This is a genomic window from Acinetobacter indicus CIP 110367 (assembly GCF_000488255.1).
Classification (GTDB): Bacteria; Pseudomonadota; Gammaproteobacteria; order Pseudomonadales; family Moraxellaceae; genus Acinetobacter; species Acinetobacter indicus.
Map to the genome: position 1 here is coordinate 230686 of NZ_KI530754.1, position 230686 is coordinate 461371.

Here is a 230686-nt window from a genome sequence, read left to right on the forward strand (position 1 = left end):
TCAATGTCTTCAGCCGTGACACCGGCATTTTCCATTGCCTGTTTGGCTGCAATTACGCCCCACTCGGCCTGAAGCGAGATTTCATCATCAGCGCGTTCTTTTAAATGTGGACGTAAACGGTTTGGATCAAGCAGACCGGTTTTCTCTGACACGTAGCGACGTTTCACGCCAGAGGCTTTTTCAATAAATTCTGCACTTGAGCCACGGCGTGCTTCTAACTCGCCCGCTGCAATTTTGTCAGCATTGGCCGAGTTATACTGTTCCACATAAGCATTTAAACTTTCAACTAACTCTTCATTGGTAATGACATCTTCAGGATGGAATAAGCCCGTACCGGTAATGCGAATGCCCATGTAAAACTCCTTTTTGAAATTCTCTCTATCTTAACCGATTCCCAGCTTTTCCCATACTTTTTGTAGCCGGTTTGGCGAAATTGGCATCTTGGTCTTCATTGGCTGCGAGAATAACGAGATGCGCAATTCTTCCACCATAAAGTACAATTCTTTCAAGCGGCTGTCATTTTTAAACTTGAACAGTTTGTCCATCCACGGGTCAATCTGCACAATGGCGGCATCATCACGTTGCAGGTTATTCGGCAAACGTTCCAAACGCAGCACCAGCGCTTTCAGATAACGTGGATATTCGCTCCAGACGTCTGCTGGCTTGTTATACACGAAATCGGCCAGGTTCATGAGGTCCAGCTGATCTTCAATATCATCCATATTTTTGGCAAAGACCGACTCATCCAGCATCAGCAGTTTACGGCGGATATCCTGCCATTGAATATAAATCTCATTAAAGCTGAACAGCGCTTTCTGTCCATGACTGAGGAATGATTTTTTTACCTCAAGTAGCAGCGTTTGGAACTGTTCAGCGTTGACTGGCAAGTCATCAATTGACATCTGCAAGGTGGCATAGACCAGCATCTGTTCCAGCTGTGCTTTATCGCCCAACGGAGAATAAGCCAGCGCCAGCGGTTTAGAAATCTGTTTTTTCAGCTGGCGGATTAAATCACCCAGCTGCATATGAATCAGGCGAATCACCCCGGCCCGATGCTGTTTAATAGCCTCTGCCTGATCATTAAAGGTTTGAATCACCACACCCGATTCATCTTTCTGTTCCAGCGCAGCAAAGTCTTTGGTCGGTACCAGCGCCTGATACTGCTTGACCACCACACCAGTGACTTTTTGCGAGGCTTCAAACACAAAGTTGTCCGGGAAGGTTTTAAATTCACCTTTCAGCTGCTTCACCGGACTATGGGTTTCGGTACGGCAGCGGGCTTTCAGCTCGCTCAGGTCACGGCCCTGTTCGATGACCCGGCCTTTTTCATCAATCACTTTAATAAACGGCAGCAAATACTGATCGACCCGTTCAAAGCTAAAGTCTTTTTCAGTGATCTGATCGCCGCGTAGCTGAAAAGCCAGGAAGCTGAAAATATGCTCACGCAGATGCGTCGCATCAATTCGTGCACTCAGTTTGCGCGCGGTATCCGGAATTGGCACCAGGTTACGGCGTTTATCTTTCGGCAAGGCTTTCAGTAGCGCTTCAATCAGCTCTTCACGCCAGCCCGGAATCCCCCAGGACCAGATGTTTTCATCGACCTGTGGCAGGGCCTGAACCGGAATTTTTACCGTTGCGCCATCTTCATCATGGCTCGGATCAAAACGGTAGCTGGCCGCCAGACGCAATTCGCCATTACGCAGATAATCCGGGAATTGCTGCGTGGTCGGGCGATCATTCAGCCACAAGGCATCATCATCAACAAATAAATAACGTGGCTCTTTCGGCTCGACGGTCGCGCGCCAGTCTTCAAAAGAACGGCGGCTGGCCACATCTGTTGGCACTTTTGCGGCATAGAACTGATAGATGGTTTCTTCATCTACCACCAGATCGCGGCGGCGCAGCTTGTCTTCGACCCGCTCCACTTCTTCCAGTTTGAGTAAATTATGCTTTAAGAACGGCGGCATAATTCCCAAGTTACCGGTAGTCAAGGCATCGCGCAGGAAAATCTCATGCGCCGCCGGCTGATCGACCTTTTCATAATTCACCTGACGTTTCGGTTCAATGATTAAACCAAACAGTGAAATCTGATCATAGGCATTGACCACTCCGGCTTTTTTCGACCAGTGCGGTTCAAAATAATGATGTTTTAACAGATCACGCGCCGCCAGAAGAATCCACTCCGGCTCAATTTTGGCCAGGTTCCGCAAATACACCTGCGAGGTTTCCACCATCTCAAAAGCCATCACCCACGGGGTATTGGTCTTATGCAAGGTTGAGGCCGGGAAAACCCGCGCTTTTTGCTGACGCACTGCCATAAACACATTACGTTCATCGGTTTTATTGGCAATAAACGATAACAGTCCGGTTAATAAAGCCCGATGCAGATTTTCATAACTGGCTTTCTTTTCATTGAAAGACAGTTTTAACCCCTGTGCCAGATCGACCAGCTGCTCATGGGTTTTCTTCCATTCACGTAAACGCAACCAGCTCAGGAAATGGTTACGGGCAAAGCTTCGGCGCTTGTTTTCACTCAAGTCACGATTGGCCAGCAAGGCATCCCAGAGTTTGAGATAAAACAGGAAATCGGAATCGGCTTCACGGAACAAGGCATGTTTTTGATCGGCCTGCATCTGTTTGTCGGCCGGGCGTTCCCGTGGGTCCTGCACCGCCAGTGCCGCCACAATTACCAGAATTTCATTTAAGGCACCAAAATGTGCCCCGCCCAGAATCATTCGTGCCAGACGTGGATCAATCGGCATTTTTGCCATTTGCTGGCCAATTTTGGTTAAGGAATCTCCCCCAACCCCTCTTTTAGACAGAGGGAGACTATTATTTTCGTCAGTCGCTTTAGACGGATTCGCTTTCTTCTCCGTCATTGCGCCAAGCTCAATCAAAAGCTTGCGACCATCATTGACCAGTCGATGATCTGGGGGCTCGATAAAATCAAAATCTTCCAGCGAACCGAGGCCCAGACTTTGCATCTGCAAAATCACCGAAGCTAAGTTGGTGCGTTTAATTTCCGGTTCGGTAAATTCCGGACGGCTTAAGAAATCTTCTTCCGAATACAGACGGATACAGACACCCGGTGCAATACGGCCACAACGGCCTTTACGCTGGTTGGCTGCGGCTTGCGAAACTGCTTCAATTGGCAGACGCTGTACACGTGAACGATAGTTATAACGTGAAATCCGGGCAAAACCACTGTCAATCACATAGCGGATATTCGGTACAGTTAACGCCGTTTCCGCGACGTTGGTAGCAATAATAATCCGTCGGCCACCGCCCGATGGATTAAAGATTTTCTGCTGCTCGGCCAGGGCCAGACGTGCATACAGCGGCAACACTTCCGTATGGCGCGGGCCATGCTTGATCAAGGTTTCCTGTAATTCACGGATTTCCTGCTCGGTGCTGGCAAATACCAGAATATCGGCATGTTCAGGATGACCTTTTTCCTGTGCATCGGCAAAGCATTCTTCCACCGCCTGCACCACTGCACGCGGCAGGTTTTCTTCAAAGTCATCAAACTCATCATCATCACTGCCGCCAATGCTCAGTTCGGAAATGGGACGGTAACGTACCTCAACCGGATAGCTGCGCCCTTCGACTTCAAAAATCGGCGCGCCATTAAAGTAATTGCTGAAACGGTTTACGTCCAAAGTCGCTGAGGTAATGATGACTTTGAGATCTTTACGCCGTGGCAACAGCTGCTTTAAATAACCCATGATGAAGTCAATATTCAGGGAACGTTCATGCGCTTCATCAATAATAATGGTGTCGTATTTGCTTAAGTAACGGTCATTGGCCAGCTCTGCCAATAAAATACCATCGGTCATTAAGCGGACAAGCGAATCCTGCGAGCCCTGTTCATTAAAACGGACTTTAAAGGAAATGGATTCACCAAGTTTTTCACCGACTTCTTCGGCAATCCGCTGCGAGACACTGCGCGCGGCCAGACGACGCGGCTGGGTATGACCAATCAGACCGGTTAAACCGCGCCCGGCCAGCATGGCAATTTGCGGCAACTGGGTAGTTTTCCCCGAACCGGTTTCCCCCGCCACAATAATCACCTGATGTTTTTGAATTGCCTCAACCAGCTTGTCGGCGTATTGGGTGACCGGCAAATCCTGATTCAGTTTGATGTTTGGAATACGGCCCAGGCGTTCCCGAACTTTCAGATTGGATTTTTCAAATAGCTCAGAATATTGTTTTTCATTTGCATCTTTTCCTTTACGCAGTCGATTTAAACGATGACGGTCACGCGCCATAACGAGTTGATCTACATTTAAATGACTCTGCACAGAACAAGATTCCTAATTTAAATAAAAAAATATCAATCGGCTATTTTACGCTGTAATGACAGCCAGCGGAAGAATACGCCCATGAAATGAACGAACAGACCCTCCAGCCTGTCTGCTTTTGCAGCGAATCCGCTGTCCGCAAACTGAGTACGGTGGCTTCTAGATTGTGACGATGACGAACATTTCCAAGCAGTCTGCCTAAAAATAAAAAATATTTTTGCTTTACCCTTGAATTTTACCGAGCTTGACATCATGTTTGATGAGGAATGAAAAAGGTGTACTTTTTAATTGTCATGTGGTCATCATATTTTTCGGCTACATAATAATACACACCGCCTGAATATGGCTTAAACAATCATTAATTCGGTTTTTCCGATGGTGGTAATGTAAAAATACCATTTCAGCAATAAAGCAAATTTCTATAATCTAATTGAAATTCAAAACAAACCTCAATCATGGAGACAATGATGAGCTTAATTAATACTGAAGTTAAACCATTTAAAGCAAATGCCTACCACAACGGTCAATTCGTTGAAGTAACTGAAGCTGATCTTAAAGGCAAATGGTCAGTTGTATTCTTCTACCCAGCTGACTTCACTTTCGTTTGCCCAACTGAGCTTGGTGACCTTGCTGACAACTACGCTGAATTCCAAAAATTAGGCGTTGAAATCTATGCAGTTTCTACTGACACTCACTTCACGCACAAAGCTTGGCACGATTCTTCAGAAGAAATCAAAAAAATCCAATACGTAATGGTTGGCGACCCAACTTGGACACTGTCTAAAAACTTCGAAGTATTAATTGAAGCTGACGGTCTTGCTGATCGTGGTACTTTCGTCATCGATCCAGAAGGCAAAATCCAGATCATCGAAATCAACGCGGGTGGTATCGGCCGTGACGCGCAAGAACTTCTTCGCAAAGTAAAAGCTGCTCAATACGTTCACGCTCACCCAGGTGAAGTTTGCCCAGCAAAATGGAAAGAAGGCGAAGCAACACTTGCTCCTTCAATCGACCTAGTTGGTAAAATCTAATCTGTATTAGATTAAACTGATTGAAAAAAACCACGCTTGATCGCGTGGTTTTTTTATTGATGCGCTTACATTTTTACTCAATTTTAGCTGCTGTAGATTCTTTTTATTTTCATCTGCGTTGATTAAGCTACTGAAAAATGCGCTATGGATAGACCGATGAAAACCCTATTAATTGCAGCCTTATTCACCACCCTGTCCCTGCCGGCCTGGGCTGATGTGCAGTGTAGCGGCAGCTTAAAAGATCGTTCGATTTCCGACAATATTTTCGTTGGCAAGCAATGCACCTTAACTAATGTGCAGGTCGATGGCAATGTCATGCTGGCCGATGGTGCCAAAGCCATTCTCCGAAACAGCCATATTGATGGCAATCTGGAATCCAAAGGCCGTTTTGCACAGCTGGTGGCGACCAATAACCGCATTGAAGGCAATATTCAACTGGAACGCGGCAAGCTGACCCAGCTGCACAATAACCGTGTAAATGGAAATATCCAGCTCAAAAACAATCGGGGTACGCTGAATATTAGCCGTAATCAGGTCGATGGCAATCTGGAATGTGAAAATAACGCGACACCACCGGTGGGTGGACGTAACACGGTACAGGGCGATAAAACAGGACAATGCCGCCGTTTATAAGGTGGGATGATTTTATGATAGATGAGGTTTTGATGATGGATCAAGCATTAACCATCTACAGGAATTGGATTGTCCGAAACTGACGGCAAACCATGGATCACCTGATGAATCAGTTGTAATTTTTCCATCACCTTCGGACTAATCACAAAGGGATAAAAATCTTCCTGCCCCATACTCCGATTCACACTATTCATGGCAAAAGCCACTGGCAACCAGGCCTGAAAAATCTCGTTAAAGTCGGTCAAAAAATACGGATTTTCACGTTGCTTGAAGTACATAAAATGCTGCTCTTCATGCACAATTTGCGGATGAATACTCATGCCAAAAGAAGTTGCCGTTTCCAGCACATCAACAATATGTAAATAATGCGCCCAGCTTTCCGCCCAGTCTTCCCACGGATGCATGGTGGCATAGGCACTAATATAGGCATCCATCCAGTTGCTTGGTGCGCCGTGCTGATAATAGTCCTTCACCGCCTGCTGATAACAGGCGCGCTCATCCCCAAAAAGTTGCCGAAAGCGTGCCAGATAATCACTGTTCGCCACCAGAACATCCCAATAATAATGGCCAATTTCATGCCGGAAATGCCCCAGCAAAGTCCGGTACACTTCGGCCATATTCTGCTTGGCCATCATCCGCTCGACATCATCGGCTTCGGCAATATTTAAAGTAATCACCCCGCTGGCATGGCCGGTCATGACTTTGGGAGCACGATCATCATTCGGATTGGCCTTAAAGTCGAACACCAGCCCACGTTCAGGACTTTCCAGCTTGCTCAGTAAAGGCAAATTCCAGCGCAGCAAGGCATAGACCAGGCGATGCTTGGCCAACTCGATTTTTTGCCAGCGGCAGTAATATTGCGGCTGGTTTAAATCCGGGATAATCCGGTTTAAACGGCAGGCCGGACAAAACTGCTCCAGACTGTCAAACGGAATAATCCAGTTACAGACCTGATGCTGATGATTCTGGCAAAAACGGTAAGCCTTTTGAGTGACCGCTTCAACAAATTCCCCTGCCCGCTGACCCGGTTGCAACGCCAGCATATGCATATATTGTGCATCAAAACCTAAATGATGCTGGCACACGGTACACTGGGTATTGTCGAAATAAATCGGATGCTGACAATAACTGCACTGAAAAAGTTGCATGAGAATGGCTCAGTCGATTGTTTTTATTACAGAGATGCCGCTAAGCTTAGAAGATTCTGATTTTTCTGAGTGTAGTTTTTTTGCAGTGAATGTTTAGTGTTGCTGCAACCGTGGTGCAGATTGTCCCCATACGCTGCGCTTTGACCGGGAGTGTTGGCACACAACACTCGACTTTCGCGGATAAAGTTGAAAATTCTTACAAATCAGTAATACATCCGGCTCTGCATTTGGCATATGGTCAAACTATAACGATTCCAAACACAATAAAGGAGGAATGGCTAATGGGAACTGTCCTGACTGTAACCTTCTGCAAATACAATACTTCAACACGCTACTTAAAAATATTTTATAACAATGGGTTGGCAGAGCTTTATCATCCTGTGCCAGAATTTATCTATAACAATCTGCTACGCAGTCATGATAAAGCTGCTTTTGTGCAAAAATATCTGGAGTACGATTTACACTTTAACAAGGTCTCGTTGCGACCTTGAATTGAGGTGCAGCAATTTCACCTCTCACATCATTTCCTGAACCAGTTTAAAACGCGGTAATTCACGATCATCTTCCAGACTGATCGATTCGGTAAACATGCTCAGTGGTCGAACCCAAATGGAATAATCACCATATAAACACTGGTAGACCACCAGCTTTTCCTCGGTTTCACTGTGCGTGGCCACATGCAACACCTGATACAACTGCCCTTTATAATGCTGATAAATGCCTCGGCTTAAACTCATCTTGATACTCACCTTTGTAATTTTAAATGCCATTGCTCAGGATAATGCCTAGTTTTAGTCACAAATAGCAAATCTTTGATTTTCTTATTGTCAATTCTTGAAAATTCCAGTGACAAGCCACATCTTAGAAGATAAAGCCATACATTTTTATGTGCAACTTCTGCATAAATACATGATTTTTATTATTTGATTTAAAAAACCGATTGTTTTGATAAAAACAAACCGTTTCACCAATTAAATATTTTCTCCTATCATGTCTTTATCAAATACATTTTACTCCTCTGGAGACGTTAGCAATGTTAGATCAAAATACCACAGCCCAATTAAAAGCCTTGTTAGAACGCCTTGAAGGTCCAATCGAATTAGTGGCCACTTTAGATAGCTCTGACAAATCAGACAAAATCAAAGAACTGGTAACTGAAATTGCCGCCCTCTCTGATCAGGTGACTGCACGCTTCGATGGTAACAACAAACGTGCACCAAGCTTTGGTGTCGCCAAAGCCGGTGAGCAACCGCGTGTATTCTTCGCAGGTTTGCCAATGGGTCATGAGTTCACTTCTTTGATTCTGGCATTGTTACAAACTTCGGGCTATGCACCAAAAGTGTCTGATGAAGTGCTGGCTTCTATTAAAGACTTGGGTATCCAATCGGATTTCGATGTATTCGTATCGTTAAGCTGTCACAACTGTCCAGACGTGGTGCAGGCATTGAACCTGATAGCCATCTATAACCCGGGTACTACTGCCACTATGATTGATGGTGCATTCTTCCAGGATGAAGTGGAAGAACGTAAGATCATGGCGGTACCTATGGTATTCCAGGACGGTAACCACATCGGTCAGGGTCGTATGACACTGGAAGAAATCATTGCCAAATTAGACACCAACTCTGCAGCCAAAGAAGCTGAAAAGTTAAATGCCAAAGCTGCCTTTGATGTCTTGGTGATTGGTGGTGGTCCTGCCGGGAATACTGCAGCGATTTATGCAGCACGTAAAGGCATTAACACCGGTATCGTGGCGGAACGTTTTGGCGGTCAGGTGATGGACACCATGGACATTGAAAACTTCACTTCAATCAAGAAAACCCAAGGTCCAAAATTTGCCGCTGAAATGGAAGCACACGTACGTGAATACGGTGTCGACATCATGAACCTACAACGTGTATCTGACATTAAAGGTGCAGATGAAACAGCCAACGGTTTAGTTGAAGTGACCTTAGAAAACGGTGCTAAACTGGAATCGAAAACTGTGGTGCTTTCAACCGGTGCACGCTGGAGAGAGATGAACGTTCCGGGTGAAGCAGAATACCGTACCCGTGGTGTGGCGTATTGCCCACACTGTGATGGTCCTTTATTCAAAGGCAAACGTGTTGCAGTCATTGGTGGGGGTAACTCGGGTGTAGAAGCGGCGATTGACTTGGCGGGTATTGTTGAGCATGTGACCTTAGTAGAGTTTGATACCAAGTTACGTGCGGATCAGGTATTGCAAGACAAGCTAAACAGCTTGCCAAATACCACAGTGATTAAAAATGCACTTTCAACAGAAGTCGTGGGTGATGGTTCACAAGTGACAGCGCTGAAATACAAAGACCGTGCAACGGATGAAGAGCATACGGTTGAACTGGCGGGGATCTTTGTACAGATCGGTTTGTTACCAAATACCGATTTCTTGAAAGAAACAGCAGTTGAGCTGAGCAACCGTGGTGAAATTGTGATTAACGAGCGCAACGAAACCAACGTCAAAGGTGTATTTGCGGCGGGTGACTGTACTACAGTCCCATATAAGCAGATCATCATCGCGACTGGTGAAGGCGCGAAAGCATCCTTATCTGCCTTTGATTACATCATCCGTTCGGGGCAATAATTCTGCTGAATTAACTCTAGAACGCCACAAGCCTATAGCGTGCACTACCCTATAGGCTTTTTTTGTATTTCATTTTCTTACATTTAATCAACAATTTGTTATCTATTGCCAGATCAGAACTGGTTTATATTTTTGAATATTCACTGCTGTTGTGGATATTTGCCTTGAGAATAGAATTAAAAGGAATATGACAATGAATAAATTACTTGTTGCTTTAGGTCTTGCTGCTACCGTTGCTTTAGTGGGCTGTAACCGTGATCAGGCGCCTGAAACAGGTGCAACCACTGGCGAACATCTGGAAAATGCTGCTGAACAGGCAGGTCATGATATTTCCGGTGCTGCTGAAGAAGCTTCAGCTGAAATGGATGCTGCAACGGATGAAGCTGCTGCAGAGTTAGATCAGGCCGCGGACAATGCTGCTGCGGCAACCAGTCAGGCTTGGGATGAAACCAAGGAAGCCACCAAAGATGCAACTGCAACCGCAGCCGGTGCTGTTGAACAAGGTGCTGCGAACGTGCGTGAAGAAGCCCAGCAATAAAATTCACTTCCTCGCTAAAAGCTCCCTTCCGGGAGCTTTTTTATTATTCATTTTACTAATATTTGAAATTAGAAATTTCAAATTAAAAATAGCTTAAATGACTGTTTCTGTTAGGTTAAAAGTTTAAATTTCCACTAAAATACTCAGGATTCTGATTTCTCTCCCTGTTATTGTCTATGTCTATTATTGCTGCAAAAGCCGACCGGTCGAATCGCTCGATCTGGGTCGCGCTGGTGTTATTGTTTATTGGCTGTATTGGCGCCTATCAGGTGGTGGGCATTAACCAGGCACTATTATTCCTGATTGGTGGTGCACTGGGGATGACTCTGTACCATGCTTCTTTTGGTTTTACCTCAAGCTGGCGGGTGTTTATCAAGCAAGGTCGTGGTCGCGGTCTGCGTGCACAAATGATCATGCTTGGTCTGGCAGTACTGCTGTTTTTCCCAGCCTTAGGTGCAGGTGAACTGTTTGGCAATCCGGTCAATGGTTTTGTTAGCCCAGTGTCAATGTCGGTGATGATTGGTGCCTTTATTTTTGGTATTGGCATGCAGCTCGGCGGCGGCTGTGCTTCTGGTACGCTGTATACCGTGGGTGGTGGTAGCGCACGCATGCTGGTAACACTGGTATTCTTCTGCTTAGGCTCACTGATTGCCACCACGCATTTAGACTGGTGGTTTAACCTGCCGCATCTGGCACCTATTTCACTGGTCACCAGCTTAGGTGTGATGCCGGCGTTATTGCTGAACTTTGTGCTGTTTGCCCTGATTGCCTTGGTTACCGTATGGTATGAAAAGAAACGTCATGGCAGTCTGGAGGTTGAACCGGCTGCACAGTATCAGGGCTGGAAACGCTTCTTACGTGGCCCGTGGCCGTTGGTGTGGGGCGGTATCATGCTGACCCTGCTGAACTTCGCTACTCTTGCGTTGGCTGGACGTCCTTGGGGCGTAACCTCTGCGCTGGCCGTCTGGGCCGCCAAATCGGCCAGTTTTGTGGGTGTTGATGTAGCCTCCTGGAGCTACTGGCAGCAACCAGCCAATGCCAAAGCACTGACAGAGTCGTTATGGTTTGATATTACCTCGATGATGAACTTCGGGATTATGCTCGGCGCCCTGCTGGCAGCCAGTCTGGCCGGTAAATTCGCACCGAACTTTAATATTCCAAAACGCTCGCTGATGGCAGCGATTGTTGGCGGTTTGCTGTTAGGTTATGGCGCACGCCTGGCTTATGGCTGTAATATTGGCGCCTATTTCAGTGGTATTGCCTCTGGCAGTTTACATGGCTGGCTGTGGCTGGTATTTGCCTTTATTGGCAATGGCATTGGGGTCAAATTGCGTCCATTCTTCTTCCCGGAAGAACGCCCACAACCTGAAAAGCTGACCGGCTGTTAATTCCTGACTCGCTGTTAAAAAAGCCCCAAAAGTTGGGGCTTTTTGCATCTCTGGGTTAAGATAGCCGCATACAATAAGAAATCAGGCAGGCTATGAGTTATTCACATCATCATGAAAAACATTATATTTTAAGAACGGGCTGGTTACGTGCTGCGGTGTTGGGGGCCAATGATGGGATTATCTCAGTGACCAGTCTGGTGATCGGGATGGCGGCCAGTGGTGCTTCCAACCAGACCCTGCTGATTACCTGTATTGCCGGCCTGATTTCAGGCGCTAGTTCCATGGCTGCCGGCGAATATATTTCGGTCAAATCCCAGGAAGATATCGAGCAGGCTGATCTGCACATGGAATCCAGAGAACTGCGTAAAAACCCCGATCTGGAACTAAAAGAACTGACCCATATTTATACCTTGCGCGGCCTGACGCCTGAGCTAGCGCATAAAGTGGCGGTACAGCTGACCGCCAAAGATGCCCTAGCCGCCCACGCCCGCGATGAAATCGGCATTCATGAAAATACTACCGCCAATGCGGTACAGGCGGCGGCATCCTCGGCGATTGCATTTTCTTTAGGGGCGCTGTTGCCTTTACTGACCATTGTCTTTAGTCCGGTGGAATATCTGGACCGAAGCATTGTGATTGTAGGTGTCTTATCGCTGGCCTTACTCGGTGCCCTGTCCAGCTATTTTGCCGGCACCTCCATGCTCAGAGGCAGCTTGCGGGTCACGGTCTGGGGCGTGGTGGCCATGCTATTCGCACACTGGATTGGCTCGTTGTTCCATGTCACACCTTTATAAAAAAACCGCCCAGCAAATCGGGCGGTTTTTTTTCCTTAGGGCTGTGTTTACTGTAAAGCCGCTTTCAGGTTACAGCCATAATTCATGGTTTGCTGCACCTGACGATAGCTGGTATAGCGGTTTAAAATAAAATTATAAAAATTGTCGGCATTGGCAAAATTCTGCTTTAAATTTTCCTGTTGAGCCTGGGGCAGCTGGATCTGATCAAGCAGTTCCAGATTATAATGTCCGAGACGATACATCTCGGCAAAATAGCCATTCATCATATCGCAATAGCCGGCTTTGGTCGGCTTTAAGGCGGTACTGCTGACCAGATGCTGGTTCAAGGTCATCAGATTATCGGCATCTAAAGGAAACTGCTGGGCAAAGGCAATACTTTCCAGCTGCTTAAACTGCTGAAAATCGGCTTCCAGTTGACGGTTTAAGGCACTAAAGCGCTGCTGTAGCTGCTCTGCACTGGCCACCTGGTACTGTTCAGGCTGGACCTGTACCTGCTCTGCCTCATGTGGTCCACATGCTGTCAAACCTGTTATTGTGAGCAAAACAGCCCCTACATACCCCTTCATGCCTTTACCTTTTCCACGATACAACCCGGGCATTATACTGATGAAACCGGCCGGGATGAAAGTTAGAGCGACTTTTCATTCATATAGCGCCAGTAACGTTTCGGTACATACTGAATATGCAGCTTCATGTTCTGCCGTGCCTGAATATTGACGCTGTGAAAATAATCTTTCCACAGCTGATCATATAAAAATTCTTCAGCATCCAGCTCGATACTAAAGGCCTGACTGTGGCCACTGCCCAGCTGGAGATCCAGCTGCCGGGCATTCATCTGAACCTGATGCACATCATCCAGATCATAATAAATGCCGTAATCACGCTGTTCGTCATAAATCAGCCAGCGCTGATCTTGGTAACGCGCCTTAAAATGCCGCTCGATCAGCGGTAATACATTAAAATCTGGCCGCACCAGACTTAAGAACAGACCATCCTGACATTTTTTAAAGCGTACAAAAGCTTCCATGCGATGTTTTTCCCGGCCCACCTGCTTGGCCCACTGTGCCATGCCCAACACCGCCGGATGGCCATAATTACCATCCACCGCATGGCCGTGTTGAAAAACATAAATGCAAAAATCAAACAGATGCTGAAAGGCCTGTTCCTGCTCCGACAAAAAGCACAGATAAAACTGACGCAAGCTGCCGGGCTGGATTTTCTGTTTCAAGCCCTGCCAGACCCGCTGTCCCTGCACATCCTGTGAAGACACGACAATAAACTCATCAAACAGGCCATGCTGGGACTGCGGATTGGCGGTAATGTGTACATCAAACTCTTGAAAGCGAAATGCCCGAAACACACAGCAAAGCAAGCCGGTGAGCGTGCCATCAAAGCAGTAGGTGGCCATTAAAAAGCAAAGCCCAGTTGTGGCGAGAGCTGCTGCTGATATTTGGATTGCCCCGACTGTAAAATCTGCTGGCGAATCTGCTGCGCTGGCGGCTCTTTTTTAAATTTCGGGCTGTCGGCACAGCGAATAAAATGCTGGGCACGGTTATAGGCCACGCCCATGCGTTTTAGCTGATCTATATGAATGTGCCCAAACCGGCGCGCCTGCACAATTTTCTGCGCCGAACGCACGCCTATACCCGGCACCCGTAAAATCAACTGGTAGTCGGCACGGTTGATATCTACCGGAAAAGCCTCTGGATGACGCAGTGCCCAGCCCAATTTCGGGTCGACATCCAGGTCTAAATTGGGATGTTGATCATCCACCAGTTCATGCGCAGCAAAACCATAAAAACGCATTAACCAGTCACTTTGATAGAGCCGGTTTTCACGCAGCAACGGCGGCGCTGAACCGACAGCGGGCAAGGCCTTTTCCTGTGTATTAATTGGAATATAACCAGAAAAATAAACCCGTTTTAGCTTGAATTCTTTGTAGTGCCGATCGGCCATCATAATAATGTCTTGGTCGGTTTCATTATGTGCACCCACTACCATCTGCGTGGTTTGTCCGGCCGGAACAAACTTCGGTACCGATTTGATGATTTTCGATTCATCTTTCAGTTGAATCAGGCGATCGCGGACAATACCCAAATCCTTCTGCACTTCGGCATGACTTTTTTCCGGGGCAAACTGCTGTAGTCCAGCTTCGGTCGGCATTTCCAGATTAATACTCATCCGGTCAACATATAAACCGGCTTCGGTAATAATTTCCTGAGATGCGCCCGGGATGGTTTTTAAATGAATATATCCATTAAAGTTTTCTTCCAGCCGCAGCTTTTTCACCACCTGTAGCATTCGTTCCATGGTGTAATCGGCCGATTTAAAAATACCGGAACTTAAAAACAGCCCTTCAATATAATTGCGCCGGTAAAAATTTATGGTCAGATCGACCACTTCCTGTACGGTAAAGGCTGCGCGTTTCACATCATTGGAACGCCGCGACACGCAATAGGCACAGTCATAAATGCAAACATTGGAGAACAGGATTTTAAGCAGCGAAACACAGCGCCCATCTTCGGTATAGCTGTGACAGATGCCATTACCGGTATTGCCCAGCCCTTGGTCTTTATTTTTGCGCCGACTGCCACTCGATGAGCAGGACACATCATATTTGGCAGCATCGGCTAAAATTTGCAGTTTTTCACGGATACGTTCAGACATGCGTTTCAGCAGAAATCAGGAGATAAGCTGATTATAAAAAAGCGAAAATGTTGCGCCTAGCAAGCCGATGCGTTAGCACGACCCAGCTTGTCGCAACGAATGTAACTGCTGTGTAAAAACCGGCAGATTATTTAAAAAATAAATAATGATTATGATTTGCTAATTTTGTTCAGCTTGGGCAAAGTGTAGGAAGAATAAGGAGAAATCGCATGTCTATATTGGAACAGCTCGGCATTAAACATCCTATTTTTTTAGCGCCGATGGCCGGTGTTTCGACACCTGAACTGGCTGCCGAAGTTTCCAACCAGGGCGGCTTGGGTTCACTGGGTTTAGGGGCCAGTTCAGTGGCGTCTGCCCGAGAACAGATTTTAAAAACCCAGGACCTGACCGACTGCCCTTTTCAGGTCAATTTCTTCTGTCATCAACCCGAGCCGCTGGATGAAGCTGCTGCTCAGGTCTGGCTGGATTATTTAAGTCCGCATTTTGTCCATTATGGCGTAGCGCTGCCGACCCAGCTCAAAAATCTGTATCCGAGTTTTTTAAGCAATGATGATTATCTGAATCTGGTGCTGGAAACCCGTCCTCAGGCGGTGAGTTTTCATTTTGGTATTCCGCACGCGCATCAGATTCAGGCGCTAAAACAGGCCGGGATTATCACCATGGTCTCTGCCACCAATCTGGCCGAAGCACAAGCCATTGAAGCGGCGGGTATTGATATTATTATTGCCCAAGGCGTAGAGGCTGGCGGTCATCGTGGCCTGTTTAATGCCGCTATTGATGGCGGTATCCGCACGGTAGATTTAGTGACTTTACTGACCCAGCACTGTCAGATTCCGGTGGTTGCAGCTGGTGGAATTATGAATGGTCAACATGCACAACGTGTCATGAACCTTGGCGCAGTCGCGGTACAGCTCGGGACCGCCTTTGTGCAATGTAAATCTTCCAATGCCAATGAGGCGTATCGCAAGGCTTTATTTAGCCAGAGCTGTACCCAAATTACCGATTCAATTTCCGGCCGTCCGGCACGTGGTCTGGTCAATCAGTGGCACCGTCTGGTGGATACGCCAAACCGTCCGCCGGTACCGACCTATCCCTATACCTATGATATTGGCAAGCAGTTACATGCCGCAGCTAGCCAGCAAGGTGAACAGGGATTTGGTGCATTCTGGGCCGGTGCCAATGTCGGTCTGATTCGTGACATGGAAGCCGGTGATTTAATTAATCAACTGGTGCTGGAAATGACCAGTCACTAAGCGCGAACAATAAACAAAAAACATCTCCGCGGAGATGTTTTTTTATTGGCCTGATAGTGTCTTGAATACTTTAACGGGTCACACGTTGCCAGGCATCTTTAGCTGCAAATTTAGCTTCTTCCCAGTTTAGACGGGAATCGCCTTTCATCTGTTCCCATTTGGTACGCAGTTCTGGCTCGGCCCGGTCAAAATCGACATTTTGTTCATATAAAGGACGGTTTTCATAGCCCAGACGATAGGCGCCGCGATAATCACGATCATAGTCGACATCGGCATAGACACTGCGGGTTTCATTATAATATGGACGGTTCTGGTACTGATCACGCCAGTACACATCTTCTGCAGTCGGATCAATCGCATCGGCAATTTCATTACCGGCCAATCCACCGACCACACCACCGGCAATACCGCCCACTACGGCACCGACCGGTCCAGCTGCAGCACCGACGGCCGCACCGGTTGCCGCACCCCCTAATACACCGACACTAGTACCCACAGGATGATCGCCTGCTTCATTCATATCCGGGACACGATTGGTGTCCAAATCAGGACGTGCGTTGACATCGGTCGGGTCGACATTTAAACCCTGGCTTCGTTCTTGTGGTAATTCTGTTGAGGTCTTATGGCTAAATTCAGTCACAGGACGATTAGTATTGGTCATGTTGAAACTCCCTGGATCATTGTTATTAACAAGACTGGAATATCATCTTGCCAAGTGAAGACTTACCAAGTGAAGACTTACCTAGCATAGAGCAAGCCAAGCCCTGCAATGTCCAAGTCCTGTCCGTGTTCAGTGAGCGTATGTTGCCCTGTGTTCAGGTCTGTAGAGATTGTAAACGGATAAAATCGGGGATAAAAAATGGCGCTCTGAAGCGCCATAATTATGATAGATATTTAATCATTTGGTTTCTAACAGATTCACCTGCTCAACCTGCACATCACTCATGATGTTGCCATGTTCTAACAGTTGATTAAAATAGTTTTCCACCACCTGATACTGCTCGGCCGTGCTTTCCACACGGTACATATTCTGGCGGAATTCATTGCTAGAACGCAGTCCTTTGGTGTACCAGGCAATATGTTTACGTGAAATACGGCAGCCTGAATATTCTCCATAAAAGCTATAAAGTTCAGATAAATGCCCAAGCAATACCTGTTTGACTTCTTCAATACTCGGTGCAGCCAAATGTTCACCGGTCGTCAGATAATGGGCAATTTCACGGAAAATCCAGGGACGGCCTTGTGCCGCACGGCCAATCATAATCGCATCTGCACCGGTATAATCCAGCACCATTTTAGCTTTTTCCGGACTGTCGATGTCGCCATTGGCAATGAGGGGAATATTCAGCTCGGCCTTAACCTGCTTGATTAACTCATAACGCGCCGTGTTCAGGTACATATCTTCACGGGTACGGCCATGCAGGGCCAGTGCGGCAATACCGGCCTGCTCTGCACGCCTGGCCACACGCAGAATATTTTCCTGACCGTTTAAAAAACCGAGTCGGGTTTTTAAGGTCACCGGCACATCGACTGCTTCTACGACTGCATCTAAAATCCGGGCGACCAGATCTTCATCTTGCAACAACGCCGAACCAGCCAGCTTGTTACATACTTTTTTGGCAGGACAGCCCATATTGATATCAACAATCTGTGCGCCATTCGCCACCTGATAGCGCGCGGCTTCGGCTAGGTCAGCCGGATCGGAGCCGGCAATTTGTGCAGAAATCGGGGCGATTTCGCCATCAAAATTGGCCCGATACAGACTTTTTTTGCTCATGCGCAAAGTCTTGTCCGAGGTCATCATTTCACTGACTGCATGGCCTGCGCCAAAATATTTGCACAGCGTTCTAAACGGCCGATCCGTGACGCCTGCCATTGGTGCCACCCACAGCTTTCGCTCAATAGGACGATCAAACAGTTCTTGAATGACAGGATGTGAACTCAATGTGGGAACCTCGGGAAACAGAAAATGCGCAGCTTATCCTGACCTGGGAGAAAACTGGATACGGCGCTGAAAACCGGGCTAGTTTAAAGCCTTCTGACTAAAATTTCTATGCATCTGTACCGACCACAGCACATCTGTTTTTAGCAGATGCTAAAAAACAAAAGCCCATCAGAAGATGAGCTTTTTGCAGCGAAACCGGCAATTAGATTGCAGTAATACCGCTGGCCTGGTCGCCTTTTTTACCCGCTACGATGGTAAATTCAACGCGCTGGCCTTCATGTAAAGTTTTGAAGCCCTGGTTGGTAATTTCGCTGTAATGAGCAAAAACGTCCTGACCTGAATCTGCCTGAATAAAACCAAAACCTTTAGTTTCATTAAACCATTTCACAGTACCAGTAACTGTATTTGACATAAGATAATCCTGTATTAAAAAACTTTTAAATTGGTCATAGATAAACCAATAATTAACTGGAAAATGACTTTGAAACTAAAAATCTGATACTACGAAGGATATTAAAAAACGACGGAGGGAAAAGATTTGCTGAAACAATAGTAATTCTTCTAGTTAACGACCACTATACAGACTTCTGTTCTGAATGCAATAAAAATAAATTAATTCAATTTATATAACTGATTTAAAGCAATATAAAAACTTTTACCATCCAGGTTAAATTCTACCTGCTGTCCGGACTGAAGCTCAATCATTTTACCGACTTCCACCCAGATAAAACCCTGGCTCGAGCGCTGCTTCTTTTTCAGCGGCATTACTTTTACAAAAATTTCCTGACCATTGACTGCAGTGGCCAACTGCCAATTTTCTACATTATTCAACATAACTGACTCATTATATGAGCTTAGGTGATCATTTAAGAAAGCTGTTCAATTTTATTAAAATTTCATCTTTCAAAAATCGGATAAAAACACAATCAAATTTGATTATTTTAAACTTTTCACTGTCCCAATTCTCACAATTATGGACAAATATTCAATCACTATAAGCATTAAAAGTTGGATGCGGGGGCCGGATTTGAACCAACGACCTTCGGGTTATGAGCCCGACGAGCTACCAGACTGCTCCACCCCGCAAAGGAGAGTTAGCTTTATACGCTCTATATTTGCTAAACACAAGGTTTATTTAAAATACACACTAAAATAACCACGGTTCTACGCTAAAATAATTCCCTTTATTTTGATTAGAAAATTTTGCAATCATTAAAAAATAACAGATAATATTTTAAAAAATAATTCAGATGATTTTATCCAGCATCTCCCTTATTTATTTAAATATTTTCTTAAAATAACAGAAGATCATCAAGTTAAAATCAGCGCTTTATTTTGAAATAGAATTCAGTATCTAATTCCACACTTATTCACTTTTTTGAGCTACTCAATTCTCTGGCATCTTGCAGATAAAAATTGACAGTGCAACGTAGGCCGTATACATATATATTCACACCTGTATAGCCGAATTTCTGTATACTTCATCTGCCCTGTAGGCTGACCCGTCTGGACCGAGTTTTCCTGTTTATGAAACACACCTTCCTGTCATCTGTAATCAAACCTTTAAGCCTGATTGCGTTATCTTTAAGTTTAGCTGCCTGTGGCGACAGCGCCTGGTGGAATAAAGGCGATGAGCCAAGTCTAGATGCAGATCAGATCAAACGACTAATTCCTTCCCGCGTGAAAGATCGTGATTCATGGGCCAAAGATATTTACGATATTAGTGAACAATTGGGCATTCCGCAGACCAAGGAAAATATGTGTACCATTGTCGCCGTGGTCGATCAGGAATCCAACTTTGTTGCCGATCCACAGGTTTATGGTTTAGGTGAAAAAGCAGTTAAAGAAGTCCAGGAACGCTTAGACGAGAAGTTTAAAGATAAACTCGGTGAAGCCATTGGTGGCACCATTGCCGGCTATTTTCAGGATGTACTGAAAAACCATCCAAGCCCGGAAGATAACTATTTAAGCCAGATGCGCCGGGTCAAAACCGAACGGGAACTGGATGAACTTTATCGTGAAATTTTTGACTATATGGCCAAGCATTATCATGTGTCGGCCCTGACCGGCGCCGCCAAGCTGTTTGGTCAAAATATCGGAGAAAAGCTGAATCCGATTACCACTTTAGGTTCGATGCAGGTGCATATCAGTTATGCCAAGGAACATAAACGCCAAGGCGGCAATATTGCAGAATTACGTACCGATTTATACAGCCAATATGGTGGCCTGTATTATGGTATTCACCGTCTGATGATGTATCCGGCCGACTATGATAAACCGCTATATCGCTTTGCCGATTATAACTCGGGTATGTATTCCAGCCGTAATGCCGCTTTTCAGAGCATGCTCAATGATTTAACCGAAGCCGAATTATCTCTAGATGGTGATTTACTGCTCTATAGCAAAGATGGCGGTGTTCGCAGTGCCAAGAGTCAATCCGAACGTGAGTTAATCAGTGTTTTTGCCAAAAATAATTTTATTATCACTGAACGTCAGATCCGGGCTGATTTAAAGAAAGAAAAAGACAAAGACTTTGAAGATACCGCCTCGTATCGCGCCTTATTAAAACTGTATCAGGAACAAACTGGCAAAGCACCACTTTATGCGATGATGCCAGAGGTGGTGATTTCCGGGCCAAAACTCAGCCGTGATTATAATACCAACTGGTTTGCTACTCGGGTCAACGGGCGATATACCACATGCATGCAAAAAGCCAAAAATATAAAAATCTAGCCTTATTCGATTTTGATGGCACCCTGTATCCACATGATAGTTTTACCGGGTTCATTTTTTATGCCTTGAGAAAACGGCATATTGTAAAACGCGGCCTGCAAATTTTGCCGTGGATTCAGGCGTATTATTTAAAGCTCTATCCAGCCCATCGCATGCGCCCAAAACTCTATGCCAGCATGTTTAAAAATAGTGATGCAGAGGAAATTCTGCAATTGGCTCAGGAGTATGCTGTAACCTTGATAGCTAAACTTGATCCTGCTTTATTCAATCAATTCAAACAACATCAACAACTTGGCCATGATGTCGTTCTTGTTTCTGCATCTGTAGATTTATATTTAAAACCAGTCTGTCGCTATTTAAATATTGATTTAATCTGTAGCAAAGTAGAAATCAAAGCTGGGAAAATGACCGGATTCTATCAAACCGCAGACTGTAGTAATGAGCAAAAGAAAATCAGGATTTTAGAGAAATATAATCTGGACGATTATGCTGAAATTTATGCTTATGGTAATAGTGATGAAGATGAGGAAATGCTGAGTTTGGCCACTTATTCATATATGGTAGGTACTGATCAGGTATTACCTAAAATTATTGATTGTAGAAAATTCAGGCAATTACACAATTTAATTTACAGTCTCTAGTACGCACAAATTAAAGCCTCAAAAAATTTTAATAATATTGAGGCTTACGATAATTCCCATTTAACTTACTATATTACATCTTTCCATGAAAGAATTTTAGCACTCGTTGGTTCGGTATCCGTGAATTCGGTATTTGAATTATTTCCAAAATATTTACTATTATACTGAATAATAAAATTACCACCGCCGTTAATAATAGAAGATTGTGTTCCAAATTGAAATTTAGGCGTTTCAGTATTTCCTACATTTTGAATATTACCAGCAAAAATAGCCCCATCAATATTCATTCCTCCAGAACCATTTACATCAAATTTCTCACCTAAGGCTAAAATGATACCTTGGAATTTTTTATTACATTTATTGAAAGCGTTACCACTAATAGTTAAGTTTTTATACGCAATGATTATGCCTGAACATGGTAATTTCCCCGCATAATCTTCTCTATAAACCGTTGCATCTTTCAAAGATGCCAATTGATCAGCAAGGTTCTTTACCTTTTCAGCATTGCCCCAATCTTTTAGATCCGCAACTGATACACATGGCGTTGAACAGTCTGTGCCTGAGTAATTATCTTCGTTTTTCTTTTTTATATCTGCAGTTATTTTATCTCGTGCATTAGCATTTCCTGTAGCAACTGCTATTTTATCACCACCGTTAATTGAAGCACCTGAACTAGGAGCGGTAAATCCGTTTAAAACTCCTGCATATGTTAATGCTGCTGGTAACTCTGGCAATGAAAAAGGCTTACCGCCGTCCAACGTCGCCAACTCGATTTTATAAATGCTTTCTCCCAAAATTGCTGAACTGTTGCCGTTATCTTTAACGAGATTCCCTGTTATGTATACGGTAACCGTTTTATTGACATTATCCCAGCAAGGATTTGCATCACATGGATTTTCATAATCAGGATCAATCCAATAATATCCATTGTCCCCAAAATTAGCTTCCAATTTACCAGTATTACTGTTAGGTAGATAAACATTTATCCAGGCGTTCTTATCCTCGTCTTCTGTAGGCCAGCCATGATCTTTTAAGCGCTTTTCAAACCAGCTTAAAAAAGCTGTTGCTCCCTGTTCAGCAGTATTTGTCGTGATGGTTTTATTATAAATATTTGCGGTCATTTTATCCTGCATAATGGTACTTCGCATAGCATATAACCCCAAGATCGCTGCAACGAGAAGCAGAACCACTGTAAAGACCAATACAAAACCTTGCTGTTTTTTCATAAAAATAATCTCTATTTCTACTCTTTTGACATAAAGTTAAGTTTTTTAATGCTGCAAGAGTTACAGCTACTTGTTGGGGCTATTTCTACATGAAATTTAGTATTCTTCGGGCTTGGTGCTTTAAAAGATAGAATTGTAGTTTTACTAGTTGCAACCTCTGGTAGTATTACACTAGTTATTATCTTATCATCTATACTCCAAGAAATTTTCCAACTACTTAAATCTCTTTTATTCTCATTTAAGTAAATTTTAATATCGGTATCTAAATTAATATTTTGATTTCCATTCGTTGAAAATTCAGATAATAATTTTTCATGCTCACTTCCAAGCTGAATTGTAAGTAAAGATAAAACGTCTGTAAGATTTGATACACTCGTTGGATTATCTGTTACATTCTTATCTTTTACTTCCTTTTCCTCTGCCTCTTCTATTGCCTTAAGTTCTTCTTCAGCTTTTTTGTCTGCTTTTGCTTCTTCCTCTAGCAGTTTTTTCAATTCTTCTTCAGTTAATTGAGACTCACCACCACTAGATAAGTTAGCTGTACTACTTTTCTGATGAGATGTTGCAATAAATTCAAGTGCAGGTTGCTTGGCTAAACCATCCTGTACAATACTGATTTTTGTTTGAACACTGGTAATATCATTCCATACATATTCCACAACTGTATCGACACTAGCGTCACTCTTAAAATAAGGCGTATAGGTCACAACACCCGATTTCTGAATACCGTAAGAAAAATTCAAATTACCTATATTTTTAGCCAACACATAGGATTTATCTGGGTCATTATTCCGGATACAAAGCAACTGATTATTTTCTAACTTAAGCTTATTGGTCACTGACACACCAGATACCCCCAAACAATCTCTTTGACTACTGTCAAAATTAATTACCAACTCATTATTCGAAGCAGGGACTGAAAAAGAATTTGCTTGACGGATCAAACGGGTAATGGTCGTGGTGGCGAAACGGAATTCTTCCTGGGTACGGTCCAATCTTCCTTTTTCCAGCAGCATTTTCTGATTGCCAAACAAAATTGCCATGGCTCCACCAGTCACAACTAACCCAACTGTCAGACCAATCATTAATTCAACTAATGTCACACCGGCCTGAGTATGCTTGAGAGAAGACATTTTTTTCATTGATCAAATCCGAATAATGATTAGGTGGCACATGCTGGAAGTGTAAAATTATAAGTAAAACTTTGTTGGGTGACTGCAGTGCCAGCAGCAGCTTTATCATTAACCCATGAAATTTCGATTGTATATTGTCGTTGATTGGCTGCTGGATCAGGAGTAATCTCTCCTTTCCAATCTTGTAAAAGCTGATTCAAGGCGATTTGATCAGTTTCTGCCATTCCATCTTGTTCAAAATCCCAACGCTCGGTCCAATCAGTCTCAATCTTTGATGAAAGAGAACACCTATTTGCCCACATACTATCAATAAAATCATTTGCCTGAATATTAGCAATTGTTCTTTGCATCGCTAATTGACTTTGCTGTACAGACTTAATATGTAAAATCCCAAGGCCTAATATTGCTCCGGCTGTCAAAAACATAGCAATAAGTGCTTCTAATAAAGTAAAACCCTGCTGAGCATTGAAATTTTTCATGGGCACGTACTTCCTTTGATTCTTTCAGCTCGACCGGAAATAGGAATACAAACAGAATATGTATCTTGGCCTGTCATGGTCACTTCAACTCGATGAATTCCCGACGTTGCTCCAATACTATTGAATACAACCTGACTATCCGTATTATTTGGGCCAGTAATTATCAGATTTGGATCATCAAATTTTAGAACTGAATAAATAGCAGAAGCATCCGGATTAGTAATTTTCATCACCAAGCCAACACTCCATTGAGTTTTATTCGTATTAACACAAGCTGAACCACTCGAACTGGCACAAACCGTTACTGGACGCCCGGTACGAATCGCCTCACTGCGTGCTTGCTGCATAAAGTCAACAATCGCACTAGAAGTTGTTTTTACTTTACTTGATTTGATCAAGTTCACCATAGATGGTGCTGCAATCATAGCCAAAATAGCCAGTACAGCTACCGTGACAATCAACTCAAATAAGGTAAAGCCTTTATTGGGTTTCATTTCCAGCAACCACTTGTATTCGGAGTTTTTACCCCCTGTTCATTTAAAGTTAATGTTCCACATTGACTATCTTTTTGTTTAGAGGTGGGTGTTGCTGTAATGGTGAAATTTTGCCCTGATGTCGTAGCATCATCAAAATCAAAGGTGTAATAATCACTCACATTTGAAGGTGACATCAGACTGCTAGGGATGTTCGCTTTAGCAGGATAACTAAAACTGGCATTATATTGGCTCTCCATATACTGAGCCAAATTCAGCATAGCTGCCTGAGCATCTGTGCGGTGTGCTCTTACAACATAATTACTATAATTAGGGAGAACAATCGCTGCAAGAATCGCAATAATTGCGACAGTTATCATTAATTCAATAAGCGTAAATCCCGGTTGAACATGAGCCGATATACTTTTGAAATGAGTGCTATGCATATTTATAGATCAACCACCCTTGGTATTTATTACATAAAATAACATACCAATGTTTATTTTTTACTCTCAAAAGTGCTTAATAAAGTATATTAAATATAATTGTAATTTAATCTAAAAAACCAGCACCCGCTCCCCAAAAATCTTTATATTTAGTAAATATTTTTATATTTCAAAAACTTATATTGATATTTATTCTCATTACTATATGTAAATATTCACATATGATACATATAATCATTTAGTAGATGATTTAAATGAAAAATCTTATAAATTAACCTTATAGCAATGGCAAAATATTACATTTTGAGTTTGTGTTCTTGTGATAAATAAACACAAATCAAAAAAAGTGATGCTAATGCATCACTTTTTTTTGATCATTAATAAAAAATTACTTCTTAAACGGAAATGCATATTTCACAATACGTTTAATCACGCTGCCATACTGTTTGACCAGACTGGCATTGTTATAGTTTAAGCCGTATTTCTCACAAACTGCCTGAACTTTTGGTGCCATCTGGCGATAACGACGTGCAGGTACATCAGGATACAGATGATGTTCAATCTGGTGACTTAAATGACCCGTCAAGATATGAAACGCTTCAGAACCAGTCAGGTTGGATGAACCACGGATCTGACGCATATACCAGTGACCACGACTTTCATTTTGCAGTACCGATTTCGGAAACACCTCAACATCTTTGGTGAAGTGACCACAGAAAATAATACTGAAGGTCCAGATGTTACGAATCCCGTTGGCCACCAGGTTGCCAGTGAATACCGGTAACGCAGCAGGACCAGCAATCAGCGGGAAGAACACATAGTCTTTAAACAGCTGTTTAGAGATTTTGCTCTGTAAAGGTTTCCACTCTTCTTTCAGCTCAGCCTTGGTTTTACGGCCCATCCACACTTTACCAAGTTCCAGGTTTTGAATCGCAACACCCCACTGGAACAGTAAACAGAATGGAATACTGTAAATCGGTTGTAGCAGATGACCCGGTTTCCAGCGTTGTTCTGGAAACAGACGTACCAGACCATAGCCGATATCATCATCCATACCTTTAATATTGGTATAGGTATGATGCTTGTAGTTGTGGGTTTGACGCCAGTTTTCAGAGGTACCGACAATATCCCACTCATAGGTCTGACCGTTGAATTTTGGATCGTTCATCCAGTCATATTGACCGTGCATGACGTTATGACCAAGTTCCATATTTTCCATGATTTTGGCAAAGCCGAGCAGACCAGTACCCAAAATCCAGGCTGGCGGGAACCAGCCAGCAAACAGGCAGGCACGACCCGCAATAGAAGCATAACGGATGGTTGAGTATACACGGCGGATGTATTTGGCATCTTTTTCGCCTAAATCATCCAGCACTTCCTGCTTGATGGCGTCTAATTCACGCGCCAATTCATCCAGTTCTAATTGGGTTAATTCGCGGTTTTTAGGATTTTTAAAATATTCAAATTTGACTGGCATATTCATAGTGAGTGTACCCGCTTATAAGTCAATAACTAAGTCTGTTTGTGCCGAATTCACGCAAAGCTTGAGCAAATTACCCGGTTCGGTGTTTTGCGCACCATTCACTAGATTTTTGGTCGAGCCTTCGACTTTGTTGCAGGCACATTTATTACAAATTCCCATACGGCAGCCATGCTTCGGTTGAATATTCTGCTGCTCCAGGCTGGTCAAAATAGATTGGCCTTTGGGAATGGCCACGGTTTTATTCGATTGGGTTAAGGTCACCTGCACAAAACCAGCTTCTTCATTGAGCATTGGGCTCATGCTAAAGGCTTCAGTTTTTAATTGCTGTGCATGCGCAAACAGTTCTTCTACCCGTGCAGCAAAACCCGATGGACCACAGGCATAGACTGCGCTCTGTTCAATCTGCTCAAAGGTTTGCAGATGGCTTTCATTCAGACGCTGTGCCGGTGTTTCCCCTGCCTGGGTATAAAACACGTCAAAGCTAAAGTGTGGATATTGTGTCGCCCATTGTTCAAACTGGGTTTTAAAAGCAACATCGGCAAAGGTTTTTACCCAGTACATTAGTTTAACTGGGGTCTGCTTTAATTGACCCGATTTGGCCAAAGCATCGACCAGGCTATACATTGGGGTAATACCACTACCGGCAGCCAGCAAAATGAGTGGCTGTGTCGCTTCAGGCAACAACATATCGCCATAAGGCTGGCCAAATTCCAGAATATCGCCCACATTGGCCTGATTGACCAACCAGCTGCTGACTTTACCCTGATCGACTTTTTTAACGGTTAACAGCACATGCTGAGTATCCAGTTGCGTCAGGCTGTAGGTACGCTCATAGCGAATTCCTTCAATGGTGACAAAGACCGGGTGATGTTGGCCCGCCTGTCCAAGCTGGAATTTCTGATTGAACTGCACCATCAGGCTGACCGTGTCCTGCGCGGTCTGCTGCTTTTGCACAATCTTGCCCAATGCCTGATTCACAGACCACAACGGATTGATTTTTTGTAACCAGAAGTTTGCCGAGTACGGATCAACAATCGCACTCGCAAGAGATTTGAGGGGAGATTTGGACTTTTTGATAACGTGCATAGCCTACACCACGCGATGAATTCTCAATTATTATACATATGTATATATATTTGTATATACGCTTGTATTGTTTCTATTCATTTCACAAGTTCACACACAACGGCTATACTACTGAAAAGCCTTTCAGCTCTGGACCCTATGACTCAGCCTGCCATGAAAATAAGTAATGATGTTCTTGCCCAAGATGTTCCCAACATCCGTGAACCCATGACGGTGCGTACGGTCGGCAGGAAAGCGACCATTACCAAGGAAGAGCTGTTTCAGGCTGCACTGAATCTGATCGGACCCCAAAAAAGTATTGCCTCTTTAAGCCTGCGTGAAGTCGCGCGCGAAGCCGGTATTGCACCGAATAGTTTTTATCGTCACTTTAAAGATATTGATGAGCTGGCCATTGCCCTGATTGACCGGGCCGGCCATGTGCTGCGTCAGATTCTGAATCAGGCACGTTTAAAAGCATCCAAACAGAACAGCATTATCCGCACCTCGGTTGAAGTCTTTATTGAACAGCTAGATGCTGATGAAGGTAATTTAAGTCTGCTGTTGCGTGAAGGCTATACCGGATCGACGTCTTATAAGCAGGCAGTGGAACGTCAGCTGAACTATTTCCAGCAGGAACTAAAAGATGACCTGATTCGTCTGGAGCGTTTGAATAACAGCAAACTGTCCCATCCGGAGATTGTTTCTTCAGCCATTACCCAGCTGGTGTTTAATATGGGTGCCAAAGTGATTGATATGCCCGCCAATGAACGTAAAATCATTGCCGAGCAAACCATGATCATGATCCGGATGCTGCTCGAAGGCGCACGCCATTTAGATGAAGCACAAATCCGTTAACTGGATTTTAAACTGCTTATTTAAAGTGTTGATCGAATCCGCTGCTGCACATCGCGTGCGCTCTGCTCAGGAGATTCCAGCGGGAACATATGCCCACCCGCTACAACACTAAACTCAATGCCATATATCTTTTTTAGTCCCTGCGGGAAACCTTGCTTATAAAAAGCACTCTGCTCTGCCGTGATTAAATGCACCGGTAAATTTGGGGCTTTACGCGGCCAACGCCACCACCAGCTTGGTACAGTTCTAAAAATATCTGCCTCGACCTGTTTTGGAATCTGTAAGCTGATGCCGGCCTCATCTTCTCTAAGACCATGCCGGATAAAATCCTGAAAACAGCGCTCATCAAACTGTTTAAACAAGGCATTGCCACGTAACTGCTGATAAGCCTGCTCACGGCTAGACCAGGCGTCTTTACGTTTCAGACTCAGCCCGGCCGGGGTTAAACGGTCAATCTGTTTTGAACCCAGCTTTTGCAATAACTCGAATATCGGCGCTGTTTTACCAATCACAAAAGGCGGGTCCATTAAAATCAGCTGGCTAAATAAATCTGGCCGTTGATAAGATGCCATCAGCAACACCAGCGCGCCAAAAGAATGCCCCAAACCGACCACCGCCTGTTTTGGTGTTTGTAACTCGATATCGGCAATGACCTGCGCCACCAGTTTTTCCCATTTTGGCTCAACCGGATAGTCCGGATTCAGGCCAATGACCGGAATATATTTCAGCTCAATATCGGCATCAAAATAATCAAAAAAGGTCTGATAGCAAGGACTGGCGATGCCATTGGCATGGGCAAAATAAACAACAGTTTTGGTCATAAAGGTATTTGAAGCAGATAATCCATTTTGCAGGAGGTAATTTTAATTTTTTGCTGCGATTCTCAAGATCAGCCAGGCTGGTTCAACACTCTACGCCTGACCAATATATTTATTTGGCCGACACCACCAGATTCTGGCTAGGCAAGAAAGTTGCACCGCAGGTGGTTTTATCACCAACTATCACCACGCCACGCCCTTTGACCTGGGTGGTTGGATCAGCCGCAATGGCAGCTACAGTGGTTTTACATTTTGGACAATAATGCTTCATGCCATTTAAATGCACGGCAATGCCATTAATAACAAATGAACTTTCACATTCAGCAACCACACCGCCATGTGAAGTTTTAGAGCCTAAAGTGACTAATGCTTTACCCATCGTTGTTATATCTTTTAAAAATTTGGCTCATCTTAGCATGAACATTTTACCGGACTCTAGTGCACTGATCGCCGGGCTGTTCATGTCCGGCAAATCAGTATTAAAAAAGCACCCTTCAAATTAGACTAAAAGTGTCCAACTTTCGGGGTGCAGTTCAGAAGGTGCTTTTCTAAAAATTACGACTGTTATGGTTTAACCACCACCATCACCTGAATTGCTTCCGGGGTAACCGCAATACCGTCAAGCAGGCTTAAACCTTCTTTTTGCAATTTCTGCAAACGGCTGATTTCATCTTCACGGATGCTTGGGTTAAATTGCTTCAGATACGTTAGACGGTCAATTTCATATTGCCATTTCGCGCCATACATCTCTTTGGCCTGCTCTTTTAAGCCCCGCAAGGCAGTTTTGGCAATGTCCAGCGCCTGTGCATAACGCTGCTCAATCACTTCACGGCGTGCTTTTACCACCTGACGGCAGCTATTGCCATCTAAATGATGTAAATACGGTTTTAAGATTTCAGGGGCAATTTTTTGCGACAGATCCTGACCTTTTTCACTCAGCAATACACGAATCAATTGCTGCGGCAAGCTTGATGGCAGGTTCAATGCTTTTGGTGCAATCACATCAACCTTGAACCACACTTCCAGCAGCACCGAACCTTGCGGTAATGCAGCTGACTTTAACACCGCCACATTGGTACTACCAAAGCTTTGGGTATTGATCATTTCCATCACGCTTTCGGTAAATGGATGTTCCAAAGTCAGATATTGTGCATCTTCGCGGATTTGAGCCTGATCACGATAGAAAGTCGCAGTCATGCCCTCTTCATCTAAAGTCAGACCTTGCACCTGCATCTGGTCTGTTGGCTTGATGATGACTGTGCCATTGCTTTGTTCATCAAAGTCGATGTTGGTTGAAGCCATAAAGCGCTTCATGAACATTGGCAAGGTAGTGTTGTCATCATAATCTTCCAGCGCCTGGACAATTTCCTGTGCCACCACCGGACGGCAAGAGTTGTATTCCAGCAGGCGGTCACGGCCTTCCTGCAATTCAGCTTCCAAAGCTTCGCGCTGTACGCTAACCGCTTCCAGCAATTCTTCAAACTGCTGGCCTTGATCTGCCAGTAAGCAGTCTTTTAATTCAACAATGAAGTTTTCCTGCAAAGTCTGCGCCGTTGGGGAAATATTGCTGAAAATATTCAACGCTTCGTTATACCAGCGGAACATGCGTTCTTGCGCCGTACCGAGTAAATACGGCACATGAATTTGAATCCGATTTTCCTGACCAATCCGGTCTAGACGGCCAATTCGCTGTTCCAGTACGTCCGGGTTCGCCGGTAAATCAAATAAAATTAAATCCGATGCAAACTGGAAGTTACGCCCTTCTGAACCAATTTCCGAACAGAGCAGGATTTGCGCACCATAGGAATCTTCTGCGAAATACGCCGCTGCCTGGTCACGTTCCAGCAGGCTCATGCCTTCATGGAACATCGCGGTACGGATACCGGCATGTAAACGCAGTGCATTTTCCAGCGCTTCCACCACCGGCCCACTACGTGCAATCAGTAGCACTTTTTTGTGTTTTAAATCGCTGCGCAGTTTTTCCATTAGCCACATTACACGCGGATCGGTTTCCATCCACGCACCATCAAGCTGGCCTTCTTCTGGCCACATCTGTTCACGTAGCTTGCCCTCTTTGGCCCAGTGGTCTGGGGCTGGCAGTGGTGCTGGCTGACAGTCACGTCCCGGGAAACCCTGAATCGCTTCACGGGTGTTACGGAATAAAATACGGCCGGTACCATGACGGTCTAACAGTTCATGAATGGCGCGAAAACGCTGTTCCGGATGGTCTTCAATACGATGACCGAGCAAGCCTTCCAAAGCAGCCAGATGACCTTCTTCCAGTGGCATGTCGGACATCAGCACTTCGGCAATTTTGGCCGTTTGCTGATATTGCGCTTCTTCAGCCAGGAAACGGTCCAACGAGCTGAAACGCTGCGGATCGAGCAGGCGTAAACGGGCAAAGTGACTTTCAACACCCAACTGTTCTGGGGTTGCAGTTAAGAGCAACACACCGGCCGTTTGTTCAGCAAATTCTTCGACCAGATCATAACGGTCATTGCCGCCTTCTTCTTCTGACCACATCAGGTGATGCGCTTCATCGACCACGAGTAAATCAAAACCTGCTTCAAGTGCCTGCTTACGCAGATCTTCATGGTCAATCATCAGGTCAATGGAGGCAATAATGCATTGCTCGGTCAGAAACGGGTTTAAATCCGGGTCGTGTTCTTTAATTGACGCTGTACGGGTCAGATCAAATAAAGAGAACTGCAGGTTGAAACGGCGGCGCATTTCAATCATCCACTGATATTGCAGTGAATCTGGCACCAAAATTAAAATACGTTCAGAACGGCCGGTTTTGAGCTGCTGATGGATAATCAGACCGGCTTCAATGGTTTTACCCAAACCCACTTCATCGGCCAGTAATACACGCGGTGCAAAACGCTTACCGACTTCGTGGGCAATATACAGCTGATGCGGAATCAGGCCAACGCGTGAACCAATCAGGCCACGCAGCGGACTGCTGTGCATATTGGCCTGCATCAACAGCGCTTCAATACGCAGGTCGTACCATTCTTTATAGTCAATCTGGCTGGCCAGTAAACGGTCTAAGGGTTTAGACAGCTGGATTTGCGCGCCAATTCGGGTTTCATTCAGCGATTTCTGTTCTTCTGAACCATCTTCCAGCTGACGTACCACGTTATAACGCACCACGCCACCGCGATCTTCCAGACTCTGAACCGTCCATTTCAGGCCTTCCTGGTCCTGTACTTCATCGCCCGCATTAAACACGATACGGGACAAAGGTGCATTGTTACGTGCATAGACACGGGTTTCGTCACTCTTGGGGAATAAAATGCTGATTGAACGTTCATCTACATCAATAAGAACGCCTAAGCCCAGTTCTGTTTCTGTATCTGACAACCAACGTTGACCAATAGCAAACTGCTGCAATTTTTCCACCTTTTTCTAGAAGTTAGGACTGTCGCGTTATCACTCAAGGACTGCTTGCCATTTGAGCAAAATTTGACATCGTAAAGCAATATATTTTGACATAAAGCCCACCAAAAAGTGAGCTTAAATTCATGAGGATATGTTTCCCTTAAAACGGCACCGGGCAATTAAACTCCAGTGTTTCTCCCGTTTGAGGATGTTGAAAACTTAAATACGCCGCATGCAAACACAGGCGTGGAGACAGCTGTTGCTGCTCTGGCGTGGCATATAGGGTATCGCCAATAATTGGATGACCCAGATATTGCATATGCACCCGCAGCTGATGCGAACGGCCGGTAATGGGAACGAGTTTGACCCGCGTAACCGCCTGTCCATTTATTTCAAACTGTTCCAGCGCCTGCCAGTGGGTAAGCGCCGGTTTCGAATGAGAAGGATCGGCCATATGCAACGGCGGACGGGTTGGATCATAGACCACCGGCACATCAATGGTGCCTTCGCCGTATAGATGCCCGGCCACCACTGCCTGATAATGCTTATCGGTCTGGCGTTCCTGAAACTGGCGTGAAATCTTGTTTTGCCCCAAGCGGCTAAGACCAAACACCAAAATACCTGAGGTGTCACGATCCAGACGATGAATTAACAGGGTTTTAGGCTCAATGGCGACCAAACGGCTGATCAGGCAGTCTTGTAAATCTGCTGTTTTTCCTGGCACTGTGAGTAAGCCGGCCGGTTTATGGATGAGCATAAAATCTTCATCTCGATAAATCAGGTGTTCGGTTAGAAAATTACTCAAAGTACACTTCCAGGCTGATCGCGAAAATAAGGCGGCAATGATAAAAACCTTGCACCACAATTACAATGCAATTTGCGCAAATTGCAGACGTTTTTTCCGATTTTGCTGAATAAAAATGTCAATTTTCTGAAAATGGCAAATTTAGTCCGTTAAAATCTGCAGCAATCCGTGAAGTGTGGGTTTGGACTGCAGATCTTCATAGCGAATATTGGCACCATTGGCACGCCATAAACCGACCAGACTGACCATACTCACCGAATCCAGACCATAGTGACGCAGATCTTCATGCGGGTCGATATCCAGCGCATCCATATCCAGCTGTTCGGCTATGGTCAGTAAAATGCCTTTGTGGGACAGGATATATGTCAAGGGCGCACTGAGACTCCAAAGCCGGTTCAGGCTATAGCTAGTCAGATGATGCAGCCCCTGCTGGGAGATATTTTCAATCCACTGGATATGCTGTTCCTGATTGGCCAGTAGAATCGCATCATCCACCACACAGAGCTGTTCGGTCACGCTATACAGATGCGGTAAAATCTGTTTTAGCATCGGAGTGATCTGTCCAGCAAAAATCAGTTGGGGATGGGTTGAAGCGTATTCACCCAGCTGCTGCATGCCTTGCAGGACATCATCGCCGTATAGATCGACAATAGGAATGTCCAGTGCTTTGGCTTTATTGCTGATCTGGATCAGATGAGTCATCAGGTCGCTGTCCTGTATACCTACCATCATCCTTAGGTTTTGCAGTCCTACCAGTACCAAAACAGATTCATTTGATGCAAGCTGCCATTTGGCTTGAGATGGTACGAGTTGGATTTTTTTGGGCATGAGGTACAGCATGGAAGGCTCTTATAAATACAAAATAGCATGATGATTCATGCTATTTTAGTTTAGCATCGATTTAAAAAACACTTTGATTTCACAGACGTTTATTGTTCTAATTTCGTATAATCGCCATTATCTTAAATAAGCATAATTCAATACAAGCAATTGATCGAACTATAGATTAATTTAGGTAGTTAAATCATTAACCCTATTTGAAACAATGAAAATAAAAACTTACTCTTCTAAAGGCTTTATCGGAGTTTTATTGCTCATAATATTTATGGCATGGTTTGTACTTAAATGCATTCCTCTATCAGAGCAAGAACAAAATGCAAAAATTAGTAGCAAAATGGAAAGACAACGGCTTCGATTGGCTCAAGAATTTGATAGGTACACTCTAGAGGAACAAGCACGATTGCCAAAATATGATTCCCGTAAATATGCCCTAATTAAACGTAATAGCAGATTCTGGTTAATACCTAGAGAATATTTTAGTGATAATGGTTTTCATATAAGGTGGCCAAATACGGTAAATAGGCTACTAAAAAGAAATTGGGAAAATAAATCTAATAAAAAATACCCTATTGTGCGAGTCTTGATGGAGTCACGACAATTTAATGCATCTACAGGTTATGCAGGTAATGATAAATTTCTAAATGTAGAGCCATGCAAAAATGGAAATGATTGGTTTATTTGGAATGGAATAAATGTTCGGATATACCCGAGTGATGTACCTAATCTTTCAGATAGGCAGCGTTTAGATATATGTTTAACAGTATTGAAAATACTCAATGAGGAAATAAAGGAAATAAGTTAATTAACTTTAAGATTTCCTTAAATTAACATAATACACGTTATACGAAATTCTTTTGATTTCCTTTTTAAATCATAATTTTATTGTATATAGGCAAGCCCAATCATTAGCGATTGGGCTTTTTAATTCATATTTAACGTTCCACGCTTCATTTTGGTACAACTTTGGATGAATTTATTGAGTTGAGCTAATCAATTTTTTTCTTGAATTAACTTTGCTGTGCTACAAACTTCTCAATCGCTACCCGTGCAATCTCCGCATCTTCAAAAGACTTTACACCAGACACACCCATCGCACCGACCAGTTGCCCTTCATACATCAGTGGCTCACCACCTTCTAACATGCCTGAAAAACTCTGCATGGTTAAAAAGCCCATCTGGCCGCCTTTAATAATATCTTCAAACAGTTTAGACGGACGGCGACTGATGGCAGAACATTGTGCTTTTTCAACCGCCAGATTTGCAGTCATTGGTGCTGCCCCATCCATACGTTTCATGGCCAGTAAACTGCCCGTTTCATCCACCACGGCAATACTGACATTAAAGTTATGCTGTATCACATATTGATGCGCTTCATTTAATAGAAATTCAGCATCACTTAAAGTCATATAATGTTTGGTTTTCATTTTGATCTCGAATTAACTGAAGCTTCCCTCTCCTTTTAGGAGAGGGTTAGGGAGAGGTATAAATTTACGCTTTCATCTCAGCAAAAGTGGCTTTTGCCGCCTGAATGGTAAACTCGATATCTTCATCGCTGTGCGCGCTTGAAATAAAGCCGGCTTCAAATGCAGATGGCGCCAAGTTCACACCACGCTCTAACATGCCGTGGAAGAATTTACGGAAAGCATCGACATCACATTTCAGCATCGAGTTAAAGCTGGTGATGTCTTCCTGATCGGTAAAGTACAGACCAAACATTGCACCCACTTGCTGGGTTTTAAACGCAATACCGGCTTCATCTGCCGCTGCCTGTAAACCGGCCAGCAGTTTTTCCAGTTGTGTACTTAATTTTTCATAGAAGCCTGGCTCACGCAGATGTTTAAACATCTCGATACCGGCACGCATCGCCAGCGGGTTCCCCGACAATGTTCCGGCCTGATACACCTTACCCAGTGGCGCAATACATTCCATCACTTCGCGTTTACCACCAAAAGCACCGACCGGTAAGCCGGCACCAATGATTTTACCCAAGGTGGTTAAATCTGGGGTAACGCCATAATGCGCCTGCGCACCGCCTAAGCCGACACGGAAACCGGTCATCACTTCATCAATAATAAACACCGAGCCATGTTCATCACAGACATCACGAATGGCTTGCAAGAAACCATCAATTGGCGCAACCAGGTTCATGTTACCGGCAACCGGTTCCACAATCACCCCGGCAATTTCTGAACCAAACTTGGCAAAGCATTCTTTTAAGGTGGCAATATCGTTATATGGCAGGGTTAAGGTGTGTTTGGCAAAATCCGCAGGAACACCGGCAGAGGTCGCTTCACCCTCATCTTTGGTTAACAGGCCAGAACCGGCTTTCACCAGTAATGAATCTGAGTGACCGTGGTAACAGCCCTCAAATTTCACGATCTTGTCACGGCCGGTATAACCACGTGCCAGACGAATCGCGGTCATGGTCGCTTCAGTACCGGAGTTGGTCATACGCACCAGTTCAATTGATGGCATGATGTCACAGATAATATCGGCCAGCGTCGTTTCATGAACGGTTGGCGCACCAAAACTTAAACCGTCTACCGCAGCATCCTGCACCGCTTTAATAATCGCTGGATGGGCATGACCCAAAATCATTGGCCCCCATGAACCAACATAATCGACATAGCGTTTGCCATCTACATCATATAAATATGCGCCTTGGGCTTTTTCAATAAAGACCGGCGTGCCGCCTACACCATTGAACGCACGCACCGGTGAGTTCACGCCACCTGGAATATGTTTGCTGGCTTGTTTAAATAATTGTTCTTGCTTTGGAGATAGGCTCATGAATCGACTCAACTCAAAATAAAATCAGACAAAAATTTCGGCTTAAACCGCCTTTTTAAATAGTTCAGACCAGTCATATACGCGTTGAGCAACGGTATGCATCGGACGACCTAATATATCACTAATCACCGCACAAAGGTCGGCACCAGCATCAATCACCTGCTGACCATTTTCAACGGTTAACCCCCCAATCGCGCAGATCGGTACATTCAGTTTTGCTTTGGCCTGCTTTAAGGTTTCCAGACCAATATTGCCGGCTTCCGGCTTGGTATCGGTGGCGAAAATTGCCCCAAATGCCACATAGTTAGCGCCATCGGCAATGGCCTGCTCTGCCAGTTCAAGTGAATTGTTACAGCTGCGGCCAATCAGGACATTCTTCGGTAAACGTGCTGCGGCTTCGACAATTGAGCCATCATCCTGACCCAAATGCACGCCGACACCATATTTTACCGCAGCTTCCAAATCATCATTAATCACAAATGGCACTTTGTACTGTGCACACAATGACTTCATATATTCAATTTCATAAGCCTGATCTTCTTTTGCCACCTTTTTACGGCGATATTGCAAGACTGCAACTTCATAGGTCGCCATTGCACCTTCAAGTTTAGCCAAGAGCAGTTCAATCGGATCATCATTGGTAATTAAATATAAGCCACGCATTTTGCCTGCCTGAAACACCTCAAAAAATTGGCTCTCATTATTACATAGTTACAGCTCAAGAGCAGGCCTTGCCTGTATTTTCGCTGATGCTTTGTTTCAGTTCAGATTTTTATGCAAAATCCCTAGTATTGGGGATAGAGTCAGCGCCGGTTTCGGTATTTACTAGGACTCACAATAATAACGATATAAGTTTTTGTTTTTTATTTTTTTATATCAATAACAACCAACGTGCATTCATGGTCTCATGGACGTACTAGAATTTGATGCCAGGACGCATTTGGGGAAATGTGATCAAACGCTAGTACGTCCACACTCTTTTGACTCTCTTCATTCTTTTTATTTCAATGATTCCAGCTATAAAAAAAGCCCGGAGAAAGGTCACTCCAGGCTTGGAAAGTTAAAAACTGATGTCATCAAAGTGTCATACACTCTGCATTGCTTCAATTAATAGAACATTCACTCTACAATTTCAATGAATTTTTTGACCATTCATCTTATTTTTGACCGAAAGTTTTAGTTTTGCTCGAAAAATGAAGATTAGCTGTCAATTTTATCCAGTGCGCGGTCTTTAAGACTCAGGTTGCCGCGCAGAATGTCGGCAAACATTCGCCAGTCAGAAATAAAGCTATACAGCGGCTGTTTAAAGCTGGCCGGCTTGTTTTTTTCAAAGAAAAAATGACCGACCCAGGCGCAGGCATAACCGGCCACCAGTCCATAGACAAAGTAACGTGGCTTACGCTGCCTGACCATTTGCGTCAGGCAAATCAGGCCGATACCACTGCCCAGCATATGCAGACGCCGGCTCATGATATTGCGGTGTTCGGTTAAATAAAAACGATAAAACTCGTGATAATTTTGAATTGGACCTTGAGGCGTGTCATCCGGTTTTTTTGCCCATTCGGTGTTGAGGGGTGCGTTCATATTCATCATCCTGATGCTTTGTTCTTGCTCAAATTACCGCATTTTCTGTACAAATAAAAGCCACTTTGCTTGTGCTATTTTTCTAGCTGCTTTTTTCAGGACAGATTTTGGTTACAATCAGAAGCCTTAAACAATGAACGCCTTTTCTGGACACTTGATAATAATTTGGTATAGCGGCGTCATCTGCCAGAAAGCCAATTTTTTGCTGTATTGCTCAATTTTTTAGGACCAATTGAATGACCGAGATTGAATTAAAATTTCAAATTCCTGATGCGCGCCGTAATGCCTTACTTAAAGCGCTGGATCCTAAGAAATCTGAAAGCATTTCGCTGCAAGCCCGATATTATGACACTGCCGATCGCCTGCTGGCACAGCATGGTATTGCGCTCAGACAACGCTTGGAAGGCACTCGCTGGGTGCAGACACTAAAAGCCGGTAAAACCCATATTGAACGTTTTGAACATAATCATGACCTGGGCGAACTGCCACAGCCACCTGCGCTTAATTTAAGCATTTACGATGCCGCTCCTGAAGCCAGACAGCTACTAGATACAGTCCTCACGCAGACTGAAAGCCCGCTGCAACTGCAATTTGAAACCGATATTACGCGTACTTCGCGTGTTATCCAGCTAGATGAAGTCGAGATTGAAGCCAGTTTAGATGTGGGCTGTATTCGCAGTGGTGAACGTGAATATCCCGTCCATGAAATTGAGTTTGAATTAAAATCTGGTTCGGTGCAGGCACTGCTGGCCTTCTGTTTTGAATGGGTCAAGAAATACCAGCTCTGGTTAGATGTACGCAGCAAGGCCGAAATGGGCAATTTGCTGGCTTTAGACTTACAAGTCAGCCCGCCGCGTCTGGCAGAAGAATTCCGTTTAAATAAAAAAGCCTCGGCCGATCAGAATTTAAGATTGTTAATTGCCCAGCAATTGCAGCATTTACTGCCGAACATTGCGGCCATTTCAGCCGGTGTTAATGAAGCCGAGCATATTGTGCAGGCACAGAATGCACTAAATCAGCTGTATTTAACCGTGCATTTGCTCAAAGACTGGAGTGCGTCTATTTCGGAAAAATGGGCCAATCAGTTACTGGCGTTTAGACAGCAGTTTGACCAGCTGCAACATTTAGAGCACATGCAAAATACCCTCGGCACCTTTTTGCAGAACCCGAATACCGCCTCGAATCTGGCCAAAGATATTTTATATGCCAAAGAGAAACTGGCCAATCTGGTGAAATCGACCCAGAATGTACATCATTATCTGGAACTGTTGATGTTTAGCCTGGATGAAGATGCCTCCCACCCTGCGCAGGATTTAAAACAGGCCGCCCAGCAGACTTTGCAGCATCAATATAAATTACTGCAAGAACAGCTAAACCAGACCAGCCAGACCGATTTTGACAGTCTGGATCAGCTGGCGCAGAAAATTAATGCCCTGAAATTTATTTTCCCGGTACTCACCACGATCTATGATGTTAAAAACCTGCAAAAGTACAGCAAAGCCCTGAACGATGCCCAACTGGCCGCGCAGGAATATCAGGTTCTTTCCTCCGCTGCGCTGTATATCCAGCAAACCGAGCTGAAAGCCAGCGACTGGTTTGTACTCGGCTGGCTGACCGCAAAACAGGAAGTCCATGCGCAAGCTTTGCTGGATGCCACCGAACAATTCCTGGTCAGCCGCAAATTTATTAAGTAAGTTCAGCCACTCTCCGCTCCGGCCAGACAAAAGAATACGCTTTATGGCTACTTTTTATGCATGGCTTGGCCTATAGTAAGGTCAATCAAGAATAAAAATTGCAGGAGTTGGTTATGGCGGAAATCGAACTGAAATTTCAGGTGCCGGTGCATCAGCGCCGCGCCTTTGAAAAAGCCATTGCCAAGAAAAAAGCCGTGCCAATGCAGCTGTGGGCCAAATATTATGACAGTCCTGAGCAGCAGCTGGCACAGCATGCCATCGCCCTGCGTCAGCGTCTGGAAGGTCAACGCTGGTGTCAGACCTTAAAAGCACCGGGGCAGCATCATTTTGAGCGTTTTGAACTGGAACTGGCCCTCGGCCCGGATGAACCGGAGCAGCTGGATCTAAGCCTGTATCAGGAACATAAACAGGCGCAAACCTTGCTAAAACAGGCGCTGGAGCTGAAAAAGGCCGATTTAAAAAATACCGGTCTGGAGCTGCAATTTGAAACCGATGTGCAACGCCTGATTGTGCTTGAACAAGTCAAAGACAGTGCAATTGAACTGGCGTTTGATCAGGGCGAAGTCCGCACACCAACAGCACAAAGCGATATTTACGAAGTCGAGTTTGAACTGAAACATGGCGATGTTAGCGACCTGATTGATTTTGTGCAGCCATGGGTAAAACGCTATCAGCTCTGGCTTGATGTTCGCAGCAAATCACAGCGCGGTCAGATGCTCAAGAATCAGCAGGACATCTTGCCCGTTCAACATCAAACACCTTTTAGCCTCGATAAACATGATTCGAGTAGCCGCGCGCTGGCCAAAATTGTCAGCAACTGTCTGACTCATTTATTACCAAATGCCACGGCGATTGCCGACAATCATTATCAGAGTGGTCATGTACATCAGGCCCGTGTGGCCATTCGCCGTTTACGCAGCGCGCTGAAAATCTTTGGTCACTGGTCCGAACAGGTACAACCCGAATGGCAAGCGCAATTGGCAGAACTGTTCCGGCAACTTGGTTCCACCCGCGACCGCGATGCGCTGAGTGAAAGCCTGATGCCACGTCTGGCCAAGGCCGGCTCTCCCCTCGCGGAACTGCCAGCAAGTAGCGAAAGCAGCGATGAAATTGATGCACTATTTCGCGCGCCAGAAACAGTGCGCCTCTTGCTGGAGCTGCTACAGTTTAGCCAGTGCACAGCACATGAAGATGATCAATCGCTGAAAAAACAGGTACGGAAACAGCTTGCAAAAATGCACCGGCAAATTTGTCAGGATGCCGTGCAGTTTGAACATCTTGACAGTGAACAGAAGCACCGTACCCGCAAACGAGTCAAACGCCTGCGTTATTCAGTCGAGTTTATTGCCTCTTTATTTGAAGCGGATGCCGTCAAACAGTATCTGAAAGCACTGAAACCGGCACAGGAATCTTTGGGGCAGTTTAATGATCTGGTGGTGGCCGAAGCCCTGTTTCAACATGAGGTTCAGCAAAACCCACAGGCCTGGTTTGTTCTGGGCTGGATTGCTGCCGAGCAAAAGCATGTTCTGGCCGAAGCCCAGCAGCATTTGCTGGAATTTACCCGCAGCAAAACCTTCTAGTCGGACTAAAGCCCAGCACGGAGATAATCATTTAGCGGTACTTGCCAAATACCTTCCAGGTACCGTTATCGGCCAGCGGATCATGATAACTATCGCTCCGCTGCTTGCGCGGTTTTTCCCGGGCATCCACCAGCTGAAAATGCGGTTCGACACTCAGCACAATACCGTTGACATAAAAACGGGTGCGGGTGTATTCACTTTGCCCATGCTGAAACACATAGGTACGCAAATCAATAAACTCACGGTGTGCCACCAGTGCGGCGCTGTCGTCACTCTCCAGCCACTGTTTCATCGCCAGCATCTGCGTAGCATCAAACTGGCCGCACTTTTCCATCAAGCTGGCCAGACCGCGAAAAGTTTTTGATTCTTTGGCCCGGGTTTTATTAATCCGGATTCGGTCAACATGAAAGAAAAATAAAGGCAGGTTTAAGTGACTTGGCAGATGAATGGCATCCAGCACTTCATCTTCCATAAAGGGCTGAAACAGCTCTTGTGCCCGCTCAATCAATCCGGACCATTGCTGGAAATAGGCTTCAACTTCAGCCGGATTGCCATAATAAATTGGCAGCCCTTCTACATTGGCCAGATGTGCCGGCGGCCAGATGTTTTGTCGCAGCAGCGCAATATCACTTTTTAGACTTTGAACCGCAATTGCATCTTGCATCGTGATTCCTTTTTCTTGCTTAGGCTATTTTTAGAGTAAGACAAAGGTTTAGTTTCTGCAAGGCTTTGCCTATAATTATTGTTTATGATTTTAGCTTAGGAAAAAATTCATGGTTCAAAAGATTGAAGCAACCGATGTTACCGAAGAAGAAGCGTTAAATGCTGCTTTCTTTGAACGTGCTGATGAATTTATCAAACAGGCCAACGAATTTTGTCGCGTCGAAAAAGGCTCACAGGAACAACCGGCGGAAAAACGCGGTCAGGTCAGTGCTGCCATGTTGTTCGGCACGGCGCGTTTTAATACCTGGGTCGCAGCCAATAACTTCAAAGATGGTGAGGAAATGCGTGCTGCCAAAGATCAGGTCATGTCCTACATTTTGCAGCAGTTCCAGATGATGCTGGAAGACAATTATGATGAATACTGTGAACAGTTCGAGAACTATTTACGTTTCCGTCGTAATGAAGAATTTCACAGCAATAAACACAAACATGATCACGATCATTAAATTGCTAAAAAAAGTCCACCCTGTTGGGCTTTTTTAATGTCATCTTTTCGATAAATACCCTTTTCTTTTTTGCAGACTTGGCTTTGAATAAAATAGACATCTTCAAGGATCAAACCAACCTGCTATGCAAAATCTTGGATTTGCACTGATTGATACGCATATTCATCAATGGGACCCGTATAACACACCACACAGCGCACGCTTGGCGGTCAAGCTGCTGGGGAAATATCCACGCTTACTGGATAAAACCATCCGTACGCTAAAATCCAAAGCGCTGATTGACACCCTGGGACATACCCAGCATGTCACTGCCCCCTATTTGCCCGAACATTATTGCCGCGATGTCGGCTTTTATCCGGTTGAAAAAGTGGTGCATGTCGAGGCCAGCTGGCATGACCACAAAGGCAAAGGTGTGGTTGGAGAAACCCGTTTTATTGAATCGCTGGATTTTGCCAAAAATGGTATCCAGCTGGGTGCAGTGGTGGCCACGGCCGACCCGCGTGACAGCCAGTTCAAGCAGATTCTGAAAATGCATCAGAAAGCGGCGCCGCAACATTTTCGCGGGATTCGTAAAATGGCTGCGGTTCATGAAGATAAAGACATTTATGCCTGGGCCGATGATCCGCATTTATACCGTGACAAAAAATTTCTGAAAGGCTTTGAACTACTGGCACAGCATAATTTAAGTTTTGATGCCTGGGTCTATTCCAGCCAGCTGGAAGATGTGATTGCCCTGGCAAAACAGTTTCCGGAAACCTCAATTGTGCTGGATCACCTCGGTACACCGGCCGGTCTGTTTGGTCCGGTCGGCTCGCATACCGGTATTACCCAAACTGCGCGCGACAATATCCTGTTTCGCTGGCAGGAAGACCTGGCAGAACTGGCGCGCTGCCCGAATGTCTATACCAAATTGTCCGGGCTGTTCATGCCGGTACTGGGTCATCAGTTTCATCAGCAGCAACGGCTGGCCTCAAAACAGGAAATCATTGATTTAACTGCCCCGCTGATTCAGCATGCGCTAAAAAGTTTTGGTATGTATCGGGTGATGTTTGGTTCCAATTTCCCGATGGATCGGGTCAGTAGCGACTTAGTCACGATTATTGATGCCTTTAGCGATGTGGTGGCAACGTATCATCCGCAGGCATTAGCGCAGGTGTTCCATGATAATGCCAAACAATTCTATCGGCTCTAATTCTCTATGATAAATTCACCTCATACTTACTCATAGCACCTATAAGGATTGCTGGCAGATGGGATCAGTGCCAACATAACCGGCTTCATAAAAATCTCCCATTTAGGGAGATTTTTTATATGAATGATCTGTAATCAGCACTTATTTTACCGGCTGACCATATTGATCAGCCATGACTTCGACCCAATGTTGCGGCAGCAGATATTTCTGGATCACCGCATCAATATCGGCTTTGCTGAGTCGGGCAATGGCCTGATCACGTTTTTCCCGATACGGTAAATCACGGTCAAGTTCCAGCTGTGCCACCAGCATCCGGTGAATACGGCGCTCATCTTCCAGCGCTGTGACACGCTGTTTCAGAATGTCAGCCTTGGCCGCCGCTACTTCCTGTGCAGTCACGCCATTTTTGCGCAACTCCTGAAAGACTTTATGTACCGCCTGCGACAACTGCGCCGCTTTACCGGCAGTATAGTTGGCACTCACACTGAGGGCACCGGAATTTTCAAAGCTGCTTAAACTGAGCGAACTGCCAAAACTGTAGACCAGCGCATTTTTTTCACGCAGCTCTTGCGCCAGACGTGAGGTCAGTTGTGAGTCCCCTAAAATATGACTCATGACCATTAATGCGGCTGCATCGGGATGATCATTTCCCACGGGCAGGGTCATCACGCCCTGATAACTGCCAAACTCACGCTGTTCGGACAGTACATGCTGTTTTTGCGCCGCATAGCTGTTATACGGCACGCTTAAACGCTGATACGGCTGTGCTCCGTTCCAAGTGGCAAACTGCTGTTGCAACAGCTTGAGAACCGGCTTGGCCTCATAATCGCCGGTAATGGCAATCCGGGCATGATCCATGGCAAAAAACTGCCGATACAGCTGTTTGACTTTCTCATTGCTGGCCTGGGTCAACTGCTGCTTGGCAAATTCCGGCTCGAAGTGATAACGCAAATCTCCCGGCTGATAACGCTCGATCAAACGTGCCATATTTAAGGCAGCCACGGTTTCCGGCTCGGTATACGGCCGGTCCAGACTGGCCAGACTTTGTGCCTTGATCAGATCAAACTGGGCCTGTTCAAACAGCGGCTTTTTCATGATTTCCAAAACAAATCTGAAAAACTCATCAAATTTATCTTTTTTGGCCACAATCGAAATGGCCACGCCATTGCTATTGGCCTGTGCCGAAGCTGAACCACCGGCGTCAATCGATTTGTCGGCAATATCCTGCAGGCTGTACTGATCTGAGGCACGCAGCATTAAATAGGCCATCAGGTCAATAATCTCGCCCTGATTAAACAGCGATTTTTCATTGCCAAAATCGACTATAATGGTGGCGTAGGTTTTATCGTCCCGGGTCGAGGTGGGAAACAGTGCATATTTCATGCCATTGGCCAGTGTGCCACGCTGGATTTTGGCTTCAGTCTGGCTTAAGGCCTGTTTGGATGTGTGCAGATACTGCTGAATTTCCTGCTCATAGCTGCTGATGTCTTTGAGTGGCTCGGCCTGTACATCCATTTGATCGAGGGTTTTCAGCGGTTCAGCAGCCTGCTGTTGCTGGGCCTTTTTCTGCTCTTCTGGTGTCGGCTGAATATGCCCGCGCATACGATGTTCAGGAATCAGGAATTGCTGTAAACGTGTATTGACCTGATCCACCGTTAAGGCCTGTAATTCCTGTTGATGGACAAAATACTGTGCCCAGTTGCCCTGCTCCGATACCACATAATCACTTAGCATACCGGCAAGAGCACTGGCATTGCTAAACAGACTGTCCTGGCTATTACGAATCAGGGTTTTGACCCGGTTCAGCTCGGTCTGATTAAAATTTTTGCCCTGCTCGACACCCTGCTGCAAGGCAGTTTCAACCTGCTTGGCATTATGAGTCGGTGCATACAAGGCACCCATAAAGACCAGATTAAAATCCTGATCCAGCCAGGTGGTCGATTGCACCATGGTGCTGATACCGGTTTCAACCATGCCCTGATACAAATGCCCGCTCGGCTGCATGGTGTATAAATACGGCGCCAACGCCAGAGCGGTTTTATGCTGGCCGTTCTGACCATTTAAATAGATATTGAACTTGGCCAGCTGGCTGCCTTTTTGCACTAAAAAATCCCGGTTTTTGATGGTACGGGCATCCAGCACTGGCACCTTGACCTGTGCCGGAATCTGGCGTTTGGCCAGCGGACTAAAATGCTGATCAATCTGCTTGAGTACCTGCGCTTTATCAAACTTGCCGGTCAGCACCATCACGGCATTATTCGGTGCATACCAGTTACGATAAAAACGCTGCAATTCCGGCATCTGAATCGACTGCAACTCATTCAGATCACCAATCGGTAAACGGCCCAGATACTGGTTGCCATAGGCCGCTTTCCAGACCTGATCCATTAACACCGCATAGGGCTGATCCATACGCACTTCGCGTTCACGCTTCACAATTGCGATTTCTGCCGGCACAAATTTTTCTTGCAGCACCAGCTTGTCCATACGCTCGGCTTCAAGATAAATCATCTCATTAATGGCTGTCTGATCTGGGCGGATGGTGTTCAGATATTTGGTCGAGTAGTAATCGGTGCTGGCATTATTGCTTAAGGTGTACTGGTTTAAACGGCGCTGGAATTCATCTCCCGGGACATTCTGGGTGCCTTTAAACGCCAGATGTTCCAGTAAATGCGCCATACCGCCTTTGCCTTGGGGATCATTCAGGGAACCGGTAAAGTAGATGGTACTCATCACCACTTTATTTTCTTTGGCATTCGGCGCCAGAATCACCCGAAAACCATTATCCAGCCGGTATTCTTCAATCTGCTGTTCAGATTTTACCAACACCGGCTGGGCAAATGTCGTAGCCCCCACACCCATGATCAGCAAAGACAGGCTGAGCTGTTTAAACCGCATTAACATAATTTTTTCAATACCTTTTACCTGCTGCAGCCGCTTGCATGACTGCAGCATTAAATTGTTTGTTGTTGTGACTTATGTTTGAAAATCACCGGCATACCCAGCGTGATTTCCCTGTTCTGTTTTAATCTAAAAATAACTCGGCCACCAGATATAATTTGGCATAACCGGAAATTTCAATACGCTGCTCTGCTTGTAAGGCACAGTACAGCATTCCGCCTCGCGCCGACGCCTGATAGGCCACCAATTCGGTTTTGCCAGTTTTTTCCGCCCATAACGGCGCCAGACCGGTATGCATGGAACCAGTCACCGGATCTTCATCAATCCCTTTATGCGGGGCAAAGTAGCGAGCAATATAGTCATAGTCCTGAGAGGGCGCGGTCAAGGCCACATCTAGGTCTGTCGCGGTAATTGCGGTGCTGACCTGATGCAGCTCTGCAATCTGCCGGATTTTGGCCAGATCGGGCTGGGCGGCTAACACTGCCTGCTCAGATTCCAGTACCAGAATATAGGCCTGTGCATTTAAATAGACTTCCTTAACCGGCTGATCAATCACATCCAGCAATTGCGCCGGAAATTCATCTTGCAGTACCGGCACACGGGTTGGAAAATTCATGCGGATTTTGCCATCATCATCTTGCGTGACAATAAAAAGACCTAAATTTTTGACATGAAAATGAATGGTTTTGGCGCGAGTATAATCCTTAAACAGTACAAAGCTGCTGGCCAAAGTGGCATGGCCGCAAAAATCGACTTCAACTGTGGGGCTAAACCAGCGAATCTCGAAATTTTCAGCATCCATCGGCTTGACAAAGGCAGTTTCGGAAAGGTTATTTTCCAGTGCAATATTCTGCATTAAAGCGTCATCAAGCCAGTCTTCGACCACTATTACTGCGGCCGGATTTCCCTTAAATAATGCTGTTGTGAATGCATCAACCTGATACATTTTCATGAATCTGTCTCCCGCTGTATTTTGTGCTTTTTCCCAAGCATGCATCAATGATATAAGTTTTAACACCCGGTACAATGCAGAATTGTTGTTTTCCTGCATATCTCAAGAATGATCTCTGATTGAGGAATAAAAAATATGACGCTCCCTGCTGATCTGCAAGCCGTGCCTTTGGAAAAGGCCTATCGTTTGATCAATCATGGTCCGACCGTGCTGGTGTCTGCGCAAGATCAGCAAGAAACCGATGTCATGGCTGCAGCCTGGGCCTGTGCGCTTGAGTTTAATCCCGCCAAAGTTACAGTGGTGCTGGATAAAAGCACCAAAACCCGTGCCATCATTGAACAGTCAGGTTATTTTGCCTTGCAGGTGCCGACCTTAAAACAGCTCAGGATGGTGCATCAACTGGGAAGCATCAGCCTGTTTCAGGAGCCGAACAAGCTGGACCGCTGTGGGGTCGAGCTGTTCCAGTTTGAGCATTCTCCTGTGCCGACAGTGGCCGGATGCGCCGCCTGGCTGATCTGTGAACTTATTCCGGAGCCGCACAACCAGCAAACCCATGACCTGTTTATAGGCAAAGTCATTACAGCCTATGCCGATCAGCGGGTATTTCGTGACGGGCACTGGTATTATCATGAAGTGGCCGATGAATGGAAAAGTATCCACCATATTGCCGGCGGGCATTTTTATAGCATTGGTCAGCCGGTTTCAGTGGAATAAACAGTTGTTAGATTAGCAAACAAATTGGCCAGATCAGCGCGCAACTGTAATAGCCCGCGCGCCATACAACAATATTTTACGCATAATAAAAAGCGCAAGGAATCTGCATGGATGCACAGCAACGCCGCCTCAGCCTGTTTTTACTGCTGGCCACCTGTTTAGGTATCGGTATTTTTCGTTTTTCTTATACCGCCTTATTACCCAGTACCCGTCTGGCTTTTGAATGGAGTAGCGAGTTTGCCAGCCTGTTAGGCAGCGCCAATTTACTCGGTTATTTAATTGGTGCGGTCTGGGCCATGCGCTTAAACCGGCAGCTATTAAGCTGGATTCAGGCCGCGGCCTTTCTCGGCAGTTTAAGTTTATTCTGCTGTGCGTTCGCCGGTTTTGAGGGCAGCTGGTATCTGTTCTGGCGAATATTGTCCGGCATCTGCGGTGGCTGGCTGATGATTCTGGCGCCGAGCGTGGTTGCGCAGCACTGTGAATTGCAGCATCGGTTTAAAATTAATGTGATTGGTTTTAGTGGCATCGGACTTGGTGTGCTGCTCGCCACATTATTTTTGCCCTATTTAGATCATATCTCCACCTCCAGCGCCTGGCTGATTTTATGTGCCTTTGCCGTGCTGTGCAGTCTGGGTTTAATCCTGCTCAAACCCAAAGCCCTACCGGTTAACATCCAAAGCCAGCCTCAAAGCGCTGCTGCTGTGCCCATCAATAAAAAGGTCTTTGCCAGCCTGCTCTTGGTGTATAGCTGTAGCGCGTTTTCCTATGTACCACACTCACTCTTCTGGATTGACTATTTAAGTCAGGTGCAACAACTCAGCCTGTTCTGGATTAATAGCCACTGGATTTTATATGGTCTGGGCAGTGCCTGCGGAGCGGCCTGTGCCTATTTTCTGGCAAAACAGCTCGGCAATTTCAAAGCCCTAAAAATTCTGTATTGCCTGTATGTGGCGGCCATTTTAGCGGCAATCGCGCCTTGGTCAGTGATGACTTTTCTGTCTTCCTTTTTTACCGGCCTGCTGAATCCGGCGGTGGTGTTTCTGACCTCTTATACCCTGCTCCAGCTCTATGGCCTAGCCTATAAAAAGTTATGGGGCATGGCCACTTTATGCTTTGCCAGCGTGCAGCTGATAGGAGGCTTAAGCTTTAGCGGCTTACAAGTCGCCGGCTGGTCTTATCCGCAGCAGTTTTTACTGGCCGGTGCGGTTCTGGCACTGGGAAATCTATATTTTATTTGCAGCCTGCCGGCCACCAAAACACCGGTTTCCACAGCCGAGTTAAACTGATTTAGCTTATTCATCGGTCAGCTCTTGTACCAAATAGGGATAAGGATTCACGGCGCCTTGACCACTGAGATAAATCCCATAATGCAAATGTGGCGGTGTATTTTGAGCATTGCCGCTATTACCGACATAACCAATGATTTCACCGGCTTCAATCCAGTCGCCTTCCTGAATCTCCGCTGCATAATCCTCTAAATGTGCATAATAATGATGGCTTAAGCCCGGACCAATCACCCAGACCACTTTACCCCCAAGGTTGTTGGTGCCCACCCGCGATACAATTCCAGCCGTGGTTGAGCGTACCGGCGTGCCGCGTTTGGCAAAAATATCAGTGCCTTCATGCCGACGCCCTTCACTGCGCGCCGCACCCCAGGTATCACTGATCTGCCTGGCCTGCACACCTTCTACCGGGACCGGTAAAGGCGCCATGAATTCCTGCTGTTGCAATTTCAGATACAGCATCGGATAGCGCATACCGGCGGCATCACCCGAAGGCGGTGGCTGACAGCCGACCAGCAGCACACTCAAACTTAAGCCAAGCGCCAGACCGGCGAGCCGTTTAGAAATCAAGATATTCATGGCACCTGCATCATCAAGGGATGACTTGATCTTAAGGTCTGCTCAGGGGTAGATAAAACACGGTTTTTGTACAGGTTTTGCTGATCTGGGTTTGGAGATGATTCCTCTGCTGCTTTCCGATCTAGATCGTCATGGGCTATATAGATATGACAAAGGCTCTCATCATGAGAGCCTTTGCCAGTAAATCAATTTAAAAACCTATCTGCGCCTTTAGGCGATGAAAAAGTTTTTAAATTGGGGGTGCGACATCATTGCTGACGTTGGTTTTTCTGTTTTTGATTTTGTGGCTGAGGCTGTTGCTGCTGTTGACGTTGATTGTCATTCTGCTGCTGATTTTGTTGACGTTGGTTTTGCTGATTCTGTTGATTCTGCTGGTTTTGTTGATTAGCCATTTCATATCACTCCTGTATCAGTTCGATATGTCGCACAATATGTACAGGTATTACTCTACCGGGTTTTGTTTTTTGCCCAAGTCATAAGCTGTATCAAATTGCCTCAATGTAATTGGGCACATGATTATCCATTACAAATCAAGTGAAAATAGTTTTACTATTTTACCTTAGTCACCCAAAGCATCACTGTGGTTACTTGTCATTATATTGACACACATTGACACAAATGGATGAGAAGATAAGGCATAAAAAACCCGCGTTAAACGCGGGCGGTTGCATCAAATAGATAGCGTTTTATTGGTCCATCTTGTCAATAATCGCCTGACCAAACTCAGAGCAGCGCAGCAAGGTGGCATCTGGCATCAGACGTTCAAAATCATATGTCACCGTTTTGGCTGCAATCGCACCGGATACACCCCGAATAATCAGATCAGCCGCTTCGGTCCAGCCCATATCGCGCAGCATCATTTCCGCAGACAGAATAATCGACCCCGGATTGACCTTGTCCTGCCCGGCATACTTTGGCGCGGTGCCATGGGTGGCTTCATACATATGAATTGCGCCGCCAATATTGGCTCCCGGTGCAATGCCAATCCCGCCAACTTCTGCCGCCAGCGCATCTGAAATATAATCCCCGTTCAGGTTTAAGGTGGCAATGACCGAATAATCTGCCGGGCGCATTAAAATCTGCTGTAAAAAGGCATCGGCAATTACATCTTTAATCATAATCTCTTTGCCGGTTTTCGGATTTTTCAGCTTCACCCACGGCCCGCCATCGAGCAATTCGCCGCCAAAACGCTCCAGCGCCACTTCATACCCCCATTCCTTAAAGGCGCCTTCGGTATATTTCATGATGTTGCCTTTATGTACCAAGGTCACACTCGGCTTGTCATTATCAATCGCGAACTGGATGGCTTTACGCACCAGACGCTGAGTGCCTTCTTTGGAGACCGGTTTAATCCCAATACCACAGTTTTCTTCAAAGCGGATTTTGGTGACACCCATTTCCTCTTTCAGGAATTTAATGACTTTTTTCGCTTCCGGTGAATCGGCTTTCCATTCAATCCCGGCATAAATATCTTCCGAGTTTTCCCGGAAAATCACCATATCGGTCAGTTCCGGATGTTGCACCGGTGAAGGCACGCCTTCAAACCAGCGTACCGGACGCACACAGACATACAGGTCCAGTTCCTGACGCAAGGCCACATTCAATGAGCGGATCCCACCACCAACTGGTGTGGTTAGCGGCCCTTTAATCGACACCACAAATTCACGCAAGACCTCAAAGGTTTCTTCCGGCATATAGGTGCCATAAATCTTGTTGGCCTTTTCGCCGCAATACACTTCCATCCATTCAATCGCACGTTTGCCACCATAGGCTTTTTGTACTGCCGCATCCACCACGGCTTTCATAGTCGGGGTAATATCCACCCCAATCCCGTCACCTTCAATAAAAGGGATAATCGGATTGTTCGGCACATTCAGGGATAAATCTGCATTTACCGTAATTTTGCTGCCATCTGCAGGCACGACGATTTTCTGATAACCCATAATCCTTGCTACTCCCTGTGATTGGTGGGCGGGCAAATCCATACTATTCTTGCCCGGCACCGGTCTTTTTTGGCTGTCTGCTTAATTGTATTTTTAACTCGATGATCTTTTCAGTTTAATCAAAATTTAACCAGCCCGGGATTTATAAGGGAAATGGCCTTATTTCTGTGCTTAATAAATCGGCATATATCCTGTGGCATCTCTCAGCAAGTTTTACATTTCCAATCAAAATCATCTGCTCAGCTTTGCCATAAAGTTCAGGCAGATCAGACAGAATCTGCTATAGTAGCCGGATATTGTGGACCTTCTTTTTGCTCATTGTCACCCTTTCTCTCCCATGCCGGGTTTTATTACAGTTAGCATAAGAATCACACCCAGATTTTTTTATATTTTTTAGCAGGTTACAGTGAAAATAGTTATTCTTAACAAGCCTTATGATGTGCTGTCTCAGTTTCGTCCCGATGAAAAGCACCCAACCATGGCCGACTTCATTGATGATCCGGATTTACGGATTGCCGGTCGTCTGGACATGGATTCAGAAGGTTTAATGTTCCTGACCGATCATGGCGGTTTAAACCAGTTTATTACCAACCCGGCCAATAAAAAGTTTAAAACCTATCTGGTCCAGGTCGATGGTGACATTACCGAAGAAGCGCTAGAACAGCTGCGTAAAGGTGTAGAACTGAATGATGGCATGACCTTGCCGGCCAAAGCGATTAAAGTGGCTGAACCGGAGTGGTTATGGGAACGTCATCCGCCGGTACGTTACCGCGCTTCGGTGCCGACCTCCTGGGCTGAAATTTCAATTTGTGAAGGCCGTAACCGTCAGGTGCGCCGCATGACCGCTGCGGTCGGCTTCCCAACTTTGCGTTTAATTCGCACCAAAATCGGTTCGATTGATCTGGTTCAGCTGGGCCTGCAACCGGGTGAAACCCGTGAAATTGAACCACTGCTCTATAGCGACTTTAAAGATGTACCACCCGAACAGCCGTATCGCTCACGTTCTTATGTGAAGAAACCGGGCGGCACTGGTGGCAAACCGATGCAGAAAAAAGTCAACAAAGATGGTACCGCCAAGAAAAAATCCGGCACACCACGCATCTGGCAAATGGAAGAAGGTGAAAAGCCACGTCGCAAGACCAATGGCACCACCCGTCCCAACACCAAATCACGTGGTCGTCGTGCCCGTTAATGGGGCTGGCATCTGTATAGCTAAAAAAGCTGTTGCAAAGATGCGTTGAATAGACGATGAAAATAAGGCTCCAACGGGGCCTTATTTTTTTGCTTGTATTTTCAGCATCACAATGCTATTTATGATTCACATAATTTTAAATTTAAAATAAAACGTATCTTAAAAAAGGAGTCTGCTATGGATCAGCAAGTTAATCCCATGTTTCATCAGGACCGATTAATGCAGCATCTGGGCGCCCATTTGGTGTCGTTTGGTGAACACAGCGCACAGATTGAATTAAAAATTACCGAGCAGCATTTACAAGGCCATCAAACCTGTAACGGTGCGGTGATTTTTGCGCTGGCGGATGCGGCTTTTGCCATTGCCTGCAACACCGGCGAACATCCGGCGGTGGGTCAGCACTGCGGTATTCATTATTTAAAACCGGGCCTGCTCGGCGATACCCTGACTGCGGTGGCAGAACATAAGGCCAGCAGTGGCCGCAGCGGCATTTATGATATTCGGGTCACGAACCAGAAGCAGCAGATTGTGGCGGAGTTTCGCGGTACTTCCCGCCTGATCATCAAATAAGGTGTGATTACGATAGGGTTTATGACGATAGATCTGTATAAAAAACCGATGCCTGAGCATCGGTTTTTTATAGTATAGATTTCAGACTGTGATTTTACACTTTTAACCAGCGATCCAGTTTGGCCTGATCTTCAACTTTTAATTCAACTTCAGTCAGTTCAGAACCTGCTGCATTCACTTCAAACTGCATCAGTTCATCACGGCGGAAAGCATGTACTGTAAAGCTGCCGCTCTGTTTGGCATACTGTTCGATCAGTTTGCTGCTGGCTTTGAGGCCATCAATGGCAATGATTACATCATGCGCCGACAGACCGGCTTGCGCTGCCTGACCATCACGGCGTGCGGCCTGTACCAGTACGCCTTCCGGTTTATCGGCCAGTTTTAGCCCCAATGGCAAACGCTTGTCATTTTTTAAGCTGTAGCTCAGACCAAATTCCGGGAACAGCTGATCCAGCGGTAATTCTTCGGTGGTGTTAATCAGATGGTTAATCTGCTCAGCCCAGCTATCACCGGTTAATTCCTGACACAATTCATAAATCGTGCGCTCATGCACCTGAATCCCCTGCTGCGCATTGTCATACAGCTTGCGCATTAACTCATCCAGACTAGAGCCACGCAGACGTAAACCAAGATCTAGACACAAGGCCACCAGACAGCCCTTGTTGTAATAGCTGGTGCCGGCATGGTTGGAGTTTTCATCCTGACGGTAGAATTTCACCCAGGCATCAAAGCTTGATTCAGCCACGGTTTGGATTGCCCGACCCGGATTTTGCAAATAACGGTCAATCTGCGCTTTTAATAAAGCAATATAAGACTCCTGATTAACCACACCGCTGCGTAATAAAATCAGGTCATCATAATATGAGGTGAAGCCTTCAAAAATCCACAACAAAGAGGTGTAACCTTCCCGGTTCAGGTCATAATTGACAAAGCTGTCCGGACGGATAAATTTCACCAGCCAGGAGTGGAAATATTCATGGCTGCACAGCCCCAGAAAACGCTGATATTCTTTCGACGGCTCTTCCGGCTCATTGGCTTTTGGCAAGTCATCGCGCGGGGTAATCAGGCTGGTACTGTTTGGATGCTCCAGACCACCATAACTGTTCCCGGTCGCCATGGTCATAAAGGTATAATCCTGAAACGGTGCAGAACCGAACATGGCAATTTCAGTGGCGCAGATTTTTTCCAGGTCCTGCTGCATTCTCGCAGCATTCATGGCATGTTTGCCCGACACCACAAATTCATGTGGAATGCCTGCTGCATCAAAACTAAAACGGGTCTGCTCGGCCAGCTCAAACGGCGCATCAATCAGTTCGGCATAGTTTTTGGCTTTTAAGGTATAACGCCCTTTCACCAGACTTTTGGCCACCAGTCCGGTCGCCAGCTGGAAATGTTTCAGTTCGTTTGGCAGGAACACTTCGACTTCAATCGCTTTATCTTCCTGACCTTCCAGTCCTAAACAGGCACAGGCCGGATTGACATATAACCGGGTCTGATCAACATAGGCACCACGCACCGACAGGTCGTAGGCATAAACATCATATTCCACCGTAATCAGTTCATGATCGGTATTAAACAAACGCCATTTGTTCTTTTCAAATTTCTGGATTTTTAAAATACGCCCGGCTTCATCATAAGCCTTGACCGCTTCAATATGTTTGGAAAATTCACGAATCAGATAGCTGCCCGGAATCCAGGTCGGTAAAGCTAGAACCTGTGTCGGATTGGCCAGAAAGCGCAAAGTGACATGAATAAGATGCTGACGATAATCGTCAAATTCGATTTGATAATGCAACATAATGGGCGATATAAAAGATCAAAGAGATAACTTATCAATTAGCTTAACATTTTTTTGTCATGCAATGCGCAGTCGTCTTCATTGTCGAAAATTATCGCTAGTCAGGCGGCAAAAAAAAGCATAGCATGCCTAAAATTTTTATGTTTATGACCAACGGACTGGTTAAAAAAGGAATCCCCTTGAAACGTGTCATCTACCTGATTGCGCTGCTGTGCTGGCTATGCAGCTCGCTTGCGCATGCCACCTTATTATCTTTTAATCCTGAAACGGTTGAAGCAGAAGCCTGGACCGTGCTTGATCCACAATCGGGTCAGGTCATTGCAGAACACAATAGCCAGATTCAGCGCGCCCCGGCCTCGCTGACCAAGATGATGGTGGCCTATATTGTGCTCAAGGACATTCAGGCCGGCAAGCTGAACGTGGCAGATGTGCTGACCGCAACGTCGGTGGTGAAACAGGTGATGTGGGATGAATCCCAGATGTACCTGAAAGAAGGTGAGCAGATTTCTGTCGATCAGCTACTAGCTGGTTTAATTGTGATGTCTGCCAATGATGCCGCCCTAACTCTGGCCGAACGGATTTCTGGCAGCGTACCGCAGTTCGTGGCACGTATGAATCAGGAAGCACAGGCCTTGGGAATGCAGCATACCCATTTCCAGAATCCGGCCGGGATTACCATGCCGGAACATTATTCTACCGCGGCCGATCTGGCCCGTCTGGCACAGGCGGTCGTCAATGACACTCCGGATTATCTCGCTTATTCCAAACAGACCAGTTTTACCTATAACCAGCGTTATCACCGTGCCACTAACATTCTGCTCAAACAGGACCCGACGGTGGATGGCTTGAAAACCGGTTATACCCGTGCCGCCGGTTATAACCTGGCGCTGACGGCCAACCGTCTCACCCAGAATTTTGATGATCCGAACCGGCGTTTAATTGTGGTGGTTTTGGGTGCCAAAAGTGCATTTAAACGCGCTGAAATTGCCCAGCAACTGATGAACATCAGTTATGCCTACACCCGCAACGAAGTGGCTTTAAAAAACAAGCAGCTGATTGCTGAGTTGCCAGTGGTAAAGTCGACCCTGAAAATGTTCAAGGTTGAAGTGCAGCAACCGAAAATTGTCACCACGTCTTTATATGGCGAAAATAGCGCGATTGATTTAAAACAGTTTGATGTGACCCAGCAGCGCCTGTTTGTTAACGATACCTTCGGTCAGACCCGACTGATTGAACCCTTAACCCAGACCGAAACCCATTTGAATGTCGAGCTGAAAGAAAAGTTACTGACGGCCCCGCTGGCACAGGTGATGCAGCTGGCCACCGTGCATGTTTATCAGAATAACCGCCTGATCAATACCATTCATCTGGAAGAAGAAGTACATATTGCCGAAGCCAGCCTGTTTGAAAAACTGCTGATCTGGCTAAAAAGCCTGTTTAGCTTTTCCTCCAAGGATGAAACCGCAGCCAAAACTTATCCGCTGGTTTAATCCTGTGAACAAGCACAGTGGAAATGCTACATGATGTAAGTTGTCGAACAATCTGAGCCATTTTCCTGACCGGGAGATGGCATAAATTGAGCCTGTTCTTGCATTAAAAATAACAATATAGGTTCATCATGTCAGCATTACATCGTATTGTGATTGTCGGTGGCGGCGCCGGCGGTCTGGAGCTTGCTACCCAACTCGGTCATCGTTTGGGTAAATCGGGCAAAGCGCAGATTATTCTGGTCGATCAGAAACTGACCCACATCTGGAAACCGCTGCTACATGAAATTGCAGCCGGCACGCTCAATCCGCATCAGGAAGAAACCAACTATTTTGTCCATGCTGCCCAGCATCATTATCAGTTTATATTAGGCACCCTGGTTGGCATTGACCGGACCCAGAAAAAGATTCAGCTGCAGGCACCGCAATTTTCCAAAAAAGAGCAGCCACCAAAGCAGATTGACGTGGACTATGATACGCTGGTACTGGCGCTAGGCTCCACTTCCAATGACTTTAATACCGAAGGGGTGAAACAGCATTGTCATTTTCTGGACAGCCTGCCTCAGGCCACGGTGTTTCATCAGGACTTGCTACACCTGTATTTAGAAGCCCAAAATCAACCGCAAAGCCGTGCCCTGAATATTGCCATTATTGGCGCCGGTGCTACCGGTGTTGAACTGGCGGCAGAGCTGTATCAGGCCAAACAGACTTTTGCCCAATATGGTTTAAACCGGATTGACCCGCAGCAGGTTCGGATTACGCTCATTGAAGCTGCCGACCGGATTTTACCAGCGCTGTCGCAGCAAATTTCCCGGCATACCCAAGTCCAGCTGGAGCGCTTTGGTATTGAAGTGCTGACCCAGCATCGGGTGGCCAAAGTCGATGAAGAACAGGTTTATTTTGCTGCAGGTAATCCGCTAGAAGCAGAAATTAAAGTCTGGGCTGCCGGAATTCAGGCCCCGGAAATTTTTAAACAGTGGGATGATTTTGAAAAAGATCATCTGCACCGTTTAAAAGTCTATGCCACCTTACAGACTTATACCGACCCCAACATTTTTGCCTTTGGCGATTGTGCCCATTGCCAGCCCAAAGCCGATGAACCGGTGCTGGGTCCGCGTGCGCAGGTGGCCAGTCAGCAGGCCAGCTTTCTGGTTCGTGCCCTGAGCCAGCACGTGAATGGGAAACCACTGCCGATGTTTAAATTCTCCGACAAAGGCTCGCTGATTTCTTTAAGCCAGCATACGGCCGTGGGTGAATTACTCGGTCGGGTCAATGTACAGGGCATAGTCGCCAAGTCGATGTATGTGTCTTTATACCGGCTACATCAGGCCACCATTCATGGCTATACCCATGCCGGGGTGCTGACCGCCAAAGACATGCTCGGCAGAAAAATTGGCCCTAAAATAAAATTGCATTGAAATTTTATCGACTGCCCCAATATCTGGGAAAATGTCATAAAAAAGCCAAATGTGAGTTTTTTGAGTAAAAGTATTCAACAAATTTGCCTTTTCACTTTATGATGTACCCTTAGAAAACTAAATGGATCTATAACATGACTGCTATTGCAAATGACCTCGTGGTTTCTTTCCACTACACATTGACTAACGCAGAGGGTGAAACTCTCGACCAATCTCAAGGTGAACCACTTGCCTATTTGCATGGTGCGGGTAACATCATCCCTGGTCTTGAAAAAGCCCTAGAAGGTAAAACTGTGGGTGAAAAATTCACTGTAAACGTACCTGCTGCTGAAGGTTATGGCGAATACAACCCTGACCTGGTTCAAGAAGTTCCAGCGCAAATGTTCCAAGGCGTAGACAGCATTCAGCCTGGCATGCAGTTCCAAGCACAAACTGATGATGGCGTACAGATCGTAACGGTTAAAGCAGTTGAAGGCGAAAACGTAATCGTTGATGCAAACTTCCCGCTTGCTGGTCAAGACCTGACTTTTGAAGTTGAAATCGTAGAAATCCGTGAAGCGACTCAAGAAGAGTTAGACCACGGTCACGTACACGGTGTTGGTGGTCATCACCACTAATCTTGTGACAAGATGGAAAAGGCAAAGTCTGACTTTGCCTTTTTTTATGCCTGAATTTTAGTGGGTGAATAAACCATCACGATGCTGATTCGCCCGCTGCAGACAAGGCTTGGGCCAGATTGTGTTTGGCCTGTGCTTCATAATGCTGCTGAAAATACCGGGTCTGATATAGCGGTTGCATCTGATAAAACTGCATCAATACCGCACGGCGCTTGTGCTGATAAAGATTCTGCTCGACCCAGGCATATTCCTGATGAATCTGTTGCTGATATTCAGCAAAACGTGCTGGCGGCGCAGCCAGAATCGCCAGATCAATATCCAGCAAGGCATTTAAGTCAGGCTCATCACTGGGCTGATGCTGCCGGGTCGCGAGAATCCAGCGGCTCACGGTTTCCAGTTGTGCTGCCGTTAAAAAATCTGCACATAACTGCTGGCACAATGTCGCACTTTGTGCTTCATTGTCCTGCGCTTTAGGATGATAGACCGCATCATGAAACCATAACGCCAGCTCGACCAGCGATAGTTGCTGCAACTGTGTGCGAATCTGATCGAAATGCTGCAGACACTCCAGAATATGCTGCACGCCATGATAGTGCCGCTGCGGCTCACTATAGGCCGCCAGCAGCCGCGCATACAGCTGCTGCGTCTGGCAGCGATTCAGCGAAAACTGCTGAGCGCAGCGTTGCCGATACAACTGAAAATCAGCAAATTCTGATTGCATGGCACGCACTCCCCTGTTTATGTGGCTTGCTCATCTCGCTTAAACACCAGCTCACCTTTTAGGGAGCTGTCAGCATCGAAATAATAGCCATCGCTATTAAAGCCTTTTAAATCTTCAGCACGTTCAATTTTATTTTCGATGATATAGCGCGCCATCAGGCCACGGGCTTTTTTGACATAGAAGCTGATGACTTTATATTTGCCATTTTTCTGGTCTAAAAATACCGGCTTGATGATTTCTGCCTGAATCTTGCTTTCTTTCACCGATTTATAATATTCATCCGAAGCGATATTCACCAGCAATTCAGACTTGGCCGCAGCCAGATCTTCATTGATCAGATCAGTAATGATGGTGCCCCAGAATTCATACAAATTGCTGCCACGCGGATTTTTCAGCTTGGTGCCCATTTCCAGACGATACGGCATCATTAAATCCAGCGGGCGCAATAAGCCATACAGACCTGATAACATACGCAAATGTTGCTGTGCGTAATCAATGTCCTGATCCTTCAGGCTATAGGCATCAAGACCGGTATAGACATCGCCTTTAAAGGCAAACAGCGCCTGACGCGCATTGGAAAAATCAAAATCGGCCTGCCAGTCGCGGAAGCGTTCTACGTTTAAATTGGCAATTTTTTCGCTCACACTCATTAAATTGGCGATTTCTGAAGCAGATAGCGTACGACTAACGTCGATAAGTTCTTGTGAATGCGCTAATAGTCTTGGTAAGGTGTGGCTGTCGGTGGGTAATGCAGATTCATAATCTAAAGTCTTAGCAGGAGAAATTAAGGCGAGCATACACATCCTGATCAAAAAGTGGTTAAAAAATAATTAATCAAACTATAACAGTCAGCTTATTTTAATGCCAATCTGTGTTTTTCCTAAACATAATCGGTAAAATAATCGATTCTCCTGCCATTATTCGATTATCTTATGTCCGAGCAAATTTTCATTCCAGGTCCTGTGGGTCGAATTGAAGTTTTCGTAGATTATCCACAGGGTGAAGTGAAAGGATTCGCGGTTGTCAGCCACCCCCATCCATTGCAAGGCGGCACCCCGCAACACAAAGTTCCTGCATTATTAGCACAAATGTACCTAGAGCGCGGCTGCGTGGTATATCGCCCAAGCTTCCGCGGTTCAGGCCAGAGTGAAGGTGTGCATGATGAAGGCTTTGGAGAAACGGACGATATTCTAGAAGTCATCAAATATGCGCGCAGCCAGCACATTGGCCTGCCGTTCTATGCCGGCGGTTTCAGCTTTGGTGCGCATGTGATGGCAAAGAGTTATGCAGCGCTACCGGTTGAATTACAGCCAAAACAGACCATTTTATGCGGCTTGCCGACTGCGACAGTAGCTGGTGTACGTCACTATGTAACTCCTGAAATTAAAGGTGACATCCTGTTTATTCATGGCGAAGCCGATGATGTGACCCTGCTCTCGGACATGATTACTTGGGCCAAACCACAGCGTCATCTGGTTACCATTTTACCGGGCGCTAACCATTTCTTTACCGGCTATTTAAAACAGCTGCAGATTGCAATTACCCGCTTCCTGGCCTTAGGCTAAAGACAAAAACCCATCTGCTGATGGGTTTTTTTATGGGAGGAGATCAGTGACGGTACTGTTAATTTTAAAATGGATACAGACGAAATGGCTTCGCAATTCCAATCTGGGATTGTTTTAATTTTTCCATTCAAAGGCCGTAAAGTTTTCATCCTGTTTTAAGGTCTGCTCGACCGCCTGGGCCAGCTGATTTAGCAAGCTTTGCGATTCAATACGGTCAAACCAGTCCTGCTCTTCTTCCGGATAAGACAGGATTTCACACACCAGTCGTCCTTCGGCATCGCGGCTTTCACAGCTCACGCTTAAGGGCAAAGGATGATCTTCCACACTAACCGCAATTTGTGCGCCACTTTGCGGCAGGGTTTCAAAGCCGTGCTGGTTTAACTGTCGGGCCAGCAAATCTGCCACATAGTTCTGGGCAATCTTACAGTCCTGTAATTCGGCCTTGTTATCACATTGTGCGGTAAACTGGAGTGTTTTCATAAACGACCCTACTGCTGTTCTTGTTGTATTTTTAGCATAAGCAATATAAAGCAAACAGCCAAGCAAAAGCTTGGCTGTTTTGGGTTATTTTTATCTTTATTCGGTCACTTCAATCTGCAGACCGGCCTGAGCGGTCAATTGGGTAAAGGTCGGGAAGCTGGTCGCGACCGTTTCTGTTCCTACAATTTTAATCACTTCCGAGTTACGTAAACCGGCAATCGAGAAGCTCATGGCAATACGGTGGTCATGATGCGACTCAATTTCACCGCCGGTGAACACAGGTGACCAGTCACCTGCTTTACCCTTGCCTTCAATGATGATGCCATCTTCAGTTGGGGTACAGTCGATACCCATGGTTTTCAAGCCATCTGCCATCACCTGAATCCGGTCAGATTCTTTAACGCGAAGCTCGGCTGCACCAGTCAGTACAGTCTGGCCTTCCGCACAGGCGGCTGCAATAAACAGCGCCGGGAATTCATCAATCGCCAGTGGCACCTGATCTTCCGGAATATGAATGCCTTTTAAGGTACGGCTGCCCTGAATACGAATGTCGGCAATTGGTTCACCACCGGCAATACGCTCGTTGGATACAGTAATATCTGCACCCATTTGTTTGAGGATTTCAATCACGCCAGTACGGGTCGGGTTAATGCCCACAGCTTCTAAAGTGACATCGGCATTTTCAGTAATGGCCGCGCCCACCATAAAGAACGCTGCAGATGAAATATCTGAAGGCACCTGAATATTGGTTCCCACCAGTTTACCGCCGCCTTGCAGGGAAATACGGTTACCTTCGGTTTTCACTTCATAACCAAAAGCACGCAGCATACGCTCGGTATGGTCGCGGGTTGGTTCCGGTTCAGTTACTGCAGTTTCACCTTCGGCCCACAAACCGGCCAGTAAAATTCCTGATTTCACCTGTGCCGAGGCCATTGGTAAATCGTACTGAATGCCTTTTAACTGCTGGCTGCCCGTAATTGACACCGGTGGCGTACCACGCTCACCTGTGGTCTGGATTTGCGCCCCCATTTCACGTAATGGCTTGGCAATACGCTCCATTGGACGCTTGGACAAGGATGCATCACCGGTCATCACCGAATCAAAGGCCTGCGCCGATAACATGCCTGACAGCAAACGCATGGAGGTGCCAGAGTTCCCCATATACAGTGCACCGGCTGGAGCTTTGAGGCCCTGCATACCAACACCATGAATGGTCACTTCACCATTTTTCGGGCCTTCAATACTGACACCCATATCGCGAAAAGCCTGCAAGGTCGCCAGCGCATCTTCACCTTCCAAAAAGCCGGTGACATGGGTGGTGCCTTCTGCAATCGCACCAAACATGATTGAACGATGTGACACAGATTTATCACCTGGCACAGTAAATTTACCCTGGAAATTTTTAGAGCCCGGTAAAATCGTAAATTGTTGTGTCACTTTATTGTTCTCCATCAACGGTTTTTTGGCCAGCATATGATTAAAATGCTGACGCGCTGCTTGAGCATGTCCCAGCAGGCCCATTAAAGCCTGCGAGTTTTCCTGTTCGATCAGCTGGCGCAAGATTGCCAGCTGTTGTTCAAAGCCATCGACTGCATTCAAAATTGCCTTTTTATTGGCAAAGAAGATGTCGTGCCACATTTGTGGATCACTGGCTGCAATTCGCGAGAAATCACGAAAGCCGCCTGCAGCATAGCGAAAAATATCTAAATTGTCTTCCCTGTTGGCCAGTTGCTCCACCAGGTTAAATGCCATTAAATGCGGAAGATGACTGGTATGTGCCAGCACTTCATCGTGCTTGTCCACATCCATACAGATCACTTCCGCTTTGGCTGCTTCCCACAGTTGAATCAGTTTATTGACCGCCCAATCCGCACTGGTCGGTAATGGAGTCAAAATCACTTTATGATTGGCGAATAAATCGACCTTACCGGCATGGACCCCGGTATGCTCGGCTCCAGCAATCGGATGCCCCGGCACAAAACCGGCAGGCAGTTGTTCACCAAAAACCGCTTTGGCTGCATCGACCACATTGCCTTTGGTACTGCCGACATCGGTCAGGATTGCATCAGGTTTTAAATACGGTTTAATCTGCTGCAATACGTATTCGGTGGCACGTACCGGCAAGGCCAGTACCACCAGATCAGCATCTTTCACCGCCTCGACCGGATCGCTATAACCGGCAGCAATTAAACCCAAGGCTTTGGCATCTTCTAGCGTTTTTTGCGAACGGGTCGATGCCACTACCTCATGAGCCAGCTGTTCAGCCTGAATCACACGCGCCAGACTTGAGCCAATCAGCCCAAGTCCAATAAAAGCGACTTTTTCAAACAGGGGTTGCGTCATGGCTTATGCCTTTGCGTCCAGACCTAACACCTTCGCCAGTGCAGTCAGGAATTTGGCATTTTCTGCTTCTGTTCCAATCGATACACGAAGATGGTTTGGAATACCAACCGGACGTACAATCACGCCTTCTTTGAGCAAGGCATTGAAGGTTTGTGCCGGATCAGCCTGTACATCAAACAGAATAAAGTTGGCACGTGAAGGCACATAGTTCAGGCCCAGTGCCTTAAAGCCCGCTTCCAGCTGCGCCATACCAGCCTTGTTCACTTCACGTGATTTTTCGATAAAGGCTTCATCTTTCAGCGCTGCTACAGCTGCCACCATAGCTAAATGGTTCACGTTAAATGGCTGACGGATACGGTTTAAATAGTCAGTCACCTGTACAGAGGCCAGAGCAAAACCAACTCGTAGCGCTGCCAGACCATAGCACTTCGATAAAGTACGGCTAACAATCAGATTTGGATACTGATCCAGATACTTCAGGCTGTTGAAGTTTTCCGGGAAGTATTCCACATAGGCTTCATCCAGCACCACAATTACATTGGCCGGTACTTTTTGCATGAAGGCTTCAAATTCAGCTTCTTCAAACCAGGTGCCGGTCGGGTTGTTTGGGTTGGCAATGAACACCAGCTTGGTGTTGGCCTGAATAGCCGCAGCCATCGCATCTAAATCGTGTGAAAAACCTTTGGCTGGCACTTCAATGGCCTGCGCATTAATGGCCTGAGTCACCAGCGCATAAACCGCAAAGGCGTGCTGGCTATATACGATTGAGTCCTGCTCGGACACAAAAGCGCGGGCAAACATTTCCAGCAGGTCATTTGAACCATTACCCAAAGTAATCCGTTCATGACCAAAACCAAACTGCGCTTCAATCTGGTCTTTTAAAATAAAACCACCACCATCTGGATAACGGCCAATTTCTGCCAGCTCGGCAGCCACAGCCTCTTTGACTTTGTCTGAACAGCCCAACGGGTTTTCATTGGATGCCAATTTCACAATATCGGTAATACCCAATTCGCGCTCAAGTTCACTGATCGGCTTACCTGGTTGATATGGCTTTAACTTAGAGATGCCTTCATTGGCTGGGACAAACGACATTTTTTACTTCCAGATTTACAGGTGAAAAGCAGCCGCATGCAGCGCACACGGCCACCAGAGAATTTTATAAAACTGCCGCCGGATAAGAGCCGAGTACACGGACTTCTTTCACCAATGGACGGATTTCTTCAATCGCAGCTTTAACATTGTCTTGCTCAATATGACCTTCCAGATCAATAAAGAACACATAGGCCCATTTTTCAGGTAAAGCCGGACGGGTTTCAATACTGGTTAGACTAATGTTGTGTTTGGCAAATGGCGCCAGAATTTCCAGCAAGGCACCGGCACGGTCATGTGCAGACACCAGCAATGAAGTTTTGTCATTGCCGCTTTGTGGCACTTTCTCACGGCCAATCACCAAGAAGCGCGTGGTGTTTTCCGGGTTGTCTTCGATATTGCTGTGCATGATTTCAAGATCATAAATGGTTGCCGCAATTTCAGAAGCAATGGCCGCAGAATGCCATTCATTACGAATACGGCGCGCCGCTTCACCATTGGAACTTAAAGCCACACGCTCCACCCCAGGATAATGCGCATCTAGCCATTTACGGCACTGTGCCAGCGTTTGCTGGTGAGCATAAATCTGTTTAATGCTGTCTTTACGGGTATTTGCAGAAATCAGGAACTGATGATGAATCGGCAATTCAACTTCGCCAATCACATTCAGATTTGAAGTTTTAAAGCAGTCTAAGGTATGGTTCACCACTCCTTCAGAGGAGTTTTCTACCGGCACCAGACCATAATGCGCACTACCCGCTTCCACTTCACGGAAGACTTCATCAATGGTTTGTAAAGGGCGCACCAGGGCATCATGACCGAAATGCTTGAGTACCGCAGAATGGGTATAAGTCCCAACAGGCCCCAGGAAGGCAATACTTTGCGGTGCTTCCAGTGCCAGACAGGCCGACATGATTTCACGGAATAAACGCGCCATGGTCTGATCCGACAATGGGCCTTCATTGCGATCCATAACATTACGTAAAACTTGTGCTTCACGTTCCGGACGGTAAAACAGCGGATTCTCTTCAGCGGCAAATTTGGCTTTGGCCACCGCTTCTGCCAATCGTGCGCGACGGTTAATCAGTTGTTGAATCTGCATATCAACAGAGTCAATTTCCTCACGAATATTGTTCAGGTCAAGAGAAGTCGTTGTGTTTTGATCGTCGTTGATCATTGTTATGTCGCCCTTCATAAACGGTATGCAAACAGTATAACAATAGTTAGCTTTCAAATGTTGCGCAATACAACTTTGATTGATTCAGTCTTAAAAACAAACAGTTGGTTAAACTCTCTGCAACTTGTGAAACTGTTTATCAATTGAGCAGCTAAAGCTCATGAATAATTCTGAACAAGTCACGACGCTTTGCCTGTTTTTCCATCCAGAGTGTAGCGAATTTAAGCAGATGAAATAGGGTCTTTTTCCAATCAGCCGATAGCTTTTGCATCTGAATTCGATGAATAGTGATAGGATTTTGCAAGTTTATTGCGTAAACTGAACAGGCGTCATAATTACTTACATAGAAAATTACGCCCATAAATATTGAATAAAATTCCAGAAATTTTAACTTGAAAAAGAAATAAGAAAACTGGTTACAAAGCAGCAATGAAATTTTGCTTTTTCCCCTTTACTCTTTTATTTAAAGCAATTCGGAGAATAATAATGTCAAAAAGAATCGCGGTGCTGATTACCCATGATTATGAAGATGCAGACTATCCAGAATTGATCCACGCCTTCCGTGCAGCGCGGCATAGCGTGGTAAATGTTGAAAACAAGGCCGGCAATATTATCTATGGTTATCAACGGCGCAGCTCGGTAACCATCGACCAAAGTATAGATGATGTGACCATTCATGATTTTGATGCGCTGCTGATTCCCGGCGGCCAATCTCCGGCACAACTGCGTGATGATTTACGTTTTGTCGATTTTGTCCGAAACTTTGCCAATGCCCAGAAACCAATTATGAGCACCTGTCATGGTCCGCAACTGCTGATTCATGCCAGCGTGGTCAAAGGCCGGCGCATGACCAGCATTGCCCCGGTGATGCTGGAACTGATGGATGCCGGCGCCGTGTATTTTGATGAAGCGGTGGTAAATGACAATAACCTGTATATTTCCTCACGCTCACCAGCAGACTTGCCGATTTTTATTCGGGAAAGTCTGCATGTGCTCAGCCTGCATTAAAATAGTCTCAGAAACACACCCACCAAAAAACACCCGCCCAGTCCATGCTGGGCGGGTGTTTTCATTTGCTCTGATGTACAGGACTTAACGGCCCAATAAACCGCGCGCCACAATCTCTTTCATAATTTCATTGGTGCCGCCATAAATCCGCTGGATACGGGCATCGACAAAGAAACGAGAAATTGGATATTCAGTCATATAACCATAACCACCAAACAGCTGCAGCAGCTGATCGGCCACTTTCATCTGCATATCGGTCGAGAAGCTTTTCAGTGCTGCTGCGGTTTCGACATCCAGTTTGCCCTGCATATACAGCTCGACATTCTGGTTATAAAACGCAGCCGTAGCCAGCTCATCAATTTTGGTCTGCGCCAAAACAAAACGGCTGTTCTGGAACTGGCCAATTTTCTGACCAAAAGCCTGACGTTCCTGGACGTATTGCGTGGTGATGTCAATCGAACCGCGGATAGCGCCCAAGGCGGTGGCGGCAATCGCGGTCCGTTCACGTGGCAATTCCTGCATTAAATAGGCAAAGCCCTGTCCCGGCTGGCCCAGTAACTGTTCTTTGGGTACTTTCACGTTATCAAAGAACAATTCCGAGGTGTCCTGAGCGTGCAGGCCAATCTTGTCGAGGTTGGTGCCTTTTTTAAAGCCATCCAGATGGGTATCGACCAGCAATAAAGACACCCCTTTGGCGCGTGCCTGCGGATCGGTCTTTACCGCCAGCACCACCAGATCGGCATGTTGGCCATTGGAAATAAAGGTTTTAGAACCATTTAAAATATAATGATCATCCTGCAAAATGGCATGACTGCGCATGGCTTGCAGGTCAGAACCGGCACCCGGCTCGGTCATACCAATCGCACCGACCACTTCACCACTAACCATTTTGGGTAGCCAGTACTGTTTCTGTTCTTCTGAACCAATATTTAAAATATACGGTGCAGCAATTTCTGAATGACAGGAAATACCGGTAGACAGTGCGCTATAACCGGCACGTGCCGATTCTTCCACCAGCATCAGCGAATAATGGGTCGGTACACCATAACCGGCATACTGTTCCGGTACATCTACACATAAAAAGCCGTTTTCACCCAGCTGGTTCCAGACCGAGCGCGGCATAATCCCTTCCCGTTCCCACTGTTCATAATGCGGGGCAATCTGTTCACTCATAAAGCGGCGGAAGTTGTCACGGAATAATTCTAAATCTGCATCATAAGCCAGCATAGTCCATCCTTGTAAGGTATACATTCTTGTTTTACATTCAGCCCCATGCTATGCATTTTAAAGCGTACTGTCATGGCTTTTCCCGGCTTTTTTATTGACTGCCAAGTAATAAAAAAGGAAGCCGAAGCTTCCTTTAGTCACCGCCCTGCTGTTAAGCCGAAGCAGATTGCTGGTTTTGTTCTGCCATCTTGCGGTCAATTTCTTCCGGATTATTTAATGCATATTGCAGCTTTTCCTGATCCAGCTGACCGACCCACTTCGCTACAACAATGGTTGCCAATGAGTTACCCACCAGATTGGTCAAGGCACGTGCTTCAGACATAAAGCGGTCAATACCCAGAATTAGCGCCAGACCGGCCACCGGAATCTGACCCACAGCCGCCAGTGTTGCCGCCATCACAATAAAGCCTGAACCGGTCACCCCTGCTGCGCCTTTAGAGGAAATCAACAGCACCAGCAATAAAGTAATCTGATGATGCAGTTCTAAAGGTGTATTGGTGGCCTGAGCAATAAAGATTGCGGCCATGGTTAAATAAATCGAGGTACCATCCAGGTTAAATGAATAACCCGTTGGAATGACCAGACCCACCACCGATTTTTCACAGCCGGCAATTTCCAGTTTCTTCAACATACGCGGTAGTACTGATTCTGAAGATGAGGTCCCCAATACAATCAGTAATTCTTCGCGAATCATGCGGATCATTTTTACGATACTGAAACCGGTCATGCGCGCAATACTGCCGAGTATGATAAAAATAAACAGCACACAGGTCAGGTAGAAGCAGATAATTAACTGCGCCAGTTGCGCCAGACTGCCAATCCCGTATTTACCAATAGTAAAGGCCATCGCACCGAAAGCACCAATTGGCGCAACTTTCATGATCATGTTCACAATGTTAAAGAACACATGCGAAATCTGGTCAATCAGTTTCAAGACCGGCTTACCTGCTGGCCCTAAACGGTGTAAAGCAAAACCAAACAGGATGGCAAACATCAGCACCTGCAGGATTTCACCCTGGGCAAAGGCACCGACCACGGTATTTGGAATGATATTTAACAGGAACTCGACTGTAGATTGCGCTTCACCAGTTTCTACATATTTGGAAATACCGGTGGTATCCAATGAAGCTGGATCAACGTTCATGCCAACGCCTGGTTTCCAGACGTTAATCACCACCAGACCAATAATCAGGGCGATGGTAGAGACAATTTCAAAATACAGTAATGCCACGCCACCGGTTTTACCCACCGATTTCATGCTTTCCATACCGGCGATACCACTCACCACGGTACAGAAAATCACCGGCGCAATAATCATTTTGATTAAACGGATGAAGCCATCACCTAAGGGTTTCAGCTGCTCACCCAGACCCGGAACATACTGTTCCACGCCATTAATAATTTGTGTGCCACTAGGAGAATAATGACCGACGAGAATACCTGCAATAATTGCAATAATCACCTGAAAGTACAGGGATTTATAAATAGGTTGTTTGGCCATAACAGATCTACTTTTGTTCTTGTCCAGAGGACAAATACCCTTGATTTTTTACCCACGACCTGTTCTGCCTGTTTTTAAAACAACAGGCATACGCTGCCTTGAGCCATGGCTCAAAACATTCAACGCTTTATTTTCATCGGCAAAAGTCGGACTTACTTTGAGCCGCCAGAATAAACAGGCTCAAACGCAAAAGCGGCTTTTAGAACAGGAGATGAGTAAAAATAAAAAACAATATAAAACGCTGCTAATTTTACCTAAAATTCAAATGTAGTGCTGCTAAAAACAGCGAGAACTGGCCAACTTTAAAGCAGAAACAGCTTAGACATTAGTCTAAATCCGAGCAAAGCATACGGTTTTTAAAAAACCGCAAACATGTGTATATTGTGGGAAGCGACCGGCGCCATTTATTTGAGATTCAGGCAGTTACATGAGCACGAAAAGAAACATTTATAAAGACGTTGAACATCCTTTTGCCCAGTACGTGCGTATTGTGGGAAAAGGCAAAAATGGTGCACGTTCCCTCACCTATGAAGAAGCCTATCAGGCCTTTTCCATGATCCTGAAACAGGAAGTACTCGATGTTCAGCTCGGTGCTTTTTTGATGCTGCTGCGGGTCAAGGAAGAATCGGTCGATGAACTGGCCGGCTTTGTTCAGGCCACCCGTGACCAGTTGCAGTTTAAAGCTTTAGATGTAGATCTGGACTGGTCCTCCTATGCCGGGAAGCGCAAACATTATCCGTGGTTTTTACTGGCCGCGCTGACTCTGGCCAAACAGGGTTTTAATATTGTCATGCACGGCGCTGCCGGGCATACCATTAACCGGGTCTATACCGAACAGGTGCTGGAATACTTAGGCTATCCAATCTGCCAGTCAGATACGGAAGTCGAACAGCAATTACAGCAGCGTCATTTTGCCTATCTGCCTTTAGACGTGATTTCTCCGGTGCTGGCCGATTTGATTGCGCTACGGAATGTAATGGGCCTGCGTTCACCTATTCATACTCTTGCCCGGCTGATTAACCCCTTTAATGCCAAAGCCACGGTACAGGCCATTTTCCATCCGGCCTATCGCAGTTCCCATCAACAGTCGGCGTTTAAACTGGGCTATCTGAACAGTGCGGTGATTAAAGGTGAAGGCGGCGAGTTTGAACGGAATCCGGATGCCAAAACCTTAATTTGTGGTATCCGTAACGGCGAGCTGTATGAACATGAATTGCCAAAGCTGACCGACAACCGCAGCCCGATTGAAGAAGAACTGGACCTGGCGGTATTTAAAGCCGTCTGGGAAGGCCAGCAATCGCATGACTATGGTGAAGTGGCGGTGGTGGAAACCATGGGCATCGCGCTGTATACCATGGGCGTCTGCGACAGTTTTGCAGCAGCCATGGACAAAGCACAGCAATTCTGGGCTGCGCGTTTAAATGCTTAAGCCACAAAAGACTGCCAATAAAAAAGGTAAGCCGCGGCTTACCTTTTTTGCATGAATCCGTTTCCTTAAAGTTTAAATAAACTTGATCGGCTGGAAATCTTCATTTTTGTGATGATCATCATCACATTGTTCACCTTCTTCCTTGGTGCCACGGTCGATATAACCGCTACGTTCAGTTTCCGGTAAATGCTGGATTTCCCAGGCATACACGGCCTGCATACAAATTTCGCGCTGCTCTTTGGTCAACGCCACACCATTCGGCCATTTACCAATCTCTACCGCGGTTTTTAGACGACCAACAATTTCAGGATTGAGTACGGCCAGCATCTGTTCAATATTCATCATAAATCCTGCTGTTGCAAAGAATCAAAATCTTGGTTCCAGCCGAGCTTGGTACGACATGCCATATAGAAATCATAACCCGGTGGATGAAGTAGGTTTAACTTATAGGGATGCTTGCGGATATGCAAACTGTCCCCGACACTGAGTGAAACACTGTGCTGACCATCGGCACTGACCATTGGCAAGACACGGTTTTCACGAATCTGGATTTTAATTTCGCTTTGTCCCCCCACCACAATCGGGCGTGAAGACAAGGTATGCGGATGCATCGGTACCAGCACAATCGCATCCATACTCGGATGCACAATCGGGCCACCACCAGACAAGGCATAGGCGGTAGAACCAGTAGGCGTAGATACAATTAAACCATCACTGTGCTGACGATAAACATACTGACCATCAATATTCAGGTCAAAATCAATCATGTGTACCGATTTACCGGAATGCAGCACCACATCATTTAAAGCCACTGCTTCATAAATGACTTCACCTTTGGAGCGCACTTCCATTTCCAGCAGGAAACGGCGGTCCAGCTGAAACTCGCCTTTTAACACCTGATCCAGCTTGAAGATGACTTCCGTGGGTTTAATGTCGGTCAGGAAACCTAAACGGCCACGGTTTACCCCGATGACCGGCGTATTGTATTTGACCAGTGCGCGCGCTGCATGCAGCAACGAGCCATCACCGCCGACCACAATCACCAGATCAACCACTTCGCCCAGTAAGGCGCGGCTGACGGTTTGGGTATTCGGATAAGGGACCAGTTCTGCTGTTTCTGCATCGAATACCGGATGCAGGCCTAAATTCAGCAGATGATCATGAATTAAACTGAGCGTTTCTACGACCGAAGTTTTGCCAGGACGTCCAATCAATCCGATATTACGAAAGTTCTTGTGTGAAATTTGCACCTACGACATCGCTCCGCTACGATCCGTTGACTATAATAGCACTAACCCGAATGTTTTAAAAAAACTTTAGAAATCTGAATCCAACCGTTTTTTCTCCTCGATTGGCCGCTTCATTCACAGATTAAATATTGCAAATTATGTAAAAGCTTCGCATGATTAGCCTAATTTCTTAGGGTTTTATTGCGATTTATGAAGTCTGAACGTGGCATAGGTATTATTGCACTTCTATTTTGTATACTGGTGATTGGGGCATTTCTGGCATTAAGTATCTACCTGATTCGATTAGATAATATTGTTAGAGATAAATTTGAAGGACAGCGCTGGGACATTCCAGCCAAGGTCTTTGCTCGTCCGCTGGAAATCTATACCAATGCACCGCTCAATAAAGCCGATTTCGTGCAGGAATTAAAACTTTTAGGCTATAAAAGCGCAGAAAGCTATAACAAAACCGGCAGCTATGTCGATGCGGGCGACACCTTGTTTGTACATACCCGCGGCTTCGATTTTGGTGAAAGTGTTGAACCGGAACAGGTACTCAAAGTCAGCTTTGCCAATAACCAGATTGCTGAAGTCAGTGCGACCAAACCATCGACCACCGGTATTGCCCGTTTAGAGCCCATGCTGATTGGCGGGATTTATCCGCAGCACAATGAAGACCGGGTGCTGATTAAACTGAACCGGGTGCCAAAACCGTTAATTGAAGCCTTAATTGCCACCGAAGACCGTAATTTCTATCTGCATCATGGCGTGTCGATTCGCGGGACTGCGCGTGCCATTGTCAGCAATATTACCGGCGGGAAACGTCAGGGCGGTTCGACCCTGACCCAGCAACTGGTGAAAAACTTTTATCTGACCCCGGAACGTACATTAAAGCGTAAAGCCAATGAAGCACTGATGGCGATGCTGATTGAGCTGCATTATGACAAAGATGAAATTCTGGAAGCCTATTTAAATGAAGTGAACCTGGGTCAAAACGGCAACTATTCTATTAATGGTTATGGCCTGGCCTCACAGTTCTATTTTGGTCTGCCGCTACGCGAACTGAATATTTCCCAGCAGGCTTTTCTGGTTGGTCTGGTGCAGGGACCGTCTTTATATAATCCATGGCGTAATCCGGAAGCGGCCGAAAAACGCCGCAATATTGTATTGAACAATATGCTGGTGATGGGTTATCTAACTCAGGAACAGTATGAAACCGAAACCGCGCGTCCGTTAAATGTGATTGCCAAACCGACCATGGGCCCTGCCCGCTTCCCAGATTTTCTGGACATTGTGCGCCGTCAGTTACGTGCTGAATATCAAGAAGGTGATCTGACCAATCAGGGACTACGGATTTTTACCACTTTAGACCCAATTGCACAGACCAAGGTACAAAGTGCATTTAAAGAATCAGTAAACCGTCTGGCCAATGCCAATCCGCGCCGTTTAAAAGATTTGCAAGGTGCGGTGCTGGTGTCCCATCCTGAAAATGGTGAACTGGTGGCTGCAGTCGGCTCTACCCAAGACTTTACCGGCTTTAACCGTGCGCTGGATGCCAAACGTCAGGTCGGCTCGCTATTGAAGCCAGTCATCTATTTAAGCGCGCTGGAATCGGGTCGCTATAACTGGGCCAGTCCGGTACAGGATACCGAAATCAGTATTCCATCTGCCGGCAAGTCCTGGACACCACGTAATTACAGCGGCAGCGAACATGGCGTAGTCCCGATGGCGCAAGCACTGGCCAATTCCTATAACCTGTCGGCGGTACGTTTAGGTCAGGAATTTGGTCTATCAACCTTCCGCAACCATCTGATTAAATTTGGTGTCAGCAGCGAAAATATTCCACAGTATCCGTCCATTTATCTAGGCGCGGTCGATTTATCACCTATGCAGGTGATGAATATTTATGGCAACTTTGCCACCGGTGGGTTCCAGTATCCAACCAAAGCCATTCGCGCGGTGGTCGATTCTAATGGTCGTCTGCTCGAGCGTTATGGCCTGTCAGTACAGCAGACCATTGAACCGTCTGCGGCCTATATGCTGAATTATGGCCTGCAACAGGTAATGAGTGCAGGAACCGGACGTGCAGCCTATAACAGCCTGTCCAGCGATTTAAAACTGGCCGGTAAATCGGGCACCACCAATGATACCCGCGACTCCTGGTTTGCCGGTTATTCGGGTAACTATTTAAGCGTGGTCTGGTTAGGGCTGGATGATAACAAAGTCACCGGTTTGACAGGTTCATCGGGTGCCCTGCCGGTGTGGAGCAATGTGATGCGTCAGCTGCGCCAGAAGCCGGTGAATCTACGCCAGCCGGACAGCGTACAGTGGCACTGGATTGACCGTGACTCTGGTCACTTGTCGGCTCAAGGCTGTGCTGGTGCGATGTATATTCCGATTTATCGCAATCATGTGCCGCGTCAGGCCACCGCCTGTGGTTTACCGCATTATCAGGTTGAGCCGGTTTACAATCCGGATACCGAATATTACCAAGCTGTACCTGAAAGCAGTGACAGTATCGAGAATTATATCCAGGAAAGTGAAGCCGAGATGGAAAGACAACTTTCCGAAAATGATGCACGCATCATTTCAAGCGGCAGTTATACGCAATAAGTGGACCCTTAATTAAATGACCTTGAAATATCTGATCTTGGGGATGGGACTGGCTGGACTGGTGGGCTGTCAAAGCCTGCCGGAATCCAAGCCGGCACCGCAACCGGACCAAGAAAAAACGACTGAACGAAAAACCATTCGCACACCCACCGGCGTGGTGATTCATCCTTATGAACAGGAAGAAATTCAGCGCAAGAAATTACAGGTCGTGGTTCCTGAACAAAAAGTACAGCAGCGTTTTGAAGATGGCCGCTCTTTACCAGCGTTTAAGAAACTGATGCAGCAGACCCAGACGGCTTATCGTCAGGGACAATGGGCGCGTGCCGAAGCTGCCGCCTTACAGGCACAGCGTCTGGCACCGCAATCGGCTGAAACCTATATGTATTTAGGGCTGGTGGCGAACCAGAAAAAACAGCCGAAAAATGCAGAAGCCCTGGCCCGCCGTGGTCTGAGCTATGCACAAACACCGGCGATGAAACGCCAATTATGGCTGATTATTCAAAAAGCCGGCCAGCTACAAAACAATAGCCGTAGCGTGCAACAGGCACAGCAAGCGCTGAAACAACTTTAGGCTGAAGCGCTATCCAACGCATCCATAAAGCGGATCCCGGCAATACCATAGGCATGGTGTTGCTGGGCCTGCGCCAAGTCCTGCCGATGCATCCCGCCTAAGGCAAACACCGGAATATCGACCTGTTTGGCCCAGTTCTGAAATTGTGCCCAGCCTAATGCCGGAGTATCCGGATGGCTGGCTGTTGGCAGCACCGGACTTAAAATTGCAGCATCACAGCCAATATTCTGCGCATGTTGTAACGATTCCAGATCATGACAGGCAGCAATATAACGCTGACCAGCCTGCAGGCTGCCCTTGTGCAATTGCATACATTGTTGCTGCTTTAAATGGATGGCAGCGACCGAGACCTGCTGCACGCTATTCAGCTGCTTCCACAGCTCCAGATTAACAATTAATGATTTTAAACAGCCAATATTCTGCTCGGCCAGCTCAATACTGCGTTCCGGTGCCGGCGCAACTCGCCAATACAGTAGTTGCTGGGTATCCGGGGTATCCAGACAGTTTAAGTCTTCACTAATTTTGATACATTCAGGCCAGTAGAGGCGTTGCAGCATACGCTGGTTGGCTTGCGGAAAATTTAAACGGGCTAAATCCTGCCGTTTATACCAGGTCCACGGTTGCTGGATGTCTGAGAGCAACGCCGCCGGCACAAAGGCATGGAACACATGCAAATTGACAATCACATCTTCATATTCATGCCGGATAAAATCAAACTCATGCCACTGGATCAGGTCAATGCCTACTTCTTCGCGCACTTCACGGCGACAGGCCTGCACTGGCGTTTCATGCTGCTCTACCTTGCCGCCGGGAAATTCGTGCTTATTGCCCTGATGCTGTTTGGCTTCGCGCCAGCCGACCAAGACCTGGGTCTGATGCAATAAAATCCCAATCGCGATATGTAGATGTGGCTTTGACATGAAACGTCCTGTTTTTGAAATATGAGCAAGTGTAAGCAAATTTATACTTTTTATAAATTCCCCAAATCAAGCGTTGACAGATATATTTGATAATGATTATCATTTATATCGTTCAACATACACCACGGAGTCGAAGGAATGAACGCACCATTTAGCCTGTTTAGCCGTAATGCAGATCAACAGCATGCCTTACCAATGTTACATTCTAATAACCTGTTTGCTCTCGGTCGTGAAATTCGCATCATGCATGCCGGAGAAGAATACCGCCTACGCCTTACCCGTAATAATCGCCTTATTCTCACCAAATAAGAACAACATCTGAATAATAATAATCGTGGGAAGCAGCAGTATGAATCAGCGCATACTGCTTTTTAACTGCCCATGCGTATCTCAAGATTGAACTCAATGTTGTTATTTTCGATTTTGTTATTTTTGCTTCACACCGGGCAAACTCAGTTCCACCAGTAAACCGCCTAAAGCTGAACGGCTAAACTGCAATTGGCCCTGATGCAGGCTGATAATCTTTTTACAGATCGAAATACCAAGACCACTGCCTTGGGTTTGTGTGCCCAGCGCCCGATAAAAACGCTCACCCAGACGTTGTAACACCTCATCACTGATCTGTTGACCATTATTTTCAATACACAGCTGCACCTGTTCAGCATCACCATTGATACTGACCACCACCTCACCCTGTTGCGTGGCATAGCGGATGGCATTGTCGATCAGGTTACGGATACAGGTATATAGCAATTCCGGATTGGCCTGAATGATCGCCGGTTGTAGCTGCAAGCGCGGTTTAATCTGTTTTTCCAGACTAAACGGTGCCAAGGCCTCGAGCACATCCAGCACCAGCTTTTGTAAATCAACCTCGGTTATAGGCAAGTCTTGCAGATGTGCCGGGTCTAAACGCGCCAGTAACAGCAGATTCTCCAGTACCTGAGTGCCGCGGTTGACATCGCGCTGAATCTGGGCCAGATCTTCCGCTAATTGCGGCTGATCCTGATATTTGCGTTTTAACACCTGCAAGCGCATTTGAATGGCAGAAAGCGGCGAACGCAGTTCATGTGAGGCGTCAGAAGTAAAACGCTGCTCGGCTTCTAAAGAATGTTCCAGCCGGCTAAGCAAACGGTTTAACTGCTGCACCATCGGCTGTAATTCCAGCAATTCTGGCTGGGTGCTTTGCACCGGACTCAGATCCTGCACATGCTTTTGCGCAATTTGCGCAGATAAGGCCTGTAAAGAGCGGAACTGTTTATGAATGGCAAAATGCACAATGCCCCATTGAATCAGCCACAGTAAAATTAAAATCGCGGCATAGCCCAGACCGGTGGCCCAGATTTCCTGAAAACGGACATTCATTTTCTGGGTCATCAATACGCTTAAGTCATCATCACTGGCCACATAAACGCGCCATAAACGCTGATTCGCCCAGACAAAGGAAAATCCCTCTTCCTGCTGTGTGATCGTAGCTGGTGCTAAGGGAAAATCTTCTGTTTCGGTCAAGGTCTGCTGGCCCAGTCGCAGCTGATAATGCATCTTGAACTGTTCAGTGAGTTCATCGACCTGCTCGCCGGCGCCACTGCTAATATCCTGCAATAACAGCATATCGGCCGCTTCATCCATGATTTCATCTTGCAGCTGCATGGTCTGATAAATTGACACGGCAAACAGCAGCACCAGTGCCAGCAGGCCGGCAATCATGGAACTCAGTACCGAGGTTTTAACTAGGGTTTTCTGTAAAGAAACCGCACCCGTTTGCTTCATTTACGCCTGTTCCTGCTGCATGCGATAGCCCAAACCGCGAATGGTTTTAATTAAATGGCTGCCAATTTTTTTACGCAGTTGATAAATAAACACTTCAATGGCATTGCTTTCAATTTCATCACCCCAGGCATACAGCGATTCTTCCAGCTGTTCCCGGGTTACGATATGCTCGGGCTTTTGCATTAATTTATACAGAATCTGGAATTCCTTGGCGGTTAAATTCACCGCGTGGCCATCTTGGGTTAAGGTTTTGGCTTGAGTATCTAACAGCAAATTGGCAAAACGGATCTGATGATCGGGCTGGGTCTGCCGGGTACGTAACTGGCTGCGCACCCGTGCTGACAGTTCTTCCAGACTAAAAGGCTTGACCAGATAGTCATTGGCGCCTAAATCCAGTCCATCGACCCGGTCCTGAATGCTGTCTTTGGCGGTAATAAAAATCACCGGGGTATCCAACTGTTTACGGCGCAAAGCGGTCAGAATTTCATCGCCGGTATTGCCCGGCAGGCCACGATCCAGCAGCACACAATCATAGTGATGCTGCTCAATGGCCAAAATGGCATGATTGCCACGCTCGACCCAATCGACGTTATAACCGTCCATTTCCAGCCAGGTTTTAATACTTTCTGCCTGAGAGGCGTCATCTTCTGCCAGTAAAATACGCATTGGTTCTACTCTAGCCTTTTTTTACATCATGCCTGATTTTTCACAAGATTCAAAAAAACCACATGCATGGAGCATGTGGTTTTGCGTGGAGCTGCAATCAATCTGATTAAAAGGTCGGCTTAGAAACGAACCTGCTCGACATCAATTTCAACACGTTTAGATGGTTTATAATCGATGTCCACTTCACCGGTAATCACCACTGGAGTTTTGGCAGAAATCGCTTTACCATTCCACAGGTCATCATCAATATCTACTGTGATGGTGCCAGTGCTGTCGCGGAACTGGTATTTTTCATCACCAATGGCTTTTACGATATAACCTTTCAGCTGAACATTGCTGTCATCTTTCATGGTTAACGCCTGTTTCACCGTGGTTGCTTGCGCCAGTGCAGACTGGTTCACTGCGGTATCTGCAACAGCAAATGTAGTTGCGCCCACTAGACCTGCAGTTAAAAGTGCTTTTGAAAATAGGTTCATCTGTCTTTCCTCATTCAGTGTTGTTCGTTTCGATGTAGTCATTAAAACAAAGCAAGATGAGCTGAATCTTAAGATTTCCTCATATTCAAAAATTTTTCATTTTTTTGTGTTTTAGTTTAACGGTACCACCCGCAGTACTTCTTCCAAGGTGGTAATACCGGCCATGACTTTACGCGCCCCGGCAATCCGTAGTGGCTCGATGCCTTCTTTTTTGGCCTGCTGGCGTAACTGAGTCAGATCAGCATTGGCACCTATCAGCTGTTTGGTGTCCAGACTCAGCGGCATAAACTCATAAATCCCGATCCGGCCTTTATAGCCGGTCTGACGGCAGGCTTCACAGCCCACCGGCTTATAAACTTTTTCCGGCATCTCCATGACATAGTCAAACGTCAGATGTTCCCATTCATTGGTATTAATCATGCCTTCCTGTTTGCAATGCGGACACAGCTTGCGCACCAGACGCTGCGCCAATACCCCCAGAATGGTGGCTGCAGTTAAAAAAGGCTGCACACCTAAATCATGCAAACGGGTCAGACTGGACGGCGCATCATTGGTATGCAAGGTCGATAACACTAGGTGACCGGTTAATGCCGCTTGAATGGCCATATTGGCCGTATCCTGATCACGAATCTCCCCGACCATAATAATATCCGGGTCCTGACGCATCAGCGCGCGCACGCCATCGGCAAAGCCCAGCTCAATGCCCTGATTGACCTGCATCTGGTTAAAGCTCGGTTCAATCATTTCAATCGGGTCTTCAATGGTACAGACATTGACTTCATCGGTGGCCAGCTGTTTCAGTGATGAATACAGCGTAGTGGTTTTACCGGAGCCGGTCGGCCCCGTGACCAGAATAATACCATGACTATGACTGGTCAGACTTTGCCAGCCCTGTAACAGACGTTCTTCAAAACCAAGCTGCTGGAAACTGCGTACCAGCACTTCCGGGTCAAAAATACGCATCACCAGTTTTTCACCAAAGGCTGTCGGTAAAGTCGAAAGACGCAATTCGGTTTCCTGACCTTTGGGAGTACGGGTTTTTAAACGGCCATCTTGGGGTTTGCGTTTTTCTGCCACATTCATGCGGCCGAGAATTTTAATCCGTGAAATGACCGCAGTTAAGGTATTGGCCGGCATGTTATAAATGGTATGTAGTACGCCATCAATCCGGAAACGGATTTTACCCTTGTCTTTACGTGGCTCCAAATGAATATCACTGGCGCCCTGTTCAAAAGCAAACTGCAGCACCCAGTCCACCAGTTTAACAATATGCTGGTCATTGGCATCGGGGTTTTGGGTATCGCCCAGCTGTAATAAGGCTTCGACACCTTTATTTTCACGGTCATGTGCTGCGGCTTTTTGTGAACCACTGACCGCACGACTGACCTGATAATATTCTACCAGATAACGCTGTAACTGCTCTGGACTCAGCAGCACGCGCTGGATTTTACGCGGCAATAAACTGTGTTCTAAATTGGCGACCCAATCGGTCATAAACGGCTGATCGGTGGCAATGAACACCGCATCGGGCTGAATCTCTACCGCCAGAATTTTATTGCGCAGGGCAAATTCCTGGGACATCACCGCGGTTAAAGCGGCCACATCGGCCTTTAACGGATCAATCACATAAAAAGGCAGCTCGGTCTTTTCTGCCAGCCACTGACATAAACGGTTCAGTGTCAATGTGGTTTGGGGATGTTGCTGATCGGTCAGGTTAAAATGCGCAATCCATTGCAACGGATGCCATTTCAGCTGCTCACGCTGGCGATGCGTGGTCTGTACCAGCATTTTATCGCGTTCGCTGATCCGGCCATCTTTTAATAATTGCTCTAAACACCAGGTGGTATCAATTTCAAAATTAAAATTCATTGTTTTTGTTCCCCCAACATCAGCACACTATAGCAGAGTTTATTTTTCCCGCCTGCCTTTGCCACTGGAAAATCTGATGCAGATACGCATCAAGCGCAGCTCCTGCAAATTAAACATACAGTTCCGCATAGCAATCTTCACAGAATCAATTATATGATGGAGACGTCGCCCCACTGCCGCGGGATATAAAGATGGAATTTTTAACTGCCCCTTCAATCTTGAGTACCTCTTTTCAGGAGCTGATGACTATGCTTGCAGCCGCACTTGGCTGTGGCCTGTTAATTGGTCTGGAACGTGAACGCAGCAAGCACAATGAAGCCAACCATCATTTTGCCGGGGTGCGCACCTTTGCCGTGTGTGCCTTGCTCGGTGCGATCTGCTTTTTGCTAGGGCCAGTTTTTGGTATTGTCGGGGCCGTGATTATTGGCGGAGTTGGGCTGTTTTCGCTTAAAAATCAGGTTGAAGACCCGGGTGCGACCACCGAACTGGCCTTTATTATGACCTATTTTATTGGCGCGCTCTGTTTGTGGAATATTCCGTTGGCGGCTGGTCTGGCGGTTATTTTAACCGGTCTGCTCATGACCAAACACCTGATGCACGGCATTGTCAGCAAATGGATTACCGAAGCAGAGCTGCGTGATGGTCTGTTCCTGCTGGCACTGGTTCTGATTGCCCTGCCTTTGACCCCGGATACGCCCTTATGGGGCAATGTACTTAATCCTTATGTGATTTTAAAACTGCTGATTCTGATTTTATCGGTACAGGCTTTGGCGCATATCGCCAAGCGCCTGCTGTCCACCAATAATGCACTGATGCTATCCTCAATTGCGTCCGGCTTTGTGTCCAGTACCGCCACCATTGCCAGTTTAGGCATGGAAGTGCGTTCCGGCCGCGGCGATGCCCAGATTAATGCGGGCGCGGCGCTCATGTCCTGCGTGGCGACACTGTTGCAGATTCTGATTATTATTGTGGGGATTAATCTGTCCTGGTTTAAGGTATTTGTGGTACCGAGTGCAGTGGCGATTATGATTCTGGTGGCGGTGGGTTACTGGCTGCTCAGAAAAAATACCGGCTCACAGCAAAAAGCCAAAGAAGCCGATAGCCGCATGTTTAGCCTCAAAGAGGCCGCGATTATTGTGGTCACGCTCACCCTGATTCAAGCAATGGTCTACGGACTGGATCAGGCACTGGGCAGCACCGGTTTAATTGCCGGAACCTTCCTGGCGTCTTTATTTGAAATTCACGCTGCCGCTGCCGCGGTAATTACCCAAGGCTCGCCCAGCAATTTAACCCTGTTTTATGCGCTGATTTTGGGTCTGGGTGCACATGCACTGGCCAAATGCGTGAATGCCTTTTTAATTGGCGGACCACGCTTTGCCTTGTATTTTGCACCGGCCCAAATTCTGCATATGGCGGTGCTGATTGCGATGGCTTATTTTATGTTTAAGCCGGCTTAAGCGCTAACATCTGAATCAGCACCTGATCTGGCTGTACTAGAAATCCGACATCAATATTGGCAAAGTGCATTTTATAGAGCCGGGTTTCATCCTCCTGATAAGCCGGACGCGGGTCTAAAGACAACACCTGTTCCAGCTCACCCAGCATCTGCGCGCTAATTTTATGCTGCTGCAACAATTGCTGTTTTTGTACAGCGGGCTGCTCTGTCCACACCACCTGTTTACGTTCAGGCTCATCCTGCGCATAGCCACTTTGCGCCTCCATGACCGCATCAGAATACTGGATATAAGGCTTGATATCTAAAATCGGTGTACCATCGAGTAAATCACTCCCGGTCACATAAACCCGTACTGCCTTGCCGACTTTTTTCACCTGTTTTAATTGCACCACTGACAAGCCCACCGGTGACGGCCGGTACATACTGCGTGTCGCAAATACTCCAATTTTCTGGTTACCACCCAAACGCGGCGGCCGCACCTGAGCACGGAATTTTGTCTGCTGTTGGTTTTTATTGTCATGAAATTGCCACAGCAACCACAAATGACTAAATGCTTCAATGCCCTCAAAGGCCAGCAAATCGTTATAAGGTTCCAGCATGTCAATATAGGATTCGACCTGAACCAGATTCGGCTGCCGCGGGATACCAAACTTTTCTTTATAAGGAGATTTCATAATCCCGATAATGGGCAAGGTCAGATCAGTCATAATCACTTTTTTTGATAAGCTCAATTAAATATATTCAGTTTATCGAGTATGAATTTAGATTAGAATAGCAACCTGTTCTAATTTGATAATTTATTGAGACCTTTAATGGCTGCTTTTAACGTCGAAAAGATTACTCACGTCCACCACTGGAATGACACTTTATTCTCTTTTAAAACGACTCGTGACACTGCACTGCGTTTTAAAAACGGTCAATTTGTAATGATCGGTCTTGAAGTGAATGGTAAGCCTTTGATGCGTGCATATTCGATTGCAAGTGCCAACTATGAAGAAGAGCTGGAATTCTTCTCGATTAAAGTGCCAGATGGTCCATTAACCTCGATTTTGCAAAAAGTTAAAGTGGGCGATGAGCTGCTGGTTTCTCGCAAACCAACCGGAACTCTGGTACTCGATGACTTAAATCCGGGTAAAAACTTATACCTGCTGTCTTCAGGTACCGGTCTTGCACCGTTCCTGTCGGTGATTCGTGATCCGGAAACCTATGAACGTTTTGAAAAAATCATTGTTGTTCATGGTACACGTTATATTTCTGAACTGGCGTATCAGGACCTGATTCTGAACGAAATTCCAAACCACGAATTCTTCTCGGAACTGGGCGCGAAAGAAAAACTGGTTTATTATCCAACGGTAACACGTGAAGATTTCCATACTCAAGGTCGTGTCACCACTGCAATTGAATCTGGTCAATTGTTCGAGAAAATCGGTTTACCACGTTTTAACCCGGAAACTGACCGCGCGATGCTGTGTGGTAGCCCAGCCTTCCTGGATGATGTTGCTGCGCTGCTTGATCAACACGGCTTAAAAGAATCACCACGTATGGGCGTTTTAGGCGATTACGTGATTGAACGTGCATTCGTGGAAAAATAAGCTTTTCCATAGCAAAAAAACCGGTCAGATTGACCGGTTTTTTATTTCTCTAATTTAGCGAGTGCTACGCCCTTCCTGATTAGCATGCCCTTCACAGTGAGCACCACCGCCAATAACAAAACCTGTTTGTGCTTCACATGAACCGATCATACGGCCATTTGAATCATAGGTCGTCACTTTTGAGGCACAACCTGTCATTAAAATAGCAGCAGTTAGCGTGATTAAATTAAAAAATTTCATGATATTACCCCTCTAAAAAAATTAATCGTGTTGCAATGTAATCTGGTTGGACTTCGGCACAGACGGTAATAGACCGGTGTGTTCATCAATTTTGGAATAATCTACGCCCTGTAAATTTGCCCCACCATAACAAACGGCTTTTGCACCTAAAATAAAACCTTGTGTCGCCACACAGGAACCGATCAAATTTCCTGCGGTATCATAGGTCATAACTTTAGAACTACATCCCGCCAATGCCACGAGGCTGACGATAGAAAACAATTTAATTAGTTTCATTAAACCCTCAATTCACAAATACTAAAAACTCAGTAAATAATTTGAATTATCTTTTAAATACATAAATTTATGCTTCATTCTAGTAATATGTTAACTTTTGTAAATAGCTTTTTGCATCAAGATGAAATTTTCTTTTTTGAATACAAATCTGTCATGGATCAACAAAAAAGCGATCAACGCCTAAAATTACTCGCGTTGATCGCTTCAGTTATACTCCTATTAAGCGGAGGTGGTCGCACTCATCTGTCTCTCCGCCCAGGCTTTTTTAATCACCTGATAACCCGCAGTTAAACCCAGCCCCGCCATAATCACCGCAACAATAATATCCGGCAATAAACTGCCCGTTCCAAATACACCGACCGCAGCCAGAATCACCGCGACATTGCCAATTGCATCATTACGGCTACACAGCCAGACCGATTTCATATTGGAATCGCCATCACGAAAGCGATACAGAATCACGGCTGCCACTACGTTGGCCACTAAGGCCAGTCCACCAATTACCCCCATGGTAATCGCTTCCGGGGGAATGCCCTGCATATAGTTATAGACCGTTTTGGCCAACACCAGACAGCCAAACGTGGCCATGGTAATGCCTTTTAATAAAGCCACAGTGGCACGCCAGTACAGACTCATCCCTAGCACGGCCAGTGAAATGGCATAGTTGGCGGCATCGCCAAAGAAATCCAGCGCATCGGCCCAGAGTGCTGCCGAATGGGCATACATCCCGCCAAACAGTTCCACCACAAACATCAGCAAATTAATAATCAGGGCAATCCAGAGTGCAGTACGAAAACGGCCATCGGGTTTGACCGGTGCAGGCTGACATTGACAGGCCATAAAGCCTCCTGTTGCATTTTTCTATGACTGTATTATGCTCATTAGAAACTATGGTCTAACTCCAAGGTCAAGTCATGGCACATTATCTGATTCGGGATTTGGTCAAAAAAACCGGTCTGAGTGCAGACACGGTGCGTTTTTATGAAAAGAAAGCGCTCATCCAACCCACCTTAAGGGCCGAAAATAATTATCGTTATTATGATGATGACACCTTAAAACGGCTAATTTTTATTAAACGTTGCCGCGCACTGGATTTATCCTTAAAGGAAATTGAAACCCTGATTGCGCTGGAACAGCAGCCCGATCAGGACTGTCAGGCGGTAAATGAACTGCTCGATCATCATTTAGTACAGATCGAAAGCAAAATTGCCGAGTTACAGCATTTTCAGCTGCAACTGCAGCAATTACGGCAGTCTTGCAATGCCCGAACCACTATCGACCATTGCCAGATTTTAAAACAGCTAGAGGCCGATGAAACGCCTAAATCGACTTCTGATTAACCCGTTTCGACAGTTCCGCAGCCGATTCCTTACGCTCGGAATAACGGTTGGTCAGATAGCTGGCCTGCCCGCGGGTCAATAAAGTGAACTTGTACAGCTCTTCCATAACATCGACAATCCGGTCATATAAGGAAGAGGGTTGCATGCGTCCGGCTTCATCAAACTCCAAAAAGGCTTTCGGAATCGAGGACTGGTTCGGGATGGTGATCATCCGCATCCAGCGCCCTAAAATACGCATCTGATTCACCGCATTAAAGGACTGCGAACCACCACTGACCTGCATCAGCGCCAGAGTTTTACCTTGGGTCGCACGAATGGCACCGGCAGCTAAAGGAATCCAGTCAATCTGTGCTTTCAGAATGGAACTCATGGCACCATGACGTTCCGGGCTGCACCAGACCATACCTTCTGCCCAGGCCAGCAATTCATGCAATTCCTGAACTTTAGGATGTGAAGCATCGCCATCTTCCGGCAATGGTAAACCTTTGGGATGGAAAATTTTAACTTCGGCACCGAAGTGCTCCAGAATCCGGCCGGCTTCCATCACCGCCAAACGGCTATAGGAACGTTCGCGGTTTGAACCATAGAGCAATAAAATTCGCGGCGGATGCGGCAATGCTCTGGCCTGAACCTGCTCAAAACTCGGCTGTTCAATTAAGTCTACATCAAGATTGGGAAGTGACATCATCCACCTGTTCCATCATAAAATTTACGTTTCAGCCACAGCGAGACACTCACCAGGGCAATTAACACAGGCACTTCCACCAGCGGGCCAATAATGGTGGTAAATGCCACCGGTGAGGTCAGACCAAAGGTTGCAATCGCCACCGCCAAAGCCAGTTCAAAATTATTGCCGGCCGCGGTAAAAGAAATGGCCGCGGTACGTGGATAGTCATTGCCCATCCACTTGCTCATCAAGAAGCTGACAAAGAACATCAATACAAAATAGATGGTCAATGGAATGGCAATGCGCAGTACATCCATAGGTAACCCAACCACATCGGCCCCTTTCAGGCTAAACATGGCGACAATGGTAAACAGCAGCGCCAGCAGGCTAAGTGGACTGATTTTGGGAATAAAACGCTGCTGATACCAGTCCAGTCCTTTGTTTTTCACCAGAATCAGCCGGGTCAGAAAGCCCAGCAAAAACGGAATGCCCAGATAGACCAGCACCGCATGGGTAATGGTCCAGAAACTGACATCAATCACCTGACCGGCCACACCAAAATAAGGCGGTAACACACTTAAGAACAACCAGGCATAGGTACTGAAAAACAGAATCTGGAAAATACTGTTAAAGGCCACCAAGGCAGCGACATACTGGTTATCACCACAGGCCAGATCATTCCAGACCAGTACCATGGCAATACAGCGCGCCAGTCCAATCAGAATCAGGCCAGTCATATATTCCGGATAATGCTGCAGGAAAATCAGTGCCAGTGCGAACATCAAACACGGTGCAATCAGCCAGTTTTGTACCAGCGACAACAGCAGCGTGCGTTTATCCTGAAAAATTTGCGGTAAAGCGGCATAGTCCACTTTGGCCAGCGGTGGATACATCATCAGAATCAGGCCAATGGCAATCGGTAAATTGACATTGCCCATACTCATCTGGTCCAGACTGCTCGACACCTGCGGGAAATACAGCCCAATGCCAATCCCGAGCGCCATGGCAATAAAAATCCACAGCGTCAGATTGCGGTCTAAAAAGGAAAGTTTGCGGGTGCTGGCCATGACTTACTCGATATGGGAAATATTGTTGATGGCAGCAATCAGTTCGGGACGGGTCATCTGCTCAGGCTGTAACGCAAACAGTGCATCCAGACGCTTGTTGATATGCGCGACTGTTTCTAAAAAGGCCTGCAACTTGGCCGCTTCCGGCAAATCCAGATGCGATGGATCAGCCAGTCCCCAATGCGCTTTAATTGCACCGCCCAAATACAAAGGACAGGCTTCTTGGGCAGCCGCATCACATACGGTAATCACCACATCGGGCTGATACTGCTCACAGTCATCAATACTTTTACTGGAGAGCCCTTCAGTCGACAGGCCCAGATTTTCCAGCGTCTTTAACGTCAGTGGATGGACACGACCGGTCGGTTTGCTGCCGGCGCTATAGGCTGTCCAGCCTTCTGGAGCACGACTGTTAAATAACACTTCAGATAAAATGCTGCGGCAGCTATTTCCGGTACATAAGAAGAGGAATTTCATGGTTTTACTCACAATAACTTGAAAGCGTTGCTGTTAGCGAATTCATCGGACTGACATCTTGCTCCGCGATAATATTCAGCACACTCACTGCCCACTCGGGTAAATCTGGATTCAGGCGGTAATACACCCACTGCCCCTGACGCTGGTCCAGTAAAACCGATAAATTTCTCAGCAAAGCCAAATGACGGGAAATTTTAGGTTGGCTTAAATTTAATGCCTCGGTCAGCTCGCAGACACAAATATTCTGTTTGGCCAGCACCAGTTTCAAAATATCCAGACGGGTCGGATCGGACAGGCATTTAAAAAAATCAGTTTGATTCATACAGCTTCCCCATATTTATACTTGCGAATATACGCATATCCATATATAAAAGCAATATTCCTCTTTTACCTGAGTTTTAGCACTATGGCGGCTCCAATTAAAATCTTTCACAATCCTGACTGCGGCACTTCGCGCAACACTTTGGCCTTAATCCGCAATACCGGACAAGAACCTGAAATTATTGAATATTTAAAAAATCCACCAACAGCCGAAGTGCTGGCTGACATGATTCAGCAGGCCGGTTTAAGTGTACACGAGGCGATCCGTCAAAATGTAACGCCGTATGAAACCCTGCAACTGGCTGAGCGTGATCTGAGCGATGCAGAACTGATTGCTTTGATGGTACAACATCCACTGCTGATTAACCGTCCTTTTGTGGTGACTGAACGCGGCGTTAAACTGTGCCGACCTTCTGAACTGGTACTGGATTTACTGACCCAGCCGCAGCTCAAGGCCTTTCGTAAAGAAGATGGAGAACTGGTAATTAATGAACACGGTCAGCGTGTCAATTAACCGTTTTTCCTCTCACCTGCTGCCGCTCATCTCTCAGCGCTAGCAGGCTGAGTGCCTGATAATCCCGAGTTTTTTACTAGGTTGAATCGAAAAATTTTATCCCTACAATAAAGCCACAATTTTTTTATGCCTTTTTGATTGATCATGCATCTTCATTCCGTTACCGAACTTCTCTCTCCTGCCGGTTCTTTAAAAAATATGCGCTATGCCTTTGCCTATGGAGCAGATGCCGTGTATGCCGGGCAGCCGCGTTATAGTTTACGTGTCCGGAATAACGAGTTTGATCATGACAATCTGGCCATCGGCATTAAAGAAGCACATGAATTAGGCAAAAAATTCTATGTGGTGGTCAACATCCAGCCGCATAACTCCAAACTGAAAAACTTTATCCGTGATCTTGAGCCAGTCGTGGCCATGCAGCCTGATGCACTAATCATGTCCGATCCGGGCCTGATCATGATGGTGCGTGAACACTTCCCGCACATGGACATCCACCTGTCGGTACAGGCCAATGCGGTCAACTGGGCCACGGTCAAGTTTTGGAAAAATATGGGCCTGACCCGGGTGATTCTGTCGCGCGAACTGTCCATTGAGGAAATTGAAGAAATCAAAACCCAAGTTCCCGATATGGAAATTGAGGTGTTTGTACATGGTGCCCTGTGCATGGCCTATTCCGGCCGCTGCATGCTATCAGGCTATATGAACAAACGCGATGCCAACCAGGGCGCCTGCACCAATGCCTGCCGCTGGGAATACAAAGTGCTGGATGCCGCCGAGGATGAAACCGGTGATGTAATTCCGGTAAAAAATCTGGATGCAGGCGGTTGCTCGCAAGATGCTGATGCGCTCCACATGCAAGCCCAGCACCAGTTTAATGAACCGGTGCTGCTGCAACGTAATGAAGAAGATATGTTTGCCGCCGAAGAAGATGAGCACGGCACCTACTTCATGAACTCCAAAGATTTACGTGCGGTCCAACACGTAGAACGTCTGACCAAAATTGGCGTACATTCACTGAAAATTGAAGGCCGCACCAAATCCTATTTTTACTGCGCCCGTACCGCGCAAATTTACCGTAAAGCGATTGATGATGCTTTAGCCGGCAAACCGTTCGATCCATCCTTGATGACCCAGCTCGAAGGTCTGGCCAATCGCGGTTATACCGAAGGTTTCCTGCGCCGCCATGTGCATAGCGAATATCAAAACTATGAAAATGGTTCCTCTAGTTTTGATCATCAGCAATTCTGTGGTGAAGTGCTGGAGCGCAATGGCGACTACATTAAAATTGATGTCAAAAACCGTTTTGTCGTGGGCGATTCTTTAGAACTGATGACTACCAAAGGCAATATCAGCTTTATCCTCACCGAAATCAAAGACAAAAAAGGCAATTCTATTGAGGAAGCCAAAGGCTCTGGTCATATTGTGGAAATTCCGGTCCCGGCTGATGTCGATATGCGCTATGCCCTGCTGATCCGTAATTTACCGAACTCCACTGCTGATATTTCAGCATCATCCTTGGCCTATCAGGCAGGTTAACTCATGGCGCTGCTGATTACCGATAAATGCATCAATTGTGATATGTGCCTGCCAGAATGTCCGAATGATGCTATTTATGAAGGCGACAAAATCTACGAGATTGATGTCAGCCGCTGCACCGAGTGCGTCGGTTTTTATGATCATCAAACCTGTGTTGCGGTATGCCCGATTGAATGTATTGTGCCGCATCCTGAGCATCGGGAAAGCCCGGAAGAACTGACTGAGAAGTTCAAGCGCTTAAACTTGCTTCATCCCTAAAACTGGGGTACAACAAAAAAAGGAACTGAGCTGTTAGCGATCTCAGTTCCTGTAAAAAAACAATAACTATTTTTTGATATTTTACCGCATATAGGGCCTGGGTATTGGGGAACTCAGGCCCTATTCTAATTCTGCTTACTGTCCTGAACGGATGATGTAATCAAAGGCAGATAATGATGCTTTGGCACCTTCACCAGTCGCGATAATGATCTGTTTGTAAGGAACAGTAGTACAGTCACCTGCAGCAAACACACCTTTGACATTGGTTTCATTGCGCTCGTTAATCACAATCTCACCACGGTTAGTTAGCTCAACATCGGTTCCTTTCAGGAAGTCAGTGTTCGGCAACAAACCGATCTGTACAAAGATCCCCGCCAGTTCAACCGTGTGCTCTTCATCCGTTGCACGGTCTTTGTATTTCAGCGCTGTCACTTGTGAACCATCACCGACCACTTCTGTCGAAAGCGCATTTTTAATCACTGTGGTATTTGGCAAGCTGTTTAGCTTGTCTTGCAATACCTGATCCGCACGTAACTTGGTATCAAACTCTACTAAGGTCACATGCTCAACAATACCCGCCAAGTCAATCGCCGCTTCTACACCCGAGTTACCCCCACCAATGACTGCAACACGTTTGCCTTTGAATAAAGGACCATCACAGTGTGGGCAATACGCCACACCACGGGTACGGTATTCTGCTTCACCCGGAACGTTCATCTCTCTCCAGCGTGCACCGGTTGAAAGCACCACAGTTTTCGATTCCAGTTTAGCACCGTTTTCCAAGGTCACTTCAACTAAACCGTTGGCTGTTTCATCTGCACCTTTAATGTCAGATACACGTTGCAGGTTCATGATGTCGACACCGTATTCACGTACGTGTGCTTCCATTTCAGCGGCAAATTTTGGACCTTGGGTTTTCTTGATTGAAGTGAAGTTTTCAATGTCCATGGTGTCCATCACCTGACCGCCAAAACGTTCCGCCACGATACCGGTGTTAATGCCTTTACGTGCTGCATAAATCGCTGCAGTGTTCCCGGCAGGTCCACCACCAATCACCAGTACATCAAAGGCCGCTTTGGCATTTAACTTTTCAGCTTCTTTGGCTGCAGAGTTGGTGTCTAATTTGGCGATGATTTCTTCCAGTGTCATACGACCCTGACCGATGTGGTTACCATCCTGGAATACCATAGGTACCGCCATGATTTTGCGTTCTTCCACTTCATCCTGGAAGAATGCACCATCAATCATGGTGGCAGTAGTGCCGGGGTTATAAATCGCAATCAGGTTCAATGCCTGCACCACATCTGGACAGTTGTGACAGCTTAATGATACGAACACATCAAAGTCCGATTGGATGCCCAAGTCTTTAATAGAAGCTAATACTTCATCAGACACTTTTGGTGCATAGCCTGAGGTTTGTAACAATGCCAGAATCAAAGAAGTGAACTCATGGCCCATTGGCAAACCTGCGAAGAATACACGCGGCTGTTCACCGGCTTTGGCGACACCAAAGCTTGGTGCACGTTTGTTGTTACCATCGAAGCGTGCAGTCACCTGATCAGACAAAGCGGCAATTTCAGTCACCAGTTCTTTGATTTTATCTGATTTGTCAGAGCTATCTAAAGTGGCCACTAATTCGATTGGACCTTCAAGGCGTTCTAACAAGGCTTTTAATTGGGCTGTAGTATTTTGATCTAACATTGCTAACGTCTCCTAAGGAGTCAAATTTTTCAATACCGCTATCATAGGCCAAATTTAAAAATAGATAAAACAGTTTGTTTTTATATTAATGATCGCTTTTACAAATCAATATACTTTATGGATGAATCAATCTAAATTGTAACAACGCGATAAGAATCATCTACCAGAAAGAAAAAGGCTCCCATAGGAGCCTCATCATCAGCATTAAAAAATCCGCTGCTCAATTCTTAATGCCCGCTTTTTAAAACTCTGTGCCAGCACAAAGAAAATCAGGCTAAAAATGGCTGACACAATCGCCGCTGCAATCACCAGAATCTGTACAAACTGGCTTAAACGCTCGGCTTGAACCACCTGTTTATTCACGCTTTCTGCCATTGGGGTCAGGGTTTTACCATAGACCTGTTGCTGCATTGACCAGAGCTGTTCCGGCTTGAAACCATACTGAATAAAATCCGGATTCTGCTGCTCGGCTTTCACCAGATTTAATACATGCGGAATGGCTGCGGCTTTATCCGGTGGCTGATGCAACAAAGCGGTTTGCGCCAGCAAATAGGATTTGACGGGTGTATCCAGCGGCGCATCTGCCAGATAACGCGCCAGCTCACTTTCTGCCAGCTGCTTGTCGTAATAGACAATTTTTTGCTGCGCATCATAGTCATCATTTTTCAGGTCATATTGCAGATAGGTCAGACCTGACCACAGCACGATAAAGGCAATTAACCAGCCGACAAACTTCAGGATAAAGGACTGAAAGCGTACATAGAAAAAACGGATTTTCTTGAGAAAATGCACCACAAAAAAGGCACCAATAAACGACAGCAATAATTTCAGAAACAGCCAGCCAAACCAGGACAACAGCCCCAGAAAATAATCCGGTTGCTGCTCTAAAATCGCCAGGTTTGCATCAACCGTTAAAGGAATATGCAGCTGTTCGACCTGTGTGGTCAGGCCAAAAAAGCCATAGACAAAATCTTGCTGTACAAAAAAAGCAATGATGGAGGCAATAAACACCGTGCTGGAAGTAATACCCAGCAACATCAAATTGCGCTGACGCTTTTTCAGCGCCAGCACACCGCTATTGATGTGCTCGGTCGGTACCGCATAATCATCTAAGGGCAATGTATTCTCCTTACGTTTGCAATACTCCCGAGCCAGCGTTTACTCAGGAAGGATTGGAACCGCTCGAACTTGATTCAAGCACCAGATGATTCAGGTTATCTTGCAGCACACGTAAACGCGTGGTTGCTTCGGCACGCTTTTGCATTCCCTCTTTTTGCACCTGAATCACATCATTGACTGTTTTAATGAGGGTGTTTTGTACATGTTCAAGCGTTTCAATATCAATCACTGAACGCTGGTTGGCTTTGGCGGTATCGACCGAGTTCTGATGTAACAGGTCGGCATTACGGCGTAGCAGCTCATTGGTGGCATCATCAATACTGTTGGCCAGCTGCACACTGTTCTTTTGCTCATTTAAGGAAATTGCCAGACTAATCTGGTTTTTCCAGGCCGGTAAAGTAATGTTTTTAATTGCATAAAACTTGTCGACCAGCATCAGGTTATTGGACTGGATAATCCGGATCATTGGCAGGGTCTGCATGGCCGATTGCTGCAACACCTGTAAATCACTGACGCGTTTCTCCAGATTATTGGCCAGATGATTTAAATCATAAACTTTCTGGGTGGTACTCTGGTCCTGTTCCTGGGTGGTTAACTGGCCAATCTGTTGCTGGATTTCCTGCTGCTTGAGCTGGCCAGCGGCAATATAAATCCCCAGCTGTTTATATTCTTCCTGCACGCCTTCAAACATTTTATCCAGAGTATCGACACGGGCTTTTAAGCCGTTTTGCGAGGTTTCAATTTCCTTGACCAGTACATCAATCTGTTCTTTGGTGCTGTTAAAGTGCTGGTCAAAATTCTGCTTGGCACCTTTAAACTTGCTGATCAGGCTGCCAAAAAAACCGGAGCTTTTCGATTTGTTGAGAATACTGCTGGTATTTAACTGCTGCGCCACCTGTACCACCTGATTCAGCTTTTGCCCGGTCGCATCCAGATCTTTATTCTGCACCAGATGAAGCAGTTCATCAGTATAAGTCGAAGTTTTGGTGGCAATATTTTTCCCATATTCCGCCACCGAATTATGGCTTAAGTCGGCCAGTTCTTTACGCGCGGCCATGACCTCATCGAAATCGGATGGCTGCAAGCCAATTTCCTGTAAATTGAGCGCCTGGAATTTCTGCTGATTTTCTTCGGTTGTGGCTTCCACCACGGCATTTACCTGTTCAGGATGGGTCATACGTCACCTTATATTTGATTCTATTTAGAGCTGTTTTCGAGTGATTTTTTTAGCGTTTTAATCAGATTTTCCCGACTATTATCAAGCTTTTCCAGCTCACTTGTCGAGCTGCTTTGCTGACTTTGTTTGACATGATATTGCCAGGCCGGAATCAGCACCTGCTGCGCTTCCTTAAACCGGTCCAACAAGGTAAATGACAGCTGCTGGCTCAGCTGCATCTGGGTAATGGCAATATCATTACTCGCCTGCAGTGTGCGCAGTGTATTTATTTTTTTAGATAATCGTTCCGAGAAGTTATCTAAAGGATGTTGATGTTTCACAAAACTTGGATATTCAGTCAAAAATTCTTCAGCGGCGACAATATGCTGCGCCATCTGCTCTCTTAAGCCACGTAACTGCTGAAAACGCGCTTGAGATTTCTGAATTTCAATCTGTAATTTCTGGCTTAAATGATTGGCCTGATCGAGTAAGCGGTCCAGCTTTTTATAATATCCCACCTGACTGGAACCATATTCCAGATCAATCCCCAGCCATTTTTGCAGCGCATTAAATTTTCGTTTTTTCAGATATTTTTTGGAATCCGCCAGCATGCGGATCAATTCTTCAATGGTTTGACTGAGCTGCTGGGTCATGTGCGGATCAACCCCGTTTAACAGCACTGCCTGCGACTGAATGAGGGCATCGGCATAATGATTTAATTTGTACTGGTCACTTAATACCGGCACCAGCTCATGACGCTTGATCGAGAGAATGGTATCCCGGTTCAGCTCCAGCTCTGTTAATGGTTCTAACACATCTATTTGCGGCATAACATCATCAGCTTGATCAAATCATTTTTTATACTAAGACTTTTATATAAAGCAAGCTGTAGCTTTTTGCAAATGCAGTAAAAGCGGAATATTTAAAATTAACAATATTTTACTGATCAATGACAGAGAGTGAATCCTCTCCTTTTCGCACATACTCATCAAATTTTTAAGCCAAATTGCAAAGACACAAAAGCCCTCAACTGAGGGCTTTAATTTTTCACGCAGCGGAGATTATAAATAATCACCTTCACGTTCCGGCTGATACAACACTTTATCAATACGGACTTTCATAATATGGCCATCTGGTTGTGGCCATTCAATTTCCTGCCCTTCAGCCAGACCCAAAATGGCAGCTCCCACCGGCGCCAAAACATTGACCTGGCCTTTATCACCACGGAAGTCATGCGGATACACCAAAGTAATTTCGGTCGGTTCCGGGAAAGGTGCGATGGTCACCAGCACACGCGCATTCATGGTCACCACATTGCTTGGCACATCTTGCGGTGCAACCACTTCGGCACGCGCCAGCTCATCTTCCAGATGTTCCATGGTCGGGGTAAGTTTAGACTGATGTTCAAGCATGGTTTCTAAACGGTGCAAGTCTTGTTCAGACAAAATAATTGTCGGTTTATCCATTCTTTGTTCCTTTATCGTTATCAGCCAAAAAATAAAAATAATTGATCTATTTCACAAGTGCTATGCAACTGTTATAGCAGAATTTAATCCGGCTGAATAATTGCAATTTGTTTTTTAGCACCTATAAAAAAAGCTCCCTTGAGGGAGCTTTTTCTCAAGTGTGGGCTTATTTCGCGTAAACCGGGAATTTCGCGCAAACAGCTTCAACTTTTGCTTTGACATCAGCAATTACAGCTTCATCACCTTTGCTGTCCAGAATGTCAGCGATCCAGCCAGCCAGTTCACGTACTTCAGCTTCGCCGAAACCACGTGTGGTTACTGCTGGTGTACCAATACGGATACCAGAAGTAACGAATGGAGAACGTGGATCGTTTGGTACAGAGTTTTTGTTCACAGTAATGTGAGCAGCACCTAACCAAGCATCCGCATCTTTACCGGTGATGTCCTGTTTGATTAAAGATAACAGGAACAAGTGGTTTTTCGTACCGCCAGATACCACATCGTAACCGCGTTCGATTAACACTTCAGCCATCGCTTGTGCGTTTTTCACAACTTGTTGCTGATAGGCTTTGTATTCAGGCGCCATTGCTTCTTTAAAGCAGATTGCTTTTGCAGCAATCGCGTGAACCAGTGGACCACCCTGGTTGCCTGGGAATACTGCTGATTGTAATTTCTTCTCGATTTCTTCGTTGGCTTTAGCCAGGATTAAACCAGAACGTGGACCACGTAGTGTTTTATGGGTAGTGGTCGTAGTAACGTCAGCAATTTGTACTGGGTTCGGGTAAACGCCTGCAGCAACCAGACCAGCCACGTGTGCCATATCCACAAACAGGTAAGCGCCTACTTTATCCGCGATGTCACGGAAACGCTGCCAATCTACGATTTGGCTGTATGCAGAGAAACCAGCAACGATCATGCGTGGTTTGTGTTCTAAAGCCAGACGCTCAACTTCTTCATAGTCAATTTCGCCAGTTTCAGGATTTAAACCGTACTGAACCGCGTTATATGTTTTACCAGAGAAGCTAACTTTTGCACCATGAGTCAAGTGACCACCGTGAGCCAGGCTCATACCCAAAACCGTATCGCCCGGGTTCAGTAATGCCAGGTAAACTGCAGAGTTTGCTTGAGAACCTGCGTGTGGCTGAACGTTAGCATAGTCAGCACCAAAGAGTTCTTTAGCACGGTCAATAGCCAATTGTTCAATAACGTCTACATATTCACAACCGCCGTAATAGCGTTTGCCTGGGTAGCCTTCTGCATATTTATTGGTCAGTTTTGAACCTTGAGCTTCCATTACTGCAGGTGAGCAATAGTTTTCAGAAGCAATTAGCTCAATATGTGCTTCTTGACGCGCATCTTCATTAGAGATTGCTTGAGCTAAATCTGGATCAAAGTCAGCAATAGAGATATTGGCAAACATTAGCGAGGTCCTATTCATGTAGGGCTTTTAAGCCGTGCTAAGATTGGCGCGTATTGTAGCATAAAGTTTGTGAACTGAGAGAATGAACTTTTCTCAGTTTTACATAAAAATAGCTCATGCCTCAGATAAAACACGAGCTATTTCAAGTCAAAGCAATCTTTGTCTTAATTCAATGACTTATTGAATAGGCATTAATGATTGCACATCTTTAACAATCTCATCCAAATTCTTCTCATACACAGTACTATGGTTCCAACTCATATCTACATGGTATTGAATATTCGATTGCTTAGCTGCTGGACCACTCAATAATAAATCTGTTGCATCTTTAGGTACTACCGCATCAGCCCCACCTTGGTAAATAATAACTGGCTGATTCACTTTAACTTGTAACGGTTGAGAATCTTTCGATAAAAATTGACTTACATCTGGCAAGCTTAAGAAATTTGGTTGCGTCCGCGGATATCCATCGATACTCCACTCATTTCCTGCAGCATATTGCCCCATTGCTTCCCCTAATTTTTCGCCTAAAAAATCAGAACATTCAGTGTCTGCAAGTGCAGCTATCCCATCTGTAGGAGATTTAAATACTTGCTGATAGCTTAGACTAGGATTTTTATTTCTTAGTCCCGCCGTAATCAATGCGGTATAAGTATCCAACATAGCTAAGGTATTAATTTTATCTCCTACATTTGTTAATTGGGCAGCTCTCTGTTCTCCCACAGTCAAAATCGCAGCTAAATTAGAAGCAGGTGCGATCGCAATCGTACCTTTATAATCCAACTGAGCACGTGATGCAAACTGCGCAGCCCCTAATGCAGCATGTCCGCCCTGAGAGTGTCCAACGGTCATCCACTGTTTAGCGGCTCGATTACCCAAATAATGTCTTGCAGCGACCACCGCATCAGTAATAGAAAATGCAGCACTTTGTAAATTTAAGAAAGGATGTGCTTCATTTTCACTTGGCTCACCTAAACCCTCATAGTCTGGGGCGACCACGACATAACCTGCTGCCAGCAATTGATCAATCATACCCTTAATATACATATTTAAAGGTGCTTTACTCGGTGCACAAGCATCTGCCACACCCGTTGTGCCGTGCGCCCAAACCACAATTGGCCAACCTGTTAATGGCGGTGCAGTTTTAGGTGTAAATAATAAAGCGGTTGCTTGTACTTCACTCCCATGTACCCCTAGCATTTTATAGGTCATTTTTACACTTTGATCTGCTGTTGCCGCCATATCTGACAATATGTAAGCTTCAGGTGTGACAACCAAAGGATTACTAATACTGTGTTTCGGAATACCATCATCAATGATGACTGCGCTGTTGTCATTGTCATCATTACATGCCGTTAAAAATAAACTGCTGCTGGCCAACGCCACGCTAAGCCAAATTTTTCTCATCTGATTATCCTTATACAGGTATTATTCTAAAGTTGCGTCCTTCGCAATTTTCACTTTTACGCTGTTTCCTGCGCTCAGGCAATATCAGTGCAATTAATATATAAGTGTATTGTATTAAAATAGAGTCACTTATCTTTAAAATAGATAAGCTGAACGGCCCACAAATGCCGATTATTCGCCCGACAGCCCTGTAACTTTCAACATGATAGTGTTAGATTGCTTTTTAAACCCCTTAACAAGCGAATGAGCACATGCACGCGATTATTCTCGACACTGAAACCCATACCCTGAATGGTTATCCGATCGAAGTTGCCTATGCGCCCATTCAATTACAACAGGGCAAAATCAGCCTGGATAAATCGCAAATTTTTGACCAGTTTTATCAGGTCGATGAACCGATTTCCTATGCCGCGATGGCCGTGCATCATATTCTGGAATCCGACCTGCTTGATCAGCCGCATTACAGCAGTTTCCGCCTGCCTGAAGAAACGCTGTATATCATTGGTCACAATATTGATTACGACATTCGCGCTATTCAAAAATGCGGTGTTGATACTTCTCATATTAAAGCGATTTGTACCCTTGCTCTAGCGCGTCTGGTCTGGCCCGATGTTGAAGCGCACAATATTTCTGCCTTAATTTACATGATCAGCAAAGGCAGCGAAAAAGCCCGCGATATGATTAAAAAAGCCCATCGGGCCGATATGGATATTATTTTGACCGCCAATATCCTGATGCATATTGTGCATCATCTGCAAATTGACAGTATTGAAGCCTTATATGCTGCATCTGAAGATGCCCGTATTCCACGTGTCATGAGTTTTGGTAAGCATCGTGGTACAGCCATTGCCGATTTACCAAATGATTATATCCAATGGTTGCTGCGTCAGGATGAACTTGACCCTTATTTAAGAAAAGCCCTTGAGAACGCCAACATCGTCACACTCTAAGCCCAACAATGTCATAATCCCTTCATATTAGTGTAATTTTCATTCTTTATAGTCAGCCTTAATTTATTTGGGGAATAAATTAAGGCATGATTCATTATCATAAAACACAGTTGGGCATTGACGCCCTGCAACAACGCCAGCGGCAATTGAATGCACGTCAACGCCGTCTTCTGGTGCTAATTGGAACCGAAGATTTCGAGCAATTGGGCGACCAGTTTAAACAGCGTATTGCTACGCCAGAATTAATTGAACAATTGCTGGAGATGGGTTTAATCAGCTCTGCTGCGACCGAGCCAGCCGAAGCAGAAATTTTGGTGCCAGCTCAAGCCGAACCGCAAAGTGAAGCAGCCTCTACCCTACGTTCAGAAATTAAAACCACCTTAAATACGCCGGTACCAAAACTGGTGGAAAAATGGGTCGAACATATTATTGCCCCGTCTTCAGCGGCCAAAGTGGCTGAAGCCGAACCCGCCGCGATTGCTCCAGAAATTCCGGTCCTGGAAATTGAAGTACCACCAGAAGTGGAGCCAGAGCCAGAACCGCTGGTTGCCTTGAGCTTTGAAGACACCAAGCAATTAATGGCCAGCTTGTTGCAGCGTTATTGTGGCCTAATGGCCAAGCAGCTTATTCTCCGCATTCAGGCTGCACCGGATATTCGTAGCCTGAAACTGTGCCAAATGCAGTGGATCACCGAATTACAGGAATCGCGTTTGCCACCAAAAGAACTGAACCATGCTTTACAGCAAATTAACTTTTCGCTGCAAAGCCTGCAAAGCACCTGAAGATTCATATAATTTTGCTTCACTTTAAGTCTTTTTTCATCTAAGAATTTTCTTTATACATGCTAAAAACTTTTATAAATAGCGGTTATTGTTCAGCTTTTAGAAAAATAATTAAAAATAAGCAATCCTTTCTTAAAACACTAAGACTTAAGACCAATAGTGAGATTGGCCACAGCACGGCATAACAACAGCTCTGTATTCTGTTGGGAATGAAGCATGTCTGCTCTGCACTACCTGCAATTTGAACCCTTTGATAATCCGATGCAACTCAGCAAAGTCGGAAACTGGGTCATCACCTTTTTAAGTCCTAAAGACGAACTCAAGCAGATTCAACTGGCCATTACCCATGTCATTCCACGTCAGGTTTCCGCACAGTTACAGCCCCGCCGTATCATCATTCACAGCACCGAACATGAACAGCGCTGGCTGATTCAGGCGATTGAATGCTTCGATAGCACTCGCAATCAGGAAATCATCCTGAACGCCGCAGATGAAACCGCCCAACAGATGCTGCGCAGCATTTTACAGGAATTTCATAAATACGATGTGGATGTCAGCCTGATTTAAAGCGGTTAAAGTGAAATCATCACCTGTTTTGAAGTCTTTGAAGATCAGGCATCGCTTTTTACAACTTTATGCATGCAAAATGGGCACAAGTCTTTTAGAATCAGGTCACTTATAAATAAAGAGTAAAGACGTATGAGTCGGCATATCCCTAAGTCTGCGAACCTCACCGCCTTAACCATTTCTCATTTTTATCCGAGCTTGGATCAATGTTTACATGCCTTGTTTCATTATCATCAAGGCCCACAATTAACGCTTAAAAATGATCCGGTATCTTCGCAGCATGTCTGTGTACAACAACGTACACGAGGTCGTTTGAAAAAAGAAATCCGCTTAAATAAAACAGAAGTTGAGCAGGCCAATAAAAATCGTCTGGCGCTTTATCAACTGTTGGCGCATGTGCTGAATCAGTTTGAAACCGCTTAGGCCAGCTTAAAACAAGAAACTTAGCAAATGCTAAGTTTCTTTCTATTCAATAATTTTATAAATATTATTGCTCTTCTGGCTTTCAAAAAATAATTCAATACTTGGCAGGATAATTTCATCCTCGACAATAATATGGTCAATTTTCTTAAATAACGGCAATTCAGCTGTTTTGGCATTTTCAGCAATCTGACGCAGCTGTGCTTTGGCATCATAACGGTGCTGATACTGATCTTCTACTTTAATATCAATTAATTGGCTCATGGTTATTTCCTCTTATCATTGGTTTTCTTGAAGACAATTTGTTATAGCATAGCTGATTTAAGTTTGACTAAACAGAGTTGTTAATTTGTTTGACAATGTTAATTCTATGCTTTATTAGGTCAGTATAATTAAAAATAAGTGATTGATTTTTATGGTTTAACATTTTATCCGATTTTTCTTATTCTTAACAATTTGCTCAATGTGACGCTCAATTCATCGTTATTTTAAGCAAGAAAAAGCTCGCATTGCTGCGAGCTTTTTTATGTTGGAAGGCTAGTGCTAGATCTATTGTTTAAACCGGAGTTACAAACTCAACAAGCTGTCATTGATCCGTCCAACTACATCGTAGCGTCTTTGTTTTGCGACCTACTGTACGTTCACTATAGTCCCCTTCGGCTTGGATTGGCAAGCCTTCTAACATTTCTCAGCATTTGTATAGCAAAAAGCCTATTGAACAAAAATTAATCAGGCTTATTATATTTCTGTCGTGAAATTCAGCCTTATTTTTCTCAGCGCATCTGCTCTCATTTTCACCCTGCTCTATCGCTAGATTGATAGCAAATAATCGCCGGCAACAGAATGAAACATAAGTCTTTTTCTAAATTCTGCGTTATCCGTTATAGTGGACTTGAGACATTAAATTAAAAAGAGGAATTGAAGATGCAAAAATTTATTATTCTGTTTGCATTCTGCCTGTTTGCAGTTTTAGGTCTAGGTTTTATCGTGTATCAATTCTTGAGCAACATGCCAAGCGTCGAGTACTGGATTATGCTGTTAATTCCAGCCTTCGCAGTTCCTATTTTAACGGCCCTGATTGTGTATCAGGAACCGAATCATCCATAATGAATAAGCTAGATACGACTCATTGATCCCCTATTTATCAAAAGGACGCTCAATTCAGCGTCCTTTTTCTGTGATTATTTTTCTTGGATTATGTCTAGCTTTACTTGAGTTGCACCGGATCTTCGCTGGTCGATTCAATGATGTAATCAATATTTTCAACCAGGTCTTTATTAAACAGCCTGACTTTTGCCCGCGCATTGGCATATTCGAAAAACAGACCCTCTACAATTGCTTTTTCACGCGATTCTGTCATGCCAATTTCATGATCATTCGGCACAAAATAGACTTCTTCAGGAATTAATTTAACGATATAACCCATTGTTCTGACTCTTATGGTGTTTTAGTAATTTACCCTGCGACATTTATAGGCTGAAAAATCGCTTCCGGCTATGGCGAATTCATCCGACAGTTATGCTTATTTTTGATATGCCATCTCAATGCCAGTCATATAAAGAAAAAATATTTTAAAACCATATAGATTATTTAAATTTAGGTGCTTCTATATTTCACTAAACTGATCTGATGTAGTGACGAGATTTTTCTGATTAAACAGATTTTTTATTCAGCCTTTCTGTCCTAATGTAAAGCTTAAAGCGGATGTTTCTATTTTGTGGGTGATGAGGCGATAAAAATCTAGAAATGATGATTCTTTAATCCAAATAAAGATAAAAAATGCAAAGAAAATGCAGTTCAATGACTACTTTTTAACCAAATATAGAAAGGCAGACCAATAAGCACTGTCCTACGATGATGGTTCAGCATTCGTTATTCAAGCCAGATTATGGAAAGGATTTTGGTTCAAAACTGAAGTAAAGAGTTTTAAATGATTGAATCTTGGTAATTTTTATAGTTTTTTATGGATCAGAATTTGGTGCGCCCGGCGGGAATCGAACCCACGACCCCAAGCTTCGGAAACTTGTACTCTATCCAACTGAGCTACGAGCGCGCGTCGCACATCATAACAAAAAAATGCACAAGGTAAAGCAACTATATATAAGTTCTTTATTTTTATGCTTATGCTTTAAGCAATCGTTCCAAATATACGATGCAGAATTCCCGGTAGATTACTTGGTTTATTGGGCAATATCGCTCACAATAGCCTCTCCCTACACCATGCGAGATTTTCATGACTGATGCATTGACGTTAAGAGACTTGTCTAAAACCTATCGCAATGGGTTTCAGGCCTTAAAAGGTATCAATTTGACTGTACCTGAAGGTGAATTTTATGCGCTGCTGGGTCCCAACGGTGCAGGCAAATCTACAACGATCAGTATCATTAGCTCCTTAACCAAGAAAACCTCGGGTACCGTGGAAATTTTTGGCCACAATCTGGATACCCATCCCTCTCAAGCCAAACAGTGTCTGGGCGTGGTACCACAAGAGTTTAACTTTGGTCATTTTGAAAAAACCTTTGATATTCTGGTGACCCAGGCCGGTTATTACGGTATTCCCAAAAAAGTGGCGCAGCAGCGCGCCGAACTGTATTTAGAAAAACTGGGGCTGTGGGATAAACGTGCCACGCAAGCGCGAATGCTATCTGGCGGGATGAAACGCCGCTTGATGATTGCCCGCGCCATGATGCATGAACCGAAATTGCTGATTCTGGATGAACCGACCGCCGGGGTCGATATCGAACTGCGCCGCTCGATGTGGGATTTCCTGATTGAAATGAACAATAGTGGCACTTCCATTATTCTGACCACCCACTACCTGGAAGAAGCGGAAATGCTGTGCCGCCGGATTGCCATTATTGACCGCGGTGTGATTAAAGAAGACACCACCATGAAAGGCTTCCTGAACCAGCTGAATGAAGAAACCTTTATTTTCGATCTAGTTCAGCCGATTCAGCCCATTCATCTGGATATTATCGGGGTACGTTTTAATCTGGTCGATCCGCTGACCCTGGAAGTGACTATGGACAAGGCCCATACCGTGAATGAGCTGTTCCAGTTACTGGAATCACAAGGGGTACAGGTGCGCAGTATGCGCAACAAGGCCAATCGTCTTGAAGAATTATTTGTGAAGATGGTAGAGAAAAATCTTGCAGGAGTCGCGCAATGAACTTTAATCAATTAAGAGTTGCGCTGTATACGCTGGTTCATAAGGAAATCCGCCGTTTTATGCGGATCTGGCCACAAACCCTGTTACCACCGGCCATCACCATGAGTCTATATTTCGTGATTTTCGGTAATCTGGTCGGTTCACGTATTGGGGAAATGGGCGGCTTTAGCTATATGCAGTTTATTGTGCCCGGCCTGATCATGATGGCGGTCATTACCAACAGTTATGCCAACGTCTCCTCTAGTTTCTTTAGTGCCAAATTCCAGAAAAGCATTGAAGAACTGATCATGAGTCCGGTGCCATTACATGCCATTTTGTGGGGCTATGTGCTGGGTGGAGTATGTCGCGGCGTACTGGTCGGCATTATTGTGACCTTAATGAGCCTGTTTTTCACCGACCTATACATTACCAACTGGTTTGTGACTATTTATACCGTACTGATCACTTCATTATTACTGTCTTTAGGCGGTTTTATTAATGCCGTTTATGCCAAATCATTTGATGATATTTCCATTATTCCAACCTTTGTGCTAACACCGCTCACCTATTTAGGTGGTGTGTTCTATGCAATTAGTGCATTATCGCCGTTTTGGCAAAACCTTTCTTTAATTAACCCTGTAGTGTATATGGTCAACGCCTTCCGTTATGGCATTTTAGGACATAGCGATGTCAACGTGACCGTTTCCCTAGGCGTGATTACATTATGCTGTGCTGTGTTATATGGCATTGCCTATCATTTACTCTCCCGTGGTTCAGGAATGCGTGAATAATGAGCGTAGAAAATTCTTTATTGGGTAAAGACACTCAGTACCCTACAACTTATCAACCTGATGTGCTGTTTCCGATTGCGCGTGCTGAAGCGCGGGAAAAATATGCGCATGTGGCTGGTATTCAGCAAGGTAAAGACTGGTGGCATGTCTTTGAGATGTCCTGGTTAAATGCAGCCGGCGTTCCGCAAGTTGCTATTGGCCGGATTCACTTGCCTGCCACCTCACCAAATTTAATCGAGTCGAAATCTTTAAAGCTGTATTTCAACAGTTTGAACTTTAGCACCTTTGCTTCAACAGACGCGCTGATCAATACCGTCGAGCAGGATTTATCAGCCGCGGCACAGGCACAGGTCAATCTGGAACTGTTATCTGTCGATGATCTGGCAATTAGCCATCCTGAAGGCATATGTATTGATGACTTAAGCCCGACCCGACTGGAAAATCATCCGGATGCGTCCTTATTACAGCACGATGCCGAGCAAGACGAACAGGTCGAAGTGCAACTGTATTCACATTTACTGAGAAGTAACTGTCCGGTCACCGGTCAACCTGACTGGGGCACAGTTTTTATCCGCTATCAGGGTAAAAAACCTTGTTATCGCAGTATTTTGGCTTATATTATTTCTTACCGTCAGCATAACGGTTTTCATGAGCAATGTGTTGAACAGATGTTTGCCGACATCTGGCAAAACCTGAATCCTGAAAAACTGATGGTGTATGCCACCTATACACGTCGTGGCGGATTAGACATTAATCCATGTCGTGTATCGGATTTAACATGGATGCCTCGCCCTATTCGTTTAGCGCGACAATAAAAAAACATTGAGGTTAACAGATGCCATTTTTTGGTTTTATTCCTTCCGAGGAACTTTTAAATACCATTCAAACTGCGCAGCAGAAAAAAAATTCAAGCGAACCGCTGTATCCATTACGTGATAAAACAGCATTAATGATTAATGATGAAATCATTGATGCCATTTTAACCGAGCTTGTCCGCCGTTTCCCGCCAAGTGACAAACGCGATACTGCGGAAAAACTGGCCGGTTATGTCAAATCCACCGTAGCGGTGTTACTCAAGCAATTGTTGAGTAAAGCCCCGAACGATGTGGTCAAGCAATCAATTGAATTTTCTGAACGCAGCCTGTTTAAAGATGCAGACGGCAACACGCGTGTCGGTGAAAGTTTAGATGCCAGCCTGGTGACCAATCTAAAAAACACCTATGCCGAAATTAAAGCCGGCAAAGACATTAACAAGTCTGCTTTGGCCGAGTTGTATAAACGGTTTGCTGAAGCTACTGTGCGTCATTTTATGAATGACTTTAATAAAACCCTCGATTTGGGCATGATCAAACGTAAAGCAGCTGATATTGGCTCAGCTGCGGTTATTAAAGCTGTACATATTGCGGTGGATAAAATTATTCCAAATCTGACCAAAGATGAACTGGTCGCGCTGGCGGAATATCACGACACCCTGTTTCATGCCTAAGTAGAAACACCTTCAATAAACCTGACTCCGGTCAGGTTTTTTTATGCCACTTTTCCCGCAACATTTCTCTATAAAGAAGGGATGATGAAGCCCCGGTTGAACTTTGTTACAAACAGCGCGCATTTTTTAGACAGGCTTTGTCACTTTTTGTATATGCGCTTGCCTGTAGCGCCAGAATGAATGTTATCTTAATTGCCTGTGTGAACTGTCTTTTTAAATCGACACTTTTGCTCAACCTGTTTTAATTTTTAAACATCATCTGCTTTTTGTCACTAAATTGATAATACATTGGGAAATTGAACCAATATGTTGAATCGTTATTTCTATAAAAAATTACAGCGTCTTTCTTTACTTGTTGGTGCTCTTTCCTTATCCAGTGTTGTTCAGGCCAATGACTTCCTCAGCCATCCGGACTATCCAAACTTTAAGCAAAAAACCATGCAGCAGTATGGGCTCAGTTCCGAGCAAATTGATCGCGCCATGAGCGGTGCCAAAAATCTGCCGAATATTATCAACATCATGAATCGTCCCGGTGAAAGCAAACCGTGGTATGCCTATAAAACCAATTTTCTGGCTGAAAGCACCATTCAACGTGGTGTGCGTTTCAAACAGCAATATGCCGATACCCTGAATCGTGCTGAACAGCAGTTTGGCGTGCCACAAGCGATTATTCTGGGGATTTTAGGTGTGGAAACCGGTTTTGGTTCCAATAAAGGCTCTTTTATTACCCGGGATGCGCTGGCCACTTTAGGTTTTGGTTATCCACGCCGGGCCGAATATTTCCAGAGTGAACTGTCTGCGCTAATTGCCTGGAGCTATAAAGATGGTGTTGCCACCCATTCTGTGGTCGGTTCCTATGCCGGTGCAATTGGCTATCCGCAGTTTATGCCAAGCAATATTCCTAAATTTGGCGTCGATTATGATGGCAACGGACATATTGATTTAAGAAATTCAGCAGTAGATGCGATTGGTTCGATTGCCAACTATTTGGCCCAACATGGCTGGCAGCGTAATCAGCCGATTGCATTCCCTGCCCGTTATAGCGGCTCAACTCCAGATGCAGTGATTGCCAAAGATCTAACCTTGCCTACCCCGTATGGTGTGCTGAAAAATCAGGGCATCAGTCCGCTGAATCCGATTGTGAAAATTGATGACCTCGATCTGGTCAATGTCATTCAATTACAAGAAAATTATGGTCCAATTTATTACATCACCTATCCAAACTTTCAGGTGATTACCACCTATAACCGCAGCCGTATGTATGCCACTGCACTCTGGTTATTGGGTACTGAAATTGTCAGTCGATAAGAACTTATTTTTACTAAAAAGTTACAAAGTCAAGATTTTTTTACGAGATTTTGCGCACAAAACCGGCTTTTCACATACATTGTTACAATATTGGTTATTATTTAACCAAAAGAGGTAAAGGTTTGGTATTTTTTGTCGTTATTTCCGTGTAAAGACTAGACACCTTTAGTAAACGATGAATATTATCCATTTCGTCAAATATGGTTGCAAAAGTGAAATAACAGGCATGATGTCTGCTATATCAACCACTTAAGGTTGATTCACGGCATCAAGCTGCAGGAGTTTTAAACATATGCATTCTTCAATTAAATATTTACTGGCGCTGTCGACGGTATTTACCTTAAGTCAGTCGCAAGCCGAAATGGTGCAGTCATCATCGTTCAATAACGACAATGAAAGCTCTAGCCTGGCTGCCCGTGTGCTGAACAAAGAAGCACAAAGCTTTAATACCCACTTCTCTAATTTAAATAGCCTTTCAATTACAGAACGTTCTGGCGATAAAATCCGCCGCGAAACCATCGCTGCAAAAATTGAAATCCCAGAAGAAGAGCCTTCTGTCATTGAAAAGTTAAATACCGTAGCATCGAATACTGTTCGTAAGTTCAGCCAGACCGGTATGGCTTCCTGGTATGGTCGTCAGTTCCACGGTCGTAAAACTGCCAGCGGCGAAACATTCGACATGAATGCCATGACTGCAGCACACCGCAGCCTGCCACTGAACTGCTATATCCGTGTAACCAACAAGAACAATGGCAAAAGCGTAATCGTTAAGGTTAATGACCGTGGTCCATTCCATGGTAACCGTGTAGTTGACTTATCTTACGGTGCTGCGAAACGTTTAGGCATTACCAATGCCGGCGTAGCCAAAGTCAGCATTGAACGTGTAGATGGTCCAAACTCCTAATACCCGTTTAAGCTCCTGCACCATATGACCCAAAAGCCACCTCAGGTGGCTTTTTTAATGCCCAAATTCAGGGAAAGACGCTTACTTCCCTATCCATTTTTTGGATTTTAAATACGCTGATCTGGTCATCAAAGTGAATGATCTGTTCTAAAAATACAGATTTGCATTCATTTCCACGCTTAGCGTGCTTTTCATCCTTTTTGAATCCTTAGGTAGCTTTTTATTTTTTTCTGCGCTTAAAACGCATCCTATGCGCATTTAGCCCTATTCCTTTATACAGGAATTTCCCTATTTCCCTCATTTTGAGATTTTCAGGTATTTTTGCCGGCCAATTTTGACCGTTTTCTGTTTCTCGTTTATAGTGAGAACATTCTTGAAAACTCAGAAAAATAATGCAAAAGGAGTGCTGCATGAAAACAATTTCAGAATGGCTGGATGAATATAGCGAAAGTCATCAAAACAAGACCAATAAACTGATTCACTGGGTCTGTGTACCGACCATCTATTTTTCCATTATTGGCATCATTGCGCATTTCAGCGCCCTGCTTACTGCTCTGTTACTGGTGCTGGCCTTTATTTTTTATGCACGCCTGGATCTGGTACTGGCCGTGGCCATGGCAGCACTGACTCTGGTGATGGCCTGGTTAATCTGGATTTTACCGGTTGGTGTTGGTTTTTATATTGCGCTGTTTGTTTTTGCCTGGATTGGACAGTTCTATGGCCACAAGGTCGAAGGCAAAAAACCATCGTTCTTTAAAGATCTGCAATTCCTGCTGATTGGACCGCTCTGGTGTATGGATGCCTATTTAGGCAAGATTTTACCATCCTGGAAATCTCGCCAGCACACCACGCATCTGGATGTCCAAACCTAAAGACGCTTACACATCAGGAAGCATTTTGCTCCAGTGCTGGAGGGCTTATTGATAGATGCTTCCCTGATGCTTTAACCAGCCATCAACATGGCGTTTTTGCGGATCATGATGGGTCCAGTGAATCACGCCACCTTTGTCGGTATATTCATATTCACCAAAGAACTCGACAGTATCGCCTTTTTGCAGACGGTCGATGCGTGGAGCCAAATCAATATTGTGGGCAACCAGCAAGGTTTGCCCATTGCCAAGTTCCAGAATAAAACGCTGATGGCGCGAACCTTCATTGTCATCACTTAACAGTGCCACTACTGTACCAGTAGCTTGTACCTGTACATCATTTTTTCGTTGCTGAAAGGCTTGGGCAATTTTGGCGGTATCATCCTGAACGGGAGCTTGCAGTGTGGTTTCAGACTGCTGTTGAGTGAAGGTATTTGAACCGGAGTTTTGCGGTTGTAGGTCGATACCTAAATAAGCCGCAACCAGCAGCAGAATTACTGCGCCAATGCCCATATTGGTTTTCTTCGACATTGTTCTTCCTGTTGTTGTCTTGGTCATAAAAAAAGCCCCGAAACGGGGCTTTTTCGCAAAATAAATTATTTTGCAGCAGCTTGAGCAGCAGCAACTTCTTCTGCGAAGCTCATTTCTGCTTTCTTCTCAATACCTTCACCTACTTCGAAGCGAACGAATTGAGCAACAGTTGTGTTAGCAGCTTTCAATGCATCAGCAACTTTCTTCTCGTTGTCGATTACGTACATTTGACGCTCAAGAACAACTTCGTTCAGGTATTTTTCAACTGAACCAGTTACCATTTTTTCAACGATGTTCGCTGGCTTACCAGATTCGATTGCTTTTGCTTCAGCAATTTCTTTCTCTTTCGCGATCAGCTCAGCAGGAACCTGTTCAGCAGTTACTGCAACCGGGTTGAACGCAGCAACGTGCATTGCAATACCTTTACCAGTTTCAGCTTCACCTGTGTAAGCAACAACAACACCGATTTTCAGACCGTGTTTGTAAACTGCAAGGTTTTCACCTTCAATGATTTGCGCACGACGAACCTGGATGTTTTCCCCAATTTTTTGAACAAGAGCAATACGCGCTTCTTCAACAGTTTGGCCATCTTCAAGTTTCAGTTCAGCAATTTTTGCAGCGTCAGTTTCGCCAGCAGCAAGTGCAGCAGCAGCAACTTTCGCAGAGAAGCCAGCAAAGTTTTCGTCTTTAGCAACGAAGTCAGTTTGGCAGTTTACTTCTAGAAGGATTGCTTTGTTACCTTCTTGAGCGATTGTGATCGCACCGTCAGCAGCAATGTTACCTGCTTTTTTAGCAGCTTTTGCTTGACCAGATTTACGAAGGTTGTCAATCGCTAATTCGATGTCACCACCCGCTTCTGTCAAAGCTTTTTTACATTCCATCATTGCTAAACCAGTACGGTCACGCAATTCTTTAACCATGCTTGCAGTAATAGCAGTCATGTGAATCTCCTAATTCGGTAGAAAATGAATTCTTTTTAGAACAGAAACGGCCCAGAGGATACTCATGGGCCGCCTGCATACATGACGCTTACTTTGCCACCATCACATGTCGCAAAAATGACAAGCTTGCGTCAAAAACGCATTAAGCCTCAGAAGCTGGAGCTTCTTCGCCTTTCGCTTGAGCATTTGCTTGGGTTTGAGCGTACTCTTTACCAGCAATGATCGCATCAGCCATAGCAGAAGCGTAAAGTGTTACTGCACGGATCGCATCGTCGTTACCCGGAATAACGTAGTCTACGTTGTCTGGGTTAGAGTTTGTATCAACGATACCGATTACAGGAATACCTAGGTTTTTCGCTTCTTTGATCGCGATTGCTTCGTGGTCAACGTCAATTACGAATAATGCGTCAGGTAAACCACCCATGTTTTTAACGCCGCCTAAAGCACGTTCAAGTTTTTCCATCTCACGGCTACGCTCTAAAGCTTCACGTTTAGTCAGCTTAGCGAAAGTACCGTCAGTAGATTGAGTTTGAAGATCTTTTAAACGGTTGATAGATTGGCGAAGTGTTTTCCAGTTCGTCAACATACCACCTAACCAACGGTGATCTACGTATGGTTGACCAGCGCGTTGAGCTTGTTCACGGATGATGTTAGAAGCAGCACGTTTAGTACCAACGAACAAAACTTTGTTCTTTTTGCTTGCTAATTGGTTAGCGAAGTTCAAAGCATCATTTAACGCAGGAACAGTGTGCTCAAGGTTGATGATGTGAATTTTGTTGCGCGCGCCAAAGATGTATTGACGCATTTTTGGGTTCCAGAAACGAGTTTGGTGACCAAAGTGCGCGCCAGCTTGTAGAAGGTCGCGCATGCTTACGTTGTAATCTGCCATTTTCTTTACCTTAAAGTTTGGGTTAGGCCTCCATATATCCGCATTCTCCACCCCAAAGGGCACCCAGAGTAATGTGACGATATATGTGCGGATTTTGTTGCCCCATCGCACAATGCCCGCGAAATTTATTCACGAAAAAGCATTTGATAAAATGGGCGGCTATTTATACCATAGTCACATATAAATTTCCAAAAGTTTTTAGAGATCATGAACAGTACTTATCAAGCGCCTCGTCGATTAATTAAAACCGCAGATGAAATTGAGAAAATGCGGGTAGCGGGACGACTGGCAGCGGAAGTTTTGGATATGATCAAGCCACATATCAAACCGGGTGTAACCACACTTGAGCTTGATACGATTTGTCACGATTATATTGTCAATGTACAAAATGCCATTCCAGCCTGCCTGGGCTATGGTGCAGCCCCAGGTCGTCCGGCCTTCCAGCATACCATCTGTACTTCGGTAAACCACGTGGTGTGTCACGGTATTCCATCTGAAAACAAGACATTGAAAAAAGGCGATATCCTGAATATTGATGTCACAGTCATTAAAGATGGCTACCACGGCGATACCAACATGATGTATGTGGTGGGCGGCGAAACTTCTATTCTTGCCAACCGTCTATGCAAAGTAGCACAGGAAGCTATGTACCGCGGTATGGAAGTTGTAAAACCAGGTGCGACCATTGGTGATATTGGCCATGCCATTCAGAAATATGTCGAATCTGAGCGCTTTAGTGTGGTGCGCGAATATTGCGGTCATGGCATCGGTACCACTTTCCATGATGAACCACAAGTGCTGCATTATGGCCATCCAGATACCGGTATGATTTTAGAAGAAGGCATGACCTTTACCATTGAACCAATGGTGAATGCAGGCGTATGGCAAACCAAATTACTTGGCGACAAATGGACCGTGGTGACCAAAGATCACAAACTTTCAGCGCAATATGAACACACTATTTTAGTGACTAAAGACGGTCTGGAAGTCCTGACTGCACGCCCTGAAGAAGACCTGTCACGTTTCCAGTCTTAAGCTGTCATTGGCGTAAAAACTAAAAAAATTGTCAGAAAGGTCACATTTATGTGGCCTTTTTTACAGCTTAAAACTCAAAATTAAAATATATTAATCAATAACTTAAATTAAAATTTAGGCTTTATCTCTGAAAACCGTATCACCATTTCTAGCTACACAAGTCATAAATAAGTCACAGAGCAGCAAACTTATTTCAAGAATGTTACAAATGTAATAAAACAATCTTCTTCAAAAACAACAGTCTTGCTTTATCTAACTATTAAATAATGGCCCTTATAAAAACGAGCAACAAATTGGACATGGAGTCCCTTATATATGAAGAAGACCTTATTATTTGCCAGCACGCTGTTGGCCTTACCTGCTGTTTCTTATGCCTCACCGTATTTTAGCCTGCAAGATGGTGATGGATTTAAACGCTTTTCTGTATCGGTCGGTGCTTTACATGTCATGCCACAAGGTAAAGCCCAACCTTTCCGAGTTAACACATCGGTTAAAGAAGGTGAAACTGCAAAAGTTGGAGATATCAAAGCACAAACGGTGCTCGACAATATCAAACCAGGAAGTAGCGTCAATCCTTTCTTAAAGGCTACTCTTGATGGGCTAGCTTTAATTAATGCTGATGTCGCCTCAGCACTGAGTGGAACTGCTGAAATCCGTGGACTCAGTCAATGGGATAATCCAGGTACGGGTTTAGAAGCCGATGATGTCACCACATTGGGCATCATGACCAATTACTTTTTTACCGACAATATTTCTTTTGAAATGAAAGCTGGTATTCCGCCTAAAGTCGATTTACAAGGCAAAGGAAAAATTTATGCACCTTTTTCAGCAACTGCAACACCTATGGGCGGAGCTTTAGGAAATTTAGAGCTTGAAAATGATATTTTCATTACCGATCTAGAAGCGCATGGTCCTGCAGCTTCGGCACGTGCTTGGACACCAGCATTTGAGTTTCAATATCACTTTGGCAAAACCGGCGTGAATAAATTCCGCCCTTATGTCGGCCTAGGTTTAATGTATGCCTACTTTAACGAACTGGAAATTAACCCACGCACCGAACAGGATCTGATTGCCGCCGGTCATATGATTGCCAATATCAAACAGGGGCAAGCCGGTGCATCACTGGAAGGCACACCTAGTAATGCCAATCCGAAAGTCGAACTTGAAGCCTCGGATACGTTCGCACCGGTAGCAACAGTTGGTTTTACCTATGACTTTAATGAAAAATGGTTTGCGGTTGGTTCGCTGTCCTATGCACATCTGCAAAATGACACTACCATTACCGTGACCGATGCAACGCATGGCGAACTTATTCGTTCTAAGGCCGATATTGAAGTGAATCCGATTTTGGCCTATGCCGGTATTGGTATCCGTTTCTAGACTTTAATTTTTCAGTCCATCATCAGGCAGCCTTTAAGGCTGTCTTTTTTGATGCAGCCATAAAAAAATTTTATCATTTGATGAATTTTATTTTATCGCGATCTGCGGCTGAATCGACTACCATAACAAGCTGTTAGCCATACGTGGATGCCTTATGTCGAATGCTCAATTTTCCAAACCTCTAATTTATATGTTAATTGGAAGTGCCATTATTTTGGCATTATCGCTTGGGGTTCGGCATGCATTTGGTTTGTATTTGGTGCCTATGAGCCATGAATTTGGTTGGGGACATAATGTCTTTAGTTTAGCCATTGCCATGCAAAACCTGATTTGGGGTGCAGTCCAACCCATCACAGGTGCTTTTGCAGACAAATACGGCAGTAAAATTGTAGTTGCAGTCGGTGGCGCACTATATACACTCGGCTTATTACTTATGGCCGTCAGCTCAACAGGCTTATTGCTAAATTTAAGTGTGGGTTTAATTTTAGGATTAGCGCTTTCTGCGACCTCATTCCCTGTACTACTTTCTGCAGTGGGTCGTGCTGCTCCTCCAGAAAAGCGTAGCCTTGCAATGGGTATTGCCAGTGCTGCAGGCTCGTTTGGGCAATTTATTATGTTGCCATCGACCTTATTGTTATTACAAAGTGTGGGCTGGTCGGGCGCTTTAATTGTCAGTGCGATTTTAATTGCATTAATTGTTCCTTTGGCATGGATGCTCAAAGCACCCATGTATCAAAACTCCAATGCAAGTTCAGTCAGCCAACCCGCTTTAGGCTTTAAGCAAGTTTTGGTGATCGCCAAAAACCATAAACCCTTTTGGTTTTTAGCTTTGGGCTTTTTTGTCTGTGGTTTTCAAGTAGTCTTTATCGGGATTCACTTACCTAGCTACTTAATTGATCATGGCTTTAATGCAACCACAGGCACAGTTTTTCTGGCACTGGTGGGTTTATTTAATATTGTAGGCACCTATACCGCAGGTTGGTTAGGTGGTCGCTATTCGAAACCACACTTGCTGATGTGGCTTTACGGACTACGCGGTATTGCCATTATCACCTTTTTAATTCTACCTTTAAGCATCTGGACAATTTATGCATTCGGGATCATTATGGGCTTATTGTGGTTATCTACAGTGCCTTTAACCAATGGTATTGTGGCAAATATGTTTGGAATTAAATACCTGACCATGCTCAGTGGCGTTGTATTTTTCACACACCAAGTTGGCTCTTTTTTTGGTGGATGGCTTGGCGGTCTAAACCACGATCTGACAGGTAACTATAATGCAATCTGGATTGTTTCTATTGCTTTAAGTGCGTTTGCGGTCTTGGTACATTTTTGGGTAGATGAGGAGCATGTCATTCATGATTAATTCTTTATTTAATTTTAAAGTATTGCTCACACTCGCAATCACTGCCCTTTTTGGCTTATCGATTTTTTTATGGATGCAAACGCCACAACTATTCGAATATTTTAATCAGGCGTTTTGTGCACATTGATGTTTAAAAACCCGCAGCATCAACAACAAATCCCGAAACAGCAAATTCAGTTATTTGGTTTGCTGTTTTAATTAAAAGAATATAAATCATATATTTAATTATTTTTATAGCCTTTTCATAAGTTTAGCATTTCTTCTGATTTTATTTGGCCTGTGGTTTTTTCTAAATTTTCTTGAGGCAATAACACTGAGAGAAAAATTTAAACATGACCAGTCTGACCCCACTTTCCCAAGCCATTCATGATGCACCGCGCTGGCATCAGGCCGATCAATTTCAGGACGGCAGCGAAATCCGGATTGTTCCACACACTGACCAGGCTCTTGGTGCGGTGGTGTATGGATTAGATGCGCGCAAGGCTCAATCGGGTGAAACCATTTTCCGGCTGAAACAGGCCTTGGCAGAACATTTAGTTTTAATTTTCAAACAGCAACAGCTGGATGATTTACAGTATCTGGCCTTTACCACCTATTTCGGTTCAATTTTTCGTCCCGCTGCCGACACGCCTGTACTGGCCGCGCAGGATGATAGCGGTGTATCACCCGATATCGTGCCTGTTTCCAATGCGGTAGGACAAGGCGATTATACTGGTCATGGTGAATTAAGCCCGCATGCCAATCATCAATGGACACCGCTGCCCTCCTTTGGCTCTTTGCTGTATGCCATTGAACTGCCACAAGATGGCGGCCAGACCAGCTGGATTAATACCATCAAAGCTTATAATGCCCTGGATGCCGATACTCAGGCACATATCGACCAGCTACAACTGATTATTTACAACCCTTTTGTCCGCCGGCAGAAAACCCAAGCCTCGTCGCAAGACGGCGTTTATGGCAACAGTCCGCTGTATCGCTTTAAAGATCAACCGGTTTTAAGCCATGCCTATCCACATCCTTTGGTGCGCACCCATCCAGAATCTGGGCGTAAAGCCTTGTGGCTCAATACCCATACCGAAGTGGAACTGGAAAACTATGAAGATCAGGCTGGTAGCGAACTGATTGCCCAGTTACGTGCCCATCTGCTTCAACCAGAATTTGCCTATGAGCATCAGTGGGAAGTCGGTGATATTGTGTTCTGGGATAATCAGGTCACCCTGCATTCCCGTCGTCCATTTCCGGCCGAGCAGTGCCGTCTGTTAAAACGTATCAGCCTTGCCGGAAGCCGGCCGTTCTAAGCAGGAACTGAACTTGGGATGCTGAATATTACCAATGTTCAGGACTTTGACTGCAGGATATTTATCCTTTTTATCCAACCATAAAAAAACCCGCAAACTGTGTTTACGGGTTTTTCAGTATGAGCAACCGCTTAGAACAGACGGTTCATACCATTTAAGGTCGCCACACGATACGCTTCTGCCATCGTTGGATAGTTAAATGTGGTTTCTACAAAATACTTGATGGTATTGTTCGGGCTGTTCATCACCGCCTGACCAATGTGAATAATTTCTGCCGCGTTATTCCCGAAGCAATGTACACCCAATACTTCTAAAGTTTCACGGTGGAACAGAATTTTCAATTCACCAACCGTATCACCGGTAATTTGCGCACGTGCTAGATGACGGAAAGAAGCCTGACCCACTTCGTACGGAATTTTCTCTTCGGTCAGTTCCTGCTCGGTCTTACCAATTGAAGAAATTTCCGGAATGGTATAAATACCGGTTGGAATATCAGTCACTGGTGCGACATTTTCTTCGCCACTCATGTTGGCACCAGCACAGCGCCCCTGGTCATAGGCAGCAGACGCCAGAGATGGCCAGCCAATCACGTCACCGGCAGCGAAAATATTTTCTACTTCGGTCTGATATTGTTCATTTACAGTCAGCTGACCACGGCTGTTTGGTTTCAGGCCGACATTTTCCAGACCCAGGCCATCGGTATTGCCTGAACGGCCATTACACCACAAGATAGCATCAGCTTTAATTTTCTTGCCGCTTTGCAAATACAGCACCACGTGATCATCAAAGGTTTCCAAATGATCAATCTGCTCATTGTGACGAATTAACACACCCTGCTCACGCAAGTGATAAGACAAGGCATCGGAGATTTCATCATCCAGATAGCTGAGCAATTTATGCTGGGTGTTAATCAGGTCGACTTTATGATCCAAACCAATGAAGATCGAGGCATATTCACAGCCAATGACACCGGCACCATAAATGATAATTTTCTGAATCGAGAAATCCAGATCCAGAATCTTGTCTGAATCGAATACACGTGGATGGTTAAAATCTAAAATTTCTGGACGATACGGACGTGAACCGGTTGCAATCACCAGCTGCTTAAAAATCAGGGTTTCCTTAATGCCTTCCGGACTGAATACCAGCACGGTATTTTTGTCCTGCACATAAGCACGACCGTGATAGATATCAATTTTATTGCGGTCATAGAAGCGCGAGTGGGTATCGACCTGCTGCTGAATCACTTTATGTGCATTACGCAGCACCTGTTTCATGGTGAACTGTTTCCAGTCGCCCACTTTCTGGAACATCGGATCACGCTGGTAACGGATGATGCTGGATACCGTCTGACGCAGCGCCTTACTTGGGATTGTGCCCACGTGAGTACAGTTACCGCCGAGTTGCTCACGCATATCCACCACAGCAACACGCATGCCCGATTTGGCAAGTTTCATTGCTGCGCCTTCACCTGCAGGACCAGAACCTAAGACCACCGCATCATATTTAACGAAAGTTCCGGCAACCACCTCTTTTTTACGTGGCATTCAACGCTCCTTAAACTAATCTATTCTGTTTATATCTCATATGCATATTATGACTGAAAACATCATGATTTTCTGTATTTACCTAGCATATATTGCGTGATAGCCACATTTTTTAAATGAATATCGTTTTTTTCCTATTTGCACCCAAGTCCGTTATAATGGAGGCGCTATTTTTCGAATATCTCCCCCGTCAAAACAGTGGAAAAGTTGAATATGTCTGAAAACCGTAAACCAGAACAGGGTGTTAAACTTCGTGGCGCAGAAAAGGTCGCTCGTATTCCTGTAAAAGTTGTGCCTACGGTTGAAACGCCGCGCAAACCGGACTGGATTCGGGTCAAGATGGCGGCGCCAGAAGAAGTTCAACGGATCAAATCGACACTGCGTCAGCAAAAACTACATACCGTATGTGAAGAAGCAGCCTGTCCGAACCTGCCAGAATGTTTTGGTGGTGGTACTGCAACCTTTATGATTATGGGTGATATTTGTACCCGTCGCTGTCCGTTCTGTGACGTTGCCCATGGTCGTCCGAATGCACTTGATCCGGATGAACCGCGTCATATGGCTGAAACCATTGCCAACTTGGGTCTGAAATATGCGGTCATTACCTCGGTAGACCGTGATGACCTGCTTGATGGCGGTGCACAGCATTTTGTTGACTGTATTAAAGAAGCGCGTGCCTTAAGTCCGAATACCCTGCTGGAAATTCTGGTTCCGGATTTCCGTGGCCGTATGGATATTGCGCTGCGCATTATGACTGAATGTCCGCCAGATGTGTTTAACCACAATATTGAAACCGTGCCACGTTTATATAAAGCCATGCGTCCGGGTTCAGACTATCAGCACTCTTTAAACCTGCTGAAAATGTTTAAAGAATATTGCCCGGAAATTCCAACCAAGTGTGGCCTGATGGTGGGTATTGGTGAAACTGAAGAAGAAGTGATTTCATTATTGGATGATCTGAGAGCACATGATGTAGATTATGTGACTATTGGCCAATATTTACAGCCATCAAAACAGCATGCACCAATTGACCGCTTTGTAACACCAGAAGAATTTGAGCGTTATGCAGAACATGGCCGCAAACTGGGCTTTAAAAATATCTGGTCTGCACCAATGGTGCGCTCAAGTTATTTTGCAGACCGTCAATACTACGGCGAGCCAGTTCCAGCAGTACGTCGCAAGACTGATCCTGCCAAGAAAATTAGTGTACAAACCATCGAAGCATAAGCTGAGAAAACTAAGCTTAGAAAACAAGGCCCCGGATTCGGGGCTTTTTTACAAGGTCATCTTTTACTTAAATTTTTACATCGTCCTCGGATCAGAATTTTTAGCTCAGAGAAATCATCTATTTCCTCTTAGCCCCAAAGACGGCTCATCTTTAAAAACACCCTCATTTAAACCAGAAGTAAATTTCTATCATTCTTTGACCTAGCTGCTAAACCCTTACTTATCTTCACATTTCGTTGCGCGTTCTTACTTGAATAGCGATCATTTTTCAACCAATCTTCATCCATAGAGTTTGTTTTTAGCAATCGTTTTGATGGTCTTGATATTTAAAAAAACGATACCGAAGTTCCAAGAACAGCCTTCACCGGATGACTTCAGACAAAATGAAGCAGCATTTCTTTCATTTTTCCTTGCAGGCACGGTGATGCTGTAGCAGCCGGGAGAAATACAATAATGCTTTTTATACTCAGTATCGTCATTCTTGTTTTTACACTGTGGGCGATTTTCTATTTTCAGCTGTCTCGCAACAGCGGTACCATGACCCTGATCGCGGTCAGTATTGTCTCTGCCTTTATTAATCCCTGGTCCTTAATTTTAGGCATTCCTTTAATTGTGCTAAGCATAATTGTGATGGTGGATGCCTTGCGCATGAAAATCATCACCCAACCCGCGTATAAGGCTTTGTCACAAGCCATGCCAAGCATGAGCAGCACCGAACGTGAAGCACTGGATGCCGGCACCAGCTGGTGGGAAAAAGAGCTGTTTATGGGTGCGCCCAACTGGGATACCTTTGAGCAATATCCCTATCCTACGCTCAGTGCGGAGGAACAATCCTTTTTAGACAATGAAGTGGAACAGCTGTGCAACATGCTGGATGAATGGGAAATCCATCATAAGCACAAAGATTTATCTCCTGAAACCTGGCAGTTTATTAAAACCCATGGATTTTTGGGCCTGATTATTCCCAAGGAATACGGCGGCAAGGCTTTCAGTTCTTTTGCGCAAAGCCGGATTATGAGCAAAATTGCCTCACGCTCCCTAACCGCCGCGGTCAGCTGTATGGTGCCCAATTCCTTAGGCCCGGGTGAGTTGCTGCTGCACTACGGTACCGATGAGCAGAAAAAACGTTACTTGCCCGGTCTGGCCAAAGGCGAAGAAATTCCCTGCTTTGGGCTGACCAGCCCGGAAGCCGGCTCCGATGCCGGTGCCATCCCCGATACTGGCGTGGTCTGCTATGGCCAGTTTGAAGGCCGGCACGTACTGGGTCTGAAAATGAATTTCTCCAAACGATGGATTACATTGGCGCCCATTGCCACCGTGATTGGTCTGGCTTTTAAACTGTACGATCCGGACGGTTTACTCGGCGATAAGACTAAAACCGACTATGGCATTACCTGTGCGCTACTGCCGGCCAATCATGCTGGAGTAAAAGTCGGGCCGCGCCATCATCCCGGTTCACCATTTATGAATGGCACGGTCGAAGGTCAGGATGTGTTTATTCCACTCGACTGGATTATCGGTGGTGTGGAAAATGCCGGTAAAGGCTGGCGCATGTTAATGGAATGTCTGGCCGTCGGTCGCGGGATTTCCTTACCGGCACTGTCAACCGCTGCCGGGGAAATGACCTATTTAAATGTCGGTGCTTTTGCGCGAATCCGCCAGCAATTCAAGTTGTCGGTGGGGAAATTTGAAGGCGTACAGGAAGTCACCAGTGATATTGCCAGTGAAACCTATATGCTGGAAGCCTTTCGCTATCTGGTGACCTGTGGACTGAATCAGGGCGGCAAACCTGCCGTGATGACCGCGATGGCCAAGTACTATGCCACAGAGTCTATGCGCCGTGTGGTTAATCATGGTATGGATGTGGTCGGGGGCCGCGCCATCCAGTTGGGTCCACGGAACTTTCTGGCGCTGACCTATCAGGCCATTCCAGTTTCCATTACCGTTGAAGGGGCCAATATTTTAAGCCGCTCGCTGATGATTTTTGGCCAGGGTTCTATGCGTTGCCATCCGTATTTGTATGAAGAATTACAACTGCTACAAGCCCCTGATAAAGATGCCGCGCTGACACAATTTAATGAACTGTTCTACCATCATCTCGGTTATACCTTTAACCGGACTGCGCGCGCATTTGCCTTTGGCTGGTTTGGCGGTTCATCTGATGCTCCGCAACAAGCCGATGAATTTAGCCGGCCTTATTACAAAACCATCAACCGTTTTAGTGCGGCCTTTGCCCTGACTGCCGATATGTGTCTGGGTTTATTGGCCGGTGATATTAAACGCAAGGAAATGCTGTCCGGACGCCTGGCCGATATTCATGCGCAGCTGTTTATTGCCACCGCCATCTTAAAATACTATGCACATGGGCAAAAAACCGCAGATGAGCAACTGCATGCGCAACTGGCTTTAGACAAAGCACTGTTTAATGCACAAGAAGCCTTCTTTGGACTGTTCAATAATTTCCCTATGCAGCTGGCGGCTGGCGTCGTGAAATTGATCTGCTTCCCGTGGGGCCGTGCCTTGCAGCCACCAAGCGATCAGCTGAAACGTGATGTGGCCATGAGCATGATGCAGGACAATGCTTTTCGCCAGCAGCTGAAACAGCATGTTTTCTATAACACGGACCCGGACGATGTCTTTGGCCGGATGGAAAGTACCTTCCGGAGCTTAACCGAGATTGAACCGCTGTGGGATCGCTTTAAAAAAGCTGAAGCCAAAGGCAGTTTTGATGGCCTCAGTTTTGAAGAACACATTGCCGATGCCCTAAATACCGGCGCGATTCAACCCGAAGAAGCTAGCCAGCTACTCAGTTATAACGCGCAGCGCTTTGACAGTATTTTGACCGATATTTTCGATATGCAGCTGGAACAGACCCTGCCACTAGACAATCCGCATTTAATTGAACCTTTAGGTGTCGATACGGAAGCTCATCCTCCGGCAACTTCAGCAGAACCGAAAACCGGTGGCACCGCACAATTGGCCACAGATCATCATAAAGAGGATCCGGAAGCTTTTATACGCTTTTAGCGGCGACTTACATAAAGTGGCTTTCGGGCCACTTTTTTATGGACTGGAAATGACACTTCTGACAGGCATTCTACGACCATCTTCCAATGGTATAGACTACATAAGCCGTTAAGCTACATCGAAAACAATATTGAGGGAAACAAGATGTCACAAAAAGATTATGACAATGGTTTAAAAGTACGTACAGAAGTCATGGGTGAAAGTTTTGTGAAACGTGCGCAGGACAATACTGTGCCGTTTACCCAGCCTTTGCAGGACTGGATTAATGAACATGCCTGGGGTTCTACCTGGCAACGTGAAGATGTATTGCCGCGCAAATATCGTTCACTGGTGACAATTGCCTTTTTAACTGCGCTCAAAAGCCCGACTGAATTAAAAGGTCATGTACGCGGGGCTTTAAATAATGGCGCGACAGTGGAAGAAATTCAGGAAGTACTACTGCATAGCCTGCCCTATTGCGGCGCACCGGCCACGCAAGAAGCCTTCCGTGCAGCGTTAGAAGTCATTCAGGACTATCAGGCCAACGCGTAAATTGTCGGGCGAGTTTAAATCCAGTACACATTAAAGCTGTAAAAGAATTCACTGACTTCAAAACGTACCTGATAACCAAGCTGGGTCAGTTCGGCAGAGAGATTGCGAATTTCTTCCAAAGGCAAATGTTTGGGCAATACCGTAAATACTGCAGTGTTGCCCTGCTTGGCATTCTCTTCAATTAAACTGGCTAAACGCGCTTTATACAGGTTGATGTCCAGATTGGCATGCGCCGAAAGCACTTTTGCATCTTCTGCGGTTAGAAAGTTCACCATTTTTTTCTTCTCTTTTTTTGTTCCGTTGTATGGGTCTAACTTAAAAAATGCTACGGCTCCGCTCAACTCTATTTTTGTAAGTAATTTAAATTAAAGATGAATTGGTTTACATCGACTGCTGTTATCCATCCTCTGATAAATCAAAAACTCCCTTATCCTGGTTTTCTCTCTAAGTCATAACAGACGCAAACAAGGAATATTTAATCTTCATTTTATAATTAACGCATGATCAGGTTCTGAGAGGTAAAAGAGATTAAATAACTTAGGCTATTTTGATATATGGGTTCCGTTAAACTTCCATCGTTATTACCTAACTCTCTCCTGCTCAATTTTATATTTCAAAGCGGATATTTGATTGTTCTATCTATGAGTCATAAAAAACGGAGCCGATCTGCTCCGTTTTTTCGCTCTTGGGATTTATATATTCAAGAGTATTATTTTTTCGCCTTCCATGCACTTTGTACCTGGCTGGCAACTTTTGGATAATCCAGAATAAAACGCATATGCGACTCTACCCCGGTTTTTAAGGTTTTATCATCGACAATAAAGTACGGGTTATGGTTCGGTGCGGCTTTACTCATATCCTGATCAGCCGGTGTCGCACCCAGGAATACAAATAAAGATGGCATCAGCTGGCCATAATAAGAAAAGTCTTCACTGGCGCTCTGGTTATGTTCTAAAACATGCGCCTTACCTTCACCCGCGGCCTGAATTAAAGATGGCGCCATCAATTCAGTTAAGGTTTTATCATTGGTGGTGACCGGCGCATACGGTGAAATTTCCACTTTGGCTTTTACATCATTGGCTTGCGCGGTGTGATCAATCATGGTTGGCAGGTTTTTGTAGATGCTTTGACGGATATCTTCATGATTGGAACGAATGGTTCCGATCATCGAAACCTGTTCAGGCAAGATATTACCACTGGTACCACCCTGAATCTGGCCGATACTGACCACGCCCATGCCGTTACTCAAGTCGGCACGGCGCGACACCATGGTCTGTAAATTCTGGATAATATCAGCCGCGGCGACAATAGAATCACGTCCTTTCCACGGCATGGAACCATGTACCTGCTGACCGGTTAAAGTCACGCGGATTCCATCGGCACTATTTAAAGCCGCACCATCTTTATAGAAGATATTGCCACTTGGCATACCCGCCATCACGTGCATCCCAAAAATCACTTCAGGTTTTGGATTATTCAGTGCGCCATCGGCAATTATTTTACGTGCACCGACCTGATCACCATTCAGGAAGTTATCAATATCGGCACCACCTTCTTCCGCAGGCTGGAATACAAAGACCACGGTTCCGGCAATTTTATCTTTATTTTCTGCCAGTGCTTTAGCTGCACCTAACAACATGGCAGTGTGGGTATCATGTCCGCAGGCATGCGCGACCGGTGTTTCTGCGCCCTAATAAATACCTTTGGCTTTACTTGCAAAAGGCACTTGGGCTTTTTCCTTCATCAGCAAGGCATCCATATCGCCATGCAAGGCCACAATTGGACCCGGTTTTGCACCTTTTAATACGCCAATCACACCGGTTTTGGCAAAGCCTTTTTTCACTTCAATGCCGTAAGAACGTAATTCTTTTTGCACCAGTTCCGACGTTTTAAATTCCATATTGCCAAGTTCAGGATTGGCGTGAATATGATGACGCAATTGAATGGTATGCTGCTCGACTTTTGTAGCGGCATCATCCACCCAATCTGCAAAAGCAAACTGAGAGATACTCATGGCTAACCCCAAGCTAAGACAGGTTTTAGTGAGCTGCATGGAAACTCCATTTTTATAACCGTTTAAAATCTTATCTTCGGAGAATTTAGGGTTAAAATACAAGGCTATTGTTGTAATTTTATATAGTCATTTGCACTATACTTGATATTTTAAAAGTTTAAAATTACCGCAATTTAGCGAGCAATTTTGCGCTATGACTCAAAACATTTCATTTCAGATTGGCTTTTTTCCGGCAGACCTTTTAGGCTTATAGCAAATATTTTCTGGATATGACCATGTCGGACGCCATCACTGTTCCTCCCGCCCTGATTAACCGTGCGCTTACAGGCCAAGCCGATGCCCAGTTTGAGCTGGCTGAATTGTATATGCAAAGCGAGCATGAAGATGACAACCTGCTGGCTGAAGAATGGGCCTTAAAAGCCGCTGAAAATGGTCATCTGGAAGCCATGTACTGGTTGGGCGAAGGTTATACCGTCTATGCCAAAGACGTGCAGGAAGATGATCCTGAAGATTCCAAAACTCACTTTGAGTTAGCCTATTACTGGTTGAAACAAGCAAGCGAACAGAAACATGCAGGCGCAATTCTGGAGCTGGCTGGCTATTATCGTCGTGGGAATGTGGTAGAAAAAGATATTCCGACCTCGGTAAATTTGGTTCAGCAAGCGGCTGAACTCGGTGATGCACAGGCCATGCGCGATTTGGCTTGTATTTATGAACATGGCCTGGGGGTCGAGATTAATGAAGCACAGGCAGATTACTGGGCCGAAAAAGCCAAAGCTGCCGATTAACCCATTCAACCCGATCAAAACCTCATCAGATGATGGGCTTTTTTATATTGATGCATGGAGATAGGCGCTGGATTAGCCGGAATTTTTAATTGTTTTGGAGATCAAAGAACACTACAGCGAGAAACAGGAACAGTTTAGCCAGATATTCAACAATTTCAGATTGGAACTCTGGGCAATTTCCAAGTACAATACTGCGCTAGTCGAGGGATGCTGCGACGTTTTACAGGTACGAAATGTAAAAGCGCTAGGCTCGACCATCGGTCAAACATCCGCTTTGATCAACAACGGCATCCGCGAACTGAATGATCAATTGTTTTTATTAAGGAGATCGTGATGAACGCGGTTAATGCTTCATTTACTGATTACAAAGTAGCAGACATCACTTTAGCAGACTTCGGTCGTAAAGAAATCAAACTTGCAGAAGCTGAAATGCCAGCCCTGATGGGTCTGCGTAAACGCTACTCTGCGGCTAAACCACTTGCTGGCGCTAAAATCCTGGGTTGTATCCACATGACAATCCAAACAGCAGTTCTGATCGAAACTTTGGTTGAACTTGGCGCTGAAGTACGCTGGACCTCTTGTAACATCTTCTCGACTCAAGACCACGCTGCTGCTGCCATTGCTGCGTCTGGTGTTCCTGTGTTCGCTTGGAAAGGTGAAACTGAAGAAGAATACGTGTGGTGCTTAGAGCAACAAATTAACGTGAATGGCACGCCTTGGGATGCCAACATGATTCTGGACGATGGCGGTGACTTAACTGCACTTGTTCACGAAAAATACCCAGAAGTTTTGGCGAAAATCCACGGTATTACTGAAGAAACCACCACAGGTGTACAACGTCTGCTTGAAATGTGGAAAGACGGTTCTCTGAAAGTACCTGCAATCAATGTAAACGATTCAGTAACCAAGTCTAAAAACGACAACAAATACGGTTGCCGTCACTCACTCAACGATGCCATCAAACGTGCAACCGATATGCTTTTATCTGGTCGTCGTGCGCTGGTCATTGGTTACGGTGACGTAGGTAAAGGTTCTGCGCAATCACTTCGTCAAGAAGGCATGATCGTACGTGTTTCTGAAATCGATCCTATCTGTGCAATGCAAGCCTGCATGGACGGTTATGAAGTGGTTTCTCCATACAAAAATGGTGTTCAAACCGGCAAGAAAGAAGACGTTAACGCTGACCTTCTTTTAAACACTGACCTGATCGTAACAACAACGGGTAACTACCACGTTTGTGACGCTGCCATGCTGGATACATTAAAAGCAGGTGCTGTTGTATGTAACATCGGTCACTTTGACACTGAAATCGACACCAACTACCTACGTGGTTACAAGTGGGTTGAAGTGAAACCTCAAGTTCACCAGGTGTATCGTTCAGAAAATGAAAACGATTACCTGATCCTGCTGTCTGAAGGTCGTTTAGTGAACCTGGGTAACGCAACAGGTCACCCATCACGCGTGATGGACGGTTCATTTGCCAACCAGGTTTTAGGTCAAATGCACTTGTTCGCTGAGAAATTTGCTGATCTTCCTGAAGATCAAAAACAAGCCGCGATTCGCGTTGAACTGCTTCCGAAGAAATTGGACGAAGAAGTTGCAGCTGCAATGGTTGCAGGTTTTGGCGGCGTTCTGACGCAATTGACGCAAGAACAAGCGGACTACTTAGGTGTAGCGGTTGAAGGTCCGTTTAAATCGGATGCTTATAAATATTAATTAGCCCTCACCCCATCCCTCTCCCATAGGGAGAGGGTGAACTCTCAAATCATTTACATTACGAGTTTTACTTGTGAAATTTAAGTAATTTGAGCCAAGACTCTGCGTTATTCAGTAATGAATACTCCTCTCCCTTTGGGAGAGGTCAGGGAGAGGGTGAATAAAAAGTATTTATAAAAAGGATTTCAACATGTCAAAACAGATTCCGATTTCATTCGAGTTCTTCCCAACCAAAACTGATGCCGGTGCAGAAAAACTCAAGACCGTACACCAAGAGCTTCAGCTTTTAAATCCAGAATTTTTCTCGGTGACCTATGGCGCTGGTGGTTCAACTCGTGAACGTACCTTATCGACCATTAACGACTTCAATGGCAAAGGCACACCGGTTGCGCCTCACCTGTCTTGTATTGGTGATGATAAAGCCCGTATTGCCGAATTGCTGGACCTGTACAAATCACAAGGTATTGACCGTATTGTGGCACTGCGTGGTGACTTGCCATCCGGTCAGGTTGGCTTGGGTGAATTGCCATATGCACAGGATCTAGTCCGCTTTATTCGTGAACATTCCGGTGATCATTTCCATATTGAAGTGGCTGCCTATCCGGAAATGCACCCACAAGCGGAAAGCTTTGATAAAGATATTCAGCATTTTGTTGAAAAAGTAAATGCCGGCGCCAATGCAGCCTTAACGCAATTCTTTTTCAATCCGGATGCCTACTTCTACTTTGTTGAGCGTATTCAGCAAGCCGGTGTCAATATTCCGGTGGCGCCGGGTATTATGCCAATTACCAATGCCAGCAACCTGATTCGCTTTGCCGATAGTACTGGTGCTGAAATTCCACGCTGGATTCGCAAGCAACTGGCGACATATGGTGATGACACGGCATCGATTAAAGCCTTCGGTCATGAAGTGGTGCTGAAATTCTGTGAACGCCTGATTGCAGGTGGTGCGCCAAGTCTGCACTTCTACACCATGAACAATACCGAGCCTACCCGTCAGCTTGTGACTGATCTTGGCTTAGCCTAATTTTCTTTTTGCGAGTTGTACTTTATGCCACGTTTTTATATTGAAGCTGAATTAACGGTTGAGACGCAGCTCGCGCTGACCGAAACCGTGTTTCACCATTGGTGTAAAGTACTGCGTGCACAAGTGGGCGACACAGCCACCCTGTTCAATGGACAAGGTGGCGAATATGAAGTGACCCTTACCGACGTTCAGAAAAAAACAGCAATGGTGATGGTCAACAGCTTTAATCCGGGCAACCGTACACCTAAATTCAAGGCCCTGCTCGGTCAGATCATGAGTAAGGGCGACCGGATGGATTATGCCATTCAAAAAGCGGTGGAACTCGGCGTTTCCGAGATTCAGCTCCTCACCTCTGAACGCTGCGAAATGCGTCTGAAATACGACCGTGACCAGAAAAAACTGGATCACTGGCAAGGTATCGCCATTGCTGCTTGTGAGCAATGTGGTCTGAATATTGTGCCTAAAATTCTCCCGCCGATGTCGCTGGAAAAATGGCTCGACACCAATCTGCCAGCGACTAAACTGGTATTAGCACCCAACAAAGATGAAGTGAATGTCTTACACAATGCCACGCCAGAACTTGCCCTGTTAATTGGGCCTGAAGGCGGCCTGAGCGAGGCTGAAATCAGTAGCGCAAATACGAAAGGTTTTGTGAACTGGTGTATAGGCGAGCGCGTGTTAAGAACTGAAACTGCGCCTGTGGTCGCACTTTCTATTTTAAATTTTAACTTCAGCGTGTAATTCGTCTTATTTTTAGCTGAATACTGAGTCAGATGATTGCTTTTTTAAAGTTTACTGACTAATCTCAAAATATTATTTTACAATTTCACCTAATATCAGGTTATTCATAAAATAAAATGGATTTTTACATACTCTGTAATTTATAGGGTTTTGGGGATATATGTCAGACCATCAGGATGAGCTCATGGAGCAGTATTTGTATGCTGCCCAAATCACCAATACAATCCGGCTGATGCGCTTCTTTTTGCTGAGCATCCTCATTCTCTGTTTTTATATTTATTTTATTTTTCACTACTCTTTTAATTTTTCAACTTTCGCGTTTAATGCCTGGTTCCTGCTGAGTGAACTGGGGCTGGCCGGCTGCCTGTTCTTTAATGAAATGCGCTTTAAGCCCGGTCAATACAGTATTCAAATGGCACATCGCTGGATCAAGCTGGTATGCCTGCTGGTTGGTATTAGCCTTGGTATTGGCATTGCCCTGCTGTACTATTTCCTGCCGAAGTACAGTCTGGAGATGAGCACCTATCAGGCCATTATTCTGGCGGCTTTGCTGGTGATTATTAGCCAGACCTTTGCCCTCACCTTTTTAACCCAGCGCCTGAGCTATTTTTCGCTGGTATTTATTCCGGCCATTGTGCCGTATTTAATTTCCCCACTGTTCTTTAACAGCAACACCGAACCGCTGTTTTATCTGGCCACCAACTTTGCCTTAATCTGTCTGCTGATTTGTGCCAATACCTCCATGCACATGCATCGCCGGCTATCTAGCGTCTATTTCAAGAATAATCAGCTGAAAAAACAGGCCGAACAGCAAGTGGCCTGGACCGACCAGCTATGCCAGCAACTGCAAACGGAAATGAACCGCTCCAAAGACATTGAGCAGCAGTTGCAGTTTAATAACCAGATGCTGGAACAGAAAGTGAAAGAGCGGACCTTTGATCTGGAGCAAATCCATAAAGCCCTGCAAGATCAACAGGCCAATCTGGTGCTGGCGCATGAAGTGGCCGGGTTAAAACCATGGGATTGGGACATCAAGCATCGCCTGATTACCCTGACCAATGAACACCAGCAGCTGAAAATGTCCGGCTCCAAAGCCCATCATCACAAACTGCAGCAACTGATTCACCCGGATGATCTGGCGCATTTTCGTAACACCATGAAGCAGCATCTGCGTGGCCAGACCGACCGCTATGAAGTGACCTACCGGGTACAGCAAAGCAATGGCAAATGGGTCTGGGTACATGATGTTGGCCGTGTGATTGAGCGTGACCCCGAAACCCGGCGTCCATTACGCATGGTCGGTATCCGCCGTGACATCCATCAGGAAAAAACTGATCAGGAACGCCTGAAACTGACCGCCAGCGTACTACAGCAGGCAGCAGAAGGGATTTTTATTCTGAATGAGGACCTGCGTTATATTGAGGTCAATCCGTGCTTTGAACAGCTGACCGGCTTTAGTCGCGAGCAGATTATTGGCAAACATCTGTTTGATATTGCCAGCAATTACAAATCACGGCAGCGCAGTATGCACAATGCCATTGTCAAGCAACTGCTCAAAGAAGGCGAATATGATGGCGAAATGGATGAAAAATACCTGTCGGGCAAAGAGCTGACCATCCGCCTGCACATGAATACCGTCAGCAATGAGCAGAACCGCTCTACCCATTATGTCGGGATTGTCTCGGATTTAACCGAGCGCCGCCGGCAGGAACAGCGCCTGTCCTATCTGGAAAATTATGACACGCTGACCGATCTGCCTAACCGGTTTTATTATAACTATCAGCTGCATCAGTATCTGGTGTCCCATCAGGATTCGATTAAACAACTGGCGGTGATTCGTCTGAACATCGACCGGTTCCGGGTGCTGAATGAATATTTAAGCCATAATGGCGGCGATGAACTGCTAAGACAGGTGGCACAGCGTTTACGCCTCATTAATGCCGAAGCGCTGTTGGTGGCGCATTTAAATGGCGATGACTTTGCCATTATTTATGAGCTGTCACATATTCGCCCATCGGTGCAGCAGCATTGCGAACGTATTACCAAAGCCTTCTCGGCGCCGTTTAATATCCAGGGTCAGGACCATATTATTACCCTGTCGATGGGCGTGTCTTTATATCCTGAACATGGCCGGCAGCTGGATTATTTAAACAACTGTGCCGAACAGGCGCTGTCGGAAGCCAAGCGTCTGGGTGGCAATACCACCAAATACTATTCGCTGGAAACCACCAAGCTGTTAGAGCAGGACGTGCACATTGAGCGCGATTTACGTCAGGCCATTAAAAATGATGAACTGATCGTCTATTACCAGCCAAAAATCAATTTCCATGATCAGCAGGTCTCCGGTTTTGAAGCCTTGGTACGCTGGAACCATCCGGAAAAAGGCCTGATTCCACCCGGCTTATTTATTCCAATTGCCGAGCAAACCAGCCTGATTTCAGAGATTGGCCATATCGTAATTCAGCAAACCGCCAAGCAGATTCGGGACTGGCAGGCACTGGGCTTTGATAACATCCGGGTTTCGGTCAATATTGTGGCGCAGCAGCTACAACGCGGACATTTGCTGGAAGATATTGATGAGGCGCTCAATACCTATCATATTTCCGGTGAAAGCCTGGAACTGGAAATTACTGAATCGTCGTTGCTGGAAAATACCGACGAGGTCAAATATATTCTGGAAGAAATCAAGAAGCGCCATATTCATATTTCGCTGGATGATTTTGGTACCGGTTATTCTTCCCTCTCTTACTTAACCGATTTTCCTATAGATGTTTTAAAGATCGACCGCAGCTTTGTGTCCAAGATTGGCCACAGCAAGCAGGAAGCCATTGTCAGTGCCATGATTGCCATGGGCAAAGCCATGGGCATGACCATTGTCGCTGAAGGTATTGAAACTGAACATCAACTTCAGTACCTCAGAAAGCTCGATTGCGACATCGCCCAGGGCTTTTTATTCTCCAAACCGCTGCCACAACAGGATGCGACCCGCTTCCTGAGTGAAAAAATGCAGACACCACTTATTGTTAGTGAATCTTAATCTATAGCTTAAACTTCTAAGTTTGTTCTAAAAATGCGCAGCTTTGACTGTGCTTAGTGCGTAAGTAATGGTATATTCGAGCAGATTTAGCACAAACCGCCAGCATCGCTGGACACAGTAACATACGAGATTCAGATGGACGATCAATCATTAAAACAGCAGGCTTTGTATTATCACGAATTTCCTACTCCAGGTAAAATCAGCGTTACCCCAAGTAAGCAGCTGGTCAACCAACGTGACTTAGCGCTTGCATACTCACCTGGTGTCGCGGCACCATGTTTAGAGATTGAGCGAGATCCTTCTACTGCAGCACTGTATACAGCACGTGGCAACCTGGTTGCCGTGGTGAGTAACGGTACCGCTGTACTAGGTTTAGGGAACATCGGTCCTTTAGCGTCTAAACCGGTTATGGAAGGTAAAGGCGTTCTGTTCAAGAAATTCGCCGGCGTCGATGTATTTGACATCGAAATCGCTGAAAATGATCCAGACAAAATCGTTGATATCGTTGCTGCACTCGAACCAACCTTTGGTGGGATTAACCTTGAAGACATCAAGGCACCAGAATGCTTCTACATCGAGCAAAAACTGCGTGAACGCATGAACATTCCGGTGTTCCATGATGACCAGCATGGTACTTCAATTATCGTCGGTTCTGCGCTGCTGAATGCGCTACAGCTGAATGGCAAAAATATTGCCGAAATCAAGATTGTGGCTTCAGGTGCCGGTGCTGCTGCCCTGTCGTGCCTGGATCTGCTTTGTGCCCTGGGTGCGAAAAAAGAAAATATTATTGTGGCGGACTCGCGCGGTCTATTGACCACTAAACGTGAAGGTCTGGACGAGTCGAAAAAACGATACGTACAGGATATTGAAGCGACCCAACTGGCCGATGTGATTGCCGGTGCCGATATGTTCCTCGGTCTCTCTGCTGCCGGTATTCTGACCAAAGAAATGGTCAAGCAGATGGCGGCTAATCCAATCATCTTCGCTCTGGCTAACCCGGACCCGGAAATTCTGCCTGAACATGCCCACGAAGTACGTGATGATGTAATTATGGCAACCGGCCGTTCCGACTATCCGAACCAGGTGAATAACGCGCTGTGCTTCCCGTACATCTTCCGTGGTGCGCTGGATGTGGGTGCAACCACCATTAACGAAGAAATGAAAATTGCCTGCGTACACGCGATTGCACGTATGGCACACGTAGAAGCAGATGCGGCATCCTATGGTGAAAAATCTGCTTCATTTGGTCGTGACTATTTAATTCCACGTCCGCTTGATCAGCTTCTGATTCTTGAAATTGCTCCTGCGGTCGCCAAAGCAGCGATGGATTCAGGTGTGGCAACACGTCCAATTCAGGACTTCTCGGCTTATCATCAACGTCTGTCAGAGTTTGTATATAACTCTGCGTTTATGATGAAACCAATTTTTGCACAGGCGAAAACCGATCCGAAACGCATTGCCTATGCAGAAGGTGAAGACTTACGCGTTTTACGTGCAGTACAAATTGCAGTGGACGAAGGTCTGGCGCAACCGATTCTGGTGGGTCGTACTGCGGTTATTGAAGCGAATATCAAGAAACTGGGCTTACGTCTGGAACATGGTGTGAATATCACTATTGTTGACCAGGAGAAAAACCCGGATTACGAAAAATTCGCCGATGATTACTACAGCATCATGCAGCGTAAAGGTGTAACGCCTGAATATGCGCAGCGTGAAGCACGTCGCCGCTCGACCTTAATTGCCGCAATGCTGGTGAAACACGGTCTGGCTGACGGTATGTTATGTGGTACTTATTCAAGCTACGACATTCACTTAGACTTCGTTAGCAATATCATTGGTCTGAAAGAAGGTCACAATACTTTCTTCACCTTGAATGCACTGATGCTGGAAGATCGTAACCTGTTTATTGCCGACACTTACATCAACCGTAATCCAACCGCTGAACAGCTGGCGGAAATGACCATTCTGGCGGCTGAAGAAGTACGCCGTTTTGGTGTAACACCACGTATTGCCCTGCTGTCGCATTCAAGCTTTGGTTCAGACCAGAACGATGCCAGCGCGCAAAAAATGCGTAAAGTGTTTGATATTCTGTCTGAGATTGCACCAGAACTTGAAGTGGAAGGTGAAATGCATGGTGATGCAGCACTGGATGAAAATATTCGCCATTTCGCATTCCCGAACTCACGCTTCAAAGGTTCAGCTAACCTGCTGATTATGCCGAACCTGGATGCAGCCAATATTTCGTTTAACCTGCTGAAATCGACTTCAGGCAGCAACGTGACCATTGGTCCAATCTTGCTGGGCGCAGCGAAACCGGTACATATTTTAACGCCAACAGCGACCACCCGTCGTGTGGTGAATATGACTGCGTTAACCGTGGCAGAAATTCAGCAAGCGGAACAAGACGCGCTATAAAAACTGAATGCCGAGTGAAAAGCTCGGCATTCTGACTTGAGAAAACCTCTATTCTGTTGCATGATGACCTCAAGAATAGAGGTTTTTTCATGCAAGTTTATTTAGTAGGCGGTGCGGTGCGAGATCATTTGCTGGGGCACCCCTATCACGAAAAAGATTATGTGGTTGTCGGGGCAACACCTGAACAGCTTCTGGCCCAAGGCTATCAGCCCGTGGGCAAAGACTTCCCTGTGTTTTTACATCCTGAATCAAAAGAAGAATATGCACTGGCCCGTACCGAACGTAAAGCCGGTCAGGGCTATCATGGTTTCGAGTTTTATACTGCACCCAATGTCACGCTGGAAGAAGATTTAATCCGTCGTGACCTGACCATTAATGCCATGGCCATGGATGAAAACGGCCAGGTCTATGATCCTTATGGTGGACAGCAGGATCTGGCGCAAAAAGTGCTGCGTCATGTTTCCGACGCCTTTGTTGAAGACCCATTACGTGTACTCAGAATTGCCCGTTTTGCTGCGCGTTATAAAGCGCTGGGCTTTCGTGTGGCCGATGACACCCTGACCCTGATGCGCACGCTGGCAGCATCTGGCGAGCTGGATACCTTAACCCCGGAACGGGTCTGGAAAGAAACTGCACGCGCCTTGCAGGAAGATCATGCCGATGAATACTTTGAAGTGCTGCGTCGCTGCGGTGCCTTAAAAGCCTTGTTCCCGGAAATTGATGCCCTGTTTGGGATTCCACAGCGCCCGGAATATCATCCGGAAATTGACTGCGGCGTGCATACCTTAATGTCCCTGCAACAGGCCTGCCGCCAGAATTACAGTCTGGATGTGCGTTTTGCCGTGTTGGTACATGACTTGGGCAAAGCCCTGACCCCGGCCAATGAATTACCGCGTCATATCATGCATGAAGAGCGTGGCATTCAGCCGGTTACTGACCTGTGTGACCGCCTGAAAGTGCCGACCTATACCAAACAGCTGGCACTGGCGGTGTGCAAGGAACATTTAAAATGCCATCAAGCCCTAACCTTGAAACCGGGCACCTTATGGCGTCTGTTACAGCGTCTGGATGTATTGCGTCGTCCGGAACGAGTAGAAGCCTTTGTTCAGGCCTGTGAATGTGATTCGCGTGGCCGCTTAGGCATGGAAGATCGGGACTATCCGCAGGCCAATTATGTGCTAAAAGCCATGCAGGTGGTGCGCGGCATTAAAGCACAGGATTTACCGCCTGAGATTAAAGGCCCGGATATTGGTGAAATGCTGATTCAGCGCCGTATTAAAGCCATTGAAGTGCTGAAAGCAGAATATACCGCCGCAAGCTAAAATTGAGTCATAAAATTAAAAATACCCGTGTCGTACCCGGGTATTTTTGTTGATCAGGGATGAATCATCCCCCTGTGCTGATCTGGATGAAGCCGCCTTAAGACCGTTCGGCCGGAAAAGTAATTACCTGTTCCAAACGCATCTGCTGGGTGGCAACCATCAATAAACGGTCAATACCGAGCGCAATACCTGAACATGGCGGCATCTGAGGCAAGGCACTGAGCAGATATTCATCAAGTGGCATCACATGCAAGCCCAGTTTTTCCCGCTCCTGATTGTCGGCTTCAAAACGGCCACGGAGCACCTCGGCATCAGCCAGTTCATCATAGGCATTGGCCAGTTCCAGCCCTTCAATGTACAGCTCAAAACGGGCGGCAACCAGTTCGCCATCTTCATCGACACGAGTTTTGGCCAGTGAGGCCAGTTCCGGCGGGAAATCAGTCAGGAATACCGGCGTATCAAAGCCCAGACTAGGCTCAACCATATGCGAGAACAACAGGTCGATATAGCCCAGACGATCATCACCTAAATCGAGGCTTAGCCCGACACGCTGACAGCAGGCTTTCAGTTCCTGCAATGTCGCTTGCAGCGGATTCAGATCCAGCCGATCCATAAAAGCATGTTTATAACTCAGTACCGTTGGACGTACTTCACCAAAACGCTGTGCCAAGGTCAGATTGAGTAAATCGGTGACTTCAAACATCAGCTCTTTCAGGCTAAAACCCGGGCGATACCATTCCAGCATGGTAAATTCGCTATTGTGTTTGCGGCCATGCTCATCATCACGAAACACCTTGCAGATCTGGTAAATCGGGCCACTGCCACTGGCCAGCAGGCGTTTCATGGCAAATTCAGGCGAAGTTTGCAGATAATGCGTCTGCTGCTGGCCCAATACATGACGCTTGGCCTGTACCGAGCTTAAATGTACATCGGTGACACCGGCCTGCGACAAAATAGGCGTTTCCACTTCCAGCACTTCGCGCTCAGCAAAAAACTGGCGAATCTGGGCGTACATCTTGGCGCGGGCGCGCATAGCCTCAAGACTACAGGTCGGCTGATAGTTCAGGCTCATGCGGCTGGCCCTCCATGCGCAGCCCATTCACGGCGCAGCGGATAAGTCTTGCGTAAATGGTCAAAGGCCTGCTGATCGACCTTGCCGTCTTTTAAGCAGGCACGTAATTTGGCGTCATCGGCGGCAATATCATACATCTGTGGCAGATGCTGTTGCAGTGCGGCTTTTAACGGCTGACCACTAAAATAATCGCTGCACGGCGGCAACTGGTTTTCAAAGCGTTTATGTGCCACTTGCCCAAAGACTTCACAAAAAGCGGCATAAATCATTTGTGTGCCGCGGGCTTTGCCTTCCAGACTGTAACCGGCAATATGCGGCGTTACCAACGTGACCAGATGTAATAATTCGGCAGAAATTTCCGGTTCATGCTCAAATACATCCAGCACCACCGCACGCCCGGTCTGCTGGATATCGGTCATTAATGCCTGCTCTGCCACCACCGGACCACGCGCTGAGTTAATTAAAATTGCATCCGGCTTCATCTGGGCCAGGGTTTCGGCATTGAACAGATGATAGGTCGGATACGGACCGGTTTTGGTCAGCGGCACATGAATCGAAATGGCATCGGCCTGAGCCAATACGTCTGCCAATGCCAGTTGCTGCACACTTTCACGTTGCACCAAAGGATCATAAGCCACCACTTTCCAGCCCAGCAGTTCCGCCATTACCGCCAGACGCGAACCGACATTGCCCAGTCCGATAATGCCCAGACAGAACTGCTGGCCTGCTTCCAGTAAGGCTGGACGCACATGCAGTAAGGCGGTAATCACATATTCGGCAACCGCCTGTGCATTACAGCCGGCGGCATTGGACCAGCGAATCTGCTGCTGTTCCAGCGCGGCAATATCCAGATGATCGGTACCAATGGTGGCACTGCCCACAAAACGCAGCTTGCTGTGCTGGATCAGTTCGGCATTGACCTTGGTTACCGAGCGCACCAGTAAGGCTTCGGTATCATGCAGGTCCTGCGCAGTTAAGGTCCGGCCCGGACGATGGGAGATTTCACCAAACTCGGCAAAAAAATAATCGGTAAAGGCCAGATTTTCATCGGCAATAATTTTCATAAGGCAATCCAATGCTTTGATCTGTCCATGATAACGCCTGAAGGCCCTGCGGATGAAGCGCTATTGCAGTAAATACACTGAATATTAACCGCAGCAAAGCCGGCCCATCAGGCTTCACCCAAATACAACTTGCCGAAGCCGAATAAAACAATATATATTTTTATAATATGTTATAGTCAAGGCCAGTCTTAATCTTCTCCCCCGTTTATTTTTAACCAATGAAGGGCCTGCATATGACACCTCGCTTTAGCAATCCATGGGATGAACGCTACCACAGCACCGATCATTTATATGGCGAAGCGGCCAACGTTTTTATTCAGCAGATGGCCCAGCAGTTAGCGATTTCTGGCGCTACGCTGGGCATTGCTGAAGGTGAAGGCCGTAACCTGATTTATCTGGCCGAGCGCGCCCGTGAACAGCAACTGCCGTTTGCCGGACTACTCTGGGATTATTCGACTGTTGCGCTTGAAAAAGCCCAAAAACATGCCCAGGCCAAACAGCTGACCTTGGACACCGCTGCGGTGGATTTAATTCAGGTAGAATGGCCGGAAAACCAGTTTCAGCATGCGATTTGCGTGTTTGGTCATGTCAATCAGCCGACCCAGAAGAAATTACTGCACGGCGTGCGTCATAGCCTGAAATCCGGTGGCTGGTTCATTGGCGAGGTCTATTCCAAAGCACAACTGGCCTATGCCACCGGTGGCCCGGGCAATCCTGACATGCTGTATGATCCACGTGATTTTCTAGAGATCTTCCAGCAAGATCATCTGCTGCATTTCTTTGTCGGTGAAGTGGAACGTCATGAAGGACAGCTGCATCAGGGGAAGTCGCATGTGATTCAGTTTGCCATTCAAATCCGTAAATAAAGCATAAAAAAGGAGGATGAATCTGCATTGATTCATCCTCCTGCAATTCGATTCCTGCTGCTTACTGGCTTATCCGCCTTTTTCAATCTGGTCCAAAATGGCACATTCCGCGCTGTGATTGCCCTGACAATGCTGCGCAGATTGCTGCAACAAATTGACCATGTCCTGTAAACGCTGGATTTTCTGGTTCAGCTCATCAATATGTTTTAAGGTCAGCGCTTTCACTTCTGCACTCTGGCGGCCGCTATTTTTCCACAGCGAAATCAGTTCTTTCATTTGCTCGGTAGAAAAGCCCAGCTCGCGGGCATGACGAATAAAATTCAGGGTTTTTAAATCCTGCTCGGAATAGACCCGATAACCGGCAGCACTGCGCTGGGCAGCCGTGAGCAGGCCGATACTTTCATAATAACGGATCATTTTGGCAGAGATGCCCGACTGCTTTGCGGCTTGACCAATATTCACATGCTTCTCGCTCAATACGGCGGTTTAAGACCTGCCTCCGATCTTAAACCGAAAATGTCCTGACGCCAACGGCTATTGCAGCGGCGCGGCAAAGCGCTTCAGGCGTAAAGCATTGCCCAGCACAAACACGGATGACAGTGCCATTGCGCCTGCAGCAAACATCGGCGACAGTAAAATGCCCCACAGCGGATACAGCACGCCGGCGGCAATCGGAATTAAGGCCACGTTATAAACAAAGGCCCAAAACAGGTTCTGGCGGATATTGCGGATAGTGGCCTGACTTAAAGCAATCGCATTGGGAATGCCTTTTAAACTGCCGGACATCAGCACCACATCGGCGGCTTCAATGGCTACATCGGTACCGGTGCCAATGGCCAGCCCGACATCGGCCTGTGCCAGCGCCGGGGCATCATTAATCCCATCGCCGACAAAGGCCAGACGGCCATATTGCTGCTGCAATTCACGTACGCTATCGACTTTGCCTTCCGGCAGAACTTCGGCAACCACAGTATCAATTTTTAGCTGCCGGGCAATCGCTTCGGCGGTATGCCGGTTATCGCCGGTGATCATTGCCACTTTTACGCCCAACTGATGCAAGGCTTCAATCGCGGCAAAGGTGCTGTCTTTGATTGGATCGGCCACGGCAATGATGGCCGCCAGTTGATCCTCTACCGCCACATACAGTGGTGTTTTTCCCTCCTGCCCCAAACGTACCGCAACCTGATCAAAGGCTGTGGTACTTAAACCCAGCTGATGCATATAACGGTCGGCCCCGATATGCAGCCATTGACCATTGACCTGCCCTTTCACGCCGGACCCGACAATCGAATCAAAATCGCTCACAGCTGGTAAAGATAAGCCTTGTTGCTGGGCAGCTTCGACAATAGCAAAGGCAATCGGATGCTCCGACTTGGCTTCTACCGCCGCCACCCAGCTTAATAATTGCGTCTGCTCAAAACCGGCCTGTACATGAAAATCGGTCAGTTGCGGCTTGCCTTCGGTTAAGGTGCCGGTTTTATCCACCGCCACTACCTGCGCTTCCTGTAACAGCTGCAAGGCTTCGCCTTTACGGAACAAAATGCCCATTTCTGCCCCACGTCCAGTGCCGACCATAATCGAGGTTGGAGTGGCCAGCCCCATAGCACATGGACAGGCAATAATCAGCACCGCTACAGCATTGACCAGACCAAAGGTCAGCGCCGGTTCAGGACCAAAAATCAGCCAGACCAGAAAGGTCAGCACAGCCATTAGCATTACGGCTGGCACAAACCACATGGTGACTTTATCGACCAGCGCCTGAATGGGCAGTTTGGAGCCTTGCGCCTGCTCGACCATGCGGATAATTTGCGCCAGCACCGAATCTGCCCCCACCGCAGTTGCGCGGATGCTCAGGCTGCCATTCTGGTTGATGGTGCCGCCCACCACGGCACTGCCTGCCATTTTTTCTACTGGCAGCGGCTCTCCGCTAATCATCGATTCATCGACATAACTGCGGCCGTCCAGCACTTCCCCATCCACCGGAATCCGCTCTCCTGGGCGGATATCGACCTGCATACCCGAGCTGACTTCAGCCAGCGGCACTTCCACACTTTGGCCATTACGTACTATGCGGGCGGTTTTTGGCTGCATGCCGATCAGGTGCTGAATTGCCTGCGAGGTGCGGCCTTTGGCTTTGGCTTCAAAATAGCGTCCCAGCAAAATCAGGCTTACAATCACCGCGGCAGCTTCAAAATAGACATTGACCGTGCCTTCCGGTAACAGCTGTGGCATAAAAGTCGCCACCACCGAAAAGCTGTATGCGGCCAGGGTTCCGACTGCCACCAGCGAGTTCATATCCGGCGCGAAACGCAGCAAGGCCGGAATGCCTTTTTGATAAAAACGCCGGCCCGGAAATAGCAATACCAGCGTGGTCAACACGAACTGCAACAGCCAGCTCGGCATCTGCCCGATCTGATGCATGACCCACATATGAAAAGCCGGAATTAAATGCGAGCCCATTTCCAGCACAAATACCGGAATGGCCAGCACCAGGGAAATTAACAGATCACGTTTTAGTTGCTGCTGCTCGCTGGCTTTCTGATCCGCCTGTTCAGTGGTGGTCGTGGTCTGCAGCTGGGCATCATAACCAGCCTTACGGATGGCCTGAATCAGTTTATCGGCACTGACCGTAGTATCGGCTTCGACCCAGGCCTGCTCAGTGGCCAGATTGACATTGGCTTGCTGCACACCCGGCACTTTTTTCAGGGCTTTTTCTACCCGCGCCACGCAGGAGGCACAGGTCATGCCATCAATTGACAATTCGATGGGTGCCGCGACGACCACATCATAACCGGCACGCTCAATGGCTTTGACCAAAGCGGCCCGGTCAAGTGGTGCGGAAGATTCCACCACGGCCTGTTCGGTGGCCAGATTGACATTTGCCTGCTCGACCCCATCCACTTTTTTTAAGGCTTTTTCCACCCGGCCTACGCATGAAGCACAGGTCATGCCCTGAATAGACAATGTTTCACGAAAAACAGCAGATGAATTTGAGATGCTCATGCCCTACCTCGGCCAATACCCGGATTTCCCTACAGCATACAGATTGACATCATGGGAAGGTCAAGTCTCTGCGCATAAAAATTTGGCTTGACCTTCCCATCATGACAAGCTTTAAACTGAAAGCATCTTCACATGACTCATGGAGCATCTTAATGAAACTGCATATTGCCAATATGACTTGCGGCGGCTGCGCCCGCGGTGTGACAGCCACCATTCAGGATGTGGACCCGAATGCCAAAGTTGACATTGATCTGGACAGTAAAATCGTGACCGTTGACAGCAGTGCCAGCGTAGATCAGCTGGTGGCGGCGCTGAATGAAGATGGTTTCCCGCCAGAAGTGCAATAATTTCCAGGCACTCTCAAAACCGCTAGCGTTTATAATATCGCCTCCGTGATGCGGGCATCAGGGAGGCGGCAAAAGACGAATGACCTATAACGGACAACGGGACATGCAATAGGTCATTCGAAACCGGACAAAAAACAAAACACGCTTAAACTTAAATAGACTTTGTTGCACAAACCTAGCATAGACGGCTTCTTCAGCAATATAATTTTCAAATGAAGAAGCCTACACACAAAATCTACCGCACAACCAATTGGCCCGCATATAACAGAGCTCTCATTAATCGTGGGAATATTGCTATTTGGTTCGATCCAAACACTCAGTGGTATGCACAATCACAAGGCAAGCAAGGTCGAAGTCAAACTTACTCAGACACCGCTATTCAATGCTGTTTAATGATCAAATCTTTATTCAGACTCTCTCTACGCATGGTCACAGGTTTTGTTCAAAGCCTGATTAAACTATGTGGATTAAGTTGGACAGCGCCAGATTACAGTACGCTTTGTCGAAGACAAAAACATATTGATATTGCGATTAGCTATCAAAAAAATAGTGATGGGTTACATCTACTTGTAAACTCAACTGGCTTGAAGTTTCTAGGTGAAGGTGAATGGAAACGTAGGAAACATGGACCTGAATATCATCGCCAATGGCGTAAGCTGCATATTGGTATCGATGCTGAAACCCTGCAAATACGTGCAGTACAGCTTACTACAAATAATGTGAGCGATTCGCAAGTACTCGGTGATTTACTTGCTCAAATTCCTTTAGATGAACGAATTGATTCGGTCTATACCGATGGTGCTTACGATACGAAGCACTGCAGACAAGTCATTTTAGATCGAGCTGCACATGCGATCATTCCACCAAGGAAAAATGCAAAGCCATGGAAAGATCAGAAATTGAGATCTTTAGAGCGGAATGAATTACTAAAAACAGTGAAACGTTTGGGAAGAACGCTTTGGAAAAAGTGGTCTGGTTATCATCGTCGAAGTTTGGTAGAAACTAAGATGTATTGCATTAAATTATTAGGCGATAAATTAACAGCAAGGAGTTTTCCGAGTCAGGTGAATGAGATTCATGCACGCATAGCCGTATTGAACAGATTTACAGAATTAGGTCGTCCTCATACTCAAGTGATCACTTGAGTTCTGTTCAAATGAGCAGAGTGCTGTCTTTTAAATCTTTGTGCAACAAAGCCATTTGTAGTGCCGTGAGCTTATTTTGAGTACGTGCCATTAGAAAAACCACGCAAAAAAAATGTAGTAAGTTTTAACTTACTACATTTCTTACTACTTTATAACCGTCGATTTACGTCAAGTGTCAACGTGCGTCGTACCGTTGTATTCCAACTTTAACCAATATAATCAATCGCTTATATTGCGTTAAGCAATGTTGGACAGTGTTGTTTGGCGGAAGCGGTGAGATTCGAACTCACGGAGGACTCACACCCTCGTCGGTTTTCAAGACCGGTGCATTAAACCGCTCTGCCACGCTTCCATGTGCGCCATAATACGAAGCTTTTTTCCATCTGACAAGTAAAAATTACATTCAAGTGACTCAAATGAATATTGTTTCATCAAATGTTTAAAGTTTGGCGGCCAATTCAGCACCTTCGCGAATGGCGCGCTTGGCATCCAGTTCTGCTGCCAGTTTTGCCCCGCCAATAATGTGATATTGCGCCAAGGTCTGCTGGCCAGTTGCCGGCATAATCTCTTTGACCGATTCCTGCCCGGCACAGACCACCACGGTATCGACCCGCAATAACTGGTCATGGCCATCCATTTCTACCCACAAGCCTTCATCACCAATGGCTTTATATTGCACCCCACGCAACATGCGTACGCCGTGCTTTTTCAGTTGTGCACGATGCACCCAGCCGGTGGTCTTGCCTAGCCCGGCACCCAATGGCGTGGTTTTACGCTGCAACAAATAAATTTCACGGACCGGGGGATGAATTTCCGGTGCCTGCATACCGCCTTCAGATACATAGTGTGGATTTAAATCGACACCCCACTCGCGTTTCCAGTCCTCCACAGGTTGCGGCTGTGGCTGCTGCTCCGGTTTTAATAAAAACTCAGACACATCAAAGCCAATGCCACCGGCACCGATCACCGCCACTTTATAACCGACAGGCGCGCCATTGAGTACTTCGGCATAAGACAGAACCTGTGGTAAATCGCTGCCCGGAATATTGAGTGTACGTGGCACCACACCAGTGGCAACAATCACCTCCTCAAAACCTTCACGTTCCAGCTGCTCGCGGTTAACTTTGGTATTCAGACGTACATCTACGCCAGTTTTTTCCAGCTGCACCTTAAAATAGCGGATGGTTTCGTGGAATTCTTCTTTGCCCGGAATCACTTTGGCCAGATTAAACTGCCCGCCGACATCGGCATTGGCTTCAAATAATGTCACCTGATGACCACGGCCTGCAGCCACCGTTGCAGCAGACATACCAGCGACTCCACCGCCCACCACGGCAATTCGTTTTGGCTGTTTGGTTTTAACATAGACCAGTTCGGTTTCATAAGCAGCACGCGGATTGACCAGACAGGTCGCGCGCTGGTTTTTAAAGGTATGATCCAGACAGGCCTGATTACAAGCAATACAGGTATTGATTTCATCGACCCGGTTGGTGGCTGTTTTATTGACCCAGAAAGCATCGGCCAGTAAAGGACGCGCCATCTGAATCATGTCGGCTTTGCCCGCTGCCAGAATTTCTTCGGCCGTATCTGGCATATTAATCCGGTTAGAAGCAATCACCGGAATCGATACCTGCTGTTTCACGGCTGCGGTGTAATCGACAAACGCCGCGCGCGGCACCGAAGTCACAATGGTCGGAATACGCGCTTCATGCCAGCCAATACCGGTATTCAGTAAAGTCACACCGGCCTGTTCCAAAGCTTTGGCTACCGTGATGACTTCATCCATAGTGTTGCCATCATGTACCAGATCCAGCATCGACAGACGGAAACAGATAATAAACTTATCGCCAATTTCTGCACGAATGGCTTTGACAATTTCCACAGCAAAGCGCATCCGGTTTTCAATCGGGCCACCCCAGCGGTCATTGCGCTGATTGACATGACGGCTTAAAAACTGGTTTAGCAAATAACCTTCAGAGCCCATGATTTCCACGCCATCATAACCGGCTTTTTTGGCCAGACTGGCGGTTTTCACATAGTCCTGAATGGTGTTTAAAATCTGTTTATCGCTGAGCTGGCGCGGTTTAAACGGTGAAATTGGCGATTTAATCGGGCTGGCCGACACCACAAAAGGCTGATAGCCATAACGGCCAGCATGCAGAATCTGCAACAGGATTTTGGCGCCATGCTTATGTACCGCATGTGTCACCAGTCGATGCGGTGCAATATCCCCCAAGGTATTCATGGTGCCGCCGGCCGGTAATAACCAGCCCTGACGGTTCGGGGAAATCCCGCCCGTAATAATCAGGCCAACGCCGCCTTTGGCACGCTCACCAAAATAGGCCGCCAGTTTCGGATAATTATAAAAACGGTCTTCCAGACCGGTATGCATGGACCCCATCACCACCCGGTTTTTCAGGGTAGTAAAACCTAAATGTAATGGACTGAGCAGATGTGCATAGCTTGTTGTCATCATGTATTCCTGTACGCTGGCTTTGCAACTTGTTGCATAATACTGTAGCGATTTTTTATTATTTGTTTATGGCATTTTCAAAAAATTATCATGACAAACTGCCAATGTCAGTTCTGCCACTGCTTGCTGCTGCTTTTCCATAGTGCAATTGCACCGAGCACCGTGCCAATTGGAAAGCTTAATAACATTAGCACGGCCAAAATACGCGACAGTGTGCGTCCTTCACCATCGCCCCGTTTCACTTTTAAACAGGCGCTGATATTCAGATAAATCAACAGCAGCATCAAGGCCATCACAATCACTAAATTGACTGTGGCAATACTGCGCTGCTGATATTCCAGATACAGGAACACCACCGCACTAAAACTGAGTAAACCGGCATAAATACCATGAACCAGCGCCAGGGTTTCATTGCGGTTATTGTTGGAGATCAATGGGGGCGGTGTGACATTGGGCTGCATCGGCATTTCCTCTCTGTGGATATAAATTGTTCTATCATACTCAAGCCAGGAATGGGCTGCTGTGGCCGAAAATAAACTGAAACCGATGAAAAAAGTCTAACTTTTTTCAGAAAGCAAATTTTTCAGAAAACATCGTTTCGGAAAAGTGCTACAATAGCGCCATTTTCGAATTCTCCTTGGCCACCATTTTGGTTGCCTATATTCATAAGTTAGGACTCGCAATGACTGATAATGCAACGATCTTGCAAAGCGTACCAGTAGGCAAAAAAGTGGGTATCGCCTTCTCTGGTGGTCTAGATACTTCTGCTGCTTTATTGTGGATGAAACAAAAAGGCGCTGAACCTTATGCCTACACAGCAAACTTGGGTCAGCCAGATGAAGATGATTACGATGCTATTCCGAAGAAAGCGGAAGCCTATGGCGCAGTAAAAGCACGCTTAATCGACTGCCGTTTACAGCTTGCACTTGAAGGTATTGCTGCAATTCAGTGTGGCGCGTTCCACATTTCAACAGGTGGTGTGCCTTACTTCAACACCACACCACTAGGCCGTGCAGTTACCGGGACCATGCTGGTTACTGCCATGAAAGAAGATGACGTGAACATCTGGGGTGATGGTTCAACCTATAAAGGTAACGACATCGAGCGTTTCTACCGTTACGGCTTACTGACCAACCCGGCGCTCAAAATTTACAAGCCTTGGTTAGACCAGACCTTTATTGATGAGCTAGGCGGCCGTGCAGAAATGTCACAGTTCCTGATCGACAACGGCTTCGACTATAAAATGTCAAAAGAAAAAGCCTACTCGACTGACTCGAACATGCTGGGTGCAACGCACGAAGCCAAAGATCTGGAATACCTGAATGCCGGTATCAAGATTGTTGAGCCAATCATGGGCGTTGCGTTCTGGAAAGATGACGTTGAAATTGCACCTGAAGAAGTTTCAATTACCTTTGAAGAAGGTTTCCCGGTTGCACTGAATGGCCGTCGTATCGAAGATCCGGTAGAGTTCATTCTGGAAGCCAACCGCATTGGTGGCCGTCACGGTCTGGGGATGTCGGATCAGATCGAAAACCGTATCATTGAAGCGAAATCTCGTGGTATTTACGAGGCTCCGGGTATGGCGCTGCTGCACATCGCTTACGAGCGTTTAGTGACAGGTATTCATAACGAAGACACCATCGAACAATACCGTATTAACGGTTTACGTTTAGGCCGTTTACTGTATCAAGGCCGCTGGTTCGATTCTCAAGCACTGATGCTGCGTGAAACTGCACAGCGTTGGGTTGCAAAAGCCATTACTGGTACAGTGACTTTAGAACTGCGTCGTGGTAATGACTACACGATTATGAACACTGAATCTGAAAACCTCACCTATGAAGCTGAGCGTTTGACCATGGAAAAAGGTGATTCAATGTTCACGCCAATGGATCGTATTGGTCAGTTAACCATGCGTAACCTGGACATTACCGATACCCGTCAAAAACTTGGCATTTATACCGGTGCCGGTTTACTGGCCGTGGGTACAGGTTCTGCTGTTCCACAATTAAAAGACAAGAAATAAGTTGTCTCTATGAAAAAACCGCCTTCGGGCGGTTTTTTGTGCTTGCTGTTTGGGATTTATTCTAAACCTTGCAGAATATCGCTGACCTGCGCGGTCTGATAATAAATCTGGTTCCGGCCGAGTTTTTTCGCCCGGTACAACGCCTGATCGGCACGGCTAATCAGGTCATCTTTGGAAATCTCGAGCTCGCCTTTATACACGGTAAAACCCAGGCTGATGGTAATGATATCGGACACACTGGATTTTTCATGCGGAATAGACAGCCGTTCAATCGCCCTAAAAATATTTGACGCCACCGCATAAGCACCATGTGCATCAGTTTCCGGCAGCAACACCACAAATTCTTCGCCGCCATAGCGCGCCACAAAATCCATATGCCGGATCGCATCTTTAATCGATTTGGCCACCGATGAAATAACTTCATCGCCTTTTTGATGGCCATAAAAATCATTAAACAGCTTAAAGAAATCGACATCAATAAACAGCAAGGACAACGGCCGTTCATCATGCCGCGCCTGCTCATAATAGCTATTCAGCATTTCATCGAAGTTGCGCCGGTTCGACACTTTGGTCAATGCATCATGCTGGCTTAAATGCAGCAGTTCTTCACTATTAATCCGGTTAATTTTCTCGCCGAGTTTGGCCTGCTGCATCACCAGAAAGATCATCCGCTCCCGGGTACACAGCATTTTACTCATTAAAAAACCCATCACTACGCTGCCGATGAGCACCCGCGCCATCACCATCACATCAATTGGAATGTAAAAGGTAAACAGCATGACCATGGTCATGACTGCCGCCATTAACCCAGTCAGCAGCATATGAAACGGTTTTACCCCGGTCAGCACATAGCCCATGATATAAATGATACAGATGATCATCATGGCCTGATATTTCAGCGCTTCGGTATACACGGTCATGGTGAGCCAGGTCATCGACAAGATGGCCCAGAACACCAGCGCCATGGCGGCATAGGCAAAATAGCGCCGCAGAATTTTATAATGTGCAAAGAAAAACAGCGTCAGCAGACACAGGCCACCATTGAGTAGCCCGAGCAGACAGCGGATAAAATCATGCCAGAAATGTTGCGGCTGGATAATCCAGTAATCCCCGGGAATGACCAGCATGGTCAGAATAAAATAGACCAGCACCCCCGACCAGAAATACTGGTTAATATTATGCCGGGCCCGCTCCAAATACTGCTGCCAGAATTCCTGTTCCAGCTGATTCGGAAACACCTGACCCGCGCTGCGTCGTTGCCGGGCAATCAGTACCTCTATTTTTTCCTTGTCGTATTGCAATTGGACAAGCTTATATTTGTATTCCATTGACATAAAATATAATTTTTATAGTCGCTTAAAAATAACACAAAATGATAAAAATTAATTCAATATAAGGCATCTTTTGTCTAGATTTGACGTTATCATTGTCAGGTTTATAGATTATCATTCCATTTATTTTTCGATCGGCATCACCTTGAATACGATTACTCTTTTACAGCCAGATGACTGGCATGCTCACTTACGTGACGGTTTAGCATTAAAACGTACAGTTCCAGATCTTGCCAAACAGTTTGCACGTGCGATCTGTATGCCGAATCTTGTCCCGCCTGTAAAAACCGTGGAAGAAGCGATCAGCTATCGTGAACGCATTATGGCGCATGTGCCAGAAGACGTGGCGTTTGATCCGCGCATGGTACTGTATTTCACCGATCAGACTTCGCCAGCCGAAGTGAAAAAAATTAAAGACTCCGAGCATGTCAATGCCATCAAGCTGTATCCGGCTGGTGCAACCACCAACTCGGACAATGGCGTCAGCGACATCCGTAAAGTCTATGCGGTGATTGAACAGTTAGAAGAACATCAGGTGCCGCTGCTGTTACACGGCGAAGTGACCCATCAGCATGTCGATATTTTTGACCGTGAAAAACGCTTCCTCGATGAAGTATTGGCACCTTTATTAAAACAGTTCCCGAAACTGAAACTGGTGCTAGAACACATCACCACCAGCGAAGCAGCACACTTTGTCCTGGAGCAGGACCGTAACGTAGCGGCTACCATTACTCCGCAGCATTTGCTGTTTAACCGCAATGACATGCTGGTTGGTGGAGTTAAACCGCACTTCTACTGCCTGCCTATTTTAAAACGTCAAACCCATCAGCAGACTTTGCTGGAAGTGGCGACCAGTGGCAACCCGAAATTCTTCCTCGGAACCGACAGTGCGCCGCATTCTAAAAATGCCAAAGAAAATGCCTGTGGCTGTGCCGGCTGCTATAGCGCACCAACCGCCATTGAGCTGTATGCGCAAGCCTTTGACCAGGTCGGTAAACTGGACCGCCTAGAAGGTTTTGCCAGCCACTTTGGCGCAGACTTCTATGGTTTACCGCGTAATACTGGTACGATTACCCTGGTTAAAGAAGACCAAGTGATTCCTGCAAGTTTAGACTATTTGGATGGTGAACAGATTGTTCCGCTATATGCCGGTCAAACCATCCAATGGAGAAAAGTGTGACAGACGAAACTCTACCTTTAATTGGTCAGCGTTTCCGTGGATTCTTACCTGTTGTGGTCGATGTCGAAACAGCAGGTTTTAATTCGCAAACCGATGCCTTACTTGAAATAGCCGCCATTCCGATTGTGTTTAATGCGGAAGGCCATTTTGTTCCGGGTCAGGCCTATCATGCGCATATTAATCCGTTTGAAGGGGCCAATCTGGACCGTCGTTCACTCGACTTTATCGGGATTGATCCGTTCAACCCGATGCGTATGGCCATGGCTGAAGATGAAAAAACGGCGCTGAAACGTATTTTTAAATCCGTGAATGAAGTGCGTCGCCAGCAGAACTGTACTCATGCAGTGCTGGTCGGCCACAATGCGCATTTTGATCTGGGCTTTTTACAGGCGGCCATTGCCCGTACCAGTACCAAAAACCAGAATCCGTTTCACAGCTTTTCCGTACTCGATACCGTAACCTTAAGCGCGGTGATGTTCGGTCAAACAGTACTGGCCAAATCCTGTATTCAGGCCGGCATTGAATTTGATGGCAAAGAAGCGCACTCTGCCCTGTACGACACACAAAAGACCGCGGAACTGTTCTGTTATATTTTAAACAAACTCACCCCGCATCTACTTGACACCTTGGTGGCGGATCAATAAGATACCGCCATCTTCTAAACGTCCCTATCGTCTAGAGGCCTAGGACATCGCCCTTTCACGGCGGTAACCGGGGTTCGAATCCCCGTAGGGACGCCATCTCATTTCTCTCCCCTCCTGTTTGTTATTCATTCTTCTTTGCACAGCACTGTTGTTTATTTAAGCTGTTATTGCAAATAATTCTCATTTCTATTGATTAAGTCCATCAAGTTAATGATAATCGCTTGCATTATCTTTTACAAAAAACACATCTCATGCGTTTTGCCTATTCCAGCTTGTCTGTGGCCATTTTAAGCAGCTTCAGCTCCCTTAGTTTTGCTGAACAGATTCAAGAATCAGAACCTACCACCCTCTCTCCCTCGCTCAAACTGTCGACCATTGTGGTCGAGGCCAAAGAGGAAAATGCGCTGGGAAAAACAGTCTATAAACAGGAAGATTTAAAGAAAAGCCCGAATAGCAGCAAGAACATCACCGAATTTTTAAAGGTGAATCCGAACGTGCAGCTCGGTCACCGCTTTCGCAGCAGCTTGCAGCAAGGTGAACTGAACGCGGCCGATATCAGTATTAATGGCGGATTGGCTTACGATAACAAGATTCTGATCAATGGCCTCTCCATCAACAATACGATTAATCCGGTGGGCGCACAGCAATCCAATCATCCCAACCAGCTGATGGGCAATTCACAGGCCGCTGCCATCAATACCGACCTGCTGTGCAAACTGACCGTGTTAGACAGTAATATCGGGGCGGAATATGGAGAATTTTCCGGTGGCGTGATTTCTGCCGAAACCTGCGCTCCGCAAACCGAAATTGGTAAAATTCACGGTTCGCTCAGTTATGACTACACCTCGAATGCCTGGTCAAAAGTCAATTTCCCCTCTCAGGACAGCCGGGATGCTTTTGAAGATTCGACCGATGAGTCGGCACAGCCCTACTTCACCAAACAGGGCATTAGCCTGAACAGTTATGGTCGGCTCAGTGAGCAATGGGGTTTTAATGCCTTTGCTTCATACCGGCATTCAGCCATTCCCTTAAAAACAGATTTTGCCGAATCAGGGCAATTTGAACAGCAGCGTCAGGCCCGCAATGCCGGTGTGAAATTATTTTATGATCCCTCTGAACGTACTTCGTTTAAGCTGGGTGCGAGCTTTTTGGAAAATGATGGACTGTATTTTAAATCCAATATCCGTGATTCTGAATCGACCCAGCACTCGAACAGCCAGAACCTGTATTTTAATCTGAACAACCAGCTCGACAGTGTCTTGCTGACCCAGCAGCTGAACTATCAACGCCAGCAAGCGGGACGTCAGGCTGCCCAGAATCACTATAGCTGGCTCAACTCGAGCAGCAAAAACTGGGGCAAGGACAAATATAGCTTTGAAGGTCATATGGGCGCCTTAAACCAGCAAGAAAGCCGGCTGAAATACACCATTAAAGCCCTGTTTGAGCCGATTGAAACCGCATCTTTACGGCATCAGTTTAAAATCGGGGCCGGCTATGGCCATTATAAAGCCTACTGGCAACGTCCTGAAACTGCCCACGTATATGCTACGCCTTTAAATTTAAACGGTGCCGACTGCCAGTCTGATAATGGTACAAGTTATGATGCCTGTGATACTGCACCGAGTCTGGATGGTAAATATCAGGGCCAGTATTTAAGTAGCAAAACCAGCTATTATGCCGGTCAACTGGATATCCGTCAGGATCGCTGGCATGCCTTTATTGAAGACCAGATTCACTGGAATCACTATCTGACCGCGACCCTGGGCTTCCGGAATGACTATGACTCCATTCACAAACAGAACAATGTTGCCCCCAGAACCGCACTAGAAATCCGTCCTTTTGGTAATGAGCGCTTAACCCTGTTGGGTGGCTGGAACCGCTATTACGGGCTAAATGCGTTTGTGAATGAACTGAATGACCGGATTGACCAGTTTGAGCAAAAATATACACGCGCGCAGCTGGAACAGGGCTGGACACCCAAAACCGCAGGAAAGACCAGTTTCACCTATCGTTCCGAGCTGAAAACCCCGTATAGCGATGAAACCGTACTCGGCCTGAGTTCCAAACTGAACAATACCGCACTCAGCCTGAAATGGGTCAACCGTGACAATCAGGACCAGTTACGTAAAACTAAAATGAATCTGGAAGATCTGAGTTATAGCTATGACAATCGCGGTCGCTCTGCATCCGATATTTATTCACTTTCCATCCGCAACCTGGCGCCACTGGCATTTTTAGGTGCACAGCATCGTCTGGCCCTGAATGCAGACTATACTGAAACCACGCGCAATTTTGATCATTACGACAGTACCGATATTCTGACCGCCACCCCGCAAGTCTATTATAAGGGGCAACTGATTGATGCCGAGGATCGCCCTGCCCATGAGTTTCATGTGCCGTGGACCGTGCGTCTGAACTGGGAGATGCAGTTTGACCGCCTGCCGCTAACGCTCAGCCATTTCCTGAGTTATCAGGGTAAAGTTGATGCCCTAAAACGTGAGGCCAAAGGCTATACCGACGCACAGGGCGTGCAGCATGATGCCTATACGCCGTACACCACCCAGAACAAGTTTTATTGGGACTTGAAAGCCAGCTACCGGATTCCGTCTGTTAAAAATACTCAAACCATTTTGGGTCTGACTATTAACAATGTCACCAACCGCGCCAACAGCTTTATTGACAGCAGCGGCAGCGCCCAGCCCGACATTGGCCGGCAGTTTATTGCCGATGTGACCTTTAAATTCTAGCGTGGAAATATGCACAGGCTTGCGCTTTTAGACTGTGCATCCGCTATAATTGCAGTAATTTCCCATGCTTTTTTTATAAGACAATGTTAAAAAAGATTTTTCTGGTCCTGATTATTTTGCTGCCTTCGGCACTTTATCTGTACATTGTGTCGCGTGATAGTAAAGCACCGCAAGCGCCCGCACCGGCTGAACAGGCCGCGCCGCAGCCACAAGCACCTGAGTACCAAACCCCGGACCACTAAATGTGGTCTTTTTTATCTCCAGTACGATGAGTCGTGCAGATGCTCATGGGTTAAAATCCGGTGCAGATTGAAGTGCTTATTAAAAACCGGGCGGCCATCATCAAACGATAAATTTTCCAACAGCCTAAACAGATACTTTTTAGACAAATAAATCCAAATCATGGAATTATTCCCGTCATCAAATTGACATCTTTGGGGCAAATCCCTAATATAGCCCTCACCTCGCAACGTCCCTATCGTCTAGAGGCCTAGGACATCGCCCTTTCACGGCGGTAACCGGGGTTCGAATCCCCGTAGGGACGCCATCTAAATCGCGCCAGACGATTACTTCTAACCCAATTGTTTTGATTATTGATTGCAGATTTGTAGTTTTTCTCTACAATAGCCTGCTTCTCTATTCTTTTATTCTCCTACTCTTATGCAGACATCTCATTCTCCGAATGATGCTACGCATCAGGGCAATTCTGCGCCTTTAAAACGCGCTATGAGTACTCGACATCTGGTTATGATTTCACTTGGTGGTGCAATCGGAACCGGTTTATTTTTAGGTTCGGGTGAAGTCATTGCACAAACGGGGCCTGTAGGTGCCATTCTTGCTTATTTTCTGGGCGGCGTGATCGCTTACATGGTTATGCTGTGTTTGGGCGAACTGGCTGTCCATATGCCTGAATCCGGTTCTTTTGGTGCTTATGCCAAACGTTATATTGGACCCGGAACAGGCTATACCGTCACCTGGCTGTACTGGCTGACCTGGTCAGTCACCCTGGGGACTGAATTTACCGCAGCCGCCCTGCTGATGCAGGAGTGGTTCCCGCACATCTCGATGTGGTTATGGACCATTATTTTTGGGGTATTTGTCTTTACCTTAAATATGGTGTCTAGCCGCTGGTTTGCTGAATCGGAATTCTGGCTGGCACTGGTCAAAGTCGTGACCGTGGTGGCCTTTATTCTGCTCGGTCTGCTGGCCATTTTCGGCGTGATCGGCTATCAGGGCTATGAATCTGCGCCGCTGTTTAGCAATTTAACCGCACAGGGCTGGTTCCCGGAAGGTTTATTCCCGATTTTCACCACCATGCTGATTGTCAACTTTGCCTTCTCTGGCACCGAACTGATTGGTGTGGCCGCTGGTGAAACCAAAGACCCGGCCAAAAACGTTCCAAAAGCCATCAACACCGCGATTTTCCGCCTGCTGATTTTCTTTGTCGGAACCATTCTGGTGGTGACTGCGTTATTGCCGCATCAGGAAGCCGGTCTGGCCGCTGAGGGCGTGAGTAGCAGTCCATTTGTGACCGTGTTCCAGCACATCGGGATTCCATACGCAGAAGATATTATCCGCTTCGTGATCATTACCGCCTTACTGTCTGCCGCCAACTCAGGTTTGTTTGCAGCATCGCGGATGATGTGGTCATTGTCGTATCAGAAGCAGTTGCCGCAGGTTTTCTCCAAGGTCAACTCGCGTGGTATTCCTTATGTGGCAGTGATGGTCACCATGCTGGGCGCAATGCCAGGCTTGCTGTCTGAGCAGTTTGCACCTGAGCTGATTTTTACCAACCTGCTCGGTATTGCGGCCTTTACCATGGTGGTGGTCTGGATGAGTATCTGCTTAAGTCATTTCAACTTCCGCCGTGAATGGTATAAACAGGGTCGTAGCGTGAAAGAGCTGGGCTTTGCCGCACCATTGTTCCCGATTGTGCCAATTCTGGGCTTTGTATTCTGTCTGATTACCTGTTTGAGTATGGTATTTGATCCATCCATGCGCATCAGTTTCTTTGGCTGTTTAATCTTTATTGCAGCCTGCTATATCAGCTATTACCGTTTTTATCATAAAAAAATCTAATCAGGATTTGCAGTAAAGAGCGGCCCCGGCCGCTCTTTTTTTATTTATACTGTTAAATAAAGCCATTCTCATTCACATGCTGGCCCGACAATGAATATTATTTGCATTCATGGGATGAATCAGCAACACCAGACTGCCGATTCACTGCGTCGACTGTGGTTATCAATACTGGAGCAGGGTTTAAAACGCAGCCAGCAGTCCCATTTTTTGCCGATTTAAAACAGGCCATCTGTATGCCGTTTTATGGCGATTTGCTCTCCAAACATCATCTGCAAAACACTTTAAATGCCAGCACCCTGATGCCGCAGCACTGGCCGCATTTTCCACTGCTGCATCCAGTCAAAATTCAAAAACCGACCACAGTGGTGGAAGAACATCGCCCCGGCGATTGCAATATTCCGCATCTGCAAGTCTATGATGCACTTAACTTTAACCAGAAACTGAAATGGCTTAGTGCTTTAAGCCGGGATATTGCACTGCGTGATTTTGCCCGGCTCATCAATTATTTTCCCAAACTGTATGCCAGCTTGTTGCATAAATTTCTGGTCGAAGCCTATTTATACCTGGCTGATCCGCATTTTATTCAAGAGGTACACAGCCGGATTTATGCCCAGCTCTGTCAGGATGACACCCATATTATTCTGGCGCATTCCTTAGGCACGGTAATTGCCTATAATCTGTTAATTCAGCATCCGGAACTGAATATTGCACGCTTTATTACCCTCGGTTCGCCGCTGGCCTTTCGGGTGATTCAGGAGCATTTACAACAGCCGATTCAGCGCCCCACTGCCCTGCATGGCGACTGGATTAATTTTTATTCTCCGGATGATTTTCTGACCGCCTTTCCACTGTCGGAACCACCGTTTCATTTTAAACCGGCCATTCTGAACCAGCAGGTACAAACTCCGGTAGATCGTCCTCATGAAGTCTATGGCTATTTACAGCATCCCCAAGTCTTAGAGGCCTTGGTCGAGTTACTGCCAGAAAGTGCTTAAATTGAGGGAATTTTCACCTGATTTATGCAAATTGTTCTAAATTTATTCGCTTAAAAGCCTTGCAGCCAGAAAATTGTAGAAAAGCGTTTGACACCCTCCTTTTTTCACCCTAATATACGCCCACCTCTGAAACGTCCCTATCGTCTAGAGGCCTAGGACATCGCCCTTTCACGGCGGTAACCGGGGTTCGAATCCCCGTAGGGACGCCACTTCCTCCAATCAATAGAAGCGGTTTAAAATATTCTTCTGCACTGTCCCTATCGTCTAGAGGCCTAGGACATCGCCCTTTCACGGCGGTAACCGGGGTTCGAATCCCCGTAGGGACGCCATATTCGGGTCACACACGTGATTCATAAAAAAGCCCAAGCATTGCGACTTGGGCTTTTTTATTGCTGCAACTTTTTATTTGTACAGAACGGGAGCTAGGAAAAATACTATCACCCGTTTAAAACAGTCATACCACCTGCACCCAGATCCTCATCCACTTCATACAATCTCCTGTGAATATGGATGGAAATGCTCAAAAAGGCTGAATAAAGCGTAGATGGGGAATTGGAATGAATCACCCTCATTCCCCATTTCTGTTTAGGCCGATTTACGCGAGTTAATCTGCCCTTTAATTACCGCGGTCAAATTGCCTTTTAAATATTTAAAAAATACTTTTAAAGGCGAGAGTTTTGGATTCGGCTGTTTGCCTTGGGCAATGTCCTTGAACTGCGCGGCATACCAGATAATTTCCATAATTGCCATTTTATCGACCAGTGGAATGCCGGTCTTAATTTTATCGACACCATAACGCACGTCTTGCCCTGCCAGCAAACGATGTGCCAGATCTGGCTCTACCGCAAATGGGCGAGCAATCCCGATAAAATCACAGGCGCCGCTGGCCAGTGCCGTATTCATGCCTTGTACGGTCCGGAAACCGCCGGTCACCATTAAATGACAACGAACTTCCTGGCGGATCCGCTCCGCAAACTCCAAGAAGTAGGCTTCACGCGCTAAAGTCGAGGCTTTGCGTTTTTCCGCTTTTACTCCGGCCATGGCCGGTGCTTCATAAGTCCCCCCCGATACTTCAATCAGGTCAATTCCGGCAGCATCAATCGCTTTAAAGACCTGAATCACATCTTCCTCACTAATACCACCGCGCTGGAAATCCGCCGAGTTCAGCTTGACTGAGATGATAAAATCTTCAGAGGTCGCAGCGCGCACCGCCTGATAAATTTCCAGCAAAAAGCGCATCCGGTTGTCAATCGAGCCACCCCAACGATCTTGGCGTTTATTGGTTAGCGGTGATAAAAACTGGCTGATTAAGTAGCCATGTGCGCCATGCAGCTGCACCCCTTCAAAACCGGCCTGTTCGCAGATCTGCGCAGCGCGGGCAAAGCGCTGGATAATATCCAGAATCTCATCTTCACGCAGTTCGCGCGGTGTGCCAAAGGTGGCGGCCAAGGCCGGGCTAAACGGTACCGCGGAAGGCGCGACGGTTTCTTTGTTCAGGCCTTTCGGACATTGCCGCCCCGGATGCGATAACTGCACCAGTTGCACCATGCCATACTGCTTGCCAATCTGCGCCCACTGTTGCAACTTGGCCAGATCACGTTCTGATTCAATGGCCACCACGCCCGGTTCATTTTTGGCACGAATATCCACCATGACATTGCCGGTAATGGCACAGCCCAGCCCACCCTTGGCCCAGGCCTCATATAAGCCCAAATGTAACTGGTTCGGCTGACCAGCCGTATTGGCCAGCGCCTCACTCATAGCGCCTTTAATGATGCGGTTTTTAAATGTGGTCTTTCTAATTTGAAGCTGATCTGCAATCTGGCTCATTGGTCAATCCTGACATTGTGGTCTAGAGCAAATACTCTATTGAATTACCCCAATGGTCAAGCAAATTTTGACAACTCGTAATGTCAAAAATAGTCACAGATCAATATTGACTGGCCTGAATCAGCTGCCGGGTATAGTCAGTTTGTGGCTGTGCAAACAGATCTTCAGTACGCTGGAATTCCATCACCTTGGCATGTTTCAGCACCAATACCTTCTGACACAAGGCCTTGACCACCTGCAAATCATGGCTGATAAACAGATAGCTCATCTGCTCCTGCTGCTGCAAACGCCGCAACAGTTTAACGATGGCGCGTTGTGTGGTGCGGTCCAGCGCCGAGGTCGGCTCATCCAGAATCAGCAGTCTCGGTTTCAGCACCAGCGCACGTGCCAGTGCAATCCGTTGCCGTTGTCCACCAGATAGTTCATGCGGATAACGGGTTTTAAAACTGACCGGTAATTCAACTTTTTCCAGTGCCAGATCAATACGCTGCTGAATTTCGGATGCTGACAGCTTTTGTAAGGCCAGCCCTTCGCCAATGGTCTGCTCGACATTTAAACGCGGATTCAGACTGCTAAACGGGTCCTGAAATACAATCTGAAATTCACTGCGTAATGGCCGCAGCTGCTTTTCCGAAAGCTGGTTCAGGTCCTGGCCCAGCAAATCTATTTTGCCCTCACTGGCAGTTAAACGCGAAATCGCCAAGGCCAGCGAGCTTTTACCGGAACCACTTTCCCCGACAATACCGATGGATTCGCCTTGAGCCAGATTTAAATCCAGCGGCTCCACCGCGACAAAATAATCTTTGACTCGATTGAGTAAACCCTGCTTGATGGGAAACTTCACACCCAGTTGTTGCAGTTGCAATAAAGGCTGAGTCGCCTCTACCTGCAAAGCCTGACCAAAATCATGATACAGCAGCTCCCGAGTATAGGCCTGCTGCGGCGCATGAAAGACCTGTTCAACCGACCCCTGCTCCTCGACTTGGCCTTTATTCATAACAATGACTTGGTCGGCATAATGCCGCACCAGATTCAAATCATGGCTGATTAAAATCATGGCCATCTGCCGGCTACGCTGTAAACTTTGCAGCAGATCCAGAATTTGTGCCTGTAAAGTTACATCCAGCGCAGTGGTTGGTTCATCCGCAATCAGAATGTCCGGATCAAGCGCCAAGGCCATGGCAATCATCACCCGCTGGCGCTGCCCGCCAGACAGTTCATGCGGATAACGCTTCAGTTTATCTTCCGGCTGGGGAATGCCAACATCTTGCAGCAATTGCAGCACACGTTGCCGGGTTTCCGCCTTGGAATGACCCTGTAACAGCAGGCTTTCACCAATAATTTTTTCTACCCGATGCAGCGGATTTAATGCGGTCATCGGTTCCTGAAAAATCATGGCAATGCGCTGGCCGCGAATCTGGCGTAGTTGTACCGGATTCAGCTGTAGCAGATCCTGCCCCTGAAACAGTGCCTGCCCCTGAATCTGTAGCTGACTCGGCAACAAGCCCAGCAAGGCCAGACTACTCACCGATTTACCCGAACCACTTTCACCGACCAGCGCCAGTGTTTCGCCAGCGTGCAATTCAAAATTTAAATTGTGCACCAATAGCTGCTGTTGATGCTGAATCTGGAGCTGCTGTACCGTCAGCACCGGCGTGCGCTTACTGGCGTCTTGGATCGAATGCATCACGGGTCGCCTCTCCAATATAAATCAGTAAAGATAAAACAATTGCCAGGGTAAAAAAGCCCGACAATGCCAGCCACGGCGCATTTAAATTATTCTTGCCCTGTAGCAGCAGTTCGCCTAAAGATGCAGCATCGGGCGGCAAACCATAACCGAGGAAATCCAGTGCAGTCAGCGCGGTAATATTCGCAGTCAGCATAAAGGGTAGTTGTGACAGACTTGAACTCATGGCATTGGGCAAGATGTGCCGGAACATGATGGTACGGTCGCTCACACCCAGGCTGCGGGCAGCACGGACATAATCAAAATTACGTGCCCTTAAAAATTCGGCCCGGACCAGTCCAACCAAGGTTGGCCAGCCAAACAGCAGCATAATCAGAAACAGCCAGTACACACTCGGACTAAACATACTGACCAGAATCATTACCATGAACAGCATTGGTAAACCGCCCCAGACTTCCAGAATCCGCTGTCCCAGCAAATCGACCCAGCCGCCATAATAGCCCTGTATCGCCCCGACGATAATGCCAAGCGCAGCAGAGGCCAGCGTTAAGGCAAATCCGAATAGCATTGATACCCGCAGGCCATAGAGAATCCGCGCCAGTACATCCCGGCCCTGATCATCGGTCCCGAGCCAGTTATCGCTGGTCGGTGGTGACGGCACTGGCACAGCCAGCTCTAAATTCGGCGACTGATAAGAATATTCAATTAGTGGCCAGATGGCCCAGCCCTGGTCCTGAATCAGTTGCTGCACGGCCGGGTCCTTATATTCCGCTTCGGTTTCAAAGACCCCGCCAAAAGTGGTTTCAGGATAAGCCTTGAACACCGGCATATATAAGCTGTTTTCATATTTGACCAGCAGTGGCTTGTCATTGGCGATCAGCTCGGCTGCTAAGGACAAGATAAAAATCAGGGCAAAAACAATAAAACAGCCAAATCCCAACCGGTTCTGTTTAAAACGCTGGAGTCGCGCCTGCATTAAGGGAGACATTATTTGGCCCCCCGTGATTCAAAATTAATCCGTGGATCAATGACCTGATACAGCACATCACTGATCAGTCTGAGGACTAATCCTAACAAGGTAAAAATAAACAGCGTGCCAAAAATAACCGGATAATCACGCTGTACAATCGCTTCAAAGCCCAGTAGTCCCAGACCATCGAGGTTAAAAATAATTTCAATAAACAGGTTGCCGACAAAGAAAATCCCAATTAATGCTTCCGGAAGACCAGCAATCACAATTAGCATCGCATTACGAAAAACATGGCCATACAGCACCCGCGATTCGGTCAGGCCTTTGGAGCGTGCCGCCAGCACATACTGTTTATTCAGTTCTTCCATAAACGAGTATTTGGTTAAGTAGGTCAACCCGGCAAATCCACCAATCACCATCGCCAGCAGCGGCAAGGTCATATGCCAGAAATAGTCTTTGATTTTACCGAGCAGACTCAACTGATCGAAGTTTTCCGAAACCAATCCCTGTAGCGGGAACCACTGAAAATAGGAACCACCGGCAAAAAATACAATCAATAAAATCGCAAAAGCAAAGGCCGGAATGGCATAGCCAATGGCCAACAAAATAGACGTGGCTTTATCAAAGATCAGACCATGTTGACGGGCTTTTTTTATCCCCAGTGGAATAGACACCAGATAAATCAGCAAGGTGCTCCACAATCCCAAAGACAGCGATACCGGCAGTTTTTCCCACAGCAGCTGGGTCACCGGCTTGTCTTTAAAAAAGCTGGTGCCAAAATCAAATTGCAGATAGCTGCTCAGCATTAGCCAGAAACGCTCATGAATCGGTTTATCAAACCCATATTGCGCTTCAATTTTAGCCACCATTTCATCACTCAGACCTTTGGCGCCCTGATAGGGCGTTGAACCGGCCGCTGCGGTTTCAGCACTGCCACTCCCGCCCATGCCCTGAAAGGCTTCTGCCTGCTGAATTGCCTGCTCGACCGGACCGCCCGGGGCAATCTGGATCACAATAAAGTTAATCAGCAAAATCAGAAACAGTGTGGGAATAATCAGCAACACACGTTTCAGGATATAGGTTCCCATGCGCTCAGCATCCTTGTGGCAAAGCCAGCTTATTGTTTACGCAGATACTGGGCTACTTTTTGCGCCCCGGCTGCATCACTCCACCAGTAATCAAGTCCAATGGAAAGTTTTGGTTTTATTTTCGGTTGTTGGTACATATTCCAGTAGGCCAGCCAGTGCTCGCCTTTGCCATAGGTCGGAATCTGGTAATAACCAGCGCGTAATAAGCGGTCCAGCACTTTGGTCCGGACAATCAGCTGCTGGCGGTCAGGCGCGTAAATAATTTTCTGAATGATGTCATCAATGACCGGATTCTTGATGCCGGCATAATTATAATTGCCCGGCTGATCTGCCGCGGCACTGCTCCAGAATTGCGCCTGTTCATTGCCCGGACTTAAGGACTGTGGCAAGACCATGGTGCTTAAGTCAAATTCTGCCCGGCGCATCCGTTCAATATATTGCGGCACATCGACCTGACGGATATTCACCACAATCCCCAGACGTTTTAAATTGCGCACAAAAGGCATTAAGGTACGCTGCAAGCCATCCTGATGAATTAGAAATTCCAGCTGGATGGTGTTGCCTTTCGGATCAAGCAAACGGCCATCCTTGAAGCGATAGCCGGCATTCAGCAGGATCTGCCGGGCTTTGAGCAGACCGCTGCGGTTAAAACCGCTGGCATCACTGACCGGGAATTTCCAGTTGGCCAGCACCCCCTGACGCTGCACCGGATGCAACTGTTTTAAATACGGCTTTAACAGTGCCAGCTCCGCCGCGCTTGGACGACCTTTGGCTTCCAGTTCGCTATTGCTAAAATAACTTTGCAAACGCTGATACTGTCCGTAAAACAGGGCTTTATTCTGCCATTCAAAATCATAGGCATGGCTGAGCGCCTGACGGAAATGAATATCCTGCATCGGTGCACGCCGGGTATTAAACACAAAACTTTGTGTTGGCACCGGGTTTTCATGCCGGAACTTATATTTCACCACCATCCCCGCTTTCACTGCCGGGAACTGATATTCCGTCACCCATTTGCGCGCGGTATATTCTTCATGCAGCGTGTATTGGCCCGACTTAAAGCCTTCAAAGGCCACATCCATATTGCGGTAATAGACAAATTTAAGCCGGTCAAAGTTATAACGGCCCTTATTTACCGGCAGATCTTTGCCCCAATAGTTCGGATTGCGCTTATAAGTAATACTGCGTCCGGCATCAATCCGTTCAATCAGATACGGGCCTGACCCCAGCATCGGCTGCAAGGTAATCCGGTTAAAGTCCTTGCCCTGCCAGTCTTTCTGGGAATAAATCGGTAAGGCCGATAAAATCAGCGGCATTTCACTGTTGTTATCGGATTTAAAGGTCATTTTGACCTGATGTCTGGATAAGACCTCGGTTTTATCCAAATCGGCAATATACATCTGCAAACCCGGATTAGATTTGCTCTGGAAGGTATCAAAACTGAATTTGACATCAACCGCGGTGACCGGTGTGCCATCACTAAAACGTGCTTTTGGATTCAGATGAAAAATGACAAACTTGGTCTGCTTCGGATCATAAGTCACTTTTTCTGCCAGCAGTGGGTACATCACCCCCGGCTCATCTAGCGAGCTGGTCATGAGCGAATCAAACAGATAATTCACCCCATCGGTCGCACTGCCCTTACCGTTCATGCTGTTCAGGTTGTCAAAAGTGCCATTGCTGGACTGACTCAGTATGCCACCTTTCGGTGCTTGCGGATTGGCATAGGGCATGGCCGCAAGCTGGCTGTATTTCGGGCTGCTGTGCAGCGCGATATACGGCGTGGTCTGCAGCGCAGCCCAACTCCAGCTTGAGGTCAAGGCCAGTGCTGTTGCCACAGCACTCAAGCCATATAAAGATCTGTTCATGCGGTCACGACTCCTTGTGCCCGGCAATTACAGGTTCGGAACCTTGATGATCTCTCCAATACGCAGCTGCGTATTCGGTTTAATCTCGTTCATATCAGCCAGTTCACTGGTTTCCAGACCATAACGGCTGGCCAGCCCAATCAGGGTATCACCGCGCTTGACCTTATATTCTGTCATGGTTTTTGGCAATTGCAGGGTTTGTCCCACTCTTAAACCGGCACGCGGACTCAGGCCATTCAAGGCCGCCAGTTCAGCGACCGAAATACCGGTACGGCTGGCAATGGCATTTAAGGACTCACCGGCTTTAACGGTATAGGCTTCGGTTGCTTTACCCGTGCTGGCGCTGCTCACCGCTGCACTTTCCGCGGCACGGTTGCTACTGCTGTCCAGATCACCTTCAATTTTTAAACGCTGGCCAATCCGCAGTGCAGCAGTACGTGGCAGATCATTTAGTGCGGCCAGATAGTTCAGCTGCAAATGATATTTACGCGCAATACTATTTAAGGTCTCACCCGATTTTACAATATGAATATCAGAGTTTGCCGCAGTTGTGCTGACCTTACTTTCTTCCACTAGCGCTGGCTCACCGCTGAGTTTCAGGCGCTGGCCGGTACGTAAACCGGCAGTCCGGCTGATGCCATTTAAACTGGCAATCTGCTCCAGACTCAGGTTATAGCGGTTGGCAATGGCAGTTAAGGTATCTCCCGACTGTACTGTATAACTATCCGGGATGGTCGAACCGGCGGGAATTTTTAAAGTTTGCCCAATTCGCAGGCCGGTATTGGTCGAAATCTGGTTTAAGGCGGCCAGATCAGCCAGACTCATTTTGCTTTGTGCGGCCACACTCGATAAGGTGTCGCCGCGCTGGACAGTATAGTTTTCCGTTTTAATCTCAGCTGTTGATGTACTTGGCACTGCACGACGACTCTCTGCGGCCGTTTCAGTTTTTGCTTCGGCTTTCGAGTCACTTACAGGCACATTAATCCGCTGTCCAACCAGCAAACTGCTGCCCGCAGTCAGACCCGGAGTTAAGGCTGCCAGTTCTGCATTGGACAAGCCATGACGGTCCGCAATCAGTTTCAGATATTCACCGCGCTTCACCGTATAGCTTTGCGTGGCCACTTTGGTTTCAGCCACTTTCTGCTCAGCTGCCTTGGCACGCATCTCTGCTGTTTCTTGCAGATTCAGCTTCTGGCCGACAAACAGGCCACTGCTTGTGTTCAGATTATTGTAATCCCCCAGTTGCTTGACCGATAAACCAAACTGATTGGCCACGCCGGTTAAGGTATCGTTAGCTTTAACCACATAGGATTCCGGCTGCTCTTTGGCTTTGGCTGGCGCGGCAGCTTGTGGTTTGGCATCATATAAATAGATGGTGGTACCGGCATATAAAGTCGAGTTTGGATCAATCTGGTTCCATTTCGCCACATCACGCCAGTTCACCCCATTTTTCATGGCAATCAGCACCAGGGTATCGCCGGCCTGTACCGTATAGGTACTGCGCTTGCCTTTTGGCGGCACCACCACCACTTCAGTGTCGGTCTTGATTACGTTCTTGCCCTGGTTCCGCTGGGCTTCATCTGAATCTGGACGGGTGCTATCCGCGACACTTTTCGGGTAAGCAAAACCTTTGGTCAGCTCTTTGCCTTGCTGCTCGGCCACCGACAGACTGGTCTGAATCGCGGTCAGCTTAATTTTGCCATCATAAGGATCGACAATTTCAGTGCCTTGTGGTGCAATTTCTTTTAACTCGGCCACTACCTGCGCCTGTTCAGCCTGAGAGGCCACCGGCTGCAACACCTCTTCTACCGTTTTGTTCTGGTCTTCAGTTTTCACTGCCGCCAGAATCTGTTCACGTTCTGCTGCTGAAATTGGCGGTTCGACCTTCACCGGCTGAATATTCTGTGCCGGGGTAATGGCCACCGGAATACGTGGAGCACTTGGAATATCTGAATTGGCCGCAAAAGAGGCCAAAGCCGATGAACCGCGTGGCGTACTGATCCGTTTGGTGCTGGTTGTAGTCGTGCTGCTAGCAGTTTTGGCTGTGCTCGCTGGTGTAGTCGTAGCAGTACGCTGAGTCACACTGGCCGTCAAAGCGGGTGTGGTGGTTTTTGTAGCTGGGGCACTGGTCGTGGTCTGCGTCGTCACACTAGGACGAGTGTTGCTGGCCAGCAATCCACCCCCTTGCAGGTTTTTCAGACGTTCATCGACTGTTGGGCTTAAATCGGCTGGAATCAGAATCCGCATCGGGCTGGCACTGTCAATTCGGTCAGTACGATGGCCCGGGTTCAGTGCATATAACTCGGCACGGCTAAGACCAGTAATATTGGCCACATCATTTAAATTCACCGCTCCGACCGTCACTTCACGGAAATGGGGACGGTTGGCAATTGGCGGCAAACGCACCCCGTAGGCACCTGGATTTTTAATAATTTGCGCCACTGCCAGGAAACGCGGCACATAGTTCATGGTTTCCTGTGGCAATTTCAGTGACCAGTAATCGGTCGGTAAACCGGCAGCCTTGTTACGGTTAATCGCCTGCTGAATACGGCCCGGTCCGGCATTATAAGCGGCCAGAGCCAACTCCCAGGAACCAAACTGGTTATACAGGCTACCGAGGAATTCATAGGCAGCACGGGTCGATTCGACCACATCACGGCGGCCATCATACAGCGGGGTCTGTTTCAGACCATAAATACGTCCGGTACTTGGAATAAACTGCCATAAACCGGCTGCAGCAGCGCTACTGGTTGCTGCCGGGTCGTACGAACTTTCAATGACTGGTAATAATGCCAGTTCGGTCGGCATGCCACGGCGCTCGGCTTCTTTAACTGTGTGATACAGATAACGTGAAGCACGCGCACTTAAACGGTCAATATACGGCTGACGTGAAATAAACCAGCCGCGCTGCGCTTCAATACGCGGATTCCAGTGTTCCAGATCCATTTTGAAACCTACGGTCATACGCTTCCAGACATCACCGTGTTTTAAAATCAGTAAACGGTCGCCTTCTACCGCGCGCATGTCGGTGGCCGACAATAAATCTTCCAGTGAATCTAAACTGCTGGCGTCCAGATAACCTGAACCAACCTGACTCGACGTTGACGCTTTGCTGGCACTTTGTGTAGAGGTACAGCCGGTGCTGATGCCGAGCGCGGCCAGCGCTGAACCCAAAACTGTAATTTTAAATAGTGCCGGGACCATAGGCTGCCACATGCGTGTGGTTGGTTTATACATAGGAAATCCAAACAACTCGTCTATAAATTATTTTTTAGATTTGACATTGTAGTGAAGCATCACTACGACACAAGGTTTTACTCTAGCGCGATTCTAATATAAATGTTACAAGAAATTAAAAAATTGACGTCTTCGGCGTTTCTGATCTGCAATTGCGTTATACAATAGCGGCTCGGTTTTTATTTGGCTCTTTTTGGATCTGGCTTATGTCTCAAACAATCACACTATATGTGGATGGTGCTTGTCGTGGAAACCCTGGCTTGGGCGGTTGGGGTGCATATGTCATTACAGAAACCCAGCAGCACAAACTCTATGGCGGGGAACTGGAAACCACCAACAACCGTATGGAGCTGACGGCAGCCATTGAAGGCATTCAGTTCTGCCCGGCAGAGGCCAAACTGATTCTCTGGACCGATTCCAACTATGTCAAACGCGGCATGACCGAATGGATTGCCGGCTGGAAAAAGAAAAACTGGAAAGATGTGAAAAATCCGGACCTATGGCAAAAACTGGATGCCATCTGTCAGGGTCGTGAAATTGAATGGCACTGGATTAAAGGTCACGCTGGCCATGCTGGCAATGAAATGGCCGATCAGCTGGCCAACAAAGGGGCCGATCTGGTATTTGCACAGCAGGTCAAAGTGACGCCGGTACAAATCATTACTGAAGATAAAAGCGCTGAGTCTGAAGTCATCCCGCCGGGCACGGCTAAAAAAAAAGCAGAATCTGACTGGTTGCTCGACGACCCTTTTGGCTTCGATCTAGACGACAGCCAACTAGACGTTGAAGTCGAAGAAGAACTGCTAATGGTGCAGGAGGATCATCTCAGTCTGACCCAGCACAGCATTACCGTGACGCAAACCCTCAGTCAAAATGACAGCCCGAATCAGAACGAAGTCCTGATCCAAGATGAAACCCAGAACCAGAGTGCAACAGCGCCAGCAAACACGTCATCGCATCCCCATATTGTGATTACCCCGGCCACGGTTCAGGCTTATGGTCCACGCCAGCTGATTCTGGATACGGAAACCACCGGTTTTTATTATCAGGATGGTGACCGGATTATTGAAGTCGGCGCGATTGAAATGGTCAACCGCAAACTGACCGGCAGCTCGATTCATATTTATATCAACCCGGAAAAACCGGTCGGTGAATCGGAAGTGGTGCACGGTATTTCGGATGAGTTTTTAAAAGACAAGCCGAAATATGCTGAAATTGCTGCAGTGCTGTATGACTATTTAAAAGGCGCGGAAATTATTGCGCATAACGCCACCTTCGATATGAACTTCCTGGATATGGAGTTTAACCGCTGTGGTCTAGGCGATTTATCGGCGGTGTGTGAAGTCACCGATACCCTGGTAATGGCCAAAAACAAGCATCCGGGACAAAAGAACTCGCTCGATGCCTTAGTGAAGCGTTATGAAATTCCAGCGCGTGACCGTACCTTCCACGGCGCCTTGCTCGATGCTGAAATTTTGGCCGATGTCTATCTAGCCATGACCGGTGGCCAGGTATCCTTTGATATGGATGCCCTGTCGGCCCATCATGAAGAACAAAGCGATGAATCGGGCCGTCGCAGCATTGAAATGGAATTGCCGGTGATTCTGCCTTCTGCCGAAGAGCTGGAGGCACATGAGAATTGGGTCAAACAATTTGAAGAAAAGCATGGACAGCCCTGCTTTTTTGCCAAATAAAAAACCGACGATTGTAATTTTTTGTATTTAATCTGTTCCTAGTTCAGTTATAGTTAAGATAAACAGGTCTGCTGTTTTTGCAGCAGCCCCATAAACAGATAAAACACTAGGAAAGGTGCAGATACATGTCTTACCAAACCTCTATTCATTTTGATCCGACTGCGTTACTGATAATAAAAAATGAGGTTGATAATTCAATCAAATTGGTGGAATCCGCAGTCAGCACCTTGGCAGAAGATCAGACTTTACCTTTCGGGATTGATGATGCCCTCAACCAGTTTGAGCAATGTGCCCAGGTACTGGCCCTGATTGATATGTCGAGCCTGGCAAAAATTGCCCAATATTCAGCAGAATTAATGCGCAAGATTATGGGGAATCCGGCGCAAATTAAAACTGAAGACGTGATTGCCTTAAGTGAAGGCACCACCATGCTCAAGCGCTACATCGAATTTATTTGTCTGCGCGAAGTTAAAATTCCACAGTTCCTGCTCGATACCTTAAACCGTCTGGAACGTACCTTGGGTAAACCACTCACCCAGGAAGGCCAGCATATTGAATCTCTGCTGGACTGTATTCACCCGGAATTCAAATTGCCGCAAGCACCCGGTCTGGAAAAATCAGGCTATGTACATCAGCTGTATAAACTGTCACTGTACAAGTTACTGAAGCAGGAAGAATCCGAGCTGGATCTGCAAGCCATGAAACTGGTCGGCACCTATTTAGCCGGTCTGTCCGCCCAGCATCCAAGCCAACAATACTGGAATCTGGTCTATGTGGCGTTAAACCAGATTGATAACCTGCTGCTGAATGAACCGCGTTTACGTACCTTAATCAGTATTGAACTGAATATGCGTCAATACTTTGCCGCGCCAGACAGCTTCCAGGCCCAGTTAAGTGATCTGGCCAACATCCTGAGCCTGTGCATTAGCCAGGAAGATCAGGTGGCCCAGCACATCCGCGAACAGCTGAATATTGGTGAAGATCTGCTGACTGACACCCAGTTACAGGTCTTCAGCCGTCATCTGTATGGTCCGGATTTTGAAACCATGCAGACCATCAGTGCTCTGGCGACCAGCGAAATGGCGCAGATTCGCAATGACATCGAATACAACTACCAGAACATGACCCCTGAAAAAACCCAGGAGTTGCAAGCCAAGCTCAAAGATCTGGCCAACATCTTTAAAGTACTGAACCTGAATGAAGCCCACCGTGATCTGCTGGTTCAGGCCGACGCCTTGAGTCAGGCCGAAGTGCTCAAAGAAGAAAGCTTTGCCCAGCAGCTGATGAACACCATTTTATCAGCGATGAACTCGATTGGGGTGCTGGAGCGTCATCATACCTCTAGCCGTTTACAGCTGCGCGTTAACAACATGCACATTTCGCTGGACCGTTTAGATGAAGCGCATGAAGTATTGCTGAGCGAAACCAAAACCTTAATTGATCTGGCTCAGCAGATTCTGGTGCAGCACGTTCAGGATCAGGATGTGCGCTTACTGGAAAACACCTGTACCCAGCTGCGTGAAGTGGCCGGTGCCCTGCTGTTCCTGAATGAAGAAAAAGGCCAGCAGGCGCTGCTGACTGCCGCTGACTTTATCTATCGTAAATGCGAAGCCGGTGAAACGCTCAGTAGTGACGAGCTGAATGCCGTGTTAGACACCCTGGCTGGTGCCGACATGCTGATTGACAATTTAAAAAACAAACAGCCTGTTTTACAGTCGATGTTTGATGTAGCATTGGCAAGTAGCGAAAAACTGAAAGCTGTAGCCTAATGTCTGAACTCTCACTTGCCTATATTTTTCACCAACAGCAACTGCTGGTCGATGAACAGTTTCAACTGCCCCGAGTTGAAAAATTAGCAAGTGACCTGTCTACGGGCAATCAGGTGATTGCCCGCGACTTACTCCCCGATGAGCCCATTCCTGAAGGCTATCAATTATTGCCAATTCGCCAGCTGTTACAGTTCTGGAACAGTGCCGAATTTGAACAGGCCAGCCGTGCAATCCAGTTGCTAGAATGGCGTCGTAATCACCGTTTTTGCAGCCACTGCGGCCATCCAACCGAAGCGCATGCCACCGAATATGCCATGGTTTGCCCGGTCTGCCAGTATCGCCAATATCCACGTGTACAACCCTGTGTCATTACCGTCATTACCCACGGTGAAGATGAAATTCTGCTGGCCAAAAATGCGCGAAACACCACCAATATGTATGGCCTGATTGCCGGTTTTGTTGAGGTGGGAGAAACCTTGGAAGAAGCGGTACGCCGTGAAACCGCGGAAGAAGTCGGTATCCAGCTAAAGAATATTCAGTATCTGGCCAGTCAGCCCTGGCCTTTTCCAAGCAACCTGATGATTGCCTTTAAAGCCGAATATGCCGGTGGTGAACTGCAGTTACAGGAAGAAGAAATCAGCGATGCGCAATTCTTTAAATTTGATCAACTGCCGAATATTCCGTTCAAAGGCAGTATTGCCCATGCCATGATCAAACACGTGACCGAAGGCTCTGCCGTCGCCGACGACAGCAAAGCCTGGCTCTAAAGAGACGCTACTCAGGAACTTAGTGTTTCTTCCAGCGCCTGCATAATCGTGTGCTTGGTCTTAAAATAACGGCTAAACAGACTCGATACCGAGCCCATAATACTGACATGCCCGGTGCGTGGAATGGTGATCAGCTGACTATGATTGCCATGCTTGTTTAGCACATGATCAAAATCAACCGCATTACTCAAATGCACAATCTGGTCATTCTCAGCCACCAGCAAATAGTGACGAATGTGATTACTTTCCACAAAGTAATACGGCATCACATCATGATAAGGAATGGTCTGATCAAATGCATCGGCACAAAGCGGATCATCTTTATAGTCAAAATGATAGGGACCAGCCAAGCCAATCGCAGCCCGAATATTGTCTCGGCAGTTCAGCGCATAAGGCTGCGGATGATACAGCACCGACATGATATTAAATGCACCGGCCGAGTGCCCCATCAGGATAATCTGATCAGTGTTAATCCTTAACTCTGCCTGCTGATCATGCATATAGTTTAGTGCCAAAGTCAGGTCATCAATATAGACCGGAAAAATATTCTGCGGCGCCAGTTGATAATTAATGACGGCAACATCAAAACCCTGCTGGGCAAAAGCTTCGCCAACAAAGCGGTAGTCTTTTTTATCGCCCCGTGACCAGGCACCACCATGGACAAAAACAATTAACGGCTGCTGGGGACGTGGCTGGGCAGTCCGGTACAAATCCAGCTGATGGCGTTCATTCGCTCCATAAGCCAGATCGTTCTCTACCGTATAGCCCTGTCGTGGAGTCAAACGGTTCAGGGCATAACTGCCAAAATCATACAGGCGGAATTCCTGATATACACTTTTGGCCTGAACCAGACGATATTGCAGCTGCGTTTTAAACTGGAACAACTTAGAGCGCATTCGTTGGCTCGATCTGGTCCGGATCAATGGCGACCGGGGTTTGTACATCCGGCTGTACATTCATCATCGGGCTGGCAAAACCAGAAGATGTGGCCTGTGAGGCTTCAATATTGTCAATTAAGGTCACAATTTTGGTGACATTACCAACCTGCTGTAACACCTGATTTAAATCGGCGATTTCCGCATTATTCAAACGGCCCATCACATACAGCACGCCATCTTCGGTGTGAATTCGCACTTTACTGTCAGAAACCACCGGCGCTTTCATAATCAGGCCACGGGTATTGGCGGTCACGGTGGTGTCCTGCATGATGGTGCTATAACCAATCTGGTTGCCCACGGTAATATAGTTGTGTACGGTTTTAACATCGCTCATGGCGCGTACATTGTCTTCCGCCAACTGCTTCAGATGTGCATCTGGCACCTGACCGGTCAGCAATACATTGCCGTGGAAACTTTCAATATTAACGCGTGACTGTTTAAAACGGGCATCCAGCTTATATAAATTAATTTTTGCTGTACGTTCAATGGAGTTATCAATAAAGACCTGGCCAAGTGAGCGTGCGCCACTTTCCGTTCCTACAGGTGCAGAACCCGTACCACTGGAAATAAAGCTTGCACAGCCGGATAAACTTGCCACACACAGCACTGTGATTGCGATACGATTTAACACTCAGCAAGACTCCTCATTACTTATTCATTTCTGTTTTCAAGCATCTTTGCTTCAATTCTCTTCAAAGATTAATGAACTCTGAATCAAAAGTAAAAGCATTTTCAATCCATTGCAGATCATACGTGAAATTGGAAAAATCTTGCTGTACTGTTTTTGCAATTTGTTCAGTAAAATCAAAACAAATCACATCAAATCGACAATAAAAATCCTGTAATTGTGCAGAATTGCTCAAATAGGTCAGCGCAGTTTTAATCAGCTTTTGCTGCTTGGAGATAGAAACCACCTCCACCGCCCGGCCATAATCGCTAAAAGATCGCGCCTTTACCTCCACAAACACCAGCTGCTGATCCTGCCGGACAATCAGGTCAATTTCACCATAACGGCAATGGTAATTGGCCGCCAGAATCTGATAACCTTGCTGCTCTAATAACACTGCGGCCTGCTGTTCGGCCCACTGCCCCAAACGCGCGCGCTGACTGGCCATTTACAGGATCTGTACCAGCTGTTTCTGCTGCACATAGCATTTCGGAATACGCTGAATCTGGTTGTCCTGAATCCGGATTAAACCAGTTCGCCCTTCAAACTCGATGCGGTTTAATTGCGGCTGCTTCAGATAATAATTGGCGATCTGCCAGGCATCTCCACCAAAGGCCACCAGCCGCTGAAAAGAAAAGTGTTCCGCCTTGGCCGCCTGAATTCCGGCCTGTACATCTGCCCAGTGGGACTGATACAAGGCCGGCGCATCACAAAATTGCAGGCCTTGCGGTAACTGCTGCTGTGACTCGACGGCATTGGCCAGGCTGTATAAGCGCTTTTTGGGCAACCTGTTCTGGCGATTGATCCAGCCATTTGAACCCAGCAATAACACCCCCTGCTGACGTTTCAGCCATCTCGGCGGACTGTCCACCACCTCCACCGGATAGTCCAGCTGCGACACCAGAGACATTAATAACAGTTCGTGTTCAGCTTCGGTGCCGGGTTCACGCAGAATATACAGATGATTAATCTGATCTTTCTGGAACAGCTGTTTTAAGGTCTGTGCATCATCTTTTTTTGACAGGCTAAACTGTAGCACCCGTGGATACTGCTGGATCACCTCGTTTAAGGCCAGTGTACGCACTTTGGGCCGCAGCGCAATTAACTGCTCAACATCGGCACGTGCCAAAGGTCCAATCACCACCCGGGTCTTGGCATTGACATGCTGACGCAGCAAGGGACCAATTTTGCGCTGCTCGGAATTAATCAATTTAACCGGCATCTTCTCACCCGATGCATGATAAGCGTGCATAAAACCCTGCTGAATACTGAAACCGGCTCGCGCCATAGGACCCGATTCAGGTAGAATGACCAGAATCTCGGCCTGGGCGACTGAAAGTCCTGCGCCCAACAGCGCCGTGGTAATGATTGCTTTTTGAAGCTGTCTTTTATTGTTATTAATAATTTGCCTAAACATGGAGAAACCTTATGAGTGCTCAGTTATTTGTTGTAGCCACCCCAATTGGGCACTTAGACGACATGACCTACCGGGCGATTGATGTTCTAAAGTCTGTAAATATTATTGCGGCAGAGGATACTCGGACCTCCGCTCAATTATTAAAGCACTATAATATATCAACTCCGTTAACGGCGTGCCATGAACATAATGAAAGTAACAAAATTGATATATTGGTTCAGCGCCTGCTGAACGGCGAAAATATGGCCCTGATTAGTGATGCCGGTACTCCGCTAATTAGCGACCCCGGTTTTAAACTGGTCCGCGCCGCACAAGAACACAATATCCGGGTGATTCCGGTTCCGGGAGCCTGTGCCGCAATTGCAGCGCTGAGTGCGGTTGGTTTACCGAGTGACCGCTTTAGCTTTGAAGGCTTTTTATCGTCAAAACAGTCACAGCGTATCTTGAGTCTGGAGAAACTTAAAGACCAGACTGCGACCCTGATTTTTTATGAAGCGCCACACCGGATTCTGGACAGCGTTAAAGATATGGCCAGTATTTTTGGCGCCGAGCGTCCGGTCGGTTTTGCCCGTGAAATTACCAAAACCTTTGAAACCATCAAGAAGATGACACTGGGTGAGCTGGTCAGTTTTATTGAAGCCGATCATCATCAGCAAAAAGGTGAAATTGTACTGGTGGTGGGTGGTGCAACCGCGGAAAAAGATCTGGAGCAGGAAAAGCTGGATCAGCTGCTAACCCGACTATTGCAGGATTTATCGGTGAAAGCCGCGTCACAGCTGGCCGCCGATTTAACCGGGATCAAGAAAAAAGTGGCCTATCAGCGTGCGCTGGAACTGAACCAGAACAATGATGACTGATTCTGGCTGTTGATTCACAATAAAAAAAGCATCACCGGAGTGATGCTTTTTTCTTATTCGCGTGCAGCCTCATCTGGTGGGACTTCAGTAATTTTTCCCCCACGTGCCAAGAAGGCCGCAATTTCATCTTCTAACGCTTGGCGTTGCTTCTGTTTAGCGGTTACGGTTAAGGTTTCTGCTTCCGCCACATCACCATCGTTTACGGCATCTTCGCTGTCCAGTGCACCTTTTTCAGCCGCTTTTGCCTCATCGTCATCGACGGTGGTATCTTCTACATCATCATAATCGTTCATATCCGTCATTTTAATCTCCCCGCAAATGACCTCAATTGAGTCCTGGTGAACGTTGTCATGCAATTAGGAAGAAATTTATCAATCTCTGCGCCTTTCGCCTAGAGGTAAAGACAAAAAAATCGTGTCTTTTTTAACCAAATTCGTAATCATGTATTAATGAGTGTTTAAAAAATAACTATTTCTAGCTAGACCGCATACCGCGTGTCTTTCAGCAGATGCAAACCATTGGCCTGCGCCATAAAAGCATCCTTTAACACCGGCAGCTGTTCAACCTGCTTCAAGCCAAAATTACGTCCCCAAACCAGCGGGAATAACTGGGTGGTTTCCAGCCAGCCAATTGCAGACATGCTGTGCATCATTGCGTCATTTTGACCTTTACGACGATGCTCATAACGCTTCAAGGTCTGCTCATGCGCCCAGACCCCACGTGCCCGGTCATGCAGCAGAACATCACACAAGACTGCGGCATCCAGACAGCCAATATTGACGCCCTGCCCGGCCAGCGGATGAATCACATGCGCCGCATCGCCAATGAGTGCCAGTCCCGGCTCGACATAGTGCTGCGCAGCACGGGCTTTTAAAGGGAAACGGGCACGTGGTGTAGCTTCCAGTACTTGACCCAACATATGATGGCTTTCACGGGTCAACAGCTGGGTAAATTCCTGATCGGATAACGCGGCATATTCTTCTGCATAATCCTCTGGTAGCGTCCAGACAATAGATTGCCAATGGCCATCCTGTTCAGGCTTGAGGCTGCTCATTGGCAGGTATGCCAGTGGACCGGTTTCCAGAAAAATCTGGCGAGCCACATGCTGATGCGGCTGGGCAGTTCGGATGGCACAACTGATGCCTGCCTGCTGATAATCCAGCACATCCAGATCAATAAAGGCCTGTTCACGGACAAAGGAATTGGCCCCATCTGCACCAATTAACAGTTTGGTGCTGAGCTTCGTACCATCGGCCAGGAAAATATGCCAGACGCCAATGCCCTGCTCAATCCGGGTCACTTTGACCTGGGTGCGATAATCCTGAATCTGCGTCAGCATGGTTTGCTGAATGGCCAGATTTAAAATACTCGGCTCCACCATCGAACCCAGCGCCTGATCCACTCCGGGTGTTTTTTCTGCCGGCTGACCAAAATTGATTTCGCCATAGCCATTTTTATTCCAGACCTGCATGCCGGTATAAGGTTGCTGACGCGCCAGTTTATCCCAAACACCCACATTTTTTAGCAGGTGGATGGTGGCTTGGCTTAAAGCCAGTACGCGCGGATTGGCCACGCTTAAGGTTTTTTCTGTATCCAGAATTGGTGCGGCATCCAGCACAGTGGCCTGTACCCCACCTTGGGCCAGTAATAATGCAGTTAAGCCACCGACCAAACCACCACCCACAATAACGGCATCTAATACGTGTGCTGTCTGGTTCATGCTTTTAGTCCCATGGCATAGTTGGCAACAAGTGGTTTAATTCCCGGAATGGTATCAAAGGCAATCAGACCGGTATTTCTGAGCAGTTTCAGCACCGGATTCTGGTTACTAAAGCCACGCACCACGCTATCACAGAATTTGATCACGCGCTGCTGATCGGTCAGACGGGATTTTTCATAATCTTGCAGCATGGCGGCATCGCCCAAATCGGCCTGTTGAGCCAGCTGTTCTTTTAAATAACGCACCAACACATAAGCATCGCGCATACACAGGTTAAAGCCCTGTCCGGCCACCGGGTGAATGGTATGTGCCGCATTACCCATCAGTACTACTCGGCCCACTGCCTGTTTTTCTGCCAGCACCTGCGAAAGCGGGAAGCTAAAACGGCGTCCGGTTTTCTGGAATTTTCCAGCCCGATCGCCATAAGTCTGCTGCAAGGCATTAAGGAAATGCTGGTCATTGTCTTCCCCCACCCATTCATGTTCCGTGCCTTTTTTCACCGGCCAGACCACCGAACGACGATATTCGCCCGGCAAAGGCAATAACGCCAGCGGACCTAAAGGACTGAAACGCTCAAAACCGACATGATTGTGTGGTTTAGAAGTTTGTACGGTGGTCACAATGGCGACCTGATCATAATCATGTTCATCCACCCCAATGCCTAGGGCTTTACGGCAGAATGAATCGCGGCCATCAGCAGCAATCACCAGTTTGGATTGCAGTTTTAAGACTTCACTTCCACGCTGCGCTTCCAGATAAGCCAGATCTGCATCTTGGTTCAGCGAGGTGACTTTTACCCCATCAATCAGTTCAATTAAAGGCTCTGCGCGCACCTGAGTCAATAACACCCGGCCTAACCAGGCATTTTCAATCACCTGTCCAAAACTTTCGACTTTTTCCTGTTCGGCTTGCAGACGCGCTTTCCCAAAACTGCCCTGCTCGGTAATGTGCACTTCCAGAATCGGGACGGCATGTTCCTGCAAGGCATCCCATAGGCCCAGTTCCTGATAAATCTGTACGCTACGACGCGACAGCGCACTGTTTCGTGCATCAAAACTGGAGTGATACGGGGCAAGATTGGCATCATCATAATTCGGGTATTGAATTGCTTCGAGCAGTTTGACCGCAATATTGGATTTGGCCAACATGAGCGCCAAACTCAGCCCCACCATACCGCCGCCCACGATGATGACTTCTTGTTGCATGCTTGAATCCTTATTTGTGATATCTCAAAAGTTTAGATACATCTTAATCATGATTGATTTTATATTACATCAAGGGATTGGATTTTTATAATGATTCGTGTGGATGGCTGGAATTTCTGAGCTTCAGCGCTTGCGTGTTCTGACCATAAATCCCGTTTAAAAGATGTTATTCCATAAGATGACACTGGAATGGTATGCAATATAACATCTATACAAAGCCTGGAGCGCTAGACTTAAGCTGAGCAAGCGACAGCCCTAACGTAGATAAAATAAATTAAAGAATTCGTATCAGCTGTATGCTATTCATTGTAGAAAATTTAAAACATGAAGAAATTAGAACTTATCTTTTTAGTCGTTTTAATCTTGGTTCTGTTGTGGGGCATACAATGGATGTTTCATGGCTTTCCGGCCGCAAGTTAAGTCTTCTATTATTCAATCTAAAAGCTATACTATAATTTCTTAAAATAATTAGAATGTTAGGATAATAAATGGATCATACTGAACGTTTTATTACAGCATTTTACTACGCTGTCGCCGGGATTTTTTTGGGGCTAGGATTAGCAATTTTTTCATCCCTCTATCTCAGCCTTACAATAAGCTCAGCCCATATTGTAATTTTTACAGTCATTTGCTGTTTTGTTTTAGGCTATGTATTTCCTCATAGCGTTGGCAATATTTTTAAATGGGTTTGGCATATTTTCGTTCATTAGTCTGGATGTCTATCTCTATTTAACCCATTAACGCTGATTCAAAATCAAAAAAGCCGATCTTCTGACCGGCTTTTGACCTGTACGGCTTTTATTTGGTAGCAGCCATCAACGCTTCAATCTCGTCTACAGTTTTCACTACTTTCGCAGTTAAGTTCAGTGGTCCATTTTTGGTCGCGACAATATCATCTTCAATCCGGATGCCAATGCCACGCCATTTTGGATCTACCGTTTCATCATCCGGGGCAATGTATAGACCCGGCTCAACCGTAACCACCATACCGGCTTCATAAGCACGCCATTCGCCATCAACCTTATAAGTTCCGACATCATGCACATCCATGCCCAGCCAGTGGCCTGTACCATGCATATAGAACTGACGATAGCTTTCTGACGCAATAATCTCGTCCAGATCACCCTGCATAATGCCTAAATCAAGCAGGCCCTGCACCAGAATACGTACCGCAACATAATGCGGTTCTTTATAGGAGTTGCCAATCTGTACGGCATTAATTGCTGCAAGCTGAGCATCTAGTACAAGGTTATACAGCGCTTTTTGCTCGGGGCTGAATTTGCCATTCACCGGAAAGGTCCGGGTAATATCTGAAGCATAGAACTGATATTCACAGGCGGCATCAATTAACACCAAATCGCCATCTTTCAGTTCTTTGTCATTTTCTACATAGTGCAGAATGCAGGCGTTTTCACCACCACCGACAATACTGTTATAGGATGGAACACAGCCATTTCGGCCAAATACATAGTTCAGTTCGGCTTCCAGCGCATATTCCATCATACCTGGCTTAACCGTTTGCATGGCCCGGGTATGTGCTTCGGCAGAAATATCTGCGGCAATTTGCATCAGTTCCAGCTCGTTGGCGTCTTTGTGCAAACGCATTTCATCGACCAGCCGGTCGAGCTGCACCACCTGCGCTGGTGCCGAGGTACCACGGCGGCTTTCGCCATTGGCAGCTGCAATCCATTTGGCCACCCGCGCATCAAATTCGGCATTCTGTCCAATACGGTAAAAGAGCTGGTTTTTATCCAGCAGTTTTTCCAGAATTTCTTCATCGAGCAGGTCAATGGCATAGGCTTCATCGGCCTCATACTGTTCAATGGCGCCATCAATACCGGCGCGATAGCCATTCCAGATTTCCATCTCCCGGTTACGTTCGCGGCAAAACAGGCTATAGGTATAGCCTTCATCTATAGATTCATAGGTTTCAATGACCGCGACCGCTTCAGGTTCTGCAAAGCCGGTCAAGTAGAAGAAACTGCTGTCCGTTCGATATTTATAGTCAGCATCCCGGTTACGCATGGCCACCGGACTGGTGGCAATAATGGCAATACTGTGTGGTCCCATCAGTTCAGCCAGACGGTCACGACGTTCTTTAAATTCTACCTGGGTCAGTTTCTTCATTAATTTTTCTTCGCAGCCTAAATAAAGGGAGGATGGTATCGCCCGAATCAGCTCGGACGATGTGGGGTAAACATTTCAACAATACTGCCACTTTCTGGCGCAGCCACCTGACGTGACTTGGCATGTACGTTTTGTAACAAAGAACTTTCATCAACCGCTATTTTCTTGCGGCCAACCGACAGGCTGACCGGAATCAGGCGGACAAATTCATATAATTCCTGATAGCTTTCTTCGCCTTCTTCGTCATTGTCCGAGTCTTCAAACTCGACTGCTGCCACATCTTGCAGATGTTCAATCAGCTCCAGCTCATCACTGCGGATATGTCCGGACGCCAGGCCAAAGCCCAGAACTACGCCGGCACACCAGTCGGCCAGCGCCTGTACCCGCTCCTGTAATATGTGTTCATCATCCGGTAACAGGGGCAGATAATCCAGTTCATCTTCAGATAAAGCATGCGCTACATCTTTCGTTTCACCGGTTAAAATATCCAGCGCTTCCGGGCTAAGTTCGGGCACATTCAGGGTCGCCAGAATCTGTTGCCACTCGGTTTCAGTTGGTGCATTTGTCACACAAACTATACCGGTCAGTAAACCATGTAACTCACTTGGACTTGAAATTTCTTCAATCGTGAAAAAATTGCGGTACCATTCGGACCAACCTGAAATATCGTCTTGCATTCGCTTATCCAATCTCTATACTTCGTATATATTACCTTTGTTTGCAAGACTGTGCGACCACGATATGTTAGAAGAATTACAGCGTCTACAGGCGCATATTGGTGTTTTAAAAACACGACTTGCGCATTATGAGAGTGAAACTCAATCTTTAGCTGAAGCCAAGCAACAGGCTGAAGAGCAGCATCATGCACAAATTGTGCAAAGAAATGGGGTGATTACCCAAAAACAAGAAGAAATTGAGTCTTTAAGTGAACAGCTCAGCACCAGTCAGGCCCAATTTCAGCAGTTGAATCAGGATGCGACCGCATTGGCGGACCGTTATAGCCGTCTGGAAAAAAGCTGCACCGATCTTAAAAACCGCTTTCAGGAATTGCTGGCCGAACGTAACGAGCTACGCGTCATTAAAGAAAAGTTGCAGAATGAACAGCGTCAGACTTTGCAGAATGTGCAATCTTTGCAGCAAGAACGTGAGCGTTTATTGCAGAAGAATGAACATGCCAAAGCCAAAGTCGAGGCAATTATTCAGCGTCTGGCTATTTTAGGAACTGCACAAGACCAGCATGCCCAGGAAATTCAGCAATTGGCCCATCCAACTGATGTCAGCGAGGAAGCTTAAGCATGAGTGAACAAATTCCTGTAGATTTACGCGTTTTAGGACACAGTTTCAAGCTGGCCACGACTCTTGAAAAACGGGCGGATCTGGAACGTGCAGCAGAATTGCTGAATGAAAAATATGATGAATTCCGTCGTAAAGCACCACGCATGGAACCAAGCAAGCTGATTATTATGGTGGCTTTAGAGCTGATGCAGGAAGTGCTGTCAATGAACAAGTCCCTGCAGGAATATGCCCATTGTGAACGCTTGCTGGCCACAATTCTGGAAGAAGTCGAAACACTGACCGACTAAGGCTTTGACTTGCATAAAGCCTGTGCAAATGACACTTAAATTTACAGTTCTGTAGGCCGATAGGTTTGCGTCTAAAGCTGAATCCTTTATACTGAGTCTAACTCTGAGGTGTTCGCCAGCAGGTCTATTCCCCTGCCGATACTTAAACTTATGGATTGCGTTCTGTATATTTAGAGTGCATGCCCACCCTGAGTGGGAAGCCCAGCAAGTATACGTCGCGTCCACCTTGAACTCATCGGGTTCAGGGTAACGACACATGCAGCGGCACCGTCGGAGGGTTTAGCTGATTTATCCTCTATTCAGTCCTCAGAATTTCTATATTTCCTCTTTTTTATAAGTAATGATTCTCTCGCTCTAATCTTTTAAAGCTTCCAACTAACCGTTAAGCCCTCTTGTAGATACAACCCATCTTAAAAGAACGCCATCCCGAATTAAATCAGTAAGATCGATTTGATTAACATCTTCACAAGATTGCAGTTCAGCAAAATTTTTAAGCAGACGACTTGACTGTAGAACGGATGCAATTCCGCCCACTATGTTTTGCTTCATAAAGTTTATTATCTGCAATTTTTAGTACTGCAGCCACATCGACGGCATCTTTTGGCCAGAACGCGATGCCAATAGAAATCGTGATTTGTCCCATCTGATTAATCGTAGTTTCCTGCATGGTTTTTCTAAGCCGCTCTGCAGCTTTATATGCCACACTTGCATCTGCAGTCGTCATTAAAACCAAAAATTCTTCACCGCCACTACGACAGCAAATATCCTGCTCCCTAAAATTAGTTCGCATTATTTGCGCGAGCGTTTTAAGGACCACGTCACCCTGATCATGCCCATACTGATCATTAATTTTCTTAAAAAAATCAATATCAATGGCTAATACTGCAAATTCCGTACGAGTCTCTAGCAGTTCATTTAAAAATAATTGCATACCACGACGGTTATATATACCTGTCAATGGGTCCGTATTGACACGATGTTTTAACTCCGCAATCCGATGACTAAAGCTTTCCGAACTCATTAATAATGAGGTTCTGAACTTTAAAACCTCGAAATACCACGGATCAACTTCTTTAATTTTATCTTCAATTTCAGCCTGATTGAGCATACTTGCCATACGTGCCAAGTGGTTCAAAGGTGAAGAAATAAAGCTTGAGATATACCAAACCAATAAGAAAATAAAAAAGTAGAAAATGAAGATTCCAATCGATACTTTTAAAATCAGCGTATTCGCTTGTGCAAGTAAATCCTCTGTCGGTTGTTGAGAAACCACTATCCAATTTACACTTGGAATATGTGCAAAACCTGCCAAATTATCTATACCTAAACTATTTTTTAAACGGATTGAGCCATTTTTATGCTGATTAATAAAGTCTAAACCCGTATTGTTGATAATTTTTTCACCGATGCGATTTTTATCTGGATGGAAAATAATACGGTTATGTTGATCAATCACATACATATAACTTTTTTTATAGTCATATTGCGTATTAAGCATTGTATTTAATAAATTTTTCCGTTGTAAATAAATCGTACCACTGATCATGCCTAAATATTGATGTTTTGCATCATGAATAGGTTGTGACATCATGACAACTAAATTATTAGTTACTGACCAATAGGGAGATGAAATATAAGTTTTCTTTTTCTCAATAGATTCAATAATACCAACAGAACTATAAGCCTGATTAAAATTTAGCTTTAATGTATTAGGTGCATAAGCTAAAATATGTTTATTCTGTCCCACCAATAAAATACTATTAAAATTATTAGATTGATTTTTTAAGCGTAGTACTTCTTCTTTTCTAAGTTGTGTATTATAAAAATTTGTTTCTAATAAACGTGCACTATAATCCAACTCTTGCAGCATATCTGCAAAGTGTTGATTGGCACTGGTCGCAATTTTTTCTGCATATTTTTCATTGATCGAAAGTGAATTTTGAATTAATTGTTCTTTAATTACATAATTCAAAATAAATACACTTACGACAAATAAGCCGGATACACTTAAAATTGTCGAAATTAAAATAAGTTTACGCAGATCCAATCCGAGTCTTAGTAAAAAACGCTTCAACAGTTCCAACCCCAAAAAATTCAAAAAACTGCGACAAGCGCCAACTTTAACACATAATTTTATAACTCAATCACATGATTTGAAAGCGATACAGTTGAGTTTTGGTTGTCTATTTTTGATGTTCAATTGCATAAATTAGATAGTTCGTTTGTTGCTGACCACCACCTAAATCAGAAATATATCCTCTAAATACAATTTCTATCACACACTTCCTCAGAATGCACTGACTAATAACAAATAATGACAACTTGAGTTTTTTCGTACTTATTTTTTTGCTAAAAACCGTGTCTATTCGATAAATTTTTTAGGGTCAATTACTCATAAAATTACAAAAAATAAATATCTTTTCATGCTTAAAATTTATATAACCACTTAATAAATAGGTTTTTTCTTATATTTAAGCAATATTTTAATTTAAGCGGTTGCTCATTTTTAACAGTCTTTTTTTTTGTGGACACATTAGCATCAGCAATGCTCGCTGCGTCGATTTTAGTCATAGAAATCAACTTAGCTTTCAGATTTCGCATTGTCATGATGCTACTCATCCGGATTTTATTTTCCATCCTGATCAAAACATTAGCGTGCAAGACAAATGTCTAGATGTAGCAGAAAAACAGAAACATGATGGTGCTGAAGTTATTGCTTATAACTTTAATGGACAAAGTAACCAAAATGGTATCTCGATAGTCAGTGTATTCGTAATGCTGATACAGGCGAATGTTGAGACATTTATATCGAAAAATGAAAATGTATAGCTGCAATCTAAATCGTGGTCAGAAATTCAATTTTATTGCATCATAAATAAAAATCACTCATCCGATTAACCTAGTCTTTTCATTTAAAAATGGGGGAATTAGCGAATGATGATTTAAAAACAACTTATAAAAAATTTAAACACAATTAATTAAGGATGCTGGCTAAACAAATCAAAAATCACTTTTCTTAACCACTGATGACTGGTTTGGTGATGACAAGACGTATGCCAATACTGTCGTACAGGATAAGTTGGAAAATTCAACGGCGCACTTACTACTTGTAAATTCCCACGTGCCAACAATACTTCACTTAAATAATAAGGTACTGTCGCAATCATATCGGTTTCTTGCACAATTAAACCAACGCCCAAATAACTTGGAATACTCATTAAAATATTACGTCTTAAACCGCGATTGCTTAGTTCATTTTCAATATGGTAGTGACCTATACTGGTATCCACATCAACATGCGATTCACGAATATAAGCTGCAACATCTAAACTTTTTTCACTAATACGTGGATGATCTTTACGACTAATCACCACATAATATTGTAAAAATAATTGCTGCTGATAAAAACCCTGTTCTAATTCAGGTAAAAATCCAATCGCAAAATCAATTTCACCATTTGCCATTTGATAACTGGTTTCACGGCTAATAGGACGAATTTTAATCCGTACCGAAGGCGCATATTTTTTTAAAAACTTTGTCAGCTTTGGCAATAAAACCAAATGCGAAACATCGGTCATTGCCAAGGTAAATAACTGATCGGAATGGGTCGGATCAAAATCGACTTTAAAGTTATTGACCGTTTCAATTTTATTAAGAATTTCACTAATCGGTGAAAAAATCTGTTTCGCCAACTCAGTTGGCAACATTTCATTGCCCACCCTTAAAAATAATGGGTCATTAAAATGCTGACGAATCTTATTTAAACAGTTACTGACCGCAGGCTGACTCATGCCCAACGCATCCGCGGCAGCAGACACATTTTTTAATTTATACACATAATAAAAAATCTGTAGCAGTCTGCTGTCTAACTTAAACATATCCATCTTTCCTTAGCATCAGTTTCACTGCTCAGTTTTCATCCTTATTTAGCGCCATGCTTTTAATTTAGAGCTATGTCCAATGCCTACATTAAAACAATTGGTCGGATCCAATTTTTTATAGTGCTGCTTCAGAGCAGGCTTCGCCACATATAAATGCCCAACATTATGTTCTGCAGGATACTCTGCCCCACGTGCATCTAGCAATGACCACATTTGATGTTCCATTGCCAATGGGTCTAGACCTTTTTTAATAATATAGTCCTGATGAAAGACATGACATAAAAAATGACCATAATACAACTTATGTATAATCGCCTGCTCCAACTCTTCGGGCAAAGTTTCAACCCATTGCTGATCATTACGTCTTAACGCAATATCTAAAGCAACAATGTCTTCCACTTCATTTCGATGTGTATCACGATAACGGATTGCAGCACCTGCCACTGCAAAGCGATGCAGAAAAGCCTTACGGCCTTCATCTTCATTACATAGAAAAAAACTGCCAGAATTGCGCGTGATAAAATAATCCAATAAAAACTGCTGTACTGCCGCAACATCTTGCTGCTCAATGCGCAAAATTAAATGATGTTCATACAAATCACGAAATTGGTTCATGCGTTCTGGTAAATGGTTTGGCAGTAGTTTCATGAACATTTGCAAAACTTTATCCGACAATCCACGCATGCTCCAACGGGTTAGAAAACCATCAACTTTGTCTTTCATGGCGAAAGCTGCAGGTACTTTACTGGTGCCAAACTTCTCGATAAACAAGAAGCTGTCTTTGCCGTATTCTGCACCAATGTCATAGGCATCTCGATGAATATACTCACCTGCAATCGGTACACGCGGCAAATCACGTAATAAAAAACGGCGAATCGCGGTTAAATCATCCTGATGATTACTGCCGATATAAAACACCTGACTTGGAATTTTCTCAAACGTATCCAAACGCACTGCAAACACACAGATTTTACCCGCCGAACCCGAAGCTTCGAATAAACGGCTCGGGTCGGCATTAAAACGTGCAGGCGTATCGGCGTCGACTTGCGCAACATCATGCACGTAACGCTGATCTGAAGCACAGCAATGTTCTGAATATTCAATATCTTCAGGGCGATATTGTTGTTGCTCAAGTTTGGTTAAAATTTCTTCTGGCGAGCTTCCTAAATTCACCCCCAAATGATTGATAAGTTGCAACTCGCCCAGTTCATTGACCTGGGCATATAAAGCCAACTCAGTATAGGCTGGGCCACGTCTGACCAATGCACCACCTGAATTATTACATACCCCGCCCAACACCGAAGCACCAATACAAGACGAACCAATGACTGAGTGTGGCTCACGCTGATGCGGCGCCAAATTTTGTTCCAAAGCATCTAGTGTTGCACCAGGCAAGCAAATCACTTGCTTGGCATCGTTGATGAGCTGAATACCTTTTAAACGTTGGGTGTTAATCAAAATCACAGGACGATCATAGTCATCACCAAAAGGGGTAGAGCCACCCGTGAGTCCTGTATTGGCGGCTTGCATAATAATAATGCAATCTGCGGCCACAGCCACTTGTAACACTTGCCACTGCTGCAATAAAGTACCTGGCGTGACCACCGCAAAAACTTGTCCTTGGCCAAAACGCCGCCCTTGACGATATAAACGAGTATCCGATTCATGGGTCAATACATGCGCTTTCCCCACAATATCAACTAGATTTTTAAGGGTTGCGGCAGCATCAAATTGTGTTATTGAAGAAATTGTCTGTGGCATAGTGTACAAATCCTGAAAACAAGGTGAAAAATACAATTGAGCGATTCAGCCAAACACATCGGTTGATGGCTTGATCGCTCTTGCTGGCAATTTAGCCTTTCAGTTCACGCTCAAGTTGTACCAAGCAATCTGAGTTAATCGCTTGAATATTTTTAGCCCCTGTTAAGGTCATTGCGACGCGCATTTCTTTATCAATCAATTCGAGTAAATTACTCACACCCGCCCCGCCTGCAGCGCCTAGTGCATAAATAAAGGCTCGTCCGAGCATACAAGTATCCGCTCCCATCGCCAACATGCGCACCACATCTAGGCCATTACGAATACCTGAATCCACTAAAATTTTTAGATCCCCTTTCACTGCATCAGCAATTGGCGGTAAAGCACGTGCAGTTGAGAGCACACCATCTAACTGACGGCCACCGTGGTTGGACACCACAATTCCGTCAGCCCCAAAACGAACAGCATCCTTAGCATCTTCTGGGTCTAAAATGCCTTTAATGACCATTGGGCCATCCCAGAATTCACGAATCCACTCCAAGTCTTTCCATGAAATAGATGGGTCAAAATTATTGCCTAACCAACCAATATAATCTTCAAGTCCTGTTGGTTTGCCCAAGTATTTAGAGATATTGCCCAAGTCATGCGGACGACCAAGTAAGCCAACGTCCCATGCCCAGTTTGGATGCATCACTGCCTGCATATAGCGGCGCATAGCAGCATTTGGCCCACTCATGCCCGAATGTGCATCACGATAACGTGCGCCAGGCACAGGCATATCTACTGTGAAGACCAAGGTTGAACAGCCTGCTGCTTTGGCACGCTCCAAAGCATTGCGCATAAAACCACGGTCACGTAATACATAGAGCTGAAACCACATTGGGCGTGAAATGGCAGGCACCACTTCTTCAATAGGGCACACCGACACGGTAGATAAGGTAAACGGAATGCCTTTTTTGTCAGCCGCAACTGCAGCCTGTACTTCACCACGGCGTGCATACATGCCTGTTAAACCCACAGGTGCCAACGCCACAGGCATTGACAAGGTTTCATTAAATAAGGTGGTTTCTAAACTCAAAGCCGACATGTCATTCAAAACACGTTGGCGCAAGGCAATTTGTGAAAGGTCTTCAACATTTCTTTTCAGCGTTTGTTCCGCGTACGCACCTCCATCAATATAGTGAAATAAAAATGGCGGTAAACGGCGTTTAGCTGCTTCGCGGTAATCATTCGCAGAAGAAATAATCATGGCGCTATCCTGTTTAATCGACTCGCACGCTGACGACGCGCATCTTCCTCGTCGATCATGCGTACTTGTTGAACTACAAATTCAATATGTCCACACACTGCCGCACGGGCAGCTTCTGGATTCTGACGTTCAATTGCATCCATCACTTGAAAATGCTGATCATGCAACTGATCGAAACGGTGGGCTTCGGTATAAACTTTACGTCGACCCAAAACCACGTTGTATTGCAACAAATCAAATAAGCCGCGCATCATTTGAATAAGCACCAAATTGTGCGATGCCTCGGCAATTGCCAAATGAAACTTGGCATCGGCAATTGCCGCCTGATCATCATCACCCAAAATTTGAAAATGGGCGATTTGCTCATAACAAGCACGGATTTTTTTCAAATCCTCAGCGGTTGCCCGCTGTGCGGCATACCATGCCGTACCACCTTCAAGCACCATTCGTGCTTCCTGCACATCAAAACGATAAGCAGGATCTTCATCAATCAGGTTACTTAAAGGCTGCACAATTTGATATTGCGACCAATTGGTTGGCAGCTGTTGCAAAAAAGTACCCGCTCCAACTTTGCTGACCAGCATGCCCTGACTGGTCAATTGCTGAATAGCCTCACGCAAAGAGGAACGGGAAACCCCGAGTTGTTCACACAACTTTCTTTCGGCAGGCAATCGGTCTCCGACTTGCATCTGATTTTTTTCAACCAGTGTGCGCAGGTCTTGAACAACTTTGTCGGAAACTTTCATGCGGCTATCCTCTTGTGCATGTGGTTATGGAATCATCCATGGGAACACATAAGCTTGTAGAGTGATAATAATACCGATCATTACGGTGAACGTGATACTGTGTTTCACGGTAAAGCGGAATAAATCCGATTCTTTACCGACTAAACCGACTGCCGCACAGGCAATTGCAATCGATTGCGGCGAAATCATTTTGCCTGTAACACCACCACTGGTATTGGCAGCAACAAGTAACACTTCTGGCACACCAATTTGCTGTGCAGTTGTGGCTTGTAAGGCTGCGAATAACGCATTGGCTGATGTGTCTGAACCAGTCAGGAATACTCCAATCCAGCCTAAAAATGGCGAGAAGAAAGTAAATGCATTACCTGTATGAGCCAAAGCCAATGCCAAGGTCGCAGACATACCTGAATAATTGGCGATAAAAGCAAAGGCCAGCACCATACCAATGGAATAAATCGGTGTTTTTAATTCATTGATGGTTTCTGCAAAGGTTTTGACAGCTTCACGTGGTTTCATTTTTAAATAAATGATGGTGATGAAAGCCGCAATCATAATTGCAGTACCCGTGGCACTCAGCCAGTCAAACTTAAAGATGGCATCGTAGTCTTTGACGTCTGCCACCACAGGCGGCATTTTTTGTACCAGTTGATGTAAAAATGGCACCTTGATGGAAATGACCCAATCATGCATTGCACCATCTTTAGCAAATAAATCTTTGAACGGTTTGATGCTCCAAATGGTGACCATCACCGTTAACACTGCAAAGGGTGACCATGCTTTAACAATCTGCCCTATGCTGTATTTTTGCTGTTGTTCTGCAACCAAGTTGGCATCTACTTTTGTGTCTGCATCGCTAAAACGGAAAATGTGTTTTGGCTGCCAGAATTTAAATAAGACCGTTAAACTAATCAAAGAGGCAATTGCAGCTGTAATGTCTGGTAACTCAGGCCCAACAAAGTTAGAGGTCAAGTATTGTGCAATCGCAAAAGCACCACCACCCACCAACACTGCAGGCCAAGTTTCTTTCACACCGCGCCAGCCATCCATAATTGCCATAATCCAGAACAGCACAATAGGCACCATAAATGGCAACTGACGTCCAACCATCTGGCTAATTTCCATGGTTTCTACACCCGAAACCTGACCCGCCACAATAATTGGAATCCCCATTGCGCCAAACGCAACAGGTGCGGTGTTCACAATCAGACATAAACCCGCAGCGTATAAAGGCTTAAAGCCCAAACCCACCAATAAAGCTGCAGTAATTGCCACTGGCGCCCCAAAGCCCGCTGCACCTTCTAAAAATGTCCCAAACGCAAAGCCGACTAATAGCATCTGGAGACGCTGATCTTCTGTAATCGAAAGAATAGATGAGCGAATAATGTTAAATTGCCCTGTTTTTACAGAGATTTTATATAAGAATAATGCGCCAATAATAATCCATGCGATTGGCCACAAACCGTAGAAAAATCCATAGATCAATGAAGCAAAAGCCATTGGTGCAGGCATGCCATAGGCAAATAAAGACACTAATAACGCCAAAATCACCGTAATTGTTCCCGCAACACTTCCCTTTAAGCGAAATACAGCTAGTGCCAAAAAGAAAAAAATAATCGGGATTGATGCAATAAGACTCGAAATCCAAATATTTGCCATTGGATCATAGATCTGTTGCCAATGTTGAAGCATTGTCATCTCCTTGAAATGCTCACTCAAACGTAAACATAGGTCTAAGCATAGAGGTAAAATTCTAATTTTGGTCTGACCAATATTGAAATAAAAATCAAAATACCCTCAATATTTGCAACAAATAATAGTTTTATACAAATAAATGTCAATATTGGTCTGATTATTTATTTAAATGGTCATACCAATTTAAATTAAGATGATCTATGTTTGCAGCATAAAAAATGCGGTGAAGAAAAATTTAAACTTTGTTTTTTCTGTAGTTTTTAAAAGGAGGGAAAAACCAAATTTATTTCGCACAGCTTTATACAACTTTAGTCCAATACAATGGAATCAGTGTGCTTTCTTCTAAGATGAATTGAACGCTTGATAAAATGAATCGTAGATAAATTCAGCTCAAGTGGCCGCTATTCGGTTTAGAAAACATGTTGGTTAAAGAATATTTTAGACAAAAAAATAATGCCATTGTTGACTGCAACAATGGCATTATCGTGTATTTATAACAGCAGATCATAAGCTTATCTATGGGCTTAGCCTGTCACCCCCCACGTTTAGACGTTTTAAACGCGAAATATGCAAATCAATTTGCCCTGCAATTTCAGGTAAAATTTGCTTTAAGAACTGGCTATAGTTCATTGCATCTTCTGCTCTTAATACGCCTGCTTGTACCAATTGTTCCTGCTGTAGCAACATACTTTGTACACGGTTTAAATCAGGTTTTTGCCCTTGGCTTAACCCTGTACTAATTTGCTCAAAGCCTAAATACAACTGATCACGTTGCTGGATTAATTGCTGCATTTCAACTGCAGATACAGCAGCACGCTCTAGCATAGCGTTTGTTTCAATTACATTTTCAGATTCATCTGAAAATAGACTTTGCGTTGTTTCTATCTCTGTGGAAGCTGCGTTCGGTTTCACCCATACTGTTTCCGAAACAGTCTTATTCGGCGGTTGAAACATATACACCACGGTAAACAACACCGCGACAGCCAAAACAAAAAAGCCAATACCGAGCCATCGAGTCCCTTTCATGTGCATGCTCCATAGGTAAACCATTCTAAAATGCGCTCATTTCAAATATCGTCTTGAGCGCTTTAGTATGTTTTGCCTGTTATGATCGGCTTAAAAATTACGGCGTCGACCAATCGCTTGGTGCATAACCCAAACGTACTCGCTGTGGGTGATTCCCTACTGGCACACTGCGGACTTTTTCTCCTGTAGCGAAGTCAATCACCGTGACCACATCGGTTTCACTTTCTGAAATTACACAGCTTTTGCCATCCGGACTGCGCGTAGCCCAATACGGTTTACCGGCCGGAATGAGCTTGGTGGCCTGCAAAGTACGTCGGTCCACAATAGTGGCATAGTCATCCATGGTGCCTGCCACACAGAGCTTTTCGCCATCGGCACTAATGGATAAACCATGATGGCGCGAGTCATTAACCCATTTGGTCCGGTCTTTAGGAATAGTGCTACTACCCGGCAGTTGGGCGATGCGAGTAATTTTGTCCTGATTTAAATCATATTCCACCAGACCATTAAAGAAAGATACCTGCGCATAGAGCTTGCTTTCATCTTTACTGAACACCATCGGACGTACCGAGTTCGACAGGTCTTTACGTCCAAAAGCATCTAAAGCCGGACGAAAATCAATTTTTTTCAGCACCTTATAGGTATTGGCATCGGCGATGGTGATATAGCGTTTGCCCTTGGTGAAATCCTGCCATTGAGCATCCATGGAAGTTTCCACATTGCCAATTGCCGAGTTCAGAATTTTACTGCCATTAGCAAAATAGATATTTTCATGTGGCTTATCGCCCGTTGCAAAACGGCCCAGCTCTTTCCCGGTATGAATGTCCAAGACATGCACCACATTACCTGAAGATGCAGATACGGCCACACGCTGCCCATCTGGTGAAACCGCCATGTGGTCTGCACGGAAACCTTCGACTGGCGTACGCCAATTAATTTTGCCCGTTTTAATGTTGATGGATACCACATCGGCAAAACTTGGACGTGAAGCTACAATGGATTGTCCATCTGGGGTGGAATACATATCATCCACCAACTGGTCATTGCCCTTACCTGCAGTTTGTTGAATGTAAGTGTAGGCAATTAATTTCACTGGATTTAAATGAATTTCTAATAAGCGTTCTTTGCGGTCAGGAATCATATTGACCACGCCCACTTTGCCAAAATCACCGGAAGGACGAATCACCGTGACCGTTCCATCTCAGTTATTGCCAACAAAGAAAACCTGTTTGGAATTGGCCGGTGCAGGCATTTCTGTAGATGCTGCCTGAGCAACGCTAGCGCTGAGTGCCGTGACAGCACAAACGGCCGGCAGCAGATATTTACGCAGGGTATTTTTATAGCCCATGTTATTGTTTTCCTAACCATGTGTTCATTTTTAATTTGTTCTTGTCATACTCACGTCTCAACACTGCATCAGCATAAAGACAACAGGCCCTAGAAATCTATCCGCTTGCTGTAAAATCCGACGGAAGTCCATCTGATCTTGCAAATTGAGCATCAATAAGCTCCGGTTTTTGCAATACATCTTATTAGTGCAAATCCGTAGCAGCCGTGTGCCCTTTGCAAGTTGTGCAGAAAGGATTAAACTGCGGGCACCACTTGTTTTTATGCCCTGCTCTGTGACCCATGACCTGATCCAGCTCCGTAAACAGCTGCGCAAACAACGCCGCCAGTTAAACCGCTTTCAGCAACGTCAGGCTGAGCAGCAGGTATTGCAGCGGTTACGTGCATGGCCGGCGTATCGGCAGGCTCAGAAAATTGGCGTGTATTTACATGCCTTTGGTGAAATTCATACCACTAAAATCATTGAACTCTGTTTTGCCCAAGGTAAACAGGTGTATTTACCAATGATCTGTAATATGAATGACCGGCTGGTCTGGGTGCGTATCCAGCAAGGTCAATATCGTAATAAACGCTTTGCCTACCATCGTTTGGGTATGCAGGAACCGATGGCCAGTCGTGGCCAGCATGTCTCCGAACTTGATCTGCTCTTGATGCCTTTACTGGCCTGTGACCGGCACGGAACCCGGATTGGGATGGGCGGCGGCTATTATGATAAAACGCTGGCCAGCGCCCCGACCACACCGCTGCGGGTCGGGCTGTGTCATGATTTCCAGATTGTGGATGTCCCTTTGGCGCGTGAGGCCTGGGATCAGCCGTTAGATGCCCTGATCAGTCCACATTTCCAGTATTCTTTTCAGCGCAAGTTTGCGATTTATAATCATTAACAATGAATTAAAATCATCAACTTAGCTAAATTTCCAACAATTTATAGGCTTCGGCCCTTGTAATTTTTAAATTACCCATCACTATAAAAAACATGGCAACACCGTTGTCACTCATTAGGAGTGCCCATGTCTGAAATTATTATGAATGAACAAACCTTAGAGCCTCAGGTTCCAAGTGTATTACCGCTTTTAGCGCTACGTGACGTGGTGGTTTATCCGCACATGCAAATTGCGCTATTTGTAGGTCGTGAAAAATCGATCAATGCAGTTGATGTGGCTCGTAACAGTGACAATCTAGTATTTGTAGTTGCGCAAAAAGATTCGCTTACAGAAGAAATTGATCACGACAATTTATATCAATACGGTACTGTCGCGAAGATTGTGCAAGTTGTGAATCACGAAAATGATGAGAACTGCATCAAAGTCCTGATTGAAGGTCTGCATCGCTCGAAGCTGGTCGAAATTATCGAAGAAGAGGACCATCTAAAAGCAGAACATCAGTTAAGCCCAATGACGGTTGCGGTAGACAGTGAGGTTCAGGCCACACGTGTGCTCGAATTGCGTGCCCTGTTTGCACAATATGCCGAAGCAAAATTACGGAATGCGCGTGAACTGATTGCTGCGGTCAACAAAATTGATGACCTGCTGCAATTGCTGTTTTTTGTGGCGACCCGCGTTCCACTGAATATCGAAGTGAAACAGAAATTCCTGGAACACGACGAGTTTGAAGCACATTTACAGGAACTCATGACCTATTTGCTGCAACAGTCTGAAGAACAGCAGATTGAGCAAACCCTGCATGATTCTGTCAAACGCCAGATGGAAAAAAACCAGCGCGAATACTTCCTGAATGAAAAAATGAAAGTCATTCAGCGCGAACTTTCCGATATGAATGGCGGTGCGGAAGATGACGTTGCGGAAATTGAAAAACGTTTGGCCGAAGCTGATTTACCAGAACACGTGCGTAAAAAAGCCGAATCTGAACTGCGCAAGTTAAAAGCCATGCAACCGGCGTCGAGTGAAGCGGCGGTGGTCCGTAACTATCTTGAAGTAATTCTGGATACGCCGTGGAACAAGGCCAGCAAAGTCAGCATCAACCTGAATAAAGCGCAGGAAATTCTGGATGCCGATCACTATGGTCTGGACGAAGTCAAAGAACGCATTGTGGAATATCTGGCAGTTCAATCACGCGTGAAAAAACTGCGTGGCCCGATTCTGTGTCTGGTGGGTCCTCCGGGTGTTGGTAAAACCTCTTTGGGTGAATCAATTGCCAAAGCCACTGGCCGTGAATTTGTGCGCATGGCGCTAGGCGGGGTCCGTGATGAAGCGGAAATCCGTGGTCACCGTCGTACCTATATTGGTGCAATGCCGGGTAAAATTGTGCAGTCTTTAACCAAAGTTGGCGTCAAGAACCCGCTGTTCCTGCTCGACGAAATTGACAAGATGGCGCAAGACTACCGTGGCGATCCTGCCTCGGCGATGCTGGAAGTACTCGATCCATCACAAAACAACAAGTTCAATGATCACTATTTAGATCTGGACCTGGACCTGTCTGAAGTGATGTTTATCTGTACCGCCAACAGCATGAATATTCCTGAAGCACTTCTGGATCGTATGGAAGTGATTCGTCTTCCGGGTTATACCGAAGAAGAAAAAGTGAATATCGCCGATCGTTACCTGGTGCCAAAAGCCATCAAGAATAACGGTTTACGTGGCAAAGAACTGACCGTACATGAAGAAGCGATTCGTGACATTGTACGTCGTTATACCCGTGAAGCCGGTGTGCGTAGCCTGGAACGTGAAGTCTCTAAAATTGCACGTAAAGTGGTCAAAGAAGCGGTCAGCAAAAAAGCCAAAAACCTGCAGGTTGAGGTCAACGCGGGCAACTTGCCAGACTACTTGGGTCCACACAAATTCGACTTCGGCATGGCGGAAGAAGAAGCAGAAGTGGGTCGCGTAAATGGTTTGGCCTGGACCTCTGTGGGCGGTGAATTACTGACCATTGAAGTGGCGACCATGAAAGGCAAAGGCACTTTCATTACCACCGGTTCACTCGGTGATGTCATGCAGGAGTCGATTAAAGCAGCCATGACTGTGGTGCGTACCCGTGCCGACTCTTTGGGCATTGAATCTTCAGTCTTTGCTGAAACTGATGTACACGTGCATTTACCTGAAGGTGCAACACCAAAAGATGGTCCATCGGCAGGTCTGGCGCTGACTACCGCGCTGGTGTCGGCATTTACCGGTATTCCAATCCGTCCGGATATTGCCATGACCGGTGAAACCAGCTTGCGTGGTCGTGCTATGCGCATTGGTGGCTTGAAAGAGAAACTGTTAGCCGCACACCGTGGTGGTATTAAACTGGTGTTTATTCCACAGGAAAACGTCCGTGACCTGGCGGAAATTCCGGATAACGTCAAAGACGGTCTGGAAATTAAAGCAGTGAAATCCATTGATGAGATTTTACCGCTGGCATTAACCTCAATGCCAAAACCGCTGGTGAAAGCGCCGATTGTAAAACCGGTAGAAGAAGGTAAGGCTGCACGTCACTAAGTGGTGCCTTCATATCTTCTCCACAAAAGAGAGCTTCAGCTCTCTTTTGTTGTTTTCGGGTGATGAAATGTTCCACTTGAAAAATTTCCGTTCATCTCCATCTATAATAATACAGAGCATATTGCTGTAAGTTTCTTTTTTTATTCCTGCTCATCGAATGGCCATTCAAACTCCAGATGAATGGCCTGTTTGACCGCAGTCCTACTCTATTTCAGGGCTGCGTTTTTTATGGCCGCTTATGGCGTCGCCCCGAGCAGTTGATGAATCAGCCCATCAATCACCTGGCCCATTTTGGTGACATTTAAAGTATCCAGCGTATCCTTTTCGGTATGATAATTCGGATTACGATAATGCGAAGTATCGGTAATCAGCAGTGCTGGAATATCATGCTGCCAATAACTGCGATGATCCGAAAACCCGGCTGCACTGACAAACGCCGGCATCACCAGCCGTTCACACTGCAATTTATCTAACAGGCGCATCTGCTGACAGTATTGCTCACCCAGCGCATTGGACTGAAAATTACTGATCGCGGCAATATAATTGCCATGACTTGGATAAATCCATTTTAACCCCATCGGATACTGCTGGATTAAACGCGAATCATAGTAGCCAATCATTTCCAGCACATAGACTGCCTGAATATGCTCTTTTTCGGCCAGAATAGATTTGGCATGTACCTGACTGCCCATAAACTCGGTCTGATAATACGGTGCTTCTTGCAGGGTATAAAAAACAAACTCGACATTATGCGGCAGCTTGGTTTTTTCCTGGCTTAAGATACGCGCTATTTCAATTAATCCGGCCACACCGGAAGCATTGTCATCGGCGCCCTTCTGGTTGCCATGCACATCATAATGTGCACCTAAAATCACCCGATCTGAACGGCCCACCTTTAAATGACAGACCACATTGCGATAACTTTTTCCATTGACCGGATAAGTCTGGTACTGGCATGGAATGCCGAATAAACGCATCTGCTCTTTAATCCAGGCCGAAACCCGGTTCAATTCTTCAATATTTTTATGATTGCGGTACACACCCGGCGGCCCGATAATCTGCTGCAAATAGACTTTCAAATTTTGCGGATCAGCCGGTTCATATAATGAAATGGCGGCGGATAGCGGCTGCATCCAGCCCAGCAGCAAAGTACAACCCAATATCCCTAAACCGTTTTTAATCTGTTGAAATAACCACATTTATTATTGTTCCATACAAAAGCAGGTTTTATTGTCCTGTGGCTCATTAAAGCAACAGCAGCATACAGATTACAATTTCAAATTGTGTCTTTTCTCCTGCACAAGCGGCTTTCAAGGTTATAATTACTTTTCATTTTCTTGCCTGTTTTATTATGAAAATCCGTATTCTGACCATTGGTCAAAAAATGCCGGCTTGGGTACTGACTGGTTTTGAAGATTATTTCAAACGTATACAGCCTTTTGTACAAACCCAGATTATTGAATTGCCGATGGCCAAACGTGGCAAAAATGATTCAGAAGCCGATATTTTAAAATACCGGCAGATTGAAGGTGATAGCATCTTAAATGCTCTGAAAGCCAATGAAACCCTGATTGCACTGGAAGTGGGTGGGCGTGAATTCAGCACCGAAAAACTGGCTGAAACCATGAAAGGCTGGATGCTGGAAGGCAATGATATTGCCCTGGCCATTGGCGGCCCGGATGGTCATTCGGAAGCAGTGCGTAAAGCTGCAGCATGGCACTGGTCTTTATCTAAACTGACCCTGCCACATCCACTGGTGCGAGTGATGCTGATTGAACAGCTGTACCGGGCCATGAGCATTAACCATAATCATCCTTATCATCGGGCGGGTTAAGAAAACCCTACCCATTGTTTCGTATTTAGAACATTCTGTTGAACCCGACCCGGTTTAATAAAGCATGTCGCTTTGACATGATAGGACCAGAATCGTGACATAGGCTTTCATTATGAATTTACAGACCCTTCCCGGCTTATTTATATCGCATGGTTCGCCTATGCTCGCGCTCAATCCTGAACAGGTCGGGCCGGCACTTGCACGTTTAAGCACCAATCTGCCGAAACCGCAGGCGATTGTGGTGATGTCGGCGCATTGGGAAAGTCGCAGTCTTGAAGTCAACACCGGTATTCGTCCAGAAACTTGGCATGATTTCCGCGGCTTCCCGGAAGAGCTGTACCAGATTCGCTATCCGGCGCCAGGACAACCGGAACTGGCCGAAGAAATATTACAGCTACTGGCCAATGCCGGTTTTAATGCGCATGCCAACAGCACCCGCCCGCGCGATCATGGGGTATGGATGCCATTGCTGCATATGTATCCTGAAGCCGACATTCCGGTAATTGAAGTGTCGTTGCCGATGCATCTGCAAGCTGCAGATCTGTACAAGATTGGCCAGACCTTGGCGGTGTTACGTGAACGCCAAATTCTGCTGATTGGTTCAGGTAGTATTACCCACAATTTAAGAGAGCTATCTTGGGACAACCAGCACAGCGCGGTGCCGGAATGGGCTTCGACCTTCCGTAATTATGTGGTCAGCAAACTGGCACATCAGGACTATGATGCGGTACTGGACTGGCCGACCATTCCGTATGTGCATCGCAACCATCCAACCATCGAACATCTGGCCCCCCTGTTTTTTAGCATGGGCACCGGGCATCGTTTTAGTATTGTGCATAGCAGCTTTACCATGGGCGCACTGGGTATGGATATTTACCGCTTTGACTAAAATCTAGCGCGACCAAACATAATTTTTTCTTATTTATTAACAAAAAATTATTTATGGATACATTTTGCAACCGGAAAAGGGCAAATGTATCCATTTTTTTTAAATAGCAAATCGGTTATATTCTGATGAATTTCCGATAAGTGCTTTATTTATAAAATGAAACTCAAATATTTAGCCATTTTACTTTTCCCTTTAAGCTTGGCCGCTTGCCAGAGTAGTGATCTGCAACGTGCGGGAGATCTTGCAGTGTCTGTATTACAACAACAAAATACCGATAAGATTGTCAGCGCTTACCAATGGTCTTTAGATACCGGTGCAGCCAAACCCCTGACCCTGAATTTTAATGACAATGGCCGTTTAAGTATTGGCACCAGCTGTAACCAGATGGGTGGTAACTGGCAGATTAACAACAACCAGTTACAGGTGGGTATGTTAATCAGTACCGAAATGGCCTGTGAAGCCAGCGCCATGCAGCAGGAACGTTTTGCTGCTGCCCTGTTCCAAAAACCTGTCAGCGTGCAGCTGGACATGAAAAATACGCAACAACCGAGCTTAATCTTGACCGCTGCAGATGGCCAGCAACATACTTTTCAGGGCAAAATGACACCGGAAACCAAATACCAGTCGGCCGGTGAAACCATCTTCCTGGAAATTTCCCCGGAAACCAAAGCCTGTACCGGCGTTGCTCCACAAACCTGCTTGCAGGTACGCGAAGTCAAATACAATGAACAGGGTCTGAAAACCCAAGTTGATCAGGACTGGACTTTATTCTATGACCAAATTGAAGGCTTTCAGCACAATCCGAATGAACGCCAGATTATTCGGGTCAAGCGTTATGAACTGAAAAACCCGGCGGCTGATCAATCCAAATATGCCTATGTACACGATATGACGGTTGAAACTGGCCGGATCAATTAACAGCAGATCTTTAAAAAATAACCCATAAAAAAACCGAGGTCAGTGCCTCGGTTTTTTCAGCTTATACGCAGTTAAAACTTAGTATACGCCTTGAGCCAGCATTGCATCAGCAACTTTTACGAAGCCTGCAATGTTCGCGCCGTCTACGTAGTTAACAGTACCATCTTCCTGAGTACCGTATTTCACGCAGTTGCGGTGAATTTCTTTCATGATTGCGTGTAAACGCTCATCTACTTCTTCAAACGTCCAGCCCAAACGTAATGCGTTTTGAGACATTTCCAGACCAGAAGTCGCTACACCACCAGCATTTGATGCTTTACCTGGTGCATACAGAATTTTCGCCTCAACGAATTTCTCAACTGCGTCTAAAGTAGACGGCATGTTGGCACCTTCAGCCACACAGATTGCACCGTTAGCCAGTAATACCTCAGCATCTTCACCGTTTAACTCGTTTTGAGTTGCACATGGCAGCGCGATGTCACACTTGATACCCCAAGGACGTTTGCCTTCCAAGTATTCAAAACCGTGTTTAGACGCAAATTCAGAGATACGGCCACGTTTGATGTTTTTCAGATCCATCACTTCTTTCAGCAATTCGTCTGTGAAACCATCTTTTACATACACAGTACCGTTAGAGTCAGACAGTGAAACCACTTTCGCGCCCAGGAACATGGCTTTTTCAGCAGCGTATTGCGCGACGTTACCTGAACCAGAGATTGCTACGACTTTGTCTTTGAAGCTGTCGCCACGAGTTTTCAGCATTTCCTCAGCGAAATAAACTGTACCGTAACCTGTTGCTTCTGGACGTGCCAAAGAACCACCAAATGTTAAGCCTTTGCCCGTGAACACACATGAAGTGTCATTGCTCAGCTTTTTCATCATACCGGCCATATAGCCAACTTCACGGCCACCTACACCAATATCACCCGCCGGGATATCTGTGTCTGAACCTAAATGACGATAAAGCTCGATCATTAACGCCTGGCAGAAACGCATGATTTCGCCTTCAGATTTACCTTTAGGGTCAAAGTCTGAACCGCCTTTACCGCCGCCCATTGGCAAAGTAGTTAAGGCATTTTTGAAAGTCTGTTCAAAACCTAAGAATTTCAGGATAGACAAGTTCACTGACGGGTGAAAACGCATACCACCTTTGTATGGACCAATTGCCGAGTTGTATTGAACACGGAACGCACGGTTCACATGAGTTTGACCCTGATCATCTACCCAGGAAACGCGGAACTGGATCGCACGTTCTGGCTCGACTAAACGCTCTAACAGACCATGTGCAGCGTATTGAGGATTCTTTTCAATGAATGGCCACAGGCTGGTCATCACCTCTTCTACTGCTTGTAGAAACTCTGGTTGATAGGCATCACGTGTTTTAACGTAATCTAGGAAATCGTTAAGGCTGTTATATTTCAACGCTTAATCCTCAGCAGAATGTTGGATCAAAATTGGGCAAAATTTCAATCAATGATTTATTTTGGCGCAAAATATTAAATATCTTTTGTTAACAATCTACAATAGTTTTTTTCAAAAAACTTTATTTAATCCATATTTTCAATAAATTAGATTGATCAAAATTGAAAAATTATTCCATTTTTTGTAAGCAAATATGTATTTAAAATTGACCATTTTGCCCAAAAATAAAGCAGATTATGGTCCAACTTTGTACACAAGCTTAATGCTTGAAAACATGCTAGAATCTGCGGCTCAGGTTTATTGTTCGCTTTCTCTGCGCCCTTCGCAGCCGTGGTTTTTACATGAATTCGCAAATTGCTCTCATCCAGAATATTGATGCCCTGCTTCCTCAAACCCAATGCGGTTTATGTGGACATCGGGATGGATGTTTACCCTATGCAAAGTCAATTGCCGAAGGTGAAGCCGCCAATAAATGTGTACCGGGCGGTCAACCGGTTGCCGATGCGCTGGCCAACCTGCTGGGCAGAGAACGCTTAACCGCCGAAGCCAGTGTCTGGCCCATTCAGTCCGATGGCCGTCCGCAGCGTATGAAAGCGGTGATTCGTGAAGATGAATGTATTGGCTGTACCAAATGTATTAATGCCTGCCCGGTCGATGCCATTTTAGGTTCCGGCAAACTGATGCACAGCATTCTGACCGACCTGTGTACCGGCTGTGAACTGTGTATTCCACCCTGCCCGGTGGACTGTATTGATCTGGTTGAAGATGTCAAACCCGTACCCACAGACGCGGAACGGATGAGCGAGCAGAAGGATTTACGCCAGCGCTATTATGCGCACATTCAGCGTGAAGAGCTGCGCCGCCTGCACCGTAAAGGGCCCGTGGTGCGTGCTGAAATTGATACCGCGCTGTTCGCCCAGTTCTCGCAGCAGACCGATGCCGTACCGGAAATCCAGATGGTTGAAAAAGCCGATCATCCGGCTGTCACCCACGATGCCAAAACCACCATCGAGCTGGCCAAGCTCAGAACCCAGATCAAAAAATTAGAAAAACAGCTGAGTGTGCGTGAAGATGCCAACAAGCGCGCGCAACTGGCGCAGCTTCAGCAACAATTACAGCACTTACAGGGAGAGGCCTAATTCATGAGCAGCGCAGTCAAACCGGTAAAAAACTTGACCCGAAAGCAGGTCTATACCTTTTTTGAGCGCTTGCGTGAACAGCGTCCGCATCCAACCACCGAACTGAATTTCTCCTCACCGTTTGAATTGCTGGTGGCAGTGACCTTATCGGCGCAGGCCACCGATGTTAGCGTGAACAAAGCCACAGACAAATTATTTCCAGTAGCGAATACTCCGGAAGCGATTTATGCACTGGGGGTTGATGGACTAAAGGACTATATCAAGACCATTGGCCTATATAATTCCAAAGCGGAAAATGTGATTAAGGCCTGTAAAATCCTGATTGAAAAGCATAACAGCCAGGTACCGGAAAATCGGGCCGATCTGGAAGCCTTGCCGGGTGTGGGGCGTAAAACAGCCAATGTGGTGCTGAACACGGCGTTTGGTCAACCGACCATGGCAGTCGACACGCATATTTTCCGTGTCGGCAACCGGACCGGTTTAGCCGTGGGTAAAAATGTGCTGGAAGTGGAGCACCGTCTGGTGAAGGTGATTCCCAAAGAATTTATCGTTGATGCACATCACTGGCTAATTCTGCATGGCCGCTATTGCTGTATTGCCCGCAAGCCTAAATGCTATGAATGTGTAGTGGCCGATGTCTGTAACTGGCCAGACCGGTTTGAGTTTGGAGCTGCGCGCCAGATTGCAGTCAAAAATATTGAAGCTGAATCCTGAATTCAGCTTTTTTTATACTTGAAGATGACCTGCGCTGCATATTCGAGGTAGATCATTCAATAATGCTGATCTAAGCCGGGCGACCAAAAGCCGCTTAGTCTTGTGCGTCTTTATCTTGCGCTTTTTTCTGCTGCTCTAATTGCGCCTGCAATTTAGGATGCAATTGACGTTGCTGTGGCTGGTTGGCATTTTCAGCACGTTCTTCCTGACGCACTTTTAGCAGCATTTTATAGCTGATATAAAACAGACCCACCAACATGGCCAGGAACAGCACCATTAAAATTAACATACCAATTTTCACCGAGGCAGTTTCCTTATACGCACGCAAATAAAAAAGGAGCCCTACTATGACCGAGGACTCCCTTAAAGTCAAAACAATCAGCGGGTGATTATTTTGCCTGATCTAAAATTGCGAACAGATCCGCTTGTACATCTTCAATTGGACGTAGACCGTTAAGTTTGTCATACGTCGGTGCATTTTCACCTGTCGCTGCGCGGCCTTGGTAGAAACCAACCAGTTGCTCAGTTTCAGTGTGGTAAGACGCTAAACGCTTACGAATGGTTTCTTCCTGGTCATCTGGACGTTGTACCAGATCTTCACCCGTTTCATCATCTTTACCTTCCACTTTTGGCGGATTGTAAACGATGTGATAAACACGACCAGAAGCCGGGTGCTGACGGCGACCAGACAGACGCTGTACGATTTCTTCGTCCGGTACATCAATTTCAATCACGTGATCAATGTTGATGCCTTCTTTTTCCAGCGCTTCCGCTTGTGGAATGGTACGCGGGAAACCATCAAAAATGCAGCCATTGGCACAATCAGGTTGAGCAATACGCTCTTTCACTAAACCGATGATCAATTCATCTGAAACCAAACCACCGCTTTCCATTACGTTTTTAGCCTGTAGACCTAATTCAGTACCTTCACGAATCGCAGCACGGAGCATATCACCGGTTGAAATTTGTGGGATATTGTAGCGCTTACAGATCAACTGAGCTTGTGTACCTTTACCTGCTCCAGGTGGTCCGAGTAAGATAATGCGCATAAAAAAACATCCTCATTTTTAACAATGTACATGACACTTTGTTCATGACGAACTCAGGTTCGACATGCTGTCCAGCATCCAATTATAAGAAAGCGACAAACAAATGTATTAAACCAGCAATAAAACCGGTTACCCCTCCCAATACAATCAAGATCCATTCATCTTCCTGAAAGGCAGGACGCAATAAATTTTGAAACTCTCTTGGTGTAAGTTCAAGAATACGTTCTCTAAACATTTGATAGATTTTCTGTGCACGGCTCGCATTAAAGGCTGGGTCGCATACAGGCACCATCGTAATTTCAATTGAGCGATCGATCAAGTCTGTCTTGAGTTTCGCGTATTCTTTTGGCCCTAAAGACAATTGTAAAGAGGTTCTGACCAGTGGGGTTTCCATAATTTCATTAATATGGCGTTTAACAATCCGACGGGTCTTGTCTTTTTTACTGCCATACATCATTTCGGTCATAATGGATTTTAAAGTAATTAAATCTTCGGTGACCACACTGGCAAATACATCAGACACCTCTTCCTGGCGCTTCATAAAGGCACCCTGAACATTATAGGTGCCAATGCGCGGAATAACAGGTTTAATCCACGGAAATTTGCGACTCTGTGTTCGCGTAAAAAATTGTGGATACTTCACATAATGCGGTTCAATCGGGTTGAACACCATCCAGATCGCAATCCAGTTGGTTAAAAAGCCCCAGATGGCGGCCCAGAATGGTACGGTCCAGTGCCACGGCACAATAAACCAGACAATCATCTGGAATATACCAAAGAACATCCCGATTAACGCACTGATATGCCAGATAAAGTTAATTTCTTTCTGGCCCACTTTCAGGAACATACGCACCATTAAACGGCGGTCGCCTTCCATCTGGCGTACCACCATTTCGCGCATATCCACCAGTGACTCGACATTCAAAGTCAGTTCAGTGACCAGTTCACGTAGCACCGCAGGCAGCTGTTTATGTGCCTGGGCATAAATGCGGCGTTTAATTGAATAGGGCAGGTTCTCCCACAGCACAGCATTGCGATCGATCATCACCTCATCAATTAAATGCTCCAGCTCGAAACCGACCTGCTCGCCAATAATCCGTGCCATATCTTCCGGGTCCATGGCATCCAGAAATTCGCGCAATGAGCCCAGTTTAGACAAGGTATTGTCGGTAATAATGCCTGAAATACGCCCGGCTTTTCTCGGCACAATCCCCTGCCAGCCCACCGGCAACGGCCCCAGATGAAAGCCCCAGAAATTAATGGGATAGAACACCATTTTCAGTGCCATCCACACGTGGGCCCAGGTCACAAAAGCGGTGACAGGGATAATGCTGAGCACAGCCCAAAAATCCGGGCGATTCAAAAAGGTTTGCCACAACTGATTGATGTACTCAAGCATGCATATTTTCCATATTTATTTCTAATTACCGGATTCTAAAAGCATTTAACTCGCTATTCTGGCTATAAACCCACACTTAAAGTATAGGAAAATTGTAGTTTTGGCTCGGTTTCTGCAATCACCCGACCGGCCCGATCTTCCAGTTTTTCACCTGCACCAATCCCCACACTAAAGGTACTGATCCGTTCACGGCTCAGCAAGACATAAGCAAGATCTACACCAGCGCCCAGACGTGCTTTCTCTTTCTGGTCGACCACTTTGGATTCAAGATGACCCGCATAAGCTCCGATATAATAACCATTTTTATCTTTACCGGTGAAATGATATGGCAAGCGAAAGCCAATTTGTCCACCCGGTTCATGATCCCCATTTAAAAATGCCCCGGCTTTGGCATAGGCAATGCCGTAGGGATTGACCCATTCTGCATTTAAATGAAGTAATTTTTGTGTAATTCCTGCCCCGACATTCCAGGTTTTTGTATCTTCCCCGGTCAATTTTGCCTTCGGGAAAAAAGAAGATTCTTCGGCATAGGCCACATTGCACAGCGCAATACATGCCACTAAGGAATATACTTTTTTCATTATTTTCACCAAGTTCCTTAATTCTAATTGTAAAACAATCCTGTTTTATTTTTTTGACTGTAGCAGATTTACCCAGATTCTTATATACAGCAGCCGATCTTTTTATTGTCGCAAAAGTCAAAAATCTAAATCGCATTATTTGTGTCGAATCGGTCATGCAGGCATACGCAAAGCGCTGTGTTATCGGCTAGAATAACAGCCCTATTCTCATCTCCTTGATCTGTTTAAGCCGATTGCATATGAAACAGCACTTTCCTTTAAAAAACGTTCAGCAAGAAAAGCGCATTTTTCGCAATCGGGTGTTCATCTCTATCGGGCTGGTCAGTTTCTTTTTGCTGCTGCTGGTGGTGCGTTATGCCTATCTGCAAATCAGCAACTTTGATGAGTTTGCCACCGCATCTGACAAAAACCGGATTCGCCTGCAACCCTTAGCGCCCGCGCGCGGTTATATTTATGACCGTAATGGGGTATTGCTGGCCGATAACTATCCGGTCTTTACCGCGACCTTAAGCCGGGCCGATGTCGAAGATATTGATGCCACCATCGAACGGCTGACCCCGATTCTGGAACTGACTGAAGAAGATATTGAACGCTTCCAGAGCCGGATTAAAACCGCACGTAAAACTGAACGGGTGTCCATTAAACTGAATCTGAACGAAACCGATATTGCCCGTTTCAGTGAAGTGAAATTCCAGTTTTCCGGGGTGAATATTGAAACCCAGATGACCCGTTACTATCCACATGGTGAGCTGTTTGCGCATGTGATTGGTTATGTGGGCCGGATCAATGACAAAGAGCTGAAAGAGATTGATAAAGATGCCTACGCCGGCACCAACCTGATTGGTAAAATTGGCGTAGAAAAATCATATGAGCATTTACTGCACGGCGTACCGGGTAATGAATCGGTCGAGGCCGATGCACACGGTAATGTACTGCGTCATTTGGGCCGTAAAGACCCAGTTCGCGGTAATGATCTCTACTTGTCCTTAGATTATGGCTTACAAGTGGTGGCCTCTGAACAGCTGGCCGGCCGTCGTGGTGCGATTGTCGCGCTTGATCCACGTACCGGGGAAATTCTGGCGCTGGTGTCAAGCCCCAGCTTTAACCCGAATCTCTTTGTCACCGGCATCAGCCATACCAACTATGCCGCCCTGCGCGACAATATTGACCAGCCGCTATATAACCGTGCCGTACAAGGAGTCTATCCGCCCGGCTCGACCATTAAGCCAATGTTTGGTTTAGGCGGGATTCATTATGGTCTGGTCGACTGGAGCACTGCGATTCAGGATTATGGCTATTTCACCTTACCAGGCGACAGCCACCGTTTCCGTGACCATAAAAAATCGGGGCATGGCATTGTCAATATGCACACTGCTCAGGTGGTGTCCTGTGATACCTATTTCTATGTACTGTCCTACCGGATGGGCATTGAAAAGATGAATGACTGGATGCGCCAGTTTGGTTTTAGTGAGCACACTGGTGTTGATTTACCAAGTGAAAGCACTGGTTTATACCCGAGTCCGGAATGGAAGATGCGTACCCGCAATGCCAAATGGATGCGTGGTGAGACCATTTCCGTCAGTATTGGTCAGGGTGCCTTTACCGCAACACCATTACAACTGGCCATGGCTACGGCCATTACCGCCAACCAGGGCTTTAAAGTCACGCCACACGTGCTGCGTGAAAGCCGCGGTGCACGGCCATTTAAGGTGCATAATGGTACCAATGGCCGCATTGAATTTAACGGGACCGATGAAGACTGGATTAAAATGCGCGATGCCATGGTTGATGTCATTCAATCAGGCACCGGTAAAGGCATTAAAAGCGGCCTGCAATATTCAATTGCCGGAAAAACCGGGACCGCGCAGGTCAAAAGTATTGCGCAGGGCAAACGCTATAATGAAGCACTGCTCACCGACCGTCAGCTTGACCACGGTTTATTTGTCGGCTTCGCTCCGGCAGAAAAACCTGAAATTGCCATTGCGGTGATTCTGGAAAATGGCCGTGGTGGGAGTGCTGCCACTGCCCTGGCCCGTCCAATTCTGGATTACTGGCTACTCAACAAAGACAAGAATCCGATTCGCCCATCTGCGGCCCAAATTAGTGGTGGCCTGATGACCGCCGGTTTAAAGCCAAGTGAACTGCCAAGTGCCGAAGGTGCTCGTAGCACCACCACTCCGGCTCAGGATACTGCTGCATCTGCGCCAGCAACACCGGCCGCTGCCCCATCTGCCACAATAGAGAGTGACTAAACCATGAAAAACCAGCTACGAATTATTGGTGGAGACTGGAAACGTCGCCAGTTGGCCTTTGCCAGTATTGACGGTTTACGCCCGACGCCGGACCGGGTGCGTGAAACCCTGTTTAACTGGCTGATGTGGGATGTGCAAAATGCCAAAGTACTGGACCTGTGTGCCGGCTCGGGGGCGCTTTCCTTTGAAGCGCTATCACGTGGTGCTGCACAGGTCACCATGATTGAACCGGACCGCACTCAAGCCCAGTTCCTGACCCAGAACCTAGAACTGTTAAAAGTCACCAAAGCCCGGGCCCAGTTAAAAATCAGTACTGCACAGCAGGCGCTGGCCAGTCTGAAAGACAGCTATGATCTGGTGTTTCTTGATCCGCCTTATAGCCTGGATTTATGGGAACAGCTGGCACAACTGGCTGATCCATTAATTCAGGATAAAGGCCTGATTTATGTCGAAGCCGACCGTGATCTAAAACAGCTAAAACTGCCGGCCTCCTGGCAGCAAATCAAGGAAACCAAAGCCGGTACGGTCCGCGCCGGACTGTATCAGAAATCACTTTAACGTTTGATTGAACGGTTATAAAAAAAGGATTCCAGATGGAATCCTTTTTGATTTATACGCCCGGTCGTAATGGACGCTGCACTCCAGAAGTCGGCGGCAAAGCCGTCACTGGTTTGGCCTTAGCTGGATTACTCACCTGTGGCTTCTTCACGGGCGGCTTGTTGGCCACCGGACGATTTGGCTTTACCGGTTTGCTTTGTGCAGGTTTACTCTGTGTCGGTTTATGTGCAGGACGATTGGCCTGACCCGGTTTTTGCCCATGCGGACGTTGAGCATGCGGTCGATTCACTGGCTTAACCGATGGACGCTGCTGAATATACACCGGACGGCGTTCATGTTCCCAACGCGACACGGTATATGGATAGCTTGAATAGCCTCGATCATATCCGGTATAGACGCTATGTCGTGGACCACTCTCATACGGCGTGACCACACACCCGGTAAGTGCCACCGCCACCAGCGACACAAAAGCCAGCTTTTTCATGCAATTTATCCCCTGTTCAGATGGCTGCATTTTCAGCAATCAGCATGAATTTACTGGCAATTTTTTGTTGCGTTCCTGTATGTGCAAGTTCATATTTCATCCATATCTAGGCTATTTTTCTGGTGGATAAAAGAAAAGACTGGCCGAGTTTCTGTCGAGTTAAGGTTATATCTGCCCTGCCTGATCTACTATTTGCAAGTGGAGACCAAAATTGGTTCAGAAAGATGAGCTTTTGACTCGATATTCAAGCAGTGCAAATGTTGAATACTCACAAGAAAAAAGACAGCCGTAGCCATCTTTTTAGAATCAGGGAAAAATAGAGATATTGCTTAGGCTATTTAGTTTTTAAACAGGCCCTGTTTTTCAATAAACTCAATAATCTGCTCCAAACCATCTTTGGTTTTCATATTGGAAAATAAAAATGGTTTTTCGCCACGCATACGTTTGGCATCTTGGTCCATGATATCGAGATTAGCCCCGACCATTGGCGCTAGATCTGTTTTATTAATGATTAGTAAATCTGACTTGGTAATGCCCGGTCCACCTTTACGTGGAATCTTTTCACCGCCTGCAACATCAATCACATACAAGGTCAAATCCGACAGTTCAGGGCTAAAGGTCGCAGCCAAATTATCGCCGCCACTTTCAATAATAATTAGCTCTAGACCATCAAACTTTTCACATAAGTCATCAATAGCTGCAAGGTTAATGGAGGCATCTTCACGAATCGCGGTATGCGGACAGCCCCCTGTTTCGACCCCGACAATACGGTCAGGTGTCATCGCTTCATTGCGGGTTAAAAAGTTGGAATCTTCTTTGGTGTAAATATCGTTGGTCACCACCGCCATGTTATAGCGTGTACGCAACGCTTGGCATAAATTCAGCGTCAATGCGGTTTTACCTGAGCCAACTGGACCACCGATACCGACACGTAATGGAGAGCGTTCTGTCATGTTAATTTTCCTTATAAAAGCCCTCTCCTTCTAGGAGATGAGCATTAATACTGCGCAAGGGTGAGGTCATCCCCTCTCCCTTACCCTCTCCCATAGGGAGAGGGAATATTGATTAAATTTTTAATCCCTCTAAATCTCCCTTTTAAAAGGGAGACTTTCTTAGGATCTAAATAATCGTGAATACTGTGTTTCATGTGCCATACTGAGCATGGCGTAATTCGGTAATGCACTGCTCAGTTGACCATCTTCGAGTAACAATGCTTTTTCAATTGCCTGTGGGACTAAGCCATGCAAATGCCACAAAATGCGTTGTCCGCTCATTTGTCCAAGTGGCACAGTTTTTACAGCACCCAAAACCTGATTTTCTAAAACGGTAAAGGTATACGCTGTCAGCACATCTGCTTCATTCAGTTGTAAACGACCGCAAAGCTGTGCATAGACAGGCACAAAGCCCATTTGCTTCTTCACGGTTACCGGCATTTTTAGAACGTCTTTAATCCATGCATTTAAGGAAAATGCCAATTGCTGCGACTCGGCTAAAAGCTCACGACTTTCACGACTGGCACGGTAGATATTTGCCCAATGCTCAAACTGCTCATCATCGTCATGGCTTTGCATTAGTCGTTTTAAAATCGGCAGTTCAAAACGTACGAGTAGCATTTCCAAGACTTCTTCAAAGTAGGCAATGCTGGTGTTTTCATCTTGAATTAAGCCTTGCTCAATGGCAGTTTCCACCCCTTGCGAATAGCAATATGCCCCTACAGGTAACGCTGTAGATGATAGCGTCAGCAGTTTGAGCAAATGCGCTGCATTAGTGATGGGCATGAGCGTGAATCGCTTTGATTGGGCTTAAACGATGGTCATGTGCATGTTGTGCGTATGCACCGCTTTCCGGTTCAAATGGATGTTCAACTTCATTGACGGTTAAACCGAGTCCAACCACCATTTCTGCTAAAACGTGGTCAGGCTCAAAATAGAGTGCACTTGGTGTCAGCATCAGTGGTACATGGCGGTTACCAAGGTGATAGGCAGCTTTCAGTAAATCGAAATCCGTTTTTGCGACCACTTGCATCAGGCGTTCAGGTTTAGCATCGACTCTTAAAATGTCGCCTTGTTCGGTGGCAATAAATGAGCCGCTACGCAAAATTCCTGTGCGTGGTAGGTCTGCACCAATATCTGTTCCGTTTTTGAGTGTTGCACGAAATCGGCTCTTTTGACGGGTGTCGAAACTGAGTTCGACGGTTTCAAAAGTGCTTCCCTCTGAAATGTGTTCTATTCGTTGAGTGTAGATTTTCATGCTGTTCCTTTTGTCACGAAGATGTTTTGCTGTGAGTCATGTTTTTCAATTTCAAAGCAAAATATCTGTAAATTTACGCATCAAAAGTAAGCAGTTTTTATGCCAATTATGAGTTTTCTTGGTGCATCAATATTTTTTAATTTGATCAAGATTCTAACTTGTAAAAACACATATTTTTTTATAGATTTATTAAACAATAAAATTAAATAAGTAAAACATGAAATTAGACCTGCCTGAAAGTATCACCTTAAATTGCCCTAGCTGTAAAAGTGAGTACCTAGCTATAGATGAATATAAAATCGTTAGTTGTCAAACATGCAGTCTAAAAATTCATAAAGATGAGTTGATTAATCAAAACAATCTTGAGGAAAAAATCAACATTGAACAATTATCGAAAGATTTAACAAAAGAAATTCAAAAAATATTTAAAGGAAAAAATTGGAAATAAACATGCAAATCAATTGGGAACTCACTATTGCAGGACTTTCAGCGATATTTTCTGCTATATCAATTGGCTTTGCTATGTATAGTTTTTTCTCTTTCCGTTCACTTAATAGAAAAGTTATTGAACAACAAATCAAGATTAATGATCTTATATTAAATAAAGAAGTTGAGCATATTAAGGAAAATAATAGAGCAGAACTTAGAGCCTATATGACTTCATCTTCAAAGAGCCATTATTTAGTTGTTACAAACACAGGAAAGGCAACTGCAGAAAATGTGAACCTAGACATATTAGTAGACAAAAAATTTCAAAATTATTTTTGCAATATAGATGAAATTTTTCCTATGAATCTTAATTCTGGACATTCAGGAAAAATCATATGTTCTAGGAGCTACGATTTCCCAAGTAAATTCACAATTAAACTAACTTGGGATGATCAGTTCAAAAAAAATAATGTGCAAAATATTGATATAGTCAGCTAAGGGTCTAGAAATAAATCTAATTATTTATATACCCTTAATATCCTCCAAGAGCTTAAAACAAGAAATACCTTTGCGCCATTGGCAACACTTCCGCAGGCTCACAGGTCAGCAACTGACCATCTGCACGAACTTCATAAATTTCAGGATCAACTTCCATCACAGGGCAGTAAGTATTCAGCTTCATATCTTTCTTCTGAATATCCCGTGTGCCTTTACATGGGCTAATCAACTTTTTCAGCCCTAGCTTTTCATGCACACTCGCATCAATCGCCACTTGCGACAAAAACGTAATACAGGTGTTATGCACACCACGGGCATTGGCACCAAACATCGGACGATAATGCACTGGCTGCGGTGTTGGAATTGACGCATTAATATCGCCCATTGGCGCTGCCGCAATCATCCCGCCTTTAATAATCATCGACGGTTTTACACCAAAAAAGGCAGGCTTCCACAGCACTAAATCGGCAAGTTTTCCGACTTCTACCGAACCGATTTCATGGCTTAAACCATGGGTAATGGCAGGGTTAATCGTATATTTGGCGATATAACGCTTCACTCGATTATTGTCATGCGTGGCATTATCATCTTCTAAAGGACCACGCTGCACTTTCATTTTATGTGCGGTTTGCCATGTGCGTATCACCACTTCACCGACACGTCCCATCGCCTGCGAGTCCGAGGACATCATGGCAATTGCACCTAAATCCTGCAAAATATCTTCCGCAGCAATGGTTTCACGGCGAATACGACTTTCCGCAAACGCCACATCTTCCGAAATGGCAGGATCTAAATGGTGACAGACCATCAACATATCCAGATGTTCATCAATGGTGTTGATGGTATAAGGACGGGTTGGATTGGTGGATGATGGCAACACATTCGGCTGACCAATGGCTTTTAAAATATCAGGCGCATGTCCACCGCCCGCACCTTCGGTATGATAAGTGTGAATGGTACGATTTTTAAATGCCGCCAAAGTTTCTTCCAGGAAACCGCTTTCATTTAAGGTATCGGTATGAATTGCCACTTGCACATCAAATTCATCTGCCACCGTCAAACAGTTATCAATCGCGGCTGGTGTAGAGCCCCAATCCTCATGCAGTTTTAAACCGACTACACCTGCTCGAATCTGCTCTGCAATTGGGTCAGGTTGGCTGAGGTTGCCTTTACCAAGCAAGCCAATATTCATCGGTAAATCATCAATCGCTTGTAGCATGGTCGAGATATGCCAAGGTCCCGGTGTCACCGTGGTTGCAGAGGTTCCTGCCGCAGGGCCTGTACCACCGCCAATCATGGTCGTGACACCTGACATGAGTGCTGTTTCAACTTGTTGCGGACAAATCCAGTGAATATGGGTATCGACCCCACCTGCGGTTAAAATTTGCCCTTCACCTGCAATCACTTCAGTAGCAGCACCGAGTGGAATGGTAATATCTGGCTGAATATCAGGATTACCCGCTTTACCAATTTTCCAGATACGTCCGTTCTTTAAACCGACATCGGCTTTAATAATCCCCCACCAATCCACAATTAAGGTATTGGTAATGACGGTATCGGCAACATCATCAGCCAAAAGTTGTGACTGCCCCATCCCATCACGAATAACTTTACCGCCACCAAATTTAACTTCTTCACCATAAGTGGTGAGGTCTTGTTCCACTTCAATAAATAGTTCGGTATCGGCCAAACGAACCCGATCACCCACCGTTGGACCAAACATTTCCGCATAGGCGCGGCGTGACATTTTCATTTTAATTTTTCCTTAATCCAATGGACCCATGACACGACCTGCAAAACCGTACACTTCCCGTTTACCTGCCAAAGCGACCAGTTCAATATCACGGTTTTGACCTGGCTCAAAACGTACCGCAGTCCCTGCTGCAATATTTAGACGATAGCCTCGCGCTGCTTCACGGTTAAATTGCAAAGCATCATTGGCCTCATAAAAATGAAAATGTGAACCGACTTGAATCGGACGGTCACCGGCATTTGCCACGGTCATTTTTAAGGTCTGACGCCCCACATTCATTTCAATATCTAAATCAGGGGTAATCACTTCTCCAGGTATCATGTTTGACTCCTAGACAATCGGTTGATGCACAGTGACGAGTTTTGAGCCATCTGGAAATGTCGCTTCAACCTGTACTTCCCCAATCATTTCCGGAATGCCATCCATCACATCTTCGCGTTTTAATAACGTGGTGCCGTAATGCATCAGCTCACTGACGCTCATGCCATCACGTGCGCCTTCTAACAACGCGGCAGAAATATAGGCAATCGCCTCGGGATAGTTCAGTTTTAGCCCACGTGCTTTACGGCGTTCGGCCACCAAGCCCGCAGTAAAAATCAGCATTTTGTCTTTTTCAGTGGGATTGAGTTCCATATCTCGTTCCTAAGTTTGTTCTAAAGGGTGTAATGCAAAATGTGTGCTAAAAAATGATATTCCCTCTCCTTTCAGGAGAGGGTTAGGGAGAGGTAATAAACCCAATGTATTTACCCTCCCTCTAGCTCCCTCCCATTGGGAGGGAGAACTCCATTTTATGTCCGCCAAATCCTCGGAAATTCTTCATCTAAATCAAACCAGTCACGGCGCAGCTTGGCACGTATTGCGGCAAAGGCATCATGACACTGGCGTACGTCATCCCCCAGATAACGTGCTGTCACCACATCATCCAGCAGGGTTAACGTCACCTTAATATCCATGCGCATAATCAGCTCACGGATTTGATCAATCTGCTGATCTAAATAGAATTTTGAGCGGAATTTTTCTGGCGGCACTGCCCAGAAGCTAGCCATGACTGCATGACCGTTCATTCCCAAACAGGAGCTGAGCCAGCGGTCATTGCCACTAAAACTCAAACGGTCAGTGACCAGTAATTTATTGTTCCGGTACAGCTGAAATCGATTTTGATAACTGCCCTCGATAAATGTTTCATGGCGCGCCTGACGGCCCAGTACCAACATATCCCAACCAATAAAACTGGCGGCATCCTCCAAAATAACTCTGGTTTCAGAATTGGCATGTGCACCATTAAAGAGCATGGTTTCTTGTGGTAGCCATTCAAAAATAGAGGCATCTTTAACTGTAATATCAATATGTTGGAAAGCCTGTTTTTGATTGGTCTTGTACCATTTTCCTGCACCCGGCGTGGTCACCAAGGCATGTGCGGCCTGCTCTGCCGACATCTGAAAGGTTAAATGATCACCCCCGGCAATGCCTGCCGGTGGATGCACAATAATGGCGTGGCACACCCCGGTTTTTTCCGGCCACAGCATTTTTTGCACCCGAACAGGACCATGATGTTTACGATGTTCCAATACGGTGCGATTTTCTGCGCCTTTAAAGCCAAGTTCGAGCTGTGCAAACCAATATTGCACCGCAGGCTTCACTTCTGTTGCCACCAGCTGATTCATTTTGCTCAATTCGTATCTTTTTGAAGTCTATGCCCTGGCATTAAGCAATAACTGCACCAGTTTCTATCGGCGCAGATTTCGCTTTGGCTGACTGCCATTTCTTGCTATGGTGCATCTGCATAGGGAATGAGGATGTGAACAATATGCAAATTCGTGATCAAATTGTTTTAGTGACTGGCGGCGCACGCGGTTTAGGCCTGGCGATTACCCGAACCTTATTGGCGGAAGGGGCGCGTGTAGTGGTAAATTATTTAAACAGTGCCGCTGCTGCCGAGCAACTGGTGCAACAGTATCCTGAGCAGGTCTTTGCCTATCAGGCCGATGTCACTGACAAAGCCCAGGTGCAGGCACTCTTTGCCGCAGCCAAGGCGCGTTTTGGTCAGGCCATTCATAGTGTCATCAACAATGCCTTAATTAACTTTGAGTTTAATGGTGATGCCCGTCCCAAAGTCGAAGATCTGACGCCGGCCATCATGCAGCAACAGTTTGATGGTGCAGTTGTGGCTGCCCTCAATACCACCCAAGCAGCGCTTGAGGATATGAAAACTGCCGGATTTGGCCGTATTGTGAATATTGGTACCAACCTCGTGCAGAATCCGGTGGTGCCTTATCATGACTACACCACCGCCAAAGCCGCACTGTTGGCCTTTACCCGTACTGCAGCGCATGATCTGGGCCAATATGGTATTAACGTGAATATGTTGTCTGGCGGTCTGCTCCAAACCACCGATGCCAGCAAAGCCACGCCAGATGCGGTATTTGATTTAATTGCTGCCTCGACGCCACTACGCCGCGTTACCACCCCAGAAGAATTTGCCGCAGCTATTATGATGTTCCTGTCACCGTATTCGCGTGCAGTCACCGGGCAAAACCTGATTGTTGATGGCGGTCTGGTCAAAGGTTAACTGCAGTTTTGTGTGACTTTTATCACAATAAACTAATTTTTAAGCAGTTAAACCGGTTTGTCATGCTAGAGGTGGGCTGAATCCGCTAGACTATGGTCCATCCTCTCTTCGCTATTTTGCTAACATGAAACCCCTGTTTGCTTTGGCCTGCTGTACCCTGCTGAGCGCCTGTATGTTCGGTAACTCCCAAGAATTAAAACGCGCTGAACAATTACTGGCGCAATTTGAATGCCACAATATTGAAACCGCGCTAATGACACATAGTGCCATTAACAGCTATCACGAACATGCGCTGGTTGCCGCCCGGCAAAAAGCCAGCCGTTATGTCGAGCAATATCGGGAAGATGAACAGCAATCCAGCCTGGCGGTGGATGAAATTGTGCAGCAGCAATATCAGCTTTATACCGCAGCCTGCCAATCGTTGGGCGGGATTTTCCCCAAAGCAGAACAGCCTTAAATCAAAATTAGATATTTAGAAGTTTGATCACACAAAACAGCGGATCAATCAGAGAGAAGCTTCAATCTCTCACATCTTGATGTACAGCCAATGTTGATATTGAAAGTGCATAAATGAAAAGACAGGGTCGATGCCCTGTCTTCTTTTTTTAACGATGAACGATTATTCAGCCGGTTCTGCATAGTAACGGGTATCGACACTAAACTGTTCCGGGAATTTGGCGGCAATGCTGGCATAAAACGCCATGATTTCTGCCATGTCTTTTTCCATATCTCCCGATGGATAGACAATTTTACCTACCCCACATTTTTTCTGGGCGTAGTCCATATAGGCCAGTGCAATGGGCACGCCAGCCGTTACCGCCACATGATAAAAACCGGTTTTCCACTGTTCCTGTTTGGCGCGTGTACCTTCTGGCGTAACCAGCATCACCAGCTTGGGATGCTGCTTGAACAAATCGCTCATCAGCTGCACCATGCTCGGACGCTGCTCACCGGCTGCCTTCGGACGACGGTCAATGCCAATTCCGCCCATTGCACGGACAAAAGGCCCCAACGGAAACTTCATATAACTGTCTTTAATGGTCAGGCGAACATTCACGCCCAAGGCTTTAAGCGCCAAACGTGCATATAGTGCATCCCAGTTACTGGTATGCGGCGCGGCAATCATCACACACTGGTCCAAATCCAGCGGCCAGTGATTGTCAATTTCCCAGCCCATCAGCCCCAAGCTCTGTTCTGCCAACTTCTCAAACACAAGCACAATCCACACAATAAAAATTGCGCGAAGTTTAACAACTCAACAGATTTAAAAAAGAGCAGATTGCTGAATATTTAATCAATTAATATATAAATGTATAAAATTAGCCAAACCGTCAATCGCCATTCCTGCCAATCTTTCGGGTTTTTCTTAAATAAACCGGATGCCGGAAACTGAAAATAAATACTCACAGAAACCCAACAGGGCAATTTTTACAATCAGGCTATGCTGACCCTATCTGTCCTGTCAGGAGATTGATCGGTGAAAATAAAAATTTTGAGCCTTGCCCTCACGGCGCTGTTACTGGCCGCCTGTGATAACAATAAAACCCCTGAAACCGCCCGCGATGCAGAAACCACCTCGCCTGCCGCAGCCACTGACATGAGCGCCAATGATACAGCCGCCACCGCACTGGACTGGCCGGGAGAATATAAAGGGGTCTTGCCGTGTAGCGACTGCCAGGGCATTGAAACCGAGCTTGAGCTAAAAATGGATAAAACCTATGAGCTGAGTGAAGAATTCCTGGGCCGTGCCAATGGTCAGGAGTCCAAAATTACCGGTACGTTTGAATTTGACCCGAATGATCCTGCCGTTATTATTCTGGATCAGGCTGCCAATAACCGTAAATTCTTTGTCGGTGAAAACTTTATTGAAGCGCGTGATGTCAATAATGGCGACAATATTGATGCCAGCCAGAATTATCGTCTGCAAAAAGATCTGCAATAAAGCACAAGATCTAGCACTGCTAAAAGTCACCGCTTTGGTGGCTTTTCTTGTTTCAAAACGGTTTTTTGCCCGCGATAAAATTTGCTACAAAACAGCGGCTCAATTTAGCCCTCTGCTCTAGGCGAATATGCCCGAAAAGTTTATGTTTAATACCTTATCCAAAGATTGATCTGTTGCCATGTTATCTCGTCCTCTTCTTGCAATTAGCACCTTGTCCTTGTGTTTAAGTGGTTGCGGTGGGCAAGCTGAAAAAAGCAGTACCATGAGCAATGCCCAGGCCCAAACTGAAACCCAACCGCAAGACAGCTTGATGCCTGCTGCTGAAACAGCAGCACCACAGCCGGAGCCGCTGGCCGGTCACTACAAAACCATCCTTGACTGTGATGATTGCCAGCAGCGTATTCTTGAGTTAAAGATTCATCCGGATCAGAGCTACAGCCTGCAAGATACCCGTATCTATGCTCGCCGTCAGCGTAGCCAGAATACACAAGGTCAGGTCAGCTATACCAATGAACAGACTGCCCAATTAATCAGTACTGATCAACAGATTCAACAATTGCAGCCCACAGCAAACGGGCTGGAACTTGTAGATGCCTCATCCAAACAGCCAGCACTAAAACTGGAACGTGTTGCGACCATTGAAGTCAGCAATGCGCTGAAACATGCCGACATTCAGGCCGAACATATTGATAGCTTAAGCTTTCGCGATATTACCGATACCGTCAAAGCGCATGACTACTATATGCGTATTCATAACCAGTCAGATCAGCCGCTAAAACTGAAAGTCAGCGATATTATTCTGGTCGATCAAAACTATCAGGAATATAACGCGCTGGTTGATGAAAGCTTTTTAGAACCTATTCCGGCCCAGCAAACCCGCTACAATAAAATCAGCTTTAATTATCCGGACAATGCGGTGGCGGACTATATTAAGGTGAAATAGCTTTTCTTTTTTCTTTCATTTTCTATTCTGCCGTTTCTTTTTATCTTGCTGTACTGATCTTCTTTTTTCTTTCTTATTTATTCTTTTTATTCAAGCATAAAAAAACCCTGCAGATGCAGGGTTTTTTCTAAACCGTCTAACGATTAGCCGTTGAACTGGTTCATTGTGTTTTTCGCATCGTCACCCGCTTTAAGCGCGTTGTCACCAGCGAAGATTTCTTTGTGGTCATCACCGATATCAGAACCCGCCATTGCTTGGTGTTTCACACAAGCGATACCGCCACGGATTTCTTTACGTTGTACGCCAGCAACATAAGCCAACATACCTTCAGAACCGAAGTAACCTTGAGCAAGCTCGTGAGTAGACAGAGCAGCTGTGTGGTAAGTCGGAAGTGTGATTAAGTGATGGAATACACCCGCTTCACGAGAAGCATCTGCTTGGAATGTACGTACTTTTTCGTCAGCTTCAGCAGCTAATTCAGTGTTGTCGTACTCAGCACTCATTAACTTAGCACGGTCGTATGCAGATACATCTTTACCTTCAGCAACCCAACGGTCGTACGCTTGTTGACGGAAGTTTAAAGTCCAGTTGAACGATGGAGAGTTGTTATAAACAAGCTTCGCATTTGGCACAACTTCACGTACACGGTTCACCATGTGAGCGATTTCTTCAACGTTAGGCGTTGCAGTTTCGATCCAAAGCAGGTCAGCACCGTTTTGTAAGCTGGTTACACAGTCAAGTACAACGCGGTCAATTTGAGTGCCTTCACGGAACTGGTACAGGCCAGATGCTAAACGCTTAGGACGGTGTAATTTACCATCACGCTTGATCAGGATTTCGTCTTCTTTCGCTTCAGAGATGTCAATTTCTTGAGTGTCTAAGTAGCTGATGTATTGAGAAGCGATGTCGCCTTGCTCTTTAACCACTGGGATTTTTTGAGTCAAGTCAGCGCCTTCAGAGTCAGTACGCGCAACGATGATACCGTCGTCAAGACCCATTTCTAAGAATGCATAGCGAAGCGCGTGGATTTTCGCGATGAAGTCTTCGTGTGGAACAGTTACTTTACCTGCTTGGTGACCACATTGTTTCGCATCAGAAACCTGGTTTTCGATTTGCAGTGCACAAGCACCCGCTTCGATCATTTTCTTCGCAAGTAAGTAAGTTGCTTCTTCGTTACCGAAACCAGCATCGATGTCGGCAATAATTGGCACAACGTGAGTTTCAAAGTTGTCGATTTGAGCAGTGATTTCAGCTGCTTTAGCAGTGTCACCTGCGTCTTGTGCTTTTTTCAGTGCACGGAACAAATCGTTTAATTCTTTTGCGTCAGCTTGACGTAAGAAAGTGTAGATTTCTTCGATCAATGCAGGAACAGAAGTTTTTTCGTGCATAGATTGGTCAGGAAGTGGACCGAATTCTGAACGAAGTGCAGCAACCATCCAGCCAGACAGGTAGATATAACGCTTAGAGGTTGTACCGAAGTATTTTTTGTTCGCAATCATTTTTTGTTGCGCAACAAAACCGTGCCAGCAACCTAATGATTGAGTATACTTGCTGCTGTCTGCATCGTATTCAGCCATATCACGACGCATAATCGCAGCTGTATATTTAGCAATGTCTAAACCAGTTTTGAAACGGTTTTGCATCTGCATACGCGCAGCATCTTCAGGACTGATGTCTGCCCAAGTGTTACCGAATTTCGCTTTCAATTCGCGGATTGCATCAATCGCTGTTTGGTATGTAGTCATGATATTTTCCTGTATTAATTTTAGGATTTTCTCCAACGAAATGACTAAAATCATACCTCTGGATGTGTTCAGATTTAGAGCACTTCGTCGTGTTGAGTACAGATTAGAGTGAGTTAGAAAATTAATCCAATATCCTCAAAGAATCTTCACTATTTATTTAAAAAATATGTAGATCAAAGTCGTATCCGAAAATTTATATTACAAAACAAATATTTGATTTTTATTAAATAAATTTTATTTTACAATTCAAAAAACCGATTAAAAAACGCACCATTTGCTTTTTTTATATTCATTATACTTAAGTCGGGTACGGCTTTTTCCGTACAAAATCAAGGCAATATCCGGCTTATTTTTAGCTTGGTAGAGCCAACCTGACAGTGAATAGAAGAAGACCATGCTTGTGTTGAGTCGCTCAACTCAAGCATTTCTGCAGGTGGATGTGATGAGGTTTGAATCAACCCGACACGCGCTGATTGAAGCCGCTTAAACCTCGCGCGAATTGGGGCGAAAAACCCGGTAAATATGCAGGAATTGATCCGATCAGGGGACAGGCTTTTTCGGTAATTGTTCTACCCAAGCCTTCAGGCTTATGGCATAATCCAAATAATTTCTTGGGTTTATTTTCGGTATTTTTTTTATGAATCTGGAGCGGGTCGATCTCAACCTTCTAATTTACCTGGACGTATTACTTCGCGAAAAAAATGTCACTCGAGCAGCTGAACAATTGGGCGTTACCCAACCCGCCATGAGTAACATTTTACGTCGTCTACGTAACTTATTTAATGATCCCCTGCTCATCCGCTCATCTGAAGGGATGACTCCGACTGAACGCGCACTGGAATTACAACCGCGTATTCGGGATGCCCTGTCCGATTTATCCATGATTCTGGAACCCCGTACCGAGTTCCGCCCGTATACCTCCAATCGCGTATTCCGGATTATGACTTCAGATTATGCTGAAGCTACCCTAGTGCCGCGTCTGGTTAAAGCCTTGCGTTCTGAAGCGCCGAATGTGGTGCTCGACTTTCTGACCCCAAGTGATGTGTCCTATCGTGACATGGAACAAGGCAAGGTAGACCTAGCCATCAACCGCTTTAATGAAATTCCGCAAAGTTTCCACCAGGTACTGGTCTGGCGTGACAGTTTTTCCTGTCTACTCAATCAGAAACACCCGGCGGCCGGCAACCTGAACCTAAAAAGCTATTTAGATGCACAGCATATCTGGGTCTCTAAAACCGGTATGGGCGTTGGCTTTGGCGTTAATCCTGAAAAACAGGCCGGATTAGGCTGGATTGATCAGGCACTGGAGCGGATTGGTCAAAAACGTAAGATTTCGGTATTTACCCGTCATTATCAGATGCCGGCACTCTTGGCATCCAATGTGGATCTGGTGGCCACCTTACCGACCCGAATTGCCCGCTTACAGGCCAAAAGCCAGAATCTGCTGATTAAAGACCCGCCGTTTTATATTCCGGAATTTGAATTGAAGATGGCCTGGTGTCCGTTACTGCATCATCATCCGGCGCATCGCTGGTTACGCCAGCTGATTCTGTATGTGGCCCGTCAAATGATTGAAGAAGAAAACCGTGAGTTTTTAATGAATAACTCACAATTTTCTCACTTTTGACAAAAAACGCTCATAAATCTCTCTTTTTAAAGCTTATACTAAGATGAACATGAGTAGTGCCCGGTGCACTACTCGATATTTTTGACGTTAAAAATATTCAGAATAAAAATCCGCAGGTGGATTCGTGAGCCTCTTCCAGAACATTGTTATTATTTTCATACTGATTGCAGGAGCAGGTTTTTTATCACTGACCGAGATCGCCCTGGCCGGTGCGCGTAAGGTCAAATTAAAAATTCTGGCTGAAGCCGGAGATGAACGTGCGCAAAAAGTGCTGGATTTACAGGAAAACTCGGCAGACTTTTTTGCCGCCTCGCAAATTGGCTTGAATGCGATTGCCATTTTAGGCGGTATTTTAGGTGAAGGTGCTTTTCGCCCGTATTTTTATGATTTTGTCACCCGCTTCTATACCGGACCGTGGGCCGAAACCCTCAGCTTCGCGCTGTCTTTTACCTTAGTCACCTCTTTATTTATTCTGTTCGCCGACCTGATGCCGAAACGCCTGGCCATGATTGCACCAGAGAAAATTTCTATTTCCGTGATCAATCCAGTACAGGTATTTATTACCGTCTGCAAACCGCTGGCCTGGTTTATTAATGCCATCGCCAATATGCTGTTCCGGCTGTTTAAGGTCAATACCATCCGCGATGACAATATTACCTTTGATGATATTTCCGCAGTGATGGATGCCGGCGCCCAAGCGGGTGTGTTGCAAAAACAGGAACATCACTTTATTGAAAACGTGTTTGAACTGGAAGAACGTAATGTCCCATCCAGCATGACCACGCGTGAAAATGTGGTGTACTTTACCCTAAATGAAGCCGAAGACAGCATTCGCCAGAAACTGGCCGAGTTCCCCTATTCCAAATTTCTGGTCTGTAATGAGAATATTGATCAAGTGATTGGCTATGTTGATGCCAAAGATATTCTGGTACGGATTCTGAATAACCAGAAAATTAACCAGCTGAATGAATCAACCATTCGTAATGTACTCACCATTCCCGATACTCTGACCCTATCTGAAGTACTGGACCGCTTCCGTTCGACCAAAGAAAAATTTGCGGTGGTGATTAATGAATATGCACTGGTGGTCGGCGTCATTACCCTGTCCGATATTATGATTACCGTAATGGGCGACTGGGTAACCCCTATTGAAGAAGAACAGCAGATTATTAAACGTGATAATAATTCATGGCTGATTGATGGCAGTACCCCAATTGAAGACATGAAACATGCACTTGAAATTGAAGAAATGCCCGATGAAGAAAACTATGAAACCTTAGCCGGTTTTATGATGTATCAGCTGCGTAAAATTCCGCGTCCAGCCGATACCGTGTTATATGGCGGTTATAAATTTGAAGTGGTCGATGTCGATCATTTTAAAATTGACCAGCTGTTGGTGACACGTTTACTGGAAAATAACCAGCCGCCGGAACAGGAATAATCCATCTTCCTCCAATTAACAGCCATAAAAAACCTTCTAGACTCTAGAAGGTTTTTTTCATGCAGCAATTCACTTAAAACTGACGCAGCAATTCATCCAGCACCGCCTGATAGTGAATGGCAATGTCATCTTCCAGAATTTTATAGGCGCTGTCGAACTGCACCATTGGCCAGCCTTCTTTCCAGAACGGGAAAATATTGTGCAGGTCATGGGTCACAATCGCATCTTCACGGACAATAGCTTGTGCAATTTGTGCCAGTACCTGGGCGGTTTCTGCGCCATCAATGGCCAGATAATCAATCTGACGAGCTTTTAAAATACGAATCCGGTCTTTTTTATAGCGGATTTTTTTGGCTTGGGCTTCATTTAGGCTCAATGCCAGCGTCACCGCTTCAACAAATTTTTCTTCAAAAGATTGATGCAATGCCACCAAGGCCTGTTTATGCGCTTCCTGACGTCCCACTTTTCCACCTTTGCGGATAATCTCTTTGGCTTCGCTATTGAGCACATCATTCTTCATACTCTGAAGGATGTCTATAATTTCAATATCGCTTAAAGATTCAGGAGACTGGTCAATCATGAAATAGCCTTGGGCAAAAAGTAAAAGACTATTTTCGCATAATTTCGCTTAAAGCTCGACAGATTCCGTAGCAATTATGACAGGAATAAGGGGGCCAATTTTAATGGTCATCAAAACTCAAATGTACACCCACAACACGAATTAATGCAGATAATGGCTAAGGCTCTGCTCCAGCTCGGTTTGTAAATGCAGCGGCGCTACAATTTTGACATAGGGAATCCAGTAGCGCACCAGCGGATAAAGCTGAATATGATGGCGAATCTGGCAGGAAATCAGCAGGCTGCCACACGGCTTTTCTTCCAGGATCTGCTGCTTTGGAAACAGCCGGCGCTGTTTAAAATACAGCGCGGCATCTGCCGCAACCGATAAATGTACTTCCTGCTGTTCATGACCAAACCAGATACCTTCTTCATCTTCCAGCTGTTGCAGAATAGCCGGATCATGCTCAAACGGGTCCAGTTCATAGCTGAGTTCAATCTGCTCAATCAGGCTCAGGCGATACACTTTTAAGGTATCCGAATGCACCGCAGCCAGATACCAGTTACCATGATGATGAATCAGGCGATAAGGCTGCACCCGACGGGACTTGTTTTTATAGACAAAGCCAATGTACTGACGCTGCTGAATGGCTTGGGTCAGGGTTTTAAAATGTTCGGCATATTGGCTACTGTCTTCATAATCATAACCTTTGGCGGAAAACACCAGATTGGCACGATGATCCATCAGCTCACGTAGGAACGAAATATCCAGCGAGGGATAAAGATCGCTAATGCCCGACAACTGGGCAAAGTTCTGGATATCCTGAAGTTTAAACCGTCCCAAATAGGAAGCATCAAGATAGTATTTTTTGCTGCGTTTGTCCTGCAATAAAGGTAGATAGGCATTCAGCCGATCAAAGTCACGTTCAATGGTGCGGGTGCTGACTTTAAATTCCTGGGCCAGTTCCGGAATACTCAGCTGATGCCCTACATTGAGTTTGGTTAAAATACTGACCAGCCGTTCAGCCAGTCGTTCATGTGTTGAAGTAACACACTTCATGATACCCTCATGGTGCTGTTTTAAGGCACTGTTTTTTCTATCAATTAAACAACCGTAAATTAAAATTTATTAAATAAAAAATCATATAAATAATTAGACCAAAACTTAAATACATTTACGTTAAAAGTAAATCAAAATACGTATCACAAGGCTGCATTCAGCTTAGACTTAAGGCTTATTCTGATCTAGGCGATCAACATAACGCTCTAAATGCAGCATGGCACTATACACCCGGTGGATA

General features: G+C 45.9%; 215 protein-coding genes, 7 tRNA genes, 1 other RNA gene and 3 pseudogenes (2 of these 226 running past the window's edge). 102 read left to right on the forward strand and 124 right to left on the reverse strand.

From position 1 onward, the window contains the following. Both P253_RS05830 and hrpA read right to left on the reverse strand, forming a co-directional pair. Positions 1 to 353, reverse strand: partial view of a beta-ketoacyl-ACP synthase III gene (locus P253_RS05830; protein WP_016659123.1) — the start only. It extends 763 nt beyond the left edge of the window; only the first 353 of its 1116 coding nucleotides appear in the window; the start codon lies at positions 351 to 353; its stop codon lies off the left edge, out of view. 30 nt (positions 354 to 383) lie between these two features. After that, complete coding sequence (gene hrpA, locus P253_RS05835) at positions 384 to 4301, reverse strand: ATP-dependent RNA helicase HrpA (RefSeq protein WP_016659124.1); 3918 nt, start codon at positions 4299 to 4301, stop codon at positions 384 to 386. Between the two features lie 467 nt (positions 4302 to 4768). Between hrpA and ahpC the strand changes: the two genes are divergently transcribed. Beyond that, positions 4769 to 5332 carry an alkyl hydroperoxide reductase subunit C gene (gene ahpC, locus P253_RS05840; RefSeq protein ID WP_016659125.1) on the forward strand — a complete coding sequence of 188 codons (564 nt, stop codon included), beginning with the start codon at positions 4769 to 4771 and terminating at the stop codon, positions 5330 to 5332. A 156-nt stretch (positions 5333 to 5488) separates the two neighbouring features. After that, positions 5489 to 5965 (forward strand): hypothetical protein, encoded by a 477-nt coding sequence (locus tag P253_RS05845; protein ID WP_016659126.1) that lies wholly within the window; start codon positions 5489 to 5491, stop codon positions 5963 to 5965. 47 nt (positions 5966 to 6012) lie between these two features. Here the strand turns inward: P253_RS05845 and P253_RS05850 are convergent, their stop codons facing one another. Beyond that, the gene (locus P253_RS05850; protein WP_016659127.1) at positions 6013 to 7113 is read right to left on the reverse strand and encodes a zinc-binding metallopeptidase family protein; all 1101 of its coding nucleotides are present in this window, start codon (positions 7111 to 7113) and stop codon (positions 6013 to 6015) included. A gap of 281 nt (positions 7114 to 7394) precedes the next feature. On the opposite strand from P253_RS05850, the gene P253_RS05855 reads away from it, so the two are divergent. Then, a complete protein-coding gene (locus P253_RS05855; RefSeq protein ID WP_016659128.1) occupies positions 7395 to 7604 on the forward strand; it encodes a KTSC domain-containing protein in 210 nt (69 codons plus the stop codon). A 24-nt stretch (positions 7605 to 7628) separates the two neighbouring features. Here P253_RS05855 and P253_RS05860 read toward each other — a convergent pair whose 3' ends face one another. Then, positions 7629 to 7850 (reverse strand): DUF1653 domain-containing protein, encoded by a 222-nt coding sequence (locus tag P253_RS05860; RefSeq protein ID WP_005178842.1) that lies wholly within the window; start codon positions 7848 to 7850, stop codon positions 7629 to 7631. 296 nt (positions 7851 to 8146) lie between these two features. On the opposite strand from P253_RS05860, the gene ahpF (P253_RS05865) reads away from it, so the two are divergent. The 4 genes from ahpF (P253_RS05865) (at position 8147) to P253_RS05880 (ending at position 12432) form a co-directional block, all read left to right on the forward strand. After that, entirely contained in the window at positions 8147 to 9712 is a 1566-nt protein-coding gene (gene ahpF, locus P253_RS05865) for an alkyl hydroperoxide reductase subunit F (protein ID WP_016659129.1), read from the forward strand. A gap of 193 nt (positions 9713 to 9905) precedes the next feature. Continuing rightward, on the forward strand, positions 9906 to 10250 hold the full coding sequence (locus tag P253_RS05870; protein WP_005178845.1) for a hypothetical protein: 345 nt from the start codon (positions 9906 to 9908) through the stop codon (positions 10248 to 10250). Between the two features lie 176 nt (positions 10251 to 10426). After that, positions 10427 to 11638 (forward strand): YeeE/YedE family protein, encoded by a 1212-nt coding sequence (locus tag P253_RS05875; protein ID WP_016659130.1) that lies wholly within the window; start codon positions 10427 to 10429, stop codon positions 11636 to 11638. A 92-nt stretch (positions 11639 to 11730) separates the two neighbouring features. Continuing rightward, on the forward strand, positions 11731 to 12432 hold the full coding sequence (locus tag P253_RS05880; RefSeq protein ID WP_016659131.1) for a VIT1/CCC1 transporter family protein: 702 nt from the start codon (positions 11731 to 11733) through the stop codon (positions 12430 to 12432). Between the two features lie 47 nt (positions 12433 to 12479). On the opposite strand, the gene P253_RS05885 is transcribed toward P253_RS05880, so the two are convergent. The 3 genes from P253_RS05885 to P253_RS05895 form a co-directional block, all read right to left on the reverse strand. Next, positions 12480 to 12998: a hypothetical protein gene (locus P253_RS05885; protein ID WP_016659132.1), complete on the reverse strand. Its 519-nt coding sequence runs from the start codon at positions 12996 to 12998 to the stop codon at positions 12480 to 12482. Between the two features lie 62 nt (positions 12999 to 13060). Continuing rightward, positions 13061 to 13840 carry a TIGR03915 family putative DNA repair protein gene (locus tag P253_RS05890; RefSeq protein ID WP_005178860.1) on the reverse strand — a complete coding sequence of 260 codons (780 nt, stop codon included), beginning with the start codon at positions 13838 to 13840 and terminating at the stop codon, positions 13061 to 13063. Continuing rightward, positions 13840 to 15099, reverse strand: coding sequence for a putative DNA modification/repair radical SAM protein (locus P253_RS05895; RefSeq protein ID WP_005178869.1), 1260 nt, complete (start codon positions 15097 to 15099; stop codon positions 13840 to 13842). The genes P253_RS05890 and P253_RS05895 overlap by 1 nt, the downstream gene beginning before the upstream one ends. Positions 15100 to 15308: 209 nt before the next feature. Between P253_RS05895 and P253_RS05900 the strand changes: the two genes are divergently transcribed. After that, complete coding sequence (locus P253_RS05900; protein WP_016659133.1) at positions 15309 to 16352, forward strand: NAD(P)H-dependent flavin oxidoreductase; 1044 nt, start codon at positions 15309 to 15311, stop codon at positions 16350 to 16352. Positions 16353 to 16422: 70 nt separating this feature from the next. On the opposite strand, the gene P253_RS05905 is transcribed toward P253_RS05900, so the two are convergent. The 5 genes from P253_RS05905 to P253_RS05925 form a co-directional block, all read right to left on the reverse strand. Continuing rightward, positions 16423 to 17013 carry a hypothetical protein gene (locus tag P253_RS05905; RefSeq protein ID WP_005178874.1) on the reverse strand — a complete coding sequence of 197 codons (591 nt, stop codon included), beginning with the start codon at positions 17011 to 17013 and terminating at the stop codon, positions 16423 to 16425. A 237-nt stretch (positions 17014 to 17250) separates the two neighbouring features. Next, on the reverse strand, positions 17251 to 18270 hold the full coding sequence (gene dusB, locus P253_RS05910) for a tRNA dihydrouridine synthase DusB (RefSeq protein ID WP_255209520.1): 1020 nt from the start codon (positions 18268 to 18270) through the stop codon (positions 17251 to 17253). A gap of 229 nt (positions 18271 to 18499) precedes the next feature. Continuing rightward, positions 18500 to 18709: a cold-shock protein gene (locus tag P253_RS05915; RefSeq protein WP_005178879.1), complete on the reverse strand. Its 210-nt coding sequence runs from the start codon at positions 18707 to 18709 to the stop codon at positions 18500 to 18502. A gap of 200 nt (positions 18710 to 18909) precedes the next feature. After that, positions 18910 to 19131 carry a hypothetical protein gene (locus tag P253_RS05920; protein WP_005178882.1) on the reverse strand — a complete coding sequence of 74 codons (222 nt, stop codon included), beginning with the start codon at positions 19129 to 19131 and terminating at the stop codon, positions 18910 to 18912. 175 nt (positions 19132 to 19306) lie between these two features. Beyond that, a tRNA-Met gene (locus P253_RS05925) sits at positions 19307 to 19383 on the reverse strand. A gap of 441 nt (positions 19384 to 19824) precedes the next feature. Between P253_RS05925 and P253_RS05930 the strand changes: the two genes are divergently transcribed. Continuing rightward, on the forward strand, positions 19825 to 21030 hold the full coding sequence (locus tag P253_RS05930; protein WP_016659135.1) for a DUF1615 domain-containing protein: 1206 nt from the start codon (positions 19825 to 19827) through the stop codon (positions 21028 to 21030). Further along, a complete protein-coding gene (locus tag P253_RS05935; RefSeq protein WP_016659136.1) occupies positions 20997 to 21671 on the forward strand; it encodes an HAD-IB family hydrolase in 675 nt (224 codons plus the stop codon). The genes P253_RS05930 and P253_RS05935 overlap by 34 nt, the downstream gene beginning before the upstream one ends. A gap of 68 nt (positions 21672 to 21739) precedes the next feature. Here the strand turns inward: P253_RS05935 and P253_RS05940 are convergent, their stop codons facing one another. The 7 genes from P253_RS05940 to P253_RS05970 form a co-directional block, all read right to left on the reverse strand. Continuing rightward, positions 21740 to 22897: a pilus assembly PilX family protein gene (locus P253_RS05940; protein ID WP_016659137.1), complete on the reverse strand. Its 1158-nt coding sequence runs from the start codon at positions 22895 to 22897 to the stop codon at positions 21740 to 21742. Between the two features lie 17 nt (positions 22898 to 22914). Further along, on the reverse strand, positions 22915 to 24039 hold the full coding sequence (locus tag P253_RS05945) for a PilW family protein (protein ID WP_016659138.1): 1125 nt from the start codon (positions 24037 to 24039) through the stop codon (positions 22915 to 22917). 20 nt (positions 24040 to 24059) lie between these two features. After that, complete coding sequence (locus tag P253_RS05950; protein WP_016659139.1) at positions 24060 to 24509, reverse strand: type IV pilus modification PilV family protein; 450 nt, start codon at positions 24507 to 24509, stop codon at positions 24060 to 24062. After that, entirely contained in the window at positions 24506 to 25003 is a 498-nt protein-coding gene (locus tag P253_RS05955; protein ID WP_016659140.1) for a GspH/FimT family pseudopilin, read from the reverse strand. The genes P253_RS05950 and P253_RS05955 overlap by 4 nt, the downstream gene beginning before the upstream one ends. After that, entirely contained in the window at positions 25000 to 25428 is a 429-nt protein-coding gene (locus tag P253_RS05960) for a type IV pilin protein (protein ID WP_016659141.1), read from the reverse strand. Before P253_RS05960 ends, P253_RS05955 begins: the two co-directional genes overlap by 4 nt. A 388-nt stretch (positions 25429 to 25816) precedes the next feature. After that, on the reverse strand, positions 25817 to 26911 hold the full coding sequence (locus tag P253_RS05965) for a fatty acid desaturase family protein (protein ID WP_016659142.1): 1095 nt from the start codon (positions 26909 to 26911) through the stop codon (positions 25817 to 25819). A 15-nt stretch (positions 26912 to 26926) separates the two neighbouring features. Then, positions 26927 to 27997, reverse strand: a complete 1071-nt coding sequence (locus P253_RS05970) for a ferredoxin reductase (protein ID WP_016659143.1) — start codon at positions 27995 to 27997, stop codon at positions 26927 to 26929. A 207-nt stretch (positions 27998 to 28204) separates the two neighbouring features. Here P253_RS05970 and fabR point away from each other — a divergent pair, with 207 nt between their 5' ends. Next, positions 28205 to 28831 (forward strand): HTH-type transcriptional repressor FabR, encoded by a 627-nt coding sequence (gene fabR, locus P253_RS05975; protein WP_228151050.1) that lies wholly within the window; start codon positions 28205 to 28207, stop codon positions 28829 to 28831. Between the two features lie 20 nt (positions 28832 to 28851). On the opposite strand, the gene P253_RS05980 is transcribed toward fabR, so the two are convergent. From P253_RS05980 to P253_RS06000, 5 genes are all read right to left on the reverse strand, one after another. Beyond that, positions 28852 to 29652, reverse strand: a complete 801-nt coding sequence (locus P253_RS05980) for an alpha/beta hydrolase (RefSeq protein ID WP_016659144.1) — start codon at positions 29650 to 29652, stop codon at positions 28852 to 28854. Positions 29653 to 29761: 109 nt separating this feature from the next. After that, complete coding sequence (locus tag P253_RS05985; RefSeq protein ID WP_005178913.1) at positions 29762 to 30028, reverse strand: PAAR domain-containing protein; 267 nt, start codon at positions 30026 to 30028, stop codon at positions 29762 to 29764. 185 nt (positions 30029 to 30213) lie between these two features. After that, positions 30214 to 33051 carry an RNA polymerase-associated protein RapA gene (gene rapA / locus P253_RS05990; protein ID WP_035363222.1) on the reverse strand — a complete coding sequence of 946 codons (2838 nt, stop codon included), beginning with the start codon at positions 33049 to 33051 and terminating at the stop codon, positions 30214 to 30216. 139 nt (positions 33052 to 33190) lie between these two features. Then, a complete protein-coding gene (locus tag P253_RS05995) occupies positions 33191 to 33835 on the reverse strand; it encodes an RluA family pseudouridine synthase (protein ID WP_035363225.1) in 645 nt (214 codons plus the stop codon). A 141-nt stretch (positions 33836 to 33976) separates the two neighbouring features. Continuing rightward, positions 33977 to 34675: a phosphopantetheine-binding protein gene (locus tag P253_RS06000; protein WP_016659147.1), complete on the reverse strand. Its 699-nt coding sequence runs from the start codon at positions 34673 to 34675 to the stop codon at positions 33977 to 33979. A 205-nt stretch (positions 34676 to 34880) separates the two neighbouring features. On the opposite strand from P253_RS06000, the gene P253_RS06005 reads away from it, so the two are divergent. After that, positions 34881 to 35477, forward strand: coding sequence for a hypothetical protein (locus P253_RS06005; RefSeq protein ID WP_016659148.1), 597 nt, complete (start codon positions 34881 to 34883; stop codon positions 35475 to 35477). 205 nt (positions 35478 to 35682) lie between these two features. On the opposite strand, the gene P253_RS06010 is transcribed toward P253_RS06005, so the two are convergent. The 4 genes from P253_RS06010 to P253_RS06025 form a co-directional block, all read right to left on the reverse strand. Continuing rightward, positions 35683 to 36099, reverse strand: coding sequence for a GlcG/HbpS family heme-binding protein (locus tag P253_RS06010; RefSeq protein WP_016659149.1), 417 nt, complete (start codon positions 36097 to 36099; stop codon positions 35683 to 35685). 64 nt (positions 36100 to 36163) lie between these two features. Continuing rightward, complete coding sequence (gene hemL / locus P253_RS06015) at positions 36164 to 37465, reverse strand: glutamate-1-semialdehyde 2,1-aminomutase (protein WP_016659150.1); 1302 nt, start codon at positions 37463 to 37465, stop codon at positions 36164 to 36166. Positions 37466 to 37507: 42 nt separating this feature from the next. Beyond that, entirely contained in the window at positions 37508 to 38128 is a 621-nt protein-coding gene (gene thiE, locus P253_RS06020) for a thiamine phosphate synthase (protein ID WP_016659151.1), read from the reverse strand. 537 nt (positions 38129 to 38665) lie between these two features. Further along, complete coding sequence (locus P253_RS06025) at positions 38666 to 39049, reverse strand: Mpo1-like protein (RefSeq protein WP_016659152.1); 384 nt, start codon at positions 39047 to 39049, stop codon at positions 38666 to 38668. Positions 39050 to 39285: 236 nt separating this feature from the next. Between P253_RS06025 and P253_RS06030 the strand changes: the two genes are divergently transcribed. Beyond that, the gene (locus P253_RS06030) at positions 39286 to 40743 is read left to right on the forward strand and encodes a CYTH domain-containing protein (RefSeq protein WP_016659153.1); all 1458 of its coding nucleotides are present in this window, start codon (positions 39286 to 39288) and stop codon (positions 40741 to 40743) included. A 113-nt stretch (positions 40744 to 40856) separates the two neighbouring features. Beyond that, on the forward strand, positions 40857 to 42323 hold the full coding sequence (locus tag P253_RS06035) for a CYTH and CHAD domain-containing protein (RefSeq protein WP_016659154.1): 1467 nt from the start codon (positions 40857 to 40859) through the stop codon (positions 42321 to 42323). A 31-nt stretch (positions 42324 to 42354) separates the two neighbouring features. Here the strand turns inward: P253_RS06035 and P253_RS06040 are convergent, their stop codons facing one another. Continuing rightward, positions 42355 to 42987, reverse strand: a complete 633-nt coding sequence (locus P253_RS06040; protein ID WP_016659155.1) for a hypothetical protein — start codon at positions 42985 to 42987, stop codon at positions 42355 to 42357. A gap of 109 nt (positions 42988 to 43096) precedes the next feature. Here P253_RS06040 and P253_RS06045 point away from each other — a divergent pair, with 109 nt between their 5' ends. Then, positions 43097 to 43492, forward strand: coding sequence for a DUF3144 domain-containing protein (locus tag P253_RS06045; protein WP_005178954.1), 396 nt, complete (start codon positions 43097 to 43099; stop codon positions 43490 to 43492). A gap of 124 nt (positions 43493 to 43616) precedes the next feature. Next, positions 43617 to 44684, forward strand: coding sequence for an amidohydrolase family protein (locus P253_RS06050; RefSeq protein WP_016659156.1), 1068 nt, complete (start codon positions 43617 to 43619; stop codon positions 44682 to 44684). Positions 44685 to 44825: 141 nt separating this feature from the next. Here the strand turns inward: P253_RS06050 and P253_RS06055 are convergent, their stop codons facing one another. Together P253_RS06055 and P253_RS06060 are read right to left on the reverse strand one after the other, a co-directional pair. Beyond that, complete coding sequence (locus tag P253_RS06055; protein ID WP_035363281.1) at positions 44826 to 47588, reverse strand: M16 family metallopeptidase; 2763 nt, start codon at positions 47586 to 47588, stop codon at positions 44826 to 44828. 121 nt (positions 47589 to 47709) lie between these two features. Continuing rightward, the gene (locus P253_RS06060) at positions 47710 to 48537 is read right to left on the reverse strand and encodes a PhzF family phenazine biosynthesis protein (protein ID WP_005178958.1); all 828 of its coding nucleotides are present in this window, start codon (positions 48535 to 48537) and stop codon (positions 47710 to 47712) included. A 135-nt stretch (positions 48538 to 48672) separates the two neighbouring features. Between P253_RS06060 and P253_RS06065 the strand changes: the two genes are divergently transcribed. Then, positions 48673 to 49251 (forward strand): flavin reductase family protein, encoded by a 579-nt coding sequence (locus P253_RS06065; RefSeq protein ID WP_005178960.1) that lies wholly within the window; start codon positions 48673 to 48675, stop codon positions 49249 to 49251. 107 nt (positions 49252 to 49358) lie between these two features. After that, positions 49359 to 50537: a YbfB/YjiJ family MFS transporter gene (locus P253_RS06070; protein ID WP_016659158.1), complete on the forward strand. Its 1179-nt coding sequence runs from the start codon at positions 49359 to 49361 to the stop codon at positions 50535 to 50537. Positions 50538 to 50543: 6 nt separating this feature from the next. On the opposite strand, the gene P253_RS06075 is transcribed toward P253_RS06070, so the two are convergent. The 3 genes from P253_RS06075 to icd form a co-directional block, all read right to left on the reverse strand. Further along, entirely contained in the window at positions 50544 to 51113 is a 570-nt protein-coding gene (locus tag P253_RS06075; protein ID WP_005178963.1) for a M23 family metallopeptidase, read from the reverse strand. 248 nt (positions 51114 to 51361) lie between these two features. Beyond that, a complete protein-coding gene (locus P253_RS15855; protein WP_016659159.1) occupies positions 51362 to 51505 on the reverse strand; it encodes a hypothetical protein in 144 nt (47 codons plus the stop codon). 294 nt (positions 51506 to 51799) lie between these two features. After that, the gene (icd, locus tag P253_RS06080; protein WP_016659160.1) at positions 51800 to 53056 is read right to left on the reverse strand and encodes an NADP-dependent isocitrate dehydrogenase; all 1257 of its coding nucleotides are present in this window, start codon (positions 53054 to 53056) and stop codon (positions 51800 to 51802) included. Positions 53057 to 53462: 406 nt separating this feature from the next. Between icd and P253_RS06085 the strand changes: the two genes are divergently transcribed. After that, positions 53463 to 54248 (forward strand): rRNA large subunit pseudouridine synthase E, encoded by a 786-nt coding sequence (locus P253_RS06085; RefSeq protein WP_016659161.1) that lies wholly within the window; start codon positions 53463 to 53465, stop codon positions 54246 to 54248. A gap of 177 nt (positions 54249 to 54425) precedes the next feature. Next, complete coding sequence (gene paaI / locus P253_RS06090; protein WP_005178971.1) at positions 54426 to 54818, forward strand: hydroxyphenylacetyl-CoA thioesterase PaaI; 393 nt, start codon at positions 54426 to 54428, stop codon at positions 54816 to 54818. A 94-nt stretch (positions 54819 to 54912) separates the two neighbouring features. Here the strand turns inward: paaI and P253_RS06095 are convergent, their stop codons facing one another. Next, a complete protein-coding gene (locus P253_RS06095; RefSeq protein WP_016659162.1) occupies positions 54913 to 56616 on the reverse strand; it encodes a M61 family metallopeptidase in 1704 nt (567 codons plus the stop codon). Positions 56617 to 56795: 179 nt separating this feature from the next. Here P253_RS06095 and P253_RS06100 point away from each other — a divergent pair, with 179 nt between their 5' ends. From P253_RS06100 to slyD, 3 genes are all read left to right on the forward strand, one after another. Further along, positions 56796 to 58106 carry a D-alanyl-D-alanine carboxypeptidase family protein gene (locus P253_RS06100; protein ID WP_035363282.1) on the forward strand — a complete coding sequence of 437 codons (1311 nt, stop codon included), beginning with the start codon at positions 56796 to 56798 and terminating at the stop codon, positions 58104 to 58106. 128 nt (positions 58107 to 58234) lie between these two features. Beyond that, complete coding sequence (locus P253_RS06105; RefSeq protein WP_016659164.1) at positions 58235 to 59521, forward strand: NAD(P)/FAD-dependent oxidoreductase; 1287 nt, start codon at positions 58235 to 58237, stop codon at positions 59519 to 59521. A 134-nt stretch (positions 59522 to 59655) separates the two neighbouring features. Further along, positions 59656 to 60138, forward strand: coding sequence for a peptidylprolyl isomerase (gene slyD, locus P253_RS06110; protein WP_005178991.1), 483 nt, complete (start codon positions 59656 to 59658; stop codon positions 60136 to 60138). A 76-nt stretch (positions 60139 to 60214) separates the two neighbouring features. Here slyD and P253_RS06115 read toward each other — a convergent pair whose 3' ends face one another. Continuing rightward, positions 60215 to 60859 (reverse strand): HD domain-containing protein, encoded by a 645-nt coding sequence (locus tag P253_RS06115; protein ID WP_016659165.1) that lies wholly within the window; start codon positions 60857 to 60859, stop codon positions 60215 to 60217. A 17-nt stretch (positions 60860 to 60876) separates the two neighbouring features. Beyond that, on the reverse strand, positions 60877 to 61656 hold the full coding sequence (gene yaaA, locus P253_RS06120; RefSeq protein WP_016659166.1) for a peroxide stress protein YaaA: 780 nt from the start codon (positions 61654 to 61656) through the stop codon (positions 60877 to 60879). Positions 61657 to 61791: 135 nt separating this feature from the next. Between yaaA and P253_RS06125 the strand changes: the two genes are divergently transcribed. After that, the gene (locus P253_RS06125) at positions 61792 to 62424 is read left to right on the forward strand and encodes an alpha/beta hydrolase (RefSeq protein WP_016659167.1); all 633 of its coding nucleotides are present in this window, start codon (positions 61792 to 61794) and stop codon (positions 62422 to 62424) included. A 114-nt stretch (positions 62425 to 62538) separates the two neighbouring features. Here the strand turns inward: P253_RS06125 and P253_RS06130 are convergent, their stop codons facing one another. The 4 genes from P253_RS06130 to pheA all read right to left on the reverse strand — a co-directional run bounded on the left by P253_RS06130 (position 62539) and on the right by pheA (position 67516). Continuing rightward, complete coding sequence (locus P253_RS06130) at positions 62539 to 62904, reverse strand: hypothetical protein (protein ID WP_016659168.1); 366 nt, start codon at positions 62902 to 62904, stop codon at positions 62539 to 62541. Between the two features lie 96 nt (positions 62905 to 63000). Continuing rightward, positions 63001 to 65247 carry a bifunctional prephenate dehydrogenase/3-phosphoshikimate 1-carboxyvinyltransferase gene (locus tag P253_RS06135; protein WP_005179002.1) on the reverse strand — a complete coding sequence of 749 codons (2247 nt, stop codon included), beginning with the start codon at positions 65245 to 65247 and terminating at the stop codon, positions 63001 to 63003. A gap of 3 nt (positions 65248 to 65250) precedes the next feature. Continuing rightward, the gene (gene hisC / locus P253_RS06140) at positions 65251 to 66342 is read right to left on the reverse strand and encodes a histidinol-phosphate transaminase (RefSeq protein ID WP_016659169.1); all 1092 of its coding nucleotides are present in this window, start codon (positions 66340 to 66342) and stop codon (positions 65251 to 65253) included. A 64-nt stretch (positions 66343 to 66406) separates the two neighbouring features. Continuing rightward, positions 66407 to 67516 (reverse strand): prephenate dehydratase, encoded by a 1110-nt coding sequence (pheA, locus tag P253_RS06145; RefSeq protein ID WP_005179005.1) that lies wholly within the window; start codon positions 67514 to 67516, stop codon positions 66407 to 66409. Between the two features lie 486 nt (positions 67517 to 68002). Here pheA and P253_RS06155 point away from each other — a divergent pair, with 486 nt between their 5' ends. Then, positions 68003 to 68524, forward strand: coding sequence for a type 1 glutamine amidotransferase domain-containing protein (locus tag P253_RS06155; protein WP_016659170.1), 522 nt, complete (start codon positions 68003 to 68005; stop codon positions 68522 to 68524). 84 nt (positions 68525 to 68608) lie between these two features. Here P253_RS06155 and P253_RS06160 read toward each other — a convergent pair whose 3' ends face one another. After that, entirely contained in the window at positions 68609 to 69751 is a 1143-nt protein-coding gene (locus P253_RS06160; RefSeq protein WP_016659171.1) for an acyl-CoA dehydrogenase family protein, read from the reverse strand. A gap of 151 nt (positions 69752 to 69902) precedes the next feature. After that, positions 69903 to 71252, reverse strand: coding sequence for a dicarboxylate/amino acid:cation symporter (locus P253_RS06165; protein ID WP_005179011.1), 1350 nt, complete (start codon positions 71250 to 71252; stop codon positions 69903 to 69905). Positions 71253 to 71292: 40 nt separating this feature from the next. Between P253_RS06165 and P253_RS06170 the strand changes: the two genes are divergently transcribed. Beyond that, a complete protein-coding gene (locus tag P253_RS06170; protein WP_035363231.1) occupies positions 71293 to 71523 on the forward strand; it encodes a hypothetical protein in 231 nt (76 codons plus the stop codon). Between the two features lie 156 nt (positions 71524 to 71679). Continuing rightward, the gene (locus tag P253_RS06175) at positions 71680 to 72681 is read left to right on the forward strand and encodes a glycosyl transferase family protein (protein ID WP_005179013.1); all 1002 of its coding nucleotides are present in this window, start codon (positions 71680 to 71682) and stop codon (positions 72679 to 72681) included. 72 nt (positions 72682 to 72753) lie between these two features. Here P253_RS06175 and P253_RS06180 read toward each other — a convergent pair whose 3' ends face one another. After that, entirely contained in the window at positions 72754 to 73023 is a 270-nt protein-coding gene (locus tag P253_RS06180; RefSeq protein WP_005179016.1) for a YeaC family protein, read from the reverse strand. Beyond that, complete coding sequence (locus P253_RS06185; protein ID WP_005179018.1) at positions 73023 to 73931, reverse strand: NAD(+) kinase; 909 nt, start codon at positions 73929 to 73931, stop codon at positions 73023 to 73025. Before P253_RS06185 ends, P253_RS06180 begins: the two co-directional genes overlap by 1 nt. A gap of 189 nt (positions 73932 to 74120) precedes the next feature. Between P253_RS06185 and mrcB the strand changes: the two genes are divergently transcribed. Then, a complete protein-coding gene (gene mrcB, locus P253_RS06190) occupies positions 74121 to 76523 on the forward strand; it encodes a penicillin-binding protein 1B (protein WP_016659172.1) in 2403 nt (800 codons plus the stop codon). Between the two features lie 16 nt (positions 76524 to 76539). Further along, positions 76540 to 77094, forward strand: coding sequence for a hypothetical protein (locus tag P253_RS06195; protein ID WP_016659173.1), 555 nt, complete (start codon positions 76540 to 76542; stop codon positions 77092 to 77094). On the opposite strand, the gene P253_RS06200 is transcribed toward P253_RS06195, so the two are convergent. After that, complete coding sequence (locus P253_RS06200; RefSeq protein WP_016659174.1) at positions 77091 to 78014, reverse strand: thiamine phosphate synthase; 924 nt, start codon at positions 78012 to 78014, stop codon at positions 77091 to 77093. The genes P253_RS06195 and P253_RS06200 overlap by 4 nt on opposite strands. Before the next feature lie 138 nt (positions 78015 to 78152). Here P253_RS06200 and hemP point away from each other — a divergent pair, with 138 nt between their 5' ends. Then, positions 78153 to 78323: a hemin uptake protein HemP gene (gene hemP / locus P253_RS06205; protein WP_016659175.1), complete on the forward strand. Its 171-nt coding sequence runs from the start codon at positions 78153 to 78155 to the stop codon at positions 78321 to 78323. Positions 78324 to 78440: 117 nt separating this feature from the next. Here the strand turns inward: hemP and P253_RS06210 are convergent, their stop codons facing one another. The 4 genes from P253_RS06210 to P253_RS06225 all read right to left on the reverse strand — a co-directional run bounded on the left by P253_RS06210 (position 78441) and on the right by P253_RS06225 (position 82792). Then, entirely contained in the window at positions 78441 to 79781 is a 1341-nt protein-coding gene (locus P253_RS06210; protein ID WP_016659176.1) for a sensor histidine kinase, read from the reverse strand. Next, complete coding sequence (locus P253_RS06215; protein WP_016659177.1) at positions 79782 to 80447, reverse strand: response regulator transcription factor; 666 nt, start codon at positions 80445 to 80447, stop codon at positions 79782 to 79784. Between the two features lie 119 nt (positions 80448 to 80566). Further along, the gene (locus tag P253_RS06220; protein WP_005179042.1) at positions 80567 to 80923 is read right to left on the reverse strand and encodes a NirD/YgiW/YdeI family stress tolerance protein; all 357 of its coding nucleotides are present in this window, start codon (positions 80921 to 80923) and stop codon (positions 80567 to 80569) included. Between the two features lie 111 nt (positions 80924 to 81034). After that, positions 81035 to 82792, reverse strand: a complete 1758-nt coding sequence (locus P253_RS06225) for a type IV pilus assembly ATPase TfpB (RefSeq protein WP_016659178.1) — start codon at positions 82790 to 82792, stop codon at positions 81035 to 81037. Between the two features lie 191 nt (positions 82793 to 82983). Here P253_RS06225 and P253_RS06230 point away from each other — a divergent pair, with 191 nt between their 5' ends. Beyond that, positions 82984 to 84249, forward strand: coding sequence for an MgtC/SapB family protein (locus tag P253_RS06230; protein WP_035363234.1), 1266 nt, complete (start codon positions 82984 to 82986; stop codon positions 84247 to 84249). Here the strand turns inward: P253_RS06230 and tsaA are convergent. Continuing rightward, complete coding sequence (gene tsaA / locus P253_RS06235; protein ID WP_016659180.1) at positions 84236 to 84955, reverse strand: tRNA (N6-threonylcarbamoyladenosine(37)-N6)-methyltransferase TrmO; 720 nt, start codon at positions 84953 to 84955, stop codon at positions 84236 to 84238. The two genes, P253_RS06230 and tsaA, sit on opposite strands and share 14 nt — an antisense overlap. A gap of 105 nt (positions 84956 to 85060) precedes the next feature. On the opposite strand from tsaA, the gene P253_RS06240 reads away from it, so the two are divergent. Then, entirely contained in the window at positions 85061 to 85840 is a 780-nt protein-coding gene (locus P253_RS06240; protein WP_005179053.1) for a ferredoxin--NADP reductase, read from the forward strand. Positions 85841 to 85894: 54 nt separating this feature from the next. Here P253_RS06240 and P253_RS06245 read toward each other — a convergent pair whose 3' ends face one another. The 3 genes from P253_RS06245 to P253_RS06255 form a co-directional block, all read right to left on the reverse strand. Further along, complete coding sequence (locus P253_RS06245) at positions 85895 to 86080, reverse strand: hypothetical protein (RefSeq protein WP_016659181.1); 186 nt, start codon at positions 86078 to 86080, stop codon at positions 85895 to 85897. A 21-nt stretch (positions 86081 to 86101) separates the two neighbouring features. Further along, entirely contained in the window at positions 86102 to 86356 is a 255-nt protein-coding gene (locus P253_RS06250; RefSeq protein WP_016659182.1) for a hypothetical protein, read from the reverse strand. 219 nt (positions 86357 to 86575) lie between these two features. Further along, complete coding sequence (locus P253_RS06255) at positions 86576 to 87196, reverse strand: cation efflux transmembrane domain-containing protein (RefSeq protein ID WP_016659183.1); 621 nt, start codon at positions 87194 to 87196, stop codon at positions 86576 to 86578. 74 nt (positions 87197 to 87270) lie between these two features. Between P253_RS06255 and P253_RS06260 the strand changes: the two genes are divergently transcribed. Further along, complete coding sequence (locus P253_RS06260; protein WP_005179057.1) at positions 87271 to 87696, forward strand: MerR family DNA-binding protein; 426 nt, start codon at positions 87271 to 87273, stop codon at positions 87694 to 87696. Here the strand turns inward: P253_RS06260 and arsH are convergent. Genes arsH through P253_RS06280 form a run of 4 tightly spaced genes read right to left on the reverse strand, consistent with a single transcriptional unit; the run spans position 87677 to position 90229 of the window. Next, positions 87677 to 88381 (reverse strand): arsenical resistance protein ArsH, encoded by a 705-nt coding sequence (arsH, locus tag P253_RS06265; RefSeq protein ID WP_035363285.1) that lies wholly within the window; start codon positions 88379 to 88381, stop codon positions 87677 to 87679. The two genes, P253_RS06260 and arsH, sit on opposite strands and share 20 nt — an antisense overlap. After that, entirely contained in the window at positions 88381 to 89430 is a 1050-nt protein-coding gene (arsB, locus tag P253_RS06270; RefSeq protein WP_016659185.1) for an ACR3 family arsenite efflux transporter, read from the reverse strand. The genes arsH and arsB overlap by 1 nt, the downstream gene beginning before the upstream one ends. 3 nt (positions 89431 to 89433) lie before the next feature. Then, positions 89434 to 89907, reverse strand: a complete 474-nt coding sequence (locus P253_RS06275) for an arsenate reductase ArsC (RefSeq protein ID WP_016659186.1) — start codon at positions 89905 to 89907, stop codon at positions 89434 to 89436. Positions 89908 to 89911: 4 nt separating this feature from the next. Next, positions 89912 to 90229, reverse strand: coding sequence for an ArsR/SmtB family transcription factor (locus tag P253_RS06280; protein ID WP_005179068.1), 318 nt, complete (start codon positions 90227 to 90229; stop codon positions 89912 to 89914). 84 nt (positions 90230 to 90313) lie between these two features. Here P253_RS06280 and arsC point away from each other — a divergent pair, with 84 nt between their 5' ends. The 3 genes from arsC to P253_RS06295 all read left to right on the forward strand — a co-directional run bounded on the left by arsC (position 90314) and on the right by P253_RS06295 (position 92536). After that, a complete protein-coding gene (gene arsC / locus P253_RS06285; protein ID WP_016659187.1) occupies positions 90314 to 90742 on the forward strand; it encodes an arsenate reductase (glutaredoxin) in 429 nt (142 codons plus the stop codon). 144 nt (positions 90743 to 90886) lie between these two features. Further along, positions 90887 to 92278 carry a prephenate-dependent tRNA uridine(34) hydroxylase TrhP gene (gene trhP / locus P253_RS06290; RefSeq protein WP_016659188.1) on the forward strand — a complete coding sequence of 464 codons (1392 nt, stop codon included), beginning with the start codon at positions 90887 to 90889 and terminating at the stop codon, positions 92276 to 92278. A gap of 3 nt (positions 92279 to 92281) precedes the next feature. Then, positions 92282 to 92536 carry a YfhL family 4Fe-4S dicluster ferredoxin gene (locus P253_RS06295; RefSeq protein WP_005179080.1) on the forward strand — a complete coding sequence of 85 codons (255 nt, stop codon included), beginning with the start codon at positions 92282 to 92284 and terminating at the stop codon, positions 92534 to 92536. 135 nt (positions 92537 to 92671) lie between these two features. Here P253_RS06295 and ahpF (P253_RS06300) read toward each other — a convergent pair whose 3' ends face one another. The 7 genes from ahpF (P253_RS06300) to P253_RS06330 form a co-directional block, all read right to left on the reverse strand. Then, complete coding sequence (gene ahpF / locus P253_RS06300) at positions 92672 to 94237, reverse strand: alkyl hydroperoxide reductase subunit F (RefSeq protein ID WP_016659189.1); 1566 nt, start codon at positions 94235 to 94237, stop codon at positions 92672 to 92674. A gap of 204 nt (positions 94238 to 94441) precedes the next feature. Next, positions 94442 to 95356, reverse strand: coding sequence for a hypothetical protein (locus tag P253_RS06305; RefSeq protein WP_016659190.1), 915 nt, complete (start codon positions 95354 to 95356; stop codon positions 94442 to 94444). Between the two features lie 43 nt (positions 95357 to 95399). Further along, positions 95400 to 96533, reverse strand: a complete 1134-nt coding sequence (locus tag P253_RS06310; RefSeq protein WP_016659191.1) for a toxic anion resistance protein — start codon at positions 96531 to 96533, stop codon at positions 95400 to 95402. Between the two features lie 20 nt (positions 96534 to 96553). After that, entirely contained in the window at positions 96554 to 97342 is a 789-nt protein-coding gene (locus tag P253_RS06315) for a hypothetical protein (protein WP_016659192.1), read from the reverse strand. Between the two features lie 231 nt (positions 97343 to 97573). Beyond that, positions 97574 to 97978 carry a nucleoside diphosphate kinase regulator gene (gene rnk / locus P253_RS06320; protein ID WP_005179090.1) on the reverse strand — a complete coding sequence of 135 codons (405 nt, stop codon included), beginning with the start codon at positions 97976 to 97978 and terminating at the stop codon, positions 97574 to 97576. A 166-nt stretch (positions 97979 to 98144) separates the two neighbouring features. After that, positions 98145 to 99398 carry a serine hydroxymethyltransferase gene (glyA, locus tag P253_RS06325; protein WP_005179092.1) on the reverse strand — a complete coding sequence of 418 codons (1254 nt, stop codon included), beginning with the start codon at positions 99396 to 99398 and terminating at the stop codon, positions 98145 to 98147. Between the two features lie 177 nt (positions 99399 to 99575). Next, positions 99576 to 100805, reverse strand: coding sequence for an alpha/beta hydrolase (locus P253_RS06330; protein WP_016659193.1), 1230 nt, complete (start codon positions 100803 to 100805; stop codon positions 99576 to 99578). A gap of 251 nt (positions 100806 to 101056) precedes the next feature. Here P253_RS06330 and P253_RS06335 point away from each other — a divergent pair, with 251 nt between their 5' ends. The 4 genes from P253_RS06335 to P253_RS06350 all read left to right on the forward strand — a co-directional run bounded on the left by P253_RS06335 (position 101057) and on the right by P253_RS06350 (position 103527). Continuing rightward, complete coding sequence (locus tag P253_RS06335; protein ID WP_016659194.1) at positions 101057 to 101755, forward strand: putative quorum-sensing-regulated virulence factor; 699 nt, start codon at positions 101057 to 101059, stop codon at positions 101753 to 101755. 86 nt (positions 101756 to 101841) lie between these two features. Next, positions 101842 to 102537: a hypothetical protein gene (locus tag P253_RS06340; protein WP_016659195.1), complete on the forward strand. Its 696-nt coding sequence runs from the start codon at positions 101842 to 101844 to the stop codon at positions 102535 to 102537. A 216-nt stretch (positions 102538 to 102753) separates the two neighbouring features. After that, on the forward strand, positions 102754 to 103104 hold the full coding sequence (locus P253_RS06345) for a hypothetical protein (protein WP_016659196.1): 351 nt from the start codon (positions 102754 to 102756) through the stop codon (positions 103102 to 103104). Between the two features lie 132 nt (positions 103105 to 103236). Beyond that, complete coding sequence (locus P253_RS06350) at positions 103237 to 103527, forward strand: hypothetical protein (protein WP_016659197.1); 291 nt, start codon at positions 103237 to 103239, stop codon at positions 103525 to 103527. 42 nt (positions 103528 to 103569) lie between these two features. Here the strand turns inward: P253_RS06350 and P253_RS06355 are convergent, their stop codons facing one another. Then, a complete protein-coding gene (locus P253_RS06355) occupies positions 103570 to 103788 on the reverse strand; it encodes a hypothetical protein (protein ID WP_005179101.1) in 219 nt (72 codons plus the stop codon). A gap of 660 nt (positions 103789 to 104448) precedes the next feature. On the opposite strand from P253_RS06355, the gene P253_RS06360 reads away from it, so the two are divergent. Then, positions 104449 to 104631, forward strand: a complete 183-nt coding sequence (locus P253_RS06360) for a hypothetical protein (RefSeq protein ID WP_005179103.1) — start codon at positions 104449 to 104451, stop codon at positions 104629 to 104631. 100 nt (positions 104632 to 104731) lie between these two features. Here the strand turns inward: P253_RS06360 and P253_RS06365 are convergent, their stop codons facing one another. Then, positions 104732 to 104950, reverse strand: coding sequence for a hypothetical protein (locus P253_RS06365; protein WP_005179105.1), 219 nt, complete (start codon positions 104948 to 104950; stop codon positions 104732 to 104734). A gap of 550 nt (positions 104951 to 105500) precedes the next feature. Further along, positions 105501 to 105577 (reverse strand) — tRNA-Arg (locus P253_RS06370). A 180-nt stretch (positions 105578 to 105757) separates the two neighbouring features. On the opposite strand from P253_RS06370, the gene P253_RS06375 reads away from it, so the two are divergent. From P253_RS06375 to P253_RS06410, 7 genes are all read left to right on the forward strand, one after another. Further along, positions 105758 to 106693, forward strand: a complete 936-nt coding sequence (locus P253_RS06375) for an ABC transporter ATP-binding protein (RefSeq protein ID WP_005179107.1) — start codon at positions 105758 to 105760, stop codon at positions 106691 to 106693. After that, on the forward strand, positions 106690 to 107463 hold the full coding sequence (locus P253_RS06380) for an ABC transporter permease (RefSeq protein WP_005179108.1): 774 nt from the start codon (positions 106690 to 106692) through the stop codon (positions 107461 to 107463). The genes P253_RS06375 and P253_RS06380 overlap by 4 nt, the downstream gene beginning before the upstream one ends. Then, positions 107463 to 108278, forward strand: coding sequence for an NADPH-dependent 7-cyano-7-deazaguanine reductase QueF (gene queF / locus P253_RS06385; RefSeq protein WP_005179110.1), 816 nt, complete (start codon positions 107463 to 107465; stop codon positions 108276 to 108278). The genes P253_RS06380 and queF overlap by 1 nt, the downstream gene beginning before the upstream one ends. A 20-nt stretch (positions 108279 to 108298) precedes the next feature. Then, a complete protein-coding gene (locus P253_RS06390; RefSeq protein WP_016659198.1) occupies positions 108299 to 108949 on the forward strand; it encodes a hypothetical protein in 651 nt (216 codons plus the stop codon). Between the two features lie 306 nt (positions 108950 to 109255). Then, the gene (gene mltB, locus P253_RS06395; RefSeq protein ID WP_005179112.1) at positions 109256 to 110257 is read left to right on the forward strand and encodes a lytic murein transglycosylase B; all 1002 of its coding nucleotides are present in this window, start codon (positions 109256 to 109258) and stop codon (positions 110255 to 110257) included. A gap of 292 nt (positions 110258 to 110549) precedes the next feature. Next, positions 110550 to 111161, forward strand: a complete 612-nt coding sequence (locus P253_RS06400; protein WP_005179113.1) for a septal ring lytic transglycosylase RlpA family protein — start codon at positions 110550 to 110552, stop codon at positions 111159 to 111161. A gap of 410 nt (positions 111162 to 111571) precedes the next feature. Continuing rightward, complete coding sequence (locus P253_RS06410) at positions 111572 to 112033, forward strand: Mpo1 family 2-hydroxy fatty acid dioxygenase (protein WP_016659199.1); 462 nt, start codon at positions 111572 to 111574, stop codon at positions 112031 to 112033. 45 nt (positions 112034 to 112078) lie between these two features. Here P253_RS06410 and P253_RS06415 read toward each other — a convergent pair whose 3' ends face one another. From P253_RS06415 to rpsB, 3 genes are all read right to left on the reverse strand, one after another. After that, positions 112079 to 112561 (reverse strand): DUF3465 domain-containing protein, encoded by a 483-nt coding sequence (locus P253_RS06415; protein WP_016659200.1) that lies wholly within the window; start codon positions 112559 to 112561, stop codon positions 112079 to 112081. Positions 112562 to 112626: 65 nt separating this feature from the next. Then, positions 112627 to 113502: a translation elongation factor Ts gene (gene tsf, locus P253_RS06420; RefSeq protein WP_005179118.1), complete on the reverse strand. Its 876-nt coding sequence runs from the start codon at positions 113500 to 113502 to the stop codon at positions 112627 to 112629. A gap of 142 nt (positions 113503 to 113644) precedes the next feature. Continuing rightward, the gene (gene rpsB / locus P253_RS06425; RefSeq protein WP_005179120.1) at positions 113645 to 114391 is read right to left on the reverse strand and encodes a 30S ribosomal protein S2; all 747 of its coding nucleotides are present in this window, start codon (positions 114389 to 114391) and stop codon (positions 113645 to 113647) included. 207 nt (positions 114392 to 114598) lie between these two features. On the opposite strand from rpsB, the gene map reads away from it, so the two are divergent. The 4 genes from map (at position 114599) to P253_RS06450 (ending at position 119470) form a co-directional block, all read left to right on the forward strand. Further along, the gene (map, locus tag P253_RS06430; RefSeq protein WP_016659201.1) at positions 114599 to 115426 is read left to right on the forward strand and encodes a type I methionyl aminopeptidase; all 828 of its coding nucleotides are present in this window, start codon (positions 114599 to 114601) and stop codon (positions 115424 to 115426) included. Between the two features lie 315 nt (positions 115427 to 115741). Next, positions 115742 to 116806 (forward strand): OmpW/AlkL family protein, encoded by a 1065-nt coding sequence (locus P253_RS06435; protein WP_016659202.1) that lies wholly within the window; start codon positions 115742 to 115744, stop codon positions 116804 to 116806. Positions 116807 to 116960: 154 nt separating this feature from the next. Continuing rightward, positions 116961 to 118172, forward strand: a complete 1212-nt coding sequence (locus P253_RS06440) for an MFS transporter (RefSeq protein ID WP_016659203.1) — start codon at positions 116961 to 116963, stop codon at positions 118170 to 118172. Positions 118173 to 118504: 332 nt separating this feature from the next. Continuing rightward, positions 118505 to 119470 (forward strand): TauD/TfdA dioxygenase family protein, encoded by a 966-nt coding sequence (locus P253_RS06450; RefSeq protein ID WP_016659205.1) that lies wholly within the window; start codon positions 118505 to 118507, stop codon positions 119468 to 119470. Between the two features lie 131 nt (positions 119471 to 119601). Here the strand turns inward: P253_RS06450 and sthA are convergent, their stop codons facing one another. After that, a complete protein-coding gene (sthA, locus tag P253_RS06455; RefSeq protein ID WP_016659206.1) occupies positions 119602 to 121017 on the reverse strand; it encodes a Si-specific NAD(P)(+) transhydrogenase in 1416 nt (471 codons plus the stop codon). A 213-nt stretch (positions 121018 to 121230) separates the two neighbouring features. Between sthA and lipA the strand changes: the two genes are divergently transcribed. The 3 genes from lipA to P253_RS06470 all read left to right on the forward strand — a co-directional run bounded on the left by lipA (position 121231) and on the right by P253_RS06470 (position 125802). Further along, the gene (lipA, locus tag P253_RS06460; protein WP_005179140.1) at positions 121231 to 122244 is read left to right on the forward strand and encodes a lipoyl synthase; all 1014 of its coding nucleotides are present in this window, start codon (positions 121231 to 121233) and stop codon (positions 122242 to 122244) included. A 453-nt stretch (positions 122245 to 122697) separates the two neighbouring features. After that, on the forward strand, positions 122698 to 125271 hold the full coding sequence (locus tag P253_RS06465) for an acyl-CoA dehydrogenase (RefSeq protein ID WP_016659207.1): 2574 nt from the start codon (positions 122698 to 122700) through the stop codon (positions 125269 to 125271). Between the two features lie 144 nt (positions 125272 to 125415). Beyond that, a complete protein-coding gene (locus tag P253_RS06470; protein ID WP_016659208.1) occupies positions 125416 to 125802 on the forward strand; it encodes a carboxymuconolactone decarboxylase family protein in 387 nt (128 codons plus the stop codon). 14 nt (positions 125803 to 125816) lie between these two features. On the opposite strand, the gene P253_RS06475 is transcribed toward P253_RS06470, so the two are convergent. Both P253_RS06475 and P253_RS06480 read right to left on the reverse strand, forming a co-directional pair. Beyond that, complete coding sequence (locus P253_RS06475) at positions 125817 to 126077, reverse strand: hypothetical protein (protein ID WP_005179143.1); 261 nt, start codon at positions 126075 to 126077, stop codon at positions 125817 to 125819. Positions 126078 to 126511: 434 nt separating this feature from the next. Then, positions 126512 to 127855 (reverse strand): annotated as a pseudogene (locus P253_RS06480) (amidohydrolase). 236 nt (positions 127856 to 128091) lie between these two features. On the opposite strand from P253_RS06480, the gene P253_RS06485 reads away from it, so the two are divergent. The 7 genes from P253_RS06485 (at position 128092) to P253_RS06520 (ending at position 138862) form a co-directional block, all read left to right on the forward strand. Next, the gene (locus P253_RS06485; protein WP_016659211.1) at positions 128092 to 128604 is read left to right on the forward strand and encodes a tetratricopeptide repeat protein; all 513 of its coding nucleotides are present in this window, start codon (positions 128092 to 128094) and stop codon (positions 128602 to 128604) included. A 333-nt stretch (positions 128605 to 128937) separates the two neighbouring features. Further along, positions 128938 to 130320, forward strand: a complete 1383-nt coding sequence (gene ahcY, locus P253_RS06495) for an adenosylhomocysteinase (protein WP_005179150.1) — start codon at positions 128938 to 128940, stop codon at positions 130318 to 130320. 190 nt (positions 130321 to 130510) lie between these two features. Then, complete coding sequence (gene metF, locus P253_RS06500) at positions 130511 to 131347, forward strand: methylenetetrahydrofolate reductase [NAD(P)H] (RefSeq protein ID WP_016659212.1); 837 nt, start codon at positions 130511 to 130513, stop codon at positions 131345 to 131347. A 24-nt stretch (positions 131348 to 131371) separates the two neighbouring features. Further along, a complete protein-coding gene (locus tag P253_RS06505) occupies positions 131372 to 132088 on the forward strand; it encodes a 16S rRNA (uracil(1498)-N(3))-methyltransferase (protein WP_016659213.1) in 717 nt (238 codons plus the stop codon). A 160-nt stretch (positions 132089 to 132248) separates the two neighbouring features. Continuing rightward, positions 132249 to 135125, forward strand: coding sequence for an EAL domain-containing protein (locus tag P253_RS06510; RefSeq protein ID WP_035363240.1), 2877 nt, complete (start codon positions 132249 to 132251; stop codon positions 135123 to 135125). Between the two features lie 135 nt (positions 135126 to 135260). Then, positions 135261 to 137540, forward strand: a complete 2280-nt coding sequence (locus tag P253_RS06515; RefSeq protein ID WP_016659215.1) for an NADP-dependent malic enzyme — start codon at positions 135261 to 135263, stop codon at positions 137538 to 137540. An 89-nt stretch (positions 137541 to 137629) separates the two neighbouring features. Continuing rightward, positions 137630 to 138862 carry a multifunctional CCA addition/repair protein gene (locus P253_RS06520; protein WP_016659216.1) on the forward strand — a complete coding sequence of 411 codons (1233 nt, stop codon included), beginning with the start codon at positions 137630 to 137632 and terminating at the stop codon, positions 138860 to 138862. A 97-nt stretch (positions 138863 to 138959) separates the two neighbouring features. Here the strand turns inward: P253_RS06520 and epmA are convergent, their stop codons facing one another. Together epmA and P253_RS06530 are read right to left on the reverse strand one after the other, a co-directional pair. Next, positions 138960 to 139934, reverse strand: a complete 975-nt coding sequence (gene epmA / locus P253_RS06525; protein WP_016659217.1) for an EF-P lysine aminoacylase EpmA — start codon at positions 139932 to 139934, stop codon at positions 138960 to 138962. After that, complete coding sequence (locus P253_RS06530) at positions 139931 to 140998, reverse strand: 4-phosphoerythronate dehydrogenase (protein WP_005179168.1); 1068 nt, start codon at positions 140996 to 140998, stop codon at positions 139931 to 139933. The genes epmA and P253_RS06530 overlap by 4 nt, the downstream gene beginning before the upstream one ends. A 233-nt stretch (positions 140999 to 141231) precedes the next feature. On the opposite strand from P253_RS06530, the gene P253_RS06535 reads away from it, so the two are divergent. After that, entirely contained in the window at positions 141232 to 141864 is a 633-nt protein-coding gene (locus P253_RS06535; protein ID WP_016659218.1) for a class I SAM-dependent methyltransferase, read from the forward strand. A gap of 69 nt (positions 141865 to 141933) precedes the next feature. Here P253_RS06535 and cueR read toward each other — a convergent pair whose 3' ends face one another. Both cueR and P253_RS06545 read right to left on the reverse strand, forming a co-directional pair. Then, a complete protein-coding gene (cueR, locus tag P253_RS06540; protein WP_005179173.1) occupies positions 141934 to 142326 on the reverse strand; it encodes a Cu(I)-responsive transcriptional regulator in 393 nt (130 codons plus the stop codon). Positions 142327 to 142398: 72 nt separating this feature from the next. Continuing rightward, positions 142399 to 144867 carry a heavy metal translocating P-type ATPase gene (locus tag P253_RS06545; RefSeq protein ID WP_005179175.1) on the reverse strand — a complete coding sequence of 823 codons (2469 nt, stop codon included), beginning with the start codon at positions 144865 to 144867 and terminating at the stop codon, positions 142399 to 142401. 152 nt (positions 144868 to 145019) lie between these two features. On the opposite strand from P253_RS06545, the gene P253_RS06550 reads away from it, so the two are divergent. Together P253_RS06550 and P253_RS06555 are read left to right on the forward strand one after the other, a co-directional pair. Beyond that, positions 145020 to 145214, forward strand: a complete 195-nt coding sequence (locus tag P253_RS06550) for a heavy-metal-associated domain-containing protein (RefSeq protein WP_005179178.1) — start codon at positions 145020 to 145022, stop codon at positions 145212 to 145214. Between the two features lie 212 nt (positions 145215 to 145426). Further along, complete coding sequence (locus P253_RS06555) at positions 145427 to 146359, forward strand: IS5 family transposase (protein WP_035363243.1); 933 nt, start codon at positions 145427 to 145429, stop codon at positions 146357 to 146359. A 262-nt stretch (positions 146360 to 146621) separates the two neighbouring features. Here the strand turns inward: P253_RS06555 and P253_RS06560 are convergent. From P253_RS06560 to P253_RS06570, 3 genes are all read right to left on the reverse strand, one after another. Continuing rightward, positions 146622 to 146711: transfer RNA gene (locus P253_RS06560), tRNA-Ser, on the reverse strand. An 87-nt stretch (positions 146712 to 146798) separates the two neighbouring features. Next, complete coding sequence (locus tag P253_RS06565) at positions 146799 to 148835, reverse strand: NADPH-dependent 2,4-dienoyl-CoA reductase (protein ID WP_171066710.1); 2037 nt, start codon at positions 148833 to 148835, stop codon at positions 146799 to 146801. 104 nt (positions 148836 to 148939) lie between these two features. Continuing rightward, positions 148940 to 149293: a hypothetical protein gene (locus P253_RS06570; protein ID WP_005179182.1), complete on the reverse strand. Its 354-nt coding sequence runs from the start codon at positions 149291 to 149293 to the stop codon at positions 148940 to 148942. A 221-nt stretch (positions 149294 to 149514) separates the two neighbouring features. Between P253_RS06570 and argG the strand changes: the two genes are divergently transcribed. Then, positions 149515 to 150855 (forward strand): argininosuccinate synthase, encoded by a 1341-nt coding sequence (gene argG / locus P253_RS06575; protein ID WP_005179184.1) that lies wholly within the window; start codon positions 149515 to 149517, stop codon positions 150853 to 150855. A 56-nt stretch (positions 150856 to 150911) separates the two neighbouring features. Here argG and P253_RS06580 read toward each other — a convergent pair whose 3' ends face one another. Next, positions 150912 to 152183, reverse strand: coding sequence for a GGDEF domain-containing protein (locus P253_RS06580; protein WP_016659221.1), 1272 nt, complete (start codon positions 152181 to 152183; stop codon positions 150912 to 150914). A 148-nt stretch (positions 152184 to 152331) separates the two neighbouring features. On the opposite strand from P253_RS06580, the gene pyrC reads away from it, so the two are divergent. From pyrC to P253_RS06625, 10 genes and pseudogenes are all read left to right on the forward strand, one after another. After that, entirely contained in the window at positions 152332 to 153366 is a 1035-nt protein-coding gene (gene pyrC / locus P253_RS06585) for a dihydroorotase (RefSeq protein WP_035363244.1), read from the forward strand. Continuing rightward, a complete protein-coding gene (rnt, locus tag P253_RS06590) occupies positions 153351 to 154010 on the forward strand; it encodes a ribonuclease T (protein WP_075167718.1) in 660 nt (219 codons plus the stop codon). The genes pyrC and rnt overlap by 16 nt, the downstream gene beginning before the upstream one ends. Before the next feature lie 20 nt (positions 154011 to 154030). Beyond that, a tRNA-Glu gene (locus P253_RS06595) sits at positions 154031 to 154106 on the forward strand. Between the two features lie 155 nt (positions 154107 to 154261). Beyond that, entirely contained in the window at positions 154262 to 156757 is a 2496-nt protein-coding gene (locus P253_RS06600; protein WP_016659223.1) for a TonB-dependent receptor plug domain-containing protein, read from the forward strand. 83 nt (positions 156758 to 156840) lie between these two features. Continuing rightward, positions 156841 to 156999: a hypothetical protein gene (locus P253_RS15860; RefSeq protein WP_016659224.1), complete on the forward strand. Its 159-nt coding sequence runs from the start codon at positions 156841 to 156843 to the stop codon at positions 156997 to 156999. A gap of 229 nt (positions 157000 to 157228) precedes the next feature. Beyond that, positions 157229 to 157304, forward strand: a tRNA-Glu gene (locus P253_RS06605). 113 nt (positions 157305 to 157417) lie between these two features. Further along, positions 157418 to 158836, forward strand: a complete 1419-nt coding sequence (locus P253_RS06610; RefSeq protein WP_005179201.1) for an amino acid permease — start codon at positions 157418 to 157420, stop codon at positions 158834 to 158836. Between the two features lie 90 nt (positions 158837 to 158926). After that, a pseudogene (locus P253_RS06615) lies at positions 158927 to 159831 on the forward strand (alpha/beta hydrolase). 133 nt (positions 159832 to 159964) lie between these two features. After that, positions 159965 to 160040 (forward strand) — tRNA-Glu (locus P253_RS06620). Positions 160041 to 160084: 44 nt separating this feature from the next. After that, a tRNA-Glu gene (locus P253_RS06625) sits at positions 160085 to 160160 on the forward strand. 256 nt (positions 160161 to 160416) lie between these two features. Here the strand turns inward: P253_RS06625 and P253_RS06630 are convergent. From P253_RS06630 to P253_RS06655, 6 genes are all read right to left on the reverse strand, one after another. Continuing rightward, positions 160417 to 161661: an NADH:flavin oxidoreductase/NADH oxidase family protein gene (locus P253_RS06630; protein WP_016659226.1), complete on the reverse strand. Its 1245-nt coding sequence runs from the start codon at positions 161659 to 161661 to the stop codon at positions 160417 to 160419. A 100-nt stretch (positions 161662 to 161761) separates the two neighbouring features. After that, a complete protein-coding gene (locus P253_RS06635; protein ID WP_016659227.1) occupies positions 161762 to 163348 on the reverse strand; it encodes an ABC transporter ATP-binding protein in 1587 nt (528 codons plus the stop codon). Further along, positions 163323 to 164336, reverse strand: a complete 1014-nt coding sequence (locus P253_RS06640) for an ABC transporter permease (RefSeq protein WP_016659228.1) — start codon at positions 164334 to 164336, stop codon at positions 163323 to 163325. The genes P253_RS06635 and P253_RS06640 overlap by 26 nt, the downstream gene beginning before the upstream one ends. Beyond that, entirely contained in the window at positions 164336 to 165406 is a 1071-nt protein-coding gene (locus P253_RS06645) for a microcin C ABC transporter permease YejB (RefSeq protein WP_005179212.1), read from the reverse strand. Before P253_RS06645 ends, P253_RS06640 begins: the two co-directional genes overlap by 1 nt. Before the next feature lie 29 nt (positions 165407 to 165435). After that, on the reverse strand, positions 165436 to 167274 hold the full coding sequence (locus P253_RS06650; protein ID WP_016659229.1) for an extracellular solute-binding protein: 1839 nt from the start codon (positions 167272 to 167274) through the stop codon (positions 165436 to 165438). Between the two features lie 27 nt (positions 167275 to 167301). Continuing rightward, positions 167302 to 170511, reverse strand: coding sequence for a lytic transglycosylase (locus P253_RS06655; RefSeq protein ID WP_016659230.1), 3210 nt, complete (start codon positions 170509 to 170511; stop codon positions 167302 to 167304). Between the two features lie 206 nt (positions 170512 to 170717). Between P253_RS06655 and dnaQ the strand changes: the two genes are divergently transcribed. From dnaQ to nudC, 3 genes are all read left to right on the forward strand, one after another. Beyond that, positions 170718 to 172205, forward strand: a complete 1488-nt coding sequence (dnaQ, locus tag P253_RS06660; protein WP_016659231.1) for a DNA polymerase III subunit epsilon — start codon at positions 170718 to 170720, stop codon at positions 172203 to 172205. A gap of 125 nt (positions 172206 to 172330) precedes the next feature. Continuing rightward, positions 172331 to 173974, forward strand: coding sequence for a hypothetical protein (locus P253_RS06665; RefSeq protein ID WP_016659232.1), 1644 nt, complete (start codon positions 172331 to 172333; stop codon positions 173972 to 173974). Further along, on the forward strand, positions 173974 to 174741 hold the full coding sequence (gene nudC / locus P253_RS06670; protein ID WP_016659233.1) for an NAD(+) diphosphatase: 768 nt from the start codon (positions 173974 to 173976) through the stop codon (positions 174739 to 174741). The genes P253_RS06665 and nudC overlap by 1 nt, the downstream gene beginning before the upstream one ends. 11 nt (positions 174742 to 174752) lie before the next feature. Here nudC and P253_RS06675 read toward each other — a convergent pair whose 3' ends face one another. The 4 genes from P253_RS06675 to P253_RS06690 all read right to left on the reverse strand — a co-directional run bounded on the left by P253_RS06675 (position 174753) and on the right by P253_RS06690 (position 177763). Beyond that, complete coding sequence (locus P253_RS06675; protein WP_016659234.1) at positions 174753 to 175637, reverse strand: alpha/beta hydrolase; 885 nt, start codon at positions 175635 to 175637, stop codon at positions 174753 to 174755. Next, positions 175627 to 176310: a BON domain-containing protein gene (locus tag P253_RS06680; RefSeq protein WP_016659235.1), complete on the reverse strand. Its 684-nt coding sequence runs from the start codon at positions 176308 to 176310 to the stop codon at positions 175627 to 175629. Before P253_RS06680 ends, P253_RS06675 begins: the two co-directional genes overlap by 11 nt. Before the next feature lie 61 nt (positions 176311 to 176371). Further along, on the reverse strand, positions 176372 to 176794 hold the full coding sequence (locus P253_RS06685) for a YraN family protein (RefSeq protein WP_016659236.1): 423 nt from the start codon (positions 176792 to 176794) through the stop codon (positions 176372 to 176374). Then, positions 176795 to 177763, reverse strand: coding sequence for a penicillin-binding protein activator (locus tag P253_RS06690; RefSeq protein ID WP_016659237.1), 969 nt, complete (start codon positions 177761 to 177763; stop codon positions 176795 to 176797). An 11-nt stretch (positions 177764 to 177774) separates the two neighbouring features. Here P253_RS06690 and rsmI point away from each other — a divergent pair, with 11 nt between their 5' ends. After that, positions 177775 to 178620 carry a 16S rRNA (cytidine(1402)-2'-O)-methyltransferase gene (gene rsmI / locus P253_RS06695; RefSeq protein ID WP_016659238.1) on the forward strand — a complete coding sequence of 282 codons (846 nt, stop codon included), beginning with the start codon at positions 177775 to 177777 and terminating at the stop codon, positions 178618 to 178620. Positions 178621 to 178673: 53 nt separating this feature from the next. On the opposite strand, the gene P253_RS06700 is transcribed toward rsmI, so the two are convergent. From P253_RS06700 to ubiH, 3 genes are all read right to left on the reverse strand, one after another. Then, positions 178674 to 178922, reverse strand: coding sequence for a hypothetical protein (locus tag P253_RS06700; RefSeq protein ID WP_016659239.1), 249 nt, complete (start codon positions 178920 to 178922; stop codon positions 178674 to 178676). Positions 178923 to 179098: 176 nt separating this feature from the next. Beyond that, on the reverse strand, positions 179099 to 180340 hold the full coding sequence (locus P253_RS06705) for an FAD-dependent monooxygenase (protein WP_016659240.1): 1242 nt from the start codon (positions 180338 to 180340) through the stop codon (positions 179099 to 179101). Further along, complete coding sequence (gene ubiH, locus P253_RS06710) at positions 180337 to 181545, reverse strand: 2-octaprenyl-6-methoxyphenyl hydroxylase (protein WP_005179231.1); 1209 nt, start codon at positions 181543 to 181545, stop codon at positions 180337 to 180339. Before ubiH ends, P253_RS06705 begins: the two co-directional genes overlap by 4 nt. A gap of 488 nt (positions 181546 to 182033) precedes the next feature. Between ubiH and P253_RS15455 the strand changes: the two genes are divergently transcribed. Continuing rightward, positions 182034 to 182255: a hypothetical protein gene (locus P253_RS15455; RefSeq protein ID WP_016659241.1), complete on the forward strand. Its 222-nt coding sequence runs from the start codon at positions 182034 to 182036 to the stop codon at positions 182253 to 182255. A gap of 88 nt (positions 182256 to 182343) precedes the next feature. Here P253_RS15455 and pepP read toward each other — a convergent pair whose 3' ends face one another. Both pepP and P253_RS06720 read right to left on the reverse strand, forming a co-directional pair. Next, on the reverse strand, positions 182344 to 183672 hold the full coding sequence (gene pepP / locus P253_RS06715; RefSeq protein ID WP_016659242.1) for a Xaa-Pro aminopeptidase: 1329 nt from the start codon (positions 183670 to 183672) through the stop codon (positions 182344 to 182346). Positions 183673 to 183719: 47 nt separating this feature from the next. Beyond that, on the reverse strand, positions 183720 to 184349 hold the full coding sequence (locus P253_RS06720; protein WP_016659243.1) for a UPF0149 family protein: 630 nt from the start codon (positions 184347 to 184349) through the stop codon (positions 183720 to 183722). Positions 184350 to 184413: 64 nt separating this feature from the next. On the opposite strand from P253_RS06720, the gene P253_RS06725 reads away from it, so the two are divergent. From P253_RS06725 to ssrS, 3 genes are all read left to right on the forward strand, one after another. Continuing rightward, the gene (locus tag P253_RS06725; RefSeq protein WP_016659244.1) at positions 184414 to 184965 is read left to right on the forward strand and encodes a hypothetical protein; all 552 of its coding nucleotides are present in this window, start codon (positions 184414 to 184416) and stop codon (positions 184963 to 184965) included. A 2-nt stretch (positions 184966 to 184967) separates the two neighbouring features. Next, the gene (locus tag P253_RS06730) at positions 184968 to 185255 is read left to right on the forward strand and encodes a cell division protein ZapA (RefSeq protein ID WP_016659245.1); all 288 of its coding nucleotides are present in this window, start codon (positions 184968 to 184970) and stop codon (positions 185253 to 185255) included. Positions 185256 to 185352: 97 nt separating this feature from the next. After that, positions 185353 to 185536: non-coding RNA, 6S RNA (gene ssrS / locus P253_RS15460), on the forward strand. A 209-nt stretch (positions 185537 to 185745) separates the two neighbouring features. Here the strand turns inward: ssrS and P253_RS06735 are convergent. Continuing rightward, positions 185746 to 187353 carry a sensor domain-containing diguanylate cyclase gene (locus tag P253_RS06735; protein ID WP_016659246.1) on the reverse strand — a complete coding sequence of 536 codons (1608 nt, stop codon included), beginning with the start codon at positions 187351 to 187353 and terminating at the stop codon, positions 185746 to 185748. Between the two features lie 398 nt (positions 187354 to 187751). Between P253_RS06735 and P253_RS16115 the strand changes: the two genes are divergently transcribed. Continuing rightward, positions 187752 to 188084, forward strand: a complete 333-nt coding sequence (locus tag P253_RS16115; RefSeq protein ID WP_369345452.1) for a ricin-type beta-trefoil lectin domain protein — start codon at positions 187752 to 187754, stop codon at positions 188082 to 188084. Positions 188085 to 188233: 149 nt separating this feature from the next. Here the strand turns inward: P253_RS16115 and P253_RS06745 are convergent, their stop codons facing one another. From P253_RS06745 to P253_RS06775, 7 genes and pseudogenes are all read right to left on the reverse strand, one after another. Beyond that, a complete protein-coding gene (locus tag P253_RS06745; RefSeq protein WP_016659247.1) occupies positions 188234 to 189133 on the reverse strand; it encodes a LysR family transcriptional regulator in 900 nt (299 codons plus the stop codon). Between the two features lie 48 nt (positions 189134 to 189181). Continuing rightward, the gene (gene dld, locus P253_RS06750) at positions 189182 to 190897 is read right to left on the reverse strand and encodes a D-lactate dehydrogenase (RefSeq protein WP_016659248.1); all 1716 of its coding nucleotides are present in this window, start codon (positions 190895 to 190897) and stop codon (positions 189182 to 189184) included. Positions 190898 to 190988: 91 nt separating this feature from the next. Beyond that, entirely contained in the window at positions 190989 to 192143 is a 1155-nt protein-coding gene (gene lldD, locus P253_RS06755; RefSeq protein ID WP_016659249.1) for an FMN-dependent L-lactate dehydrogenase LldD, read from the reverse strand. Then, positions 192140 to 192889 (reverse strand): transcriptional regulator LldR, encoded by a 750-nt coding sequence (lldR, locus tag P253_RS06760; RefSeq protein ID WP_016659250.1) that lies wholly within the window; start codon positions 192887 to 192889, stop codon positions 192140 to 192142. Before lldR ends, lldD begins: the two co-directional genes overlap by 4 nt. A gap of 24 nt (positions 192890 to 192913) precedes the next feature. Beyond that, positions 192914 to 194584 carry an L-lactate permease gene (gene lldP, locus P253_RS06765; protein WP_171066711.1) on the reverse strand — a complete coding sequence of 557 codons (1671 nt, stop codon included), beginning with the start codon at positions 194582 to 194584 and terminating at the stop codon, positions 192914 to 192916. A gap of 513 nt (positions 194585 to 195097) precedes the next feature. Next, complete coding sequence (locus tag P253_RS06770) at positions 195098 to 195607, reverse strand: hypothetical protein (RefSeq protein WP_005179264.1); 510 nt, start codon at positions 195605 to 195607, stop codon at positions 195098 to 195100. Positions 195608 to 195704: 97 nt separating this feature from the next. Further along, positions 195705 to 196955, reverse strand: a pseudogene (locus P253_RS06775) (YncE family protein). A gap of 262 nt (positions 196956 to 197217) precedes the next feature. Here P253_RS06775 and P253_RS06780 point away from each other — a divergent pair. Together P253_RS06780 and lon are read left to right on the forward strand one after the other, a co-directional pair. Next, positions 197218 to 197838 carry a 5-formyltetrahydrofolate cyclo-ligase gene (locus tag P253_RS06780; RefSeq protein ID WP_016659255.1) on the forward strand — a complete coding sequence of 207 codons (621 nt, stop codon included), beginning with the start codon at positions 197218 to 197220 and terminating at the stop codon, positions 197836 to 197838. Positions 197839 to 197964: 126 nt separating this feature from the next. After that, positions 197965 to 200391, forward strand: a complete 2427-nt coding sequence (gene lon, locus P253_RS06785; protein ID WP_016659256.1) for an endopeptidase La — start codon at positions 197965 to 197967, stop codon at positions 200389 to 200391. A 236-nt stretch (positions 200392 to 200627) separates the two neighbouring features. Here the strand turns inward: lon and P253_RS06790 are convergent, their stop codons facing one another. Continuing rightward, complete coding sequence (locus P253_RS06790) at positions 200628 to 201590, reverse strand: M28 family peptidase (protein ID WP_005179272.1); 963 nt, start codon at positions 201588 to 201590, stop codon at positions 200628 to 200630. Between the two features lie 152 nt (positions 201591 to 201742). Between P253_RS06790 and rlmH the strand changes: the two genes are divergently transcribed. The 3 genes from rlmH (at position 201743) to P253_RS06805 (ending at position 204032) form a co-directional block, all read left to right on the forward strand. Next, positions 201743 to 202225, forward strand: coding sequence for a 23S rRNA (pseudouridine(1915)-N(3))-methyltransferase RlmH (rlmH, locus tag P253_RS06795; protein WP_005179274.1), 483 nt, complete (start codon positions 201743 to 201745; stop codon positions 202223 to 202225). Between the two features lie 112 nt (positions 202226 to 202337). Further along, entirely contained in the window at positions 202338 to 203114 is a 777-nt protein-coding gene (locus P253_RS06800) for a dioxygenase family protein (protein WP_016659257.1), read from the forward strand. A 156-nt stretch (positions 203115 to 203270) separates the two neighbouring features. Further along, the gene (locus P253_RS06805; protein WP_016659258.1) at positions 203271 to 204032 is read left to right on the forward strand and encodes an META and DUF4377 domain-containing protein; all 762 of its coding nucleotides are present in this window, start codon (positions 203271 to 203273) and stop codon (positions 204030 to 204032) included. Positions 204033 to 204110: 78 nt separating this feature from the next. Here the strand turns inward: P253_RS06805 and gdhA are convergent, their stop codons facing one another. Further along, a complete protein-coding gene (gene gdhA / locus P253_RS06810) occupies positions 204111 to 205454 on the reverse strand; it encodes an NADP-specific glutamate dehydrogenase (protein WP_016659259.1) in 1344 nt (447 codons plus the stop codon). Between the two features lie 341 nt (positions 205455 to 205795). On the opposite strand from gdhA, the gene P253_RS06815 reads away from it, so the two are divergent. Then, entirely contained in the window at positions 205796 to 206593 is a 798-nt protein-coding gene (locus P253_RS06815) for an RnfABCDGE type electron transport complex subunit B (protein ID WP_016659260.1), read from the forward strand. 3 nt (positions 206594 to 206596) lie between these two features. Continuing rightward, positions 206597 to 207307, forward strand: a complete 711-nt coding sequence (gene nth, locus P253_RS06820) for an endonuclease III (protein ID WP_005179284.1) — start codon at positions 206597 to 206599, stop codon at positions 207305 to 207307. A 94-nt stretch (positions 207308 to 207401) separates the two neighbouring features. On the opposite strand, the gene P253_RS06825 is transcribed toward nth, so the two are convergent. The 4 genes from P253_RS06825 to P253_RS06840 all read right to left on the reverse strand — a co-directional run bounded on the left by P253_RS06825 (position 207402) and on the right by P253_RS06840 (position 210336). Further along, positions 207402 to 207608 carry a hypothetical protein gene (locus P253_RS06825; RefSeq protein WP_016659261.1) on the reverse strand — a complete coding sequence of 69 codons (207 nt, stop codon included), beginning with the start codon at positions 207606 to 207608 and terminating at the stop codon, positions 207402 to 207404. 88 nt (positions 207609 to 207696) lie between these two features. Next, positions 207697 to 208356, reverse strand: a complete 660-nt coding sequence (gene adk, locus P253_RS06830) for an adenylate kinase (RefSeq protein WP_005179287.1) — start codon at positions 208354 to 208356, stop codon at positions 207697 to 207699. Positions 208357 to 208438: 82 nt separating this feature from the next. Then, positions 208439 to 209755 carry a DUF445 domain-containing protein gene (locus tag P253_RS06835; protein WP_005179289.1) on the reverse strand — a complete coding sequence of 439 codons (1317 nt, stop codon included), beginning with the start codon at positions 209753 to 209755 and terminating at the stop codon, positions 208439 to 208441. Between the two features lie 62 nt (positions 209756 to 209817). Then, complete coding sequence (locus P253_RS06840) at positions 209818 to 210336, reverse strand: hypothetical protein (RefSeq protein WP_023274415.1); 519 nt, start codon at positions 210334 to 210336, stop codon at positions 209818 to 209820. A 239-nt stretch (positions 210337 to 210575) separates the two neighbouring features. Here P253_RS06840 and mrdA point away from each other — a divergent pair, with 239 nt between their 5' ends. Together mrdA and rsmD are read left to right on the forward strand one after the other, a co-directional pair. Then, a complete protein-coding gene (gene mrdA / locus P253_RS06845) occupies positions 210576 to 212588 on the forward strand; it encodes a penicillin-binding protein 2 (RefSeq protein ID WP_016659263.1) in 2013 nt (670 codons plus the stop codon). Positions 212589 to 212591: 3 nt separating this feature from the next. Beyond that, on the forward strand, positions 212592 to 213146 hold the full coding sequence (gene rsmD, locus P253_RS06850) for a 16S rRNA (guanine(966)-N(2))-methyltransferase RsmD (protein ID WP_016659264.1): 555 nt from the start codon (positions 212592 to 212594) through the stop codon (positions 213144 to 213146). 52 nt (positions 213147 to 213198) lie between these two features. Here rsmD and P253_RS06855 read toward each other — a convergent pair whose 3' ends face one another. From P253_RS06855 to ureE, 4 genes are all read right to left on the reverse strand, one after another. Continuing rightward, entirely contained in the window at positions 213199 to 213630 is a 432-nt protein-coding gene (locus tag P253_RS06855) for a hypothetical protein (RefSeq protein WP_016659265.1), read from the reverse strand. Positions 213631 to 213968: 338 nt separating this feature from the next. Next, a complete protein-coding gene (ureG, locus tag P253_RS06860) occupies positions 213969 to 214583 on the reverse strand; it encodes an urease accessory protein UreG (RefSeq protein WP_016659266.1) in 615 nt (204 codons plus the stop codon). 159 nt (positions 214584 to 214742) lie between these two features. Next, positions 214743 to 215408 carry an urease accessory protein UreF gene (locus P253_RS06865; protein ID WP_016659267.1) on the reverse strand — a complete coding sequence of 222 codons (666 nt, stop codon included), beginning with the start codon at positions 215406 to 215408 and terminating at the stop codon, positions 214743 to 214745. After that, positions 215395 to 215880 (reverse strand): urease accessory protein UreE, encoded by a 486-nt coding sequence (gene ureE / locus P253_RS06870; protein WP_016659268.1) that lies wholly within the window; start codon positions 215878 to 215880, stop codon positions 215395 to 215397. Before ureE ends, P253_RS06865 begins: the two co-directional genes overlap by 14 nt. A gap of 217 nt (positions 215881 to 216097) precedes the next feature. On the opposite strand from ureE, the gene P253_RS06875 reads away from it, so the two are divergent. Both P253_RS06875 and P253_RS06880 read left to right on the forward strand, forming a co-directional pair. Next, entirely contained in the window at positions 216098 to 216328 is a 231-nt protein-coding gene (locus P253_RS06875) for a hypothetical protein (protein WP_016659269.1), read from the forward strand. A gap of 2 nt (positions 216329 to 216330) precedes the next feature. Next, a complete protein-coding gene (locus P253_RS06880) occupies positions 216331 to 216807 on the forward strand; it encodes a hypothetical protein (RefSeq protein WP_016659270.1) in 477 nt (158 codons plus the stop codon). Positions 216808 to 216859: 52 nt separating this feature from the next. Here the strand turns inward: P253_RS06880 and ureC are convergent, their stop codons facing one another. The 4 genes from ureC to P253_RS06900 form a co-directional block, all read right to left on the reverse strand. Then, complete coding sequence (ureC, locus tag P253_RS06885; RefSeq protein ID WP_016659271.1) at positions 216860 to 218560, reverse strand: urease subunit alpha; 1701 nt, start codon at positions 218558 to 218560, stop codon at positions 216860 to 216862. A gap of 12 nt (positions 218561 to 218572) precedes the next feature. Beyond that, a complete protein-coding gene (locus tag P253_RS15990; RefSeq protein WP_016659272.1) occupies positions 218573 to 218881 on the reverse strand; it encodes an urease subunit beta in 309 nt (102 codons plus the stop codon). Positions 218882 to 218890: 9 nt separating this feature from the next. After that, on the reverse strand, positions 218891 to 219193 hold the full coding sequence (gene ureA, locus P253_RS06895) for an urease subunit gamma (RefSeq protein ID WP_016659273.1): 303 nt from the start codon (positions 219191 to 219193) through the stop codon (positions 218891 to 218893). A 155-nt stretch (positions 219194 to 219348) separates the two neighbouring features. After that, complete coding sequence (locus tag P253_RS06900) at positions 219349 to 220224, reverse strand: urease accessory protein UreD (RefSeq protein ID WP_016659274.1); 876 nt, start codon at positions 220222 to 220224, stop codon at positions 219349 to 219351. A gap of 143 nt (positions 220225 to 220367) precedes the next feature. On the opposite strand from P253_RS06900, the gene P253_RS06905 reads away from it, so the two are divergent. Then, a complete protein-coding gene (locus P253_RS06905; protein WP_016659275.1) occupies positions 220368 to 221129 on the forward strand; it encodes a 3-oxoacyl-ACP reductase in 762 nt (253 codons plus the stop codon). A gap of 124 nt (positions 221130 to 221253) precedes the next feature. Then, positions 221254 to 221586 carry a hypothetical protein gene (locus tag P253_RS06910; protein WP_035363247.1) on the forward strand — a complete coding sequence of 111 codons (333 nt, stop codon included), beginning with the start codon at positions 221254 to 221256 and terminating at the stop codon, positions 221584 to 221586. A gap of 162 nt (positions 221587 to 221748) precedes the next feature. Here P253_RS06910 and P253_RS06915 read toward each other — a convergent pair whose 3' ends face one another. Further along, the gene (locus P253_RS06915) at positions 221749 to 222342 is read right to left on the reverse strand and encodes a 1-acyl-sn-glycerol-3-phosphate acyltransferase (protein WP_016659277.1); all 594 of its coding nucleotides are present in this window, start codon (positions 222340 to 222342) and stop codon (positions 221749 to 221751) included. A gap of 264 nt (positions 222343 to 222606) precedes the next feature. Between P253_RS06915 and P253_RS06920 the strand changes: the two genes are divergently transcribed. After that, the gene (locus P253_RS06920; RefSeq protein WP_005179322.1) at positions 222607 to 223071 is read left to right on the forward strand and encodes a copper resistance protein NlpE; all 465 of its coding nucleotides are present in this window, start codon (positions 222607 to 222609) and stop codon (positions 223069 to 223071) included. A 178-nt stretch (positions 223072 to 223249) separates the two neighbouring features. Continuing rightward, positions 223250 to 224014 (forward strand): copper resistance protein NlpE N-terminal domain-containing protein, encoded by a 765-nt coding sequence (locus P253_RS06925; RefSeq protein ID WP_005179324.1) that lies wholly within the window; start codon positions 223250 to 223252, stop codon positions 224012 to 224014. Positions 224015 to 224157: 143 nt separating this feature from the next. On the opposite strand, the gene P253_RS06930 is transcribed toward P253_RS06925, so the two are convergent. Continuing rightward, entirely contained in the window at positions 224158 to 225759 is a 1602-nt protein-coding gene (locus tag P253_RS06930; protein WP_016659278.1) for an isocitrate lyase, read from the reverse strand. Positions 225760 to 226396: 637 nt separating this feature from the next. Between P253_RS06930 and P253_RS06935 the strand changes: the two genes are divergently transcribed. Both P253_RS06935 and P253_RS06940 read left to right on the forward strand, forming a co-directional pair. Continuing rightward, positions 226397 to 227386, forward strand: coding sequence for a LysR family transcriptional regulator (locus tag P253_RS06935; protein WP_016659279.1), 990 nt, complete (start codon positions 226397 to 226399; stop codon positions 227384 to 227386). A 124-nt stretch (positions 227387 to 227510) separates the two neighbouring features. Next, positions 227511 to 228827 carry a polyamine export protein PaeA gene (locus tag P253_RS06940; protein ID WP_005179329.1) on the forward strand — a complete coding sequence of 439 codons (1317 nt, stop codon included), beginning with the start codon at positions 227511 to 227513 and terminating at the stop codon, positions 228825 to 228827. 73 nt (positions 228828 to 228900) lie between these two features. Here P253_RS06940 and P253_RS06945 read toward each other — a convergent pair whose 3' ends face one another. From P253_RS06945 to P253_RS15870, 3 genes are all read right to left on the reverse strand, one after another. Further along, entirely contained in the window at positions 228901 to 229407 is a 507-nt protein-coding gene (locus tag P253_RS06945; RefSeq protein ID WP_016659280.1) for a hypothetical protein, read from the reverse strand. 141 nt (positions 229408 to 229548) lie between these two features. Beyond that, on the reverse strand, positions 229549 to 230445 hold the full coding sequence (locus P253_RS06950) for a helix-turn-helix transcriptional regulator (protein ID WP_005179331.1): 897 nt from the start codon (positions 230443 to 230445) through the stop codon (positions 229549 to 229551). A 168-nt stretch (positions 230446 to 230613) separates the two neighbouring features. Next, positions 230614 to 230686, reverse strand: the final stretch of a protein-coding gene (locus P253_RS15870; RefSeq protein WP_005179332.1) for a hypothetical protein. The gene runs 98 nt beyond the window's last position; only the last 73 of its 171 coding nucleotides appear in the window; the start codon falls outside the window, past its right edge — the gene reads right to left on this strand; its stop codon occupies positions 230614 to 230616.

Bases quoted from the DNA above. Each gene is read 5' to 3' on its own strand.
- ahpC (WP_016659125.1), top strand. From the start codon at position 4,769: ATGAGCTTAATTAATACTGAAGTTAAACCATTTAAAGCAAATGCCTAC.
- P253_RS05845 (WP_016659126.1), top strand. From the start codon at position 5,489: ATGAAAACCCTATTAATTGCAGCCTTATTCACCACCCTGTCCCTGCCG.
- P253_RS05850 (WP_016659127.1), bottom strand. From the start codon at position 7,113: ATGCAACTTTTTCAGTGCAGTTATTGTCAGCATCCGATTTATTTCGAC.
- P253_RS05855 (WP_016659128.1), top strand. From the start codon at position 7,395: ATGGGAACTGTCCTGACTGTAACCTTCTGCAAATACAATACTTCAACA.
- P253_RS05860 (WP_005178842.1), bottom strand. From the start codon at position 7,850: ATGAGTTTAAGCCGAGGCATTTATCAGCATTATAAAGGGCAGTTGTAT.
- ahpF (WP_016659129.1), top strand. From the start codon at position 8,147: ATGTTAGATCAAAATACCACAGCCCAATTAAAAGCCTTGTTAGAACGC.
- P253_RS05870 (WP_005178845.1), top strand. From the start codon at position 9,906: ATGAATAAATTACTTGTTGCTTTAGGTCTTGCTGCTACCGTTGCTTTA.
- P253_RS05875 (WP_016659130.1), top strand. From the start codon at position 10,427: ATGTCTATTATTGCTGCAAAAGCCGACCGGTCGAATCGCTCGATCTGG.
- P253_RS05880 (WP_016659131.1), top strand. From the start codon at position 11,731: ATGAGTTATTCACATCATCATGAAAAACATTATATTTTAAGAACGGGC.
- P253_RS05885 (WP_016659132.1), bottom strand. From the start codon at position 12,998: ATGAAGGGGTATGTAGGGGCTGTTTTGCTCACAATAACAGGTTTGACA.
- P253_RS05890 (WP_005178860.1), bottom strand. From the start codon at position 13,840: ATGGCCACCTACTGCTTTGATGGCACGCTCACCGGCTTGCTTTGCTGT.
- P253_RS05895 (WP_005178869.1), bottom strand. From the start codon at position 15,099: ATGTCTGAACGTATCCGTGAAAAACTGCAAATTTTAGCCGATGCTGCC.
- P253_RS05900 (WP_016659133.1), top strand. From the start codon at position 15,309: ATGTCTATATTGGAACAGCTCGGCATTAAACATCCTATTTTTTTAGCG.
- P253_RS05905 (WP_005178874.1), bottom strand. From the start codon at position 17,013: ATGACCAATACTAATCGTCCTGTGACTGAATTTAGCCATAAGACCTCA.
- P253_RS05915 (WP_005178879.1), bottom strand. From the start codon at position 18,709: ATGTCAAATACAGTTACTGGTACTGTGAAATGGTTTAATGAAACTAAA.
- P253_RS05920 (WP_005178882.1), bottom strand. From the start codon at position 19,131: ATGTTGAATAATGTAGAAAATTGGCAGTTGGCCACTGCAGTCAATGGT.
- P253_RS05930 (WP_016659135.1), top strand. From the start codon at position 19,825: ATGAAACACACCTTCCTGTCATCTGTAATCAAACCTTTAAGCCTGATT.
- P253_RS05935 (WP_016659136.1), top strand. From the start codon at position 20,997: ATGCATGCAAAAAGCCAAAAATATAAAAATCTAGCCTTATTCGATTTT.
- P253_RS05940 (WP_016659137.1), bottom strand. From the start codon at position 22,897: ATGAAAAAACAGCAAGGTTTTGTATTGGTCTTTACAGTGGTTCTGCTT.
- P253_RS05945 (WP_016659138.1), bottom strand. From the start codon at position 24,039: ATGAAAAAAATGTCTTCTCTCAAGCATACTCAGGCCGGTGTGACATTA.
- P253_RS05950 (WP_016659139.1), bottom strand. From the start codon at position 24,509: ATGAAAAATTTCAATGCTCAGCAGGGTTTTACTTTATTAGAAGCACTT.
- P253_RS05955 (WP_016659140.1), bottom strand. From the start codon at position 25,003: ATGAAACCCAATAAAGGCTTTACCTTATTTGAGTTGATTGTCACGGTA.
- P253_RS05960 (WP_016659141.1), bottom strand. From the start codon at position 25,428: ATGCATAGCACTCATTTCAAAAGTATATCGGCTCATGTTCAACCGGGA.
- P253_RS05965 (WP_016659142.1), bottom strand. From the start codon at position 26,911: ATGAATATGCCAGTCAAATTTGAATATTTTAAAAATCCTAAAAACCGC.
- P253_RS05970 (WP_016659143.1), bottom strand. From the start codon at position 27,997: ATGCACGTTATCAAAAAGTCCAAATCTCCCCTCAAATCTCTTGCGAGT.
- fabR (WP_228151050.1), top strand. From the start codon at position 28,205: ATGACGGTGCGTACGGTCGGCAGGAAAGCGACCATTACCAAGGAAGAG.
- P253_RS05980 (WP_016659144.1), bottom strand. From the start codon at position 29,652: ATGACCAAAACTGTTGTTTATTTTGCCCATGCCAATGGCATCGCCAGT.
- P253_RS05985 (WP_005178913.1), bottom strand. From the start codon at position 30,028: ATGGGTAAAGCATTAGTCACTTTAGGCTCTAAAACTTCACATGGCGGT.
- P253_RS06000 (WP_016659147.1), bottom strand. From the start codon at position 34,675: ATGCTGTACCTCATGCCCAAAAAAATCCAACTCGTACCATCTCAAGCC.
- P253_RS06005 (WP_016659148.1), top strand. From the start codon at position 34,881: ATGAAAATAAAAACTTACTCTTCTAAAGGCTTTATCGGAGTTTTATTG.
- P253_RS06010 (WP_016659149.1), bottom strand. From the start codon at position 36,099: ATGAAAACCAAACATTATATGACTTTAAGTGATGCTGAATTTCTATTA.
- hemL (WP_016659150.1), bottom strand. From the start codon at position 37,465: ATGAGCCTATCTCCAAAGCAAGAACAATTATTTAAACAAGCCAGCAAA.
- thiE (WP_016659151.1), bottom strand. From the start codon at position 38,128: ATGCGTGGCTTATATTTAATTACCAATGATGATCCGATTGAACTGCTC.
- P253_RS06025 (WP_016659152.1), bottom strand. From the start codon at position 39,049: ATGAACGCACCCCTCAACACCGAATGGGCAAAAAAACCGGATGACACG.
- P253_RS06030 (WP_016659153.1), top strand. From the start codon at position 39,286: ATGACCGAGATTGAATTAAAATTTCAAATTCCTGATGCGCGCCGTAAT.
- P253_RS06035 (WP_016659154.1), top strand. From the start codon at position 40,857: ATGGCGGAAATCGAACTGAAATTTCAGGTGCCGGTGCATCAGCGCCGC.
- P253_RS06040 (WP_016659155.1), bottom strand. From the start codon at position 42,987: ATGCAAGATGCAATTGCGGTTCAAAGTCTAAAAAGTGATATTGCGCTG.
- P253_RS06045 (WP_005178954.1), top strand. From the start codon at position 43,097: ATGGTTCAAAAGATTGAAGCAACCGATGTTACCGAAGAAGAAGCGTTA.
- P253_RS06050 (WP_016659156.1), top strand. From the start codon at position 43,617: ATGCAAAATCTTGGATTTGCACTGATTGATACGCATATTCATCAATGG.
- P253_RS06055 (WP_035363281.1), bottom strand. From the start codon at position 47,588: ATGTTAATGCGGTTTAAACAGCTCAGCCTGTCTTTGCTGATCATGGGT.
- P253_RS06060 (WP_005178958.1), bottom strand. From the start codon at position 48,537: ATGAAAATGTATCAGGTTGATGCATTCACAACAGCATTATTTAAGGGA.
- P253_RS06065 (WP_005178960.1), top strand. From the start codon at position 48,673: ATGACGCTCCCTGCTGATCTGCAAGCCGTGCCTTTGGAAAAGGCCTAT.
- P253_RS06070 (WP_016659158.1), top strand. From the start codon at position 49,359: ATGGATGCACAGCAACGCCGCCTCAGCCTGTTTTTACTGCTGGCCACC.
- P253_RS06075 (WP_005178963.1), bottom strand. From the start codon at position 51,113: ATGAATATCTTGATTTCTAAACGGCTCGCCGGTCTGGCGCTTGGCTTA.
- P253_RS15855 (WP_016659159.1), bottom strand. From the start codon at position 51,505: ATGGCTAATCAACAAAACCAGCAGAATCAACAGAATCAGCAAAACCAA.
- icd (WP_016659160.1), bottom strand. From the start codon at position 53,056: ATGGGTTATCAGAAAATCGTCGTGCCTGCAGATGGCAGCAAAATTACG.
- paaI (WP_005178971.1), top strand. From the start codon at position 54,426: ATGGATCAGCAAGTTAATCCCATGTTTCATCAGGACCGATTAATGCAG.
- P253_RS06095 (WP_016659162.1), bottom strand. From the start codon at position 56,616: ATGTTGCATTATCAAATCGAATTTGACGATTATCGTCAGCATCTTATT.
- P253_RS06105 (WP_016659164.1), top strand. From the start codon at position 58,235: ATGTCAGCATTACATCGTATTGTGATTGTCGGTGGCGGCGCCGGCGGT.
- slyD (WP_005178991.1), top strand. From the start codon at position 59,656: ATGACTGCTATTGCAAATGACCTCGTGGTTTCTTTCCACTACACATTG.
- P253_RS06115 (WP_016659165.1), bottom strand. From the start codon at position 60,859: ATGCAATCAGAATTTGCTGATTTTCAGTTGTATCGGCAACGCTGCGCT.
- yaaA (WP_016659166.1), bottom strand. From the start codon at position 61,656: ATGCTCGCCTTAATTTCTCCTGCTAAGACTTTAGATTATGAATCTGCA.
- P253_RS06125 (WP_016659167.1), top strand. From the start codon at position 61,792: ATGTCCGAGCAAATTTTCATTCCAGGTCCTGTGGGTCGAATTGAAGTT.
- P253_RS06130 (WP_016659168.1), bottom strand. From the start codon at position 62,904: ATGAAAACACTCCAGTTTACCGCACAATGTGATAACAAGGCCGAATTA.
- P253_RS06135 (WP_005179002.1), bottom strand. From the start codon at position 65,247: ATGACGCAACCCCTGTTTGAAAAAGTCGCTTTTATTGGACTTGGGCTG.
- hisC (WP_016659169.1), bottom strand. From the start codon at position 66,342: ATGTCGTTTGTCCCAGCCAATGAAGGCATCTCTAAGTTAAAGCCATAT.
- pheA (WP_005179005.1), bottom strand. From the start codon at position 67,516: ATGATCAACGACGATCAAAACACAACGACTTCTCTTGACCTGAACAAT.
- P253_RS06155 (WP_016659170.1), top strand. From the start codon at position 68,003: ATGTCAAAAAGAATCGCGGTGCTGATTACCCATGATTATGAAGATGCA.
- P253_RS06160 (WP_016659171.1), bottom strand. From the start codon at position 69,751: ATGCTGGCTTATGATGCAGATTTAGAATTATTCCGTGACAACTTCCGC.
- P253_RS06165 (WP_005179011.1), bottom strand. From the start codon at position 71,252: ATGGCCAAACAACCTATTTATAAATCCCTGTACTTTCAGGTGATTATT.
- P253_RS06175 (WP_005179013.1), top strand. From the start codon at position 71,680: ATGAGCACGAAAAGAAACATTTATAAAGACGTTGAACATCCTTTTGCC.
- P253_RS06180 (WP_005179016.1), bottom strand. From the start codon at position 73,023: ATGAATATTGAACAGATGCTGGCCGTACTCAATCCTGAAATTGTTGGT.
- mrcB (WP_016659172.1), top strand. From the start codon at position 74,121: ATGAAGTCTGAACGTGGCATAGGTATTATTGCACTTCTATTTTGTATA.
- P253_RS06195 (WP_016659173.1), top strand. From the start codon at position 76,540: ATGACCTTGAAATATCTGATCTTGGGGATGGGACTGGCTGGACTGGTG.
- P253_RS06200 (WP_016659174.1), bottom strand. From the start codon at position 78,014: ATGTCAAAGCCACATCTACATATCGCGATTGGGATTTTATTGCATCAG.
- hemP (WP_016659175.1), top strand. From the start codon at position 78,153: ATGAACGCACCATTTAGCCTGTTTAGCCGTAATGCAGATCAACAGCAT.
- P253_RS06210 (WP_016659176.1), bottom strand. From the start codon at position 79,781: ATGAAGCAAACGGGTGCGGTTTCTTTACAGAAAACCCTAGTTAAAACC.
- P253_RS06215 (WP_016659177.1), bottom strand. From the start codon at position 80,447: ATGCGTATTTTACTGGCAGAAGATGACGCCTCTCAGGCAGAAAGTATT.
- P253_RS06220 (WP_005179042.1), bottom strand. From the start codon at position 80,923: ATGAACCTATTTTCAAAAGCACTTTTAACTGCAGGTCTAGTGGGCGCA.
- P253_RS06225 (WP_016659178.1), bottom strand. From the start codon at position 82,792: ATGAATTTTAATTTTGAAATTGATACCACCTGGTGTTTAGAGCAATTA.
- P253_RS06230 (WP_035363234.1), top strand. From the start codon at position 82,984: ATGGAATTTTTAACTGCCCCTTCAATCTTGAGTACCTCTTTTCAGGAG.
- tsaA (WP_016659180.1), bottom strand. From the start codon at position 84,955: ATGACTGATCTGACCTTGCCCATTATCGGGATTATGAAATCTCCTTAT.
- P253_RS06240 (WP_005179053.1), top strand. From the start codon at position 85,061: ATGGCTGCTTTTAACGTCGAAAAGATTACTCACGTCCACCACTGGAAT.
- P253_RS06245 (WP_016659181.1), bottom strand. From the start codon at position 86,080: ATGAAATTTTTTAATTTAATCACGCTAACTGCTGCTATTTTAATGACA.
- P253_RS06250 (WP_016659182.1), bottom strand. From the start codon at position 86,356: ATGAAACTAATTAAATTGTTTTCTATCGTCAGCCTCGTGGCATTGGCG.
- P253_RS06255 (WP_016659183.1), bottom strand. From the start codon at position 87,196: ATGGCCTGTCAATGTCAGCCTGCACCGGTCAAACCCGATGGCCGTTTT.
- P253_RS06260 (WP_005179057.1), top strand. From the start codon at position 87,271: ATGGCACATTATCTGATTCGGGATTTGGTCAAAAAAACCGGTCTGAGT.
- arsH (WP_035363285.1), bottom strand. From the start codon at position 88,381: ATGTCACTTCCCAATCTTGATGTAGACTTAATTGAACAGCCGAGTTTT.
- arsB (WP_016659185.1), bottom strand. From the start codon at position 89,430: ATGGCCAGCACCCGCAAACTTTCCTTTTTAGACCGCAATCTGACGCTG.
- P253_RS06275 (WP_016659186.1), bottom strand. From the start codon at position 89,907: ATGAAATTCCTCTTCTTATGTACCGGAAATAGCTGCCGCAGCATTTTA.
- P253_RS06280 (WP_005179068.1), bottom strand. From the start codon at position 90,229: ATGAATCAAACTGATTTTTTTAAATGCCTGTCCGATCCGACCCGTCTG.
- arsC (WP_016659187.1), top strand. From the start codon at position 90,314: ATGGCGGCTCCAATTAAAATCTTTCACAATCCTGACTGCGGCACTTCG.
- trhP (WP_016659188.1), top strand. From the start codon at position 90,887: ATGCATCTTCATTCCGTTACCGAACTTCTCTCTCCTGCCGGTTCTTTA.
- P253_RS06295 (WP_005179080.1), top strand. From the start codon at position 92,282: ATGGCGCTGCTGATTACCGATAAATGCATCAATTGTGATATGTGCCTG.
- ahpF (WP_016659189.1), bottom strand. From the start codon at position 94,237: ATGTTAGATCAAAATACTACAGCCCAATTAAAAGCCTTGTTAGAACGC.
- P253_RS06310 (WP_016659191.1), bottom strand. From the start codon at position 96,533: ATGACCCATCCTGAACAGGTAAATGCCGTGGTGGAAGCCACAACCGAA.
- P253_RS06315 (WP_016659192.1), bottom strand. From the start codon at position 97,342: ATGCCGCAAATAGATGTGTTAGAACCATTAACAGAGCTGGAGCTGAAC.
- rnk (WP_005179090.1), bottom strand. From the start codon at position 97,978: ATGGATAAACCGACAATTATTTTGTCTGAACAAGACTTGCACCGTTTA.
- glyA (WP_005179092.1), bottom strand. From the start codon at position 99,398: ATGTTTGCCAATATCTCTATTGCTGACTTTGATCCAGATTTAGCTCAA.
- P253_RS06330 (WP_016659193.1), bottom strand. From the start codon at position 100,805: ATGAGAAAAATTTGGCTTAGCGTGGCGTTGGCCAGCAGCAGTTTATTT.
- P253_RS06335 (WP_016659194.1), top strand. From the start codon at position 101,057: ATGCACGCGATTATTCTCGACACTGAAACCCATACCCTGAATGGTTAT.
- P253_RS06340 (WP_016659195.1), top strand. From the start codon at position 101,842: ATGATTCATTATCATAAAACACAGTTGGGCATTGACGCCCTGCAACAA.
- P253_RS06345 (WP_016659196.1), top strand. From the start codon at position 102,754: ATGTCTGCTCTGCACTACCTGCAATTTGAACCCTTTGATAATCCGATG.
- P253_RS06350 (WP_016659197.1), top strand. From the start codon at position 103,237: ATGAGTCGGCATATCCCTAAGTCTGCGAACCTCACCGCCTTAACCATT.
- P253_RS06355 (WP_005179101.1), bottom strand. From the start codon at position 103,788: ATGAGCCAATTAATTGATATTAAAGTAGAAGATCAGTATCAGCACCGT.
- P253_RS06360 (WP_005179103.1), top strand. From the start codon at position 104,449: ATGCAAAAATTTATTATTCTGTTTGCATTCTGCCTGTTTGCAGTTTTA.
- P253_RS06365 (WP_005179105.1), bottom strand. From the start codon at position 104,950: ATGGGTTATATCGTTAAATTAATTCCTGAAGAAGTCTATTTTGTGCCG.
- P253_RS06375 (WP_005179107.1), top strand. From the start codon at position 105,758: ATGACTGATGCATTGACGTTAAGAGACTTGTCTAAAACCTATCGCAAT.
- P253_RS06380 (WP_005179108.1), top strand. From the start codon at position 106,690: ATGAACTTTAATCAATTAAGAGTTGCGCTGTATACGCTGGTTCATAAG.
- queF (WP_005179110.1), top strand. From the start codon at position 107,463: ATGAGCGTAGAAAATTCTTTATTGGGTAAAGACACTCAGTACCCTACA.
- P253_RS06390 (WP_016659198.1), top strand. From the start codon at position 108,299: ATGCCATTTTTTGGTTTTATTCCTTCCGAGGAACTTTTAAATACCATT.
- mltB (WP_005179112.1), top strand. From the start codon at position 109,256: ATGTTGAATCGTTATTTCTATAAAAAATTACAGCGTCTTTCTTTACTT.
- P253_RS06400 (WP_005179113.1), top strand. From the start codon at position 110,550: ATGCATTCTTCAATTAAATATTTACTGGCGCTGTCGACGGTATTTACC.
- P253_RS06410 (WP_016659199.1), top strand. From the start codon at position 111,572: ATGAAAACAATTTCAGAATGGCTGGATGAATATAGCGAAAGTCATCAA.
- P253_RS06415 (WP_016659200.1), bottom strand. From the start codon at position 112,561: ATGTCGAAGAAAACCAATATGGGCATTGGCGCAGTAATTCTGCTGCTG.
- tsf (WP_005179118.1), bottom strand. From the start codon at position 113,502: ATGACTGCTATTACTGCAAGCATGGTTAAAGAATTGCGTGACCGTACT.
- rpsB (WP_005179120.1), bottom strand. From the start codon at position 114,391: ATGGCAGATTACAACGTAAGCATGCGCGACCTTCTACAAGCTGGCGCG.
- map (WP_016659201.1), top strand. From the start codon at position 114,599: ATGAACAGTACTTATCAAGCGCCTCGTCGATTAATTAAAACCGCAGAT.
- P253_RS06435 (WP_016659202.1), top strand. From the start codon at position 115,742: ATGAAGAAGACCTTATTATTTGCCAGCACGCTGTTGGCCTTACCTGCT.
- P253_RS06440 (WP_016659203.1), top strand. From the start codon at position 116,961: ATGTCGAATGCTCAATTTTCCAAACCTCTAATTTATATGTTAATTGGA.
- P253_RS06450 (WP_016659205.1), top strand. From the start codon at position 118,505: ATGACCAGTCTGACCCCACTTTCCCAAGCCATTCATGATGCACCGCGC.
- sthA (WP_016659206.1), bottom strand. From the start codon at position 121,017: ATGCCACGTAAAAAAGAGGTGGTTGCCGGAACTTTCGTTAAATATGAT.
- lipA (WP_005179140.1), top strand. From the start codon at position 121,231: ATGTCTGAAAACCGTAAACCAGAACAGGGTGTTAAACTTCGTGGCGCA.
- P253_RS06465 (WP_016659207.1), top strand. From the start codon at position 122,698: ATGCTTTTTATACTCAGTATCGTCATTCTTGTTTTTACACTGTGGGCG.
- P253_RS06470 (WP_016659208.1), top strand. From the start codon at position 125,416: ATGTCACAAAAAGATTATGACAATGGTTTAAAAGTACGTACAGAAGTC.
- P253_RS06475 (WP_005179143.1), bottom strand. From the start codon at position 126,077: ATGGTGAACTTTCTAACCGCAGAAGATGCAAAAGTGCTTTCGGCGCAT.
- P253_RS06485 (WP_016659211.1), top strand. From the start codon at position 128,092: ATGTCGGACGCCATCACTGTTCCTCCCGCCCTGATTAACCGTGCGCTT.
- ahcY (WP_005179150.1), top strand. From the start codon at position 128,938: ATGAACGCGGTTAATGCTTCATTTACTGATTACAAAGTAGCAGACATC.
- metF (WP_016659212.1), top strand. From the start codon at position 130,511: ATGTCAAAACAGATTCCGATTTCATTCGAGTTCTTCCCAACCAAAACT.
- P253_RS06505 (WP_016659213.1), top strand. From the start codon at position 131,372: ATGCCACGTTTTTATATTGAAGCTGAATTAACGGTTGAGACGCAGCTC.
- P253_RS06510 (WP_035363240.1), top strand. From the start codon at position 132,249: ATGTCAGACCATCAGGATGAGCTCATGGAGCAGTATTTGTATGCTGCC.
- P253_RS06515 (WP_016659215.1), top strand. From the start codon at position 135,261: ATGGACGATCAATCATTAAAACAGCAGGCTTTGTATTATCACGAATTT.
- P253_RS06520 (WP_016659216.1), top strand. From the start codon at position 137,630: ATGCAAGTTTATTTAGTAGGCGGTGCGGTGCGAGATCATTTGCTGGGG.
- epmA (WP_016659217.1), bottom strand. From the start codon at position 139,934: ATGAGCCTGAACTATCAGCCGACCTGTAGTCTTGAGGCTATGCGCGCC.
- P253_RS06530 (WP_005179168.1), bottom strand. From the start codon at position 140,998: ATGAAAATTATTGCCGATGAAAATCTGGCCTTTACCGATTATTTTTTT.
- P253_RS06535 (WP_016659218.1), top strand. From the start codon at position 141,232: ATGACACCTCGCTTTAGCAATCCATGGGATGAACGCTACCACAGCACC.
- P253_RS06545 (WP_005179175.1), bottom strand. From the start codon at position 144,867: ATGAGCATCTCAAATTCATCTGCTGTTTTTCGTGAAACATTGTCTATT.
- P253_RS06550 (WP_005179178.1), top strand. From the start codon at position 145,020: ATGAAACTGCATATTGCCAATATGACTTGCGGCGGCTGCGCCCGCGGT.
- P253_RS06555 (WP_035363243.1), top strand. From the start codon at position 145,427: ATGAAGAAGCCTACACACAAAATCTACCGCACAACCAATTGGCCCGCA.
- P253_RS06565 (WP_171066710.1), bottom strand. From the start codon at position 148,835: ATGATGACAACAAGCTATGCACATCTGCTCAGTCCATTACATTTAGGT.
- P253_RS06570 (WP_005179182.1), bottom strand. From the start codon at position 149,293: ATGCAGCCCAATGTCACACCGCCCCCATTGATCTCCAACAATAACCGC.
- argG (WP_005179184.1), top strand. From the start codon at position 149,515: ATGACTGATAATGCAACGATCTTGCAAAGCGTACCAGTAGGCAAAAAA.
- P253_RS06580 (WP_016659221.1), bottom strand. From the start codon at position 152,183: ATGGAATACAAATATAAGCTTGTCCAATTGCAATACGACAAGGAAAAA.
- rnt (WP_075167718.1), top strand. From the start codon at position 153,351: ATGGAGAAAAGTGTGACAGACGAAACTCTACCTTTAATTGGTCAGCGT.
- P253_RS06600 (WP_016659223.1), top strand. From the start codon at position 154,262: ATGCGTTTTGCCTATTCCAGCTTGTCTGTGGCCATTTTAAGCAGCTTC.
- P253_RS15860 (WP_016659224.1), top strand. From the start codon at position 156,841: ATGTTAAAAAAGATTTTTCTGGTCCTGATTATTTTGCTGCCTTCGGCA.
- P253_RS06610 (WP_005179201.1), top strand. From the start codon at position 157,418: ATGCAGACATCTCATTCTCCGAATGATGCTACGCATCAGGGCAATTCT.
- P253_RS06630 (WP_016659226.1), bottom strand. From the start codon at position 161,661: ATGAGCCAGATTGCAGATCAGCTTCAAATTAGAAAGACCACATTTAAA.
- P253_RS06635 (WP_016659227.1), bottom strand. From the start codon at position 163,348: ATGCATTCGATCCAAGACGCCAGTAAGCGCACGCCGGTGCTGACGGTA.
- P253_RS06640 (WP_016659228.1), bottom strand. From the start codon at position 164,336: ATGTCTCCCTTAATGCAGGCGCGACTCCAGCGTTTTAAACAGAACCGG.
- P253_RS06645 (WP_005179212.1), bottom strand. From the start codon at position 165,406: ATGGGAACCTATATCCTGAAACGTGTGTTGCTGATTATTCCCACACTG.
- P253_RS06650 (WP_016659229.1), bottom strand. From the start codon at position 167,274: ATGAACAGATCTTTATATGGCTTGAGTGCTGTGGCAACAGCACTGGCC.
- P253_RS06655 (WP_016659230.1), bottom strand. From the start codon at position 170,511: ATGTATAAACCAACCACACGCATGTGGCAGCCTATGGTCCCGGCACTA.
- dnaQ (WP_016659231.1), top strand. From the start codon at position 170,718: ATGTCTCAAACAATCACACTATATGTGGATGGTGCTTGTCGTGGAAAC.
- P253_RS06665 (WP_016659232.1), top strand. From the start codon at position 172,331: ATGTCTTACCAAACCTCTATTCATTTTGATCCGACTGCGTTACTGATA.
- nudC (WP_016659233.1), top strand. From the start codon at position 173,974: ATGTCTGAACTCTCACTTGCCTATATTTTTCACCAACAGCAACTGCTG.
- P253_RS06675 (WP_016659234.1), bottom strand. From the start codon at position 175,637: ATGCGCTCTAAGTTGTTCCAGTTTAAAACGCAGCTGCAATATCGTCTG.
- P253_RS06685 (WP_016659236.1), bottom strand. From the start codon at position 176,794: ATGGCCAGTCAGCGCGCGCGTTTGGGGCAGTGGGCCGAACAGCAGGCC.
- P253_RS06690 (WP_016659237.1), bottom strand. From the start codon at position 177,763: ATGTTTAGGCAAATTATTAATAACAATAAAAGACAGCTTCAAAAAGCA.
- rsmI (WP_016659238.1), top strand. From the start codon at position 177,775: ATGAGTGCTCAGTTATTTGTTGTAGCCACCCCAATTGGGCACTTAGAC.
- P253_RS06700 (WP_016659239.1), bottom strand. From the start codon at position 178,922: ATGACGGATATGAACGATTATGATGATGTAGAAGATACCACCGTCGAT.
- P253_RS06705 (WP_016659240.1), bottom strand. From the start codon at position 180,340: ATGAACCAGACAGCACACGTATTAGATGCCGTTATTGTGGGTGGTGGT.
- ubiH (WP_005179231.1), bottom strand. From the start codon at position 181,545: ATGCAACAAGAAGTCATCATCGTGGGCGGCGGTATGGTGGGGCTGAGT.
- P253_RS15455 (WP_016659241.1), top strand. From the start codon at position 182,034: ATGGATCATACTGAACGTTTTATTACAGCATTTTACTACGCTGTCGCC.
- pepP (WP_016659242.1), bottom strand. From the start codon at position 183,672: ATGAAGAAACTGACCCAGGTAGAATTTAAAGAACGTCGTGACCGTCTG.
- P253_RS06720 (WP_016659243.1), bottom strand. From the start codon at position 184,349: ATGCAAGACGATATTTCAGGTTGGTCCGAATGGTACCGCAATTTTTTC.
- P253_RS06725 (WP_016659244.1), top strand. From the start codon at position 184,414: ATGTTAGAAGAATTACAGCGTCTACAGGCGCATATTGGTGTTTTAAAA.
- P253_RS06730 (WP_016659245.1), top strand. From the start codon at position 184,968: ATGAGTGAACAAATTCCTGTAGATTTACGCGTTTTAGGACACAGTTTC.
- P253_RS06745 (WP_016659247.1), bottom strand. From the start codon at position 189,133: ATGTTTAAGTTAGACAGCAGACTGCTACAGATTTTTTATTATGTGTAT.
- dld (WP_016659248.1), bottom strand. From the start codon at position 190,897: ATGCCACAGACAATTTCTTCAATAACACAATTTGATGCTGCCGCAACC.
- lldD (WP_016659249.1), bottom strand. From the start codon at position 192,143: ATGATTATTTCTTCTGCGAATGATTACCGCGAAGCAGCTAAACGCCGT.
- lldR (WP_016659250.1), bottom strand. From the start codon at position 192,889: ATGAAAGTTTCCGACAAAGTTGTTCAAGACCTGCGCACACTGGTTGAA.
- lldP (WP_171066711.1), bottom strand. From the start codon at position 194,584: ATGACAATGCTTCAACATTGGCAACAGATCTATGATCCAATGGCAAAT.
- P253_RS06770 (WP_005179264.1), bottom strand. From the start codon at position 195,607: ATGAAAGGGACTCGATGGCTCGGTATTGGCTTTTTTGTTTTGGCTGTC.
- P253_RS06780 (WP_016659255.1), top strand. From the start codon at position 197,218: ATGCCCTGCTCTGTGACCCATGACCTGATCCAGCTCCGTAAACAGCTG.
- lon (WP_016659256.1), top strand. From the start codon at position 197,965: ATGTCTGAAATTATTATGAATGAACAAACCTTAGAGCCTCAGGTTCCA.
- P253_RS06790 (WP_005179272.1), bottom strand. From the start codon at position 201,590: ATGTGGTTATTTCAACAGATTAAAAACGGTTTAGGGATATTGGGTTGT.
- rlmH (WP_005179274.1), top strand. From the start codon at position 201,743: ATGAAAATCCGTATTCTGACCATTGGTCAAAAAATGCCGGCTTGGGTA.
- P253_RS06800 (WP_016659257.1), top strand. From the start codon at position 202,338: ATGAATTTACAGACCCTTCCCGGCTTATTTATATCGCATGGTTCGCCT.
- P253_RS06805 (WP_016659258.1), top strand. From the start codon at position 203,271: ATGAAACTCAAATATTTAGCCATTTTACTTTTCCCTTTAAGCTTGGCC.
- P253_RS06815 (WP_016659260.1), top strand. From the start codon at position 205,796: ATGAATTCGCAAATTGCTCTCATCCAGAATATTGATGCCCTGCTTCCT.
- nth (WP_005179284.1), top strand. From the start codon at position 206,597: ATGAGCAGCGCAGTCAAACCGGTAAAAAACTTGACCCGAAAGCAGGTC.
- adk (WP_005179287.1), bottom strand. From the start codon at position 208,356: ATGCGCATTATCTTACTCGGACCACCTGGAGCAGGTAAAGGTACACAA.
- P253_RS06835 (WP_005179289.1), bottom strand. From the start codon at position 209,755: ATGCTTGAGTACATCAATCAGTTGTGGCAAACCTTTTTGAATCGCCCG.
- P253_RS06840 (WP_023274415.1), bottom strand. From the start codon at position 210,336: ATGAAAAAAGTATATTCCTTAGTGGCATGTATTGCGCTGTGCAATGTG.
- mrdA (WP_016659263.1), top strand. From the start codon at position 210,576: ATGAAACAGCACTTTCCTTTAAAAAACGTTCAGCAAGAAAAGCGCATT.
- rsmD (WP_016659264.1), top strand. From the start codon at position 212,592: ATGAAAAACCAGCTACGAATTATTGGTGGAGACTGGAAACGTCGCCAG.
- P253_RS06855 (WP_016659265.1), bottom strand. From the start codon at position 213,630: ATGAAAAAGCTGGCTTTTGTGTCGCTGGTGGCGGTGGCACTTACCGGG.
- ureG (WP_016659266.1), bottom strand. From the start codon at position 214,583: ATGACAGAACGCTCTCCATTACGTGTCGGTATCGGTGGTCCAGTTGGC.
- P253_RS06865 (WP_016659267.1), bottom strand. From the start codon at position 215,408: ATGCCCATCACTAATGCAGCGCATTTGCTCAAACTGCTGACGCTATCA.
- ureE (WP_016659268.1), bottom strand. From the start codon at position 215,880: ATGAAAATCTACACTCAACGAATAGAACACATTTCAGAGGGAAGCACT.
- P253_RS06875 (WP_016659269.1), top strand. From the start codon at position 216,098: ATGAAATTAGACCTGCCTGAAAGTATCACCTTAAATTGCCCTAGCTGT.
- P253_RS06880 (WP_016659270.1), top strand. From the start codon at position 216,331: ATGCAAATCAATTGGGAACTCACTATTGCAGGACTTTCAGCGATATTT.
- ureC (WP_016659271.1), bottom strand. From the start codon at position 218,560: ATGAAAATGTCACGCCGCGCCTATGCGGAAATGTTTGGTCCAACGGTG.
- P253_RS15990 (WP_016659272.1), bottom strand. From the start codon at position 218,881: ATGATACCTGGAGAAGTGATTACCCCTGATTTAGATATTGAAATGAAT.
- ureA (WP_016659273.1), bottom strand. From the start codon at position 219,193: ATGGAACTCAATCCCACTGAAAAAGACAAAATGCTGATTTTTACTGCG.
- P253_RS06900 (WP_016659274.1), bottom strand. From the start codon at position 220,224: ATGAATCAGCTGGTGGCAACAGAAGTGAAGCCTGCGGTGCAATATTGG.
- P253_RS06905 (WP_016659275.1), top strand. From the start codon at position 220,368: ATGCAAATTCGTGATCAAATTGTTTTAGTGACTGGCGGCGCACGCGGT.
- P253_RS06910 (WP_035363247.1), top strand. From the start codon at position 221,254: ATGAAACCCCTGTTTGCTTTGGCCTGCTGTACCCTGCTGAGCGCCTGT.
- P253_RS06925 (WP_005179324.1), top strand. From the start codon at position 223,250: ATGTTATCTCGTCCTCTTCTTGCAATTAGCACCTTGTCCTTGTGTTTA.
- P253_RS06930 (WP_016659278.1), bottom strand. From the start codon at position 225,759: ATGACTACATACCAAACAGCGATTGATGCAATCCGCGAATTGAAAGCG.
- P253_RS06935 (WP_016659279.1), top strand. From the start codon at position 226,397: ATGAATCTGGAGCGGGTCGATCTCAACCTTCTAATTTACCTGGACGTA.
- P253_RS06945 (WP_016659280.1), bottom strand. From the start codon at position 229,407: ATGATTGACCAGTCTCCTGAATCTTTAAGCGATATTGAAATTATAGAC.
- P253_RS06950 (WP_005179331.1), bottom strand. From the start codon at position 230,445: ATGAAGTGTGTTACTTCAACACATGAACGACTGGCTGAACGGCTGGTC.